This is a genomic window from Kitasatospora sp. CB02891 (assembly GCF_002803145.1).
Lineage (GTDB): Bacteria > Actinomycetota > Actinomycetes > Streptomycetales > Streptomycetaceae > Kitasatospora > Kitasatospora griseola.
Genome location: NZ_NNBO01000011.1, coordinates 1 through 225,673, shown reverse-complemented (window position 1 = coordinate 225,673; position 225,673 = coordinate 1). Strand labels below are relative to the sequence as shown.

Below are 225,673 nucleotides of genomic sequence, written 5' to 3'. Positions count from 1 at the left end.
CGCCAGGCCGGCGCCGCCCACGATCACCTTGACGGTCGGGCCGGAGGCGGACTTCACCAGGGTGCCGGCCGGCAGGCTGGACGGGTTGCTGGTGGTGCCGTTGAAGATCGGGGAGATGAAGCCGCTGATCCGCTGGCCGGTGGACGACGTGGATCCGATCCCGGCGTTGTTGATCGTGTAGGTGGTGACGCTGTTGCTCTGGTTGCCGCCGACCACGGTGATCGTGGTGCCGTTGACCGCCGTCACCAGGTTCACGTGCTCGGCCCGGTCGGTGGAGGAGTTGTAGTCCCACACGATCGCGTCGCCGACCTGCGGGGTCCGGTGAAGGGTGCCGTGTCGGACGCCGTAGTCGTAGAAGGTGGCGGCGGAGGAGGTCAGTTCCTTGACGTAGGCGACGTCGTTGCGGCCCCAGACCCAGGCCGCGAAGTCGGAGCACCAGAACTCGCGCTTGTGGCCCGCTCCGTCGCAGGAGGCGCCGATCCCGCTCGGGGGGACGTACCCGCTGCCGCCGAGCGTGCACGGGCCGTTCCCGAGCTGGCTGTTCGCGGTGGCGGCGATGCCGGCCGCGTCGGCGTGCGCCGTGCCGGCCGCGAGGGTGGTCAGGGCGCCGGCCGCGACCATGGCGGCCAGACCGGCCTTACCGAACTTGCGTGCGATTCGCATGGTATGGAACTCCTCGGGATGTGGACGCCCGGAGGGCCGTCCGAAACTGGTGGGGCGAACATTTGAGGGCTCGACCGGGGCGGGCCGTGGGGCCGGCCCCGGCCGAGGGCGGGTCAGAGCGTGGTGGCGAGCACCTGGGTGGAGCCGTCGGGCATCGCGGCGACCGCCACCCGCTGGGCCGGGAAGGTCGCGGCGCCGTCGTGGCCCGCCATCGCCTGGAAGGCCGTCCAGTTGGCGTCCGCGAGCCGCACCCGGGAGTACGCCTGGTGGTCGCTGCCGATCGCCAGCACCTGCGAAGTCCCGTTCGGCAGGCCGGCGATGGCCACCTCGAAGGCCTGCATGGTCGAGGTCCCGACGCCGTCCAGCGGCGCGAACCCGGTCCAGCCTGCATTGGTCAGACGGGTCTCGTGGTAGACCTTGCCGTCACTGCCGATCGCCACCACCTGGGCGCTGCCGTCCGGCAGTCCGGCGATCGCCACCTTGCTCGCCTGCATGGTCGACGTGCCCACCCCGGCCAGCGGCGCGAACCCGCTCCAGCCTGCGTTGGTCAGACGGGTCTCGTGGTAGACGTTGCCGTCGCTGCCGATCGCCACCACCTGGGCGCTGCCGTCCGGCATCGCGGCGATGGCCACCTCGCGGGCCTGCATGGTCGACGTGCCGACCCCGGCCAGCGGCGCGAAGCCACTCCAACTCCCGTTCGGGAGGCGGATCTCGTGGTAGAGGTTGCCGTCACTGCCGATCGCCACCACCTGCGCGCTGCCGTCCGGCAGTCCGGCGATCGCCACCTTGCTCGCCTGCATGGTCGGCGTACCCACACCGGCCAGCGGCGCGAACCCGCTCCAGTTCCCGTCGGTGAGCCGGGCCTCGTGGTAGACGTTCCCGTCGCTGCCGATGCCCACCACCTGCGCAGTGCCGTCCGGCAGTCCGGTGATGGCGCTCTCGCGGGCCAGCATGGTCGGCGTGCCCACTCCGGCGAGCGGCGCGAACCCCGCCCAACTCCCGCCCCCGGAAACGATGCTGTGGTAGAGCACGCCGGCCGGCACGACGGGTTCCTGGGCCACCTGGACGTCCAGGTAGTCGGCGTCGATCTCCAACGAGTAGCCGTGGTAGCTCTCGGTGACGTTGCCCGAGTACTGGTGCACCCGCTGGTGGCCGGCCCAGTACGAGGCGGGAACCGCCGGATCGCTGGTGTCGGCAGAGCGGTTCCAGCGGGCGAAGTACACCACGTCGGGCATGGTGTAGGCGGAGACGTGGTTCGCCAGGTCGGCGATGCCGCTGTCCGAGCTGCTGTAGATGGCGGAGAGGTAGCCGCGGGCGTGCAGCCGCTCGGTCCAGGCCGACTCGAAGGCCAGCACCTTGCTGCTGTAGGTCGGGGAGTATGCCTCCATGTCGTAGTAGAGGACGCTGCCCGGGCCGAAGCCGAGGGCGACCGCGTTGTTGATCGCGTCGTCGGCGGCGGCCGCGCCCTGGCCGGCCGGGGAACTGATGCCGGCGGCCTGCGGGCCCACGTACAGCGGCATGAAGTGCCAGCCTGCGGCGGCCTGTTGGCTCACCCAGCCGGGGGTCAGGTTGGGCTGGGGGCAGCCCCGGTTGGAGCCGCCGATGTAGATGCCCACGGCGCGGTACGGCGAGTCGGCCATCCAGCCCGCCATCAGGGCGCTGCTGGGGGCGGCGCAGGCGTCGAAGCCCTTGCCCGTGTAGTTCGTGCTGGTCGCCGGGACGGCCGCGGTCGTCAGCGCCCTGGCGCCGAGGGTGGCGGCCTTGGCGGGCGCCTTCGCGGGGATCGCGGCGCCGGTCAGGATGCCGGTGACCAGCGCCCGGTCGGTGTCGTAGGCGGCGGTGATCCGCACCGTCCCGTCGGCGGCGGCGATCTCGTGTCCGGTGTCGTTGACGGTGGTGCCGACCGGCTCGCCGGCGGCGGGCTGGACCAGCAGCGCCTCGGTGCGACCGATCACGTGCGAGGGGCAGTCCTGGTCGGCGTCAGGGGTGCCGAGGTAGAGGGCGTGCCGGTCGAAGCGGACACAGGTACGGGGAGCGGCGGACAGGTCGATCACCGGCCAGTCGGCGGGGATCGAGAACGTCCGACCCAGGTAGTCGACGTTCTTGGTGGCACCGTCGCTCGCTCCCGCCGCGAACGCGGGGACGGTTCCGAGGGCGGTGGCGGCCAGGGCCAGGGCGGTGGCCGCGGTGGCCAGGGCTCGACGGTGCGGTTTCACGGGACAGCTCCTTCTCGATTTCGGCGTGGCGGTGCCGACCCGCCGACGGCGTGCGAACTGCCGTACGGGTGCTGGTCGGTGCGGGTTCTCGGTGGGGTGGTTCGGCCGGGTCGGTCAGCGCGCCGCGCGAACCGGCCGGAAATCGCCCTGGCCCGCGAAGTACGGGTAGGGGACGGTGCGGTGCTGCACGCCCGTCGCGGTGAACTCGTAGCCCAGGTAGGAGGTGTGCGCGTCGTCGGCCCAGTGGTCGAAGACCACCACGTGGCCGAAGCCCGCCGGGTTCAGCAGCCCGTCGCCGGGTGCCAGGTCGTCACGGCCGGCGAGCGGCGTCACCGACCCGGTGGAGAGGAGCTCGGACGGCTCCATCGACTCGGTCAGGTGCCAGGCCATCGCCGCGTAGCCGCCCGCGTCGGTCCGGTACCCGCCGAAGCTGCCCATCGGGGAGCAGGCCAGGCCCGCGCCGACCCAGCCCTGCGCCCGGACCAGCGGGTCGGACGGCGCCGGGGCGAACTCGTTGCCGAACACGCCGACCCGCGGCATCGCGCCGGACGGGTGGCAGCTGTCGTTGCTGTCGGCGTGGGCCGGCGCCGCGGTCATCAGGACCGCCGACACCCCCGCGGTGAGCAGTGCGGCGACGGTACGACGAGCGGTGTTCGAGCGAGTCACGGCAGTCTCCCTGGGCTCTTCCGGTCGGCCGGCCGCCCCGCGGTGAGGCAAAGCCGCCATTTCTGACTTTCCGCCAGCTGGCTTCACCTGCCGACATGAAAGAGCTTGGTTCACGCACATAATCCGCCGATAACATCGACCTAACGCGTCCCGTGGGGCCGTTGGGGGGCGCAACGGACGTGGGGGTGGAACCATGCGGTTCGGGTTGCTCGGCAGTCTCCAGGCACACGACGGCACCCGGGACTGCCCCGTGCGCGGCCCCAAGGCCCGCACCCTGCTGGCCGTACTGCTGATCCACGCCAACCAGCCGGTCTCGCTGGACCGGCTGATCGACGCCCTGTGGGGCGAGGAGGCCCCCAGCACCGCCGAGGCCTCGCTGCGCAACCTGGTCGCCCGGCTGCGCAAGTCGCTCGGCGACGAGACCGGCGACCGACTGCGCGCCGCCCCCTCCGGGTACCGACTCGTCGTCGCCGACCAGGAGTTGGACAGCCGCCAGTTCGAACTGGCGGTCCAGCGGGCCCGCGCCGCACACGAGGCCGCCGACTGGCCCCGGGTGCTCGCCGAGACCTCCGCCGCCCTCGACCTGTGGCGCGGCGACCCGCTCGCCGACCTGCCGGACAGCGCCGACGGCCGGGCCCGCCGCGACCAGTGGCAGGAGAACCGGCTGCAGGCCCTGGAGTGGCGCTTCGACGCCGAACTGCACCAGGGCCGCCCCCGCGGGCTGGTCGCCGAACTCACCCGCCTGGTCGGCGAACACCCGCTGCGCGAGGCCTTCCACGGGCAGCTGATGCTCGCCCTGCACGGCGCCGACCGGCGCGCCCAGGCCCTCACCGTCTACCAGCGGCTGCGCCGCGCCCTGATCGACGAACTCGGCATCGAACCCGGACCCGCCGTCCGCGCCCTGCACGCCCGGATCCTCGCCGACCAGCCCGAACCCGCGCCCGAGGCCCGGCCGACCCGTCCTATCCCCGCCCAACTCCCCACCCCGCCCGCGCACTTCGTCGGCCGCCCGGACGAGCTCGAAGCCCTCCGGCAGGCCCTGCTGGCCGGCACCGATCGGCCTGGCCTGGCCGTGCTCAGCGGTATGGCCGGAGTCGGCAAGTCCGCACTCGCCGTCCACTGCGCCGACACGCTGCGCGGCCGCTTCCCCGACGGCCAGCTCTTCCTCAACCTGCGCGGCGCCACCGCCGGCCTCACCCCGCTCGGCCCGCACCAGGCCCTCACCACCCTGCTGCGCGGCCTCGGCATCAACCCCGCCGACGTCCCCGACGAGGTCGACGGCGCCGCCGCCCTGCTGCGCTCCACCCTGAGCGGCACCCGCACCCTGCTGCTGCTGGACGACGCCGCCGACCTCGCCCAGGTCCGCCCACTGCTGCCGTCCGGCCCCGGCTGCGGCGTGCTGGTCACCAGCCGGACGCCGATGCTCGCCCTCGACGGCGCGGTCCACGTCCGCCTCGGCACCCTCTCCACCGCCGAGAGCATCGCGCTGGTCGAACTCGCCGCCGGCCGGGCCGGCCGCGGCCTCCAACTGGTCGGCGTCGAACACACCCACCTGGCCCGGCTGGTGGAACTGTGCGGCCGGCTCCCGCTCGCCCTGCGGATCGTCGCCGCCCGGCTGGCCGCCCGCACCGCCCCGTCCGTCCGCAACCTGGTCGGCCGCCTGGAGGACGACGAGGACCGGCTCGACGAACTCGAACTCGACGACCTGAGCGTCCGTCAGTCACTCGCCCTGGCCCACGAGGCACTGCGCGGCTCCGACCGCCGCCTGGACCGCCGGGCCGCCGACGCGCTGGTCGCCGTCGGCGCCCTCGACCTGCCCGAGTACTCCCCCGGGCTGCTCTCCGGCGTGCTGCGGATCAGCCCCTCGCAGGCCGGCGCCGCCCTCGACCGGCTGGCCGACGTCGCCCTGGTCGACGAGCTCGGGGGCGGCCGGTTCGCCCCGCACGACCTGGTCCGGGACTTCGCCCGCGAACTCACCGAGGACCCGACCGACCGCACCCGCGCCGTCGCCGACGCCCTCGACTGGTACCTCGACGCCGCCGCCGGCGCCGCCCGCGTCCTCGACCCGACCCTGCACCGCCAGCGCGGACTGCCCGCCGGCAGCGACGTCGCCGACCGGGACCAGGAGAGCGCGTTCGCCTTCGGCGACGGCGAGTACACCAACCTCACCGTGCTGGTCGAACGGCTGGCCGACCGGAGCTGGGCCGCCCCCACCCTGCTCGACCTGGTCCAGGCCCTGCTCCCCTACCTGCGCGCCCGCGGCCGCACCCCGGAGCTGGTGCACCTGAACGAGATCGCGCTCCGGGTCGCCCGCCGCGAGGACCGCACCGCCGCCGAGGGCCTCGCCCTGGTCGACCTGGCCAGCGCCCATTTCGACACCGGCCGCTTCGCCGACGCCCTCGACCTGGTCGACCGGTCCATCCCGCTCTGGCAGCGCACCGGCAACCAGCACCGCCGCCAGATCGCCCTGAACAACCGCGGCATGCTGCTGCAACTCCTCGGCCGCCCGCGGGAGGCCGTCCTCACCCTGCACGAGGCGCTCGGCCTCGCCGTCGAACAGGACGACCCGCTCAACGAGGCCCGCGCCCTGTCCGCGCTGGGCAACCTGCTCGAACCCGAGGACCCCGAACTCGCCATCCCCCTGCACACCCGCAGCATCGACGCCGCCAGGCGCCTCCCCGACCCGGTGCCGATGGAGATGGCCGGCCGCTGCAACATCGGCAACGCCCACCTGCGGCTGAACCGACCCGCCGAGGCACTGGGCCACTTCCGCGCCGCGCTCGACCTCGCCGAGAACGCACCGTGGAACACCAAGCGCGAATGCCGCCTCCGCGAGATCGAGGCCCTCCGCCGCCTGCGCCGCCTCGACGAGGCCGCCGCCCTCGGCCGCCACCTGCTCGACCTCACCGCCGAACTCGACGACACCTACGGCACCGGCCTCGCCGAACACGCCTACGGCCGCGTCCTCCACGACCAGGGCCGCATCCCCCAGGCCCTCGCCCACTGGCACGACGCCCTCGCCCACCTCGACACCGCCGACACCCCCGTCGTCGCCGAACTCCACACCCTCATCGCCGCCACCGAATCCACCACCGGCGCCGCCTGACGCCCCGCCGCCGCAGGGCTGTCTGGCTGCTGAGCTGACGGGCCGCCGGGCCGCTGAGCTGTCTGGCTGCCGGGCTGCTGAGCTGACCGGCTGTCGGGCTGTCGGGCTGTCGGGCTGCTGAGCTGACCGGCTGTCGGGCTGTCGGGCTGTCGGGCTCAGGCGAAGACCGTGTCCCGGACCGTCGCCAGTCGCGCCTGGCCACTGTGGGCGTTGACCCAGTCGGTGATGTTCTTCACGGCCTGGTCGGTGTCGCCGGACCGCTGGTAGTCGTCGAACTTGTAGCCCGCGATGAGGCCGTCCACGCCCGCCTCGCCGAGCAGCCGGCCGGCGCACGAGGCGGCACCGGAGGAGGAGCCGATGGTCCAGGAGAAGACTCCCGTCAGGTAGCCCGCGTCCCGGACCGCCGTGCTCTGTTTCAGGCCGGCCACCTTGTCGCTGCCGTCGTTGCCGCAGGTTCCGACCGCGGTGGCGAAGATCGCGGAGCCGTCGTCGACCAGCCGGTGCTGGAAGTCGACGCCGCCGCCGTTGTAGGAGAAGGCGATGTTGGCGTCCTGGTACGTCCCGGTGACCATCACCCCCTCGGACCGGGTGAGGCCCTGCTTGAGGTCCGCCCAGAGCGTCCGCTGGTCGTTGTCCCAGGTCACCTCGTAGACCACCTGGATGCCGTTGGCCACCAGCTTGTCCCGGGCCAGCGCCTTCAACGCGCCGAGGTCCCGGTTCTCGGGGTGCTTGATGTCGATCCAGACCAGCGTCAGGTTGCGCCCGGCACGGCGCTGGGCGGCCATCTCGTCGAAGATCGCCGAGACCCGCTTGCGGCCCACGTTGCCGCTGTCGACGTTCTCGGAGGCCGGGTTGCCGACGTCGCAGGCCACCCACTCCCAGTCGTCGACGAAGCAGCCGCCGTACGCGTGGTTGGCGGCGTCGACCTCGATGGCGTTGTATCCGGCGTCGAGGGCCGAACCGACCCGGTCCGCGGAGTTGAGGTTGTGCGCGATCGCGTAGATCGGGCGCAGCCGCGACCCCGGCCACGGCTGGGCCGCCTGGCGGCCCAGCCGCTGCGCCGGCCTGTCGTGGCAGCTCCAGACCTGCAGGGGATTGCCGTTGCGGAAGTCGTCGTTCGGGACGTCCAGGCACTTCCCGCTGCCCGAGTTGACCAGCTGCCGGCCGCCGGAGGCCGCCGGTTCGTCACGCCAGACCTGCGCGGGCGTCCCGTTGCAGTCCCACTGCCAGACGGCGGTGCCGTCCGCCGAGCCGCCCCACTTGACGTCCAGGCACTTGCCCGAGGCGACGTTCACCCACGACACCCCTTCCCCCACCGGCCGCGAAATCCACCGCTGCGCACCGGAGTTGTTGCACCCCCAGATCTGGATCGCGCTCCCGGTGACCGGCGAACCGTTGGGCACGTCCACGCACCAGCCGCTGAGCGTCAACGACTCCGCATAGCTGTACGGCAGTTGTCTCGGCGTCGGGGGCGTCCCCGAGCCGCCCGGGGGCGGCGGCTCGTTGCAGGACGGCGGCGGCTCGGGGGCGTTACAGGGACTGGCCGCGTGCCCGGCGGGCGCGGCGGCCAGGAACGAAGCCACCAGCGCCAGGAGTGACACGACCGCCATCGGGAATCTGCGTGACATCAGGCCTCTTTTCCACATGAAGAGTCTGTTCGGCCATGCGCACAGGAGCGGCTGCGAAGCCGCTCGCACGGGGAAGCGCCATCCCGCCGACCGTACGTCCGCCCGATTGCCGTCGACTTGCCACCCGCTCAACGGGCACCCCTCCGCCCGACGGCCCCACACACAGAAACACCCCGAAGCCACTTCCGGCCCCGGGGCGCCCACCCTCCACAGGCCCTCCGGCCCGCACTCAAATCCGAGCCCCCTGTCGGGTTCGAACCGACGACCCCCGCTTTACAAGACGAACCCGGATCCTGACGGCGCGTAACACCTGATGCCGCGGGCGCTGACCCTGCAGGTCAGCGCCCCGCGGCAAGTTCCATGGTCCGGATCCAAGGGCCTGCTGCCGCTCCATCCGTTCACGCATCGCTCACGCACACTGACCACTCGACGGGAAGCCTTCAACGCACCAGCGGACGAGTGCGCCTCCTCGCGCTGCGTAATGACTCAGTCAGGCAACTCGGCGGCAAGAGCCGAGCGCGCTGGCGCCTTGGATGCAGAAATTCTGCGACGACAATCAACAACGACACATGTGACGCCGGCAAGTGTCGGGTCAGCGTCCACGACTCCCGAGAGGATCCTTTCAATTTCACCCGGATCCCTCTTATGACACATGACAATGTAGAATCCAAACGCAATCCCAGAAGATCGCATGTAGATTGGAAGCTGAATCAATACGCCATGGCGAATTTCTTCCAGCTTGTCATCCTTTTTGAATTCGATAATTGCAGCCGCCTTATTTAGGCGTAGCGTGAAGTCGGTAGGACCACTTCCATGGTCCGAGTTAGCATCCATTTGGATGCCCAATGTCCCAAATGTCAACCGCGAGAACATTCGAAACATGCCCTGATGTTGCCGCTCATGCATAACCTTGCCGGAGTCGTCATATAGGAGCTTCCAGCCACCCTGATCTTCAACAGCTGATTGGAATCGGGCTACAGTGTCGAGCACGGCACCGTTAAGCAGCCCTTGATCTGGAACTCCACGCACTTCGAGCTGCAGGAGCTTCGAGGACCACGCGTCACCCATCGAGAGTGCCGCCAGATCTGCAACTCCGGACGGCCCATCGACACGAAGGTCAATTTGACGCAATCCTGCCAGGCTCGAAACCGGCTCACGGTAACCGGCAGCAACGAGGTCAAATTTAGAATAAGAAGTCAAGCGGCCAACTACAAACGAAATATCATCACGGCCATCCATGTTGACAGCAGCCGTGCCGGTGATGTAGCAGTCAGCACGCACGGCGCCTCGAATGATCCGACCTGAAATCTCGATCTCCGCCGCCCTCAAGCCGGATTCAAGCTTGCAGTAGCTCGTAACGCCGGAGTGAACGAACCAATCTCCCACTTCTGGCTCGCATTCCGTAATCTCCTTGAGACCAAGGGCGCGAACAAGATCAGCAACAAAGAGGCCGACAAGCGCACTCTTTTTAAACTCCTTTAATTCGGACCTTTCGGCCGATTCCCAGATTTGATCAAATACGAACCTGCTCGTTGGCCTCAATAGGCTATAAAGGATATTGATTCGCCCATAGTACGCCTGGAAAGACAAATTTGCATCATCTCGCGCAGGGATTTCATTCCACGCCATTCGGTTTCCTTCTCTCGCAAGTCAGCCAAATCCCACTACAGGCCTAGCTCCGGCAAACCAGGATGCCGCCAAGGCAGGTGATCCTGAACGATCCCGCAGTCGCGATCGTGGCGGCAGCGATCTCCGCTGCCCGGCTGACGGTCTCCTGGAAGGGGACGCCGCACTGCTCGGCCCATGCCTCGTACGAGGCCAGGTGAGCGATGATTGGCGCTGGGTCGGTAACTTCGATGGTGCCCGGAAGTTCACGAACCAAGATGTTCTCGAACGCCACCCCGAGGTAACTGCGTGACTTCTCCAGAGAGAAGCGCGAGCTGAGGGAGACGCGCGCTGGCCCCTCAGAAATGCCTAGAACATCTCCTGCGGCCCTGGCCCAGAGCTCGTCCAGCTCGTTTTTGTCGGTGTCGCTGTTGGTCGAAGCAATGAGCACACCGCCAGGCCGGAGGACGCGGGCCAGTTCCTTGACCGTGGCCCCGATGTCGCTGACGTGGTACAGCATGTGCAGGGCCAGTGCGGCGTCGGCACTGTCGTCCGCGAAGGGCAGGGCCTGAGCGTCGGCCACCAGGACCGGCTTCTCGACGTCAGCGAGGATGCCCGCCGAAATATCCATCCCGACGACCTGGAAATTCGGGCAGTCCGTGTGCAAGCGGCTGACGAACTTGCCGTTGCCGCAGCCGACGTCGAGGACGATCCCACTTGTGCCGGCCAGCTCTTCGACGACGATCCCGGGCAGGTCGTACTGCGGCTGCTGCCACCGGTAGATCGACTGGCGGGCGGCCAGGTGGCGTCCGTCGGCATAGGCGCTGTTCGCGAGGATCATCTTGTCGGCGACTGCGGCGTCCTGCTGTGCGGTGTTGCTCGTCACTGTGGCAGCTCCGGAGGGTTCGTGAGTGCGGGTCGAGAGCAGGCTTCTCTGACATTCTCACGGAGACTCAGGACGATCGGGGAGCCTGCATAGGCTGGCTCAGCGAGACGAGTACTCAGGGCCCGAAGGCGGCTGGAGATGCTTGCTGTTCGCCGGTCCGGTGCGGCATCCAACACCGCCGAGAGCTTCTCCTGCACGCCGTCGAGGTCGCCGTGGGCGAGGTGGGCGTTGGCGAGGTCGAGGCGGGCGGCCAGCAGGTCGCCGGAGGACTGTTCCTGCTGCGGTGCGGACTCGTACAGGGCGATGGCCCGGGAGGACGCCTCGATGGCGCGGTTCACGTGAGCTCGGCTGCCCAGGGCAAGGAGGGCGGTGCCAACGTACGTCCACTGCTTGGCCTCGGGAAACGTGAATACGCCGGGAAGATCCACGGCGGCTACCGTGCTCCGCGCCGCTTCGGCCGCTTCCACGGCTCGTAGCGCGCTCGCGCTGTCGCCGAGCGCGGCGGTGGCCCGTGCTTCGAGGCTGAGCAGGCGGGCTGCGATCGTCCCGCTGTCTGCGTACGGCAGTCCGGCTCTGGCCAGCTCGGCGGCCTGGCGATGGTCCTGCTGCCAGTAGGCAATCAGGGACTGGACGGATCGGATCCAGGCCCGGAGACCGTTGTGGCCGGCTGACTCCGCGCAGCGCCAGGCCGTTCGCGAATGCGCAGCCGCAGCTGCGTACTGGCCGAGGTCGAGGGCGACATGGGTGGCCAGGCCACAGAGGCGTCCGGCCTGCAGGTAGAGATGGCTTGCCTGGTAGGGGTGTTGACGGCCTCGGAGTAAGTCGAACACTGCTCGCCGGAGGACTCCGATGTCGTTGAAGAGCTCGGATACCAGCTTGCTCACGTAGTCCCCTGCCAGCCTCGCGATGTCCGCGTCGATCTGTTCAAGCAGCGTGTCGTCCACGTTGGACGCGCTCGCGAAGCGAAGGAAGAGTGCGGACTCTGCTGAGTCGGCTGCCACGGCCACTACGAGATCGTTGTCGTGGTCCGTGCGCTGGGCAGGCGCAGGAGGCGAAGCCTCGCCGCCGCTGCTGGGCGGTGGAACTGCTTCGGCAACTGCCGGGGGCGCTGCCAGCAGGTCGGCCAGTTGGTCAACCGAGAGTTTCAGGACGCGGGCGAGCTTCGGCCGCATCCAGGGCTGTGGGGCACCCCTGCCGCTCTCCCATCGCCCCACGGTCGTACGGTCCACATCGAGGGCTTCAGCCAGGGATTCCTGCGTGTGACCGACCGCCTCCCTTCGCTGGATCAGCCGAGACCTCCTGGATGCCATCCCGCGTCCTCCAGAGGTACGTCAGTTCGTCTGCAGCCGTAACAGGCCAGGTCATGCCCGGGTTTGCAGCACGGATGCCTCGTTGCCGCCTCAATTCTGCTCTGGTTCACCGGCGTTGGAGGCGGTTCCGTAGATACCTGCCGGGTGAATCCCGGCGCGAATCGGCCCGCTGCCGACCTCGTCCCGGTGAAAGGTCCGCGCTCATGTCCGTCGCCACCCGGCAGGCCACTGCCCCCGCCCCGTTCGGCTTTCATGTGCTGCCCAGTGTCAAGGCCGTGCCGGATGCCCGGCGGCAGGTGATACGGGCCGTGCGCGGTTGGGGCCTGCCGCTGGCGGAGGACGCACTCCGCGATGTCGAGTTGCTGTCCAGCGAGCTGATCACCAACGCCGTGTCCCACACCCACGCCCCGTGCGTCGTGTGCGTCTCCTGGGACGGTGAACGGCTGCGCGTCGAGGTGACGGACGTCGGCCACGAACTCCCGGCTGCCGGCGGGATCGATCTCGACGCCACCGACGGGCGAGGGCTGTTCCTGGTGGCCGCGCTCGCGACGGACTGGGGCGCCGAGCCGGACCCTGCCGGCAAACGGATCTGGTTCGAGGTCGGCGCCACCGCCGCCGTCTCGGGCGACGAGCGACTCACCGCCCTGGTGAGGGCCGCGGCCCCGAAGGCACGGGACGTCGTCCCGACCAGTGCCTGAAAAGACTTCCTCCCGCCCCGACGCGGGCTTGGGGGGACGCAGGTGGCCGCGCCGGCCAACAGTCACGCGGCAATAAGCACCTGAGGTTCCTTGCCAGCGCCCTGCCCTGGCAACGGATCCACCAGTGCACCCACGACGGGGCTGGGCAGTCGCCCCGCCCCATGAAACCGAAGGAGTACTTCATGCCCGAGAACCTGACGACCAGCACCGAGCTGGAGGGCGACGGCCTGCTTGTCGCCCGTACCAAGGTCGCCGCGGCCCGATCGCGGGGCGAGCAGCCGTCGGACGGCGGCTCCACCGGCCGAACCGACACCAACGACTGACGGCTGCATCACGATGGCCGCCGAGCACTTCTCGGTGGTTGAGCGTCTGGGCGGGGATGACTTCCTCGCCCAGACGCTCGGCCGCAGCTTCAAGGTCGCACGCGGTGAAGCCGCGTCGCTCGCCGGACTGATGAGCTGGGATGACCTCAATGCCATCCTGACCCACCACCGGTTCGAACCCCCTCGCTTCCGCCTCGCCGCCAACGGGGAGCAGGTGCCCGCGCGCACCTACTCCCGGCCGATCACCACCCGGCGGAGCACCGTCTGGCACCAGCTCCAGCCCTCCGAGTTGCACAAGCGGCTCGCCGAAGGGGCCACGCTCGTCCTGGACGCCGTCGACGAGCTCCATCCCGGCATCGGCTCCGTGGCCTCCCAGCTGGAGTGCTGGCTGCGAACGGGAGTGCAGGTCAACCTGTACGCCTCGTGGACCAGCACCGAGGGCTTCGGCGTCCACTGGGATGACCACGACGTGGTGGTCGTCCAACTCGACGGCGCGAAGCGCTGGCGAATCTTCGGACCGACTCGCACAGTCCCCCTGCACCGCGACGTCGAGATGCCCGAGCCGCCGCCGGACGAACCCATTGCCGACCTGGTGCTCAACGCTGGTGACATGCTCTACCTGCCCCGGGGCTGGTGGCACGCCGTCGCCGCCTCCGAGGGCCAGCACTCACTGCACGTCACATGCGGGCTGCAGAGCACGACGGGCGCTGACCTGGTCACCTGGTTGTCGGAGGTCCTGCGAGCCCACGAGGCCATCCGGGCGGACATTCCGCGCTTCGGAGCTGCCGAGGAGCAGCGCGTCTTCCTCGAAACGATCAGCAAGCTCGTCGCGGCCGAACTGGAGAGTGCCGATCTGATCACTCGCTTCTCCGCCGCTCGCGATGCCACCGAGCGTGCCAGGTTGGTCCCGTCGCTGCCGTACATCACGACGGCTCCGCCGGACGCGGATCTGAGGGTGCGTCTCGTCACCACGCGGCCCGCGCTCACCTCCGGGCCGGAGGGCACGGTGCGGCTGACCACGGGCGGCGAGGAGTGGACGTTCGCGGCCCAGGCCCAGCCGATGCTCACGCTCCTCGCCGACGGAGAGAGTCACCGACTGGCCGATCTCGCACAGGCTGCTGGCATCACGCTCGCGCAGGCGGCCGGTGTCGTGACGGAGCTGGTCGACGGCCAGGTCGCCGCCATCTGGGGCGAGCGATGACCGCACGGCTGGGCCTGGGCACCTACCGCTGTCTCGATGTGGCCGAGGCCACCTTGATGGCCGCCTCCCGTGGTGCCGACTGGGTGGACACCGCGCCCAACTACGAGAACGGCCAGGCGGAGACATCGCTGGCCCTGGCTGCTTACCCTGACCTGCGGGTCTCCACGAAGGTGGGCTGGGCTTCCTCCCGCCGAGCGCCAAGCACCTCAGTATGCGTGCGGGCGCGCTGTCCGCCGAGGACGCCGAGCAGGGGCACTGCCTCGCGCCCGACTACATCGCCTGGCAGGTCGCCCGCAGCAAACGCATGCTCGGCCGAGTCCCGGACCTGGTGTTCCTGCACAACCCAGAACACGGCTGCCAGGAAGGCGAGATCGCCGACCGGCTGTACGCCGCCTTCCTCTCCATGGAGAAGGCGTGCAGCCAACACACGATCGGTGCCTACGGGGTCGCGACCTGGTGTGGCTTCAGCAGCGGACTCTTCGACGTGTCCACCCTGCTCGAACTCGCGACCAAGGCCGGCGGCCCGAACCACCACCTACGGGCCATCCAACTCCCGGTCTCCCTCATTCATCTCGCACCCGTCGCCCAAGCCCTCGACGGGCAAGGCCCGTTGGCCGATGCCCTGGATGCGGGACTGGAGGTGTTCGCCTCCGCCCCACTCCACGGTGGCGAGATCCCCGACATCCTGACCCGCGAGCTGACCGACCTGATCAGCCCCGGCAGTACTCCCGCGCAGGCTGCCCTCGCCGTCGTCGCCTCGACCCCCGGAGTGAAACGCGTACTTCTGTCGACGGGGAATCCGGAACACTGGACGCAGGCCGCCGATGCCGTCGGCCGTCCGCTGTTGTCTCCGGACGTCCTGCGAAGGGTCGTTGATGTACTCGGAACCTGAACCGGACACCGCCGGACGGATGCGCGGGATGCACGCCACAGCCGCAGCGGCGCTCGACGCGACACCGATCGGCTCGCGCGAAGCGTGGGGCTGGCGCGGACGCACCCTCGGTCGCGCGGTCGCCACCGCGTCCGGCGAGGGCTGGCTCCGACTGGTGTCCGCCCCGGCTGACAAGGCTGGCGGAAAGCTCTGGGAGGGACCGCAGGAGGCAGAACGACTCATGCCTCCTGCGGTACCCAGGCCACGTCTGCGGGTGCGGCGTACCTGGACCGAGGGCGAGCACGGCTACCTGGCGGAGCTGTACGACAAGATCACTGCCTCGACCATCGCTACCCACGAGCCGATCCTTCGGGAAGCACCCGACCTGGACGACGCCTGGTGGGACTCGCTCAGCACCGCCCTCGACGCCATCGCCACCGTTCCCAGCGACCGGGTGGCGGTTCGGCAGGAATACCTGGATCGCGCCATGCCCCAGTACCTGGGCATCCCGATCGACACCAAAGTGACCTCCTGGACAACGGCCCACGGTGACCTGCACTGGGCCAACCTCACAAGTCCGGCCCTTACGGTGCTCGACTGGGAAGGCTGGGGCGTCGCGCCTGCCGGGTACGACGCGGCGCTGCTGCACTCGTACAGCCTCCTCGTTCCGGACACCGCCGCCCAGGTCCGTCACCGACTCGCCCGCATCCTCGACACGCCGGCCGGGCAGTTCGCCGAACTGGTCGTCATCACTGAATTGCTGCAGGCCACTACTCGAGGCGACAGCCTCGACCTTGAGGAGCCCCTGCGACGGCGGCTCTCCGCGATCACCAGATGATCGGCCCTCGACCCCCTGGTCGAGGGCGCATTGGGTAGCCCTTGGAGACGATCAGGCCATCCGCTCACGCAAACGGCCCCGGACGAGAAGTCCGACGCCGGTGATCAAGCCCCCCCAGAAGGCCAACCTGCAGCTCATCCAAGGTGGTTCACGGAGCCCCCTGTCGGGTTCGAACCGACGACCCCCGCTTTACAAGAGCGGTGCTCTGGCCAGCTGAGCTAAGGAGGCGTGGTGACCGGCCGCGGGATACGCGGCGGTACCAGTGGGCAGTGTACCGGGCGGGGGCGGGCGGATGCGGGCGGTTGGGGGTGGGGCGGGGAGGGGGAGGGGTGGGGTCGTGACCTGATCGATGCGGGAGCAAGGGGGGTTGAGGGCTGACAAAACGACGAACTGCCAGGTAGCGTCACGAGGAACCGCGCTGGAGGGTCGATGGTCCAGACCACTCGGAGCGGTTCAGACAACCCAACCTTTACTCGGATCGTCCGGCACGTTCCTGCCGGTGAAGGAGCGAAGCAGCATGGCTTCTGTGACGTACGACAAGGCCACCCGCGTCTACCCGGGTGCCGACAAGCCGTCGGTCGACGCGCTCGACCTGGAGATCGGCGACGGCGAGTTCCTCGTCCTGGTCGGCCCCTCCGGCTGTGGCAAGTCCACCTCCCTGCGCATGCTGGCCGGCCTGGAGGACGTGAACCAGGGCGCCATCCGCATCGGCGACCGCGACGTGACCCACCTGCCGCCGAAGGACCGGGACATCGCGATGGTGTTCCAGAACTACGCGCTGTACCCGCACATGACCGTCGCCGAGAACATGGGCTTCGCCCTGAAGATCGCCGGCGTGAACAAGGCGGACATCCGCACCAAGGTCGAAGAGGCCGCCAAGATCCTCGACCTGACCGAGTACCTGGACCGCAAGCCGAAGGCGCTCTCCGGCGGTCAGCGCCAGCGTGTCGCGATGGGCCGTGCGATCGTCCGCCAGCCGCAGGTCTTCCTGATGGACGAGCCGCTGTCGAACCTGGACGCCAAGCTCCGCGTCTCGACCCGTACCCAGATCGCCGGCCTGCAGCGCCGCCTGGGCATCACCACGGTCTACGTCACCCACGACCAGACCGAGGCCATGACCATGGGCGACCGCGTCGCGGTGCTCGACAAGGGCGTGCTCCAGCAGGTCGACGCCCCGCGTGCCATGTACGACCGGCCCGCCAACCTGTTCGTGGCCGGCTTCATCGGCTCCCCCGCGATGAACCTGGTCGAGGTTCCGCTGGTGGACGGCGGCGTCAAGTTCGGCGGCTCGGTGATCAACATCGACCGCGAGGACCTGTCGAAGGCCGGCGACGCCAAGAACGTCGTGGTGGGCATCCGCCCCGAGCACTTCCAGATCGTCCCGGCCGGCGGCCTGGAGGGCGTCGCGGTCACCGTCAACGTGGTCGAGGAGCTCGGCGCGGACGGCTTCGTCTACGGCACCACCCAGGTGTCGGGCCAGGACAAGGACATCGTGGTCCGCGTGCACAGCCGGGAGATCCCGCAGCGCGGCGAGACCATCCACGTCGTCCCGGTCGGCAACGAGACCCACGTCTTCGCCACCACCGGCGCGCGCCTCAGCCGCTGACGGCCGGCGCACGTCACTGACGAACACACGGAACCCCCTGCCCACGGCGGTCGGCAGGGGGTTCCGCCGTTCCCGGGGCCCCGCGTCAACCTCATGGCGGAACAAAACAGGACACTGGTCACTCGTTGGGGTAACGCGGCGCGCCTGTTCCGCCACGCACCGCTACTCTCCTGTGCGTGAAACAGCTCGTTCGCCGAATCGGCCAGACCGTTGCCCTCACCCTGCCGGTGATCCTGGTGACCACCGGCACCCTCGCCGTCACCCGCGTTCCATGGGCCCCGCCGACGGGGCTGGACCAGCAGGTGGTTGCGGCGTCCAGTGGGGACGGCTCCATCGGCCGGACCTCCACCTCCCCCAACACCCAGGGCCTGGCCGCGCAGGAAGCGCTCCGGGTCGACCTGATGGAGGAGCTCAAGAACCACAACCCGGGCACCGCGCTCGACCTCCTGGAGCGCACCATGCGCGAGAAGCCCTCCCTCACCCCGTACTGCAGCACCCTGGCCGGCGAGCTCGGCCGCGCCGCGGTGAAGAAGTACCAGGGCGACGTCCAGCGCGCCCGCTCCTTCGCCCGCCCGGTCTGCGACGGCTCCTTCGCTGCGGGAGTGGTCGGGTAGGGGCAGCACGGCCCGACAGGGGCGCTGGGGGTACCCCCAGCGCCCCTCTTTTCGCACCCTCCCCCACAACATCTCGCCCTCGCACAGCTCGCCTTCACGCAGCTCGACGCACAGCGAAGGGCCCCTCCCGGGAGAGTTCCCGGAAGGGGCCCTGCCGCTGTGCCGAAGGCCCGTCAGACCCCTCCGCCCGCGGCTGTCGGCCGCATGCCGAGTTCCAGCAGAGGCGGCCCGCTGCCGAGCAGCCCGCCGATCACCCCGTGCGAGGGCTGGGACCGGGGGGTGCTGGGCGTGCCGGCGCCGCCGGTGGAGCCGGTGCCGGCACCCGTCCCGGAGCCGCTTCCGGAACCGGCCCCGTTGCCCGTCCCGGCGTGCGGGGACGAGGTGGAGGAGCCGCCGCCGGTGGTGCTGGCGCTGGGCTTGGGCTTGGTCCCGTTGCTGCGGCTCGGCGAGGGCGTGGCCTTGCTCGGGGACGGTGACGGCGTCGGCGAGGGCGTGGCCGGGGAGGGCGAGGGGCCGTTGCTCGGCCACACCGGGGATCCGTAGTCCGTCGGCGGGTGCACCGGTGCGGTGCGGCCGGTGCGGACCGCGGCGCCCAGCAGCGAGCCGGTGAGCAGGGTCAGGCCGACCACCACGGCGGTCACGACCGAGCGGCGGCGCAGCATCCGCCGTCGGACGGCGGCGGGTTCGGCGGGTCCGTGGCGGCGGAAGGCCTCCAGGGCGATCCGTCCGTCCAGTGAGGCGAACGGGGCGCCGGCGATCAGCAGCGGGCTCCAGGCCGCGAGGAAGATCAGGTCGGGGGTGTCGTAGGCCGGCACCGCCTTCCAGCTGACGGTGAACAGCAGGGCCGCGGACAGTGCCATCGCCGCGCCGGAGGCGAGTCGCTGCCACAGGCCCAGGATGGACAGCACGCCGATGACGATCTCCGCGAAGGCGACCGCGAGGCCGGCTCCGACGGGGTGGGCCATGGCGAAGTCCAGCAGCGGCTGGGCGACCTTCCAGGGGTGCAGCGAGGACAGCCAGCGCATCATCGAGCCGCGCTCGCCGCCGTCGAAGTACACGGGGTCGCACAGCTTGCTGAAGCCCGCGTACACCGACAGCGAGCCGAGCAGCACCCGCAGCGGCAGCAGGACCAGGCCGAGGTCGACCCGGCGGCCGGGGTACCAGGCGTGCCTGGAGCCCTCGCCGAGCGACGGCATCTCGGGCAGCTCGCCCTCGGGGTGCCAGCTGTGCCCGCCGACCCGCACGGAGTCGTCCAGCAGTTCGGCGATGCCCACCCGCGAGGTCTCGTCCGAGCCGAAGCCCGAGCCTGTGCCGGAGCCGGTACCCGAGCCCGCGCCGTACTGCCGGGGGACGGCCTGAAGTTGCTGGGTGTCCTGCTCGGCGAAGGCCTTCGCCGGGGCGGGCACGGTGTTCAGCCGGACGGCTTCGAGGAGCTGGGTGGCGGCGGTGTCGCCGGGGCCGGCCTGGCCGCTCCAGGTGACCACCCGGGTCTTGCGGCGGGGTGCGGCGCCGGTGACCGAGGCGGCGGTGATCCCGGCCAGCGCGGGCACCGCGGCCTTCGCGGGCACCACGACCTGCGGGGTGACCAGCGGACGGGCGCCGTGCTGCAGGCCGTACGGGTCGCCGAAGGCGGCGCCGGCCGGGGGGTCGATCAATGCGGTCACCGGGCCGGAGAGCCTGACCCGGAAACTGGCCTGGGTGCTGCTGAGCTTCGCCGGGTCGGACGGAACCCGGACCGTGTTGAGGCCCGGGCCGTCGTCTATCGCCGCGGGGCGCTGCCCGAAACGCCGAGGTGTTCTGGTGTCCACACCCCTCTAACCGGGTGACGGGCCCGGAGGACACTCTCCCGGGTGCATCCCGGGCGAGGATTTGAAGCGATCATGAGAAATCCGATCGGGCTCGACCGAACCCGACCGGACGACTCACGAAAATGACGCACCGAGCAGCCTGATGTCACGCACAGTAACAGTCGACTTAGCGCTTGGTGCCCCCACGTCCGACACCGGACGCCCGGCTCCGGCGCCTAGCGCTTGGCACGCATCCGCGCGGCCTCGTACAGCACGATGCCGGCGGCGACACCGGCGTTCAGCGACTCGGTCTGACCGGGCATCGGGATCCGCACCCGCAGGTCGCAGGTCTCCGACACCAGGCGGGACAGGCCCTTGCCCTCGGAGCCGGCCACGATCACCACGGGGCCGGTCAGCGCGTCCAGGTCGCCGATCTCGGCCTCGCCGTCGGCGGCCAGGCCGACCACCATCAGGCCGGCCTTCTGGTAGGCCTCCAGCGCGCGGGTCAGGTTGGTGGCGCGGGCCACGGGCAGCCGGGCCGCGGCGCCGGAGGAGGTCTTCCAGGCGCCGGCGGTCATACCGGCCGCGCGGCGCTCGGGGATGACCACGCCGTGCGCGCCGAAGGCGGCGGCGGACCGGACCACGGCGCCCAGGTTGCGGGAGTCGGTGACGCCGTCCAGCGCCATGATCAGCGCGTCCTGCCCGATGTTGGCGGCCTCCTCCAGGAGGTCGTCCGGGTGCGCGTACTCGTACGGCGGGACCTGGAGCACCAGGCCCTGGTGGTTCAGGCCGCCGGTCATCTGGTCCAGCTGCGGGCGCGGGGCCTCCATCAGCGGGATGCCGCGCTCGTTGGCGGCCTGGAAGGCGTCGCGGACGCGGTCGTCGGTGTCGATGAACTGCTGCACGTACAGCGCGGTCGCGGGCACGCCGCCCTGCAGCGCCTCGACCACCGAGTTGCGGCCCACCACCAGCTCGGCCGCGCCCGCGCCGCCGCGGCCGCTGCGCGGACCGCCCGACCGGCGCATGCCGGCGCGGGACTTGGCGTCGCGCTCGCGCTTCAGCGCCGCGTTGGCGGCACGCTGCTTGGGGTGTCCCTTGCGCTCCGCGCCGGGCGGCGTCGGGCCCTTGCCCTGCAGTGCCTTCCGGCTGTGGCCGCCGGTACCGACACTCGCGCCCTTCTTCGATCCGGGGTTGCGGCGGTTCCTGCGCTGGCTGTTGCCGGCCATGGCTGTACTTCCTGTCTCTGCGTCTGCTTCGTGCGCGGGGGCCGCACCCATACAAAGGGTACGGCCCCCACGCGCCCCGAGGGGCTACTGGTTGATCGTCCAGCGCGGGCCGGACGGGGTGTCCTCGATCGCCAGCCCGGCGTGGCCGAGCTGGTCGCGGATGGCGTCCGCGGTGGCGAAGTCCTTGCGGGCGCGGGCCGCCTGGCGCTGTTCCAGGACCAGCGCGACCAGCGCGTCGACGACGCCGGTGAGCTCCTCGCCCTGGCTGCCGCCGCCGGCCCACATCTCGTCCAGCGGGTCGAGGCCGAGCACGCCGAGCATCGCCCGGACCTCGCCGAGGCGGGCCGCGGTGGACTCCTTGTCGTCCGCGCCGAGCGCGCTGTTGCCCTGCCGGACGGCGGTGTGCACCACGGCCAGCGCCTGCGGCACGCCCAGGTCGTCGTCCATCGCCTCGGCGAAGGCCAACGGCACCTCCGGCGCGGCGTCGACCATGCCGCAGCGCTCGACGGCGCGCTCGATGAAGCCCTCGATCCGCTGGAACGCGGTCTCGGCGTCGCGCAGCGACTCCTCGCTGTACTCGATCATCGAGCGGTAGTGCGGGCCGGCCAGGTAGTAGCGCAGCACGATCGGCCGCCAGCGCTGCACCATCTCGGAGACCAGCACCGAGTTGCCCAGCGACTTGGACATCTTCTCGCCGCTCATGGTGACCCAGGCGTTGTGCACCCAGAAGTTGGCGAAGTCGTCGCCGTACGCCCTGGACTGGGCGATCTCGTTCTCGTGGTGCGGGAAGATCAGGTCCAGCCCGCCGCCGTGGATGTCGAACGAGGTGCCCAGGTACTTGTGCACCATCGCCGAGCACTCCAGGTGCCAGCCGGGGCGGCCGCGGCCCCACGGCGTCTCCCAGCTCGGCTCGCCGGGCTTGGCGGCCTTCCACATCGCGAAGTCGCGCGGGTCGCGCTTGCCGGTCTCGTTGTCGCCGGAGGGCTGCCGCAGGTTCTCCAACTCCTGGTTGGAGAGCGCCAGGTAGTCCGGGTAGGTGGTGACCGCGAAGTACACGTTGCCGTCGGCCTCGTACGCGTGGCCGCGCTCGATCAGGCCGCGCATCATCTCGATCATCTCCGGCACGTGGCCGGTGGCCCGCGGCTCCGCGCTCGGCGGCAGGCAGCCGAGGGCGTCGTAACCCTCGTTGAACGCACGCTCGTTGGCGTGCGCGATCTTCCACCACTCGGTGGACTGCTCGCGCCCCTTGGCGATCACCTTGTCGTCGATGTCGGTGACGTTGCGGACGAAGGTGACCTCGTAGCCGCGGTAGCGGAACCACCGCTGCATCACGTCGAAGTTGAGTCCCGACCTGATGTGCCCGATGTGCGGGGGCGCCTGCACGGTTGCACCGCACAGGTAGATCGAGACACAGCCCGGCACCAGCGGGACGAAGTCGCGTACCTGGCGGGTCATGGTGTCGTACAGGCGAAGGCTCACAGCGTCCAGAGTAGTGGGCGGCGGGGGGTGCCCCGCCACCTTCCAGCCACTTGGCGCGCCATGCTCAGAAGTTGGCGACCACCTTGCGCGGACTGAGCCTCACCACCACCCGCACCGCGTCCGGCCCGTCCCACGCGTAGTCCTGGCCGCGGTACTTGCGGGACAGCTCGTCGATCAGCTCCCGGCCGCCCTCGGTGGTCATGGTGACCTCGCCGCGCGCCTCGAAGTACTGGTACGGGCTGTCCGCCGGGTTGATCAGCACGCTGACCCGCGGGTCCCGCACCAGGTTCAGGTGCTTGCGCCGCCCCTGCACGGTGGAGAACAGGATGTCGTCGCCGTCCCGCCGCACCCACACCACCGAGGACTGCGGACTGCCGTCAGGCTGCACGGTGGAGACCACCGCGAAGCTCTTCGTGTCCAGCAGCTTCTTCACGTTGTCGTCGAGCTCGACGCCCACGATTCCTCCCGCACCAGAGAGATGACTGTCCGTCATCTCAGCCTAGGCGGCGGGCCGTTCGTAGACCAGCGCCGTCGCGATCGCGGCGAGTCCCTCGGCCCGGCCGGTCAGGCCCAGGCCGTCGGTGGTGGTGCCGGAGACCGACACCGGCGCGCCGACCGCCGCCGACAGCGCGGCCTGGGCCTCGGCCCGGCGCTTGCCGATCTTCGGCCGGACGCCGATCACCTGGATCGCCACGTTGCCGATCTCGAAGCCGGCCTCCCGCACCAGCCGGGCGGCCTCGCCGAGCAGCGCCACGCCGGCCGCGCCCGCCCACTCGGGGCGGTCGGTGCCGAAGTGCGCGCCCAGGTCGCCGATCCCGGCGGCGGAGAACAGCGCGTCGCAGGCGGCGTGCGCGGCCACGTCGGCGTCCGAGTGCCCGGCCAGGCCGGTCTCGCCCGGCCAGTCCAGCCCGGCCACCCGCAGCGGCCGGCCGGCCTCGAAGGCGTGCACGTCGGTGCCGACGCCGATCCGCGGCAGGATCGGGGCGGTGTTCTCAGTAGGCATCGGTGGCCCTCCGGCGGGCGAGTACGGCCTCGGCGAGCACGAGGTCCAGCGGGCGGGTGACCTTGAACGCCTCCTCGTGGCCGGGCACCACGACGACCCGGCCGCCGAAGCGCTCGATCAGCCCGGCGTCGTCGGTCACCTCGATGCCCTCGGCGACGGCCTTCCCGTGCGCCGCGACCAGGCCGGCCAGATCGAAGCCCTGCGGGGTCTGCACGGCGCGCAGCGTGGAGCGGTCGGGCGTGTCCAGCACCGGCTCGGGGCCGGACGGCTGCGGCTCGACCCGCTTGACGGTGTCGGCCAGCGGCACCGCCGGCACCACCGCCTCGGCGCCGGCCCGGACGGCGGCGGCCACCGCGTCCACCACCTCGACGGGCACCAGCGGGCGGGCCGCGTCGTGCACCAGCACCACCCGGGTGCCGGCCGGGATCGCGGCCAGCCCGAGCCGCACCGACTCCTGCCGGCTGGCGCCGCCGGGCACCACCCGGACGTCCTTGCCGTCCAGGCCGTGGCTGTCCAGCAGCGCGACGACCTCCGCCACGCCGTCCGGCGGCGCGCACACCACCACCAGGCCGACCGCCCGGCTGCGGGCCAGCGCCCGGACCGCGTGCACCAGCAGCGGGACGCCGCCGAGTTCGCGCAGCGCCTTGGGGGCGCCGGGGCCGAGTCGCTCGCCGCGTCCGGCGGCCGGGACGACCGCTGCCGCGAGCTGTGCTGAGGCGTTCAGGTTTGGCTCCTTGGTCGCGATGGGTATGGCCGTGCCGAACGCGGATTCGCGAGCGGGCAGGCCCCCTTCCTGACTGCACGTTAGTGGAACCGCGCCGCCCCTTCCGTCACCGCTTCACCGTGCCACTCGACTTCCGGGCATGGCGAAGCGCCCGAGGCGCCCTTTCGGGTACCCTCGGGCGCTGCGTCGAGCCGAGCCGGGTTCGAGGCTGCCCTCGAAGCTGTCGTCAGGGCCTCTGCCTCAGGAGGCGAGGACCTCGTCGAGCAGCGTCTCGGCCTTGTCCTCGTTGGTGTTCTCGGCGAGCGCGAGCTCGCTGACCAGGATCTGGCGCGCCTTGGCGAGCATCCGCTTCTCGCCGGCCGACAGGCCGCGCTCACGCTCGCGGCGCCACAGGTCGCGGACCACCTCGGCGACCTTGATCACGTCGCCGGACGCGAGCTTCTCCAGGTTCGCCTTGTAGCGGCGCGACCAGTTGGTGGGTTCTTCGGTGTAGGGCGCGCGAAGCACCTCGAAAACGCGGTCCAGGCCTTCCTGGCCCACCACGTCGCGGACACCGACGAACTCGGCGTTCTCCGCGGGGACGCGGAGCGTCAGATCTCCCTGCTGCACCTTCAGCACCAGGTAGGTCTTGTCCACACCCTTGATCTGGCGAGTTTCGATGGCCTCGATCAGCGCAGCCCCGTGATGGGGGTAGACCACCGTGTCGCCAACCTTGAACGTCATGTGACAGGACCCCTTCCGTGGCTTTCCAGAATAACACGCTTTTCGGCTGACCCGAAGGGCGTTTTCGCAGGTCAGGGCGGGTTCCAGGGCTTGACAACCACCCCCGTCGCGTGCTGCGACCGGTGTTCGACGGGGGCTTCCCGCAGGTCGGAGGCGGTCTGACCTGGGCGGCGAAACCTCTGGTCACACTCCCGAAACCATGATTGGATCTTGAGTTTTTGCCTCCGACTCGCCGAACGGTCCGGATCGTGATCGGACCGCGACACGGGGCCACCCCGTGATTCCCGGATATGTGTGGTCGGTAGTGTGGCCCTCGACCACCGACCGTGATCCCCTCTTCCGTGGATCGTCCCCCAAGGAGAAGTCGCCGCCGTGAGCCGGAGCCTTCGACGCGGCGCTGCCGCCGCCCTCGTCCTCGCAGCGATCGTCCCGCTGTCCGCCTGCGCGGCGGGCAACGACGCCGACACCCTGCAGATCAAGCCGGACAACGCGGCGACCTCGATCGACAACTCGGTCAAGCTCAACAACATCGTCGTGGTCGCCCCCGAGGGTTCGGCCGGCGAGTACGCGGGCCCGGTCGCCGTCACCGCGAACATCGCCAACATCGCGCCGAAGGACGACCTGGTGCTGACCGGGATCAAGGTCGGCGGCACCTCCGCGACCCTGACCGACGAGAACGGCGCGCAGGTCTCGCAGATCGTCATCCACGCGGGCGAGTCGGTGCTGCTGGGCGGCAAGGGCGGCGCCGCGAACGCCCAGGCGTCGAACGCCAAGGTCTCGGTCGGCGGCTACACCCCGACCACCTTCACGTTCAAGAGCGCCGGCGACGTCTCCGCCAACGCCAACGTGCAGCCGGCCGCCGGCTACTACCAGGGCTTCGGCCCGCAGACCAAGTCCTCGGCCTCGCCGACCGGCAGCGCCTCCCCGGCCGCGACCTCGTCGCCGACCGCCGGCGCCACCGCGAGCGGCTCGCCGAGCGCCCCGGCGGGCAGCCCGTCGGCCCCCGCGCACTGACACCCCGCACCACCGCGAAGGGGCCCCGCCGCGGCGGGGCCCCTTCGCGGTGTGTCGCGGTTTACGGCTCGAACTTGTAGCCCAGGCCGCGGACGGTGACCAGGTAGCGCGGCGCGCCCGGGTCGGGCTCGATCTTCGCCCGCAGGCGCTTGACGTGGACGTCCAGGGTCTTGGTGTCGCCGACGTAGTCCGCGCCCCACACCCGGTCGATCAGCTGCATCCGGGTGAGCACCCGGCCGGCGTTGCGCAGCAGCATCTCCAGCAGGTCGAACTCCTTCAGCGGCAGGTCGACCTTGGCGCCGTCCACCGTCACCACGTGCCGGTCGACGTCCATCCGGACCGGGCCGGCCTCCAGCGCGCCGGGGGCGGCGGCGCCGTCGCCGTTCGCGTCCTCGCCGCGGCGGCGGAGCACCGCGCGGATCCGGGCGACCAGCTCGCGGGTGGAGTAGGGCTTGGTGACGTAGTCGTCTGCTCCTATCTCCAGCCCGACGACCTTGTCGATCTCGCTGTCCTTGGCGGTGACCATGATCACCGGGACGTTGGAGCGGACCCGCAGCTGGCGGCAGACCTCGGTGCCGGGCAGGCCCGGCAGCATCAGGTCGAGCAGCACGAGGTCGGCTCCGTTGCGCTCGAACTGCTCCAGCGCGTCGGGCCCGGTGGCGGCGATCGCCACCTCGAAGCCTTCCTTGCGGAGCATGTACGACAGGGCGTCGCTGAACGACTCCTCGTCCTCGACCACCAGTACACGGGTCACGATCGGGCCTCCGGGGCAGGAAGTGTGGGTGCTGCTGAGGATGCGCGGTTCTCGACCGGGGCCTGCCCGGCGGGGAGCCGCAGTGTGAAGGTGGAACCCTGGCCCTCGACGCTCCACACCGACACGGTTCCGCGGTGCGAGGCGGCGACGTGCTTGACGATGGACAGGCCGAGGCCGGTGCCACCGGTGAGGCGGGAGCGGGCGGGGTCCACCCGGTAGAAGCGTTCGAAGATCCGCTCGCGGTCCTTCTCCGAGATGCCGATGCCCTGGTCGGTCACCGAGATCTCGATCAGTTCGCCGTCCGCCTCGCCCAGCGCCGCGGCGCTGGAGATCCGGCGGGTGGCGATCGCCACCCTGGTGCGCGGCGGGCTGTAGTTCACCGCGTTCTCCACCAGGTTGCCGAGCGCGGCGGCCAGTTGGCCGCGGTTGCCGACCAGGTACAGGCCGGTGGTGCCGCCCGCGGCGATGACGATCTGCTTGGCGGCGGCGGTCTGCCGGCAGCGGTCGATCGCCTCGGCGATCAGCTCGTCCACCGAGACCGGCTCCGGGTCGACCTTCAGCTGGTCGTCCTGGACCCGGGAGAGGTCGATGATCTCCTGGACCAGGCTGGCCAGCCGGGTGGCCTCGACCTGCATCCGGCCGGCGAAGCGCTGCACCGCCTCCGGGTCGTCGGCGGCGTCCGCGACGGCCTCGGAGAGCAGCGAGAGCGCGCCGACCGGGGTCTTCAGCTCGTGCGAGACGTTCGCCACGAAGTCGCGGCGGATCGCCTCGATCCGGCGGCGCTCGGTGCGGTCCTCGACCAGCACCAGCACCAGCCGGGAGCCCAGCGGGGCGACCCGGACCGAGACCGCCAGCGGTTCGGCGGCCCGGGCGGAGGCGCCGGGGCGGGTGAGTTCCAGCTCGATCTGCCGGATCTCGCCGTCCCGGCGGGTGGAGCGGGCCAGCGAGAGCATCTGCTCCACGGCCACCGCACCGCCGCGGACCAGGCCCATCGCGTAGGCGGCGGAGGAGGCCTTGACCACCTCGTCGCCGTCGCCGAGCACGATCGCGCAGGAGCGCAGCACCGAGAGCACGGTGTCCACGCCCGGCGGCAGGGCCGGTTCCTGGAGGGGTTCCGGTCCTGTGTTCCTGCTGCTGCCGCCGCTTCCCCGGTTCTGCTCGCGCTCGCTCCAACGGAAGGCGATGGAGGCGGTGAGGCCGACGCCGAGCCCGGCTATGGCGCAGGCAGCGGCGGCGGCCACGTTCACGTCCATGCCTGCCAGCGTAAATGGTGGCCGGGCGGGCTCCGTAAGGGTGCGATCAAGGCATCGGCCGGGCGTTGCCGAGAATTCACCTTCACGATGCTGCTGATTCACCGCTGAGGCCGTGGGAGGTCGCTCGAACGAACAATTCTGGGCCGTGCAAGCCCGTGTGGGCGGTGACGCGGCTACCATTCGCGCCACCAGCAGCGGCCGTCCGTTCGGTCGGCCCCGCATCGGGCCGCCCGGTGCGAGGCGTCCGGTCGGCACCGCCACCGACACCGGTACTGGAGGAGAAGAGCGCAATGCGCGACGCGTACCACGAGGAACTCGACTCGATCAGCGACGGCCTGGTCGAGATGGCCCGGCTGGTCGGCTCGGCGATGGGACGGGCCACCACCGCACTGCTGGACGCGGATCTGGAGCTGGCGGAGAGCGTGATCGCCGCCGACGAGAAGATCAACAACCTGCACCACGACCTGGAGAACCGGGCCATCGACCTGCTGGCCCGCCAGCAGCCGGTCGCCACCGACCTGCGGATCGTGGTCACCTCGCTGCGGATGAGCTCCGACCTGGAGCGCTGCGGCGACCTGGCCCGGCACGTCGCCAAGGTCGCCCGGCTGCGCTACCCGGAGACCGCCGTCCCGAACGACCTGCACCCGATCGTGCTGGAGATGGGGCAGCTCGCGCAGCGCCTGGTGGCCAAGGCCGGCCTGGTGATCGCCACCAAGGACGTGGACAAGGCACTGGAGCTGGAGGCGGACGACGACGCCATCGACGCCCTGCACCGCGAGCTGTTCTCGCACCTGCTGGACGACCGCTGGCACCACGGCATCGAGACCGCGGTGGACGTCACCCTGGTCGGCCGCTACTACGAGCGCTTCGCCGACCACGCGGTCTCGGTCGCCAAGCGCGTGGTCTTCCTGGTCACCGGCGAGCACGTGGACGAGTTCATCGCGACCGCGGACTCGGCGGAGTAATCGTTTCTCCGGTGCGCCCCCACGGGGGCGCACGCCGCGCGAACCTCCCACTTCCGCGCGCCCGTTGACGGCGCGTCAGGGCGGCGTTTCACTCGAAGGGACGGGCGTCCACCGGGCTGCCCGGCTCCGCCCGGACGAGGAGGATGCAGCGCGATGAAGACGACCGGCAATCCGACCACTCCCCCACCGAGCCCGCTCGCCCCGGCCGCGGCCCAGCTGCTGCCGATCCTCGCCGCGGGCTGCGGCTGCGGCCCGGGCTGCGGCTGCGGCTGCCAGTCCGGCGCGCCCTGCCAGTGCGGCGCGGCGACCGGCGACTGCTGCGGCGGCGGCCACTGACGGCGACCGTGAGGGCCGGGCACCTACGGGTGCCCGGCCCTCACGTCGTGCGGTGCGTCAGAAGGTGACGTCCATGCACTGGTAGAACGCGTTGCCGGTGTCCGCGATGTCCCAGACCGCCAGGATCACCTGGTGGCCGGTCAGGCCGGACGGCAGCGTCGCGGTGTGGCTGAGCGTGGCCGGGGGCTGCTTGCCGCCCATCGGCACGGTCAGGAACGGGGTGAGGTTGAGGTTCGACCGGGTGATCTTCGTGGTCGCGTCGTAGCCCGGCTTGGTGATGAAGTACCGGAACGACGTGGTGGCGTGCCGCGCCTCGATGCTCCAGGTCAGCGTCAGCTGCTGCCCGGCCGTGACCTTGGTGGTCGGCCAGGCGCCGCCCCGCGGGTCGTCCAGCGGCGCCCAGCGCGCGTCCGCGCCCGCACACAGCGTGCCGTCGGCCGGCCCGGACGCCGGGAAGCCCTTCGGGCCCTCGACGCTCTGCGGCTCCCACTGGATGTCGCCGCACCTCTTCACGACGCCGGCCCCGCACAGGCCGGCCCGGCTCGGCGGGGTGGTGATGTACCCGTGCGAACTGGCGGGGATCGCCGTCGCCAGGGTCGCTGCGGCGGCCGCGATGCCGACCGCCAGGATGTTGCGCTTGCGCATGGTGCTCCTCCGTGGGGGTGGATGGAGTACATGCGCGGGCACGCGCGGAGCCGCGTGGGGGTGCGGCCAGCATTGGCATGCCCGCGCCGACAGTGCCCCCACGCTAGAAGCCCCGCCGACTCCCGTCAATGGTCTGAACCATTCTTTGTGGTCTGAACCACTCACCCCCGCCCGGCAGTTGACGCACCCGGAGCCGGACCCGCACCCGGACACGGAACAGCCCCCTGGGCCGGGGCGTCGTTGCGCCGGGCAGGGGGCTGCGGGAGAAGGTGCGTTACTTCTTGCCCTGGTTCTTGACCGCCTCGATGGCCGCCGCGGCAGCCTCCGGGTCGAGGTAGCGGCCGCCGGGGTTGACCGGCTTGAAGTCGGCGTCGAGCTCGTAGACGAGCGGGATGCCGGTGGGGATGTTGAGGCCGGCGATGGCCTCGTCGGAGATGCCGTCGAGGTGCTTGACCAGCGCGCGCAGGCTGTTGCCGTGGGCGGTGACCAGGACGGTCTTGCCGGCGGCCAGGTCCGGCACGATGGCGTCGTACCAGTAGGGGAGCATGCGCTGGACGACGTCCTGGAGGCACTCGGTGCGCGGGCGCAGCTCGGACGGGATCTCGCCGTAGCGCGGGTCGCCGGCCTGCGAGAACTCGGAGTCGTCGGCGAGGGCCGGCGGCGGGGTGTCGTACGAGCGGCGCCAGAGCTGGAACTGCTCCTCGCCGAACTCGGCGAGGGTCTGGGCCTTGTCCTTGCCCTGCAGGGCGCCGTAGTGGCGCTCGTTCAGGCGCCAGCTGCGGCGGACCGGGATCCAGTGGCGGTCGGCCTTGTCCAGGGCGATCTGCGAGGTGCGGATCGCGCGGCGCAGCAGCGAGGTGTGCAGCACGTCCGGCAGCAGGCCCTCGGCGAGCAGCAGTTCGCCGCCGCGGGCCGCCTCCTTCTCGCCCTTCTCGTTGAGGTCGACGTCGACCCATCCGGTGAAGAGGTTCTTCTGGTTCCACTGGCTCTCGCCGTGGCGGAGCAGGATCAAGCGGTAGGTCGTGTCAGCCATGGGGTCAGTTTAGTGGAGGGGGAAATTCGCTGGCCGGGCTGTCCACGTGCGCCGTAATGTGCGTTCAGCAATTTTGCTTCTTACCGTTTCCGTTGCTCCGGGAGCCCCCATGCCCCTCGCCGCCCGCCTGGTGTCCGAAGTACGCAGGGCCGCGGGCGGGCTGCCACGCCAGTTCTGGTGGCTGTGGACGTCCACCCTGGTGAACCGGCTCGGTGGCTTCGTGGTCACCTTCCTGGCGCTCTACCTGACGGTGGACCGGGGCTACTCGGCGTCCTACGCGGGCCTGGTGGCGGGCCTGTTCGGGCTGGGCTCGGCCGTCGCGGCGCTCGGCGCGGGGGTGCTGACCGACCGGCTCGGGCGGCGGCCCACGCTGCTGGTGGCGCAGGTGTCCACGGCGGTGTTCACGGCGGTGCTGGGCTTCGCGGACGGGCCGGTGGCGATCGCCGCGGTGGCGTTCCTGGTCGGCCTGGCGAACAACGCCTCCCGGCCGGCGGTCTCCGCGATGATCGCCGACCTGGTGCCGCCCGCCGACCGGGTGCGGGCGTACTCGCTGAACTACTGGGCGATCAACATCGGCTTCGGCGCCTCCGCCGCGGTGGCCGGTCTGATCGCCGTGCACGGCTATCTGACGCTGTTCCTGCTGGACGCGCTGACCACCCTGCTGTGCGCGGTGGTGGTGTTCGCGAAGGTCCCCGAGACGCTGTCGCAGGCCGTCGAGGAGGCGGCCGACGAGCCGTCGGGCCCGGCGATCGGCCTGGGCTCGGTGTTCCGGGACGGCCCGTTCATGGCGGTGGTCGGGGTGAACCTGCTGCTGGCGCTGGTCTTCCAGCAGGGCTCCACCACGCTGGCGGTGGACATGGGCGAGCACGGCATCACGACCGCCCAGTACGGCCTGGTGGCCAGCCTCAACGGGGTGCTGATCGTGCTGCTCCAACTGCCGCTGACCAGGCTGATGGAGGGCCGCAACCGCACCGCCCTGCTGGTGGCGAGCGCGCTGCTGATCGGCTGGGGCTTCGGCCTGACGGCGGTGGCCGGCTCGTCCGCCGCGCTGTACGCGGTGACGGTGGCGGTGTGGACGATCGGCGAGATCGTGAACGCGCCGACCATGATGGCGCTGGTCGCCGAGCACTCCCCGGCCCGGGCCCGCGGCCGCTACCAGGGCGTGTACTCGCTCTCCTGGTCGCTGGCGTCCTTCGTCGGCCCGCTGGCCGGCGGCCTGCTGCTGCAGTACGCGGGCAGCTGGGCGCTGTGGGGCGCGTGCGCCGCCGCGGGCACCCTGGCGGCCGTCGCGTTCGTCCCCATCGGCCGCCGCTCGCCCCAGCCCCCCGAGCCGGCGTCGCAGCCCACCGAACCGGTCGCCGTAGCGGCCTGACGCCCGCTCGGGCCGGCCCCCGAGCCGGCGTCGCAGCCCATCGAACAGCTCGGACCGGCTCCCCGGAGCCGACATCGCAGCCCACCGAACCGCTCGGACCGGCCCCGCCCCGGCGGGGCTCAGCTGTCGGCGGGCGGGTTCTCGGTGGCCAGGTGGGCGAAGGCGGTGAGGTTGCGGGTGGATTCGCCGCGCTTGGTGCGCCACTCCCACTCGCGGCGGATCGCGGTGGCGAAGCCCAGTTCCAGCAGGGTGTTGAAGGGCTCGTCGGCGTTCTCCAGCACGGTGCCGAGCAGCCGGTCGACCGTCTCGGCGGTCAGGGCCTCCAGCGGCAGTCGGCCGACCAGGTAGACGTCGCCGAGCCGGTCGATCGCGTAGGCCACGCCGTAGAGCCGGGTGTTGCGCTCCAACAGCCAGCGGTAGACGCCCTCGTGGTTCTCGTCCGGGCGGCGGATCACGAAGGCGTTCACCGACAGCGTGTGGTCGCCGACCCGCAGGGCGCAGGCGGTGGACAGCTTGCGGGTGCCGGGCAGGGTGGCGACCAGCGTGTACGGGTCGGTGGCGGCCGGCTCCCAGGCCACACCGGCCTCGTCGAGCGCGGCACGGAGGAGGGGGAGTGCTTCGTCCTTGGCGGCCATGCCCCCACGCTAACGGGCCGCCCGCCGGGGCGGGGTGTCGCCCCGGTCACGCCGCGCGCGGGGGTGACCCGCCGTCAGGGGCGGCGCACCGGACGGGCCGCCGCCATCGCGCCCGCGTACACCTCGGCGGTGGAGCCGGCCGCCGTCAGCCAGCCGAACGCCGCCGCGTGCCGGGCGGCGGCCGCGCCGCGGGCGGGGGCCAGCGCCGGGTCGGTGGCGTAGGGCAGCAGCGCCTGCGCCCAGGCGTCGGGGTCGTGGCCGGGCACCAGGGTGCCGGTGACGCCGTCGCGGACCGCGACCGGCAGGCCGCCGACCGCGGCCGCCACCACGGGGGTGCCGCAGGCCTGCGCCTCCAGCGCGACCAGGCCGAACGACTCGCTGTGCGAGGGCATCACCAGGGCCGTCGCCGCGCGGTACCAGTCGGCGAGCTGCTGCTGGCCGACCGGCGGGCGGAACCGCACCACGTCGTTGATGCCGAGCTGCGCGGCCAGCTTGTGCAGGCTCTCGGGCCGGGCCAGGCCGCTGCCGGACGGGCCGCCGACGACCGGCACCACCAGCCGCTCGCGCAGTTCCGGGCGGCGCTCCAGCAGCCGGGCGACCGCCTTGAGCAGGACGTCCGGCGCCTTCAGCGGCTGTATGCGGCCGGCGAACAGCAGCACCGCGGCGTCCTGCGGCAGGCCGAGCCGGTGGCGGGCGGCCGCCCGGTCGCCCGGCCGGAACACCTCCAGGTTGACGCCGGGGTGCACCACGGCCAGCTGTTCGGGGCGGGCCGCGTAGTGGTGGGCCAGCTCGGCGGCCTCCTCGGCGGTGTTGGCGATCAGCCGGTCGGCCGCGCCGACCACCTGGGTCTCGCCGATCACCCGCGCGGCCGGCTCCGGGGTGTCGCCCTCGGCGAGCGCAGCGTTCTTCACCTTCGCCATGGTGTGCATGGTGTGCACCAGCGGCACGCCCCAGCGTTCGGCCGCCAGCCAGCCGACCTGCCCGGACAGCCAGTAGTGCGAGTGCACCAGGTCGTAGTAGCCGGGGCGGTGGCCGGCCTCGGTGCGCAGCACGCCGTGGGTGAACGCGCACAGCTGGGCCGGCAGGTCCTCCTTGAGCAGGCCCTCGAACGGGCCGGCCGTGACGTGCCGGACCAGCACGCCGGGGGCGAGCTGGACGGTCGGCGCGTCGTCGGAGCTGATCGCCCGGGTGAACACCTCGACCTCGATGTCGAGGTCGGCGAGGCGCTTGGCCAGCTCGACGATGTACACGTTCATCCCGCCGGCGTCGCCGGTGCCCGGCTGGTGCAGCGGCGAGGTGTGGACGCTCAGCATCGCGATCCGGCGGGGACGGAGCGGGAACGAGGGGGCTGCGGCCGACCGCGACTCCCCGCGGGGCATGCGGACGAGGTGGTGGGTCACCTGCGGAAGCCTCCCTGGGCACTGCCCGTCGCTGCGTCGGCGGCGCTGCTGCGTCTGTACCGGTTTCTTGGTCTGTCCACGCACCGCCGCCCGCGGCCGGAGCTGCGGGCGGTGGGACGTCAAGGGTGCCAACCACGTCGCCGCGTCCGCGTATTCCCGGCGGCGGACGGGGGTCTCCGAGTGCCCCCGGGCGCTGCGTAGGCTTGGTGACCATGGCCGCAAGCGACATGCCGTCGTCCCGGGGCCGGTCGAGCCGGCCGGTGGGGACGATCACTCGGGGGACGACGAACACCAACCGGCTGCGGCGGATGGACCGCTGGATCGCGTACACGACGGGCCGGGCGCTGCGTGCGGCGACGGCCCCGCCGATCGCGGTGGACCTGGGGTACGGGGCGGCGCCGTGGACCGCGGTGGAGCTGGCGGCCCGGCTGCGGGCGGTGCGGGCGGACGTCCGGGTGGTGGGGATCGAGATCGACCCGGCGCGGGTGGCGGCGGCGCTGCCGATGGCCGACCCGCCGCTGCTGGAGTTCCGGCGCGGCGGTTTCGAGGTGCCGCTGCCCGGCGGGGCGCGGGCGCAGCTGATCCGGGCGGCGAACGTGCTGCGGCAGTACGACGAGGACCAGGTCGCCGAGGTGTGGGCGCGGCTGTGCGGGCGGCTGACGCCGGACGGGCTGCTGGTGGAGGGCACCTGCGACGAGATCGGGCGGCGGCACGTGTGGGTGGCGCTCGGCCCGGAGGGGCCGCGGACGGTGACCTTCGCGGCCCGGCTGGGGAGCCTGGATCGGCCCTCGGACCTGGCGGAGCGGCTGCCGAAGGCGCTGATCCACCACAACGTGCCCGGCCGGCCGGTGCACGCGTTCCTGCGGGACTTCGACCGGGCGTGGGCGGCGGCCGCGCCGCTGGGGGCGTTCGGGGCGCGGCAGCGCTGGGTGGCGGCCTGTGCGGCGCTGGCCGCGGACTGGCCGCTGCGGGACGGGCCGGTCCGGCGGCGGCAGGGCGAGCTGACGGTGGACTGGTCGGCGCTGGCGCCGCGCTGAGCCGGCCGCCCCTACCCGCTCGGCCCGGCCGACCCGGTCATCCGTTCAGCAGTTCACTCGAACGAGTTATCGAATACCCCTGGCGCGTTGACGCCCCGCCGCGCCACCATGAGAGCGCCCGAATGCGCCGTCGCGCGCCCCCCGAGCGCCCGTCAGCGCCCCCTGCTCTCCGCCACACCCCCGCTCCCCCGGTTCACCCCGCCAGCTCGTCCCGCACCCGCGCGAACACCTCGTACGACTCGGCACCGAACAGCACGAAACGCACCTCGTCCAGGTCGGGCTCCTCCTCGGCCACGGTCGTCAGGGCGATCCGAGCGGCATCGTCCAGCGGCCAGCCGAAGATCCCGGCGGAGATCGCCGGGAAGGCCACCGTCCGCGCTCCCAGTTCCGTCGCCACCCGAAGGGATTCCCGATAGCACGAGGCCAGCAGCTCCGCGCGCTGCGGACGGTCCTCCGCCCGGAACACCGGCCCCACCGTGTGCACCACCCAGCGCGCCGGGAGCCGGCCCGCGGTGGTCGCCACCGCCCGGCCGGTCGCCAGGCCCTTGCCGTAGTGCGAGGCCCGCAGCTTCCGGCACTCGGCGAGGATCTCCGGTCCGCCCGCGCGGTGGATCGCCCCGTCCACTCCGCCGCCGCCCAGGAGCGAGCTGTTCGCGGCGTTCACGACGGCGTCCACCCGCTGATCCGTGATGTCACCCTGCACCAGCGTGATCTGCGCCACCGCTGCTCAACTCCCGTCAACTCCGGTCCCTCGGTGGCGGAAACCCTACGGAACAGCGCCACCGCACGCGTGGCAATAACCACATCGACGCCGCTCAGGCGAAGAAATCCTCGGAGATCACGTTATGGTCGCGGGAAGCTCCCCGATGCCCGGTGCCACACGGGCACCGTGGACGGACACCGGCCGTTGGCCTGTCGGGGATAGAAAGGACCGACCGATGCCCGCTACGGGAGACGGGCGGGCACCCGACGCGACCGACGACGCCGGGGCCGCCGAGCGCAGTCAGAGCCGGACCGGCGCGCAGCAGCGCCCGGGCCGGGCCGCCGCGATACCGCGTCCGCGCAGCACTCCGACGGGCGGCGGCGAGCCGACCCGGGCCGCCGCCGACTTCCGGGTGCTGGTGATCGAGGCCGGCGAGCCGGAGCACCTGCTGTTCGAGTCGCTGGCCGAGGAGCTCGGCGAGCGCGCCGAACTGCACCGGGTGGGCGGCATCCGCGAGGCGATGGCCCTGCTGCCGCCGCTGCCCGGCAACGGCCGGCGCGGCATGCGCTACCCCGACTTCCAGTGCGTGCTGCTCGACCTCGGCGCGCCCGGCGAACTGCCGTCCGACAGCGACGGCCTGGACGCGCTGCGCGAGCTGCTTCAGCGTGCCCCGCACACCGCCGTGGTGGTGCTCACCGACACCGCGGGCACCGAACTCGGCGCGGCCGCCGTGGCCGCCGGCGCCCAGGACTTCCTGGTCCGGCAGGACACCGCCGGCCCGCTGCTGGCCCGGGCGCTGCGCTACGCGGTGGAGCGCAAGCGCGCCGACGAGTCGCAGCGCCGCCTGGTGGAGGCGGAGATCCGCGGCCAGGAGAACGCCCGCCTGCAGCGCCACCTGCTGCCCACCCCGCTGCTGGACGGCGCGGGCCTGGCCTTCACCCGCCGCTACCGGCCGGGCCGGCGCCGGGCCCTGCTCGGCGGCGACTTCTACGACGCGGTGCGCACCCCGGACGGCCGGGTGCACGTGGTGATCGGCGACGTCTGCGGCCACGGCCCGGACGAGGCCGCGCTCGGCGTGGCGCTGCGGATAGCGTGGCGGACGCTGGTGTTCGCCGGGCTCTGCGGCCCGCAGCTGCTGACCACCCTGCAGCACGTGCTGGAGCACGAGCGGCGCAGCGACGAGATCTTCGCGACGCTCTGCATGGTGGTGCTGGACGCGCCGGGCACGCCGGGCGCCGCGGAGTCCGTGGAGCTGTTCCTGGCGGGCCACCCCGCGCCGCTGCTGCTCGGGGCCGACACCGCCCCGGAGCTGCTGCCGTCCGACCAGGCCGGGCCGGCGCTGGGCCTGCTGCCGTGCGACGCCACCCACTCCACCTGGCCGGCGCTGCGGCTGGAGCTCGCCCCGGGCTGGCGGCTGCTGCTGTACACCGACGGGCTGGTGGAGGGGAAGGTCGGGGCGGGTTCGCCGCGGCTGGGCCAGGAGGGCCTGATCGAGCTGATCGCCGACCACCAGGCCGCCGGGCTGACCAGGGGCCGGCTGGTGGACTCGGCGATCGCCGAGGTCGAGGAGCTGAACGGCGGGGCGCTGACCGACGATGTCGCGGTGCTGCTGCTGGAGCGCAACCCGGAGCCGGTGATCATGGGCTGACGGCCCGTCCGACACGCCGAAGGGGCGGCCCCGAACGGGGCCGCCCCTTTTCGTCCGTGCGGAGCTCTCACCAGGGGCCGTAGGGCCCGGGGTTGCGACCGCGGCCGCGGCCGTCGGTGAGCAGCTTGATCGCCGGGCGGACGTCCACCACGTAGACGATCGCGGCGACCAGGCCGACCAGCGTCAGCAGGCCGGTCAGCGGGTTGGCGCCGAACAGCAGGTCCGCGCCCAGCGCCAGGCCGAGCACGACCAGCCAGAACCCCTTGGTCTTCTTGTCGGCGGCCCGGTACGCGTCGTCCCGGCGGATCGCCGCGTCCACGAACGCGAACGCCTTGTAGCCGATGATCGCCGTGGCCAGCCACCAGAACGGGTTCAGAAGATCGATGTACGCGATCTGCACCTGGTGCTCCTCACTGTCTCTTCCATCCTGGCACGGACACTGCCCGGATCAACGGCCCTCGGCGGTGTGCCGTTCCCCTCGGCCGGCGCTCACTCGGAGTCGGCGGCCTTGCGGGCGCGGGCGGGCTTCTTCGCGGCGGGCTTCGACTCGACGGCGGGCTCGTCGACCACGACCTCGGCGATCACGACCTCCTCGGCGTCCGCCTCGACGACCGCGCCGCCCTCCTGCGGGCGGGGGCTCGCGGCGTCCACCACGGTGCGGCCGCGGACCGCGAGCTCGTCGTAGACCTCCTTGGCCTTGACCGCGAACTCCAGCGCCCGGCCGACCTGCTGCATCGCGAACTCCTGGGCCTTGGCCTGGAGTTCCTTCACGTCGACGGGCAGCGCGGTGACCGCCTCGGTGACCTTGGCCTGCGCCTCGACCAGCTTGCTGCCGGCGTCCTGCAGGGCGGCGGCGGCCTTGTCCTGGGTGCCCTTGCGGTCGGCGGCGAGCGCCTCCAGCTGGCCGGGGACCTCGCGCAGCTTCTCGTAGGCCAGGTCGCCGGCGCCGGCCAGGGCGTACAGCGGGGTGGGGTCGGTGAGGGTCTTCTTGAGGTCGTCGCTGATCGGCATGTCGGGTCCTTTGGTCAAGTCACGCGGGGTCGGTCGGGTGGGCGGCGGCATCGGCCGGGCGGGCGGTCTGGTTCTCCTTCAGGAAGGCCTCGTAGACCGCCAGCAGGGCCTGCTTCTGCCGCTCGTTGATCTGCGGGTCGGCGAGGATCGCGGCCCGCAGGCCCGGCCCCTGCTCGTCCCGCTCCTCCAGAATCCCGGCCTGTACGTACAGCGTCTCCGCCGAGATCCGCAACGCCTTGGCGATCTGCTGAAGGATCTCCGCGCTGGGCTTGCGCAGCCCGCGCTCGATCTGGCTCAGGTACGGGTTGGACACCCCGGCGGCGTCGGCCAACTGCCGCAGCGAGTACTGCGCGTTCCGCCGCTGCTCCCGGATGTACTCGCCGAGCGAGCCCACGTTCAGTGATGCCATACCTGCAGTCTGCACCCCGTTGCTTGCTCTTGCAAGCAGGTTGCTAGCGGGTGCACGCAGCGCCGTCCGCCCGCGTCCGGCCTCGTCCGCCCCGACGGAGTAACGTCCGTGCCGCGACGGAGGGGACGCGATGACGGAGGGGGACGCGATGACGGAACGACGGATCGACGCGGTGCTGTGCGACCTGGACGGGGTGCTGCGGATCTGGGCCGACCTGGCCGAGGTCGACACGGCCTGCGGCCTGCCGCCCGGCACCGTCGCGGGCGCGGCGTTCCGGGAGGAGCGCCTGCTGCCCGCCGTCACCGGGCAGGTCACCGACGAGCAGTGGCGGGCGGCCGTCGCGGACGACCTGGTGGCGGTGTGCGGCTCGGTGGAGCGGGCCCGCGCGGCGGTGGCCGCCTGGGGGCGGCAGCCGTCCCGGGTGGACGCGGAGGTGCTGGCGCTGCTCACCGCGGCCCGGCGGCGCGTGCCGGTGCTGCTGGTCTCCAACGGCACCACCCGGCTGGAGGCCGACCTGGCCGCGCTCGGCCTGGACACGGCCGTCGACGCGGTGGTCAACACCGCCCGCCTCGGCGCGGCCAAGCCCGACGCCCGGGTCTACCTGGCGGCCGCCGCGCGGGCCGAAGTCCCGCCCGGGCGCTGCCTGTTCGTCGACGACAGCGCCGGCAACGCGGCCGCCGCCGAGGCCCTCGGGATGCTGGGCCACCACCATCGGGGCGCCGCCGAGCTGCGCCTGGTCCTGGCCGGTCACGGGCTGCTCTGACCGATGCGTGGAATTCCGCGCCGCACCGGTCCGCCGCGTGGCAGCATCCGCTGCATGACGATCTTTCCGGCGCACGACGGCACCGCCCTGCACTACGAGCAACTCGGCGACGGCGCACCGCTGGTGGCGATCCCCGGCGGTCCGGGCGCGGACGCCCGGTACCTGGGCTCGCTCGGCGGCCTGGACGCGCACCGCCGGCTGATCCGGTTCGATCCGCGCGGCAGCGGCCGGTCCGCCGAGCCCGCCGACCGGGCGAGCTGCGCGTTCGGCGCGCAGGCGAAGGACCTGGAGGCGCTGCGCGAGCACCTCGGGCTGGACTCCTTCGACCTGCTCGGCCACTCCGCGGGTGCCCTCACCGCGCAGCGCTACGCGGCCGAATTCCCGCACCGGGTACGGTCCTTGGTGCTGGTGACCCCGGTCGGACGGGGCGCCCGGGAGCCGGACGAGGCGGAGCTCGCATCGATCCGGGCCGGCCGTGCCGACCGGCCCTGGTACCCGGACGCGGCGCGGGCGGCGGAGCTGCTGGTCACCGGGGAGGGCGACCCGGCGGAGCTGCTCGCACGCATCACCCCGTTCTTCTGGGGCAGTTGGGACGAGAGGGCGCGCGCCGAGACCTTCGACCCGGCCCTGGCTCCGGTCGCGCCGTGGATGCGGGCGGCGTTCTACGCGGGCGCGGGCGAGGCCGCCCCGGTGGCCGCGCCGGTGCTGGTGGTGGCGGGCGAGCTGGACGGGATGATCGGCACCGCCCCGGCCCGGCTGGCCGCCGCGCACCACCCGCGGGCCCGGCTGGAGGTGCTGCCGGGCGTCGGGCACCGGCCCTGGGTCGAGAAGCCGGCCGAATTCGCCCGACTGGTGGCCGAGTTCCTCGGCTGAGGCCTCAACCGCCGTCCACCAGACGGCGGTAGTCGGGGGCCAGCAGCTCGGCCAGGTCGCGGCCGCGGACGGTGAGGCCGCTCGGGCCGAGGTGGTCGAGGGCCGGGTCCGGGCGCTCCGCCGGGGCGTCGGCCGGGCGGAGGGTGAACCCGCCCTGCCAGAAGGCGTCCAGGCACTGGTCGAGCGGGCGGTCGGAGTCGGCGGGACGGTCCGTCATGGTGTCACTCCCCCACGGCGTCGGCGGACAGGGTGAGCAGTTCGCGCAGCTGCTCGGCGGGCAGTTCGGTCAGCCACTGCTCCCCGGCGCCGACCACGGCGTCGGCCAACTCGCGCTTGGCCTGGAGGAGTTCGGCGATCCGTTCCTCCACGGTGCCGACGCAGACCAGACGGCGGACCTGGACGTCACGGCGTTGGCCGATCCGGTGGGCGCGGTCGGTGGCCTGGTCCTCGGCAGCGGGGTTCCACCAGCGGTCGAGGTGGATCACCTGGTTGGCGGCGGTCAGGTTGAGGCCGGTCCCGCCGGCCTTCAGCGACAGCAGGAACACCCCTGGCCCGTCCGGGGATTGGAAACGGTCGACGAGTTCCTGCCGGCGCGGCGCGGACAGGCCGCCGTGCAGGTGGAGCACCTCGGCGCCGAGCCGGCGGCGCAGGTGCGGCTGGAGCAGCGCGCCGAACTCGGCGTACTGGGTGAACACCAGCACCCGGTCGCCCTCCGCCAGGGCCTCCCGGAGCAGCGCGATCAGCCGCTCGACCTTGCCCGAGCGGCCGTCCAACGGCGAGTTGTCGTGCAGAAGTTGGGCGGGGTGGTTGCAGACCTGCTTGAGCCGCCCGAGGGCCGACAGCACCGCGCCCTTGCGCTCCACGCCGAGCACCCCGTTCAGGCGGCGCAGCAGGTCGGCGACCACCGCCTGGTAGAGCCCGGCCTGCTCGGGCGTCAGGTTGCAGCGGACGGTGAACTCCTGCTTGGCGGGCAGCTGTTCGCCGATCCCGGGGTCGCTCTTCAGGCGGCGCAGCAGGAACGGGCCGGTGAGTCGCTGGAGCCGGGCGGCGACCTCCCGGTTGCCGGACTGCTCGATCGGGATGGCGTAGCGCCCCTTGAACGACTCGGCGGTGCCGAACAGGCCTGGGTTGGTGAAGTCCAGGACGGAGTGCAGTTCCGCCAGGCGGTTCTCCACCGGGGTGCCGGTGAGCGCGATCCGCGGGCCGGAGCGCAGCGAGCGGATCGCCCGGGACTGCCGGGCGCCGCGGTTCTTGATGTGCTGGGCCTCGTCCGCGACCACCCGCCGCCAGCGGATCTCGCGCAGCGCGGCGGCGTCCCGCTGCAGCACCCCGTACGTGGTGATCACCAGGTCGGCGGCCGGGTCGGGGGCGGTGCGGTCGGGGCCGTGGTGCAGCTGCACGTGCAGGGCGGGCGCGAAACGGGCGGCCTCCCGCTGCCAGTTGCCGACCAGCGAGGTCGGGCAGACCAGCAGGACGGGGCCGCGGGCGCCGCGGACCTGCTCCAGGGCCAGCAGGGCGAGGGTCTGCACGGTCTTGCCGAGGCCCATGTCGTCGGCCAGCACCGCGCCCAGCCCGAGCCGGCCGAGGGCGTCCAGCCAGGCCAACCCCCGTTCCTGGTACGGGCGCAGCTCGCCGGCGAAGCCCGGCGGGGGCGGGGTGCGGTGAGCGCCCGGGAGGCGGCCGAGGCGGCCCGCGAGCAGGTCGCCGAGCGGGCCGTCGGCGTGCACGACGGTGACCGGCAGCCCGTCGACCACCGCGCCGTCGTCCAGGGCGAGCCGCAGCAGCGTCGCGGCGTCCAGCTGCGGATCGTCCCGTCGGGCGGCCAGGAACCGCAGGGCGGCGGCCAGTTGGGCCGCATCCACCTCCACCCACTTGCCGCGCAGCCGGACCAGGCCCTGCTGGGCCCCCGCGAGCTCGTCCAACTCCTCCTGGGTGAGCGGCTGTTCGCCCACCGCGAGCTGCCAGCGGAAGTCCACCACGGCATCCCGGTCCGCCTGCTCGGCACGCTTCACCGCACCGGGCGCCGAACCGCTGTGCGCCGTGGCGGCCAGACCCAGCCGCGGCCGACGGCGCCACCACGCGGGCAGCAGCACGCCGTACCCGGCGGCGGTCAGCAACGGGGCGGCGTCCCGCAGGAACGCCAGCGCGCCCGCCCGGTCCAGGTCCACGCCGGTGGGCCGGGTGCGGTGCAGTGCGGCGCGCAGCTCGGGACAGAGCCGGGCGGCCCGGTCGAGTTCGGCGAGGTACGCCTCCACCGGGTCGCCGAGACTGCGGCTCAACGCCGCGAACCCCGGTCCGTCCGACCAGAGTTCGGCCGCCGGCAGCAGCAGCGACGGCCGGTCCGCGGGGCCGGCCAGCACGTCCAGCCGCCAGTTCTCGTCCGAGGCGACCCCTTCCGGATCGTCCGGCGCCGTCCCCAGCGGCTCCGCCAATCGGAACGCCAGCCGGACCTCACCGGTGGGCTCCGTGCCGGCGGTCCACGCCGCGAGCCGCGACGCGGACTCGGGGTCGGGCGGAGCGGGGAGGAGCGGCTCGCTGCTGCGCAGGGCGGCGAGCCAGCCGTCCAGGTCGTTGCGCCGCTGCCCTTTTGACGATCCGTCGGCATTGAGTGCGGCGCGGGTCTCGCGGTCGGTGAGGGCGTCCAGGACGGCGGTGAACAGGGCGGTGCCGGTGCGTTCGGCGCCGTCCTCCGCGCGGGCGATCGGCGGGCAGCCGGCCGCGAGAGCGGTGGCCTCCCGGCCGGCCGGGCCGTCGGGCGCGGGACGCCAGCGCGCCGCCCACCCGCCCGCCTCCTCGACCAGCGCGGGCAGCACCCGGCCCCGTCCCACCAGCCGCCACGCCAGGTCGTGCACCGCCGTCAGCCACCGCAGCGACGCCCCGTACGCCAGCTCCGCCGTCCGGCCGTCGGCCAGCTCGACCGTGGTCCCGGGCCAGTACGGATCGAACAGCTCACCCAGCAGCTGCGCCGCCTCGGCCTGGTCGAACACCAGCGCCGGCACCCGCCACGCCTGCAGCACCAGCCCCTTCGCGGTCGAAGCCACCGGCAGGTCCGGGGACGGCGTCGGCCGCGAGCCGAGCGTCGGCAACCGCAGGCTCATCCACCGCTCGGCCCCCCGCTCGGCGAGCCACGCAGGCCCCGGGCCGGTGGCGGCGAGCAGCCCCGCCACCTCGCTCGCCGAGCACGCGTACGGGTGCCGCGCCCCCTGGACGGTCCGCCCGGTGAACGCCCCTGCGTCCTCCGCCCACACCCCGAGCCGGCCGTCGGCCCGCCACAGCGCGTGCAGGGCGTACATGGGGACGGGGCCTCCGGGAACGAGAGTCGGCTGGGTCTCCACGATAGGTGGTGCGGGTGACAACGCAGGCGGACGCGAAACCGGGGGCGCGTGGGGGCACACCTCCGCCGGGGAAGAGCTGCGCGAAGCGGAAGACACCCACCAGCAAGATCGCGACGCGGGACGATGACCTGCACGTGATCGCGACCTTGCGGACGGGCCTTGCGCTTGTCGCGCAGTTCCGCCCCCGGCTTCGCCCCGGGTACCCCCAGCGCCCCCGGTTGTGCTCTCCCTGCTGTTCACGCCAGGTGGAACACGGGCCCCCGCGGGGTGAACGGCAACGTCGCCCCTCGTGGGATCAGGTACGCGTGTTCGCGGCGGGGCACGCGCAGCACGTCGCATTCGGCGTCCGTGATGATCAGGACCGGTGCCGTCGGGGGGAAGTCCTGGGCGCGGGTGAGCAGGTCGATGCCGGGTTGGAGGACGGTGCCGCCGCGGCCGCGGAGGCGGACCCGGGAGGCGAGTTCGGCGACGGGGAGGTAGCCGATGTCGTGGGGGGCGGCGTCGCAGCAGACGAGGCGGGCGGCGGGGACGTCGCGGGCGGCGGCGTAGGAGGCGATCGCGCCGAGCGCCTTGCCGAGCAGGACGCGGCTCATCGAGCCGGAGGTGTCGAGGACGACGCCGAAGGTGCAGCGCGGGGTCTCCTCCGGAGGGGAGTAGCGGCCGGCCCGGGGGATGTCGGGGCTGGAGGACTGCCGCCGGGACGGCCTCGCGTAGGACCGGAGGGGTTCCGGGCGGGGGACGAACTCGTCGAACCAGCGGGCGAGTCGGGCGTCCCAGGGCAGTGGGGGGTGGGCGAGTGCGCGGATCTCCTCGACGAGTCCGGCGGGCAGCAGGCCGCGTTCGCGGGTGTGCAGGTCGAAGCCCTGGAGCAGGCCGCGGCGGTAGAACTCGTCGAGGTCGACGTGGGCGCCGTGGCCGTCGCGGGGCAGGGGTTCGCCGAGGATGTCGCCGAGGCCCTTGCCGCGCAGGGTGGCGAGGCGGCGCAGGCGGCGCTGGTCGCGGACGATCCGGTCGTAGACCTCCTCCGCCGAGAGGCCTTTCAGCTCGGGGTCGTGGAGCAGCCCTTCGGGCATCTCGCCGACGCCCATCTCGACCAGCCAGCCGTTGATGACGTAGTCGGCGGCGACGTTGAAGAGGTAGGGGTCGCGGCCGCCGGCCCGGTCGCCGTGGCGGAGGGCGGCGTGCAGCATCTCGTGGGCGAGGATGAAGCGCCATTCCTCGTCGGTGTGGCGGCGCAGCGGGTTGAGGTAGATCTCGCCGGCCTCGGCGTTGACGGCGGCGACGGTGATGTCGTGGGCGCGGGCGAGTTCGGCGTCGGCGACCAGGGTGAGGCCGGCGGCGAGGCCGCCGAGCAGCGGGTAGCTGGCCACGAACCAGCTGAGCGCCCGTTCCCAGGGGCGCTGCGGGAGGCGTGGGCCGTCGAGGTGTTCGCGGCGGCCGGCCGCCAGGTCCATCGCGGCGGAGACGGTGCGGGTGAGGGCGTGGGCGAAGGCGAGCGTCCAGTCCTCGGGGTCGGCACTGGCGAACCAGGTGTGCAGGAGCTGGTCGGGGTTGTCGCCGTCGGTGCCGCAGGCCCGGTACTCGGCGGGGATGCCGTCGCGGCGCCAGCGGGCGGCGAGGGTCTCCTCGTCGCCGCCGGGCCAGGCGACGGGATGGTCGTCGGGGGCGCGGCCGACGTGGAAGGTGCCGAGGAAGCGGTTGACGACGGTGCAGCGGGCGGCGAGCTCGGCCCGGTCGGGCTGGGTGCGGGGGCCGCGGGCGGCGGGGAGGTGGCCGAAGCCGAGGTGGAGCAGGGCGTGGGCGAGGGCCCAGGCCCATTCCTCGGGTTCGGCGCGGCGGCGCCGGTTGGCGTGCAGGGTGCCGTTGGAGGTGACGACGACCCACCCGGTGGCGGGGTGCAGCGAGCAGTCCTCCTCGTCGGCGGTGCAGAGGGTGGCGGGGACGGCGTGGAGTGCCGGGTTGGACCGGGCCTTGGCGAGTCCGGCGGCGAACGCGGCCTTGACCGGGTCCTGTTCGGGCTTCTTCTCGGTGGGGCGGCGGGTGCTCACCGGCGGGCCTCGACCAGTCGGGGCAGGTCGCGGGCGGCTTCGATGAGGAACCAGGACGGCAGGACGGGGTTGCCGTCGGGGCCGTCGGCGATCACGGTCTGGGCGACCTCGACGGAGATCTCGGCGAGTTGGACCAGCAGCGACTTGGAGCGGTAGGCGTGCTGCCGGACGGCCGGCGAGGCGTGCTCCTTGCGGGCGGGCAGTTCCTTGACGAGTCGGCCGCGGAAGGAGTCGGCGAGGTAGTAGAGCAGGTCGCGGTCCTCGACCCGGCGCGGCCAGGAGGCGTCGCCCTTGAGGATGGCCTCCAGGCCGTACGCGTTGCGGACGATCTTGACGTAGCCGCAGAAGGCGACGGCGTGCGCGGGGGTGAGCAGGCCGTGCGCGAGGACCTTGAGGGTGTCCTCGTCGAGGCTCGCGCCGAAGGAGTGCAGCGCGTCGGAGAGCATGTGCCAGGCGCGCGGGGTGGAGAACGGCTCCTCGGTCTTGGGCGGGTTGGACCACAGGTGGTCGGGCCGGTCGGTGAGGTGGTCGGTGATCCACGGGTGGATGCCGTGCCCGGCGGCCCAGCCGAGCCAGTCGTCGGCGCTGGCCCGCAGGTGGACGTGGACCAGGCGGTTGAGCAGCGCGGACGGCATCGGGCGGGCGAGTGCGCCGTCGGTGGCGCGGTTGCCGGCGCCGATCACGATGGAGCCCGCCGGGAGTTCGTAGTTCCCGATCCGGCGGTCCAGGATCAGCGAGTAGAAGGCCTTCTGGACGTCCGGGGTGGCGGCGTTGAGCTCGTCCAGGAACAGGCAGTAGGGCTGGTCGCGGGCGATGGTCTCGGGCGGGCAGAACCGGGAGCGGCCCTCGGGGGTGATCTGCGGGACGCCGATCAGGTCCTCGGGGGCGAGCTGGGTGCCGAGCAGCGAGACGCACTCCAGGCCGAGCGAGTCGGCGAACTGGTTGACCAGCGAGGACTTGCCGATACCGGGTGCTCCCCACAGGAACACCGGCCGCACGGTGGCGAGTCCGAGCAGCAGCTCGGGGACCTGGGACGGCGACACGGTGACGGCTGACTGCACGAGTCTCCTCAGGAGGCGAAGGGGGGTTCGGCGGCCAGTGTGAACCGCCGGATCCACCCGGCGCACCCGGTTTTCCACCGCCCTCCACAGGCTGGGGACAACCGGTGCGCCCACCCGGATGGTTCAAATTTGGACTTCATGGTTGAAACTTGAACCAGATCGGAGTACGGTGAAGTCACCAACAAGTTGAAGCCTCAACAAACGGCTTCGACCCTCGCAAAGGAGAGAAGCCATGGGCATCTTCAACCGCAGCAAGAACACCGCCACCGGCGCCCCGGCCGCCGCCGTCCAGGGTCCGGACCTCGCCCACCTGACCGGCGACTACACCATCGACTCCACCCACTCGAAGATCGGCTTCGCCGTCCGCCACGCGATGGTCACCAACGTCCGCGGCGAGTTCACCGAGTACGAGGGCAAGCTGCACCTGGACGGCGCCGACCCGGCCGCCTCCACCGCCGAGCTGGTGATCAAGGTCGCCTCGATCCACACCAACCAGGCCCAGCGCGACGAGCACCTGCGCACCGGCGACTTCTTCGACGCCGCCACCTACCCGGAGATCACCTTCAAGTCGACCTCCGCCCAGCAGATCCACGGCGACACCTACCGCCTGCACGGCGACCTGACCATCAAGGGCACCAGCCGCCCGGTCGTCCTCGACCTGGAGTTCACCGGCGCTGCCACCGACCTGTACGGCGCCAACCGGGTCGGCTTCGAGGGCGGCACCTCGGTCGACCGCACCGACTGGGGCCTGACCTACAACGCCGCGCTGGAGACCGGCGGCGTGCTGATCGGCGAGAAGGTCAAGCTGACCCTCGACATCTCCGCCGTGCGAGCCTCCTGAGACCGCCTGTCCCGGCCGCCCCGCGGCCCCCGGTACCGCCCTCGCCGCCCCCCCGCGGCGGGGGCGCCGCCGTTTCATCCGCGCAGTAGCGCGGCGTCCTCCGACGGCAGCCAGCTCCCCGGCGGCCGCGCCAACCAGCCTTCCGCGGCGGCGAGTTCGACCGCCGATTCGCGCAGGGCGGCCAGCCCCGGGTGACGCAGCTCGGGCCGGTGCACCAGGCCGACCAGGCTGAGCGGCACCGGGTCGACCAACGGCCGGGCCACCCCGCCCGGGATGTCCGGCCCGTCCGTGGTGGTGAGGATCGGGCTGCCGTGCCGGGCCAGGTAGCGGGCGAACTCGGCGGCGCCGACCGGCGGAGTGCGGCCAGGTGCGGCGACCAGACCGTGTTCGGCGAGCAGCCGCAGGCCGAGGTCGGTCCACTCCGCGGTGTCGGGCTGCCCCGCGAACACGTCCACCGGATGCCCGGCCAGCGCGGCCAGCGGCACGGCGGGCAGCGCCGCCAGCGGGTGCTCGAACGACAGGAACACCGCCATCGGCTCCAGCCGCACCGGGGTGTGCGCCAGCCGGGACCGCACGGCGGCCGGCAGTCCGGCGTACCGCCCGAACGAGGCGTCCAGCCGGTGCGCCGCCAATTCCCGTGCGGCAGCGGTGAGTCCGCCGCAGTAGCGGGCCAGCAGCTCGGCCTCCGGACGCCGCCGGCGGGCCTCGGCCAGCACCCGCTCGGCGGTCAGTTCGCGGTCGCCGCCGGGGCTGTTGACGTCCACCAGCAGCGTCCGGGTGTCGCCGAGCGCGGTGATCTCGCCCTGGAGCTCCAGCAGCCGGCGGGCCTTCGGCAGCAGCGCCGCGCCCGTCTCGGTCAACTCGACGCTGCGGGTGGATCGTTGGAACAGCGCGCAGCCGAGTTCCCGTTCCAGCGCCCGGACGTCCCGGCTGACGGCCTGCTGGGCCAGGTGCAGCCGTTCGGCGGCACGGCCGAAGTGGAGGGTCTCGGCGACGGCGGTGAAGCTGCGCAGCAAGCGGGAGTGGAGGTCACGGGGCACGGCGGGAGATTAACAACAGAATCCGGTCGATCGGACGGATTAGGTGTTGGACCGCGCCCCGGCCCCAGCCCCAGGGTGGAGCCATCCCCCCTCCCCACTCCCGGAGTTGTGCGTTGTCGCTGCCGCTCGCCCGCTACCGCCCGGTGTTCGCCGCACCGGGCGCCCTCACGTTCACCCTGGCCGGCCTGCTCGGGCGGCTCGCCCTGGCGATGTACGGCGTCTCCGTCGTGGTGCTGATCGCCGACCGCCGCGGCTCGTACGCGCTGGCCGGCGCGGTCTCCGCCGTCGGGGTGCTGGCCGGGGCGGCGCTGCTGCCACTGCTCGGCCGACTGGTCGACCGGCTCGGGCAGGCCCGGGTCGCCGTCCCCGCCGTCCTCGCCACCGCGCTGCCGACGGGGGCCCTGCTGCTGTGCGTCCGCACCGGCGCGCCCGACTGGACGCTGTTCCTGTGCTGGGCGCTGTCCGGCAGCAGCCCCAACCTGGGCGGCATGGCCCGGGCCCGCTGGGCGCACCTGCACCGGGCCGACGCCGCCGTGCTGCACCGGGCGAACGCGCTCGAACAGTCCCTGGACGAGCTGTGCTTCATGGCCGGACCGGTCCTCGGCATGGTCCTGTGCACGGCGCTCGCCCCCGAGGCCGGGCTGCTCGCCGCCTGGACCCTGGGCACCGTCGGCACCCTGCTGTTCGCCGCCCAGCGCGGCACCGAGCCGCCGCTCGCCGCGCCGGCCCAACCCTCCTCCGCGGCAGGGTCGTTGATCGGCACCCGGGGCTTCCCGGCCCTGCTGGCCGGGTTCCTGGCGGCCGGCGTGCTGTTCGGCTCGCAGGAGGTCACCACCCTCGCCTACACCGACGCGCTCGGGCGGCAGTCCGCCGGCGGCGTGCTGCTGGCACTGGTCGCGGCCGGGTCCTGCGCCTCGGGGCTGGCGTTCGGCGCGATCCGCCCACGACGCCCGGTCGCGGTGCGGCTGGCGCTCGGGGCGGGCGCGATGGCCGCGCTGATGCTGCTCCCACTGGCCGCCGGCCGGTCCGGGGCGGGCGTCCCGGTCCTCGGCGCGGCGCTGCTGGTCGCGGGCTCGGGCACCGCGCCGACCATGATCAGCGGGATGACGCTGGTCCAGGAACTCCTCCCCCCGCACCGCCTGAACGAGGCCATGGCGCTGGCCGTCGCCGCGATCCTGGTCGGCATCTCCACCGGCGCGACGCTCGGCGGCGCCCTCGTCCAGCACGCCGACCCCGGCACCGGCTACCTCCTGCCCTTCGCGGCGGCCGTCGTCGCCCTGCTCGCCGCCATCCCTGCGGCCCGCAGGTCCTGAGGGCAGGCGGGCATGAAAGCAGGGACGCTGGGGGCACCCCCGGGCGAAGCCGAGGGGGCGGAGTGCTCGACAAGCGCAGAGCCCGTCCGCAAGGTCGCGATCACGTGCAGGTCGTTGGCCCGCGTCGCGATCTCGCGGTGGGGTGCCTTCCGCTTTGCGCAGTTCTCCCCCAGCCCTGGCGGGCCGGGAGGTGCCCCCACGCGTCCCCGGTTCGCCACCTGCCCGCGCCCCCGGTTTCGCGCCCGCCCGCTGTCGAGCTCCTAGCGCCAGCCGTACTCGTACTCCGGCAGCGCGGTCCCGTCCGGGAAGTGCGCCGTGCCGCGGCCGATCCGACGGCCGCCGTGGCGTTCGTAGAAGGCGATCGCGCGGCGGTTCGCGGCCAGGACGTCGAGGCGGACGGGCCGGTCGGGGTGGCGGGCGAGTGCGGCGTGCAGCAGGCGGGCGCCGAGGCCGTGGCCGGTGCGGTCGGGGCGGACGTGCAGGTGTTCCAGGCGGACGACGGGGCCGTCCGGGACGAGGTGGGCGAAGGCGGCCAGGGTGCCGTCGGGGTCGTCGGCGAGCAGCAGGGTGGGGGTGTCGGCGGGCGGGCCGTAGTCCGCGCCCAGCCGCAGCTCCCACAGCATCTGCTGTGAGCTGTCGGCGGCGAGCGCCGCGTCCGGGACGAGTCCGGCGTAGGCGCTGCGGCGGCTGGCGGTGAGCAGGGCGGCGACGGCGGCGGCGTCGGGTGCGCCGCCTTCGCGCAGGGTGGCGGGCATGTCGTCAGCCTTCCACACACCAGGGGTTGAACGCGTTCAGCCGGTGCCCTAGAGCCGTCCCCGAACAGTTTTGAACGCGTTCGAAATTGTGGGACCCCGGCCGACGAGGGGATCCGTCCGCGCGCCCGACGGCGGACGGAAGGCCGGGGCGGGGAGGGTGGCGCGCCCGGTGTCGGGGGGCACCGGGGCCGCCCGCCGAGTGCCGTTTCGCCCTCCCGGTCCGGAGTTGTCCCGGTCCGGGCTAGGCTCGGGTTCCACAGTGACTCGGCTCCACAGGCAACTGGGGCGTAGCGAACGGCAGGCGGGGCGAAGGTGCCAGGAATCGACCGGGAACGGCCCCGAGGGGGCCCGGTGGGGTCGGGCGACGTGGAGAGCGCGGGCGACCGGAACGAGCCGGGCAGCGCTGCGCCCGCCGGCGAGCTCGCGGGCGGCCGGGCTCAGCCGAAGACGGACAAGAGCGAGGCGACTCGGGCCCTGATCCTGGAGACCGCGATGCGGATGTTCCAGGAGCGCGGCTACGAGAAGACCACGATGCGGGCGATCGCCGCCGAGGCGGGCGTCTCGGTCGGCAATGCCTACTACTACTTCTCCGCGAAGGAATTCCTGATCCAGGGGTTCTACGACCGGATGACGTACGACCACGCCGCCGACGCCCGCGCCCGGATGGCCGGCGTCAAGGACTTCTCCCAGCGGCTGGAGATCGCGCTGGTCTCCTGGCTGGACACGGCCGCGCCGTACCACGAGTTCTCCGCGCAGTTCTTCCGCACGGCCGCCGATCCGACCAGTTCGCTCAGCCCGTTCTCCAACGAGTCGCACCCGGCCCGGGCCACCGCGGTGGAGCTGTTCCGGGACGTCCTGCAGGGGTCCGAGCTCGCTCCCAAGCTGGACGCCGAGCTGGTCGAACTCCTGCCCGACGTCCTGTGGTTGTACCTGATGGTCGTCGTCCTCTACTGGGTCTTCGACCGCACCGAGGACACCGAGCGCACCCGCGAGTTCGTCCGTCGGTCGACTCCCATGACGGCCCGGGTGATCAATCTGTCGCGCTATCGGATATTCCGACCGATCGTCCGGGACGCCAAGGGACTCATTCAGGACTTCATCCTGCCGACCATCGGGAAGACCGCCGTCAAGCAGCCTCCCGCCGAATAGGCCGGTCAGAAGCTGTCGGGGTTCCAGGGGGCACGGGCCGGGCGGAACAGCTCGTCCGCCCGGGCGGCGGCCCCCGGGGCGAGTTCGGTGAGGAGTGCGGCGTCGGCGAGCCGGGTGGCGGTCTCGGCGCCCAGGTAGAGGGTGCCGAGCGCACCGACGCCGACTGCCAGATCGGCCGCGTCCTCGGTCGGAACAAGTCGGCCGGTGCCGTCGGCGGCGGTCTCCAGCGCCCAGCGGCCGGCCGTCCAGCCCTGCGGGTCGGTGACGTCCAGCACCAGGCGGCCGGCGGCCGGGTAGCTGCGGGCGGCGAACGCGGCGGGCAGGTCGAGCAGGCGCAGCCAGGTGAAGTCGGAGTCGTCCTCGTGCGGGCGGGCGCCGCGCGGGTCGTTCAGCAGCAGCGGCAGCGGGTCGTCGGGCCGCAGCTCGGGGACGACCACGTGACGCACCCAGTCGACGGAGAACGCGAGCTTCCACAGCGCGTTGGCGGTCTGCTGGTCGAGCGCGAGGAAGTCCCGGACGTTCAGCGGACAGTCCGGGTAGGCGCCGTCGAACTTCTCGTCGACGGTGTAGTTGATCAGGCCGGTGACGGTGCCGTCGGCGGTGCGGTGGAGGGCGGTGAAGCCCTCCTTCCAGTCGAAGCCGGGCAGGTCGATCTCGCCGGTGCGCAGCTGCCACCAGCGCGCCGGGCGGCCGATCGCGCCGGGCTGCGTGCCCTGCCAGCGTTCGTGCAGCTCGGGCCCGTACTTGCGGACCTCCTCCAGGGTGACGAAGTCGATCCGGTGCCCCTCGTGGACGGGCAGCCCGGCCCGCAGGCCGCCGCTGCGCAGCACGTCCACCCGCCAGCCGCCGCCGCGGGTGACGGGGCCGAAGCCGAAACGGCCGTAGATGTTGTACTCGGCGGCGATCAGGATCGCGGCGGGCAGCCTGCGCTTCCGAGCGGCCTCCAGGTCGTTGCGCATCATGCGGCTGAGCAGGCCGCGCCGGCGGTGCGTGGAGTTGACGGTGACGCCAGTGACCGCGTCCACCGCCAGCCGGGCGCCACCGGGGACGGTCAGCCCGATGTCGAAGCTGAGGAAGGTGGCCACGCAGCGCGGCCCCTCGGGCGTCGGGTCGGAGTGGTCGAACGCCGCCTGCATCCGCCCCGGTTCGAAGATGATCTCGCGCCACTCCTTCGCGACCGCGACGTGCGGCCGCAGGAAGCCCCGGGCGATCGCCCTGTCCCACACGGTGAGTTCGTCACGGGTGATCGGCCGGATCTCAATGCCCTGGTCAGCGGGTTGCTGCGTGTCGTTGCCCATCCGGCCACGGTACGTCCGGCCCCGGTGCCCGTCACCCGATTTTCCCTCCGCCCACCTGAGCGCGCTGCGTCCCGACGCCACGTCAGACCCCGCCCGTGGAAACGGGTGTCGCACCCCGACGCCGCGTCAGACGCCGTCCGCAGCAGCGGGAACAATGCCCGCCATGAACCGGCTGCCCCCGTTCACCGGTTCTGCTCCGCCAGCCTCCCGGCGGGGCCCGCCGCCGCGGTCTCGACCCAGTTCGCGGTCCGGGCCGTCTCGTAGCCGAGCGCGAGGTTGATGCCGATCATATGGGTGTTGACGGTGGCGGTGGTGGTGCAGATCCGCTCCAGGTCGGGCCGCTCGTCGGCGATCCGGCGCGACATGGCGGCCTTCATCGCCAGGCCGAGCCCGTGCCCGCGGTGCGCGGCCGGCACGGAGGTGTCGTGGATGTAGCCGATCTCCCGGCGGTGCGGGTAGTTGTGCACGACGTGGACGCCGACGATCTGCCCGGTGGCGGCCTCGACGGCGACGACGACCCGCTGCTCCGCGGCGGCCTCCGCCGGCTCGCGGTCGGCCTCGCGGATGCGCTCCGGGGTCCACCGGGTGTGCTGGTGGGCGGTCCGGCCCACCGGGGCGTCCTCGATGGTCTGCCGGGCCGCGGCGAAGGACTCGACGAGCCGCTCGGGCGTCGCGCCCGTCCACTGCTCCAGCCGGTAGCCGGCCGGGACGGGCGCCTCCCACGGCCGATCCGGTCAGGGGCGGGCGTAGAAGTCGGGGCGGCCCATGATCCAGAGGCTGGCCTGCTTGATCGCGGTGCCGGGGCGGGGGGCCTCGATCATCTGGTCGTCGCCGATGTAGATGCCGACGTGGTAGATGTCGGCGGCGCGGCCGGTTTTGGTCCAGAAGACCAGGTCGCCGGGGCGGAGCCGGTCGTAGCTGACGGGGGTGGACTCGGCGTACTGGTCGGCGGCGAAGTGGGTGAGGTTCTTGCCGCCCTTGCGCCAGGCCATCATGGTCAGCCCCGAGCAGTCGTAGCCCTGCGGGCCTTCGCCGCCCCAGATGTACGGCAGGCCGATGACGGAGCGGGCGAACGCGACGGCGGCGTCCGCGCCCGCGGCGGACCAGGGCTGGTCGCGGTCCGGGACGGGGTGGTGCCGGGCGGCCTCGGCGGCGGCGCGGGCGGCCTCGGCGCGGGCGGCCTCCTCGGCCTGGCGGCGGGCGATCTCCGCCAGCGCGTCCTGGCGTTGGCGTTCGAGGTCGACGCTGGTGTCGCGGGCGGCGGCGAGTTCGGCGAGCAGGGTCTCCTGGCGCCGGCCGATCTCGGCGACCTGGCGTTCCTGGTCGGCGAGCCGCCGCTGGGCGGCGTCCTTGGCGGTGCGGACGGTGTCGGCGGCGGTGCGGGCGGCGGCCTCGGCGGCGCGGGCGGCCTCGGCGGCGCGGGCGGCGGCCTTCGCGGTGCCGGTGGCGTCGTCGAGGATCTGCCGGGTCTGGGCGCCGGCGATGCCGACCGCGGCGGCCTGCTCGGACAGTTCACCGGGGCCGCGGGCGCCCAGCATGGCGTCCAGCGCGGCGAGCTGCGGAGAGGCGCCGCCCTGCCGGTACATCTCGGCGGCCAGCCCCGCGGCCCGGTCGGCGGCCCGGGCGCGGGCGGCCTCGGCGGCGACGGAGCGGGCGGCGGCGGCCTTCGCCGCCTGCTGGGCCCTGGCGAGCCGGGCGAGGGCGCCGTTGTACGCCTCGACGGCCTGCTCGGCGGCCTGCCCGACCCGGTCGAGTTCGGTGCGGGCCGCGGCCAGTCGGGCCTCCAGGTCGGTGGCGGCGGCGGCCTTGGCGTCGGCGGCGGCCTTGGCCCGGGCGACCTCCTCGGCGGACGGGTACGCCTCGTCGCCGGGCGGGTCGTCGGCGGGCCGGACGGCCGCGTGCCGGACGGCGGGAACAGGGGCGGCGGGGGCGCTCGCGGCGGGCAGCAGGGCGAGCCCGGCGGCAGCGGCGAGGAGAAGGGCGGGGAGGAGCCTGCGCGGCATGACGGGTCCTTCCTCGGCGCGTTCCGACAGCCGGCCAAGAATCGAGCCGACTGTCCCATCACGTGACAATTCGGTCACGCACCGTCAGATTCTCAGACCTGACGGAGGGTCAGCGCCATCGAAATGCGACCACCCGGGTGAGATGTCCGATTGTCAGCGCGTCCGCTGCGGCGGCTTCCCCGTCCCGGCTGTGCGCGGCCGCCCGGCCCGGACGGTGCGGCGGCGGCGCTGGGCGCGGGCCCGGCGGTCCGGGTCGGTGGGCGGGGCGACGGCCCGCCGCCCGCCGGACGGCAGCGCGGGGTGGCGGTGGGCCAGCGCCCGGGCGGCCATCCGCTCGGCCACCGCGTGCGCCTTGGGGTGACCGGCCGGCACCTTGTCGGGCGCCCCGGCGATCAGGTCGAACAGCCAGGTGCGCGCCCGGTCGGTGCGGGCGTGCAACCGTCGCTCGCGCCGGTTCGCCCGGGCCATCCGCCGGGGGCGGTCCGCGTAGCGCCAGCGCGCCCACGGGCTGGACGGGCGGGCCAGCCGGACCGCGCCGATCCAGGACAGGCCGGGCACCATGATGCCGAGCAGCCCCGTCCACACCTTGCCCTTGAGCAGCGCGACCACGCTCATCACCGCGTTGCCGGCGATCACCCCGACCACCCCCCACCGGGTGCTCTGCCCGGGCACCAGGCCGAGCGGCACGTACCCGGTGAGCAGCAGCGCGGTGATCAGGATGCCGAGGATCACCGCGTCCACCGACTTGCGGCCCTGCTCGCTCCAGTACACGTCGTCCAGGTGCAGGATCAGCGCGAACTCGTCCAGCACCAGGCCGCAGCCGATGCCGAAGGACAGGCCGAACCAGTCGATCCACGGGTGGCCGCCGTTGGTGGCGAACACGCCGATGCCGCCGAGCAGCAGGAAGCCCAGGCCGAACACCATGTGGTGGATGTGCAGCCCGCCGGGGGTGATGTTGCCGGGCCACCAGCGGACCTGGGCGCGGATCATCCGGGTGCTGAACCGGATACACACGAAGGAGGTGATGAACCCGACCAGCAGCAGGAACAGCGGCTGCTTGTGGGCCGCCACGATGTGCTGGTGGTAGCCGTCGAGCAGGGCACTGAGCATCGGGTGGAGCCTTCGGTTCGGTACGGGCGGCCGGGCCGGGTCAGAAGCCGCGGGTGCGCTTCGCGGCCCGGCGCGGGATGAGCAGGTGCGGGGCGTCCCGGTCGCTGGCGCCCGGGTTCTTCAGGAACAGTCGGGCCACCTCGCCGCCGAGGTTGACGCCGATGGCCAGCGCCATCGCCAGCGCCGCGGCCCGGCTGGCGGACACCAGCCCGTTCGAGGCGTGGCCCTGGGCGAATGCCAGCATGCCCAGGTACAGCGCCGAACCGGGCATCAGCGGGCCCATCGCGGCGGTCACGTACGGCAGCGCGGAGGACGCCTGGTAGCGGGCCAGCAGCTGGCCGAACAGGCCGACCAGGCCGGCCGCCAGACCGGTCGCGACGATCGCGGAGATCCCCGCGTTGTAGACCAGCACCCCGTACGTGGACCAGCCGATGCCGGCGTTCAGCACCACCATCGGCAGCGAGCGCCGGTCGGTCTGCAGCAGCATCGCGAAGGCCAGCGCCAGCACCATCGCGGCGATCAGCTGGACCGGCGGGGAGGCGTTGGTGCCGCCGATGGACTCGTCGGGCCGCAGCTTGGCGTTGTAGTTGACGCCGATGTACAGCACCAGCATCACGCCGATGACGATGCCCGCGACCAGGTACACCACCTCCAGCAGCCGGGCCGCGGCGGTGATGTAGAAGCCGGTCAGGCCGTCCTGCACGGCGGCGACCATGGCCCGTCCGGGCAGCAGCGCGAACAGTCCACCGGTGATCACCACCGAGCCGCGCAGGTGCAGCTCGTTGAAGGAGAGCAGGATGCCGCAGAGCGCGGCGGGCATCGCGGCGATCACGAACTGGTAGAACTCCGGCAGCCCGCGGCGGGCGATGAACGAGGCCAGCCGGTCGCCGACCACGGCCGCGACGAACGCCGCCCCGAACACCAGCCAGGCCTTGCCGTCCATCCTCCCGCCGACCAGGAAGGACGCCGCGCCGGCCAGCAGCCCGGTGGCCAGCGACAGCAGCCAGGCCGGGTACGGGTGCCGGTTGCGGCGGATCCCGGCGAGCCGGCGGTAGGCGTCGTTGACCGTGACCTTCTCGGCGGTGATGTCGGCGACCAGCTCGTACACGGCGGCCAGCCGGGTGTAGTCGGAGGTGCGGCGGCGCACCACCCGGTCCGCGGTGACCGGCGGGTCGATCAGCGACGGCTGGTGGGAGATCGAGATCAGCGTGAAGGTGACCTGCGGTTCGCAGTGGTCCAGCCGGTACGCGTGCGCGATGCCGAGCATCGCGGCCTCCACGTCCTCGGCGGCCTCACCGCTGGCCAGCAGCAGCTCCCCGATCCGCAGCGACAGGTCGAGCACCCGGGGCACATTGCGCTGGGCCTGCGCCCCCGCGGACGGGTGCAGCTCGCGCGGGCTCCGCTCGAACGCGGGACGCTCGGCCATGGGAGTGCGCAGCAGGGTCCGCATCCGGTCCGGCCAGGGCGCGTCCCCGGGGGCGCCCTTGTGCAGCTCGTTCAGGTCCAGGCCGTACGCGGGGGTGTAGCCGGCCGCGTTCCACTCCTCGGGCGTGAGGGTGTCCTGGGCCAGCGGGTTGCGGGCCCGGACGGCCTCCGCGACCTCGGCCGCCGGGCCGTGCCCGAGCAGCCCCTCGGTCTGCGCGGGCTCCGGCGCGTGCGGAACGCTGACGGGCCGTTCGATGGGCGGCACATCCGGCCCGAGCAGCCCTTCGGTGGGCGGCGCCTCCTGCGCAGGTGCACCCTCCGGCTCGCGTTCGGACACGACACTTCCTCCGCCACCCCGGCAGCCGCCCGGTCGGGCTGCCTACTGGCTCCACCTTGCCTGATGCCCGCCGGAGGAGCGAACAAGGGGTACCCACTCCCGGCGGGCCCGCAACGACGACGCCGGAACTCCCGGCCGGTCCGGGCGGCCCGCGGCCCGGGGAGCACCGGGCCGCGGGCGGCGGCGAGGCCTACAGGTCGTAGGCGTCGATGGTCTCGCGGTGGCGGGTCAGGTCGGCGCCGGCGGCCTCGGCGAGGGCGGGCCAGGCGAGGGGGTGGGGCCAGGCGGCGGTGAGGTCGGTGAGGAGGGCGTCGGCCTCCTTGGCGGAGGCGGTCGGGGGGACGCCGAGGGCGGCGTAGACGCCGGGGAGGGTCTCGCCCTCGTGCTGCGGGTCGGTGATCCGGTACTGGTCGCCGCTGTACGCCCAGACCGCGTACCCGGCCTCCTGGAGGGCGCCGCGCAGGGCGTACCAGGTGTCGTCGTCGGGGCAGCAGCCGTCGATCCAGTAGGTGGTGAAGCCGGCCGGGTCGAGCAGGGTGAGGTGCTCGAAGACCGGGTGCCAGCTCTCCTCCTCGCCGGGCTCGGGGTGGTCGTTGAGCAGGGCGGGGGCGAACACCACGACGTCGCCGTGGTTGAGGTCGTGGTCGTCGCCGAGCACCGGCAGCACCCGGGCGGTGGCCGGGCCGGTGCGCAGTGCGGGGAGGTCGACGGTGGTGCCGTTGTGGCGCGGGGCGCGGATCTCGATCAGCTGCCACTCCTCGTCGACCGGGCCGCTGTCCTGGTCGAACTCGATGCCGAGCCGGGCGCCGGCGGCGCGGACGGCCGGCCAGTCGCGGTTGGCGGTGGCGGCGGTGATCAGGTGCCACAGGTCGGGGGTCTGGACGGTGCGGTGCTGCTCGTCCTCGCCGGCCTCGGCGGGGTCGAGGGCGTGTTCCAGCAGGTCCTGGTAGAGCCGCTGGGCCTCGGCGTGGTCGCCGCGGCGGGTGGCGGCGCTCGCCGCCAGCCGGCGGGTGTTGAGCGCGTCCGGCTCGTGGGCGAGGACGGCGGCGCACTGTTCGCCGACCTCGGCCCAGCGGCCCTGGGCGGCGGCCCAGCGGGCGCGCAGCCAGTGCGCGTCGGCGGGGGCGGCGGAGAGCCGGTCGGCGAGCCGGTCGACGCCGTCGCCGTCCTCGGCGTCGATCAGCAGTTCGCCGAGCATGCCGGTCAGGTAGTCGCTGTCGGGGTCCAGTTCGAGCTGGGCCCAGAGCAGTTCGGTGACGGCCCGGGCGTGGCCGAGGGTGCCGAGCGCGCCGGCCAGGTTGAGCACCAGGACGGTGTCGGGGGTGTCGGCGGCGGCGAGGGCGGCGGCCAGCAGGTCGGCGCCGGTCTCCGGCTCGGGGCGGTTCTCGGCCAGCCACTGCGGCAACTCGTCGGCAGGGACGGGAAGTTCGGGGTGCGGAAGGGCCTCGGCGGCGGCCCGCAGGGCGGCCACCTGCTCGGCGACGCCGTCGGTGCGGCGCAGTTGGCCGAGCTTGCGTTCGCCGGTGCGGGCCAGGATCAGGGCGACCTCGCGGGCGCCCCGGGCGAGGGCGAGCCGGCCGGCCGCCAGCGCCAGCACCAGGCAGGGGCGGTGGGAGCCGGCCAGGTCGAGTTCGCCGGCCCAGCCGGCCAGCCGGGCGCCGAGGGCGGCGTCGTTGGGGAACTCGCCTGCGGCGACGAGCAGTTCGACGGCGGCGGTCCAGCGGTGCCGGATGTCGGGGTAGCGGTCGGCCTCTTCGGCGGCGGGCAGCAGTTCGAGCGCGGGGCCGGTGCGGCCGAGGGCGGCGAACTGCAGGGCGCGGCCGACGGCGAGCTTGCGGCGGTCGTCGTCGTCGAGCCGGTTCCCGGCGGCGACGTAGGCGTGTTCGGCGGTGTCGTAGGCGTCCAGGGCGTCCTGGTGCCGGCCGAGGCGGTGCAGGGCGGAGGCGCGGCTGTGCGCGAAGGAGAGCGAGACCTGTTCGCCGGCCGCCCGGATCCGGGTCTGCGCGCGGTCGAGGTGGGTGAGTGCGTCGGCCGGGCGGCCGTCGTCCTCCAGGGTGTCGGCGTACTCCCGGGACAGGCAGTCGAAGCAGGCCCGGGCGGGTTCGACCCGTTCCAGGGTCTCCTCCAGCACGGCGAGCCGCTCGGGCACGTAGCCGGGGCCGTCGATGTTGGCGTGGCAGATGGTGAAGTCCTGGACGGCGCACACCGACTGCGGGCAGGAGGCGGTCTCCTCGCGGTGCGCGAACTCCAGCAGCGACACCGCCTCGGACATCGCGGCCTCGCCCTGGTAGCGCTTGTTCAGCAGGTTCTGCAGCCGCCAGTGCCGCAGGAAGACCTCCACCCAGGGCAGGCCGAGCGCCCGGGCCGAGGCGAGCGCCTCGGGGTACATCGCGTCGAGCTGCTCGTTGCGGCCCTCGACGGCGTGGCCGGCGATCTCGACGAGCGCGTCGGCGAGCCGGTGCTGTCCGGACTCGGCGAGCTGGCGGTGGGTGTCGTGCACCCAGGACCAGATGTCGGTGGTCATCGTTCCTCGTCCCCCTGCGGAGTGTCTGCGGAGATGGTGTCGGGTACCACCGACAGGCCGTCGGCGGGGACGGCGGCGGTGAGTGCGGCGACCGCCGTGGAGACGCCGCCGAGGGCCGCGGTCAGGTCGCCGACCGCCGAGCCGGACGCCGCCGCCATGATCACCTTCAGGGAGCGCAGCAGCGCGGCGGCGGTGGCCGCCCCGGTGTGGCCGGCCCGGTAGGCGGCCAGCAGGTCGTGCACCGCGGGCGAGGCCAGGTTGAGGTAGAGCCGGGCCTTGACGGTGCCGTCGGTGCGCGCGGTGAAAGCCCGGGCCAGGCGCAGCGCGGCGGACGGGATCCGGGCGTCGGCCCGGTCGTCCTCGATCCGGGCCTTGAGCTCGGCCTCGCGGTCGGGGACCAGCACCAGCGGCAGCCCGGGCGGGTCGAATCGGGCGGGGACGAGCTGTTCGCCGTCGTCGGTGAGCGCGGCGCTCAGCCAGGCGTGCTGTTCGGCGGGCAGCGGCAGGTCGGGGGCGCGGAACAGTTCGCGGTTGCCGCTCTCGCTGCCGAGTTCGACGATCCGGCAGTCCCGCAGCTGCGCGTAGCGGCGCAGGAACGGCAGCACCGCGTACCGGTCGCCGCGGGCGATCGGGACCTGCATGGCGCGGTACAGCATCTCCTCGAAGCCGCCGCCGCTGCCGAGCGCGACGTGCACGGCGCCGGAGCCGGCGGCGCGCAGGGCGCCGGCGGTGAGTTCGCCCTGCGAGGTGGGGACGGGGACGTCGTCGGCGAGCAGGGTGAACAGCCGGTCGTCGCAGAGGGCGGCGCCGAGCAGTTCCTGGCCGTGCCGGGCGAGGATCCGCCGCCAGGCGGCGGGGTGCAGCCGGGCGGTCTCGTACAGGCCGTCGACGATGGCGTCGGTGAGGGCCTGCTGGAGCGCCCGGTAGTGCTCGTCGCGCTGCAGGTCCTCGCGGCTGGCGGTGGGGGTGAGCCGGGTGGACTCGACCACGCCGCCGATGAAGCCGGCCCAGCTGGGCAGCAGGTCGCGGGCGTCGTCGGCGAGCAGCATGCCGCGCAGGTAGACCGCGAGGTCGCGGTTGTCGCTGGAGCCGTACGTCCCGCCGTCCTGCACCCAGAGGAGTCCGACGGCGTCGGTGCGGTCGTCGGCGGGCTGCACGGGGAAGGCCGTCAGCGGTTCGAAGCTGCGGGCGAACGCGGTGGCGAAGCGCATCCGGTGCAGGTGGGGCGAGCCGGTGACGTCCTGCCGCCAGGGCACCACGACGTTGTTGACGGGCCGGTCGTCGTCGCCGACGAACACGTCGATGGGCAGCAGCACGCAGTACCGGGCGAGGACTTCGCGCAGCGCCTCCTCGTCGGCGAGGTGGGCGTGCTCCGGCTTGAGCCGCAGCGTCACCACGGTGCCGGCGGCGGCGCGGGGCGCGGCGGGCTCCACGCTGTACTGCTCGCCGCCGCGGCTTCGGTAGGTGTGCGCGAGGTGCGGTTCGCGGTGCGAGGCGGTGGTGACGGTGACTTCCTCGGCGACCGAGAAGGCCGACAGGAAGCCCAGTCCGAACGCGCCGATGAGTTCCTGGTTGCCCGTCAGGTCGCGCAGCATCCGGGTGTAGCCGGTGCCGACGGTGGCCAGGTAGGCGTGGATCTCCGGTTCGGTGAGCCCGGCCCCGTTGTCCTCGATCGCCACCGTCCGGGCCGCCGGGTCGCCGGTCACCCGGATCAGCGGCCGGTAGGCGCCCTCCGGGTCCTCCAGCCTGCGCCGGGTGTGCGAGTCGTGGGCGTTCTGCACGAGTTCGCGCAGCGCCACCAGTGGCGTCGAGTAGAGGTGCGTGGCGAGCACGCCCACCAGGCCGCCGAGGTCGACCTCCGTGGTGCGGAGATTCTCCGACTTCTCGGACGCGGGAAATTCGACGCCACTTCCGTCGGCGCCGGAAGCGGGGGGAAGACCATCAGCCATGAGGCCTCAGTGTGCCAGTACGACAATCAGGCGACCACTGTTTTCGGATTTCCGATTTTCTGTCGATACTCGGTCAACTTTGGCCCGACGCGCGGGTGATCACCGACGATCCCGCCGACCGGCAGAAATCCCCGGCCATTTACGGGCACGGCGAAACAGGCGGCCCGCACCGGTACGACATTCGGACCAGTTTGCAGGGAGACCACCCGCGCCCGGCATTACTTGCGGTAGGTCCGGGCCGCCGCCGACCCTGGACACCACAAGCTACCGGCGATTAACTTGACTGCGCGACCAGCCGCCGCCGAAGGGAGCGCACCGTGCGCCGCACCGTCTACAACGAGGACCACGAGGCGTTCCGGGAGACCATCCGGGACTTCATCGCGAACGAGGTCGTCCCGGTCTACGAGAGCTGGGAGGAGGCCGGCCACCCGCCGCGGGACTTCTACCGCAAGCTGGGCGAGCTCGGCGTCCACGGCATCGAGGTCCCCGAGGAGTACGGCGGCGCGGGCGAGACCGGCTTCAAGTACCAGGCCGTGATCTACGAGGAGACCGCCCGCGCGGGCGTCACCTTCGGCTCCTCCGGCGTGCACACCGGCCTGGTGCTGCCGTACCTGATGGAGTACGCCACCGAGGAGCAGAAGCAGCGCTGGCTGCCGGGCTTCGTCTCGGGCGACATCATGACCGCGATCGCGATGACCGAGCCGGGCGCGGGCTCCGACCTGGCCGGCATCGCCACCACCGCGAAGCTGTCCGCCGACGGCACCCACTACGTGCTCAACGGCGCCAAGACCTTCATCACCGGCGGCGTGCTGGCCGACCTGGTCCTGGTGGTCTGCCGCACCGCCCCCCACGACCCGGCGGACCGCCGGGCCGGCCTGTCCATCCTGTGCGTGGACACCGCCTCCGAGGGCTACGCGGTCGGCCGCAAGCTGCAGAAGATCGGCCTGCGCACCTCGGACACCGCCGAGCTGTCCTTCACCGACGTGAAGGTCCCGGTGGAGAACCTGCTCGGCGAGGAGGGGAAGGCGTTCTCCTACCTGACCCACAACCTGGTGCAGGAGCGCCTGGCGATCGCGGTCGGCGCGTACGCCTCGGCGGCCGCCGCGGTGCAGTTCGCGGTGCAGTACGTCAAGGACCGCAAGGTGTTCGGCAAGGCCGTCGCCGAGTTCCAGAACACCAAGTTCTCGCTGGCCGACTGCCAGGCCCAGGTGCTCGCCCAGCAGGCCATGGTCGACCAGGCGCTGGAGCTCTACCAGAACGGCGAGCTGACGGTGGCGGACGCCGCCGCGGCCAAGCTGTTCTGCACCGAGTCGGCCTCCGAGGTGATCGACAAGTGCCTCCAGCTGCACGGCGGCTACGGCTACATCCTGGAGTACCCGATCGCCCGCCTCTACACCGACAACCGGGTGTTCCGGATCTACGGCGGCACCAGCGAGGTCATGCGCACCATCATCGCCAAGTCGCTCGGCCTGTAGGCGCACCCACCACGTCGCGGAGGCGGGCGCCCGGTCCGGGCGCCCGCCTCCGTCGTCGTCCGCGATCAGTTCGCGCTGCTGCGCCAGGCCTCCAGTCCGGCCGCCGACGCGGCCTTCGCCTGGTGCATGGTGCGCTGCGCGAGCGCGGCCGGGTGGGTCTCCAACTGCTGGAACCAGCCCCGGCCCGCGTTCGCCAGGGCGACGCAGACCAGGGCCGTCCCGGTCAGTCCGACGACGGCGCCGAGCCCGGTGAGGGCCACGCCGACGGTGAGCATGCCGCGGTTCACCTGGAAACCGCCGATGAATTTCTGATTGGTCGCCATGGGTCCACCATCGGGCCGCTCCCCGGGCCCCGCACGCCGAACGGACCCCGCGTTGACCCCTGCGCGTGGCCCAGCGCGCGACACTCCGGAAGCCTGCCTAGGGTCGGGCCCGGGGGCCGCGGGGAGAGACGGAGGAGAACGCGATGACCGAGCAGCCGGCCCGGATCGACCTGAACGCGCTGGCCGAGGAGCACGCCGCCAAGGCCGCCGCCAGCCCGCACGGCCGCAGCGCGCACCTGCTGCTGCACGACGGCGTGCTGCGGCAGACCGTGATCGCGCTGCGCGCCGGGGCGGCGCTGGACGAGCACAACGCCCCGGTCGCGGCCAGCCTCCAGGTGCTGCGCGGCCGGGTCGCGCTGACCGTGGCCGGCCGGCAGCAGGACGCGTCGGCGGGCGAGCTGCACTCGATCCCGCAGGAGCGGCACGGCCTGCTCGCCCACACCGACGCGGTGGTGCTGCTCACCGCCGTCACCGCCTGACCGGCCCTCAGGGCCGGCCGAGCACCTCGCCGGACACCAGCGACATCGCCCGCAGGTAGTCCTCGCCGCCGGGCACCCCGTCAGGGTCGATCAGCCAGTGCGCGGCCTGGCCGAGCAGCAGCGACTGGTAGAACACGCCCTTGGCGAGCTCGTCGGGGGTGTCCTCGTGCTCGGCCTTCCCCTGGAACAGCGCGGCCAGGCCGAGCCGGCCCAGCTTCTGCGCCTCGGCCAGCTGCTCGCGCAGCCTCGGCAGGCTCTCCAGCTGCCCGAGGATCTCGAACTGCACCGTCCACAGCCCCCGGTGCGTGGCGAAGCTGTCCCGCATGGCGTCCCAGGAGCGGACGAACCGCTCCTTCGGGTCGGCGATGTCCGCCGAGGAGGCCAGCGCCGTGCCGACCGCGGCGCCCCACTCCCCCATCGCCTCCACCAGCGCCTGGATCAGCAGCGCGTCCTTGGAGCCGTAGTGGTAGCCGATCGCGGCCAGGCTGACGCCCGCCCCGCTGGCGATGTCCCGGGCGGTGGTGCGCCCGTAGCCCTTCTCGTACAGGCAGTGCTTGGCGCTGGCCAGCAGGTCCTCGCGATTTCCCATGCGCCGATGCTACGGCAGTCCAAGACGGTTGTCTTGCTCGAACGTCTGGAACAATTGATTGAGACGTTTGTACTAGACAGTCGTGCAAGACGTCCGTACAGTCCTCGGCATGACCACCGACCACGGCCGCGCCGGCCGACGCGAATGGCTGGGCCTCGCCCTCCTCCTGCTGCCGACCCTCGTCCTCGCCACGGACATGGGCGTGCTGTTCTTCGCCGTCCCGTTCATCGCCACCGATCTGCGGCCCAGCGGCACCCAGCAGCTGTGGATCATGGACATGTACTCGTTCCTGCTGGCCGGGCTGCTGATCCCGATGGGCGCGCTGGGCGACCGGATCGGCCGGCGCCGGCTGCTGATCGGCGGCACCGCCGCCTTCGCCGCGGCCTCGCTGGTGGCCGCCTGGGCGGACGGGGCGAACCAGCTGATCGCCGCCCGGGCCCTGCTGGGCGTCGCCGGAGCGGTCTTCGGGCCCTCCACCCTGGCCCTGGTGCGCAACATGTTCCCCGACCCCAAGCAGCGGCAGGCCGCGATCGGCGCGTGGAGCGGCGTCATGATGGCCGGCGCCACCCTCGGACCGGTGATCGGCGGCGTGCTGCTGGAGCACTTCTGGTGGGGCTCGGCCTTCCTGATCGCCGTCCCCGTGATGCTGCTGGTGACGGCCGCCGCGCCGGTCCTGCTGCCCGCGTACCGCGCCCCGCAGCGGGGCCGCTTCGACCTGCTCGGCGCCGCCCTGTCCGTCGCCACCGTGCTGCCCGTGGTCTACGGCATCAAGACCCTCGCGGTGGACGGCTGGAGCACCCGCCCCGTGCTGGTCCTGGTCGCCGGCCTGCTGGTCGGCGCCGGCCTCGCCGTCCGGCTGCGCACCGCCGCGCACCCGCTGATCGACCTGTCGCTGTTCCGGATCCGCACCTACAGCGGGGCGATCACCGTCAACACCATCGCGATGTTCGCCACGATGGGCTTCACCCTCTTCACCTCGCAGTACCTGCAGCTGGTCAAGGGCTACGGGCCGCTCGCCGCCTCGCTCTGGGCGCTGCTGCCCAGCGTCGGCGTCGGCGCGGCGGTCGGCGGGTTCGGCGCGCTGGCCGGCCGGGTGCGGCCCGCGGTCCTGCTCACCGCCGGGTTCCTGGCCAGTGCCGCCGGCTTCGCCGCGATGGCCTTCGTCGTCCCCGACTCCTCGCTGGCCCTGCCGCTCACCGCCGCCGGGATCATCGCCGCCGGCGCGGTCGGCACCGTCTCCATCACCGGCGAGATGGTGCTCTCCGCCGCCCCCGCCGAACGGGCCGGCGCCGCCGGGGCCACCTCCGAGACCGCCCAGGAACTCGGCAGCTCGCTCGGCATCGCGGTGCTCGGCGCGGCCGGCGCCGCGGTGTACCGGTCCCGGATGGACGGCTCCGCCCCCGACGCCGCCCGCGACACCCTCGGCGGGGCCGTCACCACCGCGGCCCACCTGCCCGCCGACACCGCCGAGCAGCTGCTCTCCACCGCGCGCGACGCCTTCACCGCCGGAATGCACCTGGCCGCGGTCGTCGGAGTCGTGGTGATGCTCGGCGCCGCCCTCGCCGCCCACCTGCTGATGCGCCACCTGCGCCCCGTGCAGCGGCCCGCCGGAAAGAACTCCCAGGTGGTACAGACCACATGACTCGTATCACCTGCATTTCGGCCGCTGTTTGCCGACGGGTGTATACGTTCGCCGACAAGGCCAGGCATACTGGCCGGGTCGGGCTTCCCGCCCGGCCCAGACGTCACAGCGAGAACTTCCACGAAAGGACCGGTGGTCAGGGATGTTCCGTAACGGTCTTGAGCCCTGGCACATCGCCATCATGGTGGTGGTGCTGGTCCTGCTGTTCGGCTCGAAGAAGCTGCCCGAGATGGCCCGCGGCCTCGGCAAGTCGATGCGCATCCTGAAGGCCGAGACCAAGGCCCTGCGCGAGGACGACGCCCCCGCCGCCGAGGCGCAGAACGGCACCGCCGCCTCGCAGGCCGAGCAGCCCCGTCAGGCCGTCGAGCCGACCGTGGTCACCAAGGCCACCGAGACGCCGAAGTCGACCACGGCCTGACACCCCGTCGGCCCCCGGGCCGTCGTCGCAGGTCTTCCGGAGCCCCGGACCGCCCCGTCGCGGTCCGGGGCTCCGTCGTCGCACCCGAGTGGCTGGCCGCCCCGTCCTGGTATCTGCTGGTAGACACCTGACGGCGGCTCACCTGGACGGTAACGATGACGGCGGAATCCCCGGACGACCGCGAACTCGAGGCACTGCGCGCCCGGGTCGCCGACCTGGAGTCCCAGGAGCCGGCCCGCCGGCGCCATCGGGTCCGGTCGTTCTTCGCCGCCGTGCTGATCGTGCTGGCCGCGGTGCTCACCCCGTTGGCCGTGGTCGCCTCCTGGAGCCGGGCGCAGGTCACCGACACCGGTCGGTTCGTGTCGACGATGGCGCCGCTGGCGTCCGACCCGGCCGTGCAGGGCGCGGTCGCCAACCGGGCGACGGACGCGATCATGCAGCAGCTGCCGATCTCCGACCTGCTGAACGAGGTCGCCCCGACCGACCGGCCGGCCCTGAACGCGGCGCTCGGCAAGATCGGGCCGGCGCTGACCGACGGGCTGAGCGGCTTCGTCCACAGCCAGGTGCTGAACGTCGTCCAGTCGGACGCGTTCGCGGGCATCTGGGAGGGCATCCTGCGCAACGCGCACGCCGCGTTCACCAACGTGCTGACCGGGCAGGGCGGCGGCGCGGTGCAGGTCAAGGGCGACACCGTCAGCCTGGACCTGGCGCCGGTGATCGCCCAGGTGAAGGACCGGCTGGTGGCCAACGGGGTGGGGCTGGCGGCGAAGATCCCCGAGGTGCACACCGACTTCGTCCTGGTGCAGTCGGACACGGTGAAGAAGGCGCAGACCGGGCTGCGGCTGCTCGACCTGGCCGGGTTCTGGGTGCCGGTGCTGGCGGTGCTCTGCGCCGTCGGCGGCATCCTGCTGGCCGTGCGGCACCGCCGGGCCACCGTCACCACGGCGCTCGCGATGGCCGTCGCGGCGGGCCTGCTGGGCATCGGGCTGACCGTGTTCCGGGCGCTCTACCTGGACAAGCTGCCCACCGACGTCGACCAGGCCGCCGCGGCGGCGATCTACGACACCCTGGTGCGCTACCTGCGGGCGGCGGTCCGGATGCTGCTGGCGCTGGGCATCGTGATCGCGCTGGCCGCCTGGCTGACCGGGTCCGGGCGGCGGGCCGGCTGGGTGCGGCAGCTGTGGCAGGCGGGCCTGGGCGCAGTCCGGCGGTCCGCCGAACGGATCGGGATGCGGCTGGGCCCGGTCGGCCGCTTCGTGCACCGGCGGAAGGCCTGGCTGGGCTGGGGCGCGGTGGTGGTGGCCGCGATCGTGCTGCTCACCTGGGGCTACCCGACGGCGGTGGTGGTGCTCTGGATCGCGGTGGTGCTGCTGGCCGTCCTCGCGGTGCTGGAGTTCCTCGACACCCCGCCCGCCGAGCCGTCGGGAATCGCCGACGGACCGTCGGACGCCTCCGGTGACGGGAAGGCCGACCCGGCATGAAGGAACTGGCCCGGATGTACCTCGCCCTGCTGGGCGGGCCGGTGCTGCTGCTGACGGCCTACTTCGTGGTGCCGCTGGACTGGTTCGGGCCGCACCACCCGCTGGTCAGCTGGCTGACCTTCATCGCCCTCCTCACGCTGGTCGGGGCGGGCCTGCTGCGCGAGGCCCGGCGACAGATGCTGGGCCACCCGGGGCGGCCCGTCCCGGTGATCCTGACGCTGCTGTCCGGGGCGCTGGTGGTGTTCTCCGCGGCGTACCTGGGGATGGCCAAGCAGCCGGGCGAACTGGTCGGCCTGACCACCAAGGTCGACGCGCTGTACTTCACGGTGATCACCATGGCGACCGTCGGCTACGGCGACATCCACCCGTCCGGACAGGTGGCCCGGGTCGTGGTGATGATCCAAGTGCTGTACACCGTGGTGTTCCTGACCACGGGTGTGACGGCGCTGAGCCGCCAGGTGAGGACCCGGACGATCAGCCGGGCCCGCGGCGGGGGCTAGTCCCGCTGGGCCTGTGCGTGCACGGCGGCGAGCGCGGCGTTCAGGCGGTTCGTCCAGTTGCCCAGCGTGGGAGGGTCGACGGCCTTGCGCTTCTGGAGGTCGCGGAGCAGCCGCTGGGCGTCCTTGAGGGCGCCCTCGGCGTCGTCGGCCCGGTGGTCGTTGACGTCCTGGGTGGCCTGGTCGAGGAGGCTGGTCAGGGCGTCCTGGCGGTCGCCCTCGCGGGTGAAGGCGGTCTGGGCGATGTCGGCGCGCAGCTGGGCGAGCTGGGCGACCACAGTGGTCTTCGGGGTGGCGGACGGCTTCGGCGAGGAGCTGGGGCGGGCCGAGGCGCTGGGGGACGGGGAGGCGGCGGGGGCGCTGCCGCTGCTCGTGACGGACGGCGCACCGGCCGCCGGCTGGGCGTTCGTGGCCGGGTCGTTGCCGCCGCCGCCGCTGAGCGAGAACGCGGCGATGCCGGCCACGCAGGCGAACACCGCGGCGCCGACGCCCGCGTACACCAGCGGGTTGCGGCCGCGCCGGGGCGCGGGCTCCTCGTCCTGCCGGCGGGCGGGCATCGGCATCGGCATCGGCGGGAGCACCGAGGTGCGGTGCTGCTCGGTCCAGGGCGGCTGCTGCGGGGGCGGCGGCGCCATGGTCGCGGGGACGGGCGGCAGCACCTGGGTGGCGGCGGCGAGCAGCGCGGCGGTGCGGTCGGCGGGGGCGGCCGGGACGGCGGCGAGCAGTTCGGCGGCGGCGGCGTTCGCGTCGGCGGGGCGCTCGGCGGGGTGCTTGGCGAGCAGGCGCATGATCGCGGCGTCCAGCGCGGGCGGCACGTCCGGGCGGACGGCGGCGGGCGGCACCGGGTACTCGGTGACGTGCTTGAAGGCGATCGCGACGGGGGTGTCGGCGGTGAACGGCGGTGCGCCGGTGAGCATTTCGAACAGCACGCAGCCGACGGCGTACAGGTCGGCGCGGGCGTCGACCTCCCCGGCGGTGGCCTGTTCCGGGGAGAGGTAGGCGGCGGTGCCGACCACCGAGGCGGCCTGGGTGAGCTGCTGGCCGGAGGAGGAGCCGACCCGGGCGATGCCGAAGTCCACCACCTTCACCCCGCCGTCGTGGGTGATCATGATGTTGCCGGGCTTGATGTCGCGGTGCACCAGGCCCTGGGCGTGCGCGGCGGACAGCGCGTCCAGGACGGCGGCGGCGATGCCGACGGCGCGCTCCACCGGCAGGGCGCCCTGTTCGGCGATCAGCCGGCCCAGGGTGTCGCCGTGCACCAGCTCCATCACCAGGTACGGGGAGCCCTGGTCGAGGCCGGAGTCGAAGACCGTGACGATCCGCGGGTGCGACAGCAGGGCGGCCAGCCGGGCCTCGCGGGCGAACCGCTCGGCGAACCGGGGGTCGTCGGCGAGACCGCCGTTGAGCACCTTCACCGCGACCGGGCGGCCCAACTGGTGGTCGAGGGCCCGGTAGACGGTGGCCATTCCGCCGACGCCGAGTATCTCGCCGAGCTCGTAACGCCCGTTCATCGCGCGTCCGATCATCGGATACTCCCCTCACCTCGGTCGGGCACCCGTGAACCATAGCGGGCGCGGCACCGGCCCCCTACGGGCGCTGCACCAGCAGGGCGGCGAGCAGGGCCGCCAGCGCTGCGGACAGCAGGGCGCGGACGGTCCCCGGCGAGCCGTGCCGGGCCCGTCGGGCGGCGCGTTCGACGCGCGGCGAGGTACGCGGGAAGCTCATCGCCAGCTCGCCTGGCGGTGCGTCAGGTCGGTCACCGGGGACTCCAGAGTTCTTCGGGCAGGACGCCGGGGTGGGCCCCGGACGGACGGTGGACCCGGGGGAGTTCAGCCGTCCGTCCGGAGCGGTTCCGGACGGCCGCGGACCCGGGGGAGTCCATGGGCCGACCGGAGCAGGGTCCGGACGGGCAGGGCCCGGGGGAGCCGTGCGCCCGTCCGGAGGTCGGTCCGGGCCGGCCGGCGGGCACAGGGGAACCCGTCGGCCGTCCCGGAGTCGGGGCCGGTCGGGCGGTGGACCCGGGGGGAGTGCCCACCGTCCGACCGGAGTCGGTGTCAGTCCTGGTCGTCGCCCCCGCCCCTGGACTGCTGGTTGCCGCGCCCCGGCCGCCCCGGCCAGGACGCCGACGGCGAGGCGCTGCTGGACGCGGACGACCCGGCCTGCGGACGGCCCCGGCCCTCGCCGTCGCCGTTCTGGCCGCCGCTCTGGGCGTCGCCGCGGGTGAGCTGCGCGCAGTACCCGGTCACCCGCTCCGGGGCGCCGGCCGCCCGCAGCAGGTCGGCCAGCGCCGAATCGGCGGCGGCCTCCTTCGGCTTGACGCCGGCCGAGACCCGCGCCGCGAAACCGCGGCACAGCGCGGCCAGGTCGGGCGGCTGCCCGGGCTGGGTGGACGGCGGGTCGGAGGGCCGGCCGGACGCCCCGCCCGGACGGGTGGCGGCGGTGGACGGCTTCGCGGTGCGGCTCGGCGGGGCGGCGCCCGTCGCGGGCGCGTCGGGCGTGCCCGAGGGCGACGCGGGCGCGGCCTTGACGACCGGCGGGGCCGGGGCGGGACCGCCCAGGACCTCGGGCAGCCGGCCCGTCCCGGCGGCGACGGCGACCCCGCCGACGGCGGTCACGCCCAGCGCGACGGCCATGGCCTTCGCGCTGAGGGCCCGCGCGAGCGCGGTGTCCGCCATCTTTCGTCTCCGGTGCTGACTGGGGGCCGGCTGGCGACGAGCCTGCCGGAACGCGGCCATCGCTCCCTCTTCACCGGGCAGCGGGCCGTCGCCCGTCGCCCCGGCCGCCGCGGCAGCGGCGAGCAGGGCGGCGAGCTCGGGCCGCCCCGGCGCGGGCTGCTGCCCGGCGGAGGGGTCCTGACCGGCCACCGGGTCGACCGTCGCACCGCCGAGCAGCTGCTCCGCGGTGGTGCGATCGATCCGGCGGGATCGGTTGGTGCTCATCTCATATCCCTCAGCGTCGGCACCTGCGCCGGTGTCACACCTTGCGCGGAAGTTTTTTTCCCGGCCGCCCGGCCGGGTACCCCGGCGGCCGCTCCCCCGGTCTGGTCAAGGGTCCTGGCCAGCCGCCGCAGCCCCCGGTGCGCGGCCATCCGGACGCTGCCGGCCCGCTTGCCCAGCACCTTCGCGGCGCTCTCCGCGTCCAGCCCGAGCACCACCCGCAGCAGCACCGCCTCGGCCTGGTCGGGCGGCAGCGAGGCGATCAGCGCGAGCGCGTCGGAGGTCGCGACGGTGGCCATCGCCTGGCCCGCGGTGTCCTCGGCGGCGGCCAGCTCGGCCAGGTACTCCACCGGCAGGTCGGCGACCGGGCGGCGGCGCACCCGGCGCAGGTGGTCCATCGCCCGGTTGCGGGCGACGGTCACGGCCCAGCCGCGGAAGCCGTCCGCGTCGCCGCGGAATCCCGGCAGGTCACGGGCGATCTGCAGCCACGCCTCGGACGCGATGTCCTCGGCGTCCTCGGCCTTGCCGCCGACCAGCACCCGCAGGTAGCGCAGCAGCCCGGGCTGGACGGCCCGGAACAGGACCCGGAACGCCTCCTCGTCACCGTCCTGGGCGGCCCGGACGGCCGCGGCGAGATCGGCCCGTCGGCCCGCCGGGCGGTCCGGTGCGTCCGGACGGCCGCGCCGGGCGCCGTCGTCCGCCCCGTGATGTTCAGCACTGTGCACCCGCCACATGATGCGCCATCCGGGTACCCCGGCCCAGCCGCGGGGCGCGGCACGGGCGGTGACGGAGCGGTGGCGGCCCCGTGTGGGGCCGGGTGCCGCCGGGTGCGCGGGCGGTGCAGGCCGACGGGCCGTCAGCTTCGGGACCAAGGACCCGGACCGGCCCGACCTTCGTCCCGTCGGGCGCTGTCGTTCGCCCGCGGTCGCACCCCACCCTCAGGCCATATCGTGCAAAAGAGGGACATTCCGTCCCGATCCGGAGCGCGGCGGCCGCCCGCCCGCCGCCGCACCGCCACGAAAGACACCGGGAGACGCCATGAGCACCGCCCAGGAGCTGTACACGACGGGAATCCGCGAGCACTTCGCGCCCGCCCTGCGCGCCCTCGGCTTCCGGGGCTGGCGGCACTCGTTCTCGCTGCCCGACGACGACCGGTGGGCGGTGCTCGGCGTCCGGGCGGTGCACACGGACGGGCGGGTGCGCTACACCGTCGACCTGTCCGTCACCGACAAGGCCGCGTGGGACCGGCGGAGCATCCGCCCGGACGCCAACACCCGTACCGGTCTTGAACGTTGGCACGCCCCGATCGGCGAGGTGATGCCGGTCGGCGGCGAGGTCTGGTGGGAGGTCGCACCCGGCCCGCGCTGGCTGGTCGCCGTCGAGGACTCGGTGGCCGCCGTCCGCGGCTACGCGCTGCCCGAACTGCGCCGCCGGCTGCGTCCCGACGACCGCGGGCCCTACCTGCTCCCCGCCGCCCTCGACGGCGTCAACAACGCCCTCGCGATCGCCGGCGTCGCCCGCATCCAGCGCGCCGAACTCGCCGACGGCGTCCTTGAGTTGCACGGCGCGTGGAGCCGCCACGACCCGGCCGCCCAGCAGGTCCTGGCCGGCGCCGCCCGCGGCTTCCTGTCCGCCCGCGACCGGCGCTTCGGGCTGGTCCGGGTGCTCGACACCCTCGGCCGCCCGCTCTGGGAGTTCCCCGCCGGGAACCACGGCGGAGCGGACTGAGTCCCAGTCAGTACCGGCACAGCAACGCGCCGGAACTGAGCAGCACCTCCGGGGGGAAGCACATGACGGGGACCGCCACCGCGTCCGGCACAGCACTGTCGCACGAGCAGCGGCAGCTCGACTGGGACGGCTGCCTGAACGTCCGCGACCTGGGCGGCCTGCCCACCCGCGACGGCCGGCGCACCCGCACCGGCGCGATCGTCCGCGCCGACAACCTCGACCGGCTCACCGCCGAAGGCCAGAACGCCCTGCTCCACTACGGCGTGCGGACCGTCATCGACCTGCGCGACCAGGTCGAGTACCGGCCGCTGCTGCCCATCCCCGACACCGTCGACCTGGTCCGCGTCCCGCTGGACGCGCTGGCCGGCCCCGACTGGTGGGCCCGTTTCGGCGCCCTCGACGGCACCCCGCTGTCCTTCCGCCCCTACCTCGACCACTGCCGCGACGCCGTCTCCCGACTGGTCGCCGCCGTCGCCCACGCCCGGGACGGCGCGATCGTCGTGCACTGCGGCGCCGGCCGCGACCGCACCGGCCTGGCCGCGCTCGTCCTGCTCGCCCTCGCCGGGGTCGAACCCGCCGCGATCACCGAGGACTACCTGCAGTCCGCGCCGAACCTGCGCCCGCTGTGGACCCTGCTCGACCGCCCCGACGAGGAAGCCGGCATCGCCCGCGTCCTCACCGACGCCGGCACCACCGCCGAGGGCGCGCTGCACGCGGTGCTCGCCGAATTCGACGCCCCGCAGTGGCTGCCCGCCGCGGACGTCGCCGCCGTCCGGGCCCGGCTGCTCCGGGCGAGCTGACGACCCGTTAAATGGTTCGCGCCCGCCGCCGGGCGCGAACCATACTGCGCCGCATGGTGGATTTCGCCCTGTTCGACACCCGCGGCTACCCGACCGTCGACGTCCGCACCGGCTACGCCGGCTGGGTCGACAGCTACGAGCAGACCGTCCAGGACGCGATGGACGTCGACGTCCTCGCCCGACTCACCGTCCCCGTCTGGCCCGACGCCCGCACCGCCGTCGACCTCGGCTGCGGCACCGGCCGCACCGGCGCCTGGCTGCGCGACCGCGGCGTCGGCGCGATCGACGGCGTCGACCTCACCCCCGAGATGCTGCACCGCGCCCGCGACCGCGGCGCCCACCGCAGCCTCACCGAGGCCGACCTCGCCGCCACCGGACTGCCCGCCGCCGCGTACGACCTCGCCGCCTGCTCCCTCGTCGACGAGCACCTCGCCGACCTCGCCCCGCTCTACCGCGAGGCCCACCGCCTGGTCCGCCCCGGCGGCCTCTTCGTCCTGGTCGGTCTCCACCCCGCCTTCATCATGTCCGCCGGCATGCCCACCCACTACGACGGCCCCGACGGCCCCGTCGCCATCACCACCCACGTCCACCTGGTCAGCGACCACCTCACCGCCGGCCTCGCCGCGAACTGGCAACTCGCCGAAATGCGCGAACAGACCGTCGGCGACGAGTGGATCGCCCTCAAGCCCAAGTGGTCCCGCCACCACGGCCGACCGGTCTCGGCGGCGTACGTCTGGCGCAAGGCTTAGGGCCTGTCCGGCCCCGGGGGAGCGCGAGACGCAGGCGGGCGCGAAAGCCGGGGCGCCTTCCCGCCCGCCTGCTCGGGTCAGAAGCCGGAGTTCGGCGCCGTCACCACCCGCGCCCGCCCGTCCGCCCGCGCAGCGAGTCCCGCTTCGAGGCGGAGTGCCCGGGCCGGTCCGAGCAGGGCCAGCGCCTCGGGGACGGTCGCCCACCGGTACGCGTCGAGCTCGCCCTCCGGCAGGACGATCGGGGTCTCGGCCGGGAAGACGCCCAGGTCGAACAGGAAGTGGCAGGCCGGATGGCCGAGTTCGCCGCTGGGGTGGGTCCAGGCGACGACCAGCAGGTCGCCCGCCTCGCGGTGCAGCCCGGTCTCCTCGTGGAGCTCGCGAGTGGCGCACTGCTGCGCGTTCTCGCCGAGGTCGACGGTGCCGCCGACGAACTGCCAGTTGTCCCGGTAGCCGGCCTTGACGACGAGGACGCGCCCCTCGGGGTCGGTGATCAGGCAGCCCGCGGCGGCGAACACGCGGTGCAGGGAGTTCAGCCAGTCCTCGCGGGAGGCGAACTCGGGGGCGTCGGCCATGGGACTCCTTCGGCGGGGGTGGCAGCTTGCGGCGCCAACTCTCTCACCCCCGCCGGGGGTTCAGTGCTCCGAATGCCGTTCCGCGCCGCGGTGCCGGTGCCCGGGCAGTTCGGTGTGGGCGGCGGGCCCGTCGGCCGGGCCGGCCGCCTCCGGTGTCCGGCGTCCGCCGTGGCTGAACTCGACGTCGCCGGGGTAGCCGCCGGTGTCGGCGGCACGCGCGGTGTCCGTGTGCAGCTGCGGCGCGAGGGGCGCCGGATCGGCTTCCATGGTGCGGTGCTCCAGCACCTGCTCGCTGCCCCTGCGGAGCCTGCTCGTCGTGTCGGTCGATCGCTTGGTCATCGCCGACCTCCCTTCCACAGCCTTCCTCAGGCCTTCCTCGGCCTTCCCAAGACCTTCCTGGAACCTTCCTCGGCCTCCGTCGGACCTTCTCGGCCGTCTCCGACCCAATCGGCCCGATATGCCCATTATCAGCCCGTATCCATGACAACGCCTCGAACTCCCTTTACCGAAAGGCCAGCTCAGGACCCTCGCGGTGTGGGACCATGCCGCGTGGCCACGGTGATACAAGCCGACGAATCCAAGAAACAGCGCACCGCACCATCCGCCCCGCGCAGCGGGCTCGCGGACCGGGTCCGGCACCCGGCCGCCCTCATCCGCCTGCTCTCCGGACTGTGCTGGATCGCCCTGGTGCTGCTGCTGGCGGGCTACGCCCGCTCCTCCGCGCTGGGCCTGGACACCGACGTGTCGCGCTTCGCCGATCTGCTGCCCTGGCCGCCCGTCCAGCTCGCGGCGGCGCTCTGCGGCGGCGCACTGCTGCTGGTGCCGCTGGGCTACGCCGTCGACCGGCTGCTGCGCGCCGACGGCCGCCGGGTCGCCGACGGCGTCCTCGCCGCCGTCCTCGCGTACGGCCTCTCGCTCGGCCTGGACCTGCTGGCCGGCGACCTGACCACGCTCACCCACGCGCTGCCCGGCGGCGCCGGCCGGACCGACCCGGTGTACGGGCACCTCGCGCCGGTGGTGGCGTTCATGACCGCGATCGGCACGGCCGGCATGCGCCGCTGGCGCAGTGCGCTGGCGGTCACGCTGACGCTGTCCGGCCTGTCGGGGCTGATCACCGGGTACGCCACCCCGCTGTCGCTGGTGCTGTCGCTGCTGCTCGGCTGGACCACCGCGCACGCCACCCGGTACGCCGTCGGCGAGCCCGTCGGCACGCCCACCGAGGGCCAGATCGGCGCCGCGCTGGCCGCCTGCGGGGTGCGCCCCGACGCGGTGCTCGCGGTCGGGTCGAGCCGCTACCTGGTCACCCAGCGCGACGGCCGCCCCGACCTGGACGTCCACCTGCTCGACCGGCACGTCCAGGCCAGCGGGCTGCTCGGCCACCTGTGGCTGGCGCTGCGGCTGCGCACCGCGCCCCGCCCGCTCGGCCTGCGCCCGCTGCGCGCCGGGCTGGAGCACCAGACCCTGCTGGGCCACGCCGCCACGGCCGCGGGCGCGCGCACCCGGACGCCCGTCGCCGCCGTCGAGCTGAGCCCGGACGCCGCGCTGGTCGCCTACCACCGGATCGACGCCCGGCCGTTCGCCGAGCTCTTCGCCGAGTGCACCCCGCCGACCGACTCTGCGGAGCCCGACGGCGTCCCCGAGATCACGCCGACCGACGCGGAACTCCGCGACGCCTGGCAGCAGCTGGCGCTGCTGCAACGCCGCCGGATCGCGCACCGCTCGCTCTCCCCGCAGACCGTGCTGCTGGACGCGGAGGGCCGGGTCCACCTGGTCGGGCTGGCCCGCGGCGAGATCGCGGCCGGCGACCTGCTGCTGCGGCTGGACGTCGCCGGGATGCTCGCCGTCCTCGCCGTCCACGCCGGGCCCGAACGGGCGGTGCGGGCCGCGATCGAGGTGCTCGGGCAGGGCCCGGTCGGCGCGGCGCTGCCGCTGCTGCAGCCGATCGCGCTGGCCCGCGACACCCGTGCCGCGCTGGCCCGCCACAAGAAGCTGGCCTGCGAACTGCGCGCCGAGGTGCAGCGGCAGATGCCGCAGGCCGCCACCGAACCCGTCCGGCTGGAGCGGCTGCGTCCGCGCACCTTGATCACCGTGATCGCCGGGATCGTGGCCGGGATCACGCTGCTCCAGTTCCTGTTCAGCGGCGCCGTCAACCCGGTGGTGGTGGTCTCCGATGCCGACCCGCTGTGGCTGGCCGGCGCGATGTTCTGGGCCGCGGCCAGTTACCCCGTCGCGACCTTCGCGTTCAGCGGCTTCGTCCCCGAGAAGCTGTCGTTCCGCTCCACGCTGGCCGCCCAGGTGGCCGGCTCCTTCGTCAAGGTGGCCGGACCCGGCGGCGTCGGCGGCCTCGCCCTGAACACCCGCTACCTGCAGTGCGCGGGCATCCCCACCGCGCAAGCGATGTCCAGCATCGGCGTCAGCCAGCTGTTCGGGCTGGTGCTGCACATGCTGCAGCTCGCCGTGTTCACCGCCCTGGTCGGCTCGGACGGCACCCTGCCCGGCAACGAGTCCTCCTCGCTGCCCGGTGGCTGGCTGCTGTGGCTGGCCGGAGCGGCCGTCGCAGTCGTCGCCGGGTCCATCGCCTCCGTCCCGTCACTGCGGCGGCGCGCCCAGACCCTGCTGCGGCCGCTGCGCGCCGAGGTGCTGCCGCGCCTGCTCGACCTGGCTCAGCAACCTGGCAGGCTCGCCACCGGCGTGACCGGCCAGCTGCTGGTGTCGATGTGCTTCGTGGTCTGCCTGTACTGCTGCACCCGCGCGGTCGGCGTGCACCCGGGGTTCAACGCCGTCGCGGTGAGCTTCCTGGCCGGCAACGCGGCGGGTAACGTGGTGCCGACGCCGGGCGGCGTGGGCGGCGTGGAGGGCCTGACCGCAGGCATGCTGAAGGCGACCGCAGGCACCGACTACGGCACCGCGTTCGCTGCGGTGGTGCTGTTCCGGCTGCTCACCTTCATGCTGCCGGTGCTGCCCGGCTGGGCCGCGTTCAGCTGGCTGAAGCGCCGCCGGGCGATCTGATCTCAGTCCGCCCGGTGGTCCTCGTCCCCCACCCCGACCTCCCGGATCTGCTCCACCGCGTCCCCCTCGTCCGCCGGCGCCGCCCCCAGCTCGCGCTGCCGCCGCAACACCTCCAGGTCGTCCACCTCCGGCTCCACCGCCTCCCGCTCCTCCTCGACACCCTCCAACACGGTCGGCGTCGACTCGTCGTCGTCCTCGGGGTACTCAGGGTTCTCCGCATTCAGGCGCATACCGCCAGTATCCGGCGGAACCGTCCGGAACGGTCACCTTTCGGGCGGCGGGTCTCGTGTCCCGGCTCGTACGGTGGGGACGGGGCCGGTGCGGTGGAGGGTGGTCGGGATGCTGGTGGCGGAGGTGGCCGGGGCGTCGGCGCGGCTGGCGGGGACGGCGGCGCGGTCCGAGAAGGTGCGGGTGCTGGCGGAGCTGTTCGGACGGGTCTCGGCCGAGGAGGCGCCGGTGGTGGTGGCGTACCTGGCCGGGCGGCTGCCGCAGCGGAAGGTCGGGGTGGGGTGGCAGACGCTGCGGGAGCGGCCCGCGCCCGCCGCCGGGGCGACCCTCGGAGTGCTGGAGCTGGACCGCCGGCTGTCCGCGCTCGCAGCCCTCACCGGGCCCGGTTCGCAGCATGAACGCAAGCGCCAGGTGGGCGAGTTGATGGCACTGGCCACCGAGCAGGAGCAGCACTTCCTGCTCGGCCTGCTCTCCGGCGAGCTGCGCCAGGGCGCGTTGGACGCGGTGGCGGTGGAGGGCCTGGCGGCAGCCGTCGGCGCACCGGCCGACGCGGTCCGGCGGGCACTCATGCTGTCGGGCGGACTCGGCCCGCTGGCCGGACAGTTGATCACCCACGGCCCGGCCGCGCTGGACGCCTTCCGGCTGACCGTCGGCCGCCCGGTGCAGCCGATGCTGGCGCAGAGCGCGATGGACGTGGACGAGGCCCTGGACCGGCTCGGCCCGTGCGTGGTCGAGGAGAAGCTGGACGGCATCCGCATCCAGGTGCACCGGGACGGCGACGAGGTGCGGGTCTACACCCGCACGCTCGCCGAGATCACCGACCGGCTTCCGGAAGTGGTGGCGCGGGTACGGGAGTTGCCGCAGCGGAAGCTGGTGCTGGACGGCGAGGTGCTGGCGCTGGACGAGCGAGGACTGCCGCGACCGTTCCAGCAGACCTCCGGCCGGGTCGGCTCGCACGGCGAGACCGGCGGGGCCGGCGGAACCGGCGAACTCCCGCTGTCCGCCGTCTTCTTCGACCTGCTGCTGACCGGCGACCGGGATCTGCTGGACGCCCCCGCCGCCGAACGCCACACCGAACTGGCCGCCCTGGCACCGGAGTCCGCCCGGGTCCGGCAGCTCCGGGTGGACGACCCGTCCGATCCCGAACAGCGGCGGCTGGCACGCGAGTTCACCCGCGCGGCGACCGACGAGCACCGGCACGAAGGGGTGGTGGTGAAGTCGCTGGACGCGCCGTACAGCGCGGGCCGGCGCGGCTCGTCCTGGCTGAAGGTGAAGCCCGTCCACACCCTCGACCTGGTGGTGCTGGCCGCCGAATGGGGGCACGGCCGCCGCACCGGGCGGCTGTCCAACCTGCACCTGGGGGCCCGGCGGCCGGACGGGACGTTCGCGATGCTCGGCAAGACGTTCAAGGGCCTCACCGACAGCCTGCTGGAGTGGCAGACGGCGCGGCTGCGGGAGCTGGCGGTCCGCGAGGAGCGGTGGGGCGTGGTGGTGCGGCCCGAGCTGGTGGTGGAGATCGCCTTCGACGGCGTCCAGCGCTCCAGCCGCTACCCGGACGGGGTGACGCTGCGCTTCGCCCGGGTGCTGCGCTACCGGGAGGACAAGGGCGCCGCCGAGGCCGACACCGTGGAGTCCGTGGCGGCGCTGCTCCGATGACCCTCAATTCCCGGCGTCCGCCCGGCGGTTGGCGGCCGGGACGACCAGCGGGGTGCCGGTCTCCGGGTCGGGGATCACCCGGCACGGCAGGCGGAACACCTCCTCGACCAGCTCGGCGGTGACCACGTCCCGCGGGGGTCCGGCGGCGACCAGCCGGCCGTCGCGCAGAGCGATGAGGTGGGTGGCGTAGCGGGCGGCCTGGTTGAGGTCGTGCAGCACGGCGACCAGGGTGCGGCCCTGTTCGCGGTGCAGGCGGGCGCAGAGGTCGAGGACCTCGATCTGGTGCGCGATGTCCAGGTAGGTGGTGGGCTCGTCGAGCAGCAGCAGCGGGGTCTGCTGGGCCAGCGCCATGGCGATCCACACCCGCTGCCGCTGGCCGCCGGACAGCTCGTCCACCGACCGCTCCGCCAGGTCCGCGACCCCGGTGTCGGCCATCGCCTCCGCGACCACCCGCTCGTCCTCCGCCGACCACTGGCGCAGCACTCCCTGGTGCGGGTACCGCCCGCGGGAGACCAGTTCGGTCACGGTGATGCCGTCCGGCGCGACCGACGACTGCGGCAGCAGCCCGAGCGTCCGCGCCACCTGCTTGGCCGGCAGCGCGGCGATCGACTGCCCGTCCAGCAGCACCTGGCCCGCCGTCGGCTTCAGCGTCCGCGCCAGCGCCCGCAGCAGGGTGGACTTGCCGCAGGCGTTCGGCCCGACCACCACGGTGAACGAGTGGTCGGGGATGTCGACGCTCAGGCCCTCCGCGATGACGCGCTTCTCGTACGCGAGGGTCAGCGCACGACCGGCGAGACGGGACTCGGGCTGGGCCATGGGGCGGCTCCGTTCAGGACGGGGGCGGGCAGTGGGGGACGGACAGCGGCAGGTGGGAAAGCGCTTCCCGACAGCAGCGGGAAAGCGCTTGCCCGCCGCCCCGAGAAAGCGCTTTCCCGCACCCGGTCACAACCGGCCCGCCCGGCGCTGCCCGGCGAGCAGCCAGAGCAGGTAGCCGCCGCCGAGGACGCCGGTCACCACGCCGACCGGCAGTTGGCGGTCGGCGAACAGGTGCTGCGCGGCGAAGTCGGCGGTGACCAGCAGGGCGGCGCCGGTGCAGGCGGAGGCGGCCAGGTTGGGGCCGGGGGCGCCGGTGAGCCGGCGGGCGAGTTGAGGGGCCGTCAGTGCGACGAAGTTGACCGGTCCGGCGGCGGCCGCGGCGAGGGCGGCGAGCAGGACGGCCGCGCCGAGCAGCGCGAGGCGCAGGCGTTCGGGGCGCACCCCGAGGCCGGCGGCCGCGTCGTCGCCGAGTTCGAGGGCGCGCAGCCCGGGACCGCAGCCGATGAGCACCACCGGGAGCAGCACGGCGAGGGCGATCGCCAGCGGTCGGGCCTGGTCCCAGCCGCGGCCGTCGAGGCTGCCGGTGAGCCAGAGCACCGCGCGGGCGGCGTCCATGAGTTGGGCGCGGGTCAGCAGGTAGCCGTTGACGCCGGTGAGGATCGCGGCGGTGCCGATGCCGACCAGCACCAGCCGGGCGCCCTGGAGGCCGCCGCGCCGGGCCAGCGCGTAGATCGCGGCGCCGGTGAGCAGGCCGCCCGCCACCGCCCCGCCGGCCAGCACCCGGCTGCTGCCGCCCGCCACCACGACCACCAGCGCGCCGGTGGACGCGCCCTGGGTGAAGCCGAGGATGTCGGGGCTGCCGAGCGGGTTGCGCACCAGCGTCTGGAACAGCGCGCCGGCCAGTGCCAGCGCCGCGCCGACCAGCAGGGCGGTGGCGACCCGGGGCAGGCGCAGCTGGTTGACGATGAAGTCCTCGGCGGGGCTGCCGTCGCCGAGCAGCGTGCGCACCACCTCGCCGGGGGCGAGCGGGTAGTCGCCGCGGCCGAGCGCGAACACCGCCGCCGCCAGTGCCACCAGCAGCGCCCCGCCGCAGGCGGCCAGCGCCCGGGGCCGGTACCGCACGGAGTACCGGGCCACTCGCAGCGTCCTCATGCGGGCCGCCTCTCGCGTCGTGTCCGCGCCGTCATGCCCGGGCCCTCCCCCGTCGTGCGAAGTACAGGAAGAACGGGCCGCCGAGGACGGCCGTGACGATGCCGACCTGGAGTTCGCCGGGCCGTCCCAGCACCCGGCCGAGCACGTCGGCGCCGAGCAGCAGCACGGGCGCGAGCACCGCGCAGTACGGGAGCAGGCGGCGCAGGTCGGGGCCGGTGAGGGCGCGGACCAGGTGCGGGATCATCAGGCCGACGAAGACGATCGGCCCGCAGGCGGCGGTGGCCGCGCCGCAGAGCAGGGTGACGGCGAGGATCGCGGCGGCCCGGACCGCCCCGGGCCGGGCGCCGAGGGCGCGGGCCGCGTCGTCGCCGAGGGCGAGCGCGTTCAGCGGGCGGGCGAGGCCCAGGGCGAGCAGCGCGCCGACGGCGACGAACGGCAGCATCCCGAGCACGGTGGACAGTTGGGCACTGGCGAGCGAGCCGACCGTCCAGAAGCGCATCCGGTCGAGCGAGGCGGCGTCCAGCAGCATCACGGCGCTGACGTACGAGTACAGGGTGGCGTTGAGCGCGGAGCCGGCCAGGGCGAGCCGGGCGGGGGTGGCGGCGCGTCCGCCGCCGACGGCGTAGACCAGTGCCGAGACGGCGGCCGCGCCGGCCAGTGCCCACCAGACCCAGCCGGTGAAGGAGTTGACGCCGAGGAAGGCGACGGCGGTGGCGACCGCGGCGGAGGCCCCGGCGTTGATGCCGAGCAGTCCGGGGTCGGCCAGCGGGTTGCGGGTGAGGGCCTGCATGACGCCGCCGGCCAGGCCGAGCGCGGCGCCGGCGAGCAGGCCGAGCAGGGTGCGCGGCAGGCGCATCTCGTGCACGACGGTCCAGCCGGGGGCGGTCGGGTCGGTCAGTCCGTGCCAGACCTCGGCGGGGCTCAACTGTCGTGCGCCCAGGCCGAGGCTGAACAGCAGGACGGCGAGCAGGACGAGCAGCGCGGCGGCCGGGCCGAGGGCGCGCGGGAGGCCGCGGCGGGCGGCGCCGGTGCGGGGGGTCGGGAGGGAGCGGGTGGTGCTCAAGGGTGCTCCGGATCGGTCGGGGACTGCCGGCGCGGGCCTCGGAGGCCCGACCCGCCGGAACTTAGGTTAGGTTAACCTACCTAGCGCCTGCCGATCCCGGTCGGCCCTCCCGCGCCCCGCGCCGACCCCCCTGCTCCGAACCGAGGTACCGCCATGCCGCTCCCCCTCCGCCCGACCCGTCGCGGCCTGCTCGCCGCCGGTGGCGCGACCGCCCTCGGCGCGGTGCTCGCCGCCTGCGGATCCTCCGGCGGCACGGATTCCGGCAAGGGCGCCGATCAGGCCTCGGGCGGCGCGAACTCCGGTGCCGGCAAGGGACCGTGGAGCTACACCGACGACCGCGGGAAGACCGTCACCGCCAAGTCCGCGCCCACCCGGGTGGTGGCCTTCACCGGCGCGGCCGCCGCCCTCGCCGACTTCGGCCTGGACAAGCAGCTGGTCGGCGTCTTCGGCGAGACCAGGACCGCCGACGGCAAACCCGACCCGCAGGCCGGCAGTCTGAACATCGATCAGGTCGAGATCATCGGCAACGCCTGGGGCGAGTTCTCCATCGAGAAGTACGCGGCGCTCCGCCCCGAGCTGCTGGTGACCCACATGTACGAACCGGACGCCCACTGGTACGTGCCGGACGAGTCCAAGGACAAGATCCTGCAGCTCGCCCCCGCGGTGCTGACCTCCACCGGCCGGGTGTCGATCAGCCGGCCGATCGAGCACTACGCCGAGCTCGCCGAGTCGCTGGGCGCGGACCTGACGGCGCCGAAGGTGGTCGACGCCAAGGCGCGCTTCGAGCGGGCCTCCGAGGCACTGCGCCAGGCCGTCAAGGCGGCCGGCGGGATCAAGGTGATGGCCTGCTCGGGCAGCGCCGACCTGTTCTACGTCTCCAACCCGAAGGTCTCCTGCGACCTGATCCACTTCGCCGAGCTGGGCGTGGAGTTCGTGCAGCCGGAGAAGACCGACGGCGGCGACTACTACGAGGGCCTGAGCTGGGAGAACGCCGGCAAGTACGCGGCGGACCTGCTGCTGCTCGACCAGCGCTCCACCGCCCTCCAGCCCAAGGACCTGGCCGCCAAGCCCGCCTGGGGGCAACTGCCGGCGGTGAAGGCCGAGCAGATCACCCCGTGGGACGCGGTGCCGCGGTTCTCGTACGCCGGGTTCGCCCCGCTGCTGGAGCGGCTGACCGCCGCGGTCCAGAAGTCCCGGAAGCTGAGCTGAGACCCGTCCGAAAGGCAGTCGAATGACCGGCCAGGCCCAGGAGTTCGCGTTCTTCCCCGCGCAGGTGGTGGGCACCTGCCGACTCGGCCCGACCATGCTGCGGGTCACCTTCGGCGGTGCGGCGCTGGCGGGCTTCGCGAGCGGCGGGCGCGACCAGTCCTGCTCGCTGTTCCTGCCGCACCCGGGGCAGCCCGAGCCGCTGCTCCCGCACCGGGACGGCGAGGGCTGGTTCGCGGCCTGGCGGGCGCTGCCGGCGTCCGAGCGGGCGGTGATGCGCTCGTACACCGTGCGCGCCCGGCGCGCCGAACCCCCGGAGCTGGACGTGGACTTCGCGCTGCACGGCACCGACCCGGACGACCCGTCCCCGGCCGGCCCGGCGGCCCGCTGGGCCGCGGCGGCGGCGCCCGGCGACCGGGTGGTGCTGCTCGGCCCGGCCGTCGCCGACAACCGCTCGGTGGGGTTCCGCCCGCCCGAGGGCACCCGCACCGTCCTGCTGCTGGCCGACGAGACGGCGCTGCCCGCGGTCGGCGGCATCCTGGAGTGGCTGCCGGCCGGCGCCCGCGCGCTGGTGTGGATCGAGGTGCCGGATGCCGCCGACATCCAGGACCTGTCCGACGCCGAGCAGGTGGACATCACCTGGCTGATCCGCGAACCCGGCGCGCCGTCCCGGCTGCTGACCTCCCTCCGGGAGGCCGAGCTGCCCGCCGACGCCTTGTACGCGTGGATCGCCGGCGAGGCCGGGACCGTCAAGGCGCTGCGTCGGCACCTGGTGCGCGAGCGCGGGCTGGACCGGCGCGCGGTGTCCTTCGCCGGCTACTGGCGGCGCGGCGCGTCCGAGGACCGGCTGCGCGAGGAGGCGTACGGCGAGACCTCCTGACGGGCCGTGACCACCGGCGACATGCGGCGACACCCGCCCTTAATGCCCTCCTGACGCTCTTGCAAAAGAGTTGCAATAGGGTGAGCCTCGCAACGGATCATCCGTCGACCGAGAGGGGCTGCTCACCCATGGGTGCCTACACGCTGCCTGACCTGCCCTACGACTACTCCGCCCTGGAGCGGGCGATGTCCGCCGAAATCCTGGAGCTCCACCACTCCAAGCACCACCAGGCGTACGTCAACGGCGCCAACCTGACGCTGGAACAGCTCGCCGAGGCCCGCGACAAGGAGCAGTTCGGCTCGCTGGTCGGCCTGCAGAAGACCCTCGCCTTCAACCTGTCCGGCCACGTCCTGCACTCGCTGTTCTGGCAGAACCTCTCCCCCGAGGGCGGCGACCGCCCGGAGGGCGCGCTCGCCGACGCCATCACCGAGCACTTCGGCAGCTTCGAGGCGTTCAAGCAGCAGCTCACCACCGCCACCGTCGGCGTTCAGGGCTCCGGCTGGGGCATCCTCTCCTGGGAGCCGCTCGGCAAGCGCCTGATCGTCGAGCAGGTCTACGACCACCACGGCAACGTCGGCCAGGGCACCGTCCCGCTGCTCGCCTTCGACGCCTGGGAGCACGCGTACTACCTCCAGTACAAGAACGTCCGCCCCGATTACGTCACCCGCCTGTGGGACGTCGTCAACTGGCAGGACGTCACCACCCGCTTCGGCGCGGCCACTTCCGCCTGACCGGCGCACCTCCGCCGGGGTCCGCCAGCGGGGCGGGCTCCGGCACCGGCGTCCGTGCGGCCCCGCTACCGTGGGCGTCATGGACGCGGCACAGGAGTTCGAGACCCACCGGCCGCGGCTGTTCTCACTCGCGTACCGCATGCTCGGCTCCGCCGCGGAGGCCGAGGACGCCGTGCAGGACGCCTACCTGCGCTGGCACGGCGCACTGCCCGGACAGGTCGCGGCGCCCGGGCCGTGGCTCAACAAGGTGCTCACCAACCTCTGCCTGAACCGCCTCACCTCCGCCCGGGCCCGGCGCGAGGAGTATCCGGGCAGCTGGCTTCCCGAACCGGTCGCCACCGGTGGCGGCGCCCTCGGGCCGATGGAGCACGCCGAGCAGCGCGAAGCCGTGTCCTTCGCGGTCCTCACCCTGATGGAACGGCTCACCCCGCCGGAGCGGGCCGCGGTGGTGCTGCGCGACGCGTTCGCCTACAGCCACCGCGAGATCGCCGGCGTCCTGGACTGCTCCGAGCCCGCCGCCCGCCAGCTCTACCACCGCGGCCACCGGCACCTGAGCGAGGACGCCCCGCATCCCGCGCCCGACCCGGCCCAGAACGCCGCCCTGCTGCAACGCTTCCTGTCCGCCGCGGCCGACGGCGCACTGGACCGGCTCGAAGCACTCCTCGCCGAACAGGTCGTGGTGTGGGCCGACGGCGGCGGCAAGGTCCGCTCCGCGATGCGCCCGGTGACCGGCCGGAACAACGCCGCCCGCTTCCTCGCCGGGCTGTTCGCCCGCTTCACCGGCGGCGTCCGGCTGGAGTTCGCCGAGGCCAACGGCCTTCCGGCGGTGCTGGGTTGGGAGGGCGACCGGCTCACCTCGGTCGGGTCCGTCGACATCGGACCGGGCGGCGTCACCGCCGTCCGGATCCTGCGCAACCCCGACAAGCTCGCCCACTTCGCGGCCCACCACCGCCCGCTGTCACAGAACGCCTGACCGCCCGGTTCCTTCCTGCACAGACCCCTCCGGGAAGGAACCGACAGCCATGAACGAGCGCACCCTGCTGGTGACCGGCGCGACCGGCGTACTCGGCCGCGAAGTCCTGCGCCGGGCGCACGGAACCGGCCTCGCCGTACGTGCTCTCACCCGCCGCACCACCCCGCCGGACGTCCCCGGCGCGAGCGGCACCGAGTGGCACACCGGCGACCTCCTCGCCGATGTCGGCCTGGACGCCGCGCTGATCGGCGTCGACACGGTGATCCACTGCGCCAGCGACCCCCGCCGCCCCAAGGACGACCTGCCGGCCTTCCGCCACCTGCTCGACGCGGCCCGCCGGGCCGGCGTCGGACACCTCGTCAACATCTCGATCGTCGGCGTCGACAAGGTCCCGCTCACGTACTACCGCGTCAAGCTGGAGGTCGAACGCCTGCTCGCCGCGTCCGACCTCGGCTGGAGCAACCTGCGCGCCACCCAGTTCCCGGCGCTCCTCGACGGCATGCTCAGCAGCCTCGCCCGGCTGCCCGTCCTCCCCATGCCGGCCGACACCCCCTGCCAGCCCGTCCACCCCGCCGAGGTCGCCGACCGCCTGGTCACCCTCGCGCTCGGCCGACCCGTCGGCCACGCACCCGAGATCGGCGGCCCCGAGATCCGTCCTGCCACCGACCTCGCCGCCGACTGGCTCCGCGCCACCCACCCGGGCCGTCGCCGCGTCCTCCCCGTCCACCTTCCCGGCCGCGTCGGCGCCGCCCTCCGCCAGGGCCACCTGACCACCCCGGCCCACGCCGACGGCACCGCCACCTGGGCCGACTACCTGGCCACCCGCACCTCCTGACCCTGCCGGGCGGGGCCGCACACGCGCTTTCCAAAAGGCCCCGCCCGGGTTACGACGAGCTGTCAGAAGGATGTCAGCGCCGTCTAAGCGGCGTCTGGCATTGTTATCCATGTGAACGGCGCGGGGAAAACAAAAACCGGGCCGGGAAGCAAGGAGAGGTGCCCGGAGCGGCTTATCGGGGACCAGGGCCTAAAAACCCCAGCCGGGCGCTCGCGCCCACGCAGGTTCGAATCCTGCCCTCTCCGCCTACACGGTGCCGCAGTCCGGCAGGGCGTCGGTGTTCTCGGCGATGTCGAGGTCCCACACGTACCCGGCGCTGTTGGCCCACTGGACGCCGTTGCGGCCGGGGCGTTCGATGACCAGGTCCATCCGCTTGCCGTTGTTGTCGTTGACCTTGCAGATGCCCTCCACGTCGTCGCCGGCCCAGGCGACCCCGACGCCCGGGGTGCTCAGCCCCTGGCCCGAGTAGATCGTGGTGTTGCGGATCGGCGTGACCCTGGGGCCGTAGCTCAGGCAGAGGGGGAAGCCGGCGGTGTACTGGATGATGAAGTCGTCCCAGATGTAGCCGGCGGTGTTGGCCCACTGGACGCCGTTGCGGCCTGGGCGCTCGATGCCCAGGATCAGGCGCTTGTTGTTGTTGTCGAAGATCTGGCAGATGCCGGCCACGTTGTCACCGGCCCAGGCGACCCCGACACTCGGGGTGCTCAGCCCGGGGCCGAAATACAGCGGAGTGTCGACCCGCGTGGTGACCCGGGTACCGATGCCCAGGAGGCCGGCCTGGCTCTGCTGTCCCGCCGGGGCGGGCGTCACCGGGGCGGGCGTCGCCGAGACGGGTGTCGCCGCGACGGAGACGCCGGCCGCAGCCAGACAGAGCGCGCCGAGTGCGGTCGCGGTCCTCGTCCTGATCATGAACGTTCCCTCCACTCTCCGATGTTCGTGACAGTTGGTGAGTCGCCGTTCCGTGGTTCAGCAGGGGGCAGCACTCATTCTGGTGACGGCGGCGGCCGCGGCGTTGAACTTTCTTGCTCGGTTCCGGCCGGAGGCGCCGTCCCCCGCAGCGCGGCCCTGACGACCTTGGGGAGCGCGCCGGCGTGCTGGCGGAACACCCGCGTCAGGTGGGCCTGGTCGGCGAAGCCGTACTTCGCGGCCAGCTCCCGCAGCGGCCGGCCGCCGCCGAGCTCCTCCACCACCGCCCGCACCCGGAGTTGGTTGCGGTAGCCGGTGAGCGTGCGGCCGGTGACCGCCCGGAACACCCTGCTGAGGTGGAACGGCGAGCAGCCGACCAGGCGGCTGATCTCCTCCAGGCCCGCGGTCGGCAGCCCGTCGATCAGTGCCGCGCACGCCTGGTGGGCGAGTCTGCGGTGCGCCACCACCGTGGACGCGCGCCGCGGGCAGGGGGCAGGCTCGCGACCGCCGACCAGCCCGGCCACCAGACGGTTGGCCCGCTCCGCCACCTCGAACGGATCCGCCCCGGCCCGGCAGGCGGCGACCAGCCCCCGATGAGCCAGGTCGAGGCCCGCGTCCACCGGCAGGACCCGCGGCCCGGCCCCGCCCGGACACTCCCCGTGGACGTCCTGGTGGAACTGCAGCACGGTGCTCAGATCGGGGAGGCGGGCCAGGTGCGCGACGGCGGCGTCGTCCCCGCGGCGCAGCAGGAAGCCCGTGGTCGGGTCGACGAACTCCTCGCGTCCGCCGACCCTCAGCACCAGGCCCCCCGTGCGGATCAGCGACACGACGAGCACCGTCTCGTCCGGCTCCCCGGTCACCGCCGTCCGGAACGACCGGTGGTCCTCGAAGCACGCCAGCTCGGTGATCCGCAGGCCCGCCTGCTGGGCGAGCCGCGTCCGCCGCACCGGCTCCTCGCCGGATGGCCGCCGCCATCCGTGGTGCGCCGTCCGGAGATCCCGCGCCATGTCGCCCGCCCTCGGCGTTCGAACCCAGTTCCTCGGACCTGCAGTGTGGCGGCGTCCGGCCGCCCGTGCCCGGGGCGACGGGGCGGTTGGCGTGGATCGCCCCAAAGATGACCTGAACGCGCCAATACTCTGGCCGACACCTTCTCCCCACCGGGCCGGAGCACCGGGCATTCCGCCGTTCGGGCCCCGGGCCGCCCGGTCTTGAAGCACCCTGAGCATGTGCACGAATACACCGAGCGATGTATCCGAGCCGTTCAGTCCAAGGACGCACGGTTCGACGGATGGTTCTTCGTCGCCGTGCTGACGACGAAGATCTACTGCCGGCCGAGCTGCCCGGTCTCGCCGCCGAAGCCGCAGAACATGAGGTTCTACTCCAGTGCGGCGGCAGCCCAGCAGGCCGGGTTCCGGGCGTGCAAGCGCTGCCGGCCCGACGCGGCTCCGGGCTCCCCCGAGTGGAACGAGCGCGCGGACCTGGTGGCGCGGGCGATCCGGCTGATCAAGGACGGCGTCGTCGACCGGGAAGGGGTGCCCGGGCTGGCCGCGTACCTGGGGTACAGCACCCGCCAGGTCGAACGGCAGCTGCGCGCCGAGGTCGGTGCGGGGCCGCTGGCGCTGGCCCGGGCCCAACGGGCGCAGGCCGCCCGGCTGTTGATCGAGACCAGCACCCTGCCGATGGCCGAGGTCGCGTTCGCGTCGGGCTTCTCCTCCATCCGCTCGTTCAACGACACCGTGCAGGCGGTGTTCGCCCTGTCGCCCACCGAGCTCCGCCGGCGCACCCGACCCACCGACGTCGCGGGGACGTTGACGCTGCGGCTGCCGTTCCGGGCGCCGCTGTGCGCCGACAGCCTCTTCGGCCGGCTGGCGGCCGCGGCGGTCCCCGGGGTCGAGGAGTGGCGGTCGGGCGCGTACCGCCGGACGCTGCGGCTGCCCCGCGGCCACGGGATCGTCGAACTGCGCCCCACCGCCTCGGCCTTCGTCGAGTGCCGGCTCACGCTCTCCGACCTGCGGGACCTGACCGCGGCGATCAACCGGTGCCGCTGGATGCTGGACCTGGACGCCGATCCCGCCGCCGTGGACGAACTGCTGGTCGAGGACCCGCTGTTGGCGCCGCTGGTGCGCAAGAACCCGGGGCGGCGGGTGCCGCGCACCGTGGACGGGGAGGAGTACGCGATCCGCGCGCTGCTCGGCCAGCACGTCTCGGTGGCGACCGCCCGTGACCGTGCGGCCCGGCTGGCGGCGGTCCACGGCCTGCCGGTGACGGACCCGGGCGGCGGCCTGTCCCGGCTGTTCCCGGCCCCCGCCGAGCTGGTCGGCCTCGGACCGGCCGCGAGCGTGCCGCCGGACCGGCCGCACGGAGCGTTCCCCCGGCTCGTCGAGGCGCTGGCGGACGGCACGGTCGACGTCAGCAGGGGCAGCGACTGGCTGCGCGCACGGGCGCAGCTGACCGCCATCCCGGGCATCGAGCCGGAGACGGTCGAGGTCGTCGCCATGGGCGCGCTCGGCGACCCCGACGCGTTCACCACCGGCGGCCCGGGCGTGCGAACCGCCGCCGTCGAGCTCGGGCTCCCCGCGACGCCCGCCGCGCTGGCCCGCCACGCCGCCGCCTGGCGCCCCTGGCGTGCCTACGCCCTACAGCACCTGTGGGCGACGGACAGCCTGGCGGCGGCTCCGCTCGACCAGGAATGCTGCGGGGTCTGCTGAAACCTGCGGAAATGGCGTCCGGAATTCCGACGGCACACTGACGAAGCGCTGTCAATCGACCATCAGTGCATGATCAGACGTCGGTCAGAAGGTCTGTGGAATGCTCGTTCCTGCCATCCGCAGGCCTCAGCGGAAATCCGGAGATCACCTGTCGGCCGTTTTCCTGCCCGGCCGACCGAAGTCGGCTGTCCGGGCGCTTCCCGATCGCAACAGCCGGGAGAAAACGAACTCCGCGCCTCTCGCATCCCTTATCGCAGGAGCACCCGTGGCCACTACCAGTTCCCGCCCCCAACCAGTGCGTCTGCTGCGCACCTTCACCACGCCGAAGATCGTATTCATGATCATCGCAGCGGCCGCGCCACTCGCCGCGATGCTCACCACCGTGCCGCTGTCCTTTTCGATCGGCAATGGACCGGGCGTGCCGGCGCTGTTCGTCTTCGCCGGGCTGACGCTGCTCTGTTTCAGTTCCGGTTACGCCGCCATCAGCAGCCGGATCAGCCACGCGGGCGGGTTCTACACCTATATCGCCCACGGCATGGGAAGGCCGCCGGCCGTCAGCGGCGGAATCATCGCCGTCATCGCCTACAACACCGTCACGGTCGGCGTGCTCGGCGCCTTCGCGTACTTCGCCCAGGCGCTCGCCGCGTCGCACGGTCTCAACCTGCCGTGGGAGGTGTGGGCCGCCGCGGGCCTGGTGGTGGTGGGCGTGCTCGGGTACCGGCACGTGGAGCTCAGCGCCCGGGTGCTGGCGGTGCTCATGATCTGCGAGATCGTCATCCTGTTCGCCCTCGACGTGGCGATCCTCGCCCGTCACGGCTTCTCCGCCACGCCCGCCGCGTCCTTCGCGCCGCACAACATCTTCGCCCCGGGTTTCGGCGTCTCGATGATGTTCGGCATGGCGTCGTTCATCGGCTTCGAGTCGGCGGGGCTGTACGCCGAGGAGACCCGCAACCCCGAGCGGAGCGTTCCGCGGGCCACGATCATCGCGGTGGTCCTGATCGCGACGTTCTACGGCGCCACCAGCTGGCTCGCGGTCGGCGCCGTCGGCCCGTCGGAGATCCAGGCGACGGCGACCGCGGACCTGGGGGACATGTTCTTCAACCTCAGCGACGAGTACCTGAATTCGGCCACCACCACGGTGATGCAGGTGCTGCTCTGCACCAGCGTGCTCGGCGCCTGGCTGGCCCTGCACAACGCGGCCAACCGGTACATGTTCGTGCTGGGCCGTGACGGCCTGCTGCCGGGCCGCCTGGCCGCGGTGCACCCCAAGTACAAGGCCATCCACCGGGCCAGCGTCGTCCAGACCGTGTTCAGCGCCGTCGTCGTCGCGGCCTTCGCCCTCGCCGGCCTGGATCCCTACCTCAACATGTCCACCAGCATGCTGGGCATCGGCACCCTCGGCATCGTGGTGCTCCAGGCGATGGCCTCGGTCGCCGTGCTCGGCTACTACCGCAAGCGCAAGGGCGGGTGGTGGCAGACCAGGATCGCTCCGGTGCTCGGCGCGGCCGGGCTGGTCACGGCCGCCGTCCTCGTCGTCCGCAACTTCGCCGTCCTCACCGGCACGACCAACCCGGTGGTCACCGCACTGCCCTGGGCGCTGCTGGTGGTGGGAGTCGGCGGACTCGGCTACGCGTACTGGATCCGGTCGGCCCGCCCCGAGCGCTACGCGGCCCTGGCGCAGCCGGAGGAGTCCGCGGACGGCCCCGCAGTCGAGGCCCTGACCGACGTCCGCTCCGCGGCGTAGCCGGCGCACCCGCACCCGCACCCGCACCCGCACCACGGAACCGCCCCAGCCCGGTCCGGCCGCCCTTGAGAGGCGCGGCCGTCCGGAGCTGGGGCGGTTCGGTCCTGGAGGGCCTACGCCTGCCCGGCCGACAGGGTCTCGCGGATGACGGCCAGTCCGTCCGCCATGGTCGCGGCGAGTGGCGGCGCCAGCTCGTCCGGCAGGACGTCGCGGATCCAGACCAGCCGGCTGAGCCGTTCGCTCTCGGCGACGACCTGGAGGGAGGCGTTGTCGTGCAGCGGCCGCACGGTGCCGCCGATGACCGCCCAGACGATCCGCTGGGCCTCGTGGTCCAGGCTGACGAGCCGCTCGTCGATCACGTCGCCGTTGGCGAACGTGACCGTCCGGACGTCGTCGGCCGTCAGCTCCGTCCCGGTGACGAAGCCCGGCGCCATCCGCGGCGGGCCCTGTTCGAAGTCGCCGATCACCGCCCAGACTTCGGCGGCGTCCGCCTCGATCACGGTCTCCAGCACGATCGAAGCCACGACCGCCTCATTTCTTCCGCGTGCTCGCCCCGCCGCCTGCCGTGACGGTCTCAGGGCTTCGTCGGCGGGCTCAACGAGGCATTCCGGGCCGCGAAACCGGGTCGGCGGCCGTCACCACCCGTTCGGCCCACAACGGCCGGGCCGGGCCCCTGGAGGGGACCCGGCCCGGCCGTTCGTCGAAGCACGGTGCGGCCCCGTACCGGCATCAGGAACCGGCCGAGGCACCGTCGGTGCCCTTGACGTGTCCAACGTGGTGGTGCGTCTCGCGGAGTGGACCGCCCGGGAGTGCGGGGCGGCCGGCGGTCGCCCCGGCTCCGGGGCGGGCGGGGCGGGCGGCACGGGGCCGCGTCCACGGCGCGGCATCGGCCCCGCCGGGCTACACCCGCACTCCGACGGGCCGGATCATCGGCGACTCCTCCAGCAGCGCCAGGTCGTGCTCCAGGACGGCGCTCTCGTACATCCTCAGCATCGGCGAGGGGTCGACCCCGAGCTCCTCGTTGAGGCGGTGGCGGAAGTCGCGGTAGACGTTGAGCGCGTCGATCTGCCGGCCCGACCGGTACAGGGCCACCATCAGCTGGCGGCAGAACTGCTCCTGCATCGGGTTCTGCGCCAGGGTCTCCGTCACCTCGGGAATGATCCGGTTGTGGCCGCCCGCCCTGAGCTCCAGGTCGTAGAGCAGCTCCAGCGCGGATAAGCGCGACTCCTCGTACTTGGACGCCGCGGTCTGGCACAGCGGCCCCGTCGCGAGCCCTCCGAACACCGGTCCCCGCCACAGGGCGAGGATGCCCCGGAGCTCGGCGATACATCGGTCGAGTCTGTCGCAGACCCGGCCCCGGATGACGTCGACGGTGTCGAGGAAGACCTGCGCGTCGAGTTCGCCCGGCTGCAGGCTGAACTGGTAGCCGGAGACGCTCGTGACGATGCGCGACGCACCGTCCTGCTCCGTTCGTGCCAGGCTGCGGCGGAGCCTGCTGATCTGGGCCTGCAGCGCGTTGTGCATCTTCGTCGGCGGCGTGGTCCCCCACAGCTCCTCCGCCAGCGAGTCCACGGTGACCAGCCTGCCGGCCGCCGCCATGAACGAGGCGAACAGCAACTCCTGGACCGCCCCCTTGGGCCGAACCGTGTGGTGGCCCACCTTGATTTCCGACGGCCCAAGCACGAAGAAACGCATTAAAGCCCCTCCCATCCTGATAGCGACCGGTCCTGCGAACGAATCGTCGACACCCCTTCGACGCGCTGGAGCCCGACAGGCTCACGCTGCGAGACGCGAAAGGCAGCGATACACAGCCCTGCGCCGAACACACCCCCCTCTGCCCGATCGCACAGGTTATTCACTTCAGGCCCGCACCCTTGAGGTGCCCGCGGTATGCAATCTCCCCACAAGACAATCATTTAATCGGCTTCTTGCATAGCTCTTTGATGGCCGCCGCGCGATCCGGCCACCAGTGGCGTGAAGCACCCCTGCAATACTCCCGCAATATTGCAGGTGGCAGCGCAGGTGTCGATGCCAAGGGCCCTCAACGGCCCCGTGACGCGCGTCAACCGGCCCCTTCGAGCCACTCGGACGCACCCCCGCCCCGCCCGTCCGACCGGCGATATTGGATGATTGTCCGGCTTCCCCCTGGCCGGCCGTGGAGGGCCGCAACAGACGAACGGCCGCCTCCCTGTGGAGACGGCCGTTCACGGGTGCGCACGGGGGCGACGATCACCCGATGACGCGATGGCTGAAATCAGTGCCCGGATTCACCGGTCGAAGACCGATACTGACGATTCGTCAGTTGTCATGTCGATCATGTTACTTGCATCTGAAGCGGCTGTCCGGGACGCCGGCCCCGGCCGATCCGCGCCCGGCCCCGTGGAGGACCGCGGCGCCGCCGTAGAAGGAGGAGACCCCGCCGTCGATGACGACGGACGAGCCCGTCATGAACCGCGAAGCGTCGCTGGCCAGGTAAAGCGCCAGGCCGACCAGGTCCTCCGGGGTGGCGAACCTCCCGGCCGGGATCACCTCCCTGAGGCGCTCGGACAGCTCGTGGTGCCCGACCAGTGGCTTGGTCAGGTCGGTCTCCACCCAGCCGGCCGTGATCGCGTTGACCCGCACCCCGGAAGCCGCCCACTCCGCCGCGAGCGAATGGGTGAGCGCGGTCACCGCGGCCTTCGAAACGGCATAGGGGGAGTAATTCGGGAGGCCGGCTTTTCCGCCGATCGAAGAGATGTTGATAATCGACCCCTGGCCACGCCCGACCATGTCGGGGCCGACCAGGCGGCACACCTCAAGAACGGATTCGAAATTGAGCCGCATTTCCCGCTGCCACTGCTCGGCCGTGGCTTCGTGGAACGGCCCGGAGTAGGTGATTCCTCCGGCGTTGTTCACCACGACGTCCAGCGGGCCGAGTTCCGCGACGGCCTTCCCGATGCTCGCCTCGATCTGCTCCGGATCCTCGATGTCGCAGACCAGTGCGGCGACCCGGCCGCCGAACTCCTCGGCCGCAGCCGCCGTCGCTCTCAACTGCTCGGCTCCCCGAGCAAGGAGGGCGACGTCGGCTCCGGCTTCGGCAAGACCGAGGGCGATCGCCCTGCCGATCCCGCGTGAAGCACCTGTCACCAGGGCGGTCTTCCCGGAGAGACTCAGCACGGGCGCGCCTCGGTCCTTCACCTCAGGAACTCGTCGACGGCCACCGTGGCCTCCTTGAACTGCTCCAGCTGCGGGAGGTGGCCGGCGGCGTCGAGCACCACGGCCCGGCTGCCGGTGACGAGTCCGGCGAACTCCTGCGCGTACTCCGCCGACACCAGGCGGTCCCCGCTGCCCCAGACGATCAGCGTCGCCGCCGTCACGCGGTGCAGCCGCGACCGCAGTCCGCGGTCGGGGATCGGCCAGAGGAACTTGGCCGTGCTGCCGATGGACCACACCATGCCGCCGATGACCTCGACGGCCACCGCGGGATCGGCCGGCGGCGTCAGCGCGGCCTGGGCCACCTCGCCCGCCGGGTCGAGGAAGAGCAGGCCCGCCAGCTCCTCCGCGGAGGCGGCCGCCAGGCTCCCGACCGGCAGGTCGTCCCGCCACAGCCCGAGCGGCGCGATCAGCACCAGCCGCGAGGGCAGCGCCGGGAAGTGCGCGGCCAGTTCCGCGGCGAGCATGCCGCCGAAGTCGTGCCCGACGATCACCGGGTCGACCAGGCCGAGCCGCCGGCACAGCTCCTCGTAGGCGAGGACCACGTCGGACAGGTCGTGGATCACGTGGATGGCGTCCGGCTCACCGGCGGTGGTGCCGGGGAACTCCGGGGCGTAGACCGTGTACTGCTCCGCCAGGTGCGCCAGGAACGGGTCCCAGACCAGCCCGGTGGAGCCGTGCAGGTAGAGCAGCGGAGCGCCGCGGCCCGCCACCTTCACCCGCAGCGTCAGCCGCCCGTCCCAGAGTTCGACGCTCTCCTCGCGCGGCTCGCCGCTGAAGGAATCCGTGGTCATGAGGCCTCCGCCTTCCGTGCCGACGCTCCGCCTTCCGCCACCGGAAGCGGTGTGCCGCCCAGGCGCTCCGGCCACCAGTGGTGGCTGAACCCGTCGTCCTTCCACAGCTTGCGCAGGTGCGGCAGGACCTCCTCGGCGAACAGGTTGATGTTCTTCTCCACGAGCGCCTTCGGCAGCGACCCGAAGCCGAGCATCGCGTGCAGGTTGCCGATGCCGTACTCCCGGCAGTACGAGATCAGCTGGTCCCGCACGGTCGCCGGGCTGCCCGCGATGACGGTGCCGGCCTCGACGAGCTCCCGGTAGTTGGCCGTCCGCATCTGGCTGTACAGGCCGAAGTCGCCCGCGTCGCGCAGCAGGGCCTTGACGCCGTGGATGTTCACGCCGCCGGCGATCGCCAGCTTCTCGGGCGGGATCGACCCCAGGCCCTTGCGGTAGGCGTACTCGACGTGCTCGGCGTACTCCTGCTCCGCGCGCTCGTCGGTCTCGCTGACCGCGATCGTCTGCAGGAAGCCCATCCGGTACGGGTTCCGCTCCAGGCCCAGTTCGTCCGCGATCTCCCAGAACCGGCTGAAGATCCGCGGTCCGGTGAGCTTCGCCCCGGCGAACCCGAAGTAGTTGAACCCGAAGCCGCGCTCCAGGGTCATCTGCATCGTCCTCGGGTTGCCGATGCCCGTGATCCAGACCGGCGGCCGGCTCTGCAGCGGCCGCGGCCAGATGTTCACCTGCGGGTACTGGCCGTACCGGCCGTTCCAGGCGAACGGCTCACGGTCCTCCCAGGCCCGCAGCACCAGGTCGAGGTTCTCCTCGAAACGGCCGCGCACCTCCACCGGCGGGATGCCGTTGTTGATGCTGGCGTCGTAGCTGAGACCGACCGGGAAGCCCGCGAGGAGCCGGCCGTTGCTCATGACGTCGAGCATCGCGTACTCCTCGGCCACCCGGACCGGCTCACGCGTCTTGCCCAGCGAACGCCCCATCGGGAAGATCCCGACGTCGAGCCCCTGGCTCTGGGTGGCGTAGGCGATCGCGCTCGCCACCAGGTTGGGGTTCGGCATCAGGTCGTACGAGCTCTGGGCGTGCTCGGTGACGGCGATGCCGTCGAACCCCGCCCTGGCGCCGATCATCAACTCGTCGATGTGATCGGTGAACGAGCTGAAGACGCCCTCGGGAGTCGTCAGGCCGTAAGGCGTGTCGCACACCGAGTTGTGGTGCTTTTCGAAGTCCGACGGCAGGAACCGGTACGGCGCCTGCTCGAACAGAGTGACCTTCATCTACTCTCCAACGGTCCGGTTGCAGCGCGCCGCCGCACTGAGCATCAGAGCTGGGTGACGATGAGCAGCGAGTCGCCGATGCTCCGCGTCGAGTGGCCCTTGCCGCTGGTGTCCTCCACCAGGACGCTGCCACCCGGCAGGAAGCGACGCTTCTCGCCGTCGCTGACGCCGACCTCCAGCTCACCCTCGAGCAGCGTCATGATCTGCCGACGGGGCGCCGGGTGGAAGTCACCGAAGTAGCCGTCGGGGCAGAGCAGGTACACGCTCGCGCGGGCCTCGGCCGGCGCCGAGAGGAACATCGAGGGGGCCGGCGGGGCGAAGTTCACCTCGTTGAGGTCCAGCTTCTCCTCGACGAAGTGGCTCTCGCCGGCCTCGTCGGTGAACAGGCGAGTCACGTTGATTGGGCGGGTCACGGTCTCCGACATCGCTTCTCCTCGGCAAGGCGATTATCTGCTGACACGAAACTGTGGCGAGCCGGCACCCCGACTCGCCACAGCTGCGGAGAGGGCAGGATTCGAACCTGCGAGGACAAAAGCCCTTTCCTGCCGAAACAGGAATCCGATAGGCCGCTACGGCTACCTCTCCTTGCGAAGCCCGGCTATCTCCGCCGTGTTCCGCCGCTTGCTGAGGAAAACTATGGCACGGCCCGCTGACGCAGTGCTGATGAGCTTCTGATGGGCTCGACTCCCCGGATTCCTCCGCGGGTTCGCGGGTTTCGTCAGCCTCTCATCAGCCGTGCGTCAACCACCTCTGATTCACTCGGTCCGATGCCGGCACCCCGCCAGTTCCCGGAACCGGAGATGAGAAAGCGGATGACACATTCCCACGCGACTCTGCAAGAGCTTCGGAACACTCCGAAGCTCGATCGGCCGGACGCGCTGGAGCAGATAGTCATCAGAGAATTCAAGGAATCTCTGCTGATGTCCGAGGACGAGGACTTCCCGCTGTCGGAGAGTTTCTTCGACCTGGGCCTCACCTCCCTGCGGGTGACCGAGGTCAAGCAGCGCCTCGAGGAGTTCCTGGACTGTTCGATCAGCGCCAACGTGCTGTTCAACAGCCCGACGGTGGAGCTGATGCTGACGTACCTGATGACCGAGGTGCTCACCGACCTCTTCGGCGAGGCGTCCGATGCGCGGCAGTGAGCCGGCCGGGCCGGACCGGGACGAGCCGATCGCGGTCATCGGTGTCGGTCTGCGCTTTCCCGGCGGGAACGACTCGCTGGACGGGTACGCCGAGTTCCTGCGGGCCGGCCGCAGCGGCATCAGCCCGCTGCCGCGGGACCGCTGGGACGTCGACGCGTTCGGTTCGGACGACCCCGCGTCGCCGGGGCTGATCCGCTCCGAGGCCGGCGGATTCCTGGAGCGGATCGACGAGTTCGACCCGCAGTTCTTCAGCGTCTCGCCCAAGCAGGCGCAGTACTTGGACCCGCAGCAGCGGCTGCTCCTGGAGACGGCCTGGGAGGCGTTGGAGAACGCCAACGTCGTCCCGTCGTCGGTGCGCGACGGCGGCGTCTACATCGGCGCCACGCCGTTCGACCAGGCGATGGAGCTCGACTCCGTCCCGTACGACAAGCTGGACGGCTCGATGGCGACCGGGATGGGCGCCTACCCGATGTCCGGGCGGCTGTCGTACTTCCTGCGCTGGCACGGCCCGAGCCTGACCACGGACACCGCGTGCGCCTCGTCGCTGACGGCGTTGCACATGGCCCTGGCGGGCCTGCGGGGCGGCGAGTGCAGCATCGCGCTGTGCGGCGGCGTCAACGCGCTGCACCACCCCAAGATCTTCGCGATCCTGTCCCAGGGCGGGTTCCTGGCGCCTGACGGGCACTGCAAGACCTTCGACGAGGCGGCCGACGGGTACGCGCGGGCGGAGGGCTGCGGTGTGCTGGTGCTCAAGCGCCTGTCGGACGCCGAGCGCGACGGCGACACCGTGCTGGCCCTGATCCGGTCGACCGCGATCGGCCACAACGGCGAGAGCGCCGGCCTGACCGCCCCGAACGGGACGTCGCAGGAGCTGGTCATGCGGCGCGCGCTGGAGCGGGCCGGGCTGGAGCCCGGGGACGTCCAGTACGTGGAGGCGCACGGCACCGGCACGCCGCTCGGCGATCCGATCGAACTCGGTTCGATCAACGGGGTGTTCGGCGCCGCGCACCGCGAGGGCGACGGTCTGACCGTCGGTTCGGTCAAGTCGAACCTCGGGCACATGGAACCGGCCGCCGGCGTCGGCGGGATCATCAAGGTGATCCTCCAGATGCGCGACGGCGTGTTCTACCCGCACCTGTACTCGACGCCCTCGGGCCGGATCCCGTGGGACATGTACCCGATCCGGATCCCGACCGCCTGCACTCCCTGGGAGGCCCCGGTCCGCCGGGCCGTGGTCAACAGCTTCGGCGTGGCGGGCGCGATGGGCGTCGCGGTGGTCGAGCAGGCCCCCGCGACGGACCGTCCGGACGTGGCGGACGAGGGCGCCCACGTGTTCACCCTGTCGGCGAAGAGCCGGCCGGCGCTGGCCCTGCAAGTGGAGCGCCACCGGCAGTTCCTGACGGACCACCAGGACACCGGGGCGGGCGATCTGGCCCTGACCCGCAACACCGGCCGGACGCACTTCGCGCACCGGGTCGCCGGCGCCGTCCGCAACGCCGCCGAAGCGGTCGAGCTGCTGGAGCAGGCGGCGCAGAAGCTGGCCGACGGCGAGCGGACCTCCGGCGACCTGCGGAAGGCGGCCTTCCTGTTCACCGGGTCCGGCTCGCAGTACGTCGGGATGGGCGCCGCCCTGTACCGCGACCACCCGGTCTTCCGGGAGCGCGTCGACGCCTGCGACCGGCTGTTCTCCCGTCATCTGCCGCGGTCGGTGGCGGAGGTCATACTGGGCACGGCCCCGGACGCGGAGGAGCTGCTCGCCGAGACCCGCTACACGCACGCCGCGCTGTTCACGCTGGAGTACGCGCTCGCCGGGCTGTGGCAGTCCTGGGGCGTCCGTCCCAGCGCCGTCCTCGGGCACAGCGTGGGCGAGATCGCCGCGGCGACCGTCGCCGGGCTGTTCAGCCTGGAGGACGGAGTGCGCTTCCTGGCGGCCCGGGCCCGGCTGATCCAGTCGGTCACCGAGCCCGGCGGCATGGCCGCCGTCGCCGCCACCGCCGCGGACATCGAGCCGCTGCTGGCCGACCTGCCCGACGTGGGCGTCGCCGCGGTCAACGCCCCGGGCCAGTGCGTGGTCTCCGGCGGCGCGGCCTCGGTGGCGAAGCTCTCCGAGCTGCTGCGGGAGCGCGGGGTGCGGGTCACCGCGCTGAAGGTCTCCTCGGCGTTCCACTCGCCGCTGATGGACGGGATCCTGGACGAGCTGCGCGAGGAGCTGGCGGGGACGGAGTTCCACGAGCCCTCGCTGGCGCTCGTCTCCTGCCTCACCGGCGAGATGGCGTCGTTCGCCGAGGTGGGCACCCCCGAGTACTGGGTCCGCCACGTGCGGGAGGCCGTCGACTTCGAGGGCGGCGTGCAGGCCGTGGCCCGACGCGGCAAGCACGTCTTCGTCGAGGTCGGCCCCTCGGCCACGCTCGGGGCCCTGGCCCGGCGGTGCGTGCCGGACGGCGGCCACGTCTGGCTGAGCAGCCTGCGCCCCGGGGACGGGGAGGCCAGGTCCCTCCGGCAGGCGCTGGCCGGCGCCTACACGGCGGGGCTCCAGATCACCTGGACGGCCGTCCACCAGGACGGTCCGGGGCGCCGGATCGCCCTGCCGCCGTACGCCTTCGACCGCAAGCGGTACTGGATGCCGGACCAGGTCGGCCGGCACGGCCTCGGCGCGGGGCCGGGCGCCCATCCGCTGCTGGGCACCGAGCCGCACCCGGCGCAGCCCGACGGGGCGCGGGAGTTCGTCGCCCGGGTCAGCGCCCGGTTCCCCGCGTACCTCGCCGACCACACCCTGCGCGGCCGGCCGTTCCTGCCCGCCGGCGCCTACGTCGAGGCGGTGCTGGCGCTGCTGGACGAGGTGTACGGCACCACCGGGCGGCCGCTGCTGGAGCTGCGCTTCCACGAGGCGCTGTTCCTGGGCAGCCGGCCGGTGGAGCTGCGGACCAGGCTCGCGCCGAAGGCCGACGGCACTGCCGCGGTCGAGATCGTCAGCCGGTCCGGTGAGGGCGGGGAGCGGGTCGAGCGGGTGCACGCCACCGCGACGATCGGCGCCGCGGCCGTCCCCGGGCCGAGCGGGACCGGCCGGCGGCTGCTGGAGCGGGCCGGTGCGCCGGGTGCGCCCGCGCAGGAGCTCGACGGCGCCGAGGTCCACGCAGCCTACGTCGCGGCGGGCCTGGAGTACGGCCCGCAGTTCGACCGGGTGCGCGGGGTCGACCGGCACGGGGACGACTTCACCCTCACCGAGGTGGACGCCCTGGACCTCTCCCGGGCGGAGCACCTGCCGCCGCAGCTGTTCGACGCGGCCACGCACGGTCTGGCCGCGCTGGTGGACCGCAGTCGTTCCTACATCAGCGTGGGCGTCGACGCCGTCCGGCTGTTCCGCAAGCCCCGGGCCGCCCGGCTGGTGGCCGCGCTGCAGACCAGGGCGGCGGCGGACGCGGGCAGCGGCTTCCTCGCCGACGTGCTGCTGCTGGAGGACGGCGAACCGGTCGCGGAGATCGAGGGCATGGCGTTCCGGCAGCTGGAGGTCGCGCCGCCGCCGGCGGAGCGCGCCCCGGCCGCCGGGTCCGCGCGGCGGCCCGGGCCGGCCCGGCAGGGCTCCGCCGTCGAGGTGTCCGTCCGGTCGGCCGTCGCCGGCCTGCTGCGGATCGACGACGAGTCGGGCATCTCCGCCGACACCGCGTTCCTGGACCTCGGGATGGACTCCCTGGGGGCGGCCGAGCTGCGCGCCCGGCTGGAGGCGGAGTACAACGTCGAGCTGCCGCTGACCATCGTGTTCGACCACGGCTCCATCGGGCAGCTCGTGGAATTCCTGGAGAAAGCGAAGGAGGGGCTGTGAGCAACTCGGAGAAGCAGACGATCACCGCGAGGTCCGCCCTGCACGCGCAACGCCGGCCCGATGCCGCCGCGTTGGTCATCGAGGGCCGGACGATCACGTACGGCGAGCTGCACCTGGAGAGCAACCGCTCGGCCAACGCGCTGCTGGCCGAGGGCCTCGGCCGGCAGGCCCGGGTGGCGTACCTGGGCCGCGAGACCGATCAGTACTACGAGCTGACCATCGCTTGTGCGAAGGCCGGCGTCGTCCTGGTCCCCGTCAACTGGCGGCTGATCAGGGCCGAGGTGGACCACATCCTGCGCGACTCCCAGGCCGAGGTCCTGTTCGTGGAGCGCGACTTCCTCACCGTCGTCGAGCGCCTGCGCGAGGAGCTCCCGACCCTGCGCACGGTCGTCGAGATGGACGGCGCGACCGAGCGGGGCGCGGGCTTCACCTCCTGGAAGGCCGGGCACCCGGACACCGACCCGGGCGTGGACGCCGACCCGGAGGACCCGATCGCGCAGATGTACACCAGCGGCACCACCGGCCTGCCCAAGGGCGTGGTCCTGTCGCACCGGTCGTACTTCACGTTCATCGAGAACATGCAGCGGGCGGGCGTCGACTCGATCGACTGGCGGCCCGAGGACCGCAGCCTGACCTGCTTCCCCGGCCTGCACGCGGGCGGCTACGCCTGGTTCATGCACTGCTTCAACGTCGGTGCGACCAGCGTGGTCCTGCGGATGTTCATCCCGGACGAAGCGGTGCGGGTGATCCGGGACGAGGGCGTGACCACCGTCTGGGCCGCGCCGGCGATGCTGAAGATGATGCTGGACGAGAAGGTCTCCAGCCCGGAGGCCTACCGGTCGCTGCGCAAGATCGTCTACGGCGGCTCGCCGATCGACTACGAGCTGATGGTGCGCTGCCTCGACGAGTTCAAGTGCGACATCGTCCAGGCGTACGCGGCGGCGGAGACCGGGAGCTTCATCACCTGCCTCACCGCGGCGGAGCACGTGCCGGGCAGCCCGCTGATGGCCTCGGCCGGGCGGGTGCTGCCCGGCAACGAGGTGAAGATCATCGACGGCGACGGCAAGGAGCTGCCGGCGGGCCAGGTCGGGCGGATCTGCGTGAAGAGCCCGGCGCGGTTCAAGGAGTACTGGCAGCGTCCGGAGGCCACCGCGGAGATGGTGGTCGGCGAGTGGCTGCACATGGGCGACGCCGGCTACTTCGACGAGGACGGCTACCTCTTCCTCCAGGACCGGATCAACGACACGATCATCGTCGCCGGGCAGAACATCTACCCCATCGAGGTCGAGAACGCGCTCCGCGCCCACCCCGCCGTGGCGGACGTGGCCGTGTTCGGCGTGAAGGACTCCCGCTGGGGCGAGGTGGTCCGCGCCGCGGTGGTGCTCCGGCCGGGCGCCGACCCGGTCCGCGAGCGTGACCTGCTGGTCTTCCTGCGCGGCCGGCTCGCGGACTACAAGATCCCGGGCGGGTACGCGTTCCTGGACGACCTGCCGCGCAACCCGACCGGCAAGGTGCTGCGCCGGGTGCTGCGCGACCAGTACGCCGACTCGGCGGCCGGGCGACCGTGACCGGGCGGGTGGCGCCGAAGCAGTTCCGGGCCGGCTGGCTGCGGCCGGCCGAGTCCGACCCCGACGCCGAGGCGGCGCTGTTCCTGTTCCACTACAGCGGTGGCGGCGTGTCGATGTACAGCCGGTGGCCGGACTACCTGCCGCCGAGCGTCGAATGCCGCCGCATCCAGCTGCCGGGCCGTCAGGACCGGCTTCAGGAACCGCCGTTCACCGAGTTCGATCCGCTGGTGGACAAGCTGAGCGAGATCGTCGCCGCGGAGAGCGGCGACCGTCCGTTCGTCCTGTTCGGCCACTCCATGGGGGCCCTGCTGGCCTACCGGGTGGCGGTGCGGCTGGAACGCGAGGGCTCCGCGCGCCCGGCGATGCTGGGCGTCTCCGGCTGGGCCCCGGAGGGCTTCACGATGCCCACCCGGGGCCTGGCCGAAGGGTCCGACGGGGCGATCGCCTCGCTGCTGGAGGAGCTGGGGACGGTCTCGCCCGAGGTCCTCACCGACCCGGCGCTCACCGCCATGGTCGTCGCCCCGATGCGCGCCGACCTCGCCGTCTGCGCCGACTACCGGGACGACGGCGCGTCGGTCGACTGCCCGGTGGTGGCGTACACCGGCCGGCGGGACCCGTACCTCGCACCCGGTGCGATGCGGTCCTGGCAGGAGCGGAGCCACGCCTTCCTGGGCCTGCGGGAGTTCCCCGGCGGCCATTTCTTCATCCATGACGAGGGCCCCGGCATCGCGACGGACCTGGTGCAGCTGCTGCACCGGCAACTCGCGGGCTGACGGCCCGACGCAAGAGCCATCGAACCATCCACCGACAACCAGGAGATCACCATGAAGTTCGCCTCCCCCAACCAGCTCGCCGAGGCCTACGTCGACCTGTGGAACGAGCGCGACGCGAAGGTGATGGCGGAGAAGGTCAAGGCGCTGTACTCCGACGACGCCTTCTACGTCTTCTACCGGCGCGACCCGTTCGTCGGCCACGAGGCGCTCACCGAGCAGGTCCTGTACACCCAGGGCATCTACTTCCCGCTGGGCTACCGCTTCGTCTCCGCGTACAACGCGGTGGGCCACCACAACCTGGTGCGCTTCAACTGGAACATGGTCCACACCGAGACCGGCGACATCCAGATGGCCGGCCAGGACACCCTGATCCTCGACGAGGACGGCCGGATCAAGGCCGACTACCAGTTCCACGAGAAGATCCCGACCGCCTTCGTCTACAACGACGGCTTCGACGAGACCGGTCGCGTCACCAAGGCGGCCAAGCCGACCCTGGTCACGCAGCAGGCCTGACCCTCCCCGCGTCACGGCCCGGCACGACGACCCCGCAGGCCCGGCGGACCGGGCCTGCGGGGTCGTCGTGCTGCCACCACCGGCGCCCGCTCGCGGATCCCTGCGGTGACGAGCCGTCGGGCACGAGGAAAGGGGCGCCCGGCCTGGCCGGGCGCCCCTGTTCCGCGTTCGCGGTCGAGAGCCTGTCAGTTCGCCTTTCCGGCCGCGCGGAGCGTCTCGTCGAGGGCGACGCGAATCGCGGCGATGGTGCGGTCCATGTCCTGCGCCGTGGTCCGCCAGGAGGTGATCGAGACGCGCATGGCGACTCGTCCGCCCCAGACCGTCTCACCGAACCAGCACTCGCCGCCGGCCTGGAGCCGGGCGATCACGCCGCGGGTGATCGCGTCGTCGTCGCCGAACCGGACCAGGACCTGGTTGAGCACGACCTCGTTGACGATCTCGACCTGCGGCTCGCCGTCGAAGGCCTGGACGAACCGCTGGGCGTGGTCGCAGCAGCCCTCGATCATCTCGGCCACGCCGGACCGGCCGAGGCTGCGCAGGGCCGCCCACACCGGCAGGCTGCGGGCGCGCCGGGACAGCTCGGGCACCCACTCGATGCTGTCCCGCTCCCCCGGGGTGCCCGGCGGCAGGTAGTCGGCGCGGGTGTGCAGCATCGCGGACTGGTGCGCCTGCGGGTGCGCGACGAACACCAGGCCGCAGTCGTAGGGGACGTTGAGCCACTTGTGCGCGTCGGTCGCCCAGGAGTCCGCGCGCTCCACGCCGGCCACCAGGTGGCGCAGCTTGGGGCTCGCCGCCGCCCAGAGGCCGAACGCGCCGTCCACGTGGACCCAGGCGTCGTGCCGGTGGGCCACCTCGCAGATCTCCGCGATCGGGTCGATGGCGCCGGAGTTGACGTCGCCGGCCTGCGCGATGACGATGGTCGGCCCGTCGAGGCCGGCGAGCAGGCCCTCGAGTTCGCCGGCCTGCAGCCGGCCCTCGGCGTCCGCGGGGACCACGTGCAGCTGCTCCGTGCCGAAGCCCAGGTAGCGCAGCGCGAGGTCGACGGTGAGGTGCCGCTGGGCGCCGACGACGATGTTCAGGGTCGGCGCGGTCTGCAGGCCGAACCGCTCGACGTCCCAGCCCGCCCGGGCCAGTACGTGGTGGCGGGCCGCGGCCAGCGCGGTCATGTGCGCCATCGCGCAGCCGGTGGGGAATCCGACCGTGGTCCCCGCGGGCAGGCCGAACAGGTCGACGAGCCAGCCGGCGGCGACGTGCTCGGCGGTGGCCACGGCCGGCCCGAGGTCGAAGATCCCGGCGTTCTGGTCCCAGGCGGTGGCGATCCAGTCCGCGGCGACGGCCACGGGCAGCGTTCCACCGACGACGTACCCGAAGTAGCGCGGTCCCGAGCTGGCGACCACCCCGCCCTCGGCCGCCGCGCGGGCGAGCAGGCCGATCGTCTCCAGGGGGGCCGTCGCGGCGCCGGGCAGCGGGCCGCCCAGCAGCTTCATCAGATCGTCGGCTCCCGCGGTGGCGCCGACGTGCCGTTCGGACAGGCTGTCCAGGTAGTTCATCGCCTGGGCGGCCGCGTGAGTGAGGAACGCCCTTTCATCGTGATTCATTTCACCAAAAGTAATGACCGGCGCTGACCGCACGCTGACGGATTGGTCCGGCACGGAATACCAGGATCAGCTGAGCGTCAGGAAGGCGTCAGTCGACCGCTGACATAATCATGAACCGTCGCCGACTGTCCAGATTTGTCTCCGGATTTGAGGGGGAAGGCCACCAATGCGATTTCTGACGTCCGCGCGAGAGGCGTGCGAGAAATTCCAACCGAATCTTGCAGCGGCGCTGGAGGCCATACCGCTGGCCGAGCGCGAGGCCGCCGACAGCCAGGTCGTGGAGATATTCCGCGCCCACGGCGGGGCCGGTCTCCTGGTGCCCGCCGAATTCGGCGGGCAGGCCGCCGGCCCGCTCGAAGCGGTCCGCGTCCAGCGGATGCTCGGTGCGCTCTCGCCGTCGCTGGGCGTGGCCACCGTCATGCACCACTTCACGGTGGCCATGCTGTTCAAGCTCGCCGAGACGGCCGACCGGCTCACCGCGGAGCAGCGCAAGCTGCTCGGCTCGGTCGCCACGGACGGGCTGCTGCTCTCCTCCGCCTGGGCCGAGGGCCGGACCGACCAGAACATCCTGCTGCCCTCGGTGGTCGCCGAGCGCACCGCTGACGGCGGCTACCGGGTCAACGGCGCGAAGAAGCCGTGCAGCCTGTCCCGCTCGATGGACCTGCTGACCGCCAGCGTCGCGGTCACCGACGACGAGGGCCACGGGCACCTCGCCCTGCTGCTGATCCCGGCCGACTCCGCCGGCATCACCGTGGAGCCCTTCTGGGCCACGCCCGCCCTGGCCGCGTCGCAGAGCGACCTGGTCCGGCTGACGGACGTGCTGGTGCCGGAGGAGCTGGTGATCAGCAGCACGCCGGACGACCTCCACCGGCTCGACGACCTGCAGACCAACGGCTTCACCTGGTTCGAGCTGCTGGCCACCTCGGCCTACACCGGCGTGGCGGCGACGCTGGTGAGCCGTGTGCTGGAGCAGAAGCGGGGCAGCGAGAGCGACCGCGCCGCGCTGTCGGTCCGGCTCCAGGCGGCGATCGACCTCCAGGAGGGGGCCGCCCGCGCCATCGCCGCCGGCGTGCAGGGCGACGAGGCCGTCGCCCTGGTCCTGGTCGCGCGCTACGCGACGCAGGACCTGCTGGCCGCGACGGTGGACGCCGCCACCGAGATGCTCGGCGGCATGGCCTTCATCGGCTCCCCCGACGTCGCGTACCTGGCCTCGGTGATCCGGGCGCTGGCCTTCCACCCGCCGTCCCGCGGCAGCCTCGCCACCGAGCTGGTCGAGTACTTCGAAGGCAATGCCCTGCGGCTGTCCTGAAAACCCAGTCAACCGTCGGCCTCGGCCGCCCGGGAGGAAATCGTGGACCAGAGAAATCCGTTCGAGTCGCCGAATACGTTCAAGCTGCACCGCGCGGAGTACCTCGTCGGTTTCGTGCTGTCGATCGTGCTGATCATCGTGCACTTCGGGGAGATTCGCTGGATCCCCTTCGTGGCGCTGTTCGCGTACATCGACCTGATCGGATACATTCCGGGCGCCATCGCCTTCCGGCGGAGCGCGGACGGGCGTATTCCCAAGACGTACTACGTGCTGTACAACACCATGCACAGCCTGATCACCCAGACCGTGGTCATCGGCCTGTGGCTCTGGCTGGTGGGCCCGGAGTGGGCGCTGCTGGCGATCCCGTTCCACGTGCTCGGCGACCGTGGCCTGTTCGGCAACTTCCTGAAGCCGTTCGGCCTCCCGTTCGAGCCCGCCACCGACCCGTTCTACCCGCGGCTGGCCGCGCGGCTGAGCGCCCGCGCGCAGGGCGTCGGCGGCCTCGTGCCGGGCCCGGGCGCGGCCGACGAGTCGGACGCCCTCGTGCCGGAGGCCGGTCGGTGAACCCCGTCCCGGGGGGCGGTCGACCGACCCTTTCCCCAGACGATCGGATCGCCGGCCAGGACGAGAGCCGCCGGGCGCTGCGCCGCTTCGCCTCGGGCGTCACGGTCCTGACCGTGAGCGACGGCACGGTGCGGCACGGCACCACGGTGAGCGCGCTCGTGCCGATCTCCCGGGACCCGCTCGTCCTGGGCGTGTGCCTGCGGACGCCGTCCACGTTTACTGCACTTGCCCGAAAAGTGGGTGCGTTTTCAGTCAATGTTCTGTCCACCGAACAGGCCACGGTGGCAAGGACGTTCGGCTCCTCGCGCGGTCGCGGGGACGACCAGTTCGCCGGAGTGGACTGGACGGCCGACCCGCTCACGGGCGCACCGCTGATCGACGGCAGCCTCGCCCACCTGGCCTGCAACCTGACGGGCTGTCAGCTGATCGGCGACCACCACCTGATCATCGCCGAGGTCCTGTCCGGCCTGGCCGACGACGGAGCTCCGCTGCTCACGTTCGCCGGCGGGCTCCGCGACGAGGGGCTCGAGAACTTCCACACCACCCAGCTGTGACGACGAAGGAGTAGAGATGACGAACGGCATTCCGCTCGAGGCCGACTGGCACGACGCCCCCGGCCTGCTCGAAGGCGCCGGCTCGCTGCCGCTGACCCTCGAACAGTGCGACCTGGGCTACTGGTTCAGCGCGGTGGCCCAGGGCACCCTGGCCGGCCGCCCGCGGGGCTACTCCGCGGACGTCGTCACCCCCGAGTACATGCGGGAGCCCGGTCCGCTGCGCGAGGCGCTGCGCCTGGAGCTGGCGTACCGCGCCCTGGACGAGGAGGCCGCCACCAAGGTGCTGGCCGACTACGTGGCCACCGCGCCCGACGTCAAGGAGCTGGAGTTCTTCTCCACCCAGCTGCTGGACGAGGCCCGGCACCACATGATCTTCCGGGACCACCTGCTCAACCTGGGCCTCCCCAAGGAAGGCCTGATGGACTGGATCCGCACCGTCGGCGCGGACTACGAGAAGCAGGTGCTGCGGCCGATCAAGGAGTTCGCGCAGCAGATCACCCGCACCGAGGGCGACTTCATCGGCGGCGTGGTGGCGTTCGCCATCATCATCGAGGGCGTGCTGGCCGCGTCCACCGAGCTCAGCGAGCGCAAGTGGGGCGTGCTCGACCCGGTGGCCGGCGAGATCGCCCGTGGCGCCGCGATCGACGAGATCCGGCACCTCGCCGTGGGCAGCTCGATCGTGCGCGAGCACCTGATCAAGCACCCCGAGGAGCGCGAGCACGTGATCGGCATCCTGCACCGCGGCCGCGAGCTGTGGGGCGAGATCAACGACCGCGAGTTCGTCATGCACCGCGAGGAGCTGTTCCAGGAGGGCATGCTCCAGCGCCGTGACGTGCTGGAAGGCTTCGAGCTCTTCCCCGGCACCATGCTGCTGGACACCACCGCGCAGTCCCGCTGGGACCTGGCGGCCAAGTGGAACGACGAACTGGCCGAATCTCGCCTGCGGTATATGGGGATTCCCGAGGCGATTGACCTCCTGCGTGCACAGGCACCCCGCATCCTGTAGACAGAGTGGCGAATGGGCCGAGCCGGACCGGCCCGGCCCGTTCGAATTGATGGGCAGCATCTGAGGAGGAATAGATGGGTATTCAGGTCAGCAACGTCTGCATCGACACCAACGACCTGAAGCGGGCCACGGAATTCTGGCAGGCGGCCACCGGCTTCTCGGTGTCCTCCGCGGACGATTCCACCGTGTACTTCGATGCCTCCGAGAAGGGCACTGCCGCGATTTCCCTGCAGCTCGTTCCCGAGCAGCGCGAGGGCAAGAACCGGCTGCACCTGGACTTCTCCGCCGCCGACCTCGACGGTGAGGTCGCGCGCCTGAAGGAGCTCGGCGCCACCGAGGTCCAGGCCTACGACGGCTGGGTCGTCCTGAAGGACCTCGACGGCAACGAGTTCTGTATCTGCGCGGCCTGACGACAGCGCAACCACGGCGGCGGCAATCCGGTTCCTCCGGATTGCCGCCGCCGTGTTCGGCCCACGGGCCGGCCGGGGCGGACGAGGCGTGCGCCGGGGAGGACGAGGGGATCCACAGGACATGAAGCACGGATTCACACTTTTCGACACCGCGATCGGCGAGTGCGGGATCGCCTGGAACGAGCGCGGCGTGGTCTGTGTGGCACTGCCGGGCGACGACCGGGAGAGGACCCGCGAGCACGCGGCCCGGGCCGTGCCGGGAGCGGCCGAGGCGTCGCCGCCGCCCGCCGTGCGGGCCGCGGCCGCCGACATCGCGCTCCACCTGCGGGGCGGCGACAGCGACCTGTCGGCCATCGGCCTGGACATGTCCGGCGTGTCGCCCTTCCACCGGCAGGTGTACGAGCTCGCGCGGTCGATCCCGCCCGGCCGGACCCTCACCTACGGCGAGGTCGCCCAGCAGCTCGGCCGGCCGGGCGCCGCCCGCGCCGTCGGCCAGGCGCTCGGCCGCAACCCCTTCGCCGTCGTCGTCCCCTGCCACCGCGTGGTCGCGGCCGGCGGCAGGCCCGGCGGTTTCTCGGCGAGCGGCGGGGTGACCACGAAGCTGGGCCTGCTGGCGCTCGAACGCGCCGCCGAGGCCGGGACGCTGCCGACCGGCCCGGCGCCCGACGGGTTCCGCTTCGACCCCGCTGCGGCCGTCGCCTACCTGCGCGGCTCGGACCCCGGCCTGGCCGGGGTGATCGACGCCGTCGGCCCGTTCGCGATGGAGCTCAACGCGACGGCGAGCGTCTTCTCCGCCCTCGCGGAGGCCATCGTGTTCCAGCAGCTGTCGATCAAGGCCGCGGCCACCATCCACGGCCGGCTGTGCACACTGCTGCTCCCCGGGCCGGGCCTCGTGCTGCGCCCCGAGCACGTGCTCGGCGCCACCGACGAGCAACTGCGGTCGGTCGGCCTGTCCCGGCCGAAGGTCGCCGCCCTCCGCGACCTCGCGCACAAGGTCGACTCCGGCGCGCTGCCGGAGCTGGAGGCGGTCGGCGCGATGGAGGACGAGGGGGTCGTCGCCTGCCTGTCGTCGGTGCGCGGGATCGGCCGCTGGTCGGCGCAGATGTTCCTGATGTTCCGGCTGGGCCGCGCCGACGTGCTGCCGGTGGACGACCTCGGGCTGCGCAGCGGCTTCGCGCGGGTGTTCCGCCTCGCCGAGCAGGCCTCGCGTCAGCAGATCGAGGAGCGGGCCGCGCTCTGGCGCCCGTACCGGTCGGTGGCGACGTGGTACCTCTGGCAGTCCCTGGAACTCACCGAGCGGGGGCTCCCGGTCTGAGTCCGGAAGCCCCCGCTCGGGTCCCACGCCGGCGCCCTCGGGCGCCGGCGTGCTGCTTGCTACTGGGCGGCCAGCAGCGCGTCGAGCGCGGCGAGCGCCTCGTCCGCGAGCGCCCCGGTCTCCCGGTCGTCGGGCGCCGCGGCCACGGCGCCGAACATTTCGAAGACTCGCTGCCCCGCGGCGTCGATCTCCTCGGACATCTGGACCTCCTCCTGGGTTGGTCGGTCGGTGTGACCTTCTCGATCCGGTCTGCGGCTCCCGCCGGTGCGGGAGCCCGCCGTCAGACCGCGTTGCAGGCGCGGAAGATGTGGACCAGCGACGGGATGCTCGCGCCGTGCTGGAAGGCGATGTTCTCCGGGAGGACGATGCCCGGCGCCCACTTCTGCTTGTAGGCGAGCTGGGTCTGCGCCGGGTAGACGGCGGCGCCGTTCTCCCACAGGTGGCTCATGAACCAGTGGAACGCCTCGCTGTGCCCGGGCAGCTGCGGCCGCTTGTCCAGCGAGGTGAACGGCGTGAACCCGAAGTGCAGGAACTTCACGCCCTCCGCGGTGAAGACGTCGATGGCGGTCTTGTTGATCGCCTCCATCACCCCGGGCGGCCCGCTGGGGAGGCGGCGGGTCAGGTCGTGCAGCCAGCCGGGCTGGGCGCCGTAGACCGGCGAGTAGGTGATGTAGCCCGCCAGCTTGCCGTCCAGGATGCCGACGAAGAGCCGGCGCATCGACTGGTAGTGGCCGCCGTACTGGCCGACCAGGAACTCGAGCTGCTTGACGCCCTCGCCCTTGGTGCCGAGCCAGCTGGCGTCGAGGGCGCGCATCTGGCCCTCCCAGTCGTCCAGCGGCACCTCGCGGACCTCCAGGCCGCTGCGCAGGGAGCGGGCGATCTTGTTGCGCAGCTGCATGAACGCGGTGCCGCGCAGCGAGAACGTGCTCAGGTCGATGGCGTACGAGGCGCCCATCTGGTTGATCGTGAAGCCCTGTTCGAGATACGGCTCGGCGTCCGCGTCCTGGACCTGCACGGCGACGATCGTCCGGTCCTGCTCGGCGGCGAACGCCACGAAGTCCTTCAGCAGCGCGGCCCTGGACTCGGCCGGTGCGAACGGGCCGCCGAACTGCACGAGGTACCGGCCGGTCGGCCGGTAGACGATGACGCCAGGTGAACTCGGCGAACTGAAGTAGCTGTTCCCGCTGTTGACCGCGAGGAATGCGCTCGGATTGTCGGCGACGGTGTATTTCTGAATTGCCTCGAGCGCCTTGTCCGACTCTGCATAATTATCGGCCATGCCGCTTCCGCCCTTCAAAGCTGGGATGCGTGACGAGTTTTCCACCAGTTATCGCACAGCCCCGAAGAGCACAGCAAGAGTTTCCGGAGGTCAACCTGGTCAGTTATGCATCAGCGGCCCGTCAGGTGCATTCGCCTACGGTGAGCTGGTCGATACCGCGAGTGGAATGTTTCCGGCCCGGTGAGGGCCCGGTCGAGCGAGTCGGTACCGGTCGACCAGATTAATCCGACGGAAGGCAGTGGGGCATGACGGAGAATGGCGGGGGCCGTCGGTCCATGGAGGGCACGGACCTGGATCCGGGAGCGCTGGTCGCCGAGGCGCGTCGCCTCCAGGGCGACGAGGAGACCCCGCTGGGCTTCCTTCCGGAACTGGAGCAGCTGGCCGGCGCGATCGACGCCGAGGCCGGGCTGCACCGACAGGGCCGGGAGCGGGCCCGGGCCGCGCTGGTGGCCTCCCTGGTCACCCAGCTGCGGGTCCGGCGGATGACGCGGGAGGTCCCCGGGCTGGACCAGGTGCAGGTGCAGCCGGTGTTCATCACGGGCCTGCTGCGGACCGGCACCACCTTCCTCCAGCACCTGCTGGCCCAGCACCCGGACCTGCGCTCGCCGGCGCTCTGGGAGACCATGGCGCCCGGCTCGTCCGCGCCGGACGAGGAGCTGGTGGCCACCTGCGAGGCGTACATCGCCGAGTACTACCGCGCGGCTCCGGACTTCCGGTCGATCCACCTGCTCCAGTCGCACCTGCCGGAGGAGTGCCACCGGCTGACCGCCAACTCCTTCCGCCACTTCATCTACGCGCTGCGCTACCGGATCCCGGGCTACGCCCAGTGGCTGCGCGAGCAGTCGATGGTCCCGGCGTACGCCTTCCACCAGGAGCAGCTGCGGACGGTGCTGTGGCGCCGGCCCGGCGCGCCGGTCCTGCTGAAGTGCCCGTCGCACCTGTGGTACGGCGACGACCTGGCCAAGGTCTACCCGGACGCGAAGGTGATCCGCCTGCACCGCGACCCGTCCGTCGCGGTGCCCAGCGTGTGCAGCCTGACGGCCACGGTGCGGGCCGCGCGCAGCGACACGGTGGACCGCGAGGAGATCGGCAGCTACTGGCTGGACAGCGCCGCCGAGGCGCTGAACGGCCTGAAGCAGGGCCGGAGTTCGACCAGCACGCCGCCGCTGGACCTGCGCTTCCGGGACGTCGTCGGCGATCCGCTGGGAACCGCCGAGCGGGTCTGCGACTACATCGGCGTGCCGCTGACGGCGGAGGCCCGGCGGCGGATGACGGCCTTCATGGCCGCCGAGAACGACGCGACGACCGGCAAGCACCGCTACACCCCGCAAGAGTTCGGCCTCACCGAGCAAGGAATCAAGGAGCGGTTCGCCCCTTATCTCACCGAGTTCAGTCTGTGATCGCCACCATGCCAGGGGAGTTGACACTGTGACCACGACCGAGTCCACCTTCGAGAGCCGGGCCCGTGAGAACATCGCGGCCAGCAACCAGCACGCCGGGGAGAACCCCGTTCGCATCGGGATCATCACGCCGCTGAACGAGCCCGGCGACCCGACCGCCGGCGAGCTCGTCACCCGCGGGGCGGTGCTGGGCGCCGAGTACGTGCGCGAGCACGGCGGCACCCGCGGCGGCCGGCAGATCGAGTTCGTCCTCTACGACGACCAGGCCACGGCCGCCGAGGAGGGCATGGCCAAGTCCTCGGCCGCGCAGATGACCAAGCTGGCGCTGGTGGACAACGTGGTGGCCGCCATGGGGCAGTGGCACCTGCGGACCACCCCGTGGGTGGTCGACGTGGCCGAGCGCTACAACCTGCCGATCTTCGTCGAGAACGGCCACAGCCTGATCACCGCGCAGAAGCGCCGCAACGTGTTCCGCTCGTACTTCTCGATCGCCGACCGCGTGCCGGTGATGCTGGACTTCGCGGCCTCGATCGGCATGAAGCGGATCGGCCTGCTCGCGGCGGACACCGTGTTCGGCGGTCAGATGGCCGACACCCTGGTCGAGTACGGCACCCAGCGGCACGGCATGGAGTTCCTGCGGTTCGACTTCCCCCAGGACGACACCACCGACTTCCGCGAGCAGCTGCGCGCCATCAAGGCGTTCGAGCCCGACCTGTTCATCAACGGCGCGGTCATCAAGACCAACTACATGATCATCGAGCAGGCCCGGGAGGTCGGCCTGCGGCCGAGCACCCCGATGATGGTCACCTTCGGCTTCCCGCTGCGCTCGGACGACTTCTGGCGGCTCACCGGCGAGGAGGGCGTCGGCACCATGTGGCCGGCCATGCGCTACCGCCCGTCCTGGGACGGCCTGACCGACCTGGCGCACTGGTTCATCGACCGATACGTCGAGCGCTACGGCACCTTCCCGCCGGACACCGCGCTCACCCACTTCACCGACGTCACCATCATCGCCAAGGCGCTCGACGCCGCCCGCTCGGACAGCCGCGAGGACCTCCTGGACGCCCTGGAGGCCATGGAGTTCGAGACCTGGCGCGGTCCGCTGCGCTTCGAGCGCGGCCCCGCCCACTGGCACCACAACGCCCCGGAGCTGCAGCTCCTCCAGTACCAGAAGCACGGCCAGAGCTTCGACGACTCGGCGATCATCTACCCGCCGTCGCTGGCGACCGCCGAGTACCTTCCGCCGTCCACCCCATCCGCGGGCTGATCCCCGCGCCTAAGGGCCAAGGAGTCCCACCATGGCGAACGCCGTGACCACCCCGGGCGGGCCGGACCGACCGCGCACCGTCGCCCACACGCTGGCGGCCAGCCTGCACCTGCACGGCGTCGACCGGGTGTTCTGCGTCGCTGGGGAGAGCTACCTCCCCCTGCTCGACGCGCTGTACGACATGCCCCAGGTCGATGTGGTGACCTGTCGGCACGAGGGCTCCGCCGCCTTCATGGCGGTGGCCGACGCCAAGCTGACCGGGCGGGCGGGTGTCTGCCTGGTCAGCCGCGGGCCCGGCGCCACCAACGCCGCGATCGCGGTGCACGCCGCCGCGGAGGACGCGACGCCGCTGGTGCTGATCGTCGGTGACGTCCCGCTGGCCGAGACGGACCGCGAACCCTTCCAGGGGATCGACCTGGGCCGGCACCTGGGCGGCATGGCCAAGGCGGTCTGGCGGCTGCACGAGCCCGCCGCCACGGCCGAGTTCGTGGCCCGGGCCGTGCAGGTCGCCGAGTCCGGCACCCCGGGTCCGGTGGTCATCGCCGTCCCCGAGGACGTCTGGTCGCTGCCCGACCCGCGGGCCGTCCCGTCGCGGCGCACCGTGCACGGCGCGTCCGTGCCGGACCGGGAGAGCAGCCGCCGGATCCAGGAGCTGCTCGCCGAGGCCCGGCGTCCGCTGATCCTCGCCGGCGCCCGGCTGGAGGGCCCGCAGGGCCGCCGGCTGCTGCGCGAGGTCGCGGAGGCGCACCGGATCCCGGTGATCACCAGCAACAAGAACCAGCACCTGCTGCCCAACCGGCACCCGGCCTTCGCCGGCCACCTGCACAACAACACCCAGCCGAGCCAACTCGCCGAACTGGAACGGGCCGACCTGGTGCTGGCGGTGGGGACCAGGCTGGACACCAGCACCACCGGGCGGCGCTTCCCGACGCCCGGCCCGCACCAGCGCCTGATCCACGTCCACCCGGACCGGGCCCGGATCGGCCTGTTCCACCAGCCCACCGTCGGCGTCGCCGCGGACCCGACGGCCTTCCTGCGCGAGCTGGTCGACCTCCCCCCGTCCGACCCGGACGGCGGGCGCGCGCAGTGGATGGCCGACCTGCACCGGATCGAGGAGCAGAAGGCCCGCTGGGAGCCGGTGGAGTCGCCCGACGGCGTGGTGTTCGGCGCGGTCGTCGCGGCCCTGGACGAACTCACCAACGGTGAGGTCACCGTGGTCGTCGACTCCGGGACGTTCACCAGCTGGACGTACCGCTACCTGAGGTTCGGCGAGGAGGGCCGGCTGCTCGGGATCTCGTCCAGCTCGATGGGCTTCGCCGTCGGAGCGGCCGTGAGCGCCGCGCTGCGCGGCGACCGGGTGCCCACCGTCGCGGTCGTCGGCGACGGCGGATTCCTCATGAACGGCGGCGAGTTGATGACCGCGTGCGCCCGGAAGCTGCCCGTGGTCTACATCGTCTCGAACAACAACTGCTACGGCACGATCCGGATGCACCAGGACCGGCACTACCCCGGCCGGACGATCGCCACCGGCCTGGCGAACCCGGACTTCGCGGCGCTCGCCGAGTCCTTCGGCGCCCTGGGCCTGACCGTGGACAGCCCGGCGGCGGTCCGTCCGGCGCTGGCCAAGGCGCTGGCCGCCGGGGGCCCGGTCGTGGTCGAGATCCGCACCAGTCTGCTGCACGCCAACCCGTACCGGCGGATCACGCCGCCGGCGACGGAGAACCGCACCGAGGAACAGCGAGAGGGGGGCCAGGGCGATGCCGTGGCATGAGTCGGTGGTGGAGCTGATCGGCGACACGCCGCTGGTACGGCTGCACCGGGTGAGCGAGGGGCTGGCCCCGACGATCGTGGCCAAGCTGGAGTCCTTCAACCCGGGCGGTTCGGCCAAGGACCGGATCGCCCTGCGGATGATCCGGGACGCCGAGCAGCGGGGGCTGCTGGCGCCGGGCGGCACCATCGTGGAGCCCACCTCGGGCAACACCGGGGTCGGCCTCGCCCTGGTCGCCCAACAGCGCGGGTACCGCTGCGTGTTCACCTGCCCGGACAAGGTCTCCACGGACAAGATCTCGCTGCTGCGGGCGTACGGGGCGGAGGTCCACGTGTGCCCGGCCGCGGTGCCGGTCGACCACCCGTCGTCCTACCGGAGCACCGCCGCGCGGCTGGCCGCCGAGATCCCCGGCGCGTTCTCCCCCAACCAGTACGCCAACGCGGCCAACCCGCAGTCCCACTACCACACCACCGGGCCGGAGATCTGGGCGCAGACCGAGGGCCGGATCACCCACTTCGTCGCCGGCGTCGGCACCGGGGGCTCCATCTCCGGCACCGGCCGCTACCTGAAGGAGGTCTCCGGCGGGCGGGTCCGCATCGTCGGCGCCGACCCCTACGGCTCCGTCTACTCCGGCGGCGAGGGCCGCCCGTACGTGGTCGAGGGCGTCGGCCAGCCGTCCATCCCCGGGTCCTTCGATCCGGAGGCGGTCGACCGGATCCTCGCCGTGACGGACCGGGACTCCATCGCGCTGACCAGGCGGCTGGCCCGCGAGGAGGGCATCCTCACCGGCGGCTCGGGCGGCATGGCGGTGGCCGCGGCCCTCGACCTGGCCCGCGACCTGGGCCCCGAGGACCTGGTCGTCGTCCTGGTCCCCGACTCCGGGCGCGGCTACCTGTCGAAGATCTTCAACGACGAGTGGACCGAGCGCTTCGGCTTCACCGACGCGGCCGGTGAGGGCCTGCGGGTCGGCGAGCTGCTGTCCCGGCCCGGCCACTCCCGTCCGCTGGTCTTCGTCGACCCGCGCGAACGCGTGGCGAGCGCGGCCAAGCTGATGCGCGAGCAGGGGCTCTCCCACCTCCTCGTCGCCTCCGCGCAGGCGCCGGTGCGCCTGCCGGAGATCCTCGGCGCGCTGACCGAGTCCGATCTCGCCGCGGGCGTCGCCCAGGGCCTGATCGGCCCGGACGACGAGGTGGGGCTGCGCATGTCCGCCCCGCTGCCGCCGGTCGGCGTCGGCCAGCGGCTGTCCGACGTGATCGGCGTCCTGCGGGACTCCGGCGCCGCGGTCGTCGTGGACGCCGGACTCCCCCGCGCCGTGATCACCGTCAACGACCTCCTGGCCCTTCTCGCGTGACCGGCGGCAGGCCGGCGAAGAGAGGAAGATCATGACAGAGACGCTCAGCTACCAGGACCCCCTGACCGGCGCACGCGGCTGGCTGGCCTACGACGGCGGCACCGCGCGGCTGGCGGCCGGCGGCTGCCGGATGAGGCCCGGCCTCAGCGGGGCCGAACTCGGCGCGCTGGCCGCCCGGATGACGCTCAAGCAGCAGGTGCTCGGCCTGAACGTCCAGGGCGCCAAGTGCGGACTCGACCACGACCCGCGCGCGGCCGACGCCGAGCAGGTGCTGAGCGGGTTCCTCGGCTTCCTCGCCGAGGAGCTGCGCACCCGCTTCAGCATGGGCTCCGACATGGGCACCGACTGGAACCAGCTCCAGCGCCTGGCGGCCGGGCACGGCCTCCCGTCCGTCAAGTACGCCGTCAAGAACGCCCAGGGCCTGAGCGACGACGAGTTCCTGGTCCGGATGTCCCGACTCAAGGACCGGGTCGGCTTCCTGACGCTCAGTCAGCGCCGGGCCGGCCACATCCTCGGCCACGCGGCGATCGGCGCAGCCCGGGCCGCCCACCGCACCGGCCCGCTCACCGTGGCCCTGCAGGGCTTCGGCACGCTCGGCCGCGCCGCCGCGCACGCCTTCCTCGACGAGGGGGTGCGGCTGGTGGCCGTCGCGGACGAGCACGGCGCGATCGCGTCCCCCGGCGGCCTCGACCTGTCCCGCCTGCTCGCGAGCGCGCCGGGCACCCCGGTGCCCGGGCTCGACCCGGCCCTCGCGCTGCCCTCGCGCGAGTCGCTGTTCGACGTGGAGGCGGACGTACTGGTCCTGGCCGCCGGGGCCGACGCGTTCGACGCGGACCGCGCCGCCCGGCTGCGCTGCGCGGCGGTCGCCGTGGGCGCCAACCTCGGCCTGAGCGACGCGGTGGAGCGGGCGCTGCACCTGCACGGCGTGCTGGTCGTCCCCGACTTCATCGGCGGGATCGGCGGGTCCGCCTCGATGGAGGTCCTGTTCGGCCCGAAGCAGGCCCCGACCGCGGAGCAGGTGCTCAGCCGGTCCGCCCACCTGACCCGCCAGCTCGTCGACGAGCTGTTCCAGTCCGCCCGGCTCCGGGGCCTGACCCCGCGTGACGCCGCCATGGAGCTGGCCGCCCGCACCAAGGTCGACCCGGACGCGCCCGCCTACGGCCACTGCCCGTACCTCACGCTCAGCGACATCCGCGCCTGAACAACCCCGCCCCGGGAGCCGGACCTCCGCTCCCGGGGAGCCGTCGGGTGAACGACCCGGCACGCCGTACCCGCCCTCCTGGCCGCCACACCCTACGGAGCCCCACGATGAGCACCCACACCCACGACGCCGTCACCACCGAGTCCTGTCGCCACGACCGCGGCCACATCACCGACTCCCGCTTCTACGGCAACCGCTACGCCACGCCCGACAGCCGCCGCATCTTCTGCGACGTCTGCCGCAACCAGCGCTGGCTGGACATCGAGGCCGCGCTGGCCCTGGCCCAGGGCGAACTCGGCCTGATCCCGCAGGACATGGCCGAGAAGATCGCCGCGTCCGCCAAGCTGGAGCTCCTCGACCTGGACGCCGTCCAGGAGTCGATCGAGGACTCCGGTCACTCCCTCGTCGGCCTGCTGCGCGTCTTCGAGACCGTCTGCGGCCCGGAGGCCGGCCAGTACATCCACTACGGCGCCACCACCCAGGACATCCAGGACACCGCGCAGAGCCTGGAGATCCGCGACGTGCTGGACGTCCTCGAACCCCAGGTCGCCCGGCTCATCGACTGCCTGTCCGGTCTGGCCGGCGAGCACGCCGAGACCGTGATGCTGGGCCGGACCCACGCCCAGCCGGCCCTGCCGATCGGCTTCGGACTGAAGGTCTCCGGCTGGACCGACGAACTGCTGCGCCACCGCGACCGGCTGACCGAGCTCCGCGAGCGGGCCGTGGCGGCCCAGCTGTTCGGCGGCGCGGGCAGCATGGCGGGCTTCGGCGAGCTCGGGCCGGCGCTGCTGGACCGGTTCGCCGACCGGCTCGGCCTGAAGGTGCCGACCACCGTGTGGCACGCCGCCCGGGACCGCCCGGTCGAGTTCGTCACGGTGCTGGCCATGGTCACCGGCACCCTCGGCCGCATCGCCGACGAGATCCGGACCCTGTCCCGGCCCGAGTTCGGCGAGGTCTCGGAGGCCTGGCGGCCGGGCAAGGTCGGCAGCAGCACCATGCCGCACAAGCGCAACCCCGAGCGCGCCGAGCAGATCGTCGTCATGGCCCGGCTGGCGAGCGGGCAGGCCGCCGCCGCGCTCGCCGCCCTGATCGGCGACCACGAGCGCGACTCCCGGGCGCTGCGCATCGAGTGGGCAGTGGTGCCCGACATCGCCCACTACTGCCTGGCCGCCTGCACGATGATGCTGGAGAGCGTCACCGGGCTGATCGTCCACACCGACCGGATGCGGGCGAACGCCGAGGCCGTCGCGGACAAGATCATGTCCGAGCGGCTGATGCTGGCCCTGGGCCGGCAGATCGGCAAGCAGCGGGCGCACGAGGCCGTCTACGACCTGACCCAGCAGGCCCAGCAGGAGGGCCGGCCGGTGCGGACCCTCCTCGCGGAGCACCCCCGGATCAGCGGCCTGTTCAGCGCCGCGGAGCTGGCCGAGATCTTCAACCCGGACGGCTACCTCGGCTCCTCCGCCGCGCTCGCCGCCCGGGTGGTCGCCGAGGCCCACAAGTCGCTCGGGTCACTGGACGCCCGGTGACCCCTCCGGCCGTGCGGGACGGGTCAGCCGCGGCCCGTGACGGCGCCGCCGTTGACCTGGAGCACCTGGCCGGTGGTGAACCCGCCGCCGGGACCCGCCAGGTAGAGCACGGCCGCGGCGACCTCCTCGACGGTTCCGCCGCGGCCCACCGGGGCCTGGCGGGACCGGTCGGCGTGGAACTCGTCGGACATCCGGTCGCCGTAGAACTCGGTGCCCCCGATGTATCCGGGCGCGACCACGTTCACGGTGATCCCCTCCGGCGCGACCTTCAGCGCGAGCTCGGAGGACCACGGGTGCAGCGCGGCCTTCGCTCCGCCGTACGAGCCGGAGCCGCGCAGCGCCGCGACCGAACCGACGGTGACGATCCGGCCGCCCGGGCGGGCCATCACCGGCAGCAGGGCCTGCGTCAGCAGCACGACGGGCAGCACGTTGCCGGTGAAGTTGGCCAGCCAGTCCCGGCGGATCTGCCCCAGGTCCTCCGACGGCTGCGGCGCGAGGTTGCCGCCGGCGTTGTTGACCAGCACGTCGACGGGCCGGCCGGCCGCGGCGAGGCCGTCGGCGATCCGGGCCACGTCCGCGGGCTCGGCCAGGTCGGCCGTCAGCGACCGGACCTGCTTCCCGCCCGCGGCTTCGTTCAGTTCCGCCACCGCGGCGTCCAGGACCTCGGCGCGCCGACCCAGCAGCAGCACCTCCGCCCCCTCGGCCACGAGTGCCGCGGCCACCGCCTTGCCGATCCCGGTGCCACCGCCGGAGACCACCGCAAACCTGCTCATCGCCCGAACCTCCCCCACGCTGTGTCCCCCGTGGCGCAGGCCCGTGGGGGCCCGTCGCCGGAGGCTGACATCCGTTACCGATCCCGGCCTCTGCCCATCCGAACGGAGAACTGGCTATGAGGCGCTGGATAAGCGTCTATTCGATCACTGTACTGGTGCCGGTGGCCGCCGCGGTGGCTCTTCTGCTGACCCACCGCGCGGGCGGGTCCACCGCCCAGGCCGCGGCCCATCCGGCCGGTGCCGGCGGGCCGTTGTTCCGCCTGCTCATCGCCGCCTCCGTGGTGATCGCCGTCGCCGCCCTCGGCGGCGCAGTGGCCCGGCGGTGCGGCCAACCGGCCGTCGTGGGCGAGCTGGTGGCCGGTTTCGTGCTGGGTCCGTCCGTGCTGGGCGCCCTCGCACCGCAGGTGCAGCACGCGCTGTTCCCCGCTTCGGTCCTGCCGCAGCTGGACCTGCTGGCCCAACTCGGCGTGGTCTTCTTCATGTTCCTGGTCGGCGCCGAACTGCCGTCCGGACTGCTCCGCCGGAGCACCCGCACCGGTCTCGTCATCGGGCACGCGTCGACCGCGATCCCGTTCCTCATCGGCATCTCGATGGCGCTGTGGCTCCACCACCGCTACCCGTCCAACGGGGCCGGCATGACGGCCTACCTGCTGTTCATCGGGCTCTCCTTCGCCATCACCGCGTTCCCGGTGCTGGCCAGGATCCTGGCCGAACGGCGCATGCTGCACAGCCCGCTGGGCGTGACGGGCATGGCGGCGGCCGGGATCGGTGACGCCACCGGCTGGAGCCTGCTGGTGGTGGTCATCGCCATCGTGCGCGGCACCTCGGTGACGTCCGCGGTCCTGGCGGTCGCCTACATGGCGGCCTTCGTGGTGATCATGATGCTGGTCGTCCGACCGCTGCTGGCGCGCACCCTGCGGTGGGCGGACCGCCGCCCGTCCGTGCGCGACGGGGTGTCCGCCGGGCTGATCTGCCTGGTCCTGGTGAGCGCGCTCGCCACCGACCGGATGGGCGTGCACACCATCTTCGGCGCGTTCATGGCCGGCGTGGTCATGCCCCGCCAGTCGCCGCTGTTCCGCGAGATGGCCGGCAAGATCCAGGGCGTCACGGTCTGGGTGATGCTGCCGCTGTTCTTCGCCATCGTCGGCCTCCGGACCCAGCTGAACACGCTCAGCGGCACGACCGCGTGGCTGACCTGCCTCGCGGTCCTCGTGGTGGCGGTCGTGGCGAAGTTCGGCAGCGGCACGGTGGCGGCGCTCTCGGTGGGCGGCTACAGCCGACGGGAGTCCCTGGCGATCGGCGCGATGATGAACTGCCGCGGGCTCACCGAACTCATCGTGCTCAACCTCGGCGTCGAACTCGGCGTGCTCACACCCGCGTTGTTCGCCATGTTCGTCTGCATGGCACTGGTCACCACGGCGATGACCGGGCCGATCCTGCGCCGGGTCGTGCCGAAACAGCAACCGCCCGCGGCGACGCCCGACGGACCCGCTTCCATGTCCCTCGCGAAGGAGGACCTCGATGCCCCGCTCCTCAGCTGACCGGACGGCCGCGGACCCGCGCGCGGCATCGGACACCGAGCACCTGGCCGCCCTGGAGGCCGAGGCGATCTTCATCCTCCGCGAGGTCGTCGCGGAGGCCGAGCGCCCGGGCCTGCTGTTCTCCGGCGGCAAGGACTCGATCGTGATGCTCCGCCTGGCCCAGAAGGCCTTCGCCCCCGCCAGGATCCCGTTCCCGCTGGTGCACGTGGACACCGGCCACAACTTCGACGAAGTGCTGGACCTCCGGGACAAGCTGGTCGCCGAACTCGACGCGCAGCTGATCGTCGGAAGCGTGCAGGAGGGGATCGACTCGGGGCTCGTCGTCGAACCCCGGTCGGGCATGCGCAACGCGATCCAGACGCCCGTGCTGCTCCAGACCGCGGAACGGCACCGCCTCAACGCGCTCTTCGGCGGCGCCCGCCGCGACGAGGAGAAGGCCCGGGCCAAGGAACGGGTCGTCAGTTTCCGCGACGAGTTCGGCCAGTGGGACCCGAAGCGGCAGCGTCCCGAACTCTGGTCGCTGTACAACCCGTCGGTGCGCCCCGGCGAGTCCATCCGGGTGTTCCCGCTGTCGAACTGGACCGAGATCGACATCTGGAACTACATCGCCCGGGAGGAGATCGAGCTGCCGGCGCTGTACTACGCCCACGACCGCACGGTGGTGAGCCGCGACGGCATGCTCTACGGCGTGCACAAGCACCTCCCGGTGCGGCCCGGCGAGGAGCCGTTCACGGCGCGGGTGCGGTACCGCACGATCGGCGACGCCTCCTGCACGGCCGCCGTCGTCTCCGACGCGACCACGCCCGAGGACGTCATCGAGGAGCTGCTCAGCACCAGGCTGACCGAGCGCGGCGCCACCCGCGGCGACGACAAGGTCAGCGAGTCCGCCATGGAAGATCGCAAGCGTGAGGGGTACTTCTGATGAGCATGTTGCGGTTCGCCACGGCCGGCTCCGTCGACGACGGCAAGTCCACGCTCATCGGCCGTCTGCTCTACGACACCAAGTCGCTGTTCGACGACCAGCTGGCCGCCGTGGAGGCGGTGTCGCACGCCCGCGGCGACGACTACACCGATCTGTCGCTGCTCACCGACGGCCTGCGGGCCGAACGCGAGCAGGGCATCACCATCGACGTCGCCTACCGCTACTTCTCCACCCCCAAGCGGAAGTTCATCGTCGCCGACACCCCGGGGCACAGCCAGTACACCCGGAACATGGTCACCGGGGCGTCGACGGCCGATCTCGCGCTCATCCTGGCCGACGCCCGCAAGGGCCTGGTGGAGCAGAGCCGTCGGCACGCCATCCTCTGCACCCTGCTGGGCGTCGAGCACTTGGTCCTGTGCGTGAACAAGATGGACCTGGTCGGGTTCGACCGCGACCGCTTCGAGGAGATCCGCGCCGAATTCACGGAGTACGCCCGGCAGATCGGCACCAAGCAGGTCACCGTGCTCCCCGTGTCGGCGCTGCGGGGCGACAACGTGGTGAACCGGTCGGAGAACATGCCGTGGTACGACGGGCCGCCCCTGCTGGAGCTGCTGGAGAGCGCGCCCGCCGGGTCGGCCGACCTCGGGACCGGGACGCGGTTCCCGGTGCAGTACGTGATCCGCCCGCAGTCCGTCACGGTCACCGACCACCGCAGCTACGCCGGCCAGGTCGCCGGCGGCGTCCTGCGGACCGGCGACGAGGTGCTGGTCATGCCGTCGCGGACCACCACCACCATCACGCGGATCGACTCGCCGTCCGGCCCGGTCACCGAGGCCCGGCCGCCGATGTCGGTGACCGTCCAGCTCTCCGACAAGCTGGACGTCTCCCGGGGCGACCTGCTCTGCCCGCCGCAGGACGTGCCCACCGTCGCCGGCGAACTGGAGGCCCTGGTCTGCTGGATGGACGAAACGGCGCCGCTCGTCCCGCAGCAGCGCTACGTGCTCAAGCACACGACGCGCCGCGTCCGGGCGAGCGTCGAGGCGATCGACCACCAGCTCGACATCAACACCCTGCACGAGACGCCGGCGGCCGAGCTGACCTGCAATCAGATCGGCCGGGTCAGGTTCCGCCTCACCGCGCCGCTGGTCTTCGACGAGTACCGCCGGAACCGGACGCTCGGCGGGTTCATCCTGATCGACGAGTCGACCAACCACACCGTGGGCGCCGGAATCATCGTGTGACCCCACGCCCTCGGCCCGGTCCGGCCGGTACCTGCGGGTTCCGGGCCCCGGACCGGGCCGGGTGGCGCGAGGGTCCGCACCGCGCCACCCGGCCGCGGGCCTCCGTGCGCCGCTACTGGCGCTCGGTGCGCAGCAGTTGGAGCTGGGCCAGGTACCGCGCGTACGTCGCGCCGAGCGGCAGCAGCGCCATCCGGAGCCGCTCGTCGGTGAACTTCCCCTGCGCGCACAGCGATTCCAGGTGGTCCGCGGCGAGCCGCGAGCGGGTGCAGGCCACCTGCCAGGTGTCGAACACGTCCGCTTCGCCGCTCCGGTGCTGCGGCTGCTCGTTCCGCACGACCATGCCCACGTGCCGGTGGACGCAGTCGGACCAGTCGAATTCGTAGTTGGTCAATTCGCGGAGAATCCCCGCGATGGTCACCCGCGACCACGGAACGAGCCGCTCGTCCAACTCGGATTCCGAGAACTCACGGCAGTACTCCCCGAGGGACATTCTGTGGAAAACAACCTGATCCCGCAGGATCTCCGTGTCTTCCTCCAGTCGGAATTCCCCTCCATCAGCTGCCATGACGTACCTCCTCCGGACCAGTTCGACCAGTCGCCATCCGGCCCGTGGCGGCCGGCCGGGGGGCGTCCGGCCGCCAGGGGCAGCTCCAGGTGTCCGGCCGCGCAATCCCGCGCCCAGCACGGTTCAATCGTGTCAGATCCGCCATGGCCGCACTGGCAAGAATCCGACAGGACCCCTGGTATAACCGGGGAAGGCGAACGGCCAAAGCAATACAGTTCGGACATCTCGCTTCGACACGATCCGCCTGCCGCTCGCACATGCCGAGGCCCCGAATTGCGGCCCGCCGGCCGGGGGGCTCTACCGGAACTTCACATTCCGCTCGGACATCCCGATCTTCGATACCGGAACGGGAACGCGAAAACCCCAGGTCGAAATCTACGACCTGGGGTTTCTTGGAGCCGCCTATGGGATTCGAACCCATGACCTACGCATTACGAGTGCGTTGCTCTGGCCAACTGAGCTAAGGCGGCACCGCTGCCAGGACAGACCGGCTGGTGGAACCAGGGTCGCATCGGCAACGCGGGTCAGTCTACACAGTTTCCGGGGTGGTCCGTACGCGGTGGTGGGGCGGGCCGGTCAGGCGGAGGAGACGGCGAGTTTCGCGGCGAAGCCGGCGAACAGGACGGCGACCGAGGAGGTGAGGCCGGCGGAGAGTCGCTTGCGGCGGCGGAAGGCGTTGGCGAGGGAGGTGCCCGCGAAGATCAGCAGCGAGAGGTAGAGGAAGGAGAAGGTCTGCAGGACGCCGCCGAGGAGGGCGAAGGAGAGGGCGGGGGCGCCGTAGTCGGTGTCCACGAACTGGGTGAAGAACGAGAGCAGGAACAGGATCGCCTTGGGGTTGAGCAGGCTGATGACCAGCGCGCGGCGGAACGGGCGCTCGGTGTCCTGCTCGGCGGGGGAATCAGGGTCGGCGCCGGTGACGACCGCCCGCTCGCGCCACATCTGCCGGGCGGCGCGCAGCATGCCGAGGCCTATCCAGAGCAGGTAGGCCGCGCCGCCGAACTTGACCACCGCGAAGACCGCGGGGTTGGCGCGCAGCAGGGAGGCCGCACCGAGGGAGGTGAGGCTGATCAGGGTGAGGTCGCCGAGGAAGACGCCGCAGGCGGCGCGGTAGCCGGTGCGGACGCCCTTGCGGGCGGCGACCGAGAGCACGTAGAGGGAGTTCGGTCCGGGCAGCAGGACGATGACCAGTGCGCCGAGGATGTAGGTGGTCAGGTCGTGGACGCCGAGCACGACGATCTCCAAGGGTCCGGGAGGCAGGAACGCCGAAGGGGCTGCGCCATGCTAGCGCCAGCCCCTTCACGTACAAACACTCCTGACAGATGGTCCCGTCATGCGGACCGCGACGAGGGTCAGTCCGTGCAGACCTTCCCGTTGTCGGGCGCCGCCCCACTGAGCAGGTAGTGGTTCACCGCGTCGTCGATGCAGGTGTTGTGCCGCCCGTACGCGGTGTGCCCGTCGCCTTCGTAGGTGAGCAGTCGCCCGGACTCCAGCTGCCCGGCCAGGGACTTGGCCCAGGCGTAGGGGGTGGCCGGGTCGCGGGTGGTGCCGACCACGACGATCGGGTCGGCGCCGGCCGCCCGGACGGTGTGCGGGGCGCCGGTGGGCTTGACCGGCCAGTACGCGCAGCCGAGTGCCATCCAAGCCATGTCGCGGCCGAAGTGCGGCGCGGCCTTCTCGAACGCCGGGATCGCGGCGGTGACCGCCGCCGGGTCGGTGAACGAGGCCGGCAGGTCGACGCAGTTGACGGCCATGTTGGCGTACATCAGGTTGTCGTAGCTGCCGTCGGCGTTGCGGCTGTAGTACTGGTCGGCGAGCTGCAGCAGCCCGCTGCCGCTGCCGTTCTGAGCGCTCGCCAGGGCCGCGCGCAGGTGCGGCCACAGGGCCTCGCTGTACATCGCCTCGGCGACGCCGGTGAGCGCCTGGGCCTCGGTGAGCGGGCGGTCGGTGCCGGTGGACATCGGCTCCGCGTCGAGCTTCTTGAACAGGGCGGCGAGCTTGTCGCCGGCCTCCTGCTCGGTGCGGCCGACCGGGCAGTCGTCGCGCTTGACGCAGTCCTTGGCGAACGCCGTCCACGCGGTCTCGAAGCCGCCGGCCTGGGTCATGTTGCCGGTGACGGCGTCCAGCGAGGGGTCCATCGCGCCGTCCAGCACCACCCTGCCGACCTTGCTCGGGAACAGCCCGGCGTAGGTCGCACCGAGGAAGGTGCCGTACGACTTGCCGACGTAGTTGAGCTTCCGGTCGCCGACCAGCGCCCGCAGCACGTCCATGTCCCGGGCCGCCTCGACGGTGGAGACGTGGCCGAGCAGCTCGCCCGCCCGGGCCGAGCAGCCCGCCGCGAACTCCTTGTCGACGGCCACCAGGGCGTCGATCTCGGACTGGTCGTCGGGGGTGACGTCGGCGGCCGCGTAGGCGTCCATCCGGTCGCCGCTCAGGCAGGTGATCGGCGCGGACCTGCCGACGCCGCGCGGGTCGAAGCCCACCAGGTCGTAGCTGGAGCGCACCCCGCCGTCGTAGCGCGACGCGACGCTCTGCACGTACTCGATCGCCGAGCCGCCGGGGCCGCCCGGGTTGAGCAGCAGCGAGCCCAGCCGGTGCCCCTGGTCGGCGGCGGGCTTGCGGATCGCGGACAGCTCCACGTCGTGGCCGTCGCCGGGGTGGGCGTAGTCCAGCGGCACCTTGAAGGTGGTGCACTCGAAGTCCGTGGTGCACGGCTTCCAGCTCAGCTGCTGCGCGTAGTAGGGGGCGAGCCCGGCCGGCATCTCGGTGGGCAGCGCCTCCAGCGGGGTGACGCCGTTCGCGGGGGCCGGCGCGTGGCTGCCGGGCGAGCCGCTCGCCGTGGGCGCCGGATGACCCGAGGTGCAGCCCGCCAGCAGCAGGGACGCGGCGGCGGCCACCGCGGCGGCGGACAGGAACCGGCGGGGCCGGGCGACTCTCATGAACGTGGGTCCTCTCCCCTGGAACGGGCCGGCCCACCGGCCGACCGACCCGGCCGTCGCCGGGAGGTCGAGCCTAGCCGTCGGAACGACACGCCCCGTGACCACGGCCGCCGCGCCCGGGCCCCCGACCGCCACCTCAGGAGGCCGATCATCACACCGCAGAACGCGTCGGTCGGCGGGCCCGGTTCAGGGCTTCGGCAGCTGCTCCGTCAGGTACTGCATCGCGACCCGGACCAGCCGCAGCTGCTCCCGGTCCGCCGAGTAGTCCTGGACGAGGTCGGAGATCCGCACCTCCGCCCGCGCCCCGACGTCCCGCAGCGCCGCCTGCACCTCCCGGGCCGAGGCCAGGCCGTCCGTGTCCCGCTTCGCCGCGGCCAGCAGCAGCCGCGCCGCCGTCCCGGCCGGGGCCTCGCCCGCGGCGGCCGCCAGCGCCCGCCCGTCGTACCGGCCGGACACGGCCGCGGCCGCCCCGTACAGGTCCGGGCGGGTCAGTCCGGCCGCGGCCGCGCACGGGGCGCCGTCGTCCACGCCCAGCACGGCCCAGCCGTCGGGGCCGGCCGGCCGGGTGCGGAAGACCGCGCCGACCGCCGCGCGCAGCGCCTGGTCGTCGGCGACCGCCTGCGGGACGGCGGTCACCAGGTCGCACGGGTGGCCGGTGCCGCTCGGGGCCTCGGGGGCGACCAGCACGAACGGGCGGGCCCGGCCGAGCTCGACGGCCGACGCCGCACCGTCGAACACGTCCGGCAGGTCCTGGTCGGCGGTCCGCCCGGCCGTCCCGGAGTGCACCACGACCACCGGGAACCGGGCCGCCGGCTCCTGCCGGTACTCGGCGGGCAGCCACACCCGCACCGCGCGCGGCCGCCCGTCCGGACCGGGCACCTCGCCCTGCAGCAGCTCACCGCCCGCCGGACGGCTCACGTTGCTGAACAGCACCTCCACCGGCGCGGGCGCGGGCGGCGCCGCCGCGGCGGGCCGCTCCGTGCCGACCGCCGCCACCGCCTGCCGCACCGCCACCCGGCCGGGCCGCAGGCCCGCCAGCGCCGCCACCCCGAGCGCGCTCACGCACATCAGGCACAGCACCGCCGCCCCGGCCCGGACCAGCACCGGCCGCGCCTCCGCCGCCAGCTCGTACGTCTGCGCGGCCCGCAGGTCCCGCCAGCGCGACATCGCCGACCGGGCCAGCCAACTGCCCGCCACCGCGGCCACCAGCAGCAACAGGACGAGGAGCGATCGGGGCATGGGGGACGCACCACCTCGGGGAAGGACCGGCCGGACGCGAGCGCGTGGCCAGTGCACAGGGTGCAAGACCGCACGCCCGCCGACCGCCGCACGGTACGGGCGTCTCCCCACCTTCACTCGAACGAGCTAACGGCAACCGGGCCCGAAGCCATCGGCCCGCACCGCCGACCGCCACCGGGCCGATCCGCGGCGTCGACCGTCACCCGGCCGGGCTGCGGCGTCGACCGCCCCGAGGGTCAGCCCGCCCGCAGCGCCACCGTCATCGCCTCGACCGCCAGCAGCGGGTCCACGTTCCGGTCCAGCGCCCGCCGGCAGGCCAGCACCGCCTCGATCCGGCGCAGCGTGTTCTCCGCGGCGCCCTCGCCGGCCACCCGCTGCACGGCCGGCCGCTGGTCCTCGTTGGCCAGCGCCCCGCCCGCGCCCAGCTGGACCGCCAGCACGTCCCGGTAGAAGCCCAGCAGGTCGCCGAGCGCCACGCCCAGCGTCTCCCGGCGGGTCCGGGTCGCCCGGCTCTTCTGCCGCTTCTCCAGTTCCTTCACCGCGCCCGCCATGCCGCGCGGCGCCCGGCTGCCCTCGGCCGCGCCGTACGCGGCCCGCAGATCGTCGGTCTCCTTGGCGTCCTGGGTCTCGGCCAGCGCCTCGGCGTCGGCCTTCGCGGTGTCGACCAGCCGCTGGGCGGCGGCCAGGCAGCCGCCCAGGTCCGCGACCTCCAGCGGGATCCGCAGCACCTCGGCGCGGCGGGCCCGGGCCTGCTCGTCCACCGCGAGCCGCCGGGACCGGTCGATGTCGCCCTGCCCGGCCAGCGCGGCCAGCCGGGCCGCCCCGGGCTCCACCCCGTCGCGCCGGACCAGCATGTCGGCGACCGCCTCTGCGGGGGGCGTGCGCAGCACCAGCAGTCGGCACCGCGAGCGGATGGTCGGCAGCACGTCCTGCACGGACGGCGCGCAGAGCAGCCACACCGTCCGCGGCGAGGGCTCCTCGACGCCCTTCAGCAGCGCGTTCGCGGCCGCCTCGGTGAGGCGGTGCGCGGCGTCCACCAGGATCACCGACCAGCGGCCGCCGGTCGGGTAGCTCGCCGCCCGCAGCACCAGGTCGCGCATGTCGCCGACGCCGATCGACAGGCCGTCGGTGCGCACCTGCTTGACGTCGGCGTGGCTGCCGGAGAGCACGGTGTGACAGCCGTCGCAGAACCCGCAGCCGGGGGTTCCGCCCAGGTCCAGGTCCGGGCTGGTGCACTGGAGCGACGCAGCGAAGGCGCGGGCCGCCGTCACCTGCCCCGCGCCCGGCGGGCCGGTGAACAGCCAGGCGTGCGTCATCAGCGAGGCGTTGCCCCCGGGGGCCTCCCCGCGGCCCGCCAGCACGGAGGCCCGGGCCGCCCGCGCGGCCGCCTGCAACTGTTCGACCACCCGGTCCTGTCCGACCAGGTCGTCCCACACACTCACGCCGCGCTCCTCCTCGCCGTCACCGACCCGACGAGCCTAACGCCGGACGGCGACAGCCCGGCCCGCACAGCCGAGCCGGACGGCGACAGCCCTGCCCGCACAGCGGACGGCCCGGGCCGTCCAGTGACAGCCCGGGCCGTTCGACAGCGGCGGCGGCAGCGCCGACGGTCAGTCCTTGCGGCGGAGCCAGCCCCGCTTCGGCTGCTCGTCCTGCTCCGGCTGCTCGGGGGCCTCGGCCTCCCAGCGCGCCCACTCCTCGCGGGAGCCGAGCAGGCTGTCGGTCAGGCTGGGCAGGTCGTCGAGCGGGGTCTCCTCCGCCCAGTCCGGCCGGGGGCGCAGCTCGCGGGTGCGCGAGGAGTCGTCCTCGTCGCGGAACAGCCCGGGCGGCACCTGCTTGGCCTCGGGCCCGGCCGCCGGCTTGGCCCCGGGCGCGGGCTTGGGCGCGGGGGTCGGCTCGGGCGCGGGGGTCGGCGCGGGCTTGGGCGCGGGCTTGGGTGCCGGCTCGGCCTTGGGCAGCACCGCGGTCTCGTCGTCCGCGACCTTCGGCAGCACGGCGGTCTCGTCGAGCACCGGCTTCGGCAGCTCCCGGGTGGTCTCGCTGTCGGACTCGGCGTCCTCGACCTTGGGGAGCACCGCGGTCCGGTCCGCCTCGGCCTCGGCGGCCTTCCGGGCGTCCTCGGCCCGCTGCAGCGCTTCCTCGGCGCGGCGCCGCTGCTCCTCCCGCTGCAGGTCGCGCTGGCGCTGGAGCTCGACCCGGGCGGCCTCCTCCGCGGCGGCCTTGCGCGCGGCGGCGGCCTCGGCGGCGAGGCGGGCCTGCTCGGCGGCCTGCCGCTTCGCCTCCTCCTCGGCCTTGCGGGCGGCTTCCGCCTCGGCGGCGCGGCGGGCTTCCTCGGCGGCCTTGCGCTCCTGCTCGGCCTTGACGCGGGCGGCCTCCTCGGCGGCCAGGCGGTCCTTCTCGGCCTGCTCGGCGCGGAGCTCCTCCAGCAGCGCGAGCCGCTTGCGCTCGGCCTCCTCGGCGGCCTTGCGGGCGGCCTCGGCCTCGGCGGCGCGCCGGGCGGCCTCCTCGCGGGCCTTGCGCTCCTGCTCGGCCTTGGCGACCTTCTCCTGGTCGGAGAGCGGCAGCTCGCGGTCGAGGCGGTGCCGGACGGCGGTGGTGACGGCGGCGGGCGCCTGGCTGCCGTCGACGACCAGGTAGCGGGCCGGGTCGGCGGCGGCCAGCGCGAGGAACCCGGAGCGGACCCGCTGGTGGAACTCGGTGGGCTCGGACTCCAGCCGGTCGAGCGCCTCGGTGAAACGATCCCGCGCGGCGGTGGGGTCGACGTCGAGGACGACGGTCAGGTCGGGCACCAGTCCGCCGGTGGCCCAGCGGGAGATCCGGGCGACCTCGGTGGCCGCCAGGTCGCGGCCGGCGCCCTGGTAGGCGATGGAGGAGTCCATGTAGCGGTCGGTGATGACCACGGCGCCGCGCTCCAGGGCCGGCCGGATCACGTTCTCGACGTGCTCGGCCCGGTCGGCCGCGTAGATCAGCGCCTCGGCGCGGTGCGACAGGCCGGTGTTGCCGACGTCCAGGACGAGGGCGCGCAGGCGCTGCCCGATCGGGGAGCCGCCGGGTTCGCGGGTGACGACGACCTCGTGGCCCTTGGCGCGGATCCATTCGGCGAGGGCCTGCGCCTGGGTGGACTTGCCGGCGCCGTCGCCGCCCTCCAGGGCGATGAAGTAGCCCTTGCCGGCCACCCGGTGCGGCGCGGCCCCGGCGCCGCCGCGGACGGCCTGCACGAGCTCGCGGCCGAACGGGACGACGCCGCGCTGGTCGTCGGTCTTCAGCAGGACGACGGCGGCGAGCACCAGGGTGAGCAGTCCGGCGGTGGAGACGGCGAGCGCGGCGCCGCCGTGGATGAAGGTGAAGCTGCCGGTGCCGACGTGGCCGAGCGAGACCTCGCCGTAGCCGGCGGCCAGCAGCGGCATGCCGACCAGGGCGACGGCGACGACCACCCGCAGCACCGCGTACAGGTGCTCGGTGACCTTGCCGAGGCGGATCTCCTCGATCTCCTGGGCGAGCAGTCCGCGCCCGGTGGCGATGACCACGCCGGCGGCGAGGCCGGCCAGCACGGTGAACAGCAGCACCAGGACGAAGTCGAGGACCAGTCCGGCGAGGATCAGCGCCACGCCGGCGGTGACCAGGCCGAGGGCGAGCAGCCGGCGGCGGGACAGGCCGGGCAGGGTGGCGCGGCTGAGCCGGATGCCGACGGCGGGCGCGCCGGCGGCGGCGAGCACCAGCAGGCCGTAGCCGATCGGGCCGGCCAGGTGCTCGGTGGCGGTGAGCAGTCCGAGCGCGGCGACGCCGGCCATCGCGGCGTAGGCGGCGGCGATCGAGAAGGTGAAGTACGGGGCGGACCCGGTGCGGCCCTTCTTGAGGGACGGTCCGGGCGTCGCGTCGGTGGGGGCGCGCAGGCCCTGCAGCGGGGAGCGCGGCGCGGTGTTGGCGCCCGCCGGCAGCTCCTGGAAGTACAGCAGCCCGGCGTTGACGACGAACAGCGCGGCGGCGCCGAGCGCGGCGACGGTGAGCTGGTGGCCGCGCAGCCAGTGCAGGCCGACCGCGGCGAGCACGTTGTTGACCAGCGTGAAGCCGATCAGCCCGGTGGCGGCCAGCGGCAGCGCGGCCCAACCGGTGCGCAGGTCGAGGGTGCGGACGGCGTCCAGCGAGGCGGCGGCCGGCGGGCCGGTCTGCTCGGGGACGGCCAGCAGCGCGGGGACGGCGGCGGACTTGCCGATGGTCCAGATCCGTTCGGCGGCGCCGGCCAGGAACACCGAGCCGAGCAGCAGCCAGGTGGCGGAGCCGGGCGACCAGACCACCCACCAGGGGGCGAGGCCGATCAGCAGGGCGCGGGCCAGGTCCGCGCCGAGCAGGCTCCAGCGCCGGTCGATCCGGCCGCCGACCAGGGCGTGCACCGGACCGAGCAGGGCGGCCCCGAACAGGGCGGAGGCGAGCAGTCGGGCCGCGAACAGGGCGGCGACGGCCAGCGCGACCGACCGGTAGCCCTGCCCGAACTGCCCGCCGAGCACGGTGGCGACCACGGTGAGCGGGACGAGCACCAGGACCGACAGCCGGTCGGCGGTGCCGCCGAGCAGCTGGGTGGTCCAGAGTTTCCGGTAGGGCCGCAGCCGGAGCAGCGCGCGGGCCCGTTCGCCGGGTGTCCCGGCGGGGGCGACCTCGGGGAGGCCGCTCGCGGCGGCGCGTGCGGTGGGGGGCGGCTCCTCGCTCGTCATACCGTCAGCGTAGCGAGTGCACGGCCCCGACCTTAACGGGCCCGCCCGGATTCGAACAGGCCCGTTACGCAGTGTCCGTCAGCTCTCCTCGGATGTGTTCTCCGAGGCGGACTTCTCGGCCGCCGCGGTCTTCGCCGCGGTGGTCTTCTTGGCTGCCGCGGTCTTCTTCACCGCGGTGGTCTTCTTGGCCGCCGTCTTCTTGGCCGCTGCGGTCTTGGTCGCCGTGGTCTTCTTGGCGGCCGTGGCGGTCTTCTTCGCGGGGGCCTTCTTGGCGGCCTTCTTCACCGGTCCGCGGGCGCGCTTCTCGGCGAGCAGCTCGAACCCCCGCTCCGGGGTGATGGTCTCCACCTCGTCGTCCTTGCGGAGCGTCGCGTTGGTCTCCCCGTCGGTGACGTACGGACCGAACCGGCCGTCCTTGACCACCACCGGCTTCTCGCTGACCGGGTCGTTGCCGAGCTCCTTCAGCGGGGCGGCCGCGGCGGCCCGGCCGCGCTGCTTGGGCTGGGCGTAGATCGCCAGCGCCTCGTCCAGGGTGATGCTGAGCAGCTGGTCCTCGCTGGTCAGCGAGCGCGAGTCGGTGCCGCGCTTGAGGTACGGGCCGTAGCGGCCGTTCTGCGCGGTGATCTCGTTGCCCTCGGCGTCGGCGCCGACCACCCGGGGCAGCGAGAGCAGGCGCAGCGCGTCCTCGAGGGTGACGGTGTCCAGGTCCATGGACTTGAACAGCGACGCGGTGCGCGGCTTGACGGCGTTCTTGCCGGTCTTCGGGGTGCCCTCGGGGAGCACCTCGGTGACGTACGGGCCGAACCGGCCGGCCTTGGCGACCAGCGGGTTGCCGCTGATCGGGTCGGTGCCGAGCTCGCGCTCGCCGCTGGGCTTGGCGAACAGCTCCTCGGCGAGTTCGACGGTCAGCTCGTCCGGCGGCAGCTCGTCGGGGACGTCGGCGCGCTGGCCGGGCTCGCCCTCGACGGCGGTGGGGCGCTCCACGTACGGGCCGTAGCGGCCGACCCGGAGCACGATGCCGTCGCCGATCGGGAAGGAGCTGATCTCCCGGGCGTCGATCGCGCCGAGGTCGGTGACCAGTTCCTTCAGGCCGCCGAGGTGGTCGCCGTCGCCGTTGCCCGCGTCGGCGGCGCCGACGGCGGCGCCGGTGGCCTCGCCCTCGCCGAAGTAGAAGCGCTTGAGCCACGGCACGGACTCGGCCTGGCCGGCCGCGATCCGGTCGAGGTCGTCCTCCATCTTCGCGGTGAAGTCGTAGTCGACCAGCCGGCCGAAATGCTTCTCCAGCAGGTTGACCACGGCGAAGGAGAGGAACGAGGGCACCAGGGCGGTGCCCTTCTTGAACACGTACTTGCGGTTGATGATCGTGTCGATGATCGACGCGTATGTGGACGGGCGGCCGATCTCGCGGTCTTCCAGCTCCTTGACCAGCGAGGCCTCGGTGTAGCGGGCCGGCGGCTTGGTGGCGTGGCCCTCGGGGGTCAGCCGGTCGGCGGCCAGCGGGTCGCCCTCGGAGACCTGCGGCAGGCGGCGCTCGCGGTCGTCCAGCTCGGCGTTCGGGTCGTCGGCGCCCTCGACGTAGGCCTTCAGGAAGCCGTGGAAGGTGATGATCTTGCCGGAGGCGGAGAACTCGGCGTCCCGGCCGTCGGCGGAACGGCCGCCGACCTTGACGGTGACGGACTGGCCGACCGCGTCCTTCATCTGGGAGGCGACGGTGCGCATCCAGATCAGCTCGTACAGCCGGAAGTCGTCGCCGGCCAGCCCGGTCTCGGCGGGCGTGCGGAACCGGTCGCCGGACGGGCGGATCGCCTCGTGCGCCTCCTGCGCGTTCTTCACCTTGGAGGCGTAGGTGCGCGGCGCGGCCGGCAGGTAGTCGGCCCCGTACAGCTGGGTGACCTGGGCGCGGGCGGCGGTGACGGCGGTGTCCGACAGCGTGGTCGAGTCGGTACGCATATAGGTGATGAAGCCGTTCTCGTACAGCTTCTGCGCGACCTGCATGGTCCGCTTCGCGCCGAAGCCCAGCTTGCGGCTGGCCTCCTGCTGCAGCGTGGTGGTGCGGAACGGCGCGTACGGGGAGCGGCGGTACGGCTTGGACTCGACGCTGCGGACGCTGAACGCGGTCTGCTCCAGCGCGGCGGCCAGCGTGCGGGCGGCCTGCTCGTCCAGGTGCAGGGTGTTGGCGGCGGACTTCAGCCGGCCGTCGGTGCCGAAGTCGCGACCGGTGGCGACCCGCTTGCCGTCGACCGAGATCAGCCGGGCGCCGAAGGTCTCCGGGTTGGCGGCGTCGGCGGAGGTACGGCCGGTGCCGAAGGTGCCGACCAGGTCCCAGTACGAGGCGGAGGTGAAGGCGATCCGCTCACGCTCGCGCTCGACCACCAGACGGGTGGCGACCGACTGGACCCGGCCCGCCGACAGCTTCGGCATGACCTTCTTCCACAGCACCGGGGAGACCTCGTAGCCGTAGAGGCGGTCCAGGATGCGGCGGGTCTCCTGCGCGTCGACCAGGCGCTTGTTCAGGTGCCGCGGGTTGCGCACGGCCTCCTGGATGGCGTCCTTGGTGATCTCGTGGAAGACCATCCGGTGCACCGGCACCTTGGGCTTCAGCACTTCCTGCAGGTGCCACGCGATGGCCTCGCCCTCGCGGTCCTCATCGGTGGCCAGGAAGAGCTCGTCGGACTCCTTGAGCAGCGACTTCAGCTTCGTGACCTGGGACTTCTTGTCCGGGTTGACCACGTAGATCGGAGCGAAGTCGTGATCCACGTCGACCCCGAGACGCCGCACCTCGCCGGTGTACTCGTCCGGAACCTCGGCGGCCGTGCCGGGCAGGTCGCGGATGTGACCGACACTGGCCTCGACGATGTAGCCGGGCCCGAGGTAGCCCTTGATCGTCTTGGCCTTGGCCGGCGACTCGACGATGACGAGTCGCTTGCCGTGCGCGGTCTCGCTGCTCGGGGACACCTTCGCTCTTCTCTCCCGGTCGTTTACCAAAGCTCCTGGGCAGTCGCACAAGCGACGGTCCCACCAGCGGAGTGTGACCGTACCCTGGCCACCCTTGTCAAACGGACGGATGCCGCTTTTTCACCGGCAAGGCCGACCGACGCCACTCGAACGGTAACCCGATGGCCGGTCCCGGGGCATGTCTTTCCCGGGCAAGCAGGCCTTCCGCCCGATCCGGCCCGTGCACTCCGCGTACCGCCCGGGCGAGTTTCCCCGAGGCCCGGACGCCACGGAAAGCGGACCGGACGGCGGCGGGGAGACGGAACGGAACAGTGCGCTCCGTAACCGGACGGGCCGTGCCGCGCCGGGGCGGCGGACGCGGGCGATCGGGGTCAGGCCCAGCCGACGCAGGCTTCGCCGGGGGCGTGTCTGCCCGACCCGGGTGCGTTCGGCGCCGGGTTGCTCGGCTTCCGTCCGCTCGGCTGCCGTCCGCCCAGCTTCCGTCCGCTCGGCTGCCGTTCGGTCAGCGCAGGGCGAGCGCGAGCAGGGTCAGGCCGCCCGCCAGCGCCGAGGTGCCGAGCAGCGCCCAGAACAGGTCCGCGGGCAGCGAGGGCAGCTCCTCGTGGGCGGCCAGCACCACCCGGGACGGCCGCCGCGGGTCGTAGGCGACCTGGACGGCCGCGCCGGCGGCCAGGCGCGGCGGGCGGCGCAGCGGGGTGTGCCCGCGCGGGCGGGACAGCACCAGGCGGCCCACCGGGTCGGGGCGCAGCTCGTGGACGGTGCCGAGTCCGGCATCGGTCGGCCCGCCGACGGTGTCCACCGGGTAGGAGAGCAGCGGGCTGCTGTCCATCGCGTCGGCCCGGGCCCGGTCGGCGACCACCTGGGCGGTGGCGGGCACGCCGTGGCGGCGCAGGTGGTGGCGAAGGCGCAGTTCCACGGCGCACCACAGCAGCAGCGCGCTCCCGAAGGCCACCAGGACCGCCCCGCCCACCAGCGTCGTCGGCGTCTCCACCCGGTCCTCCCCTGCACTGCCCACAGCCTGTGGACAGCACCCTGGCAGCCGGTGGACAACCCGCGGCGGACACCGGGCGTCCGACGGGCCACGCACGGGGAACGCCCGGGTGAACGCGGCCGCCGAAGGCCCCGGCTCCCGGGTGTTCAACGCGGCCGGGCCGCGATGGTCACCCGGGATTCCCGGACCGCCCGTCCACCCACCGGGTGATCAATGTCACCGCCCGGGCGGCACCCGATCCGGCGTGATTCGACATGATTCGACGCCAACGAGCCCGGAAGTCGCGTCCGCGGCGGCCGTGTCAGCCGTGGTCGGCTCGGACCCGGTCGTGTCAGCCGCGGTCGTGTCAGCGGACCGGCTCGATGAACCCCTGTTCGGTGAGCAGCCGCAGCGACTCGGGCACCCGGGCCCGCAGCTGCGCCGCGTCCTCGCCGAGCAGTTGGGCGATCGCGTCGACGATCTCCCCGGCGGCCAGCGTGCCGTCGCAGACGCCGACGAAGCCCGCGCCGACGGTGTCCACCTTGGTGGCGCGCCGCATGCCCCGGTTGTGGCGGAGCACCACGTGCTCGGGGTCCTCGGAGCCGGGTGCGCCGATCTGCTCCTGCACCACCTCGTCGGCGAGCAGGTAGCGGGCGGCCAACAGTCCGACGTCGTCGTGGCCGCGCAGGAAGTCCTGGCGGGCGAACCACTCCTCGATGTGCGGGCCGAGCGGCTGCTCCACCGGGTGCGGCCACTCCTCGATCCGCACCACCGGGTCGGCCGCGCCGGACGCCCGCAGGGTGATCCAGCCGAAGCCGATGCCCTCCACGCCGGCCGCCTCGAAGCTGTCCAGCCACTCCTCGTACCGGGCCCGGTACTCGTCGCCGCGGTGGTCGCCGCCGTCGCGCAGCCACAGCTCGGCGTACTGGGCGACGTCCTGCACCTCGCGCTGCACCACCCAGGCGTCCAGGCCGGTGCCGGCCACCCAGCCGGCCAGCCGGTCGCGCCAGTCCTCGCCCTTGACGTGCTGCCAGTTCGCCAGCAGCTGGCAGTAGCCGCCGGGCTCCAGATGGGCGGCGGCGCCGCGCACCACGCTGCGGCACAGCTCGTCGCCGGCCATTCCGCCGTCCCGGTAGGTGAACCGGCCGGCCGGGGAGATCACGAACGGCGGGTTGGAGACGATCAGGTCGAAGCGCCGCTCGCCGATCGGCTCGTACAGGCTGCCCTCGGCGGTGGTCACGTTGTCGAAGCCTGACAGCGCAGCGGTCAGCCGGGTGAAGTGCAGGGCCCGCGGGTTGAGGTCGGTGGCGGTGACCCGCTGGGCGTGCCGGGCGGCGTGCAGCGCCTGCACACCGGAGCCGGAGCCCAGGTCCAGCACCTCGCGGACCGGTCGACGCACCGTCAGGTTGGCCAGCGTGGTGGACGCGCCGCCCACCCCGAGCACCAGATCGCGGCGCTCGATGCCGGCGTCCGTCCGCCCGGAGCCGATGCCGCCCGCGCCGCCGACGGCGCAGCCGAGGTCGGACACCACCCAGGCGTCCGCACTGGGCAGGCCGGCCACCTCGTCGGCGTACGGCCGCACGTCCACGGTGGCGCGCAGCTCGGCGCCGTCGCGCACCAGCCAGCCGTCCGCCAGCAGGCCCTCGACGGGCAGGGCGGCCGCGGCGGCGCTCTCCGGCACCGGCTGCTGCAGCAGGAACAGCCGCACCAGGGTCTCCAGCGGCGAGCCGCCGCGGGTCGCCCGCAGCGCCGGAACGGCCTCGCTGCGGGCCAGCGCCGCGTACGCGGCCGGGCCGAGCAGGTCGAGCAATCCGTCGGCGGTGAAGGAGGCCTTGAGCAGCGCCTCCCGCAGTTCCGCCGTCCGGCCGGAATCAAGAACGGGGCTGTTCGTCACCCCGCCATTCTCCCCCGCCGACCGGCCCCGCCCGGCCATCGCACCCGGCGACGGGCCGACCGGACGTCAGCTCTTGCTCGGGGAGGGCGATCCGGCGCCTTGGTCCGGCGCGTTGCTCTGGGTTCCGCCGGACGGGTTGGCGCCGGCCGACGGACTGGCGCTTCCGGACGGAGCGGCGGCGGGTGCGCCGGCGGCGGCAGCCTTGCAGCCGGGCTGCTTCTTGATCGCGTCGCCGAGGTCGCCGCTCTGCAGGGTGGCGAGCGCGCCGGTGGACACCTGGGACAGCCGCTGCACCTGGTCGCCGACGCTGCGCAGGCCGTCCGCGAACTTGGCCTGGTCGGCGTTGGTCAGGCCGTCCAGCTTCTTCTGCGCGTCCAGGTAGCCCTGCGCGACCTGCTTCAGCTCGTTGACGGCGTCCTGCTGGACCTTCGCCCCGCTGTCGATCTTCGGCGCACCGGCCTTCTCCACCGCGTCCGCCAGCTGCTGGTTGGTGGCGGCCAGCGCGGCCAGGTCGGTGGACAGCCGCTTCTGCAGGTCGACGGGGGACTCGCCCTCCTTGACGTTCCCGGTGTCGGCGAGCGCCGTCCGGGACTGCGCGATCGGGTCCCGCGCGGCATCGCAGACGTTCTTCGCCCAGCCGTCGAGCTTCGCCGAGTCGTCGGCGGAACAGCCGACGGCGGCGAGCGCGAGCAGCGCGCCGAGCGCGGAGACGGTGACCAGTCGCTTCTTCACCGGGGCCCTTTCGGTCGCTGACACCCGGTCCCGGGCATCGACCAGCGAACCTACACGGCCGCCCGCATCGGGGTGCCGGGAAGGCCGCGGCCCCGGGCATCCGCCCAGCTCAGCGCAGCCCGCAGCCCCTCGGTGGGGGCGCGTGGGCAGGGTGCGGCGAGCGGACGGGCTCGGGCAGGTCGGAGCGAGCGAACGCGCCGGGGCGCTCTCAGGCGTCGGCGGAGGCCGGAGCGACCGGCCAGCTCATCCGGATCACGCCGCCGTCCGCGCCGTTGCCGACCTCGACGTCCTCGACCAGGCCGGTGATGACCGCCAGGCCGAGCGCGTCCTCGTCCTCCGGGCCGCCGCCCTCGGCACCGGCGGCCTGCGCCGGGCCGGCCTCGTCGGCGACCTCGATGAGAAAGCGCTTCTCCTGCTCGGTAAGCGCGACCCGGACCGCACCGTCCACGCCGCTGCGCTGGTGCAGCGCCACCGCGCGGGAGCAGGCCTCGCCCACGGCGAGTCGCAACTCGTCGAGCACCGACTCGTCCACCCCCGCGCGTCTGGCCACCGCGGCGGCCACCAGCCGGGCGGTGCGGACATGCTCGGGCAGTGCGCTGAATCGAAGTTCGACGGTTGCCATGTCTCCCCTCCGGGGTTGCTCCCCACCGCCGGGCACACCGGCCCGCACGGCGGAGGCGGGAACACCGACCACGCCGGCCGGGCAGGGCTCATCGCCCGGCCGACCGGCGACGGTCGATCGAGAAGATTCGGTCGGAACGGCGGACCGACGGAACGTCAGTCGGTCGCCGAGACGGCGTCGTCCACCGAGTTGTGGATCGGGAAGACCTTGGTCAGACCGGTGATCCGGAAGATCTTCAGGATGCGCTCCTGGTTGCACACCAGGCGCAGCGAACCCTCGTGCGCACGCACCCGCTTCAGGCCGCCGACCAGCACACCGAGGCCGGTGGAGTCGAGGAAGTCCACGCCCTCCATGTCCACGACCAAGTGGTAGTTGCCGTCGTTGACGAGCTCGACAAGCTGCTCGCGCAGCTTGGGGGCGGTGTACACATCGATCTCGCCGCCAACCTCGACGACCGTGCGATCGCCGACAGTACGGGTCGACAGGGACAGGTCCACGGAACCTCCAGCACCTTGCCTTGCTACGTCATTGCGATCTTCAGCCCAGGGGCTGCGACCACATGGTCACACGCCCAGGGCGCGGCAAACCGTCAGGTCGGAGCCTCGGTGTTGCGGCCCTCGGCCGTGCGGCCGTCACGGGCTTCATTCAACCACTTGCGACCATGGGCGCACGATGGTTAACAGCGATTCTCCGTCACGCCGGTGACACACTGGGTCTTCATGCCGCCCCGTCACCACCAGCCCGAGGCCCTGCTCGCAAGCCTTTCCACCGAGCGCGGCAGGTCGGATCGCCTCACCCATACGGAGCAATTGCCCGCCCGCGAGGCACGCTACGCCCCTTGGCCGGAAGGAATCCGCCAGGAGGTGGTCGCGGCCGCCGCCGAGCTCGGCGTGCTGCTGCCCTGGGCGCACCAGGCCGAGGCCATGGACCTGGCCGCGGCCGGGCGGACCACGGTGATCGCGACCGGCACCGCCTCGGGCAAGTCGCTGGGCTATCTGGCCCCCGTGCTGAGCGAGCTGCTGACCGGCACCGAGGCCCGCAACGGGCGCGGCGCCACCGCGCTGTACCTCGCCCCGACCAAGGCGCTGGCCGCCGACCAGCGCCGCCGCGCCGCCGAACTCGTCCCCGACCGGGTCCGGGTGGCGCTCTACGACGGCGACACGCCGCCGCAGGAGCGCGAGTGGGTCCGTCAGTACGCCTCGTACGTGCTGACCAACCCCGACATGCTGCACCGGGGGATACTCCCCGCCCACCCGCGCTGGTCGTCCTTCCTGAAGGCGCTGAAGTACGTGGTGATCGACGAGTGCCACACCTACCGCGGCGTGTTCGGCTCGCACGTCGCCCAGGTGCTGCGCCGGCTGCGGCGGCTGTGCGCCCGCTACGGGGCCTCGCCGACCTTCCTGCTGGCCTCCGCCACCACCGCCGAGCCGGCCGTCACCGCGCAGCGGCTCACCGGGCTGCCCGCCACGGCCGTCACCGAGGACTGCTCGCCGCGCGGCCCGCTGGTGTTCGCACTGTGGGAGCCGCCGCTGACCGAGAACGTCGGCGAGCACGGCGCGCCCGTCCGCCGCTCCGCCACCGCGGAGGCCGGCTACCTGCTCACCGACCTGGTCCACGACGGCACCCGGACCGTGGTCTTCGTCCGCTCCCGCCGGGCGGCCGAACTGGTCGCCCTGCAGGCCCAGGAGCAGCTCGGCCACCCGCTCGCCGCCCGGGTCGCCGCCTACCGCGGCGGTTACCTGGCCGAGGAGCGCCGCGCCCTGGAGCGCGACCTGCACACCGGCCGGCTGCTCGGTCTGGCCTCCACCTCCGCGCTGGAACTCGGCGTGGACGTCTCCGGCCTGGACGCCGTCCTGCTGGCCGGCTACCCCGGCACCCGGGCCTCGCTCTGGCAGCAGGCCGGCCGCGCCGGACGGGAGGGCCAGGGCGCGCTGGCGGTGCTGATCGCCCGCGACGACCCGCTGGACACCTACCTGGTCCACCACCCCGACGCGCTGTTCGCCACCCCGGTGGAGGCCACCGTCCTCGACCCCGACAACCCGCACGTGCTCGCCCCGCACCTGTGTGCGGCCGCCGCGGAACTGCCGCTCACCGACGCCGACCTGGAGCTCTTCGGCCCGTCCAGCGAGCCGCTGCTCCCGGTGCTGGAGCGCCGCGGGCTGCTGCGCCGCCGGAGCGACGGCTCCTGGTATTGGACCCGCCGGGAGCGCGCCGTGGACGGCGTCGACCTGCGCGGCAGCGGCGGCAGCCCCGTACAGATCGTCGAGGCGGACACCGGGCGGCTGCTCGGCACCGTCGACGCCGAGGCCGCGCACACCACCGTGCACACCGGTGCCGTCCACCTGCACCAGGGGCGCACCTACCTGGTCCGCGAGTTCGACCTGGAGTCCTCCGTCGCCCTGGTCTCCCCCGCCAATCCGTCGTACACCACCTCCGCGCGGGACGTCACCTCGATCTCGATCCTGTCCACCGACACCACCGAGGAGTGGGGCGAGGCGCAGCTCAGCTTCGGCTCGGTGGAGGTGGTCAACCAGGTCGTCGGCTATCTGCGCAAGCGGATCTCCACCGGCGAGATCCTCGGCGAGAGCAAGCTCGACCTGCCGCCCCGCACCCTGCGCACCCGGGCCGTCTGGTGGTCCGTCACCGAGGACCAACTCCTCGACGCGACCATCCCGTTCGACCAGCTCCCCGGAGCGGCCCACGCCGCCGAACACGCCTCGATCGGCCTCCTTCCGCTGTTCGCCACCTGCGACCGCTGGGACATCGGCGGCGTCTCCGTCCCGCTGCACCCCGACACCGGCCTCCCCACCGTCTTCGTCTACGACGGCCACTCCGGCGGCGCGGGCTTCGCCGAACGCGGCTTCCACCGCGCCGTGGAGTGGCTGACCGCGACCCGGGACGCCATCGCCGCCTGCGAGTGCGACCGCGGCTGCCCGTCCTGCGTCCAGTCCCCCAAGTGCGGCAACGGCAACGAACCCCTCGACAAGGCCGCCGCGATCCGCCTCCTCACCACCCTCCTCGCCCACGCCCCCAACCGGCCGGACCCCGCCGACCCCGCCGACCCCGCCGACGCGGTCGACTCCCCCGGCGCTTCCGACGCTCCCGACGGCGGCTCGACCGGCCCGGCCGATGGTCCGGCTGATGACTCGACCGGTGACGCGGCCGGCTGATGGCGCGTCCGTCTCGGCGGCGCTGTCGCCCCAGGCCCACAGCGGGCCGGCCCGGGATCGGGCTCGGGCCGGCCCGAGTGGGACGGGCAGGCCGCGAATCGGGACCTGGACGACCACCTCCACGGCGTCCTCGCCCGGCAGGACGCGACAGGAGACGAGCTCGGCGTGCTCCTGGGCCTGCGTCAGCCCGGCCGCCCGGCCGCAGCCGCCGTCCGGGTCGAGCAGCAGCCGCTGAGCGGCGGCCAGCGCGGCCAGGTCCGCCGCCGACTCGGCGCGGTGGCGGGCCACCACCACCTGGCCGACCATCAGGCAGGCCGAGAACACCACCGTCCCCAGCATGCCCAGGGCGACCAGCCACACCGTCGCCGACCCGCGGTCGGGCGAGACCTCTCCGCCGGGCTGCTCGTGCTGCCTCATGGCGGTTACCTCCTCTCGGATCTCAGCTGTCTTCGATCAGCACGTCCTCCCGGGCGCTCACCGCGGTGGCGGTGAGGCGGACCGACAGGACGGCGGCAAGGCGGCCCGGGCCGGGGCACGGGGCCTCGACGGTGACGCGGGCAGTGGTGGCGTCCAGGGCGACCGTGACCTTGGCACCCGGCGGGGCGGCTGCCGCGGCGACCGCCGCGGCGTCGCCGTCCCCCCGGGCGGCGGCCCGGGCGCCGGCCCGGGCCGCGTCCACACACCGGATCTGGGCGCCGGCGGCGACCACGCCCCAGATCAACATGGCCGTGAGCAGCACCAGCGCGGGCAGGGCCACCGCCGTCTCGGCGGTCACCATCCCCGAGTCCGGCGACCTGGCGCGACCGGCCCGGCGTTCACGCCGCATGAAGGGCCCGGTCGAGGATCTCCGACAGTGCGCCGGAGACCGTGCCGCTGGTCACCACCTTGTAGAGCACCGCCGCGAAGGCGCATGCCGCCACCGTGCCGATCGCGTACTCGGCGGTGCTCATTCCGGCGTCCGGCGGCCCCTCCGCCATCGTCCGGTACCGGTGGCGGAGCCAGTCGCCGAGCCTGCGGGCGACGCGCACCGCGGATGCCGGTCGGACCGGCAGGGAGAGAGTCGTCATTGGTGAAATCCCTTCGTAGGAGTGGCAATTCGTTCGACGGGTGCGGATCAGAGTCGCTGGGAGAAGGCGCCGGTCAGGCCCATCACCACCGGCACGACGCCGATCAGCACGAACGCGGGCAGGAAGCAGAGCCCGAGCGGTGCGGTCGCCAGCACGCCCGCCCGGCGGACCCGCGCGTGCGCCGCCCGGGCGGCCGCCGCCCGTTGGGACTGGGCGAGGCCGACGAGCGCAGTGGCCGGTGGCGCGCCGCTGAGGGTGGTGCGGGCCAGGCAGCGGGCGAGCGGGGCCATCGGCGGGCAGTCGGCGGCCAGTTGCTCCCAGCAGCGCTCCGGGGAGGCGCCGAGGGAGAGCTGGGCCGCGACTCCGGACAGGCGGTCCCGCATCGGCGACGGCACGCTGTCCGCGACCGCGAACGCCGCTCCGGCCGGGGAACCGCTCGACCCGAGGCAGGCCGCCAGCAGGTCGGCAGTCAGCGGCAGTTGGCGGACCAGCCAGTCCTGCTCCGCGGCCCGCCGACGTTCGCCGGGCGACCGGACCCTGGGCAGCCACCGCCACCCCGCCCAGCCCACCAGCAACCCGCCCGCCAGACCTGCCCACCCGCCGACCAGCACCGCGGCGGACACCCCGAGCAGCACGGCCGACGGCCGGTCGCACGCCAGCCACCGGATCGCCCGCCGCGCGGCCTCCTCGACCTGCGCGCCCCGGCCGTCCCGCGCAGGCTCGGCCGTCAACGCCGGGACGCAGTGCCCGGCCCGGCGTCGGACCGCCCGCCCCCGCACCACCGCCAGCGCCTCGCCGACCAGCCCCACGGCGGCCACCGGCACCAGGATCACCACGCCGCCCACCTCGCCTCCACCGAAATCTCCACGGAAACCTCCATCGGAACCGTCATCAGAGCTGCCATCAGAGCCACCATCAGAACCGCCGTCGACTCGAACTCGGATCATTCGTCCCGCAGTTGGCGCGGCTCCCCGCGCCTCCCGCTGGGTCACCCCGGACCCGGACCGGGCCACCACACCCGTTCACGCCCACTGGTCCGCCCGAACAGTCGGGTGGTCCCCCGTCAGGGGTGGCACGGCGTTGAGCCACCGGTCCCGACGGGTGCGGGAGATCCCGCACCCGGAGGAAGCCGCCGCCCCGGCCGGAGCGGGCCTGACCGGAGCGGGCCCGGCCTCGTCGGGCCCCTGCCGGGCCCGGGTCGGGGCGTCCTCGGCCGCCCGGACGATCCGGGCGGTCCAGACGACGCCGGCGACCTCCAGGGCGGCGCCGGCGAGCAGGCTGAGCAGACCGGCCGGGGTGTGCAGCAGAACCTGCGCCGGATGGGCGCCGAGTGCGCTGCCCAGGCCCATGCCCACGGCGGGCAGGGCGGCCAGCACGATCACGGTGGTGCGTGGACCGGCGAGTTCGCCCGCGATTTCCTCGGTGAGGGCCCGTTCGGCGCGCAGTGCGTCCGCGACCTGTTCCAGCCCGAACGCCAACCCGGTGCCGCTCTCGGTACTGACCCGCCAGCAGGCCGCAGCCGCCGCCGCGCCCTCCCCGCCGGGCAGTTCGGCCACCTGCCGGAGGGCGGCGGGCAGGTCCGCCCCGTAGCGACCCGCCGCCAGCCGGGCCGTCGGCCCGGGGCCGAGCCTGCGGGCCCAGTCGGGGGCGGACCGGGAGACCACCGAGTGCATGGCCTGCTCGGGCGTCGCGCCGCTGCGCAGTTCGGCCGCGAGGCCGGCGCACAGCTCGATCACCGCTGCGGCCCGTTGCCGTGCCGCCCGGCCTGCGGCGTAGCGGGCACGCCACCGGCGGACCGGAACCACCGCGCAGGCCGCCCCGATCAGCGGGAGCACCGAGGCGGTGCTCTGCCCGGCCGCCGCTCCGGCCGGGAGCAGCAGCAGTTCGGGCACCAGCCAGCGCGGTCGCCGTCGCCGCCACCCGGCCCGGACCCGGGCGAGCCGGCCGTCCGGCCCCCGATGCCCGTTCAGCAGGCGCCGCAGCCGCCCGTCACCGCGCTGTCGACGCCGGGTCACCGTCAGCCAGGCCGCTCCGAGCAGCGCCGCCCCGAGCCCGGCAACCGCGCCGAGCAGGGTTGCCGCCCAGGCGGCGCCCCGGACCGACGCCATCGCCGCCACGACCTCGAACTGCCCTGCCATCAAGACCTCCTGACCTCGGAGCGCAGCAGCCGCCAAGCCACCACCCCGATCACGCAGAGCCCGACCATCCACACCAACTCGATCTGACGCAGCGTCATGACGCCTCCACTCGGGGTTCACCGGCCGACGCGTCAACCGCGGCGGCCGGGTCGGCAGGATCGGCCGACCCGATCGGGTCGGCCTCGGAAGGTGCCTCGGGGTGCGGGAGCAACTCGACGCCGCGTTCGGCGCAGAGCTCCCGCAGCCGGGCCCACCCGGGGCCGGGTCGGCTGCGCCCGTCACGGTCGAAGTGGACGGCGGCGGTGGTGGCGGTCAGCCCGTCCGGGTCGGCGGCCAGCAGGTGCAGGCCGGTGACCCGGCGGCGGCCGTCGGCGCGGTCACGGCCGAGATGGACGACGGCGTCGAGGCCGGCCCGGAGCTGGCTGTGCAGCGACTGTCGGTCGAGGCCCGCGAGCGAGCCGAGGGCCTCCAGCCGGGCGGGCACGTCGGCGGCGGTGTTGGCGTGGACGGTGCCGCAGCCGCCTTCGTGGCCGGTGTTGAGGGCGGCCAGCAGGTCGACCACCTCGGCACCGCGGACTTCGCCGACCACCAGCCGGTCGGGCCGCATCCGCAGCGCCTGCCGGACCAGGTCGCGCAGGGTCAGTTCGCCCAGCGACTCCTGGTTGGGCGGGCGCGACTGGAGCCGGACGACGTGCGGATGGTCCGGTCGGAGTTCGGCGGAGTCCTCGGCCAGCACGATGCGTTCGTTGACCGGGACGAGCCCGATCAGCGCGGCGAGCAGGGTGGTCTTGCCGCTGCCGGTGCCGCCGGAGATCAGCAGCGACAGCCGGGCCCGGAGCACGGCCGCCAGCAGGTCGGCGCCGGACGGCGGCAGGGCGCCGGCGGCCACCAGTTCGGCGAGGGTGAACGGCGTGCTGCGGCAGGTGCGCAGCGAGATGTGGGTGCAGTCGGCGGCGATCGGCGGGAGGACGGCGTGCAATCGGGTGCCGTCCGACAGCCGGGCGTCCACCCAGGGCCGGGCGTCGTCCAGGCGGCGCCCGGCGGCGGTGGCCAGCCGGTGGGCGAGCCGACGGACGGCGTCGGTGTTCGGGAAGCGCACCTGGGGTGCGCGTTCCAGGCCCTTGCCGCGGTCGATCCAGATCTGGTCGGGTCCGTTGACCAGGACGTCGGTAACGTCGGGCTCGGCCAGCAGTGGATCGAGCGGCCCGGCGCCGACGATCTCGGCGCGCAGGCTGCGGACGGTGTTGAGCACGTCGGCCCCGCCCAGCGGCGGCCGGGCGGCGCGCAGCGCGGCCGCGACCGAGCCCGTGGTGGGCGCGGCGCCCGCCTCGGCGAGCCGGAGCCGGACGGCGTCGACGAGTTCGGCGGCGCCGTCGGCGGGCAGGCCGCCCGCCGGTCCGTCCCGTTCGGGGGCGGTCGGCGGCTTTCGGCGGACCAGATAGCGCACGGGCGGGCCGGCTTCGGTCGGGGCGACCTCCTCGGCGGGCCCCGACGGGGCGCCGAGCAGAGCCCGGGCCCGAGGCACCGGGATGCGCCGGTGGGTGCGGGTGACGGGCTGTCGGGCGGACGGCAGCTCACCGGTGCGGGGGTCGACGGCGTGGGTGTCAACGGCGTGCAGGCGGTTGGCCATGGGTTCTCCTCAGGCCGCCACGACGGGCGGCATCGCTTCGGTCAGGAATCGCCCGCAGAACCGGGCCAGCGGCCCGCCGTCCCGCAGGCCGGGCGGGGCGCCGCGTTCGGCGTCCAGGGCGAGGCCGGGCTCGGGGGCGAGCTCCCCGGCCAGGCGCAGGTGCAGGCCGCGCGCGACATCCGCGGCGGTGAGGCCGGACGGCCCGGGGGTGCGGACGACGGCGCGCAGGTCGGCGAGCCGTATCCGGACGGCTGCGGCGACCCGGTCGGCGGCGGCCAGCGCGCGCAGTTCGGCGGGGACCACGAGCAGCCCGGTGTCGGCCTGTTCGAGGGCCTGGGCGGCCGCTTCGTCGAGGTGTCTGGGCAGGTCCAGGACGACCAGCCCGCCGCGTCTGCGGGCCGCGGCCAGGACGCTGCGCATGGCTTCGGCGGGGATGGTCAGGATGTCCGAGCGGTCCCAGGACAGGGCGCTGAGCCGGTGTGGCTCGGGCAGCGCCTTGGCCAGCTCGGCACCGCTGATCCGGCCGCGCGAGGCGGCCAGGTCGGGCCAGCGCAGGCCGCCGGCCTGTTCGGCGCCGAGCAGGACGTCGAGCCCGCCGCCGAGCGGGTCTCCGTCGATCAGCATCGTGCGGTGCCCGGCCCGCGCGGCGCGGACCGCGAGCGCGCAGGCCAGCGTGGAGGCCCCGGCGCCGCCGCGCCCGCCGAGCACGGCGACGGTGAGCGCGGGCGGCCCGACGCCTTCGGTGGCGTCGGCGATCCGGTCGAGCAGCCAGGGCTGTGCGTCCGGCAGGAACAGCACGTGCTCCGCGCCGAGCCGGACGGCGCGCACCCAGATCTCCCCGTCGTCGAGGTCGAGCCCGAGCAGCAGTACGCCGGGCCGGCGCGGCAGGCCGGCGCAGTGCTCGGCGAGGTCGTCGCCGACCAGCACCAGTGGGGCGTTCTCCCACAGCCGGGCGGGTGGTGGGGCTCCGCCGAGCAACCGTGGTTCGGCTCCGGCGGCGGCGCACAGGCGGGTGAGCTGCTCGGCGAGGGTCTCGTCGGCGGTGAGGATCAGCGGCCCGGGCGGGGGCTCGGGGCCGGTGGCGTGCGGGTCGGTGACGAATGCGGACAAGGCGGGCCTCCGCGTGGTGCGGGATCGGTCTGACGGCGCATCAACCGCGGCGGCCCGGGTGGGTCGGCGCAGCGTCGCGGACACCACGGTGGGGGACAGCGCGGAATGCGTCAGCCGAGTTCGCAATGCCTGTGGATAACCCGAGCCTGTGGATAACCGAGCTCACTCGGACGGGGGCCAAAGCAGTTCGGAATTGACGCATCGGGTATACCAATATGACGCTCGATCCACTACGGAGAGTGACAAATGAGCGGACGCGAAGAAGCCTCGACGGCGGCCGAAAAACCGCCGGAGTCCCCCCTTGAACCGCCCGTCACGCCACTCCCTGGAGGCTCAATTGCCTAGGAAAATGGCCCCGGACATGCGACGACCCCCGCCGGGGGGGAGAGCGGGGGTCGTCTATCCACGGCCCGGCTCGGGGGGGAGGAGCCGGACCGGGTTAGCACGGTCGCGCGAACGATCCGTGACTTCCATGGTGTACCCGACCGCTCAGAAACACAAACCCGCACGCCCACGGGTCCACCGAATGGCCGCCTGTTTTGCCGGTCCCTCTATCCTCGGTTCCCGTGGACACCACCGAGAACGCCGACTTCGCCGACCGCGGTGCCGACTCCGACGCACCGGACTCCACCGAGCCCGTGACGGACACCACAGGGCCCACCCGACCCGGGTACGGCGTGCCGCGGACCGCCGCCTTCTTCGACCTCGACAAGACGATCATCGCCAAGTCCAGTGCGCTCGCCTTCAGCCGGCCGTTCTACCAGGGCGGCCTGATCAACCGTCGCTCGGTGGTGAAGAGCGCCTACGCCCAGTTCGTCTTCCTGGTCGGCGGCGCGGACCACGACCAGATGGAGAAGATGCGGGCCTACCTGTCGGCGCTCACCCGGGGCTGGAACGTCCAGCAGGTGCGGGAGATCGTCGCGGAGACCCTGCACGGCATGATCGACCCGATCATCTACGACGAGGCCGCCTCGCTGATCGAGCAGCACCACGCGGCCGGGCGGGACGTGGTGATCGTCAGCAGCTCCGGCTCCGAGGTGGTCGAGCCGATCGGCCAACTGCTTGGCGCCGACCACGTGATCGCCACTCGCCTGCACGTCGAGGACGGCCGCTACACCGGCGAGATCGAGTACTACGCGTACGCCGAGAACAAGGCCGCCGCGATCCGCGAGCTGGCCGAGCGGGAGGGCTACGACCTCGCCAACTGCTATGCGTACAGCGACTCCTCGACCGACCTGCCGATGCTGGAGACGGTCGGCCACCCGGCCGCGGTGAACCCGGACCGGGCGCTGCGGAAGGAGGCGGTGGCCCGCGAGTGGCCGGTGCTGGTGTTCAGCCGGCCGGTCGAACTGACGCGCAGGCTCCCGGAGTTCCACGCGCCCAGCCGTTCGGTACTGGCCGCGGTGGCGGTCGGCGCGGCGGCGCTGACGGCCGGGGTGCTCTGGTACAGCGCACGGCGGCGGCGCCCGACGGCCTGATCCCGCGACACCATCGGCCGCAGCACCACCGGCCGCGGCGGGCGGAACGGCCCTGCGCGAGGCCGCGATTCACCAAATCGGACAAACCGTGCGGGAACCCGGTAAACCACCCTTTTCCGGGTTCCCCTTTTGTCCGATCTGCGGTAGAAATGGGTTAGGCCCGCGAGACCCGGTCAGGACCCAACAGGGTCGATCCGACAACGCAGTTCAGGCCCCACGGACCCCACGCACGGACAATCGGGCACCCACATGCAGCCGACCCGCTGTCGGGCCGCCGCACCAGGCGAAGGGCGACAGGACCCCGCCTGATGGGCATTGCACGGTGCATGCACTGGTAACCCGGTCTCCGTGCCAGCGGCGACGCCCGGAAGTCTCGGACGTCGCCGCAACCGCGTTCACGGACCAACCGCAGCCACGCCCCCGGACCAATCGCAGCCATACCCGCGGACCGGCCGCAGCCACGCCCGCGGACCGGCCGCAGCCACGCCTCCGAGGCGGCTGCGACCGTGTTCCCGGACCAACCGCAACTGCGCCGGGGCGTCCGCCGGTTCAGACCATGCCGCGCTGCATCGCCTCGCACACCGCCGTGCTCTCGCGAACGCCGAGGCCGAGCCCGGCGGCGCAGTGGGTGAGCCAGCGGGCCATGCCCTCGGGGGTGCCCTCCAGGTAGCCCAGCAGCGCCTGCCGGTAGGCGGCGGTGCCGAGTTCGGCAAGGCCGACCTCGGCGGGGCAGATCGCCTTCGGGTCGAGGCCCTCGGCGGTCAGCACGATCCGCTGGGCGGTGCGGGCGACCAGGCCGTTGTAGTCGCCGAAGGGGCGCAGCGCGAGCAGTTCGCCGTGCACGACGGCGGCCACCACCAGGGCGGGCGCGCCGCCGGTGGGGCGTTCGGCGCGGGCGGCCAGCAGTCCGGCGAGCTGGTCGAGGCGGGCGGCCACCTCGTCGGCGGCGGGCGGCGGCGGGATTTCGCCGACCGGGCCGTCGGGCGCGACGCCTTCGGTGGCCGCGATTTCGCGCGGGAACAGCGGCGCGGCGCTCTCGCCCGCGCGGCGCGGGCGGCCGGCGGACGGGTCGGCGTCGCCGACGGCGAGCAGGTGGAGGCGGGCCAGCACCTGGAGCGGGGAGGTGCGCCAGATGCTGAGCAGCTGGCCGGCCTCGGCCGAGAGGCGCAGGGCGGCGCCGATCGTCCGGGCCTCGGGGTCGGCACCGAAGTCGGTGCGACGGCGGACCTCCTCCAGCGGCCAGTCGGCGCCTTCCAGGGCGGCGGAGGCGCGGGCGCCGCGCAGTGCGGACTCGGACGTCACCTCGCCCGCCCGGCGCCGCATCACGCGGTGCCCGTAGAGGCGGTCGACGTTCTTGCGCACCTCGGCGACGGCCTCGGGGACCCCGGCCAGCTGGGCCAGCGGGGCGAGCGGGTCTGTTCCTGTGGTCACCTACCCGAGAGTAATGAATCGACGGGGCGACCGGGCGGCAACCCCCGGGTCACCCTTTCGTGGCAATCCGCCCTTCCCCCATGTGCTGCACCCCAAACCACCGCTAGCATGAGCCGCAATCGGTGACGATAACGATTTCCAACAAGCGCGGCCCCCACGAGCGCGCCCGCAGGCGGCAGTGCCACCGCACCCCCGCACCCCCAGGCAGCGCGCGGCACACAGAGCCGCGGCACCGCAGAGCTACAGCACTACAGAGCCACAGAGCCGGAGACTCAGATGAAGATCGCCTTCGTCGGCAAGGGCGGCAGCGGCAAGACCACCCTGTCCGCACTGTTCATCCGCCACCTGGCCGCCGCCGGCTGCCCGGTGGTCGCCGTCGACGCTGACATCAACCAACATCTGGGCCCGGCGCTCGGCCTGACGGACGCCCAGGCCGCGGCGCTGCCCTCGCTCGGCGCCCACCTGCCGGAGATCAAGGAGTACCTGCGCGGTGCCAACCCGCTGATCCGCTCCGCCGAGGAGATGATCAAGACCACCCCGCCCGGCCCCGGCTCCCGGCTGCTGCGGATCGTCGAGGAGAACCCGGTCTACGCGGCCTGCGCCCGACCGATCGCCCTGGACGAGGGCTCGGTGCGGCTGATGGCGACCGGCGCGTTCACCGAGGAGGACCTCGGGGTGGCCTGCTACCACTCCAAGGTCGGCGCGGTGGAACTGCTGCTCAACCACCTGTTGGACGGCCCGGACGAGTACCTGGTCACCGACATGACGGCCGGCTCCGACTCGTTCGCCTCCGGCCTGTTCACCCGCTTCGACCTGACCTTCCTGGTCGCCGAGCCGACCCGCAAGGGCGTCTCGGTGTACCGCCAGTACAAGGAGTACGCCCAGGACTTCGACGTCCACCTGCGGGTGATCGGCAACAAGGTGCAGAGCGCGGACGACCTCGACTTCCTGCGCCGCGAGGTCGGCGACGACCTGTACGCCGCGTTCGGGCACTCCGACTGGGTGCGGCGGCTGGAGCGCGGGGACGAGCCGCCGCTGCGCGAGCTGGAGCCCGCCAACCGCGAGGTGCTGGGTCGGCTGCGGACGGCCGCGGACGCCGCGCACCAGTTGCGCGACCCGGGCCGCTACAGCGCCCAGGCGGTCCGGTTCCACCTGCGCAACGCGGAGAGCTGGGGCAACGCCAAGATCGGCGCGGACCTGGCCACCCAGGTGGCTCCGGACTACGTGCTGGGCATCGAACAGGCCCGGACCGCCGGGGTCTGAGCCCGCCCGCCCGAGGGGCCGGCCCGTCCTGCTGGACGGGCCGGCCCTTGGCGTTTCCGGCGAATTCCCGTCTGGTTCGGGTACCACACGATGTGGTGAAAAGCCCTTTTTGCGCTTCCACCTCGCGCGCACGCTGTGCAAAGGTCTCATTACTCTCGGTTTACCAAGTCTTGAACCCGGGTCGCCACTGGCCTTCGCCGCGCCTCCCGGGCCCGAGCGGCCACCCGTCGTCCGGCCGCTCCCCACGCCCGCTGCGACCCACGACAGCCGATCCGACCGAGACTCCACCGCCGGACGCGGCTGCGTCCGCTCCCCCCGGAAGAAGACGGGAAGAGACATGCCCCTCGACATCTCCAGCGCCCCCATCGCCTCCGACACCACCGACCACGCCCCGCCGGTCGGCCACGCGCCGCCCGCCGGTCTGGCTTCGCTGGCCGGGCGGCGGGTGCGCGCGCTGCTGGCGCACGACCTGCCGGCCTCGCTCGCGGTGTTCCTGATCGCCGTGCCGTTCTCGCTCGGCATCGCGCTGGCCACCGGTGCGCCGCTGACGTCGGGTCTGGTCGCCGCCGCCGTGGGCGGGCTGGTGGCCGGCCTGCTCGGCGGCACCCACCTGCAGGTCAGCGGGCCGTCCGCCGCGCTCACCGTGGTCACCGCCGGGGTGATCGCCCAGTTCGGCTGGCAGATCGCCTGCCTGGTGACGATCGCCGCCGGTCTGCTGCAACTGCTGCTCGGCTCGCTGCGGGTGGCCCGCGCCGCGCTCGCGGTCTCCCCCGCCGTGGTGCACGGCCTGCTGGCCGGGGTGGGCCTCACCATCGCGATCGCCCAACTGCACGTCATCCTCGGCGGCTCGCCGCACAGTTCGGCCCTGGCCGACCTGCGCTCGCTGCCCGCCGAGCTGGCCGGCCCGCACCCACCCGCGCTGATGGTCGGCCTGCTGGCGCTCGCCGTGCTGTACGGCTGGCCGAGGCTCGCCCGGCTGCCGGGGTCGGCCGGCCGGTTCGGCGCCCGGCTGGCCCGGCTGCCCGCCGCGCTGGTCGCGGTCGCCGCCGCCACCGCGCTCTCGCTGATCGCCGAACTGAGCCTGGCCCGGGTCGAGCTCCCGGTCTGGGAGCACCACCAGTTCTTCGCGCCACCCGCGCCGGGCGTGCTGGCCGACCACTGGGCGGCGCTGCTCGGCCTGGTGCTCACGGTCGCCGCGGTGGCCGGCGTCGAGTCCCTGCTGTCCTCCGTCGCCGTCGACCGGATGACCCGCCGCACCGGCGACCTGGATCGCGAGCTGCGCGCCCAGGGCGTGTCCAACCTGCTCTCCGGGCTGCTCGGCGGGCTTCCGGTGGCCGGCGGTGCGGTGCGCTCCACGGCCAACGTGCAGGCGGGGGCGGCCACCCGGGCGTCCGCGGTGCTGCACGGCTGCTGGGTGCTGGTCGCGGCGCTGGCGCTGACCGCGGGGCTGCGCCGGATCCCGCTGGCGGCGCTGGCCGCGCTGGTGCTGGTGGTCGGCGTGCAGATGGTGAGCTTCGCGCACATCCGCCGGGTGCACCGGCACCGCGAGTTCCCGGTCTACCTGGCCACCGTGCTCGGCGTGGTGCTGCTCGGCGTCCCGCTCGGGGTGGTCCTCGGCGGCTCGGTCGCCGTGCTGCTCGCCCTCTACCGGCTGACGCGGGCCCATGTCGAGGTGACCACCGAACCGGACGGCTCCTGCACCGTCCGCACCCACGGTCCGCTGACGTTCGTGGCCGTCCCCAAGCTGAGCCGGGCCTTCGCCCGGATCCCCGCCGGCGCCCGGGTGACGGTCCGGCACGACGGCTCGTTCCTCGACCACGCCGCGTTCGAAGCGCTGCACGCCTGGCGCGCCGACCATCAGGCCACGGGCGCCCAGGTCGCGATGCTGACGGACCCCCAGGCGCAGGAGGTGCTCGATCCCGACGGCACCGTCCTGGTCGACGACGCCCCCGGGCCGCACCGCTGCAGCGGCTGGACGCCCTGGGTGGGCCACCACTGCATCGAGCGGGACGAGGACGATCCGCACGTCCGGCTGCTGCACGGGGTGCGCGGCTTCCAGCAGCACACCGCCCCGCTGGTCCGCCACGAGCTGGCCCGGCTGGCCCGCGACGGCCAGACGCCCTCACAGCTCTTCCTCACCTGCGCGGATTCCCGGATGGTCACCAGCATGATCACCAGTTCCGGCCCGGGCGATCTCTTCACCGTCCGCAACGTCGGCAACCTGGTGCCCGCCCCGCACGAGCCGGGCGCGGCGGACGACTCGGTGGCTGCGGCCGTCCAGTACGCGGTGGAGGTGCTGGAGGTCGCCTCGATCACGGTCTGCGGGCACTCCGGCTGCGGCGCGATGAAGGCCCTGCTGGACGGCGTGACGGAGCAGCCCGGGCCGCCCACGGCACTGGCCCGGTGGCTGCGCAACGGCCGCGGCTCGCTGGCCCGACTGCGCCGGGCCCCGGCGGAGTTCGAGGGCCGCGCAGCAGTGGATGTGGTCGAGCAGCTGTGCATCACCAATGTGGTGCAGCAGCTCGACCAGCTGATGGCCAATCCGGCCGTCGAGCGCCGGGTGTCGGACGGGTCGCTGCGCCTGGTCGGGATGTACTTCGACTTCGCCTCCGCGCAGGCCTATGTGATGGACGGTCAGTCCGGCCGCTTCGCACCGGTGCACGCGGAGGCCGAGCGGGAGCCGGAACCCGAACTGGCCGCGTAGCGGGCCGTTCGGCGATCGATCGCCGGTCGCGGGTCACCGTTCGCGGGACCGCCGACTGCCGGTCGTGAAGAAGGAGACAGGGGCGCATGGAGGGTTCTCCAGCGCCCCTGGTTGTGCGTCAGCCGCCGGTGCGGCGGCGGAGCAGGTTGGCGAGGTCCGCCGGGGTGACGTAGCCGGGCCAGCGGTGGTCGTCGAACAGGTGGACACCGGCGTCCTGGTAGCACTGATCGACGAGTTGCGAGCAGATCATGTGCTTGGTGGAGGCGACGTACTTGCGCAGCAGCGGGCCTGCGGGGAGGCGCAGTCGGGCGGCGCCGAGGGCGAGGTAGTCGGCGAAGGAGTAGGGGGTGCCGAGGTAGGAGTGGGCGGCGGTGGTGATGGCGGTGCGCTGGTCGTCGGTGAGCGGGATGTGGCCGGTGGACCAGAGCACGGGGTGTCCGTCGTAGTTGCTGAGCGGGTCGAGTGCCGCGCCGCCGGGCTGGGCCTCGACCACGAGGCCGTCGCCGACGAAGACGAAGGCGTGTTCGTAGTCGGAGAATCCGTCGCCGTTGAGGAATTGGCCGATCCGGATCAGGCGGCCGGTGCGGCCGTCCATGCGGACGACCGCGAAGTCGCCGGGCCGGGGTGAGGTGTCGGTCATGCAGAACCCCCGTCACTGTCGCGTACGGTGATGGGTTGCGTACCGTCAGTGGAGTACCGGGGCCGGGGGTCGTCAAGGTGCTGTGCGGGATTGATCGGAGCCGGGGGCGGGAAGGCGTCGGGGTGGACCGGCCGAGCGGCATCGGGGGCATCCACCAGGGGCGCAGCCTGCTGCCGGTCAAAGGTCTACACCAATTTTCCGGAGCCTCTTGTCAACACGGCTCTTGGCCTGGTGAGCTGTGCGCTGGGACACACGGGACCATCCCTCCGCACGGGGTTCCCGGTATTTGAGACTCGATGAGGAGTGCGCGTTGAGCAACGAGAGCCTGGCCAACCTGCTCAAGGAGGAGCGGCGCTTCGCCCCGCCCGCGGAGCTCGCCGCCTCCGCCAACGTCACCGCCGACGCCTACGCCCAGGCTTCCGAGGACCGGCTGGCCTTCTGGGCCGAGCAGGCCCGCCGACTGAGCTGGGCGGTCGAGCCCACCGAGACCCTGGACTGGTCGAACCCGCCGTTCGCCAAGTGGTTCGCGGACGGCAAGCTCAACGTGGCGTACAACTGCGTCGACCGGCACGTCGAGGCGGGCAACGGCGACCGGGTCGCGATCCACTTCGAGGGCGAGCCGGGCGACAGCCGGGCGATCACCTACGCGCAGCTGAAGGACGAGGTCTCCAAGGCGGCCAACGCGCTGCAGGAGCTGGGCGTGGCCAAGGGCGACCGGGTCGCGGTCTACCTGCCGATGATCCCCGAGGCGGTGGTCTCGATGCTCGCCTGCGCCCGCATCGGCGCCGCCCACTCGGTGGTCTTCGGCGGCTTCTCGGCCGACGCGGTGGCCTCCCGCATCCAGGACGCCGACGCCAAGGTGGTGATCACCGCCGACGGCGGCTACCGCCGCGGCAAGCCGTCCGCGCTGAAGCCGGCCATCGACGAGGCGCTGACCAAGGTCGACGGCGTGGAGAAGGTCCTGGTCGTCCGCCGCACCGGCGAGGAGGTGGCCTGGACCGAGGGCCGCGACGTCTGGTGGCACGAGCTGGTCGACGCCCAGTCCGCCGAGCACACCCCCGAGGCGCACGACGCCGAGCAGCCGCTGTTCATCCTGTACACCTCGGGCACCACCGGTAAGCCCAAGGGCATCCTGCACACCTCGGGCGGCTACCTGACCCAGGCGAGCTACACCCACCACGCGGTGTTCGACCTGAAGCCGGAGACCGACGTCTACTGGTGCACCGCCGACATCGGCTGGGTCACCGGCCACTCGTACATCGTCTACGGCCCGCTCTCCAACGGCGCCACCCAGGTGATCTACGAGGGCACCCCGGACACCCCGCACCAGGGCCGGTTCTGGGAGATCGTGCAGAAGTACGGCGTCACCATCCTCTACACGGCGCCCACAGCGATCCGCACCTTCATGAAGTGGGGCGACGACATCCCGGCCCGCTACGACCTGTCGAGCCTGCGGGTGCTGGGCTCGGTCGGTGAGCCGATCAACCCGGAGGCGTGGGTCTGGTACCGGGAGCACATCGGCGCGGGCCGGACCCCGATCGTCGACACCTGGTGGCAGACCGAGACCGGCGCGATGATGATCAGCCCGCTGCCGGGCGTCACCGAGACCAAGCCGGGCTCGGCCCAGCGCGCGCTGCCGGGCATCGCCGCCACCGTGGTGGACGACGAGGCCCGCGAGGTGCCCAACGGCTCCGGCGGCTACCTGGTGCTGACCGAGCCGTGGCCGTCCATGCTGCGCACCATCTGGGGCGACGACCAGCGCTACATCGACACCTACTGGTCGCGGTTCGAGGGCCGCTACTTCGCCGGTGACGGTGCGAAGAAGGACGAGGACGGCGACATCTGGCTGCTCGGCCGGGTGGACGACGTGATGCTGGTGTCCGGCCACAACATCTCGACCACCGAGGTCGAGTCGGCGCTGGTCGGCCACCCGGCGGTCGCCGAGTCCGCGGTGGTCGGCGCGACCGACGCCACCACCGGCCAGGCGATCGTGGCGTTCGTGATCCTGCGCGGCTCGGCCACCGACAGCGCCGACCTGGTCGCGGAGCTCCGCAACCACGTGGGCCGGACGCTCGGCCCGATCGCCAAGCCGAAGCAGATCAACGTGGTCTCCGAGCTGCCGAAGACCCGCTCCGGCAAGATCATGCGCCGCCTGCTGCGCGACATCGCCGAGGGCCGCGAGGTGGGCGACACCACCACGCTGGCCGATTCCTCGGTGATGAACCTCATCCAGTCCCAGCAGACGGCCAACGGCTCCGAGGGCTGATCCTCCGTCAGGCACCGGGCCGGGCCCGCTCCGTGAGACATCGGGGCGGGCCCGGCCCGTTGCCGTTCCCGGCGGCCCGAACGCTCATAAAGTAGGACAGAACGACATACCTCTTGCCGCGCCCCGTAGGATGTCAAGGAATCATCAAGGTCCTGAGGCGCGCCGGGAAGTCTGGTCGGCACTGCACCACCCGTGTGTCCGCATGCCGCCCGCCTCAGGAGGTCCCCCCGTGGCAAGCCCGTCCAACGAGCGCCGTCAGTTCCTCGGTCTGCTCCCGCTGCCCGAACGCCGCTTCATCGCCGACGCGCTGCGCACCGAGACGGTCGGCGGGATCCTGCTGCTGGTCGCCGCCGTCGCCGCGCTGATCTGGGCCAACGTCTGGCCGCACGCCTACGAGACGGTCCGCGAGGTGACCTTCGGCCCGTCCGCGCCGCTGCACCTGGACCTGCCGCTGGAGGCCTGGGCGCAGGACGGGCTGCTGACGATCTTCTTCTTCGTCGCGGGCATCGAGCTGAAGCGCGAGTTCGTGGCCGGGGAACTGCGCACCCCGAGCGCGGCGCTGCTGCCGGTGGTGGCGGCGGTCTGCGGGGTGGCGCTGCCGGCGCTGCTGTACACGGTGGTGAACGTGGTCGGCGACGGGCACCCGGCGGGCTGGGCGATCCCGACCGCCACCGACATCGCGTTCGCGCTGGGCGTGCTGGCCGTGGTGGGCAGTCACCTGCCGTCCGCGCTGCGGGCGTTCCTGCTGACCCTGGCGGTGGTGGACGACCTGATCGCGATCCTGATCATCGCGGTCTTCTACTCGACCGGGATCACCTTCTGGGCGCTGGGCGCGGCGCTGGCGGGGCTGGTGCTGTTCTGGTTCCTGCACCGGCGCGGGGTGCGCGGCTGGTGGCTGTACGTGCCGCTGGGCGTGCTGATCTGGGCGCTGATGCACGAGAGCGGCATCCACGCGACGGTGGCGGGTGTGGCGATGGGCCTGATCCTGCGCTGCCACCGCGAGGAGGGCGAGGAGCACTCCCCCGGCGAGCGCGTCGAGCACCTGGTGCGTCCGTTGTCGGCGGGGTTCGCGGTGCCGATGTTCGCGCTGTTCGCGGCGGGGGTGCCGGTGTCCGCGAAGGCGCTCGGCGAGGTGTTCACCGAGGCCGCGCCGCTGGGCATCGTGATCGGCCTGCTGGTCGGCAAGTCAGTGGGCATCTTCGGCGGCACCTGGCTGGCCGCCCGCTACACCCGGGCCACCCTGAACCCGCAGCTGACCTGGTCCGACATGTTCGCGCTGTCCACCGTGGCGGGCATCGGCTTCACGGTGTCGCTGCTGATCAGCGACCTGGCGTTCGTCGACGACCCGCACCTGGCCGAGCTGTGCAAGGAGGCCGTCCTGGTGGGCTCGCTGACCTGCGCGGTGGTCGGCACCCTGCTGCTCAAGCGCCGCAACCGGTACTACCGGCAGCTGTGCGAGGACGAGGACCGCGACTCGGACGGCGACGGCATCCCCGATGTGTACCAACAACAGCGGTGACACGCCGTCCGCCGGGGACCCGGAGTGGTGCCCGACTCGCCAGTAGGGGCATGATGCTGAGCTGACACCCGTGCGTGACGCACCCTCAGTACGCCTCATCCAGCCCGCGAAGTGGAGACCGCCGATGGCCGCAGGAGCCACCAACCCGAACGGCAACGGCCGCATCCCGCACGAGGGCGAGCGCACCGTCGGCGAACTGTTCGCCGCCGCCTCCGCCGAGCTCTCCAGCCTGGTGCACGACGAGATCGCGCTGGCCAAGGCCGAGATCAAGGCGGACGTGACGCGCGGCGGCATCGGCACCGCGGCGGGAGTGGTGGCCGGCGTGGTGGCGCTGGCGTCGATCCCGATGTTCTCGTTCGCCTTCGCCTGGGGCCTGCAGGCACTGGGCATCACGACCGGCTGGTCGTTCGCCATCGTCGGCGGCGCGTACGTGCTGATCGCGGCGTTCCTGGCGTTCATGATGATCCGGTACTTCAAGAAGGTCCGGAAGCCGGAGCGCACCATCGCCGGTGCGCAGGCCACCGCGCAGGTGCTGAAGAACGCCCGGCCGCGGCCGGCCACCAAGGAGGAGATCGACCGGGCGCTGGGCCGGATCCAGTAGCCGGCGACCGGTAACGGTTTGCGCCCGGCCGTGAGTGCCGGGCAGGTACGGAGGACGCGGATATGACAGGCTGCGGGTATGTCGTTGGACCAGAAGCCCGTGGATGAGCCCGCCCCCGTTCCCGTCCGGCCGGGCGCCGGGGAGCCGTGGAGCGTCCGCTCGGCCGGGCCGTGGACGCACCGCGATCTGGCCGCGAACGGCGCGCGCTTCCACATCGCCGAGCTCGGCGAGGGCCCGCTGGTGCTGCTGGTGCACGGCTGGCCCGAGTACTGGTGGGCGTGGCGGCACCAGCTGACGGCGCTCGCCGAGGCGGGCTTCCGGGCGGTGGCGCTGGACCTGCGCGGGATGGGCGGTTCGGACCGCACGCCGCGCGGCTACGACCCCGGCAACCTGGCGCTGGACGTCACCGGCGTGATCCGTTCGCTGGGCGAGCGGCAGGCGCACCTGGTGGGCCACGGCACCGGCGGCACGCTGGCCTGGGTGGCGGCGGTGATGCGCCCCTCGGTGATCCGCAGCCTGACCGTGGTGTCGGCCGCGCACCCGCGGCACCTGCGGCGGGCGCTGCTCACCGACCGGAAGCAGATCGCGGCGTTCGACCACGTGCTGGGCTTCCAGCGGCCGTGGATCCCGGAGCGCCGGCTGGTCGCGGACGACGGGGCGCTGGTCGGCGACTACCTGCGGGCCTGGACCGGGCCGAACATGCTGCCCGAGGAGGCCGTGACGTCCTACCGCAGGGCGATCCAGGTGCCGAGCACCGCGCACTGCTCGATCGAGCCGTACCGCTGGCTGATGCGCTCGATGGCCCGGCCGGACGGCATCCAGTTCGCGCGCCGGATGAAGAAGCAGATCACCGCGCCGGTGCTGCACGTGCAGGGCGCCTCCGACCCGGTGCTGCTGTCGCGCACCGCGCTGGGGGCGGGCGAGTTCGTCTCCGCGCCGTACCGGTGGCGACTGCTCCCGGGGGTGGGGCACTTCCCGCACGAGGAGGTGCCGGAGGAGTTCACGGCGGAGCTGATCGGGTGGGTCCGGCAGCACAAGGACGGCTGACCACCCGGCGTCAATCCCGGTGTGCCGCACGGGACTTGACGATATTCATATGACAAGCGCATAAGCCAGTTGCATGGCGCGGGGCGGTTACTCCGGGCGGCCCAGGGGAATCCCTCCGGTATGACCTGGATGCCCGATCGAGAAGCCCAGCCGCGCCGACGCCGCCGTGGCAGCAGCAGCTCGCAGCAGCACGTCCCGCAGCCGGAGTGGCCCTACCAGCCCACCGAGCGGACGCCACGCGGCACGGGGTACCGGCTCGGCATTCCGAAGATCATCGGACGGCGCGCCCGCTGGGTCGGCGCGAGGCTCCGCCGGGAGGGGTAGCCCCGCTCCCGACCCGCGAAACGGCCGGGGGCCGCGAGGAGACCGCTCTCCCCACGGCCCCCGGCCGCACTCGCCCCCGACGCCGGTTCAGCCCAGGACGCTCGGCGAGATCGCGGTGGACCACAGCAGCAGACCGAAGGTCGCCACCGACATCACCGGAACCAGGATCTTGGTCTCCATGTCGTTGCCGGTGCGCTTGATCAGGACCACCTCGTAGCGCTCCTTGTGCGGCCACAGCAGCGGTGAGCCCTGCTTGGTCAGGCAGTCGCCGAGCAGGTGCGCCAGGGTGCCCAGGGCCACCGCGTACGGCAGCCAGCCCGGGGCGTTGGGCAGCCAGGTGAGCATGCCGAAGGTGCCGAGCGCGGCCAGGCCGACCACGATGATCCAGGACGCGTGCCCGTGGCCCGGCGGGTGCAGGCGCAGCGCCTTGATCGCCATGGCGAGCAGGAAGAAGGTCAGGCCGATGGTGAACCAGCGGCCCAGGAAGGTGATGCCGGCCCAGCTGCCGCCGCCCATCAGGGCCACGAACAGCAGCGAGTGGGTGGCGTGCCGGTGGCCGCCGGAGGCCCAGGCGACGAAGCGGCACAGCAGCTTGGAGACCGGGCCGAGGAAGTTGGCGATCGTCCCGTCGTGGTGGTCGAGGTCCGGCAGCAGCGCCGCGCCGGCGCACAGCACGGTGCCCATCAGCACCTCGGCCGGAGACAGATGGATCCCCATCAGCGGTGGAACGAACGGCGCGGTGGCCGCGAAGAGCAGTGCGCCGCTGACCGCGTGCGAGTGACCCATCATGACGTCTGTCGAACCTCCCGTCGGGCTCCGCCGGGGGCGACCCGGCTGGGCCGTTCGGGTGAGCTCGGCCGACGCTACCAGGCAGCGCCGACGGGTCGTCAGGGAACGCGCGGCGGGCGGCCGGTCAGAGCGCGCAGCCCTGGGTGTCGACCCGGCCGGAGGCGGTGGCGCCCTGGGTGACGTCCTCCTTCACCTCGGCGGCGGTCAGCACGTAGCCGGTGTCGGAGCTGTCCAGCGACTTGGCGAACACCACGCCGTACACCTGGCCGTCCGGGGTGAGCAGCGGGCCGCCGCTGTTGCCCTGGCGGACCAGCGAGCGGATCGAGTAGACGTCGCGGACCACCTGGCCGCGGTGGTAGATGTCCGGGCCGTTGGCCTGGATGCGGCCCCGGATGCGGGCGGGCTGGACGTTGAAGGCGCCGTTCTCGGGGAAGCCCGCGACGATCGCCGAGTCGTTGCTGCGGGCCTCGCCGGCGAAGGTCAGCGGCGGGGCGTTCAGCCGGGGGACGTCCAGCACGGCGATGTCGCGCTGCCAGTCGTAACGGACCACGGTGGCGTCGTAGAGCTGGCCGGTGCCGCCGATCTGCACGGTCGGCTCGTCGACGCCGCCGACCACGTGCGCGTTGGTCATCACCCGGTGCGGGGCGAACACGAAGCCGGAGCCCTCCAGGGTCTTGCCGCAGGAGGGGGCGGTGCCCAGCACCTTCACCAGCGAGCCCTTGGCCTTCTGCACGCCCGCGCTGCCGGCCAGCGCCGGGTCGGGCGGGTCGACCTCGGTGATCGGCTCCTGCTCGAACGGGTTGAACACCTGCGGGAAGCCGTTGCGGGCGAGTTCCTTGCTGAAGTCGGAGAACCAGTTCGGGGCGTCGGACGGCAGCGCCGACTGCACCGAGCCGAGCACCTTGGAGGTCCGGACCTGCTTGGAGACCGTCGGCAGCGAGGTGCCCGCCAGCGCCGAGCCGATCAGCCAGGCCACCAGCAGCATGGACAGCACGTTCACCAGGGAGCCGCCGACCGCGTCCAGGGTCTTGACCTTGGCGCGGCCGATCCGTCCGCGCAGCTTCCAGCCGAAGTGGGTGGTGATGGCCTGGCCGACCGCGGCGAGCACGATCACCAGCACGACCGCCACCACCGAGGCGGTGGTGCCCTGGGAGAGGTGGCGCAGGAGCAGCGGGAGCAGCTGGACGGCGATCAGGCCGCCGCCGAGGAAGCCGAGCACCGAGAGCACGCCGACCACGAATCCCTGCCGATAGCCGGAGACGGCGAAGCCCAGTGCGGCGGCGATCAGCAGCAGATCCAGGACGTTCACCCGGATACCCTCCCACGACCCACCGGGCGGGGGACAACGGCCGTCCGGTGTCGCCCGATCGGGTCAGCCCGGCAAGCAGCCCGCCCGGAATGGTTGGGACTGTCTGACCATTCGGACAGCTGACCAGGGATCAGGGAGCCGCGCCATGGAACAGCCCAGGTGGGACGTGCCCGTCGTGGACCGCACCGAATTCCGGCCCGCCCTCGATCTCCCGCCGTCCGCCCGCCAGAACCGGCTCACCGTGCTGCTGCGCCTGCTGCTGCTGATCCCGCAGCTCATCGTGCTGTGGCTGCTGTCGATCGTGGCCTTCGTGGTCACGGTGATCGGCTGGTTCGGCGCGCTGTTCACCGGCCGGCTCCCCCGGTTCGCCGCCGAGTGGCTGTCCGGGTTCCTGGCGTACGACACCAGGGTCTACGCCTCGATGCTGCTGATGGTCGACCGCTACCCGCCGTTCCGCTTCGCCGCGCCCGAGCACCCGGTGCGGATCGAGGTGCGCCCCGGCGAGCCGCTGAACCGGCTCGCGGTGTTCTTCCGGCTGCTGCTGGTCATTCCGGCCGCGATCGTCCAGGGCCTGCTGCAGGCGGGCTGGTGGTCGCTGTCGGTGATCCACTGGCTGGTCGTGCTGGTCATGGGCCGGATGCCGCAGGCGCTGTTCGAGGCCACCGCCGCCGTGCTGCGCTACCGGGTCCGGTTCGAGGCGTACCTGATGATGCTCACGTCCTCCTACCCCGTGGGCGTGTTCGGCGACCCGCCGAACGCCGAGCCGCAGCGCTCCGCGACCCGGCCGCTGGTGCTGACCGGGGCCGCGAAGGCGCTGCTGGTGATCTACCTGGTGCTCGGGGTGGCCTCGTGGGCGGCGGGCTCGGCGAGCGACGAGTGGCACTCCGAGGACGACAACCCCGGGGACGTGGTCACGACGCTCGCCCCGCTGCGCGTCGGCCCCTGAGGACCGGTCAGGAGCGGTGGCGCAGCGACAGCGCCACCGCCTCCTCGGAGAGCTCCACGGTGCGCCCGCTGTCCCAGGGCCGCTCCAGGCCGCTGAAGTGCAGCACCCGGTCGATCACCCCGGCCGTGAAGCCCCACACCAGCCGGTCGGCGACCTGGAACGCCGGGCCGGTGAACCCCGACGGGTGGCGCAGCCGGGCCCGGTTCGCCGGGTCGGTCAGCTCCGCCAGCGGAACCCGGAACACCGCGCCGGTCTCCGCCGGGTCGACCACCGCGACCGGCGACTCGCGCCGCCACCAGCCGAGCACCGGCGTCACCACGAAGCCGCTCACCGGGATGTACAGCGCGGGCAGCCGGGCGAACAGCTGCACGCCCGACGGGTCGAGGCCGGTCTCCTCGGTGGCCTCGCGCAGCGCCGCCGCCAGCGGGCCCGAGCCGGCCGGGTCGCCGTCCTCCGGGTCCAGCGCGCCGCCGGGGAAGGACGGCTGGCCGGCGTGCGAGCGCAGGCTGCGGGCCCGTTCGATCAGCAGCAGGTCCGGGCCGGCCGGGCCCTCGCCGAACAGCATCAGCACCGCCGACGGGCGGCCGCCCTCGGCGGGCGGCAGGAACCGGCTCAGCTGCTCGGGCACCGCCCGCTCGGCGGCGTCGCGCACCGGCAGCAGCCACTCGGGCAGGCCGTCCCGGAGCACTGCGGGCATCGTCATGCCTTGCCTCCCACGTTCTTCCGGGCGGCCCGCACCGCGGCCGGGGCGGTGTCGGGCAGCGGGTGTCCGGCCGCGACCTCGGCACGGGCCGCCGCCTCGCCCGGGAAGTCGGCCGGGGGCCGGAGGCGCTGGCCGGGCTGTCCGGCGAGCTCGTACTTGAGCAGCTTGCGGGCCTGCTCCGGGTCGGTCTCGCCGATGCCGTAGGACGGGCAGAGCGGGGCGATCGGGCACGCCCCGCAGGCGGGCTTGCGGGCGTGGCAGACCCGGCGGCCGTGGAACACCACCCGGTGCGAGAGCATCGTCCACTCCGACTTCGGGAAGATCGCCGCGACCTCGGCCTCGACCTGCTCCGGGTCCTCGGCGGTGGTCCAGCCGAACCGGCGGGCGAGGCGTCCGAAGTGGGTGTCGACGGTGATCCCGGCGCCGCCGAAGGCGTTGCCGATCACGACGTTGGCGGTCTTGCGGCCCACCCCGGGGAGGGTGACCAGGTCCTCCAGCTTGCGCGGCACCTCGCCGTCGTAGCGGTCGCGGAGCGCGATCGACAGGCCGATCAGCGACTTCGACTTGGCCCGGAAGAAGCCCGTCGGGCGGACGATCTCCTCCAGCTCCTCGGGGACGGCCGCCGCGAGGTCCTCCGGCGTCGGGTACTCGGCGAACAGCGCCGGGGTGGTCTGATTGACCCTCAGGTCGGTGGTCTGCGCCGACAGCACGGTCGCCACCAGCAGTTGGAACGGCCCGTCGAAGTCCAGCTCGGGGTGCGCGTACGGGTAAAGCTCCGCCAGCTCACGGTTGATCCTCCGGGCCCGGCGCACCATCCCCAGGTGCGTCTCGGGCTTCTTCCGCCCGGCCTTCGCGACCTTGCTCTCTGCCATGCACGAAGGCTACGCCGATCCGCCGGGCCCACGGCCGCTTTGCCCGGAGGACGGCGAAGCGCCCGGCGCTCACAGGGGGAGCGCCGGGCGGTCGGCGGGACGGGGCGGCGGATCAGGCGGCGGCCTCCACGGGCTCGGCGGCGGGGGCCGGGGTGCGCAGGGTGAGCAGCGAGGCCAGGGCGCCGAGCAGGGCCAGGGCGGCGGCGCCGGTGAAGGCGGCGGAGAAGCCGTGGGTCAGGGCGACCGGGTTGCCGAGCTCGCGGGAGCCGTTGGCGGCGGCGACGGCGGTCATCGCGGCCAGGCCGAGGGCGGAGCCCACCTGGTAGGAGGTGTTGACGATGCCGGAGGCGAGACCGCCCTCGGCGGGGTTCGGGACGGCGAGGGCGGTGCCCAGCGACGGGATGAAGGCGAGCGCCATGCCGACGGCGGCGAGCAGCGAGGCCGGCAGGACGTCGACCGCGAAGCTGCCGTCCGGGCGGGCCAGCGACAGCCAGTACATGCCGGCGGCGAGCGCGGCCAGGCCGGTGACGATCAGCGGCTTCGGGCCGAAGCGGGCGATCAGCCGGGGCGCCAGGACGATCATCATCAGCATGATCGCGGCGGTCATCGGCAGCAGCGCCGCACCGGAGGCGAAGGCCTCCAGGCCGAGCACCTGCTGCAGGTAGAGGTTGAGGAAGAACCACATCGGGATCCAGGCCGCCGCCATCAGCAGCTGCGCCAGGTTGGCGCCCGCCAGGTTCGGGCTGCGCCAGATGCCGAGGCGCATCAGCGGCTCGCTGCGGCGGGACTGGATGCCGACGAACGCGGCGATCAGCAGGAGGCCGGCGGCCAGCACCAGCCAGGTCTGCGCGGAGTCCCAGCCGACCTCGGGGGCCCGGACGATGGCGAACACGGTGACGGCGAGGCCGGCAGTGACGGTGATCGCGCCCAGCCAGTCGATCGATCCGCGGCGGGCCGCGGCGGCGGGCATCACGGACGGGCCGGCGAGCAGCACCAGCAGGGCCACCGGGAGGTTGATCCAGAACACCCACTCCCAGCTGGCGTACTGGGTGATCAGGCCGCCGAGGAACACGCCCGCGGTGCCGCCGGCCGGGGCGGCCGCGCCGTACAGGGCGAAGGCCTTGGGCAGTTCGGTGGGACGGCCGCCGAACAGGGTCATCAGCAGGGTGAGCGCGGCCGGGGCGATCAGCGCCGAGCCGGCGCCCTGGGCGGCGCGGCCGACCAGTTCGACCCAGGCGGTGCCGGCCAGGCCGGCCACCAGGGAGCCGGCGGCGAGGACGATCCAGCCGGCGGCGAAGACCCGCTTGGCGCCGAGCAGGTCGGACAGGCGTCCGCCGAGCAGCAGCAGGCCGCCGAAGGCGATCACGTAGGCGTTGAACACCCAGGACAGGTTCTCCTGCGAGAACCCGAGCGCGGTCTGCATCTTCGGCAGGGCCACGCCGATGATCGAGGTGTCCATGATGACCATGAACTGGGCGAGGGCGATCAAGGCGAGCGCCGTCCAGCGGCGGGGTGCGGGGGGTGCGGTGAGGTCCGACATGGCCGGGGGCTCCTCTGGAGATATACCGGGAGGGGGTATGTAGCCGACGTGGGTGTGCGCGGACCGGGAATCCGCGCGGGGGTGGCGCGCTCGATCAGTGGTGGTGCGCCGACTCGCTCGAAGCCGGAGCCGGAGCCGGGGCGTCGGTGGCCGCCGGGGCGCCGCCGCCCGCGGCGAGGGTGAAGGCGGCGGTGTGGACGGCGCCCGCGTGCTGGAAGTCCAGGAACAGCCGGTACTCGCCGGCGCTCGGCGCGGTGGCCGTGAAGTCGACCTCCGGGCCTGGCTTGGTGACCCCGTCGCCGGGCGCGCCGTCCGGGTGGACGTGCAGGTAGCCGAGGTCTCCGGCGCGCAGCACCACCAGGTGGCCGTAGGCGGCGAGGTACGGGTCGAGGTCGTCGACCGGACGGCCGTCCTTCGACACTGCGAAGGCGAGCCCGCCCGCCCGGCCGGCCGTCAGGTCGCCGGTGAGGGTCACGGTGTAACCGTCGACGGTCACCGAGCGGCCGGTCTGCGGGAGGGCGGCCGGCCGGTAGTCGCCGGCGGCGTGCAGGTCCGCGCCGAGGGTCAGCGACTCGGCCTCGGCGGCCGGAACGAAGTCGGCGAACACCCGGTAGTCGCCGGCCCTGGCGATGTTCGCCGGGACGCTCCAGGTGCCGTCCGCGGCGCGGACCGGGTGCACGTGCTGGAAGTCCGTCAGGTCGCGGCTGGCGATGATCAGGTGGAGCTCCTTCTCGTGCGCGGGCCGGTACGCGGTGAGCGGCTTCCCGTCCGGCGCCAGCACCCGGAAGCTCAGTTCGGTCGGGCCGCCGGCCGGGACCACCGGGCGGTCGAGGCTCAGCGTGTAGCCGCGGTCCGAGATCTGCAGGCCGCCGACCGGATGCTCCTCGTGGCCGCCGCGCCCCTCGGGCGCGGCCGTGGCGTCGTCGGCCTGGTGGGCGTGTCCGGCGGCCGGGGCCGGGGTGCTGCCGACGGCGTGGCCGACTCCGTAGGCGGCGCCGAACGCGAGGGCGAGGCCCGAGGTGAAGACGGCGACCTTGAGTGCGGTGTTCATGGCGGACTCCCTCTGACGGGGTGGGGTGCCTGGCGACATCACGGAGTAGATACCCCCAGGGGGTATGTGTCAAGCAACGTGGAACCGGCTTCGACACCGACGGGGCGGGCGATCGGACGGAACCGCGAGGTCAGGGGCGGCGGCGGGCCGCCCGGAAAAAGTCTCCGCACGCGGAGCGGGGTGCGGAGGGGTGCACATAAGGAGGCGTACACAGGGAGGGGGCATCCCGGTGGATCGGGGCGGCGGCGCGGATCCAGGGGCGGAAACGCTTGCACGACATACCCCCCAGGGGTATAAATGTCATTGCCGAGAGGGATACCCCCTCCAGGTATCGAGAACTTCAACGGAGGATCCCATGTCCTGCTGCTCCAGCGACGGCACCTGCTCCACCACCGCGACCATCGCCGCGCCGGCCGCCGTCACCACCGTGTTCACGGTGTCCGGAATGACCTGCGGGCACTGCGAGAAGACCGTCGGCAAGGCGATCGGGGCGCTCGATGGCGTCGAGGCCGTGCAGGTGGACGTGAAGACCGGGCTGGTCACCGTCGGTTCGACGGCCGAGCTCGACGACGAGACGGTGCGCGCCGCCGTCGACGAGGCCGGCTACGAGCTGACCGGCCGCGCCTGAGAACCGTAGGAACCCGGCCGCCGGCCGGGATGTCCGACACCACGAGGAGCCCCTGATGACCACCCAGGCAGCACCCGCCTCCACCGAGGTGGAACTCCGCATCGGCGGCATGACCTGTGCCTCTTGCGCCGCGCGGATCGAGAAGAAGCTCAACCGCATGGACGGCGTCCGGGCCAGCGTCAACTACGCCACCGAGAAGGCCAAGGTGGTCGTCGACGGGCCCGTGGACGTCTCCGACCTGATCGCCACCGTGGAGGCCACCGGCTACACGGCCGCCCTCCCGGAGCCCCCGGCCGAGGAGAAGGGCGAGCAGGCCGCCGGCGCGGACGACGAGCTGGCCCCGCTGCGGCAGCGGCTGATCACCGCGCTGGTGCTGGCCGTGCCGGTGATCGCGATGGCGATGGTGCCGGCGCTGCAGTTCGACAACTGGCAGTGGCTGTCGCTGACGCTGGCCGCGCCGGTCGTCACGTACGCGGCCTGGCCGTTCCACCGGGCCGCCTGGACCAACGCCAAGCACGGCGCGGCGACCATGGACACCCTGGTCTCACTGGGCACCGGCGCCGCGTTCCTGTGGTCGCTGTGGGCGCTGTTCTTCGGCGACGCGGGCATGCCGGGCATGCGGCACGGCTTCGAGTTCACCATCGCCCGCTCCGACGGCGCGTCGAACATCTACCTGGAGGCGGCGGCCGGCGTCACCGCGTTCATCCTGGCCGGCCGGTACTTCGAGGCCCGGTCGAAGCGGACGGCGGGCGCGGCGCTGAAGGCGCTGCTGGAGCTGGGCGCGAAGGACGTGACGGTGCTGCGGGACGGCCGCGAGGTGCTGCTGCCGATCGGGCAGCTGGCCGTCGGCGACCGGTTCGTGGTCCGTCCCGGCGAGAAGATCGCCACCGACGGCACGGTCGTCGAGGGCAGCTCCGCCGTGGACGCCTCGATGCTGACCGGCGAATCGGTGCCGGTCGAGGTCGGCCCGGGCGACGCCGTGACCGGCGCGACCGTCAACGCGGGCGGCCGACTGGTGGTCGAGGCCGCCCGGGTCGGCGCGGACACCCAGCTGGCCCGGATGGCGAAGCTGGTCGAGGACGCCCAGAACGGCAAGGCCGCCGCCCAGCGCCTCGCCGACCGGATCTCCGGCGTGTTCGTGCCGGTCGTGATCACCCTGGCGCTGGCCACCCTGGGCTACTGGCTGGGCACCGGCGAGGGCTGGACCGCCGCCTTCACCGCCGCCGTCGCGGTGCTGATCATCGCCTGCCCCTGCGCCCTGGGCCTGGCCACTCCGACCGCGCTGCTGGTCGGCACCGGCCGCGGCGCCCAGCTGGGCATCCTGATCAAGGGCCCCGAGGTCCTGGAGAACACCCGCAAGGTCGACACCATCGTGCTGGACAAGACCGGCACCGTGACCACCGGCCGGATGACCCTGGTCGGCGTCCACACCGCCGAGAACGCCACCGAGGACGAGGCGCTGCGGCTGGCCGGCGCGCTGGAGCACGCCTCCGAGCACCCGATCGCCCAGGCCGTGGCCACCGCCGCGCAGGAGAGGTTCGGCACGCTGGAGCCGGTCGAGGGCTTCGAGAACGTCCCGGGTCTGGGTGTGCAGGGCGTGGTCGACGGCCACGCGGTGGTCGCCGGGCGCGAGGCGCTGCTGGCCGACTGGTCGCAGCACCTGCCGGCGGAGCTGCTGGTCGCCAAGGCCGAGGCCGAGCGGGCCGGCCGGACCGCGATCGCGGTCGGCTGGGACGGCGCGGCGCGGGCCGTCCTGGAGGTCGCCGACGCGGTGAAGCCCACCAGCGCGGAGGCGATCGCCGAGCTGCGGGCGCTGGGTCTGCGCCCGGTCCTGCTGACCGGTGACAACCGGCTGGTGGCGGAGTCGGTGGCGGCCGAGGTCGGCATCCCCGCCGAGGACGTGATCGCCGAGGTGCTGCCCGAGGACAAGGTCGCCACCGTGCGGCGGCTGCAGGCCGAGGGCCGCACCGTCGCAATGGTCGGCGACGGCGTCAACGACGCCGCCGCCCTCGCCCAGGCCGACCTGGGCCTGGCCATCGGCACCGGCACCGACGCGGCCATCGAGGCCGCCGACCTCACCCTGGTACGCGGCGACCTGCGCTCGGCCGCCGACGCGATCCGCCTCTCCCGCCGCACCCTGGCCACCATCAAGGGCAACCTGTTCTGGGCCTTCGCCTACAACGTGGCAGCCCTGCCGCTCGCCGCGACCGGCCTGCTCAACCCGATGATCGCAGGAGCGGCCATGGCCTTCTCCTCGGTCTTCGTGGTCGGCAACAGCCTGCGGCTGCGGACCTTCAAGGCCCGCTGATCGCACCCACCGAAGCCCGGCCCGGGAGTCTCCCGGGCCGGGCTTCGGCGTTCGCGCAAGCGATCAGTTTCCGAGAAGCCGGGGCGCCGGGCGCGTTCCTACGATGAGGACACGACACCGAGGCAGCGGACGGGAGAGCCGGTCATGGCGGAGAAGCACGAGGGTTTCACGGCGGACGAGCGCGCGGCGATGAAGGAGCGCGCCAAGGAGCTGAAGGCGGAGTCCAAGCGGGCGTCGGCCGCCGCGAAGGCCGCGGAGGCGGAGCAGGACCTGCTGGAGAAGATCGCCGAGATGCCGCCCGAGGACCGGCTGCTGGCGGAGCGCTTCCACGCGATCGTCACCGAGGTCGCGCCGGAGCTGGCCCCGAAGACCTGGTACGGGATGCCCGCGTACAACAACAAGGACGGCAAGCCGGTGTGCTTCTTCCAGAGCGCCGCCAAGTTCAAGTCCCGGTACGCGACGATCGGCTTCAGCGACCAGGCGCGCCTCGACGACGGCGACCTGTGGCCGACCTCCTACGCGGTCGCCGATCTGGGCGAGGCCGAGTCGGCGCGCATCGCCGAGTTGGTGAAGCGCGCCGTCGGCTGAACCCGCGCCGCTCTCAGCTCGAGTAGGCGCGCAGGGTGAGCAGGGCGGAGAGGGTGACGCCCGGACGGGCCTCGTGCTCGGTGGACTCCGACCAGCGGGCCCAGTTGATCGGCCAGCCACCGTCGGGGAGTTGGGCGGACAGCAGGTGGAGCAGGCCGCGTTCCAGCTCGGCGTCGGAGAACCAGGCACGGGCCAGGCTGTCCGGGCGGGGCGCGAAGTCGTGCGGCAGGTGGTACTCGCGGGGCGCGTACCCGGGGGCGAGCCGGACCTGCTCCGGGTGGGCCGGATCCAGCAGCACCAACTGCTGACGGCGCACCAGTTCGCCGAGCCGGGCGGCCTGTTCGGTCGCCCAGGCGCGGTCCGGCGAGGCGTCCAGGACGCCGACGGCGGTGAACACCTCGTACGGGTGGGTGGTGTCGATCGCCTCGACGGCGCGGCGGCAGAACTCCTGGGCGCCCGCCAGCCAGGCGTGCTCGACGCCGTGGCGCAGCAGCGGGGCGGCGATCTGGCCGGTGGAGAGCAGCTCGGCCGGCGGGTCGTCGGCGATCGGGATGAACGGCGGGTGCGGGTAGCCGCGCAGGCTGGGCAGCACGGCGGGCACGCCGCCGTCCGGGGTGGTCAAGGTGGCGGCCCAGTCGCAGAGTTCGCCGCCGCGCGGGCCGGTCAGCGCGCCGGCCTCGCCGAGGATGCGGGCGGCGGCGCCGGCGGCCAGCGGCTGGGCGGCCGGGCCGCGGACGTCGGGTTCGAGGCCGTACGCCCAGCCGCCGTCCGGGGTGCGGTGGGCGTCCAGGGCGGCGAGGACGCCCGCCGGGTCGGGGGCGTCGAACAGGTGGGTGAAGCGCCGCTGCTCCAGGACCCGGCCCGAGGTCCACAGGTAGCCGGCGGCGCGCTCGATCGTGCTGTCGTCGATCCATGCCATGACCCGACCGTAGGCGGCCCGAGGGGGCAGCGCCCGGTGTTGGCGAAGTGGCGCGAGAAAGATTTCGCGGGGACCGATGAGTTCCGCCGGGGCCGCTCGTCCCTACCTGTGACGGCACGACAGCAGCGCAACGGAACGCGGAGGAACCCGGGATGAGCGTCAAGGGACCGGCCAGCTACTTCCCCTCGATCGAGCAGAAGTACGGGCGCCCGATCGCCCACTGGCAGGAGCTGGTCCGCAGCTCGCCGCTGACCAAGCACATGGCGCTGGTCGCCTGGCTGAAGACCGAGCACGGTCTGGGCCACGGCCACGCCAACGCGCTGGTCGCCCACACGCTCGCCACCGCCGCCGCCCGCTGACCGCACCCGCACCCGTACCCGCACCCAGGAGTTCGACCATGACCGAGTTCGTGACCTCTGCCGACGGCACCCGGATCGCCTACCAGGCGGTGGGCGAGGGCCCCGCTGTGGTGATCGTGGACGGGGCGCTCTGCCACCGCGCGTTCGGCCCGTCCGCCGGGATCGCCGCCCAACTGGCCGACGGCCACCGGGTGTTCAGCTACGACCGGCGCGGCCGCGGCGAGAGCGGCCCGCTCGACGGGTACGCCCTGGAGCGGGAGATCGAGGACCTGGCGGCGCTCGTCGCGGCGGCCGGCGGCTCCGCGGCCCTGTTCGGCCTGTCCTCCGGCGGGGCGCTCGCGCTGCGGGCGGCCGGTGCGGGCATCGGCGTCGAGCGGGTCGCCGTGTACGAGCCGCCGTTCAGCACCACCGAGGAGCAGCTGGCCCGGTTCGTCGACTACCGGACGGGCGTGACGCAGGACATCGCCGCCGACGACCGGGCCGCGGCGGTCGCCCGCTTCATGGCGTTCGTCGGCATGCCCGAGCCGATGATCGACGGGATGCGCCAGTCGCCCGTCTGGCCGGTGTTCGAGTCGGTCGCGCCGACGCTGGCCACCGACACCGAGGTGCTGGACGGCGCGGTGGGCGCGCCGGTGCCGGCCGAGCGGCTGGCGGCGCTGACCGTTCCGGTGCTGGTGCTGGACGGCGGCCTCAGCCCGGAGTCGCTGCGGGCCGCGGCCCGGGCGGCCGCGGCCGCCGCGAACGCCGAGTACCGCACCCTGGAGGGGCAGACCCACGAGGTGGCGCCGGAGGTGCTGGCCCCGGTCCTCACGGAGTTCATGACCACGGGCTGACCTGGGGCTGACATGGGACGCAAGGGCGGAGAAAGGCACTACGACGCGATCCGCGCCCCTGCTACCGTCGGGATTCCGATCTGGCTGTCCCGAGGAGCAGACTCCGATGCATGATGCCCGCGCCCTGATCGACCTGGGGGACGAAGCCGTCCGGCGGCTCGCACGCCGCGGCCACCGCCTCGACCTGTCCGCACTGGAGGCCCTGCAGTCCCGGCGGAACGCGGGCATCCAGGCCGGCGACGAGCTGCGGGCCCGCGCGAAGCAGGTCGCGCAGGAGGTGCAGCGGACGGCGAAGCAGGGCGGGGACGTCTCCGAGCTGAAGGAGAGCGCCCGTTCGCTGAAGGAGCAGGTGCAGCAGAACGAGGGCGAGCTGGAGAAGGTCCAGCAGGAGCTGACGGACCTGCTGCTGACGATCCCGAACCTGCCGTCCGACGAGTCCCCGGACGGCTTCTCGGACGAGGACGCCCTGGAGGTGCGCCGGGTCGGCGAGCCGCAGTCGTTCGACTTCACGCCCAAGGACCACGTCGATCTGGGCGAGACCATGGGCATCATGGACTTCGGCCGGGCCACCAAGCTGTCGGGCTCGCGGTTCAGCGTGCTGCGCGGCACCGGTGCGGCGCTGGAGCGGGCGATCGCCGCGCTGCTGCTGGACCTGCACACCCGCCGGCACGGCTACGTCGAGCACGCGGTGCCCTACCTGGTGAACCGGCGCACCATGACCGGCACCGGGCAGCTGCCGAAGTTCGAGGAGGACCTGTTCCGGACGGGTGTCGCCGACCGGGACCTGTTCCTGATCCCGACCGCCGAGGTGCCGCTGACCAACCTGTACGCGGACGAGATCGTCCCGCCGGCCGAGCTGCCGCTGGCGCTCACCGCGCACACTCCGTGCTTCCGTTCGGAGGCCGGCTCGTACGGGCGGGACACCCGCGGGCTGATCCGGCTGCACCAGTTCTCGAAGGTGGAGATGGTGCGGATCTGCGCCCCGGAGCAGTCCCGGGAGCAGATGCTGCTGATGGTGTCGCACGCCGAGGCCTGCCTGAAGGAGCTGGAACTCTCCTACCGGGTGGTCATGTTGGCGGCCGGCGACACCGGCTTCTCGGCACAGCTGACGTACGACCTGGAGGTGTGGCTGCCCAGCCAGGACACCTACCGGGAGATCTCCTCGGTGTCGGACTTCGGCACCTTCCAGGGCCGCCGGGCCGGCATCCGCACCCGGGACGAGAACGGCAAGCCGACCCCGGCCGCGACCGTGAACGGTTCGGGTCTGCCGCTGGGCCGCACCATCGCGGCGGTGCTGGAGCAGCACCAGCAGGCCGACGGTTCGGTGCTGCTGCCGAAGGCGCTGCACAAGTACCTCGGCTTCACCCGGATCGCCGCCGACGGCACCCCGGTCGAGGAGTAGAACTCCCGCTGGTACAGCGCGACCTGACGGCGCGCGGCTCCTCGCCGCGCGCCGTCGGTGCGTTCAGCCGCCGGTGCGTTCAGCCGTCGGTGCGTTCAGCCGCCGGTGGGCAGGGTCGCCGCGACCTGCCAGCCGGCGCCGTGCGGGCCGGCCGTGAGCTCGCCGCCGAGGCCGGCGATCCGGGTGCGCAGCGCGGCCAGGCCGGTGCCGCCGCCGGGGCGGGCGCGGGAGTGGGCGCGGGGGTGGGCGGGGCCGCTGTCGGTGACGGTGACGGTCAGTCCGGCGCCGGGGCGGTGGGCGAGGGCGACGGCGATCCGGTCGGCGGCGGGCGCGTGGCGGCGGACGTTGGTGAGGGCCTCCAGCGCGACCCGGTAGGCGGCGTCCTCGACGGCGGGCGGCAGCGCGGGCAGCTCGGCGGCGCCGTGCAGGGCCGGGCGGCCGGGGAAGCGGTCGAGCAGGGCGGGCAGTTCGGCGAGGGTGTGGCGGCGCGGGCCGGCGCCGTCGGGGGCGCGCAGGGTGTCGAGGGTCTGGTCCATGGAGGCGAGGGCGCGCTGTCCGGCGGCTTCCAGGCGGGTCAGCAGCCGGGCGTTCTCCGCCTGGTCGTAGCCGCCTACCTGGGCGGCCTGCACCTCCAGCAGGATGCCGGTGAGCTCGTGGGCCACGTAGTCGTGCAGGTCGCGGGCGACGGCGAGGCGCTGTTCGCGGCGGGCGTCGCGGACGGCGCGGGTCCGGCGGGCGCCCTGGCCGCGCAGGTGGAGGGCGGCGCCCAGGGCGGCGGCGACGGGGACGGCGGCGAGCAGCAGGCCGGCCACCGAGGCGTCCGCCGGGCGCGGCTGGCGCAGTGCGAAGCGCAGCGGCAGTGCCAGGGCGGCGGCGGCGGTGAGCGCGCCGACCGCCCAGGCCCGGCGCTCCGTCAGCCGCCGCACCGAGCGCACCAGCAGCGCCAGCAGGGCGGCGAACTCGACGGGCATCCAGAGCAGCGCCAGGCCGTGGTCGCCCGGGAGGCCGGCGTCGACGGCGAGCGAGACCAGTGCGGCGGCGACGGCGGTCGGCGCGGGCGGCGGGCGGAGCACGGCGAGGGCGAGCGCCAGGGCGGCGGCGGCAGCGGGGAACCAGGCCGTCCACGGGGCGAGCGCCGCGGGCAGCAGCAGCAGCGCGGCCGCCGCGGCCGCGAGGGCGCGGCGGGCGGTCATCCGGGCAGGTCGGTGAGGTAGCCCAGTTCGAAGGCCCGCATGGCGATGCCGACCCGGTTGCGGACGCCGAGCTTGCGCTGGATGTGCGCGACGTGGGTCTTCACGGTGCCGGGCGAGATGAACAGGGCGGCGGCGATGTCGGCGTTGGTGCCGCCCGCGGCGACCTCGCGGGTGATCTCCTGCTCGCGGCCGGTGAGCGGTTCGGCGAGCGGCGCGGCGTCGGGGCGACGGCCGGTGACGTGCTGGAGCAGCCGGACGGTGACGGACGGGCTGATCAGGCTGTCGCCGGCCATCGCGGCGCGGACGGCCTCGATCAGCAGGGCCGGCCCGGAGCGCTTGAGCAGGAAGCCGGAGGCGCCGCCGCGCAGCGCCGGGTACACGTACTCGTCCAGGTCGAAGGTGGTCACCACGACCACCTTGACCTGCGGGTCGGCGGTGGGCCCGCAGAGCTGCCGGACGACTTCCAGGCCGTCCATCCGGGGCATCCGGACGTCGACCAGGGCGACGTCCGGGCGCAGCGCGCGGGCGGCCTCGACGGTGGCGACGCCGTCGGCGGCCTCGCCGACCACCTGGAGGTCCGGTTGGGTTTCGAGGATGCGACGCAGGCCCTGTCGCACCATCTCCTGGTCGTCGGCGAGCAGCACCCGGATGGTCACCCGGCGGATTCTGCCACAGCGCTGTTGACGGTCCGTCAGGGAAGGTAGCGGTAGCCGAGGCCGGGTTCGGTGATCAGGTGGCGGGGCCGGTGCGGGTCGCGTTCGAGTTTGCGGCGCAGGGCCGCGAAGTGGACCCGCAGGTAGTTGCCGTGGTGGTCGTGGCCGGGTCCCCAGACGGCGGTGAGGAGTTGTCGGCGGCCGACCAGTCGGCCGGGGGCGGCGAGCAGCACGGAGAGCAGCTGCCATTCGATGGGGGTGAGCCGGACGGGGCCGTCCGGTCCGGTGGCGCGGGCGGCGGCCGCGTCCACGGTGTGGTCGCCGATCCGGGCGAGCGGCGGGGCGGCGGCGGGTGCGGGGCGGCGCAGGACGGCGCGCAGCCGGGCGAAGAGTTCGTCCATGACGAAGGGTTTGGTGAGGTAGTCGTCGGCGCCGCCGTCGAGGGCGTGGATCCGGTCGGCGGGGTCGGTGCGGCCGGACAGCACGATGATCGGTGCGGCGCTGTGCCGGCGCAGCGCGCGCAGCACGTCCATGCCGTCCTGGTCGGGCAGGCCCAGGTCGAGCAGGACGGCGTCGGGCGGGGTCTCCTCGGCCAGCTGCAGGGCCTGCCGGGCGGTGCCGGCGGTGAGCGCCGCGTACTGGCGGGCCAGCAGGTTGAGGCGCAGGGTGCGCAGCAGGCGGGGTTCGTCGTCGACGGCCAGGACACGGGTCATGAGGTTCCCTCGTGGGCGGTGGCGGCGGGCAGGGTGAGCAGCATGGTGGCGCCGCCGCCGGGGGTGTCCTCGACGTCGAGGCTGCCGCCCATGGCTTCGGCGAGGCCGCGGGAGAGCGCGAGGCCGAGGCCGAGGCCGGTGGTGTTGTCGGTGTCGCCGAGGCGCTGGAACGGCAGGAAGACCCGGTCGCGGTCCTCGGGCGGGATGCCGGGTCCGCGGTCGACGATCCGGATCTCCACCCGGTCGGCGTGTGCGGAGGCGGTGACCAGGACGGGTGCGCCGGGCGCGTTGTGCCGCAGCGCGTTGGTGACGACGTTGGCGAGGACGCGTTCCAGCAGTGGCGGGTCGGCGAGGACGGGCGGGGCGGTGTCGAGGTCGAGCTGCTGGACGGGCGCGTCGGGGTCGGGCAGCGAGTCGAGGGCGCGCGGCAGGATCTCGTCGAGGTGGGTGGGTTGCAGGTGCAGGGTGAGCGCACCGGCCTGAAGCCGGCTCAGGTCGAGCAGGTTGTCGACCAGCCGGGTGAGTTCGACCAGCGATTCGTCGGCGAGGGCGAGCAGTTCGGCCCGGTCGGCGGCGGAGAAGTCGACGTCGGGGCTGCGCAGCGAGCCGACCGAGGCGAGCGCGGTGGCGAGCGGGGTGCGCAGGTCGTGGCTGACGGCGGCGAGCAGCGCGGTGCGCATCCGGTCGGCGGCCCGGATCGGTTCGACCTCGGCGGCGACGGTGGCGAGGCGGTCGCGTTCCAGGGCGGCGGCCAGGTGGGCGGCGAACGCGGCCAGCACCCGGTGGTCGGTGTCGGGCAGCCGGCGTCCGGTGAGCACCAGCAACGCGTCGGCGCCGACCGGCAGTTCGGTGACCTCGGGGTGTTCCTCGGCGGCGGCCGGGGTGTCGGTGCGGGCGAGCACCTCGCCGCTTGCGGGGTCGAGCAGCGCGGCGGTGTCCAGTCCGAAGGAGGTGCGGGTGCGTTCCAGCAGGGCGGGGACGGCGTCGGCGCCGCGCAGCACCGAGCCGGCCAGGGTGGAGAGGGTCTCGGCCTCGGCGGTGGCGCGGGCGGCCCGGGCGGTCTGCCGGGCGGAGTGGTCGACGACGGTGGACACGCACAGCGCGACGGCGGCGAACACGGCGAGCGCGATGAAGTTGTTGGCCTCGTTGATGGTGAAGGTGTGCACCGGCGGGATGAAGTAGTAGTTCAGCAGCAGCGAGGCGACCAGCGAGGCCAGCAGGGCGGACGTCGCGCCGCCGAGCAACGCGACGCCGACGACGCCGAGTTGGAAGATCAGCGCGTCGGTGGTGAGGTTCAGCGCGGTGTGCGCCTGGGAGAGCACGGCGGTCAGCACCCAGGGGACGGCGAGTCCGGCGGCGTACCCGGCGAGGGTGCGGCGGCGGGAGTGCCGGCGGCCCAGCGAGGGGAGTCGGCCGCGGCCGGTGAACGCGTGGGTGACCATGTGGACGTCGATGTCCTCGGACCGGTCGACGGTGGTCTCGCCGATGCCGGGGCCGGTGAGGAAGCGGTTGGTGCGGCCGCGCCGGCTGGTGCCGAGGACCAGCTGGGTGGCGTCGCGGGCGCGGGCGAAGGTCAGCAGCGTCTCGGGGATGTCGTCGCCGACCACCACGTGGTAGCTGCCGCCGAGGGACTCGACCAGGCTGCGCTGCTCGGCGAGCCGGCCGGGCGAGGCGCCGGCCAGGCCGTCGCTGCGGGTGACGTGCACGGCGATCAGCTCGCCGCCGGCGGTGCGGTCGCAGATCCGGGCGGCGCGCCGGATCAGGGTGGGGCCCTCGGGTCCGCCGGTGAGGGCGACGACGACGCGTTCGCGGGTCTCCCAGACCCGGTCGATGTTGTGCACGGCCCGGTAGTCGCGCAGCCCTTCGTCGACCCGCCCGGCCAGCCAGAGCAGCGCGAGTTCGCGCAGGGCGGTGAGGTTGCCGACCCGGAAGTAGTTGGCGAGCGCGGCGTCGACCTTCTCGGCCTGGTAGACGTTGCCGTGCGCGAGCCGGCGGCGCAGCGCCTGCGGGGCCATGTCGACGAGTTCGATCTGGTCGGCGCGGCGCACCACCTCGTCGGGGACGGTCTCGCGCTGCGGCACGCCGGTGATCTTCTGCACCACGTCGTTGAGCGACTCCAGGTGCTGGATGTTGACGGTGGTGACCACGTCGATGCCGGCGGCGAGCAGTTCCTCGACGTCCTGCCAGCGCTTGGCGTGCCGGCCGCCGGGGATGTTGGTGTGGGCGAGTTCGTCGACCAGGGCGAGTTCGGGGCGGCGGGCCAGCAGAGCGTCCAGATCGAGTTCGGCGAACTCGGTGTCGCGGTAGCGCCGCACGGTGCGCGGGAGTTGCTCCAGGCCGTCGAGCAGCCGGGCGGTGCGCGGCCGGTTGTGGGTCTCCAGGAAGCCGACCACCACGTCGGTGCCGCGTTCCTGCCGGCGGTGCGCCTCGTCGAGCATCCGGTAGGTCTTGCCCACGCCGGGGGCCGCGCCCAGGTAGACCCGCAGCCGGCCCCGCCGGTGGCCTGGCGGCTGCGCTCGGAGGGCCTGTCCGGGGTCGACTGGCATGGCGGCTCGTCTCACGGTGGTGGGCTGGAGGGGTTCGGGGACGCGGCCGGCCGACCCGGGCGGGGGAGCGCCCGGGTCGGCCTGCTCGGGTAATTGACGCGTCGTCACGTCAGGTCGGCGACCGCACGGTTGAGCAGGACCACGTTGACGCCGGGCTGGCCGAGGAAGCCGAGCGAGCGGCCGTCGGTGTACTGGGCGATCAGCTGGTCGAGCCGCTCGGCGGGGACGCCGCGGGCCTTGGCGACCCGCTGCACCTGCTCCTTGGCGTAGGCCACGGAGATCTGCGGGTCGAGCCCGGAGCCGGAGGCCGTCAGCGCGTCCGGCGGGACGCTCGCCGGGTCGACGCCGTCGAAAGCGGCGACGGCGGCGCGCCGCTCCTCGACGGCCTTCAGCAGGTCCTCGCTGTTCGGGCCGAGGTTGGAGGCGCCGGAGGACTTCGGGTCGTAGCCGCCGGCCGACGGGCGGGGCTGGAACCACTTCGGGTCGGGCTGGGCCTGCTCGTCCGGGTCGTCGGGGTTCTGCTTCGGCAGGTCGAAGCTCTGGCCGAGCAGGCCGGAGCCGATCTCCTTGCCGTCGCGCTCGACGACGGAGCCGTTGGCCTTGGCGGGGAAGGCGAGTTGGCTGATGCCGGTGATCAGCAGCGGGTAGGCGATGCCGAGGATCACGGTCATCACCAGCAGCATCCGCAGCGCGGTGAGGTGGGTGCGCAGAAAGGTGGGCATGTCTCGTTCTCCTCTCGGGTCAGTTGAGGCCGGGGACGAACTGCACGATCAGGTCGATGAGCTTGATGCCGACGAACGGCACCACCAGGCCGCCCAGGCCGTAGATCCCGATGTTCCGGGAGAGCAGCGAACCGGCGTCGGACGGACGGTACTTGACGCCGCGCAGGGCCAGCGGGATGAGGCCGACGATGACCAGGGCGTTGAAAATGATCGCCGAGGTGATCGCGGAGGTCGGGCTGTGCAGGCCCATGATGTTCAGGTGGCTGAGGCCCGGGTACACGCCGGCGAACATCGCCGGGATGATCGCGAAGTACTTGGCCACGTCGTTGGCGATCGAGAAGGTCGTCAACGCGCCGCGGGTGATCAGCAGTTGCTTGCCGATCTCGACGATCTCGATCAGCTTGGTCGGGTTGGAGTCCAGGTCCACCATGTTGCCGGCCTCCTTGGCCGCCATGGTGCCGGTGTTCATCGCCACGCCGACGTCGGCCTGGGCGAGCGCCGGGGCGTCGTTGGTGCCGTCGCCGGTCATCGCGACCAGCTTTCCACCCTCCTGCTCCTTGCGGATCAGGGCCATCTTGTCCTCGGGAGTGGCCTCGGCGAGGAAGTCGTCGACGCCCGCCTCCTCGGCGATCGCCCGTGCGGTCAGCGGGTTGTCGCCGGTGATCATCACGGTCTTGATGCCCATCCGGCGCAGCTCGGCGAACCGCTCCCGCATGCCCTCCTTCACCACGTCCTTCAGGTGGATCACACCCAGGACGCGCGGCGCCTTCGCACCGTCCTGCTCCGCCACCACCAGCGGCGTGCCGCCGGCCGCGGAGATCCCGTCGACCAGCTGCGCGACCTCGGCGCCGACCGAACCGCCGCTGCCCGTCACCCAGTTGGAGACGGAGCCGGCCGCGCCCTTGCGGACCTGCCGGCCGGCGCCTTCGTGAAGGTCCACGCCCGACATCCGGGTCTGCGCGGTGAACGGCACCCACTCGGCGTGCGCCAACTCGCCCTGGGCGCGGGCCCGCAGGCCGTACCCGGTCTTGGCGAGCACCACGATCGAGCGGCCCTCGGGGGTCTCGTCGGCCAGCGAGGACAGCTGCGCGGCGTCCGCCAGCTCCTCGACGGTGACGCCCGCGGCGGGCAGGAACTCGGCGGCCTGCCGGTTGCCGAGGGTGATGGTGCCGGTCTTGTCGAGCAGCAGGGTGTTGACGTCGCCGGCGGCCTCCACGGCCCGGCCCGACATCGCCAGCACGTTGCGCTGCACCAGCCGGTCCATGCCGGCGATGCCGATCGCCGAGAGCAGCGCGCCGATGGTGGTCGGGATCAGCGCCACGATCAGCGCCACCAGCACCACGGTGGGCTGCGGGGCGCCCGCGTAGGTCGCCATCGGCTGCAGGGTGACCACCGCGATCAGGAAGACGATGGTCAGCGAGGCCAGCAGGATGTTCAGCGCGATCTCGTTCGGCGTCTTCTGCCGGGCCGCGCCCTCCACCAGGGCGATCATCCGGTCGATGAAGGTCTTGCCCGGCTCGGAGCTGATCCTCACCACGATCCGGTCGGACAGCACCTTGGTGCCGCCGGTCACCGCGGACCGGTCGCCGCCGGACTCCCGGATCACCGGTGCGGACTCGCCGGTGATCGCCGACTCGTCGACGGATGCCACCCCCTGGACGACGTCGCCGTCACCGGGAACGACCTCCCCGGCCTCGACCACCACGTGGTCGCCCAGCCGCAGCGAGGTGCCCGGCACCTCCTCCTCGGCCTGCGAGGCGGGCCAGTCGACCAGACGGCGGGCGACGGACTCGGTCTTGGCCTTGCGCAGCGTGTCGGCCTGCGCCTTGCCGCGGCCCTCGGCGACCGCCTCGGCCAGGTTGGCGAACACCGTGGTCAGCCAGAGCCAGGCGGTGATCGCCCAGGCGAACACCGACGGGTCGGCGATCGCGGCGACGGTGGTGACCACCGAGCCGACCTCGACCACGAACATCACCGGGTTCTTCACCATCACCCGGGGGTCGAGCTTCTTCACCGCGTCGGGCAGCGAGGCGAGCAGCAGCTTCGGGTCGAGCAGGCCGGCCGCGGCCCGGTGCGGTGCGGGTTCAAGCGTGGTGGACATCAGCGGAGACCTTCTGCGATCGGCCCGAGGGCCAGGGCCGGGAAGTAGGTGAGGCCGACGACGATCAGCACCACCCCGGAGAGCAGTCCGACGAACAGCGGCTTGTGGGTGGGCAGCGTGCCCGCGCTCGCCGGGACGGGCTGCTGCCGGGCCAGCGAGCCGGCCAGCGCCAGCACGAACACCATCGGCAGGAACCGGCCGAACACCATCGCCAGGCCCAGCGCCGTGTCGTACCAGGCGGTGTTCACGGTGATGCCGCCGAACGCCGAACCGTTGTTGTTCGCGGCCGAGGTGAACGCGTACAGCACCTCGGAGAAGCCGTGCGCGCCGGAGTTGAGCATCCCGGCGCGCTCGCCGGGCAGGGCGATCGCCGTGCCCGCGCCGATCAGCACGATCGTCGGGGTGGTGAGGATGTACAGCGAGGCGAACTTCATCTCCCGGCCGCCGAGCTTCTTGCCCAGGTACTCCGGGGTGCGGCCGACCATCAGACCGGCGACGAACACCGCGACGATCGCCAGGATCAGCATGCCGTACAGGCCGGAGCCGGTACCGCCGGGCGCGATCTCGCCGAGCATCATGTTGAAGATCGTCAGACCGCCGCCGAACGGCGAGTACGAGTCGTGGAAGGAGTTCACCGCGCCCGTCGAGGTGAGCGTGGTGGACGCCGCGAACAGGCTGGAGCCGGCGATGCCGAGCCGCTGCTCCTTGCCCTCCATCGCCGCGCCGGCCGCCTGCAGGGCGCTGCCGGCGTGCTGGTGCTCGAAGAAGGTGATCAGCGCGGCCGAGGCCACCCAGAACAGGCCCATCACCGAGACGATCGCGTAGCCCTGCCGGTGGTCGCCGACCATCTTCCCGAAGGTGCGCGGCAGCGAGAACGGGATCACCAGCAGCAGGAAGACCTCCACCAGGTTGGTGAAGCCGGTCGGGTTCTCGAACGGGTGCGCCGAGTTGGCGTTGTAGAAGCCGCCGCCGTTGGTGCCGAGCAGCTTGATGACCTCCTGCGAGGCCACCGGCCCGCCGGGGATCGCCTGCTGACCGCCCGTCAGGGTGGTCACCTCGTGGAACCCGTGGAAGTTCTGCACCACGCCGTTCGCGGCCAGCACCAGCGCGAACAGGATCGCGATCGGCAGTAGCAGGCGCAGCGAGATCCGGGTCAGGTCCACCCAGAAGTTGCCCACCCGGTCGGTGCGGTTGCGGGTGAACCCGCGGATCAGCGCCGCCACCACGGCGATGCCGACGGCCGCGGAGACGAAGTTCTGCACCGCCAGGCCCGCCATCTGCACCAGGTGGCCCATCGCGGACTCGCCGCTGTACGACTGCCAGTTGGTGTTGGCGGTGAACGAGATCGCGGTGTTCCACGCCTGGTGCGCCTCCATCTCGGGCACGCCCAGACTCAGCAGCAGATGCGTCTGCAACCGGATCAGCCCGTACAGGAACAGCACCGACAGCATCGAGAACGCCAGCACCGACCGCAGGTACACCGGCCAACGCTGATCGGCGTCGCCATCGACGCCGACCAGTCGGTACAGGGCCTTCTCGGCTCTCAGGTGTTTCGCGGACGTCAGCAGCCCGGCGATGTAGTCGCCCAGCGGCCGGTAGCACAGGGCCAGCGCGCCGACCAGGGCGATCGCCTGGAGCCAGCCGGCAAGAGTCGCACTCATGTCAGAACTTCTCCGGGTGGATCAACGCGAGAACGAGGTAGCCGACCAGCGCGGCGGCGACGATGAGACCGACGATGTTCTCCGTGGTCACAGCTTCTCCACCCCCCGCGCGATCAGGGCGATGACGGCGAACACGGCGACCGTGACACCGACATAGATCAGATCCGACATGGCATCCACCAAGGTGGCTCGGGACAACGGCCTGCGTATTTCGCCGGCCCACTGAGCCAAGCAGCGCAACCCCCCGCGTTCACGGTTCCTGACGCCCCCCATACGGGTGATCCCCCACCCTTGACGCCTCCTTGACGCCCCGCCTCCGGGCACCCGTGCCGCAGCAAGTGCGGGAGCGGGCAGGGGCAGGCCTCGGCGACCGGCCGAGCCCGCGCCCCGGGCTGGGCTACGCGCCGAGGTGGGTGGCCACCGACGTCAGGGTCTCGCCGAGGGGGCGGTCGAGGCGGAGGGTGGCGAGGTCGTCGGCGCGGGTGGTGCCCCGGGTGACGATGGCGACCGGTTTGCCGGACTTGGCGGTGTGGCGAACGAAGCGCAGGCCGGACATGACGGCAAGGGAGGAGCCGAGGACGAGCAGGGCGCGGGCCTCGTCGACCAGGCGGTAGCAGTGCTCGACGCGGTCCTTGGGGACGCTCTCGCCGAAGAACACCACGTCGGGCTTGAGGATGCCGCCGCAGCGGGCGCAGTCGGCGACGGTGAAGGACGCCACCAGGTCGTCGGGGAGTTCGACGTCGCCGTCCGGGTTGATGCGGGAACCGGCGTCCCGGAAGGCCGGGTTGAGGGCGGCGAGGCGCTCGTCGAGTTCGGCGCGGGGGCTGACGGCGGCGCAGCCCAGGCAGATCACCCGGTCCAGGCCGCCGTGCAGTTCGACGGCGTCGGCGGTGCCCGCGGCGCGGTGCAGGCCGTCCACGTTCTGGGTGATGACGGCGGAGAGCCGGCCGGCGGCGCGCAGCCGGGCCACCGCGAAGTGGCCGGCGTTCGGGCGGGCCCCGGCGATCACGGCGCGCCCGGCGTGGCTGCGCGCCCAGTAGCGGCGGCGGGCCGGCTCCCCCGCCAGGAACTCCTGGTACGTCATCGGCGCCCGGTGGCGGCGGATCCCGTCCGGGCCGCGGTAGTCCGGGATGCCGGACTCGGTGGACAGCCCGGCGCCGCTCAGCACCGCCACGCCGCCGCCGGCCAGCAGCCGGGCCAGCGCGGGCAGGCCGTCCTCGTGCGCAGTCATACCGTCCATTGTGGAACGGCGGGAGCGGGAACGGCAGACAGACGGTCCGGGCGGTGCCCCCACGCACCACCCGGACCGTTCCGGTTCGCGGCGTCCGGGCCCCCACAGCCAGGCCGCCGCCGTCTCTATTCGTGTGCCCCGAGGCACCGCCACGGCAGCGCGGCGACCAGCGCCGACGCAGTGAACAGCACCAGGTGCTCGGGCCCGTCCCAGCCCAGTTGGGCGTAGCGGTGTTCCGCGAATCCGTTGTGGAACAGCCACGCCGCCAGGCCGACGAACGGCGCGGCGGCCGGCCGGGAGCGGGTGCCGAGGGCCGCGCAGCCGGCGGCGAAGGCGGTGAGGCCGAACCAGCCGCCGCGCAGTTCGCCGAGCGGGGCGAGGACCAGCGCGGTCGCCGCGCCCAGCAGCAGCGCGGTCGCGCCGGACAGGGCGACCGGCAGCCGGTCACGCACCGTCGGACACCGCCACCAGGCTCCGCAGTTCCGCGTCCAGGGCGCGGGCGGCGAACAGGTGGCCGGTCATCTCGTCGAGGGCGGTGGCGAGTTCGGGGCGCGGCACGACCAGCACCGGGCAGCCCGCCCGGCGCAGGCACGCCCTGGGCACCGAGCCGCGCAGGCCGCGGTGCAGCCAGGAGCCGGACGGGCCGAGGACCAGCAGGTCGCCGGGCCGGTCGGCGGCGGCCAGCAGGGCCGGGGCGGTGCGGCCCCGGACGAGGCGGGCGGTGACGGGCACGCCGGGGTCGGTGCCGCCGAACGCCTCCGCCATCGCCTCCGCCAGCGTGGTCTCGGCCAGTTCGCGCACCGCCGACAGCAGCGGCGGGCACGGCGAGCGGCGGTGGCCGAACTCGCCGCTCGGCGGCTCCCAGGCGTGCACGGCCAGCACCTCGCCGCCCAGCCGCCGGGCCTCGGCCACCGCGCGGTGCACGGCCGCCAGGCTGCCGAGCGATCCGCTGACCCCGACCACGATGCGCGGCCGCTGCTCCATCACGCGTCCTCCGTCCAGGAACTCCCGGGCCCGGTGCGGCCCGCACGGCCCAGCAGATCGCGTCCCGGCCCCGTCCCCGGCCGCCCTTGACGACTCCCTGACGCGCACGGCCTGCTTCCCTACGCCGCCCTGACGCCCGGGCCGCCGCCACCGGCGTTCACTGGAGTGGGGGGAGCGAGGAGGCCTGGCCATGGAACGCGACGAGACCCGCGTGGTGGTCGGTGTGGACGGTTCGCCGGACAGCCTGGCCGCGCTGCGCCGGGCTGCGCTGGAGGCTTCGGTGCGCGGCGCGGTGCTGGTCCCGGTGCTCGCCCGCCGCCCGGCCGACCGGGTGCCCGAGCGGGCCGCCCGGCTGCTGCTGGACGCCGCCTTCGACGCCGCGCTCGGCGGCTGGCCGAGCGACGTCCTGGTGCACCCGACCGTGGTCACCGGCCTGCCCGGGCCGACCCTGGTCGCGGCGGTCGGCGGCCCCGGCGACCTGCTGCTGCTCGGCGCCCCGCACCGCCGCTGGGCGCACCCGCACGGCGACCGCACCGCCCGGCACTGTCGCAGTCACGCCCCGTGCCCGGTGCTGACCGTCACCGCCCCGCCGATCGGCACGACGGCAGCCCGAATCGTCAACTAGCCTGCCAACAGGCCGAGTTGACTGCACCGGCGAAACCGGATCGACTGCTCCCGGAAGACCCTTTCAGCACCTCCCCGGGAGTGAAGCGATGCACGCCACGCTGTTCCGCCAGGTCCGCCCGTTCGGCGGCCCGGTCACCGATCTGGCCGCCGTGGACGGCGTCCTGGTGGCCGAGCTGCCGGACGACGCCCGCCCGGCGGTGGTGGAGGGCGGCGGCCGGATCGCGCTGCCGACGCTGGTGGACGCGCACATCCACCCGGACAAGACCGCCTGGGGCGAGCCCTGGTACAGCCGCCGCCCGGCGGGCGGCCTGCCGGAGTACGTGGCGGGCGACGTCGAGCTGTACCGGAGCCAGGCTCGCCCGATCGGCGAGCGCGCCCACCGCCTGCTGGCCCACGCGGTGACCCGCGGCACCCGCGCCGTCCGCGCGCACGTCGACGTCGCACCCGCGTACGGCCTGGCCGGCGTGACGGGCCTGCGGGAGGCCGCCGACCGGCTCGCCGGGAAGCTCGACGTGCAGTCGGTGGCGTTCCCGCAGCACGGGGTGGTGCGCACGCCGGGTGCCGCCGACCTGCTCACCGAGGCGGCCCGCGAGCACCTGGTGGACGCGGTCGGCGGCATCGACCCGGCCGGGTTCGACGGCGGCAGCGCGGACGGCCGCGAGCAGCTCGACCTGCTGTTCGGCCTGGCCGAGCGGTACGGAGTGCTGCTGGACGTCCACCTGCACGACCGCGGCGAGGCCGGCCTCGGCCCGCTGCGGAGCCTCGCCGCCCGCACCGTCGCGGCGGGCCTGCAGGGCCGGGTGACGGTCAGCCACGTGTTCTGCCTGCCGGAGCTGCCGGCCGGTGAACTCGACGCCATGGCCGAACTGTTGGCGGGCGCCGGGATCGCGCTGACCACCGTCGCCCCGTCCGCGCACCAGGTGCTGCCGTTCCGCGCGCTGCAGGCGCACGGCCTGCGGGTGGGCCTCGGCTCGGACGGCGTGCGGGACTCGTGGAGCCCGTTCGGCAACGCCGACATGCTGCACCGGGCGCACCTACTGGGCTGGACCACCGACGCCCGCACCGACCAGGAGCTGACCGACTGCCTGGAACTGGCCGCGCACGGCGGCGCCGACCTGCTCGGCCTGCCGAGGGCCGACCTGACGCCCGGCGCGCCCGCCGACTTCCTGCTGGTGGACGGCGAGTGCCCGCCGCAGGTGGTGGTCGACCTGCCGGAGCGCGAGCTGGTGGTGAAGGCCGGCCGGGTGGTCGCCGAGCACGGCGCACTCGTCGGCTGAGGCACGCCGAAGCGGCGGCGCCGGCCCGTCCTGGGTCGGCGTCGCCGCTTCGCGTTCCGCTCAGTCGCGTTCGACATCGACCTCGGTGAGCCGGGCGAACCGCTCCGGGTCGGTGCGCCGGATCCGCCGGGCGACCAGCCAGCCGGCCCCGCCGACGAGCGGCATCGGGACCAGCAGCAGCCAGTTCACCAGGCCCGAACGGCCGGTCAGCAGATCGAAGTTGAACACCGCGAGCACGGTGAGCACGCCCAGTCCGGCGGCCGCCAGCAGCGGCGCCCAGACCACCCGGAACGCGGAGAGCCCGCGCCGATCACGGCGGAAGAACGCGAACACCGCGACCGCCGCCAGCCCCTGCATCGCCATGATGCCGAGCACCCCGACGCTGTTCGACCAGAGCAGCACCACCAGGTACGGGTCGACGGCGAGCACCGCGCCCAGGCCCACCACCAGCACGTTGAACCCCGACTGCACCAGCACCGCCGCCCCCGGCGAACCGGTGCGCCCCGACACCCGGCCCAGGCGGCGCGGCAGCAGCCCCTCCCGGCCCAGCGCGTACAGGTAGCGGGCGGCCGCGTTGTGGAAGGCCAGCGCGGAGGCGAACGCCGAGACGATGATCAGCACGTGCATGGTGTCGGACAGCCACAGTCCGACGAACCGCTCGGCGGCCCGGAACGTCAGGTCGGGCCCGCCGTCCGCGCGGGCCTGCGCGACGGCCTGGTCGGTGCCGTACGCGCCCATCACGATCCAGGTGCCCAGCGCGTAGAACACCGCCAGGAAGCCGATCGCGACGAACGTCGCCCGCGGCACGGTACGGGCCGGGTCGCGGACCTCCTCGGCGTAGATCGCGGTCGCCTCGAAGCCGGTGAACGCGCCGATCACCAGCACGAACATGCCGGCCACCCCGGCCTGGGTGAGCAGCGACGGGTCGAAGGACACCGGGTCGAGCGCGGCCGTCCCCCGGTCGGCCAGCACCCCGCCCTCCATCAGCAGCAGCGACAGCACCTCCAGCACCAGCGCCACGCCGAGCACCTTCGCCGACAGCGTGACCTTCAGCCAGCCGAGCACGCCGACCACTGCCACGCAGCCGCCGGACAGCAGCCACCACGGCACCTGCGCGCCGGTCCGCTGCTCGATGTGCCCGGCCGCGAAGTAGCCGAACGCGGCCGCCACGCCCGGGGTGATCAGGTTGTAGCTGACCACCGCCACATAGGCGGTGACCACCCCGAGGGTGCGCCCCAGCCCGCACGCCACGTACGCGTAGAACGCGCCCGCGTTGCGCACGTGCCGGCTCATCGCGGTGAACCCGGCGGCGAACAGCACCAGCAGCGCGCCGGAGATCAGGTACGCGGCCGGCGCGGACGCCCCGCCGACGCCGATCGCGAACGGCGCGATGCCGGCCAGCACGGTCAGCGGCGCGGCCGCGGCGACCACGAAGAACACCAGGTCGGTGGTGCCGATCAGGCCCTTGGCGAGTCGCCCGGAGGTCTCGGCGGCGGGCTCGGCGGGCGGTCTTCCGGTGGGGGTGGTGACGGTGGTCATGGCGTGGGGGTCCTTCCGAACACGGGGTGGTACGGGGGGAGTTCGGGTGTGTCAGGGGGCGAGCCGGTCGAGCACCGGGTGGCCGCGGTGCAGCACCAGCAGCCGTTCGGGGTGTGCCGCGACCGCCTCCGGCACCGAGTGGGCGGCCACCGCGACCAGGTCCGCGCGTCCCCCGACGGCGATCCCGTACTCGGCCAGCCCGAGCGCCCGGGCGGCGTGCGCGGTCGCCAGGTCGGCGGCGAGGCGCAGGTCCTGATCGGTCATCAGATCGCCCTGCAGGCCGATGACGGTGGCCCGCTCCAGCATGTCGCCGGTGCCGTACGGCCACCACGCGTCGCGGATGTTGTCCGAGCCCGCGAACACCAGCACCCCGCGCTCGTGCAGGCGCTTGACCGGCGGCATCGACCGGGCCGGGCCGTTGGTCATCACGGCCACCCCGGCATCCGCCAACACGGCGGCGACGGCGTCGAGTTCGCGCGGCTCCAGCTGCCCGAGGCAGTACGCGTGGCTGACCGCGACCCGGCCGCCCAGGCCCAGCGCGGCCGTCCGCGCGGCGATCGCCCGCAGCTGCGCCACGCCGGGCGCGCCGCCGTCGTGCAGGTGGATGTCGACGCCCGCGCCGTGCCGCTCCGCCAGCTCGAAGACCACGTCCAGCTGGCCGTCCACGTCGCCGTCGAACCCGAACGGGTCGAGCCCGCCGATCAGTTCGGCGCCCTCCCGGAGCGCCGCGTCGAGCAGCTGTGCCATGCCGGGCTCGGCCACCACGCCGCTCTGCGGGAACGCCACCAGCTGCACGTCGATCAGCTCGCGCACCCGCTCACGGGCCTCCAGCACCGCGTACAGATGGTCGAGGCCGGTGTCCGGGTCGACGTCCACGTGCGAGCGGACGTGCCCGGTGCCGAGCGCCGCCATCCGGCGGGCCAGCGCCTCCGCCCGGTCCGCCACCGGCAGCCGGTCGGCCACCTCGCGGCGCTGCTGCCGCTCGGAGGCGATCTGGGCGCGCAGGTCGGCGGTCTCCCGGTGCGGCTGCCAGGGCGCGCCGAGGAAGGTCTTGTCCAGGTGGGCATGGCCGTCCACCAGCGCGGGCAGCAGCAGTGCGCCGTTCAGCCGACGCTCGCCGGGGCCGGCGGCGGCGGGAAGCTCCCGGCCGGGCGGGACGGGCGTGACGGCCGCGATCCGGCCGTCCTCGATCCGCAGGTCGGCGCGGGCGCCGTCGGGCAGCGCGGCGTCCAGCAGCAGCTGCGGGCCTGGGGTCGGTCGGGTCGCCACGGGGGCCTCCTCGGCTCGGCGAAAGCTCGGCGGGATGGGGGTGCGGGCGCGGCGTGGGGCACCGCTCGGACCCGCTGGGCGGCCAAGCTATCTGGTATACCGAATACCGGACAAGGGGGTGGCGCGAAGCGATCTGGAATGATCTGATCCTCAGACCGCTCGGTCCGCCCGCTTCCGCCTGGAGCCCCCGATGCCCGACACCCTCGGCGACGCCCACCAGTCGCTGGCGGACCTCGTCTACCTCCGGCTGCGCGAGCAGATCATCGAGGGCGAGCACCCCGCCGGGCAGCGCCTGGTGGAACGCGAACTCGCCGACGGCCTGGGCGTTTCCCGGATCCCCGTCCGGGAGGCCATGCAGCGCCTGGAACGCGAGGGCTTCCTCACCGTCCAGGCCCGCCGCGGCGCCTTCGTCGCCGACTTCGGGCCCGCCGACGCCGAGCACTTCTTCGCCGTCCGCGAATCCCTGGAGGCCCTCGCCGCCAGCCTCGCCGCCCGGAACGCCACCGCCACCGGCATCCGCGGCCTGGAACGCCTGCTCGCCCGCACCCGCAAGGCCGCCGAGGCCGGCCGGGTGCGCGAGAGCGCCGACCTGAACGCCGACTTCCACCGCGCGATCGTCGACCTCTCCGGCAACCCGCTGCTGCGCGACATGATGGCCCCGCTCGACGGCCGCCTGCGCCGCCTGTTCCGCCTCACCTCGGACGCCGAGACCAGCGCCCCCATGTGCACCGAGCACCAGCAACTGCTGGACGCCATCAAGGCCCGCGACCCGGAGGCCGCCGCCGCACTGGCCCGCCACCACGTCGCCGGGACCCGGGCGTTCGCCCTCCAGGTGCTCGGCCGCCAGACGCCCGGCCGCTGACCCGCCGTCGGACAAGCGCCGTCGGAGCCGTCGCGACCGTCACCCGAAGTGCGCGAATGGCCGCGTAGGCCGCACCCGGGCACACCCCCTCCTCATATGATCGGAGCGACATGCGTCATCCTTGGTGGTGAATAGCACTGCCCATGACACCAGCAGGAGGAAGCTCGTGGACGACGTTCTGCGGCGCGCCGCGCTGTTTGCGGCACTCGACGACGACCAGGCTGCCGAGCTCCGCGCTTCCATGACCGAGGTGACGCTCGCCCGTGGCGAGTCGCTGTTCCACGAGGGCGACCCGGGCGACCGGCTGTACGTCGTCGTCGAGGGCAAGGTCAAGCTGCACCGCGCCTCGCCCGACGGCCGCGAGAACATGCTCGCCGTGCTCGGCCCCTCCGAGATGATCGGCGAACTCTCGCTGTTCGACCCGGGCCCGCGCACCGCCACCGCCACCGCCCTCACCGAGGTCAAGCTCCTCGGCCTCGGCCACGGCGACCTGCTCCCGCTGCTGCACGCCCGCCCCGAGGTCTCCATCGCCCTCCTGCGCGCGATCGCCCGCCGACTGCGCCGCACCAACGACGTGATGTCCGACCTGGTCTTCTCCGACGTGCCCGGCCGCGTCGCCAAGGCCCTGCTCGACCTCTCCCGCCGCTTCGGCGTCCAGTCCGACGAGGGCATCCACGTCGCCCACGACCTCACCCAGGAGGAGCTGGCCCAGCTGGTCGGCGCCTCCCGCGAGACGGTCAACAAGGCCCTCGCCGACTTCGCCGGCCGCGGCTGGCTCAAGCTGGAGGCCCGCGCGGTCGTCCTGCTGGACGTCGAAAGGCTGTCGCGCCGCTCGCGCTGAGGGCTGGGGGAGAGCTGCGCGACAAGCGCAAGGCCCGTCCGCAAGGTCGCGATCACGTGCAGGTCATTGTCCTGCGTCGCGATCTTGCGGACGGGCGCCTTCCGTTGCGCGCAGTTCCCCGCGCCCCTGGTTGTGCAGCCCCTCAGATGAGCCCGTGCTCCTCCAGGTACCTGAGCTGCGCCCGCACCGAGAGCTCCGCCGCAGGCCACAGCGCGCGGTCCACGTCCGCGTAGACCCGGGCGACCACCTCGGCCGCCGTGCGGCAGCCGGCCTCGACGGCGGTCTCGACCTGGGCGAGGCGGCCGGCCCGGTGGGCGAGGTAGTAGTCGACGGCGCCGAGGGCGTCCGCGAGGACCGGGCCGTGGCCGGGCAGCACGGTGCGGACGCCGTGCTCCGCGGCCATCGCGTGCAGGCGGCGCAGCGAGGCGAGGTAGTCGCCGAGGCGGCCGTCGGGGTGGGCGACCATGGTGGTGCCGCGGCCGAGGACGGTGTCGCCGGTGAGGATCGCGCCGTCGGCGGGCAGGTGGAAGGTCAGCGAGTCGGAGGTGTGCCCGGGGGTGGCGACCACCCGCAGGTCGAGGCCGCCGATCTCCAGGCGCTGGCCGCCGTGCAGGCCCTCTTCGCCGAGTCGCAGCGCCGGGTCGAGGGCGCGGACCGCGGTGCCGGTGAGTTCGGCGAACCTGGCGGTGCCTTCGGCGTGGTCGGCGTGGCCGTGGGTGAGCAGGGTGAGGGCGATGCGCTTGCCCTGTTGTTCGGCGGTGCTGACGACCCGTCGCAGGTGGGTCTCGTCGAGCGGGCCGGGGTCGATCACCACGGCCAGGTCGGAGCCGGGTTCGGACAGCAGCCAGGTGTTGGTGCCGTCCAGCGTCATCGGGGACGGGTTGGGCGCGAGCACGCACTGGGCGCGCGGGGTGGCGGCCCCGCCGACCTGGTCGGCGGGGTCGCCCGGAAGCAGACCGCTCACGCGGCGTCCGCCTCGGCCCGGCCGAGTCGTCGCAGCGGCAGCGGCCGCAGCAGCGCCCGGGAGGGCAGCTCACGGACCAGCAGGCGGGCGGTGTCGGCCGCGGGCGCCGGTGTGTCGCAGGCGGCGGCGCGGGGGGTGACGGTGCGGGCGGGCATGGCCGAGGTCCGGCGAGCCACGTCGTTGTGAGTCATCGGAGGTCTCCTTCCGGGGTGTACGCGGGCGGTGCTGTCGCAGCGGAAATGCACTGGTCGGCGCGGCGACTGCCGAGCTTTCCGGGGGAAGGTTCTCACGCCGGGAACACGCCGTCGACAGTCAGTTCGTCATACCCGGGCCAGCGCACCGTCATACGGTCCCCGGCCAGCTCGGCCCGCCCCAGCACGGGGGTGATGTCGCGGTCCGCGGCGGCGGTCAGCGCCTCGGCGGCGTCGCGCATCGGCGTCAGTTCGCGCAGCACCGTGACGGTCGGCGGCATCATCCCGAAACGGCCTTCGTGGAAGCCGGTCACCGCGTCGGCGGGCGTCATCCAGGCGACCCGGTCGGCCTCGCCGACGGTGTCCGCGGCGGCCTGTCCGGTCGGCAGGGCGGCGACGAAGAACCAGGTGTCGAAGCGGCGTTCCTCGAACTCGGGGGTGACCCAGCGCGCCCAGGCGGCCAGCAGGTCGCTGCGCAGCACGAGTCGGTGCCGGGTCAGGAACTCGGCCAGGGACAGCTCGTGCGACTCCAGCGCGGCCCGTTCGGCGGCCCAGTCGCCGGGTTCGACCAGCGTCCGGGCGTCGGGGCCGGCCAGCAGCACGCCGGCCTCCTCGAAGGTCTCCCGGACGGCGGCGCAGACCACCGCGCAGGCGGTCGACTCGTCCACGCCCAGGCGCTCGGCCCACTCCGCGGTCGACGGGCCGGCCCACGGCGGGCGCACCTCGCGGTCGCGCGGGTCGACGCCGCCGCCCGGGTAGGCGTACATGCCGCCGGCGAAGGCCATCGTGGTGCGCCGGCGCAGCAGGTAGGCCTCCGGGCCCGGGGCGGCGTCGCGCAGCAGCACCACGGTGGCGGCGGCCTTGGGTGCGGCCGGGGTGAGTTCCCCGGCGGCCAGGGCGCGGATTCGGGCAGGCCAGGACGGCGGCATCTCGGGCATGTTCACGGATGTTAACCGCCGTCGCCCCGGGCCGACAGGCCCGAAATGCGAGGGGCCCGCCACCGCGGTGCGGCAGCGGGCCCCTCGACCGCGCGGTCAGTCGCGGAAGCGGACCATCAGCTCGACCTCGACCGGCGCGTCCAGCGGCAGCACGGCCACGCCGACGGCGCTGCGGGCGTGCACGCCCTTGTCGCCGAAGACCTCTCCCAGCAGTTCGCTGGTGCCGTTGACCACGCCGGGCTGGCCGGTGAAGTCGGGGGCGGAGGCGACGAAGCCGACCACCTTGACGACCTGCTCGACCTTGTCCAGGTCGCCGATCACGGACTTGATCGCGGCCAGCGCGTTCAACGCGCAGATCCGGGCCAGGTCCTTGGCCTCCTCGGCGGTGACCTCGGCGCCGACCTTGCCGGTCAGCTGGAGCTTGCCGCCGACCATCGGCAGCTGCCCGGAGGTCATCACGTAGTGGCCGGTGCGCAGTGCGGGGACGTACGCGGCGACCGGGGCCGCCACCTCGGGCAGGGTCAGCCCGAGCTCGGCGAGCTTCTGCTCTACCTGGCCCATGACTACTCCTTCTCGCGCTTCAGGTACGCCACCAGCTGCTCCGGGTTCGGCCCGGGAACGACCTGGACGAGCTCCCAGCCGTCCTGGCCCCAGGTGTCGAGGATCTGCTTGGTCGCGTGCACGAGCAGCGGCACGGTTGCGTATTCCCACTTGGTCATGGGGGTGACTCTAGCCGCCCCGGCCGGTGTGAGGTGGGACACAAAGGGGCCGTCAATCGTCGGGGTGGCCGGGATGCTCCCGCCATCCGGAGCGCTCGCTCGTTACCCTCGCGGTGAGGGATGCCCGTTGGGCCCCCTCGGCAGAAGCAGGCAGCGACGGACGGAGAGCGGGCGTGGCGGGCAGCAGCGGTACGGCGGGGCCGACCGGGCAGGCGTCGCCGCGGGATCCGGACCGGTCGCCACGGGAGCCGGACTGGGAGGGCGTCAGGCTGCACGTGGTCAGCGGCAAGGGCGGCACCGGCAAGACCACGCTGGCCGCCGCGCTGGCGCTGGCGCTGGCCGCCGACGGCGGCCGCACCCTGCTGATCGAGGTGGAGGGCCGGCAGGGCATCGCCGAGCTGTTCCAGATCGCCGCGCTGCCGTACGAGGAGCGCCGGGTGGCCACCGTGACGCCCGCCCAGCTGGGGCTGCCCGGCAAGGGCCACGGCGAGGTGCACGCGCTGGCCATCGACACCGAGCAGGCGCTGCTGGAGTACCTGGAGATGTTCTACAAGCTGGGCCGGGCGGGGAAGGCCCTGCAGAAGGTCGGCTTCGTGGACTTCGCCACCACTATCGCCCCGGGCGTGCGCGACGTGCTGCTCACCGGCAAGGCCTGCGAGGCGGCCCGCCGCAAGGGCCCGGACGGCCGGCGGGCGTACGACGCGGTGGTGATGGACGCCCCGCCGACCGGTCGGCTGACCCGGTTCCTGAACGTCAACTCCGAGGTGGCCGGCCTGGCCAGGTTCGGCCCGATCCACAGCCAGGCGCAGGCCGTGATGCGGGTGCTGCGTTCCCCGGAGACGGCGGTGCACTTCACCACGCTGCTGGAGGAGATGCCGGTGCAGGAGACGGTGGACGGGATCGCCGACCTGCGCGAGGCCGGGCTGCCGGTCGGCGGCGTGCTGGTGAACATGGTGCGTCCGCCGATACTGGACGCGGCGGCGGTCGAGGCCGCCCACGGCGACCACCGCGAGGAGGTCGCGCTGGCCCTCGGCGAGGCCGGCCTCGGCGGGCGCTCGCGCAAGCCGGAGACGGTGCGGGCCGCCGTGGAGCCGCTGCTCGACCCGCTGCTGGAGCAGGCCCGGGAGCACGCCGAACGGGTCGAGCTGGAACGCACCCAGCGCATCGACCTGCAACAACTACGGCTCCCCAGTTACGAGTTGCCCCTGCTCGGCGAGGGCGTGGACCTGGGCGGCCTGTACCGGCTGGCGGGCGAACTGAAGCGGCAGGGAGCGGCATGACCGGGCTGGACATCGACACCCTGATCGACGACCCGGAGACCCGGATCGTGGTCTGCTGCGGCTCCGGCGGCGTCGGCAAGACCACCACCGCCGCGGCGATCGGCCTGCGCGCCGCCGAACGCGGCCGCCGCGTCGTGGTGCTGACCATCGACCCGGCCCGCCGGCTCGCCCAGTCGATGGGGCTGACCGAGCTCGACAACACCCCGCGCGTCGTCAAGGGCACCCGGGGGGACGGCGAGCTCCAGGCGATGATGCTGGACATGAAGCGGACCTTCGACGAGGTCGTGCTCGCCCACGCCGAACCCGACCGCGCCCGGGCCATCCTGGAGAACCCGTTCTACCAGTCGCTGTCGGCCGGTTTCGCGGGCACCCAGGAGTACATGGCGATGGAGAAGCTCGGCCAGCTCCGCGCCGAGGACCGCTGGGACCTGATCGTCGTCGACACCCCGCCGTCCCGCTCGGCGCTGGACTTCCTGGACGCCCCCAGCCGCCTCGGGTCGTTCCTGGACGGCAAGGTGATCCGGCTGCTCACCGCCCCCGCCAAGGTCGGCGGCCGGTCCGCGATGAAGTTCCTGAACGTCGGCATGGGGCTGATCACCGGCACCCTCGGCAAGATCTTCGGGGCCCAACTGCTCACCGACATCCAGACGTTCGTCTCCGCGACGGACTCGATGTTCGGCGGCTTCCGGGAACGCGCCGACCGCACCTACCAGCTGCTGAAGGACGACGGCACCGCGTTCCTGGTGGTCGCCGCGCCCGAGCGGGACGCGCTGCGCGAGGCCGCGTACTTCGTCGACCGGCTCGCCGCCGACGCCATGCCGCTGGCCGGCCTGGTGCTCAACCGGGTGCACACCACCGGCGCCCCGCAGCTCACCTCCGAGCGCGCGCTGGCCGCCGCCGAGGCCCTGGAGGAGAACGGCACCGCCACCTCGACCGTCGAGGCCGAGACCCTGGCCGCCGGACTGCTGCGCCTGCACGCCGAACGGATGCAGGTCATGGCTCGGGAACGGCGCACCCGCGACCGCTTCGCGTCGGTCTACCCGGATGTGCCGATCGTCGAGGTGCCCGCACTGCCCGGGGACGTCCACGACCTGGACGGACTGCGGGCCATCGGCCACCGCCTCGGCTCCCCCGCCGAGTGAGCCGAAGGCCCGCCGCACCGCCCTTCGTGACGAACAGTCAGCCCGCCTGGGCGTAGTCCCGCAGGACCACCCCGGTGGCCAGCGACTCCTCGTACTCGGTGCGCGCGGTCTCCAGCAGTCTGCGCCAGGACCCCACGGTCGGACGCCGCCGCAGCAGCGCCCGGCGCTCGCGCTCCGTCATTCCGCCCCACACGCCGAACTCGACACGGTTGTCGAGTGCGTCCGCGAGGCACTCGGTGCGCACCGGACACCCGCTGCACACCGCCTTGGCGCGGTTCTGCGCCGCCCCCTGCACGAACAGTTCATCCGGATCGCTCGTGCGGCACGCGGCCTGCGCGCTCCAGTCGTCCACCCAGCCCATCCCGGCGCCGTCCTCTCCCGATTCGGGGCTCCCCCACGGCGGCAACGGCATATTCACCGTTGCCAGTTGAGGACGTTACGGAAGAACGACACAACGCAACAGCCCCTGTCGGCCCAATCTCGAATGACCCGATCGGACTATGGGTGTCCGACAGCTCACTCGTTGGAGTGATTGCAGGTCGCGGGCCTTGCCGGGGCGGAATGGTGCGTTTTCGTCACGGTGTGCAACAGCGGCCCGCCGTGCAGCTGCCGGAATTCGGTGCAGAATCCCCCGAATCGGACAAAGCTCATCACTCACAAGAGTGATGGTGATGAACGGAGCGAAGCTGTCGCAGTCTTGTGACAAGCGTAGGCGAACACCTGCCCCCCTGTACGGGATTCCGCAACGTAGGGTTCTCCCCATGGCAGCTACGCGATCCACGGGTACCGCTCTGGACAAGGCAGGTCTCGGCGTCAAGTTCCTGGGCAGCGCCGTGCTGGCCGGCATCCTGGTCGCCGGAATGGCGCTGCCGGCCGTCGGAGCGTTCGGCCTGACCGCCAAGGACACCGCCGAGTCGTTCGACAACATCCCGGACGACTTCAAGACGCCCACCCTCTCGCAGGCGTCGATGATCTACGACGCCAAGGGCGGCCTGATCGCCAAGGTGTACGACCGCGACCGCACCATCCTCACCGCCGAGCAGATGGCTCCGGTGATGCGCCAGGCCCAGGTCGACATCGAGGACGCCCGCTTCTACGAGCACGGCGCCGTCGACCTCAAGGGCGTGCTGCGCGCCGCCACCAAGAACGCCGAGTCCGGCACCACCGCCCAGGGCGCCTCCACGCTCACCCAGCAGTACGTGAAGAACGTCTTCGTCGAGCAGGCCGGCGACGACCAGCAGGCCTTCCTGGAAGCCACCAAGAAGAGCATGGGTCGCAAGATCCAGGAGCTGAAGTACGCCATCAAGCTGGAGGAGGACCTGAGCAAGGATCAGATCCTCACCAACTACCTGAACATCACGTTCTACGGCCACCAGGCGTACGGCATCGAAGCCGCCGCCAACCGCTACTTCAGCAAGAGCGCCAAGGACCTCACCATCCCCGAGGCCGCGATGCTGGCCGGCCTGGTGCAGAACCCCTCGGCGTACGACCCGATCACCCACCCGCAGGCCGCGCAGACCCGCCGCAACACGGTGATCAACAAGCTGCTGGAGTACAAGCACATCTCGCCGGACGACGCGAAGGCCGCGATCGCCTCCCCGCTCGGCATCAAGTACTCCGAGCCGCAGAACGGCTGCATCACCGCGCAGAACGGCATGGGCTACTTCTGCGACTACGTGCGCCACGTGATCAAGCAGGACCCGGTGTTCGGCAAGACCGCCGCCGAGCGGCAGAAGGTCTGGACGCAGGGCGGCCTGCGGATCAACACCACGATCGACCCGGACAAGCAGCACGACATGTACAACGCGGTCACCAAGAAGGTCTACGTGACCGACAAGGTGTCCGCCGCCGGCACCATGGTCAAGCCCGGCACCGGCGAGATCCTCGCGATGGCGCAGACCCGCCCGTACGGCCTGGACGAGTCCAAGAAGCAGACCGTCCTCAACCTGAACGTCGGCTCGTCCATGGGCGGCGGCAGCGGCTTCTCCCCCGGCTCGACCTTCAAGCCGATCCTGGCCGCGGCCGCCCTGGAGAACGGGGTGCCGATCACCCAGGAGCTCTCCTCGCCGCCGAAGATGGACTACCCCAAGGTCTCCACCTGCGAGGGCACCTGGGTCAACAACACCAAGCCCATCGCCACCGTGTCGAACGAGTCCGACAAGGAGATCGGGCCGTACAACATGCAGGTCGCCATGCAGAAGTCGGTCAACACCTACTTCGTGCAGCTGGAGCAGCAGACCGGCCTGTGCCCGATGAAGCAGATGGCTGACAAGCTCGGCGTCGGCACCCTGGCCAACGGCAAGAAGCTGGAGGAGGTCCCCTCCATGGTGCTCGGCACCCAGGAGGTCAGCCCGCTCCAGATGGCCTCGGTCTACGCGGCCTTCGCCGCCCGCGGCACCTACTGCACCCCGATCGCGCTGACCTCCGTGGTCACCAGCGACAACAAGAAGCTCGACGTGCCGAAGGCCAACTGCGGACCGGCGATGTCCGAGAGCACCGCGGACGGCGTCAACACCCTGCTGCTCGGCGTGACCGAGAAGGGCACCGCCTCCTCCCTCGGCCTCGACGACGGCCGCCAGATCGCCGGCAAGACCGGTACCACCGACTACCGGTACGCCGCCTGGTTCAGCGGCTACACCCCCGACCTCGCCACCTCGGTCTGGCTCGGCGGCGTCGGCGGCAACGTGTCGATGAAGGACATCACCATCGGCGGCAAGTACTTCGGCTCCGTCTACGGCGCCGACGGCCCCGGCCCGATCTGGCAGATGGCCATGAACGACGCCCTGGACGGCACCCCCAAGAGCACCTTCCAGACCGTCAGCATCGCCCCGCCCAGCACCGCCACCCCGCCGCCGGCCACCGACAACCCCGGCGACCCCTCCGGTGACAACGCCGGCGGCGGGAACAACGGCGGCGGCAACGGCGGCGGGAACCCCGGCTGGCCGACCGGCGGGACCGGCGGCTTCACCTTCCCGCCCACCGGCGGCAACTCCGGCAAGCCCGGCCACCGCTGACCGGCGCCACTCGTACAGCTGAAGCCGCCCGCCCGGAGATCCTCTCCGGGCGGGCGGCTTCAGCTGTGTCCGCTTGTTCTGCCTGTGTCGGTACGTCCCCGGGCGGGGCGACCGGCGTCAGCCGGCCAGGGCGGCCTTCACCGCGGCGGCCACCCGGCCGCCCTCCGCCTTGCCCTCGACCTTCGGACGCACCAGCTTCATCACCGCGCCCATGCCCTGCGGGCCGCTCGCCCCGGACTCCGCCACCGCGGCGGCCACGATCGCGGCCAGCTCCTCGTCCGTCAGCTGCTTCGGCAGGTACGTCGCCAGCACCTCGCCCTCGGCCCGCTCCCGCGCCGCCTGCTCCGTCCGACCGGCGCCCTCGAAGGCCTCCGCGGCCTCCCGCCGCTTCTTCGCCTCCTTGCCGATCACGTGCAGCACCTCGTCGTCGGACAGCTCGCGCTTCGCCGTGCCCGCCACCTCGGCGCTGGTCACCGAGGCCAGCGTCAACCGGAGGGTGGACGAGCGCAGCTCGTCCCGTGCCTTGATGGCAGCCGTGAGGTCCTCGTGCAGCTGCTCCTTGAGCGTCGTCATGCCGCCGATTCTGACACCTGTCCCGCCCCGCCGCCGCACCTTTACCTGCCGGTTCGCGCTGACGGCCCGTCATCCTCCGCCGACCCCCGGGCGCTTGCCCGACTTTTCGAACAGTCTGCGACCATGGACCGATGCGACCGCTGTACTCCGTCCCGCTCGGTGTCGCCGCCACCGGCGCCGCCTGTCTCGTCTACGCCGCCGGGTACGAGGTCCGCTCGTTCCGCCTGCGCCGCGTGGAGGTTCCGATCCTGCCCGCCGGAGCGCGGCCGATCCGGATCCTCCAGGTGTCCGACATCCACATGGTCACCGGGCAGACCAAGAAGCAGCGCTGGCTGCAGAGCCTCGCCGGGCTGCGCCCCGACCTGGTCGTCAACACCGGCGACAACCTCTCCGACCCGCTCGGCGTCCCCGCCACGCTGGACGCGCTCGGCCCGCTGATGGACTTCCCGGGCGTCTACGTCTTCGGCTCCAACGACTACTACGGCCCCGCCCGAAAGTCGCCCACCCGCTACCTCAAGGCCCTGCGCAGCGGCGTCCACGGCCTCAACAACCCCGACGGCAGCGGCCGCCGCGGCATCAGCGGCGCCGTCCACAACCCCTGGCAGAAACTCCGCGACGGCTTCGACCGGGCCGGCTGGCTCGACCTCAACAACGCCCGCGGCCGCCTCACCGTCGCCGGCCTCGACATCGAGTTCACCGGCCTCGACGACCCGCACATCCGCCTCGACGACTACGCCGCGGTGGCCGGCGGCCCCTCCCCCGACGCCGACCTCTCCCTCGCCGTCGTCCACGCCCCCTACCTGCGCACCCTCGACGCCTTCACCGCCGACGGCTACCCCCTGATCCTGGCCGGCCACACCCACGGCGGCCAGCTCTGCATCCCCTTCTACGGCGCCCTCGTCACCAACTGCGACCTCGACACCGACCGCGTCAAGGGCCTCTCCGCCCACACCGCCGCCGGCCACCGCTCCCACCTCCACGTCTCCGCCGGCTGCGGCACCAACCGCTACACCCCCATCCGCTTCGCCTGCCCCCCCGAAGCCACCCTCCTCACCCTCACCCCCGCCCCTCGCTGACCAGCCCCTAAACCGGATTTCGTGTCTGGCCCCACCTCCTGTAGAGTTCTACTCGTTGCACCGGAGACGGAAAGCAACAAAGCAGGACCGGGGTATAGCGCAGCTTGGTAGCGCGCTTCGTTCGGGACGAAGAGGCCGTGGGTTCAAATCCCGCTACCCCGACTTCGTAACACCAGCTCAGGGCCGGTGACTCGCAAGAGTCACCGGCCCTGACTGCGTTTTGGGCGTTCTCGGGGGAGCTTCGGGAGCGTGGCCGTCGTCGGGGTTCGCCGGTGTCGTCGGGCCGTCCGTTCGTCGGGCGGGGCATGATCGGTGGGTCGGGTCGGGTCGGGTCGGGTGTGGCGAAGGGGACGGGTGTGGTGGACGACGGGTTGGCCGGGCGGGTGGCCGGGTTGATGGGGCGGGCCTGGGGGGACTTGGCGGAGTTGGTGGCGATTCCGTCGGTGGCGGATCCGCGGCAGCAGCCGGTGGAGCGGTGTCGGGAGGCTGCGGAGTGGGTGGCTGCGGCGTTCGCGGAGGTGGGGCTGCGGGACGTGCGGTTGGTGGAGACGCCGGACGGGAGCTTCGCGGTGCTGGGGCACCGTCCGCCGCCGCCGGGGGCTCCGACGGTGTTGCTGTACTGCCACTACGACGTGCAGCCGCCGTTGGACGACGCGGCGTGGGTGTCGCCGCCGTTCGAGCTGACGGAGCGGGAGGGGCGGTGGTTCGGGCGGGGTGCGGCGGACTGCAAGGGCAATGTGGTGATGCACCTGACGGCGTTGCGGGCGTTGGGGGACGACTTGCCGGTGGGGGTGAAGCTGGTGGTCGAGGGGTCTGAGGAGCAGGGGACGGGCGGTCTGGAGGCGTATCTGGCGGAGCATCCGGACGAGTTGCACGCCGATGCGCTGCTGATCTGCGACACCGGCAACGCGGCGGTGGGAGTGCCGACGGCCACCGTCTCGTTGCGCGGGATGGCGAACGTGGTGGTGACGGTACGGACGCTGGAGTCGGATCTGCATTCGGGAATGTTCGGCGGCCCGGCCCCGGACGCCCTCGCGGCGCTGATCCGGATCCTGGACTCGCTGCGCGACGTGCACGGCGGGACGCGGATCGAGGGTCTCCCGGCGGACGGCAGCTGGGAGGGCGTGGGGTACGACGAGCAGCAGTTCAGGTCGGACGCCGGGGTGTTGGACGGCGTCGGGCTGACGGGGTCGGGGACGGTCGCGGACCGGCTGTGGGCCCGTCCGGCGGTGACGGTGCTGGGCATCGACTGTGCGCCGGTGGTGGGTTCGGCGTCGGCGGTGCCGGCCGAGGCCCGGGCGCGGGTGAGTCTGCGGGTGCCGCCGGGGATGGATCCGGAGGCGGCGCAGCGGGCGTTGACGGCGCATCTGGTGGCGGCCGCGCCGTGGGGTGCGCGGGTGGAGGTGGAGCCGGAGGCGAAGGGTTCGCCGTTCCGGGCGGCGACGGACGGGAAGGCGTACGCGGCGTTGGACCTGGCGGCGCGGGAGGCGTACGGCCGGCCGCTGTCGTTCCTCGGGCAGGGCGGTTCGATTCCGCTGTGCAGCGCTCTTGCCGCGCAGTACCCCGAGTCGGAGATCATCCTGATGGGTGTGGAGGAGCCCCGTTCGCTGATCCACGCGCCCAATGAGAGCGTCGACCCGGGCGAGATCGAGCACATGGCCCTGGTCGAGGCGCTGTTCCTGCGTCACTACGCGGCCTCCGGCCGCTGACCCCGAGGGAGGGGATCCTGATGCCCGAGCCGTTCACCACGGCCGATTTCCAGGCCCGGATGGCCCGTGCCGCGACGGCCGCCGCCGATGCGGGACTGGCCGGACTGGTCGTCACGCCCGGTCCCGATCTGACGTATCTGACGGGCTATCTCCCGGTGGGCACCGAGCGGCTGACCGCGCTGGTGGTCGCGCCGGGCGCCGAGCCGGTGCTGCTGGTGCCGAAGCTGGAGCGCCCGGACGCGGAGCGCGCGGCGGGTGCGGAGGCGGTCCGGATGGCCGACTGGATCGACGGCCAGGACCCGTACGCGGTGCTGGCGCCGAATCTGGACCCGGTCGGCCGGTACGGGATCTCCGACAACGCCTGGGCGATGCACCTGCTGGGCTTCCAGGAGGCGCTGCCGGGCACCTCGTACGCCTCGTTGACCTCGGTGCTGCCGATGCTGCGGGCGGTGAAGGAGCCGGACGAGCTGGCCCGGTTGGCGGCGGCGGGCGCGGCGGCGGACCTGACGTACGGGGCGATCCTGGGCGTGCCGTTCGCGGGCCGCACCGAGCGGGAGGTGGCCGCGGACCTGGCGGCGCTGCTGATCGAGCACGGGCACAGCCAGGTGGACTTCACGGTGGTGGGTTCCGGTCCGAACGGGGCGAACCCGCACCACGAGGCCGGGGACCGGGTGATCCAGCGCGGTGACACGGTGGTGCTGGACTTCGGCGGGCTGAAGGACGGCTACGGCTCGGACACCACCCGCACGGTGTTCGTCGGCATCGAGCCGCCCAAGGAGGTGCAGGAGGTGCACGACCTGGTGCGGCGGGCCCAGCAGGCCGCGTTCGACGCGGTGGCGCCGGGGGTGACGTGCCAGGAGATCGACCGGGTGGCCCGGGCGGTGATCACCGAGGGCGGGTACGGCGAGTACTTCATCCACCGCACCGGCCACGGCATCGGCCTGACCACGCACGAGCCGCCGTACATGATCGAGGGCGAGACCCGGCCGCTGGTGCCGGGGATGTGCTTCTCCATCGAGCCGGGCGTCTACCTGCCGGGCCGGTTCGGCGTCCGGATCGAGGACATCGTGACGGTGACGGAGGACGGCGGCCTGCGGTTCAACGGGACGCCGCACGAGCTGGCGTTCGTGAACTGACCTACCCCCGCCGGGCGTTCAGCGGCCGAAAGCCGGGCGTTCGGCGCGACCGGGAGCCGGGCGTTCAGCCGCTGAACGCCCGGCGCAGTTCGGTGAGCAGCGCGCGCAGTGCGGGGGCGGGGCCGGGGCGGGAGACCAGGGCGAGCAGGCCCGGGGTGGTGAGGTCGGTGACGGCGACCGGCACCAGGGCGGGGAAGGCCTCGGCCATGGAGCGGCTGAGCACGGCGACGCCGAGGCCGCGGGCGGCGAGGTCGGCGATCGCGGAGGCGGCGGAGGCCTGCAGGGCGATCCGCGGGGCGAGTCCGGCGGCGGCGCAGTCGCGGTCGAGGACGGTGCGGACGCCGGTGCCGGGCGGCAGGCAGATCAGCGGGTGGGCGAGCAGTTCGGCGAGGGTGACGGCGGGCCGGCGGGCGAGCGGGTGGCCGGGCGGGACGGCGGCGACCAGGGGTTCGCGGATCAGGGTGTGCGCGTCCAGGCTGTCGGGGGCGGTGCCGGCGCAGCCGATCAGTGCGAGGTCGAGGGCGCCGGTGCGGACGGCGTCGGTGAGGTGGTCGGAGTCGTCCTCCAGCAGGGCGAGTTCGACGCCGGGGTGGGCGCGGTGGAAGGCGGCCAGGCCGTCGAAGAGCGGGGTGAGGGTGCAGCCGGCCACCATGCCGACGGTGAGGCTGCCGCGGATCAGGTCGCTGACCTCGCCGACCGCCTGGCCGACGGCGCGGGCGGCGGCCACCGCCTGCCGGGCGTGTTCGAGGGCGGCCTTGCCGGCCACGGTGAGGGTGACGGTGCGGGTCGAGCGGTCGAAGAGTTCGGCGCCGAGTTCGCGTTCCAGCTGCCGGATCTGGGCGCTGACCCCGGACTGGCTGATGTGCACCCGCTCGGCGGCGCGGGTGAAGTTGCGCTCCTCGGCGACGGCGAGGAAGTACTCCAGCTGCCTCAGTTCCATAATCACGGATTCTAGTTCCGAACAGAACCAGCTGTTGGACTTCTGGAACGGGTCACGGAAAGCTGGAGGCACGACGACGAGGAGGCCGTGATGAGCGAGTACGAGAAGGCGATGCGCCCGGAGGACCTGACCCGGCTGTTCGTGGAGCGCTCCAACGCGGGCGACGCCGCCGGGGTCGCCGCGCTGTACGAGGAGCACGCCGTGGTGGCGTACCCGCCGGGGCAGCTCACGGTCGGCCGGGAGGCGATCCGGGTGCTGTGGGAGCGGGTGCTGACGAACCGTCCGCGGTTCACCCCGGAGCCGCCGCTGCCGACGCTGGCCGCGGACGGCATCGCGCTGACCGCCACCCCACCGAAGGACGGCGCCGGGGCCCGCGCCCAGGTGGTGCGGCAGCAGCCGGACGGCAGCTGGCTGCGGCTGCTGGACCAGCCCGAGTTCCTCCGGCCGGACAGCGCCGTCTGAGCAGGCAGCGGCCCGTCAGCCGATGAGCTGCTTGTAGTAGTAGGTGGTGTCGGCGAGGACCCCGTCCGGGGTGGCGGCATGGCCGGGGACGGTGCCGAAGGCCGTCCAGCCGGCGCCGCGGTAGAGGTGTTCGGCGGCGCTGCCGGTCTGGGTGTCGAGCAGCAGCAGGGTGGCGCCGGCGTCCCGGGCGGCCTGCTCGGCGGTGGTCAACAGCCGCCGCCCCAGGCCCGCGCCGCGGGCGTCGCGGTGCACCAGCAGCTTGGAGACCTCGGCCCGGTGCGTGCCGTTCGGCCGGGTCTCGCGGACCAGGGCCACGGTGCCCAGCAGGCGGCCGTCGGGGTCGGACGCCGTCCACAGCAGTCGGCTGCCGTCGGCGACGGACGGGTGCAGGGTCCGCCACCAGGCGGCCGCCTCGTCGCGGCCGGTGCCGGCCAGGAAGCCGACCGAGGCGCCGTCGTCCACGGCGTCCAGCAGCAGGTCGGCGAGGGCCTCGGAGCGGGCGCGGAGGTGGTCGGCGGCCAGCGGGGCGATGAGCGCGGTCACCACGCCACCCTACGACGGGCGCACCCGGCGGTCGGGGGCGATGTCAGGAATGGTTACCGTGGTGGGGTGTACCGGTTCCTGTTCAGCCCGCGTTGGCTTGTCGGCACGGTCGTCGCGGTGGCGGCGATCGGGGTCTGCCTGATGCTCGGCTCCTGGCAGTTGGGCCGGTTCGAGAGCCGGGTGTCGACGCACCAGGAGATCAACAAGGCGGTCTCCGCCGAGAGCCGGGCCCGCCCGATTTCCGAGATCCTGCCGGACACCGCGGCGAAGGTCGGCACCGACACCCTGGGCCGGACGGTGAGCTTCACGGGCTCGTACGACGCCGCGCACCAGCTGCTGGTGCCGAACCGCACGGTGGACGGCCGCTCGGGCTACTACGTGCTCACGCCGCTGCGCACCGACGGCGGCCCGGCGGTGCCCGTGGTGCGCGGCTGGGTGGCGGGCTCCCCGGGGGCGGCGCCGGAGGTGCCGTCCGGGCAGGTCAGCGTCACGGGCCGGCTGCAGGCCCCGGAGAACAGCGGCAGCGGCGGCGCGGTGGCGGGCGGCCTGCCGGCCGGGCAGCTGGGCACGATCAGCCCGGCGACGCTGGTGAACGTGCTGCCGTACCCGGTGTACGACGGCTGGGTGGCGGCCGACGACGTCCCGGCGGGGCTGACGGCGGTGCCGACGGTGCAGCCGCAGGGCGGCGACGGGCTGAGCCTGCGGGCGTTCCAGAACCTGGGCTACACGTTGGAGTGGTTCGTCTTCGCCGGGTTCGTGGTCTTCATGTGGTTCCGGCTGGTGCGCCGCGAGGCGGAGGCCGCCCAGGACCGGGCCCTCGGACTGGACCCGGCCCTGGACTGACCTCCCACCGCTCTCCCGGAGCGTCAGCGCGTCCCGGACCGCGAGGCGGACGGCGTCGCCTTCGCCGACGGGAGGGCGGATGGCGAGGCCGCGGCGCTCCCGGACGGCGAGGCGCTCGGGCAGGGCGCCGGCGGGGCGGCGGCGCTCGGCGACGCCGCGCCGGCCGACGCCGAGGGCGAGCCGGTGACGGGGGTCGCGGCGGGCAGCCGGTTCGCCCCGGCGCAGCCGCCGGGGTCGAAGTCGCCGAAGCCCGAGCCCGGTGCGGGCGACGGGTTGCCGCACTCGTCGACGTAGTCGTCGCTGCGGGTGGAGCCCGGCCGGTGGTGGTAGTGGTGGACCACTCGGGTGCCGCCGCCGCCCGTGTGGGGCGAGACGCCGGACCCGCTGGAGCCGCTCGACCCCTTGGAGCCGCTGGAGCCTTTGGAGCTGCGGCCGCCGCTCTTCCCCTTCGCGAGGACGTGCAGGTCGATGCCGGTGTCCGCGCGCGCGGGCGCGGCGGCCTCCACGCAGTCGTACTTCTGACCGCTCGTCGAGCAGCCGGCCGCGGTCAGCACGATCGCGCCGACCGCGGCGACGGCCAGCGCGGCGCGTCCACCCATCGGTTGTCCCCCCAGCCGACCGGGTCTACCGGGTCACCGGACGGTGCCGGGGGCCAGGTGTCGCCGGACGAAGTCGATCTCCAGGCGAAGCTGCTTGATCCGCTCGTCGACGACCAGCGAACCGTGCCCGGCATCGTAGCGGTACACCTCGTGGACCTTGCCGAGCTCCGCCAGCCGCTGGACGTAGTTGTCGATCTGCCGGATCGGGCAGCGCGGGTCGTTGACGCCGGCGCTGATGTAGACCGGGGCCTTGACCTGCTCGACGTACGACAGCGGCGAGGAGGCGTGCCAGCGCTCGGGGACCTCCTCGGGGGTGCCGCCGAACAGCGTGCGGTCCAGCGACTTCAGCGCCTCCATCTCGTCCGCGTACGCGGTGAGGTAGTCGGCGACCGGGACGGCGGCCAGGCCGAGGGTCCACAGGTCGGGCTGGGTGCCGAGGCCGAGCAGGGTCAGGTAGCCGCCCCAGGAGCCGCCGGACAGCACCAGCCGGTCGGCGTCGGCCAGGCCGGAGGCGACCGCCCAGTCGCGGACCGCGGCGATGTCCTCCAGCTCGATCAGGCCGACGCGTTCGGTGAGCGCGTCGGTCCAGGCCTGGCCGTAGCCGGTGGAGCCGCGGTAGTTGACCCGGACCACCGCGAAGCCGTGGTCGAGCCAGGCCGCGGGGCCGGCCGCGAAGGAGTCGCTGTCGTGGTGGGTGGGGCCGCCGTGCACCTCGAACACCGTCGGGTACGGGCCTTCGCCGGTGGGGCGCTGCACCAGGGCGTGCACCCGGCCGCCGGGGCCGTCCACCCAGACGTCCTCGACCGGGACCGAGGCCGGCGGCACCGGGCCGGGCGCGCGCAGCACCACGGTGCCGGCGGTGGAGCGCACCGCGGACGGCTCGGCGGCCGAGGACCACAGGAACTCGACCGTGCCGTCGGGGCGGGCGGTGGCCCCGGCGACGGTGCCGCGCGGGGTGTCCAGCCGGGTCAGCTCGCCGGTCTCCAACTGGTACGAGAACAGTTCGGAGCGGGCTTCGTACTCGTGCTCGATCAGCAGCGAGCGGGCGTCGGGCCGCCACTGCGCGGACAGGTCGCCGGGGAACGGGCGGCCCTGCTCGTCGCGGAGGGCCAGTTCGGTCTCGGTGCCGGTGGCGACGTCCCACAGCATCGGCTCCCAGCGGCCGGTGCGCTGGTGGGCGACCAGCAGCCGGGTGTCGCCGGCGGCGGGCGCGAAGCCGAGGCAGGACACGCCGCGCGGCTCGGCGCGGCCGGTGACCTCGTCGAGCTGGGCGACGGTGGCGCCGTCGGACAGCCGCAGCACCCGGATCGCCCCGTGCATGGCGTCGCCGTGCTCGGTGTGGTCGACGGCCAGCAGGGAGCTGTCGTGGGACAGGTCGCCGACGCCGCCGTACTCGGCGTGGTGGTAGACCACCTCGGGCTCGGCGGCGCCGGGGCGGCGCAGGTACAGGGTGGTGCCCTCGTCGTCGGTGGAGGTGCCGACCACCACGGTGCCGTCGCGGCCGAACGCCAGGCCCGCCTCGTAGGCGGCGGGGACTCCGGGCACGGCCTCCTGGTCGGGGCCACCGGCGAACGGCTGGCGGCGCCAGACGCCGAACTCGTCGCCGTCGGTGTCGTCGAACCACCAGATCCACTCGCCGTCCGGGCTGAGCTCGGCATCGGTGGTGCCATTGGGGCGGTCGGTGACCCGGCGGTGCTCGTCGGTGGCGCGGTCCCACGCGTACACCTCGTAGGTGCCGGTCGCGTTGGACACGTACAGCGCCCGCTCCGGTGCCTCGTCCGCCCAGTCGGGCAGCGAGACCCGCGCTGCCCGGAACCGCTGCTCCCACGCCGGAACGACATTCGTCTGCTCGTTCATACCCTCATCCAACCCGATTCCGGGCGGTGAACGGAACGGTGGCGACGAACGATGGGGACACGGAACGGCTGCGGTGCGGCGACCGACGGACGATCAGCGAAAGAGGTACAAATACGACATACCGACCGGAGGAGTTGTGCCATGCCCGCGTCCGCGCCGCCGTTCGACCGGCTCGACCGGCTCGACCTGCCCGTCCTCGCCCAGCACCTCGGCCTGGTCGAGGAGATCGAGCAGTACCTGGCCGGGCTCCCCGCCCCCGAGCGGCTGCCGCTGCTCCCGCTGCCCGCGGTGGAGCCCGATCGGGACGGCGGGCCGTACGGCTCCACCCGGCAGGCCTGGAACTTCGGGTACCCGCTGCCGCGCCGCACCCTGCTGGACCGGCTGGTCCGCCGCCCCGCCCGCCCGGTGTCGATCACCGTCGCCGGGCACCTGCGGCTGACCTCCCGCTACCTCGCCGAGGCCGGCTGGATCCAGGGCGCGATGTGGGACACGGCCGGCCGGGTCTGCCTGCTCGGCGCGCAGACCGCCGTCCTCGCGCACGGCTACGGCACCGCGTACACGGTGCGCCGGGCCCGCACCCAGGTCATGGAGGTGCTGCACGCCACCGGCCGACCGGCCGCCTCGCCCGACCTGTGGAACGACCGCCCGGGCCGCCGGCAGGCCGAGGTGCACGCCCTGCTGCTGCGCGCCGAGGCCCGCGCCGAGTCGCTCGGCATCTGACGCTCCGGCTCAGCGCCGGGCGGCGTCCGCCAGCAGCGCCAGCCGCTCGGCGGTGGGCGAGCCGGGCTCCGCGGTGTAGACGACCAGCTGCAGCCCGGGCTCGCCGGGCGGGGTGAGCGTCTCGTAGCCGACGTCCAGCTCGCCCACCCGCGGGTGCCGCAGCAGCTTGCGGCCGCTGCTCTTCTCCCGGACGCCGTGCCGCGCCCACAGCTCGGCGAACAGCGGGTCGGCGGCGAGGTCGGCGAGCAGCGCCGCCAGCTCCGGGTCGTCCGGGTGCCGGGCGGCGTCCACCCGCAGGAACGCCGCGGTCTCGGCGGCGACCCGCTCGAACTCGGGGTAGAGCCGGCGCCCGGCCGCCGACAGGAACGCGTGCCGGGCCACGTTGCACTGCCCGGGCGGCATCGCGGAGAACCCCATCACGGCGTCGCCCGGCGCGTTCCAGGCCACCACGTCCAGGCACCGGCCGAGCACGAACGCGGGCGCGTCCAACGCGTCCAGCACCAGCCGCAGACCGCCCGGCAGCTGCCGCGGGCTGCGCCGGGCGGCCTCGCGCGGCGGCCGGGCCAGGTCGTGCAGGTGCTGCCGCTCGGTCCGGTCCAGGCGCAGCACCCGGGCCACCGCGTCCAGCACCTCCAGCGAGACGCCGTCGCCGCGGCCCTGTTCGAGCCGCACGTAGTAGTCGACGCTCACCCCGGCGAGCTGCGCGACCTCCTCACGGCGCAGCCCCGGCACCCGGCGCCGCCGGCCGAACTCCGGCAGTCCGACGTCGGACGGCCGGATCCGGGCCCGGCGCAGGCGCAGGAACTCCCCCACTTCGCTCATGCCCTGACGATACGTCGGGCGGCCGGGCCCGAAGGTGGTTCTCGCAGACCCGGGAAAAGCCCGCCCCTGGGTCGGCGGGCGGCGCGCGCCGAGACTCGTGGACGTCACCGCAGCAGACCCGACAGGAGCGTGAATCCCATGGCACACCCGACCCCGGACGGCCGGACCGCCGTCGTCACCGGCGCGGCCAGCGGCATCGGCGAGGCCGTCGCCCGGCAGCTCGTCGCGGACGGCGCCCGGGTGGCGCTGCTCGCCCGCCGCAAGGACCGCCTGGAGCGGCTGGCCGCCGAACTCGGCCCGAACGCGCTGGCGGTGCCCGCCGACGTCACCGACCCGGCCTCGGTGGACGCCGCCCGGCAGCAGGTGCACACCGCCCTCGGCCGGGTGGACCTGGTGGTGAACGCGGCCGGCGTGATGCTGCCCAACCCGGTGGACGACGGCCGGATCGACGAGTGGACCCGCATGATCGACACCAATCTGACGGGCGTGCTGCACGTCGTCCGCGTCTTCGGCCCGGACCTGGTGGCCGCCGCGGCCGCCGGGGCCACCGCCGACCTGCTGAACGTCTCCTCGATCGGCGCCCACGTGGTGTTCCCGAACTACGCGGTGTACGGCGCCACCAAGGCCGCCGTCACCCAGCTGTCGGCGGCGCTGCGCTCCGAGTACGGCCCGCGCGACGTGCGGGTCACCGCCGTCGAGCCCGGGCTGACCGACACCGAGCTGGGCAGCCACATCGACAACCCCGCGCTCGGCCCGGACGGCCAGCTCGGCGCGATGTTCGACGCGATCGGCACGCTCTCCCCCGCCGACGTCGCCGACCTGGTCGGGTACGTCGTCGGCCGCCCGCGGCACGTCAACCTGCGCCACGTGGTGGTGCTGCCGACCCGTCAGGCCTGACCGCCGCTCAGGGGGTGGCGCTCGGCGACGGGGTCGGGCCGCTGCCGGGGGCGGGGGCCGGTTCGGGGGCGGTGTGGTAGACCGTGCCGCCGCAGCCGGCGGAGAGGACGGTGGTGGCGACGGGCCCGGCGTTCGGGTCGAGGGCGTAGCCGAGCGCGAAGGTGGTGGCCGCCGGGGGGACTGCGGGGGTGGGCTCGGCGGTGGGGCTGGAGTCGGCGACCGCGGCGATCGCGGGGGCGCTGCCGGCCGGGCCGTCGACGGCGGCGGGAAGTTCGGCGGTGCCGACGGCGGGCGGCTGGCCGGTGGCGGTGGGGGACGGCGAGGGGGTGGCGCAGTGGGTGGGCACCCAGGCGAACCGGACCAGGAAGGAGGCTCCGGGCCCGAGCAGCAGCTCGTGCGGCAGCCCGGCCGGGTCGGGCAGCCCGCCGGCCGGGTCGCCGACGGTGTGGGCGGTCAGGCGGACGCCGACGGCGCCGGAGCCGAGTTGGAGGGTGCCCGGGTCGCTGGCCCGGCACGGGTGGCCGGCGGTGTTGGTGAGCCGGAACGAGCCGTAGATCCGGCCGTCGGCCGGGGCGGCGTCGCCCTGCTGGGCCTGGGCCCGGCCGAGGTCGGCGCGGGTGCACTGCGGCACGGCGGCGGGCGAGGCGCCCGGGCTGCTGTCGGCACTCGGGCCGACGGAGGCCTCGGGGCCGGTGCCGTCGCGCCCGGCGACGGTCGCGGTGGCGGCGCTGTGCGGGACGCCCGGGGCGGCCGCGGAGTTGCCCGGGCCGACCGCGTGGCCGTCGGGCGCGGCCTGACCGCCGGTGGGGTCGCCGGACAGGTGGAACGGCTGGGCGGCGTGCACCACGGGCAGCACGGCGACGGCGGCGGCCAGCACCGCCGCGCCGCCCAGGGCGCGCCGCCGGGCGGCCCGGCGGCGGGGCACCGCGGTGCGCAGCCGGGGCAGCGCCCCGGGTTCGGGCTGGACGTCGGCGACGGCGCGGCGCAGCAGGCCGCGGAGCTGGTCCTCGGTCAGTTCGCCGAGCGGGTGCGGTCGGTGCTGGTCAGTCATCGCCGGTCCCCAGCCGCACCCGCAGGGCGGCCAGTCCGCGCGACCCGTAGGCCTTGACCGAGCCGATGGAGATGCCGAGCACCTCCGCGACCTGTGCCTCCGTCAGATCGGCGTAGTAGCGCAGCACCAGCACCTCCCGCTGACGGCGTTGCAACCCCCGTAGCGCGGCCTTCAGTGCATCGCGCTCCAGCGCATCGTATGCCCCCTCTTCTGCACTGGCCATGTCAGGCATCGGCTTGGGCAGCAGGCGCAGGCCGAGCAGTCGGCGGCGCAGCGTGGAGCGGGACAGGTTGACCACGGTCTGCCGCAGGTACGCCAGGGTCTTCTCGGGGTCACGGACCCGACGCCGGGCGGCGTGCACCCGGATGAACGCCTCCTGCACGACGTCCTCGCAGGAGGACATGTCGTCCAGCAGCAGTGCGGCGAGCCGCAGCAGGGAACGGTAGTGGGCCCGGTAGGTGTCGGTGAGCTGGTCGACGCTGGCCCCGGTCGCGTCCGCTGCCGCCGCAGCAAAGCCCATCCGACTACCGGCCCGCCGGGCCGCCCCGGGCAGGGTGATCGCCACCGCCGCCCCTGTCACGTTCATCACGCTGGTTGGACACCCGATCCCCTGTCCTGGTTGCCCCACGTCGGGGGAGTTCTTCCGCAGAGCGGGAATCCCCTCCGGAGCACGTCGCTCCGAAGGGGGATTCTGGCAGACCCGGCGGACGATCAGGGTCCGCTTCACCCGTCCCGCACACAACCTCTGCGCTGTGCGCGGGGGATCCTGTCGGGAGTCAGCGGCCGGTGCCGCCGTAGACGACCGCCTCGTCGCCGGAGCTGTCCAGCCCGAAGGCGGTGTGCACGGCGCGGACCGCCTCCGGCACGTCCTCGGCGCGGGTGACCACCGAGATCCGGATCTCCGAGGTGGAGATCAGCTCGATGTTCACGCCCGCCTCGGACAGCGCCTCGAAGAACGTCGCGGTGACGCCCGGGTTGGAGCGCATGCCGGCGCCGACCAGCGAGATCTTGCCGATCGCGTCGTCGTAGCGCAGCGACTCGTAGCCGATGCCCGCCTTGACCCGGTTCAGCGCGTCGATGGCCTTCTGGCCCTCGGTGCTGGGCAGGGTGAAGGAGATGTCGGTGAGGCCGGTGGCGGCGGCGGAGACGTTCTGCACCACCATGTCGATGTTGACCTCGGCGTCCGCGATGGCGCGGAAGATCCGGGCCGCCTCGCCCGGCTTGTCCGGCACGCCGACGACGGTGACCTTGGCCTCCGACGTGTCGTGGGCGACTCCGGAGATGATGGCCTGCTCCATCTCGCCCCCTTCGGGCTGGTTCGGGTTGGTGCCGCTGACGATAGTCCCCGGCAGACCGGAGAACGAGGATCGTACGTGAATCGGGATGTTGTAGCGCCGGGCGTACTCCACACAGCGGTCGAGCAGCACCTTGGAGCCGGACGAGGCCAGCTCCAGCATGTCCTCGAAGGCGATCCAGTCGATCTTCCGGGCCTTCTTGACCACCCGCGGGTCGGCGGTGAACACGCCGTCCACGTCGGTGTAGATCTCGCACACCTCGGCGCCCAGCGCGGCCGCCAGCGCCACCGCGGTGGTGTCGGAGCCGCCGCGGCCCAGCGTGGTGATGTCCTTGGAGACCTGCGAGACACCCTGGAAGCCGGCCACGATCGCGACGTTGCCCTCGTCCAGGGCGTTGCGGATCCGACCCGGCGTCACGTCGATGATCCGCGCCTTGTTGTGCGTCGCGTCGGTGATCACACCGGCCTGGCTGCCGGTGAACGACTGGGCGTCGAAGCCCAGCGTTTTGATCGCCATCGCCAGCAGCGCCATGGAGATGCGCTCTCCGGCGGTCAGCAGCATGTCGAACTCACGGCCGGACGGAATAGGCGTCACCTGTTCCGCGAGTTCGATGAGCTCGTCCGTGGTGTCACCCATCGCGGAGACCACGACGACGACCTCATGGCCGGCCTTCCGGGTGTCCACGATTCGGCGGGCGACGCGCTTGATGCCTTCGGCATCCGCGACGGATGAGCCGCCGTACTTCTGCACGACAAGGCCCACGGGGGCTCCTCGACTTGGGGTGGTAGGTCGCCGCCAGTCTAACGAGCAGGGATGTCCCGACCGACGTCTTCCACATCGTGAGATACGAATATCGAACTCTGATCACCGCGGACCGTCAGGTCTGCGGGCTCCGGCCACCCGATCCGAAGAATCGCCGCCCACGCACCGTCTCCGCGTCCGGAATCTTCTCCTCCGGCCCACGGGTGACTGGTGCGTCACACTCCCCCGTCGGGCGCTGCCGCGCCCGGTGCGCGGCTACAGGCCGAGCTCGGCCGCCATCAGGTCGCCCGCCTGCTGCTCCAGCTGCTCGTCCGTCAGCCCGTCGTCGTCGGTGTCCGCCCCGTCCGGCACCGCGCCCAGCGGCGAGTCCAGCCGGACGTGCGCGATCAGCGACTGCAGCGCCCGCAGCACCGCCGTGCAGGTCGAACCCCAGTTGGACAGGTACGAGAACTGCCACCACCACAGCGCCTCCGACACCCGGCCCTCGCGGTAGTGCGTCAGGCCGTGCCGCAGCTCGCTGACCACCCCCGCCAGGTCGTCCGAGATCCGGAACGCGCTCGGCTTCTCCGGCGGGCCGTACGGGTCGAACACCTCGTGGTAGACGTCGATCGGCGCCAGCAGCTCGGCGAGCCGCTCGCGCAGCTCCACCCCGTCCGGCTCCGGGCCGGCGTCCGGCTCGAAGCGGTCCTCCGGCAGCACGTCCTCGATGGCGCCCAGCCGACCGCCGGCCAGCAGCAGCTGCGACACCTCCAGCAGCAGCAGCGAGATCGCACTGCCCGGCTCATCGCCCTTGGCGACCTCGGTGACGGCCAGCACGAAGCTCTCCACCGAGTCCGCGATCTGCACCGCGAAGTCGTCCGGGGCCTCGGTCCGGCCCAGCAGCCGGGACGGGTCCGACGGGTGGGTTCGGTCAGCGGTGTCGGTTCGGTCAGACATCGAGCAGTCGTCTCCCTTCGAACGCCCGGCCGAGGGTGACCTCGTCGGCGTACTCCAAGTCCCCGCCGACGGGCAGTCCGCTCGCCAGCCGGGTGACCTTGAGGCCCATCGGCTTGCACAGCCGGGCCAGGTAGGTCGCGGTCGCCTCCCCCTCCAGATTGGGGTCGGTGGCCAGGATCAGCTCGGTGACCGTGCCGTCCGCGAGCCTGGTCATCAGCTCACGGATCCGCAGATCGTCCGGGCCGACCCCCTCGATCGGGCTGATCGCCCCGCCCAGCACGTGGTAGCGGCCGCGGAACTCACGCGTCCGCTCGATCGCCACCACGTCCTTGGGCTCCTCCACCACGCAGATCACCGCGAGGTCGCGACGCGGATCCAGGCAGACCCGGCACTGCTCGGACTCCGCGACGTTGCCGCAGACCGCGCAGAACCGCACCTTCTCCTTCACCTGCTGCAGCGCGTACGCCAGCCGCCGCACGTCCACCGGATCGGACTGCAGGATGTGGAAGGCGATCCGCTGGGCGCTCTTCGGACCGACTCCGGGCAGCCTGCCCAGCTCGTCGATCAGGTCCTGCACCACGCCCTCGTACACCGCCACGCCTTCCTTCGACCGGGGTTCGCACTCCGGTGCCATCATCCAACGAATCGGGCGCCGGACACACCGCCCGACGCCCTACTGGCTCATAAATCACACAACTCATTGCCAGCCAGCGTTCAGGAACTGCCGGGCCACTGCTCAGAGTTGTTCAGCGTTGCTCGGTGTCACGCGCGGCAGGGCCGCGGGCGGCTCGGCCGCTTTGTGCGGCTCGGCTGCCACGTGCG

At 73.1% G+C, this 225,673-nt stretch carries 206 protein-coding genes, 6 tRNA genes and 1 pseudogene (1 of these 213 cut by a window edge); 89 read left to right on the top strand and 124 right to left on the bottom strand.

All coding sequences use genetic code 11. The features are described from left to right. The 3 genes from CG736_RS24250 to CG736_RS24240 all read right to left on the bottom strand — a co-directional run. On the bottom strand, nt 1–663 hold the 5' portion of the coding sequence (locus CG736_RS24250; RefSeq protein ID WP_100588289.1) for a CHAP domain-containing protein. The gene continues 1,131 nt to the left of window position 1, outside the view; the window shows 663 of its 1,794 coding nt (coding positions 1–663); its start codon is at nt 661–663; its stop codon lies off the left edge, out of view. A 113-nt stretch (nt 664–776) separates the two neighbouring features. Further along, on the bottom strand, nt 777–2,879 hold the full coding sequence (locus CG736_RS24245) for a glycoside hydrolase domain-containing protein (protein WP_100588288.1): 2,103 nt from the start codon (nt 2,877–2,879) through the stop codon (nt 777–779). Nucleotides 2,880–2,993: 114 nt separating this feature from the next. Next, nucleotides 2,994–3,545 carry a hypothetical protein gene (locus CG736_RS24240; RefSeq protein WP_100588287.1) on the bottom strand — a complete coding sequence of 184 codons (552 nt, stop codon included), beginning with the start codon at nt 3,543–3,545 and terminating at the stop codon, nt 2,994–2,996. Between the two features lie 193 nt (nt 3,546–3,738). On the opposite strand from CG736_RS24240, the gene CG736_RS38695 reads away from it, so the two are divergent. Then, entirely contained in the window at nt 3,739–6,651 is a 2,913-nt protein-coding gene (locus tag CG736_RS38695) for a BTAD domain-containing putative transcriptional regulator (RefSeq protein WP_100588286.1), read from the top strand. Between the two features lie 155 nt (nt 6,652–6,806). Here the strand turns inward: CG736_RS38695 and CG736_RS24230 are convergent, their stop codons facing one another. From CG736_RS24230 to CG736_RS24220, 5 genes are all read right to left on the bottom strand, one after another. After that, the gene (locus tag CG736_RS24230) at nt 6,807–8,279 is read right to left on the bottom strand and encodes an RICIN domain-containing protein (protein WP_198520589.1); all 1,473 of its coding nucleotides are present in this window, start codon (nt 8,277–8,279) and stop codon (nt 6,807–6,809) included. Nucleotides 8,280–8,517: 238 nt separating this feature from the next. Further along, a tRNA-Thr gene (locus CG736_RS36450) sits at nt 8,518–8,603 on the bottom strand. Between the two features lie 162 nt (nt 8,604–8,765). Further along, nucleotides 8,766–9,908, bottom strand: a complete 1,143-nt coding sequence (locus CG736_RS36445; RefSeq protein WP_157815704.1) for a hypothetical protein — start codon at nt 9,906–9,908, stop codon at nt 8,766–8,768. A gap of 43 nt (nt 9,909–9,951) precedes the next feature. Further along, nucleotides 9,952–10,770 (bottom strand): class I SAM-dependent methyltransferase, encoded by an 819-nt coding sequence (locus tag CG736_RS24225; protein ID WP_100588284.1) that lies wholly within the window; start codon nt 10,768–10,770, stop codon nt 9,952–9,954. Next, nucleotides 10,767–12,080: a helix-turn-helix transcriptional regulator gene (locus CG736_RS24220; protein WP_100588283.1), complete on the bottom strand. Its 1,314-nt coding sequence runs from the start codon at nt 12,078–12,080 to the stop codon at nt 10,767–10,769. Before CG736_RS24220 ends, CG736_RS24225 begins: the two co-directional genes overlap by 4 nt. 203 nt (nt 12,081–12,283) lie before the next feature. Between CG736_RS24220 and CG736_RS24215 the strand changes: the two genes are divergently transcribed. From CG736_RS24215 to CG736_RS24200, 5 genes are all read left to right on the top strand, one after another. Further along, nucleotides 12,284–12,778 carry an ATP-binding protein gene (locus tag CG736_RS24215; RefSeq protein WP_157815703.1) on the top strand — a complete coding sequence of 165 codons (495 nt, stop codon included), beginning with the start codon at nt 12,284–12,286 and terminating at the stop codon, nt 12,776–12,778. 182 nt (nt 12,779–12,960) lie between these two features. Next, the gene (locus CG736_RS37165) at nt 12,961–13,101 is read left to right on the top strand and encodes a hypothetical protein (protein WP_167574070.1); all 141 of its coding nucleotides are present in this window, start codon (nt 12,961–12,963) and stop codon (nt 13,099–13,101) included. A gap of 13 nt (nt 13,102–13,114) precedes the next feature. After that, a complete protein-coding gene (locus CG736_RS24210) occupies nt 13,115–14,302 on the top strand; it encodes a cupin domain-containing protein (protein WP_100588282.1) in 1,188 nt (395 codons plus the stop codon). A 211-nt stretch (nt 14,303–14,513) separates the two neighbouring features. Then, a complete protein-coding gene (locus tag CG736_RS24205) occupies nt 14,514–15,194 on the top strand; it encodes a hypothetical protein (RefSeq protein WP_232734137.1) in 681 nt (226 codons plus the stop codon). Nucleotides 15,195–15,222: 28 nt separating this feature from the next. Next, nucleotides 15,223–16,011: a hypothetical protein gene (locus CG736_RS24200; protein ID WP_232734136.1), complete on the top strand. Its 789-nt coding sequence runs from the start codon at nt 15,223–15,225 to the stop codon at nt 16,009–16,011. A gap of 154 nt (nt 16,012–16,165) precedes the next feature. Here the strand turns inward: CG736_RS24200 and CG736_RS24195 are convergent. Beyond that, a tRNA-Thr gene (locus CG736_RS24195) sits at nt 16,166–16,239 on the bottom strand. A 289-nt stretch (nt 16,240–16,528) separates the two neighbouring features. Between CG736_RS24195 and CG736_RS24190 the strand changes: the two genes are divergently transcribed. Both CG736_RS24190 and CG736_RS24185 read left to right on the top strand, forming a co-directional pair. Further along, nucleotides 16,529–17,617, top strand: coding sequence for an ABC transporter ATP-binding protein (locus tag CG736_RS24190; RefSeq protein WP_043914913.1), 1,089 nt, complete (start codon nt 16,529–16,531; stop codon nt 17,615–17,617). Nucleotides 17,618–17,793: 176 nt separating this feature from the next. Then, nucleotides 17,794–18,231: a hypothetical protein gene (locus CG736_RS24185; protein ID WP_043914914.1), complete on the top strand. Its 438-nt coding sequence runs from the start codon at nt 17,794–17,796 to the stop codon at nt 18,229–18,231. 173 nt (nt 18,232–18,404) lie between these two features. Here CG736_RS24185 and CG736_RS38690 read toward each other — a convergent pair whose 3' ends face one another. The 7 genes from CG736_RS38690 to CG736_RS24150 all read right to left on the bottom strand — a co-directional run bounded on the left by CG736_RS38690 (nt 18,405) and on the right by CG736_RS24150 (nt 25,173). Then, nucleotides 18,405–19,895 carry a DoxX family membrane protein gene (locus CG736_RS38690; RefSeq protein ID WP_304528216.1) on the bottom strand — a complete coding sequence of 497 codons (1,491 nt, stop codon included), beginning with the start codon at nt 19,893–19,895 and terminating at the stop codon, nt 18,405–18,407. A 359-nt stretch (nt 19,896–20,254) separates the two neighbouring features. Continuing rightward, nucleotides 20,255–21,244, bottom strand: a complete 990-nt coding sequence (rlmB, locus tag CG736_RS24175) for a 23S rRNA (guanosine(2251)-2'-O)-methyltransferase RlmB (RefSeq protein WP_100588279.1) — start codon at nt 21,242–21,244, stop codon at nt 20,255–20,257. 84 nt (nt 21,245–21,328) lie between these two features. After that, nucleotides 21,329–22,723, bottom strand: coding sequence for a cysteine--tRNA ligase (gene cysS, locus CG736_RS24170; RefSeq protein ID WP_100588278.1), 1,395 nt, complete (start codon nt 22,721–22,723; stop codon nt 21,329–21,331). A gap of 64 nt (nt 22,724–22,787) precedes the next feature. Beyond that, a complete protein-coding gene (locus tag CG736_RS24165; RefSeq protein WP_100588277.1) occupies nt 22,788–23,180 on the bottom strand; it encodes a PPOX class F420-dependent oxidoreductase in 393 nt (130 codons plus the stop codon). Between the two features lie 42 nt (nt 23,181–23,222). Next, the gene (ispF, locus tag CG736_RS24160; protein ID WP_100588276.1) at nt 23,223–23,726 is read right to left on the bottom strand and encodes a 2-C-methyl-D-erythritol 2,4-cyclodiphosphate synthase; all 504 of its coding nucleotides are present in this window, start codon (nt 23,724–23,726) and stop codon (nt 23,223–23,225) included. Beyond that, nucleotides 23,716–24,477, bottom strand: a complete 762-nt coding sequence (ispD, locus tag CG736_RS24155; RefSeq protein ID WP_369880415.1) for a 2-C-methyl-D-erythritol 4-phosphate cytidylyltransferase — start codon at nt 24,475–24,477, stop codon at nt 23,716–23,718. Before ispD ends, ispF begins: the two co-directional genes overlap by 11 nt. Nucleotides 24,478–24,690: 213 nt before the next feature. Continuing rightward, nucleotides 24,691–25,173 carry a CarD family transcriptional regulator gene (locus CG736_RS24150; protein ID WP_014136563.1) on the bottom strand — a complete coding sequence of 161 codons (483 nt, stop codon included), beginning with the start codon at nt 25,171–25,173 and terminating at the stop codon, nt 24,691–24,693. A gap of 372 nt (nt 25,174–25,545) precedes the next feature. Between CG736_RS24150 and CG736_RS24140 the strand changes: the two genes are divergently transcribed. Then, nucleotides 25,546–26,187, top strand: a complete 642-nt coding sequence (locus tag CG736_RS24140; protein ID WP_100588274.1) for a DUF461 domain-containing protein — start codon at nt 25,546–25,548, stop codon at nt 26,185–26,187. A 61-nt stretch (nt 26,188–26,248) separates the two neighbouring features. On the opposite strand, the gene CG736_RS24135 is transcribed toward CG736_RS24140, so the two are convergent. Further along, on the bottom strand, nt 26,249–26,941 hold the full coding sequence (locus tag CG736_RS24135; RefSeq protein ID WP_043914922.1) for a response regulator transcription factor: 693 nt from the start codon (nt 26,939–26,941) through the stop codon (nt 26,249–26,251). Then, nucleotides 26,938–28,194 carry a cell wall metabolism sensor histidine kinase WalK gene (locus CG736_RS24130; protein WP_100588273.1) on the bottom strand — a complete coding sequence of 419 codons (1,257 nt, stop codon included), beginning with the start codon at nt 28,192–28,194 and terminating at the stop codon, nt 26,938–26,940. Before CG736_RS24130 ends, CG736_RS24135 begins: the two co-directional genes overlap by 4 nt. A gap of 290 nt (nt 28,195–28,484) precedes the next feature. Between CG736_RS24130 and phoU the strand changes: the two genes are divergently transcribed. Continuing rightward, nucleotides 28,485–29,159 (top strand): phosphate signaling complex protein PhoU, encoded by a 675-nt coding sequence (gene phoU / locus CG736_RS24125; protein WP_043914925.1) that lies wholly within the window; start codon nt 28,485–28,487, stop codon nt 29,157–29,159. 153 nt (nt 29,160–29,312) lie between these two features. Beyond that, on the top strand, nt 29,313–29,495 hold the full coding sequence (locus CG736_RS24120) for a hypothetical protein (RefSeq protein ID WP_100588272.1): 183 nt from the start codon (nt 29,313–29,315) through the stop codon (nt 29,493–29,495). A 57-nt stretch (nt 29,496–29,552) separates the two neighbouring features. On the opposite strand, the gene CG736_RS24115 is transcribed toward CG736_RS24120, so the two are convergent. Together CG736_RS24115 and CG736_RS24110 are read right to left on the bottom strand one after the other, a co-directional pair. After that, nucleotides 29,553–30,140, bottom strand: a complete 588-nt coding sequence (locus CG736_RS24115) for a lytic polysaccharide monooxygenase (protein ID WP_043914929.1) — start codon at nt 30,138–30,140, stop codon at nt 29,553–29,555. Nucleotides 30,141–30,414: 274 nt separating this feature from the next. Further along, nucleotides 30,415–31,173: a phosphoglyceromutase gene (locus CG736_RS24110; RefSeq protein WP_043914930.1), complete on the bottom strand. Its 759-nt coding sequence runs from the start codon at nt 31,171–31,173 to the stop codon at nt 30,415–30,417. Between the two features lie 109 nt (nt 31,174–31,282). Here CG736_RS24110 and CG736_RS24105 point away from each other — a divergent pair, with 109 nt between their 5' ends. Then, nucleotides 31,283–32,545 carry an MFS transporter gene (locus CG736_RS24105; RefSeq protein ID WP_100588271.1) on the top strand — a complete coding sequence of 421 codons (1,263 nt, stop codon included), beginning with the start codon at nt 31,283–31,285 and terminating at the stop codon, nt 32,543–32,545. Between the two features lie 119 nt (nt 32,546–32,664). Here CG736_RS24105 and CG736_RS24100 read toward each other — a convergent pair whose 3' ends face one another. Together CG736_RS24100 and mshA are read right to left on the bottom strand one after the other, a co-directional pair. After that, on the bottom strand, nt 32,665–33,180 hold the full coding sequence (locus tag CG736_RS24100) for a YbjN domain-containing protein (protein ID WP_100588270.1): 516 nt from the start codon (nt 33,178–33,180) through the stop codon (nt 32,665–32,667). 74 nt (nt 33,181–33,254) lie between these two features. Beyond that, nucleotides 33,255–34,559 (bottom strand): D-inositol-3-phosphate glycosyltransferase, encoded by a 1,305-nt coding sequence (mshA, locus tag CG736_RS24095; RefSeq protein ID WP_232734146.1) that lies wholly within the window; start codon nt 34,557–34,559, stop codon nt 33,255–33,257. Between the two features lie 233 nt (nt 34,560–34,792). Between mshA and CG736_RS24090 the strand changes: the two genes are divergently transcribed. Then, nucleotides 34,793–35,617, top strand: a complete 825-nt coding sequence (locus CG736_RS24090) for a class I SAM-dependent methyltransferase (RefSeq protein ID WP_232734135.1) — start codon at nt 34,793–34,795, stop codon at nt 35,615–35,617. Nucleotides 35,618–35,810: 193 nt separating this feature from the next. On the opposite strand, the gene CG736_RS24085 is transcribed toward CG736_RS24090, so the two are convergent. Next, nucleotides 35,811–36,338, bottom strand: coding sequence for an O-acetyl-ADP-ribose deacetylase (locus CG736_RS24085; protein WP_100588268.1), 528 nt, complete (start codon nt 36,336–36,338; stop codon nt 35,811–35,813). Between the two features lie 217 nt (nt 36,339–36,555). Here CG736_RS24085 and CG736_RS24080 point away from each other — a divergent pair, with 217 nt between their 5' ends. Next, a complete protein-coding gene (locus CG736_RS24080; protein ID WP_100588267.1) occupies nt 36,556–37,968 on the top strand; it encodes a PP2C family protein-serine/threonine phosphatase in 1,413 nt (470 codons plus the stop codon). A 67-nt stretch (nt 37,969–38,035) separates the two neighbouring features. Here the strand turns inward: CG736_RS24080 and CG736_RS24075 are convergent, their stop codons facing one another. The 3 genes from CG736_RS24075 to CG736_RS24065 form a co-directional block, all read right to left on the bottom strand. Beyond that, complete coding sequence (locus CG736_RS24075) at nt 38,036–38,368, bottom strand: DUF2516 family protein (RefSeq protein WP_229848452.1); 333 nt, start codon at nt 38,366–38,368, stop codon at nt 38,036–38,038. Between the two features lie 89 nt (nt 38,369–38,457). Further along, nucleotides 38,458–38,979, bottom strand: coding sequence for a hypothetical protein (locus CG736_RS24070; protein WP_100588266.1), 522 nt, complete (start codon nt 38,977–38,979; stop codon nt 38,458–38,460). 19 nt (nt 38,980–38,998) lie between these two features. Beyond that, nucleotides 38,999–39,388: a helix-turn-helix domain-containing protein gene (locus CG736_RS24065; protein ID WP_043914940.1), complete on the bottom strand. Its 390-nt coding sequence runs from the start codon at nt 39,386–39,388 to the stop codon at nt 38,999–39,001. A 130-nt stretch (nt 39,389–39,518) separates the two neighbouring features. On the opposite strand from CG736_RS24065, the gene CG736_RS24060 reads away from it, so the two are divergent. Next, nucleotides 39,519–40,151 (top strand): HAD family hydrolase, encoded by a 633-nt coding sequence (locus CG736_RS24060; protein ID WP_232734134.1) that lies wholly within the window; start codon nt 39,519–39,521, stop codon nt 40,149–40,151. Nucleotides 40,152–40,205: 54 nt separating this feature from the next. After that, on the top strand, nt 40,206–41,024 hold the full coding sequence (locus tag CG736_RS24055) for an alpha/beta fold hydrolase (RefSeq protein WP_100588265.1): 819 nt from the start codon (nt 40,206–40,208) through the stop codon (nt 41,022–41,024). A 4-nt stretch (nt 41,025–41,028) separates the two neighbouring features. On the opposite strand, the gene CG736_RS24050 is transcribed toward CG736_RS24055, so the two are convergent. The 4 genes from CG736_RS24050 to CG736_RS24035 all read right to left on the bottom strand — a co-directional run bounded on the left by CG736_RS24050 (nt 41,029) and on the right by CG736_RS24035 (nt 47,468). Next, nucleotides 41,029–41,241, bottom strand: coding sequence for a hypothetical protein (locus CG736_RS24050; protein ID WP_100588264.1), 213 nt, complete (start codon nt 41,239–41,241; stop codon nt 41,029–41,031). A gap of 4 nt (nt 41,242–41,245) precedes the next feature. After that, nucleotides 41,246–44,317 (bottom strand): DEAD/DEAH box helicase, encoded by a 3,072-nt coding sequence (locus tag CG736_RS24045; RefSeq protein WP_100588263.1) that lies wholly within the window; start codon nt 44,315–44,317, stop codon nt 41,246–41,248. Nucleotides 44,318–44,595: 278 nt separating this feature from the next. Then, nucleotides 44,596–46,407, bottom strand: coding sequence for a hypothetical protein (locus CG736_RS24040; RefSeq protein ID WP_100588262.1), 1,812 nt, complete (start codon nt 46,405–46,407; stop codon nt 44,596–44,598). Beyond that, nucleotides 46,404–47,468 carry an ATP-binding protein gene (locus CG736_RS24035; RefSeq protein ID WP_100588261.1) on the bottom strand — a complete coding sequence of 355 codons (1,065 nt, stop codon included), beginning with the start codon at nt 47,466–47,468 and terminating at the stop codon, nt 46,404–46,406. Before CG736_RS24035 ends, CG736_RS24040 begins: the two co-directional genes overlap by 4 nt. 232 nt (nt 47,469–47,700) lie before the next feature. Between CG736_RS24035 and CG736_RS24030 the strand changes: the two genes are divergently transcribed. Continuing rightward, nucleotides 47,701–48,309, top strand: a complete 609-nt coding sequence (locus tag CG736_RS24030; protein ID WP_100588260.1) for a YceI family protein — start codon at nt 47,701–47,703, stop codon at nt 48,307–48,309. Between the two features lie 74 nt (nt 48,310–48,383). On the opposite strand, the gene CG736_RS24025 is transcribed toward CG736_RS24030, so the two are convergent. Continuing rightward, complete coding sequence (locus CG736_RS24025; RefSeq protein WP_100588259.1) at nt 48,384–49,349, bottom strand: LysR family transcriptional regulator; 966 nt, start codon at nt 49,347–49,349, stop codon at nt 48,384–48,386. Between the two features lie 113 nt (nt 49,350–49,462). On the opposite strand from CG736_RS24025, the gene CG736_RS24020 reads away from it, so the two are divergent. Beyond that, nucleotides 49,463–50,662 (top strand): MFS transporter, encoded by a 1,200-nt coding sequence (locus CG736_RS24020; RefSeq protein WP_100588258.1) that lies wholly within the window; start codon nt 49,463–49,465, stop codon nt 50,660–50,662. A gap of 260 nt (nt 50,663–50,922) precedes the next feature. On the opposite strand, the gene CG736_RS24015 is transcribed toward CG736_RS24020, so the two are convergent. Next, nucleotides 50,923–51,417, bottom strand: a complete 495-nt coding sequence (locus CG736_RS24015; protein ID WP_100588257.1) for an N-acetyltransferase — start codon at nt 51,415–51,417, stop codon at nt 50,923–50,925. A gap of 351 nt (nt 51,418–51,768) precedes the next feature. Here CG736_RS24015 and CG736_RS24010 point away from each other — a divergent pair, with 351 nt between their 5' ends. After that, nucleotides 51,769–52,566, top strand: coding sequence for a TetR/AcrR family transcriptional regulator (locus tag CG736_RS24010; RefSeq protein ID WP_232734133.1), 798 nt, complete (start codon nt 51,769–51,771; stop codon nt 52,564–52,566). A 5-nt stretch (nt 52,567–52,571) separates the two neighbouring features. On the opposite strand, the gene CG736_RS24005 is transcribed toward CG736_RS24010, so the two are convergent. The 7 genes from CG736_RS24005 to CG736_RS23975 form a co-directional block, all read right to left on the bottom strand. Further along, complete coding sequence (locus tag CG736_RS24005; protein ID WP_100588256.1) at nt 52,572–53,864, bottom strand: GNAT family N-acetyltransferase; 1,293 nt, start codon at nt 53,862–53,864, stop codon at nt 52,572–52,574. A 182-nt stretch (nt 53,865–54,046) separates the two neighbouring features. Next, the gene (locus CG736_RS24000; protein WP_157815702.1) at nt 54,047–54,475 is read right to left on the bottom strand and encodes a GNAT family N-acetyltransferase; all 429 of its coding nucleotides are present in this window, start codon (nt 54,473–54,475) and stop codon (nt 54,047–54,049) included. A 123-nt stretch (nt 54,476–54,598) separates the two neighbouring features. Continuing rightward, nucleotides 54,599–55,867 (bottom strand): C40 family peptidase, encoded by a 1,269-nt coding sequence (locus tag CG736_RS38435; RefSeq protein WP_100588254.1) that lies wholly within the window; start codon nt 55,865–55,867, stop codon nt 54,599–54,601. 153 nt (nt 55,868–56,020) lie between these two features. Continuing rightward, nucleotides 56,021–56,977, bottom strand: a complete 957-nt coding sequence (locus CG736_RS23990; protein WP_100588253.1) for a hypothetical protein — start codon at nt 56,975–56,977, stop codon at nt 56,021–56,023. A 40-nt stretch (nt 56,978–57,017) separates the two neighbouring features. After that, nucleotides 57,018–58,739, bottom strand: a complete 1,722-nt coding sequence (locus tag CG736_RS23985) for a threonine/serine exporter ThrE family protein (RefSeq protein WP_100588252.1) — start codon at nt 58,737–58,739, stop codon at nt 57,018–57,020. Between the two features lie 190 nt (nt 58,740–58,929). After that, nucleotides 58,930–61,263 carry a bacterial transcriptional activator domain-containing protein gene (locus CG736_RS36440; RefSeq protein WP_157815701.1) on the bottom strand — a complete coding sequence of 778 codons (2,334 nt, stop codon included), beginning with the start codon at nt 61,261–61,263 and terminating at the stop codon, nt 58,930–58,932. Then, entirely contained in the window at nt 61,260–63,212 is a 1,953-nt protein-coding gene (locus CG736_RS23975) for an ATP-binding protein (RefSeq protein ID WP_100588251.1), read from the bottom strand. Before CG736_RS23975 ends, CG736_RS36440 begins: the two co-directional genes overlap by 4 nt. Before the next feature lie 317 nt (nt 63,213–63,529). Here CG736_RS23975 and CG736_RS23970 point away from each other — a divergent pair, with 317 nt between their 5' ends. After that, nucleotides 63,530–64,687: an acyl-CoA dehydrogenase family protein gene (locus tag CG736_RS23970; RefSeq protein ID WP_100588250.1), complete on the top strand. Its 1,158-nt coding sequence runs from the start codon at nt 63,530–63,532 to the stop codon at nt 64,685–64,687. Nucleotides 64,688–64,752: 65 nt separating this feature from the next. Here CG736_RS23970 and CG736_RS23965 read toward each other — a convergent pair whose 3' ends face one another. Then, entirely contained in the window at nt 64,753–65,010 is a 258-nt protein-coding gene (locus tag CG736_RS23965) for a hypothetical protein (protein WP_100588249.1), read from the bottom strand. Nucleotides 65,011–65,153: 143 nt separating this feature from the next. Between CG736_RS23965 and CG736_RS23960 the strand changes: the two genes are divergently transcribed. Further along, on the top strand, nt 65,154–65,489 hold the full coding sequence (locus CG736_RS23960; RefSeq protein WP_100588248.1) for a cupin: 336 nt from the start codon (nt 65,154–65,156) through the stop codon (nt 65,487–65,489). Between the two features lie 7 nt (nt 65,490–65,496). Here CG736_RS23960 and CG736_RS23955 read toward each other — a convergent pair whose 3' ends face one another. Continuing rightward, nucleotides 65,497–66,078, bottom strand: coding sequence for a TetR/AcrR family transcriptional regulator (locus CG736_RS23955; RefSeq protein WP_100588247.1), 582 nt, complete (start codon nt 66,076–66,078; stop codon nt 65,497–65,499). 109 nt (nt 66,079–66,187) lie between these two features. Between CG736_RS23955 and CG736_RS23950 the strand changes: the two genes are divergently transcribed. The 4 genes from CG736_RS23950 (at nt 66,188) to CG736_RS23935 (ending at nt 70,119) form a co-directional block, all read left to right on the top strand. Beyond that, nucleotides 66,188–67,720, top strand: coding sequence for an MFS transporter (locus CG736_RS23950; protein WP_100588246.1), 1,533 nt, complete (start codon nt 66,188–66,190; stop codon nt 67,718–67,720). Nucleotides 67,721–67,862: 142 nt separating this feature from the next. Continuing rightward, nucleotides 67,863–68,138 (top strand): Sec-independent protein translocase subunit TatA, encoded by a 276-nt coding sequence (gene tatA / locus CG736_RS23945; protein ID WP_043914968.1) that lies wholly within the window; start codon nt 67,863–67,865, stop codon nt 68,136–68,138. 155 nt (nt 68,139–68,293) lie between these two features. Further along, the gene (locus CG736_RS23940; protein ID WP_100588245.1) at nt 68,294–69,619 is read left to right on the top strand and encodes a hypothetical protein; all 1,326 of its coding nucleotides are present in this window, start codon (nt 68,294–68,296) and stop codon (nt 69,617–69,619) included. After that, entirely contained in the window at nt 69,616–70,119 is a 504-nt protein-coding gene (locus CG736_RS23935; RefSeq protein ID WP_232734132.1) for a potassium channel family protein, read from the top strand. The genes CG736_RS23940 and CG736_RS23935 overlap by 4 nt, the downstream gene beginning before the upstream one ends. Here CG736_RS23935 and CG736_RS38685 read toward each other — a convergent pair. The 4 genes from CG736_RS38685 to CG736_RS23920 form a co-directional block, all read right to left on the bottom strand. Next, nucleotides 70,116–71,642 (bottom strand): protein kinase, encoded by a 1,527-nt coding sequence (locus tag CG736_RS38685; RefSeq protein ID WP_100588244.1) that lies wholly within the window; start codon nt 71,640–71,642, stop codon nt 70,116–70,118. The genes CG736_RS23935 and CG736_RS38685 overlap by 4 nt on opposite strands. Nucleotides 71,643–71,703: 61 nt before the next feature. Further along, on the bottom strand, nt 71,704–71,841 hold the full coding sequence (locus tag CG736_RS36435; RefSeq protein WP_157815700.1) for a hypothetical protein: 138 nt from the start codon (nt 71,839–71,841) through the stop codon (nt 71,704–71,706). 329 nt (nt 71,842–72,170) lie between these two features. Continuing rightward, nucleotides 72,171–73,055, bottom strand: coding sequence for a hypothetical protein (locus tag CG736_RS36430; RefSeq protein ID WP_157815699.1), 885 nt, complete (start codon nt 73,053–73,055; stop codon nt 72,171–72,173). Beyond that, nucleotides 73,052–73,786 carry an RNA polymerase sigma factor gene (locus tag CG736_RS23920; RefSeq protein ID WP_100588242.1) on the bottom strand — a complete coding sequence of 245 codons (735 nt, stop codon included), beginning with the start codon at nt 73,784–73,786 and terminating at the stop codon, nt 73,052–73,054. Before CG736_RS23920 ends, CG736_RS36430 begins: the two co-directional genes overlap by 4 nt. Before the next feature lie 304 nt (nt 73,787–74,090). Between CG736_RS23920 and CG736_RS23915 the strand changes: the two genes are divergently transcribed. The 3 genes from CG736_RS23915 to CG736_RS23905 all read left to right on the top strand — a co-directional run bounded on the left by CG736_RS23915 (nt 74,091) and on the right by CG736_RS23905 (nt 76,329). Continuing rightward, the gene (locus CG736_RS23915; RefSeq protein ID WP_100588241.1) at nt 74,091–74,780 is read left to right on the top strand and encodes a hypothetical protein; all 690 of its coding nucleotides are present in this window, start codon (nt 74,091–74,093) and stop codon (nt 74,778–74,780) included. A 62-nt stretch (nt 74,781–74,842) separates the two neighbouring features. Then, complete coding sequence (locus CG736_RS23910; RefSeq protein WP_100588240.1) at nt 74,843–75,580, top strand: tyrosine-protein phosphatase; 738 nt, start codon at nt 74,843–74,845, stop codon at nt 75,578–75,580. Between the two features lie 53 nt (nt 75,581–75,633). Next, entirely contained in the window at nt 75,634–76,329 is a 696-nt protein-coding gene (locus tag CG736_RS23905; protein WP_100588239.1) for a class I SAM-dependent methyltransferase, read from the top strand. A gap of 77 nt (nt 76,330–76,406) precedes the next feature. Here CG736_RS23905 and CG736_RS23900 read toward each other — a convergent pair whose 3' ends face one another. Beyond that, the gene (locus tag CG736_RS23900) at nt 76,407–76,901 is read right to left on the bottom strand and encodes an NUDIX hydrolase (RefSeq protein WP_100588238.1); all 495 of its coding nucleotides are present in this window, start codon (nt 76,899–76,901) and stop codon (nt 76,407–76,409) included. 60 nt (nt 76,902–76,961) lie between these two features. Further along, nucleotides 76,962–77,240, bottom strand: a complete 279-nt coding sequence (locus CG736_RS23895) for a hypothetical protein (RefSeq protein ID WP_100588237.1) — start codon at nt 77,238–77,240, stop codon at nt 76,962–76,964. 210 nt (nt 77,241–77,450) lie between these two features. Here CG736_RS23895 and CG736_RS23890 point away from each other — a divergent pair, with 210 nt between their 5' ends. Next, entirely contained in the window at nt 77,451–79,910 is a 2,460-nt protein-coding gene (locus CG736_RS23890; protein ID WP_100588236.1) for a lysylphosphatidylglycerol synthase transmembrane domain-containing protein, read from the top strand. A 2-nt stretch (nt 79,911–79,912) separates the two neighbouring features. Here CG736_RS23890 and CG736_RS23885 read toward each other — a convergent pair whose 3' ends face one another. Then, nucleotides 79,913–80,140: a hypothetical protein gene (locus tag CG736_RS23885; RefSeq protein WP_100588235.1), complete on the bottom strand. Its 228-nt coding sequence runs from the start codon at nt 80,138–80,140 to the stop codon at nt 79,913–79,915. A 109-nt stretch (nt 80,141–80,249) separates the two neighbouring features. On the opposite strand from CG736_RS23885, the gene CG736_RS23880 reads away from it, so the two are divergent. Then, the gene (locus CG736_RS23880) at nt 80,250–81,794 is read left to right on the top strand and encodes an ATP-dependent DNA ligase (RefSeq protein WP_100588234.1); all 1,545 of its coding nucleotides are present in this window, start codon (nt 80,250–80,252) and stop codon (nt 81,792–81,794) included. 3 nt (nt 81,795–81,797) lie between these two features. Here CG736_RS23880 and CG736_RS23875 read toward each other — a convergent pair whose 3' ends face one another. The 3 genes from CG736_RS23875 to CG736_RS23865 form a co-directional block, all read right to left on the bottom strand. Next, complete coding sequence (locus tag CG736_RS23875) at nt 81,798–82,610, bottom strand: ABC transporter ATP-binding protein (protein WP_100588233.1); 813 nt, start codon at nt 82,608–82,610, stop codon at nt 81,798–81,800. A gap of 126 nt (nt 82,611–82,736) precedes the next feature. Further along, complete coding sequence (locus CG736_RS23870; RefSeq protein ID WP_100588232.1) at nt 82,737–83,762, bottom strand: iron chelate uptake ABC transporter family permease subunit; 1,026 nt, start codon at nt 83,760–83,762, stop codon at nt 82,737–82,739. A gap of 31 nt (nt 83,763–83,793) precedes the next feature. Continuing rightward, nucleotides 83,794–84,825, bottom strand: a complete 1,032-nt coding sequence (locus CG736_RS23865; protein ID WP_100588231.1) for an iron ABC transporter permease — start codon at nt 84,823–84,825, stop codon at nt 83,794–83,796. A 153-nt stretch (nt 84,826–84,978) separates the two neighbouring features. Here CG736_RS23865 and CG736_RS23860 point away from each other — a divergent pair, with 153 nt between their 5' ends. From CG736_RS23860 to CG736_RS36425, 6 genes are all read left to right on the top strand, one after another. Continuing rightward, entirely contained in the window at nt 84,979–86,034 is a 1,056-nt protein-coding gene (locus CG736_RS23860; RefSeq protein ID WP_100588230.1) for an ABC transporter substrate-binding protein, read from the top strand. Nucleotides 86,035–86,056: 22 nt separating this feature from the next. After that, entirely contained in the window at nt 86,057–86,911 is an 855-nt protein-coding gene (locus tag CG736_RS23855) for a siderophore-interacting protein (RefSeq protein WP_100588229.1), read from the top strand. Between the two features lie 128 nt (nt 86,912–87,039). Further along, nucleotides 87,040–87,642, top strand: a complete 603-nt coding sequence (locus tag CG736_RS23850) for a superoxide dismutase (protein ID WP_100588228.1) — start codon at nt 87,040–87,042, stop codon at nt 87,640–87,642. A gap of 79 nt (nt 87,643–87,721) precedes the next feature. Beyond that, nucleotides 87,722–88,615 carry an RNA polymerase sigma factor SigJ gene (gene sigJ, locus CG736_RS23845; RefSeq protein WP_100588227.1) on the top strand — a complete coding sequence of 298 codons (894 nt, stop codon included), beginning with the start codon at nt 87,722–87,724 and terminating at the stop codon, nt 88,613–88,615. A gap of 49 nt (nt 88,616–88,664) precedes the next feature. Beyond that, a complete protein-coding gene (locus CG736_RS23840) occupies nt 88,665–89,450 on the top strand; it encodes an SDR family oxidoreductase (RefSeq protein WP_100588226.1) in 786 nt (261 codons plus the stop codon). A 152-nt stretch (nt 89,451–89,602) separates the two neighbouring features. Then, nucleotides 89,603–89,695 (top strand) — tRNA-Phe (locus CG736_RS36425). Between the two features lies 1 nt (nt 89,696). Here CG736_RS36425 and CG736_RS23835 read toward each other — a convergent pair. Both CG736_RS23835 and CG736_RS23830 read right to left on the bottom strand, forming a co-directional pair. Next, on the bottom strand, nt 89,697–90,359 hold the full coding sequence (locus tag CG736_RS23835) for a hypothetical protein (RefSeq protein WP_100588225.1): 663 nt from the start codon (nt 90,357–90,359) through the stop codon (nt 89,697–89,699). Nucleotides 90,360–90,433: 74 nt separating this feature from the next. After that, entirely contained in the window at nt 90,434–91,363 is a 930-nt protein-coding gene (locus tag CG736_RS23830) for an AraC family transcriptional regulator (RefSeq protein WP_157815698.1), read from the bottom strand. Nucleotides 91,364–91,582: 219 nt separating this feature from the next. On the opposite strand from CG736_RS23830, the gene CG736_RS23825 reads away from it, so the two are divergent. Next, a complete protein-coding gene (locus CG736_RS23825; protein WP_100588223.1) occupies nt 91,583–93,064 on the top strand; it encodes a DNA-3-methyladenine glycosylase 2 family protein in 1,482 nt (493 codons plus the stop codon). 265 nt (nt 93,065–93,329) lie between these two features. Continuing rightward, nucleotides 93,330–94,808: an APC family permease gene (locus CG736_RS23820; RefSeq protein WP_232734131.1), complete on the top strand. Its 1,479-nt coding sequence runs from the start codon at nt 93,330–93,332 to the stop codon at nt 94,806–94,808. A 113-nt stretch (nt 94,809–94,921) separates the two neighbouring features. On the opposite strand, the gene CG736_RS23815 is transcribed toward CG736_RS23820, so the two are convergent. The 7 genes from CG736_RS23815 to CG736_RS36420 form a co-directional block, all read right to left on the bottom strand. Further along, nucleotides 94,922–95,332 (bottom strand): SRPBCC family protein, encoded by a 411-nt coding sequence (locus tag CG736_RS23815; RefSeq protein WP_043914988.1) that lies wholly within the window; start codon nt 95,330–95,332, stop codon nt 94,922–94,924. A 376-nt stretch (nt 95,333–95,708) separates the two neighbouring features. Beyond that, a complete protein-coding gene (locus CG736_RS23810; protein WP_229848326.1) occupies nt 95,709–96,467 on the bottom strand; it encodes an AfsR/SARP family transcriptional regulator in 759 nt (252 codons plus the stop codon). Nucleotides 96,468–97,127: 660 nt separating this feature from the next. After that, nucleotides 97,128–97,985 carry an SDR family NAD(P)-dependent oxidoreductase gene (locus CG736_RS23805; RefSeq protein ID WP_232734130.1) on the bottom strand — a complete coding sequence of 286 codons (858 nt, stop codon included), beginning with the start codon at nt 97,983–97,985 and terminating at the stop codon, nt 97,128–97,130. Then, nucleotides 97,982–98,794 (bottom strand): alpha/beta fold hydrolase, encoded by an 813-nt coding sequence (locus tag CG736_RS23800; RefSeq protein WP_100588221.1) that lies wholly within the window; start codon nt 98,792–98,794, stop codon nt 97,982–97,984. Before CG736_RS23800 ends, CG736_RS23805 begins: the two co-directional genes overlap by 4 nt. After that, entirely contained in the window at nt 98,791–100,062 is a 1,272-nt protein-coding gene (locus tag CG736_RS23795) for an LLM class flavin-dependent oxidoreductase (protein WP_100588220.1), read from the bottom strand. The genes CG736_RS23800 and CG736_RS23795 overlap by 4 nt, the downstream gene beginning before the upstream one ends. A gap of 44 nt (nt 100,063–100,106) precedes the next feature. Next, the gene (locus tag CG736_RS23790) at nt 100,107–100,487 is read right to left on the bottom strand and encodes a hypothetical protein (protein ID WP_100588219.1); all 381 of its coding nucleotides are present in this window, start codon (nt 100,485–100,487) and stop codon (nt 100,107–100,109) included. A gap of 74 nt (nt 100,488–100,561) precedes the next feature. Continuing rightward, nucleotides 100,562–100,647 (bottom strand) — tRNA-OTHER (locus tag CG736_RS36420). Between the two features lie 335 nt (nt 100,648–100,982). Here CG736_RS36420 and CG736_RS23785 point away from each other — a divergent pair. Genes CG736_RS23785 through CG736_RS23765 form a run of 5 tightly spaced genes read left to right on the top strand, consistent with a single transcriptional unit; the run spans nt 100,983 to nt 107,878 of the window. Then, entirely contained in the window at nt 100,983–101,204 is a 222-nt protein-coding gene (locus tag CG736_RS23785; protein WP_232734129.1) for an acyl carrier protein, read from the top strand. Beyond that, the gene (locus tag CG736_RS23780) at nt 101,191–105,024 is read left to right on the top strand and encodes a type I polyketide synthase (protein WP_100588218.1); all 3,834 of its coding nucleotides are present in this window, start codon (nt 101,191–101,193) and stop codon (nt 105,022–105,024) included. Before CG736_RS23785 ends, CG736_RS23780 begins: the two co-directional genes overlap by 14 nt. After that, nucleotides 105,021–106,592, top strand: coding sequence for a long-chain-fatty-acid--CoA ligase (locus CG736_RS23775; RefSeq protein ID WP_100588217.1), 1,572 nt, complete (start codon nt 105,021–105,023; stop codon nt 106,590–106,592). The genes CG736_RS23780 and CG736_RS23775 overlap by 4 nt, the downstream gene beginning before the upstream one ends. Before the next feature lie 8 nt (nt 106,593–106,600). Continuing rightward, a complete protein-coding gene (locus CG736_RS23770; protein ID WP_157815697.1) occupies nt 106,601–107,365 on the top strand; it encodes a thioesterase II family protein in 765 nt (254 codons plus the stop codon). A gap of 51 nt (nt 107,366–107,416) precedes the next feature. Next, complete coding sequence (locus CG736_RS23765) at nt 107,417–107,878, top strand: nuclear transport factor 2 family protein (protein WP_100588215.1); 462 nt, start codon at nt 107,417–107,419, stop codon at nt 107,876–107,878. Nucleotides 107,879–108,063: 185 nt separating this feature from the next. Here the strand turns inward: CG736_RS23765 and CG736_RS23760 are convergent, their stop codons facing one another. Further along, on the bottom strand, nt 108,064–109,476 hold the full coding sequence (locus tag CG736_RS23760; protein WP_100588214.1) for an aminotransferase class V-fold PLP-dependent enzyme: 1,413 nt from the start codon (nt 109,474–109,476) through the stop codon (nt 108,064–108,066). A gap of 166 nt (nt 109,477–109,642) precedes the next feature. Here CG736_RS23760 and CG736_RS23755 point away from each other — a divergent pair, with 166 nt between their 5' ends. The 6 genes from CG736_RS23755 to CG736_RS23730 all read left to right on the top strand — a co-directional run bounded on the left by CG736_RS23755 (nt 109,643) and on the right by CG736_RS23730 (nt 114,634). Further along, entirely contained in the window at nt 109,643–110,785 is a 1,143-nt protein-coding gene (locus tag CG736_RS23755; protein ID WP_100588213.1) for an acyl-CoA dehydrogenase family protein, read from the top strand. A gap of 42 nt (nt 110,786–110,827) precedes the next feature. Further along, the gene (locus CG736_RS23750) at nt 110,828–111,349 is read left to right on the top strand and encodes a hypothetical protein (protein WP_100588212.1); all 522 of its coding nucleotides are present in this window, start codon (nt 110,828–110,830) and stop codon (nt 111,347–111,349) included. Continuing rightward, entirely contained in the window at nt 111,346–111,903 is a 558-nt protein-coding gene (locus CG736_RS23745) for a flavin reductase family protein (protein WP_255419029.1), read from the top strand. Before CG736_RS23750 ends, CG736_RS23745 begins: the two co-directional genes overlap by 4 nt. A gap of 16 nt (nt 111,904–111,919) precedes the next feature. Next, nucleotides 111,920–112,909: a VlmB-like protein gene (locus CG736_RS23740; protein ID WP_100588211.1), complete on the top strand. Its 990-nt coding sequence runs from the start codon at nt 111,920–111,922 to the stop codon at nt 112,907–112,909. Between the two features lie 74 nt (nt 112,910–112,983). Further along, nucleotides 112,984–113,319 carry a VOC family protein gene (locus CG736_RS23735; protein WP_100588210.1) on the top strand — a complete coding sequence of 112 codons (336 nt, stop codon included), beginning with the start codon at nt 112,984–112,986 and terminating at the stop codon, nt 113,317–113,319. A gap of 121 nt (nt 113,320–113,440) precedes the next feature. Next, on the top strand, nt 113,441–114,634 hold the full coding sequence (locus tag CG736_RS23730) for a methylated-DNA--[protein]-cysteine S-methyltransferase (RefSeq protein WP_100588209.1): 1,194 nt from the start codon (nt 113,441–113,443) through the stop codon (nt 114,632–114,634). 59 nt (nt 114,635–114,693) lie between these two features. Here CG736_RS23730 and CG736_RS37160 read toward each other — a convergent pair whose 3' ends face one another. Together CG736_RS37160 and CG736_RS23725 are read right to left on the bottom strand one after the other, a co-directional pair. Next, nucleotides 114,694–114,834, bottom strand: coding sequence for a hypothetical protein (locus CG736_RS37160; RefSeq protein WP_167349409.1), 141 nt, complete (start codon nt 114,832–114,834; stop codon nt 114,694–114,696). Nucleotides 114,835–114,914: 80 nt separating this feature from the next. Beyond that, nucleotides 114,915–115,913 (bottom strand): bifunctional lysylphosphatidylglycerol flippase/synthetase MprF, encoded by a 999-nt coding sequence (locus CG736_RS23725; protein ID WP_100588208.1) that lies wholly within the window; start codon nt 115,911–115,913, stop codon nt 114,915–114,917. A gap of 275 nt (nt 115,914–116,188) precedes the next feature. On the opposite strand from CG736_RS23725, the gene CG736_RS23720 reads away from it, so the two are divergent. The 6 genes from CG736_RS23720 (at nt 116,189) to CG736_RS23695 (ending at nt 124,429) form a co-directional block, all read left to right on the top strand. Then, nucleotides 116,189–117,313, top strand: a complete 1,125-nt coding sequence (locus tag CG736_RS23720) for a sulfotransferase (protein WP_100588207.1) — start codon at nt 116,189–116,191, stop codon at nt 117,311–117,313. Between the two features lie 28 nt (nt 117,314–117,341). Further along, nucleotides 117,342–118,580, top strand: a complete 1,239-nt coding sequence (locus CG736_RS23715; protein ID WP_100588206.1) for an ABC transporter substrate-binding protein — start codon at nt 117,342–117,344, stop codon at nt 118,578–118,580. A gap of 31 nt (nt 118,581–118,611) precedes the next feature. Next, complete coding sequence (locus CG736_RS23710; protein ID WP_100588205.1) at nt 118,612–120,351, top strand: thiamine pyrophosphate-dependent enzyme; 1,740 nt, start codon at nt 118,612–118,614, stop codon at nt 120,349–120,351. Beyond that, nucleotides 120,338–121,699 carry a cystathionine beta-synthase gene (locus tag CG736_RS23705; protein WP_043915011.1) on the top strand — a complete coding sequence of 454 codons (1,362 nt, stop codon included), beginning with the start codon at nt 120,338–120,340 and terminating at the stop codon, nt 121,697–121,699. Before CG736_RS23710 ends, CG736_RS23705 begins: the two co-directional genes overlap by 14 nt. Nucleotides 121,700–121,730: 31 nt before the next feature. After that, a complete protein-coding gene (locus tag CG736_RS23700) occupies nt 121,731–122,900 on the top strand; it encodes a Glu/Leu/Phe/Val dehydrogenase dimerization domain-containing protein (RefSeq protein WP_100588204.1) in 1,170 nt (389 codons plus the stop codon). Nucleotides 122,901–123,007: 107 nt separating this feature from the next. Next, the gene (locus CG736_RS23695) at nt 123,008–124,429 is read left to right on the top strand and encodes an adenylosuccinate lyase family protein (RefSeq protein WP_100588203.1); all 1,422 of its coding nucleotides are present in this window, start codon (nt 123,008–123,010) and stop codon (nt 124,427–124,429) included. 23 nt (nt 124,430–124,452) lie between these two features. On the opposite strand, the gene CG736_RS23690 is transcribed toward CG736_RS23695, so the two are convergent. Then, nucleotides 124,453–125,202, bottom strand: a complete 750-nt coding sequence (locus tag CG736_RS23690) for an SDR family NAD(P)-dependent oxidoreductase (protein ID WP_100588202.1) — start codon at nt 125,200–125,202, stop codon at nt 124,453–124,455. Between the two features lie 116 nt (nt 125,203–125,318). Here CG736_RS23690 and CG736_RS23685 point away from each other — a divergent pair, with 116 nt between their 5' ends. From CG736_RS23685 to CG736_RS23675, 3 genes are read left to right on the top strand one after another with little or no spacing between them, the layout of a single operon-like run. After that, on the top strand, nt 125,319–126,743 hold the full coding sequence (locus tag CG736_RS23685; protein WP_100588201.1) for a cation:proton antiporter: 1,425 nt from the start codon (nt 125,319–125,321) through the stop codon (nt 126,741–126,743). Next, the gene (gene cysD / locus CG736_RS23680) at nt 126,724–127,665 is read left to right on the top strand and encodes a sulfate adenylyltransferase subunit CysD (protein WP_100588200.1); all 942 of its coding nucleotides are present in this window, start codon (nt 126,724–126,726) and stop codon (nt 127,663–127,665) included. Before CG736_RS23685 ends, cysD begins: the two co-directional genes overlap by 20 nt. Next, a complete protein-coding gene (locus CG736_RS23675) occupies nt 127,665–128,906 on the top strand; it encodes a sulfate adenylyltransferase subunit 1 (RefSeq protein ID WP_043915019.1) in 1,242 nt (413 codons plus the stop codon). Before cysD ends, CG736_RS23675 begins: the two co-directional genes overlap by 1 nt. Nucleotides 128,907–129,018: 112 nt before the next feature. Here the strand turns inward: CG736_RS23675 and CG736_RS23670 are convergent, their stop codons facing one another. From CG736_RS23670 to bldG, 13 genes are all read right to left on the bottom strand, one after another. Further along, a complete protein-coding gene (locus CG736_RS23670) occupies nt 129,019–129,297 on the bottom strand; it encodes a hypothetical protein (protein ID WP_157815696.1) in 279 nt (92 codons plus the stop codon). 567 nt (nt 129,298–129,864) lie between these two features. Beyond that, nucleotides 129,865–129,941: transfer RNA gene (locus tag CG736_RS23665), tRNA-Thr, on the bottom strand. Between the two features lie 106 nt (nt 129,942–130,047). Further along, nucleotides 130,048–130,701: a leucine efflux protein LeuE gene (gene leuE, locus CG736_RS23660; protein ID WP_100588332.1), complete on the bottom strand. Its 654-nt coding sequence runs from the start codon at nt 130,699–130,701 to the stop codon at nt 130,048–130,050. A 119-nt stretch (nt 130,702–130,820) separates the two neighbouring features. Continuing rightward, on the bottom strand, nt 130,821–132,407 hold the full coding sequence (locus tag CG736_RS23655) for an alpha/beta hydrolase (protein ID WP_100588198.1): 1,587 nt from the start codon (nt 132,405–132,407) through the stop codon (nt 130,821–130,823). Between the two features lie 186 nt (nt 132,408–132,593). Then, nucleotides 132,594–133,646 (bottom strand): hypothetical protein, encoded by a 1,053-nt coding sequence (locus CG736_RS23650; protein ID WP_100588197.1) that lies wholly within the window; start codon nt 133,644–133,646, stop codon nt 132,594–132,596. 236 nt (nt 133,647–133,882) lie between these two features. Further along, nucleotides 133,883–135,088 (bottom strand): DNA polymerase III subunit delta', encoded by a 1,206-nt coding sequence (locus tag CG736_RS23645; RefSeq protein ID WP_100588196.1) that lies wholly within the window; start codon nt 135,086–135,088, stop codon nt 133,883–133,885. A 168-nt stretch (nt 135,089–135,256) separates the two neighbouring features. Then, nucleotides 135,257–138,355: a dTMP kinase gene (tmk, locus tag CG736_RS38680; RefSeq protein ID WP_100588195.1), complete on the bottom strand. Its 3,099-nt coding sequence runs from the start codon at nt 138,353–138,355 to the stop codon at nt 135,257–135,259. Between the two features lie 78 nt (nt 138,356–138,433). After that, nucleotides 138,434–141,310 carry a type I DNA topoisomerase gene (topA, locus tag CG736_RS23635; RefSeq protein WP_100588194.1) on the bottom strand — a complete coding sequence of 959 codons (2,877 nt, stop codon included), beginning with the start codon at nt 141,308–141,310 and terminating at the stop codon, nt 138,434–138,436. A 502-nt stretch (nt 141,311–141,812) separates the two neighbouring features. Continuing rightward, a complete protein-coding gene (locus CG736_RS23630) occupies nt 141,813–142,301 on the bottom strand; it encodes a DUF3592 domain-containing protein (RefSeq protein ID WP_100588193.1) in 489 nt (162 codons plus the stop codon). A 346-nt stretch (nt 142,302–142,647) separates the two neighbouring features. Beyond that, nucleotides 142,648–144,213 carry a methyltransferase gene (locus CG736_RS23625; protein WP_100588192.1) on the bottom strand — a complete coding sequence of 522 codons (1,566 nt, stop codon included), beginning with the start codon at nt 144,211–144,213 and terminating at the stop codon, nt 142,648–142,650. A gap of 27 nt (nt 144,214–144,240) precedes the next feature. Beyond that, nucleotides 144,241–144,906, bottom strand: a complete 666-nt coding sequence (locus CG736_RS23620; RefSeq protein ID WP_052509658.1) for a hypothetical protein — start codon at nt 144,904–144,906, stop codon at nt 144,241–144,243. Between the two features lie 208 nt (nt 144,907–145,114). Continuing rightward, the gene (locus CG736_RS23615) at nt 145,115–145,528 is read right to left on the bottom strand and encodes an ATP-binding protein (RefSeq protein ID WP_100588191.1); all 414 of its coding nucleotides are present in this window, start codon (nt 145,526–145,528) and stop codon (nt 145,115–145,117) included. 155 nt (nt 145,529–145,683) lie between these two features. Continuing rightward, nucleotides 145,684–146,025 carry an anti-sigma factor antagonist BldG gene (bldG, locus tag CG736_RS23610; RefSeq protein ID WP_043915042.1) on the bottom strand — a complete coding sequence of 114 codons (342 nt, stop codon included), beginning with the start codon at nt 146,023–146,025 and terminating at the stop codon, nt 145,684–145,686. A gap of 222 nt (nt 146,026–146,247) precedes the next feature. Between bldG and CG736_RS23605 the strand changes: the two genes are divergently transcribed. Then, nucleotides 146,248–148,698 (top strand): DEAD/DEAH box helicase, encoded by a 2,451-nt coding sequence (locus CG736_RS23605; RefSeq protein ID WP_100588190.1) that lies wholly within the window; start codon nt 146,248–146,250, stop codon nt 148,696–148,698. 102 nt (nt 148,699–148,800) lie between these two features. Here CG736_RS23605 and CG736_RS37935 read toward each other — a convergent pair. The 7 genes and pseudogenes from CG736_RS37935 to ssd form a co-directional block, all read right to left on the bottom strand. Further along, nucleotides 148,801–149,115 (bottom strand): annotated as a pseudogene (locus tag CG736_RS37935) (Rv3654c family TadE-like protein); the annotation flags it as partial. Between the two features lie 22 nt (nt 149,116–149,137). After that, complete coding sequence (locus tag CG736_RS23595) at nt 149,138–149,476, bottom strand: TadE family type IV pilus minor pilin (RefSeq protein WP_369880351.1); 339 nt, start codon at nt 149,474–149,476, stop codon at nt 149,138–149,140. Nucleotides 149,477–149,513: 37 nt separating this feature from the next. Further along, nucleotides 149,514–149,765, bottom strand: a complete 252-nt coding sequence (locus tag CG736_RS23590; protein ID WP_100588188.1) for a DUF4244 domain-containing protein — start codon at nt 149,763–149,765, stop codon at nt 149,514–149,516. Nucleotides 149,766–149,812: 47 nt separating this feature from the next. Further along, nucleotides 149,813–150,601: a type II secretion system F family protein gene (locus tag CG736_RS23585; RefSeq protein WP_157815695.1), complete on the bottom strand. Its 789-nt coding sequence runs from the start codon at nt 150,599–150,601 to the stop codon at nt 149,813–149,815. 186 nt (nt 150,602–150,787) lie between these two features. Continuing rightward, on the bottom strand, nt 150,788–151,903 hold the full coding sequence (locus tag CG736_RS23580) for a type II secretion system F family protein (protein WP_100588186.1): 1,116 nt from the start codon (nt 151,901–151,903) through the stop codon (nt 150,788–150,790). A 94-nt stretch (nt 151,904–151,997) separates the two neighbouring features. Then, entirely contained in the window at nt 151,998–153,287 is a 1,290-nt protein-coding gene (locus CG736_RS23575) for a TadA family conjugal transfer-associated ATPase (protein ID WP_232734143.1), read from the bottom strand. Between the two features lie 255 nt (nt 153,288–153,542). Further along, nucleotides 153,543–154,643 (bottom strand): septum site-determining protein Ssd, encoded by a 1,101-nt coding sequence (gene ssd, locus CG736_RS23570; RefSeq protein WP_100588185.1) that lies wholly within the window; start codon nt 154,641–154,643, stop codon nt 153,543–153,545. A 677-nt stretch (nt 154,644–155,320) separates the two neighbouring features. Between ssd and CG736_RS23565 the strand changes: the two genes are divergently transcribed. Continuing rightward, nucleotides 155,321–156,121: an HAD family phosphatase gene (locus CG736_RS23565; protein ID WP_100588331.1), complete on the top strand. Its 801-nt coding sequence runs from the start codon at nt 155,321–155,323 to the stop codon at nt 156,119–156,121. 549 nt (nt 156,122–156,670) lie between these two features. Here the strand turns inward: CG736_RS23565 and CG736_RS23560 are convergent. After that, nucleotides 156,671–157,552 carry an oxidoreductase gene (locus tag CG736_RS23560; protein WP_100588184.1) on the bottom strand — a complete coding sequence of 294 codons (882 nt, stop codon included), beginning with the start codon at nt 157,550–157,552 and terminating at the stop codon, nt 156,671–156,673. 276 nt (nt 157,553–157,828) lie between these two features. On the opposite strand from CG736_RS23560, the gene CG736_RS23555 reads away from it, so the two are divergent. Both CG736_RS23555 and CG736_RS23550 read left to right on the top strand, forming a co-directional pair. Further along, entirely contained in the window at nt 157,829–158,815 is a 987-nt protein-coding gene (locus CG736_RS23555) for an ATP-binding protein (protein ID WP_100588183.1), read from the top strand. A 337-nt stretch (nt 158,816–159,152) separates the two neighbouring features. After that, a complete protein-coding gene (locus tag CG736_RS23550) occupies nt 159,153–161,519 on the top strand; it encodes a SulP family inorganic anion transporter (RefSeq protein WP_100588182.1) in 2,367 nt (788 codons plus the stop codon). 118 nt (nt 161,520–161,637) lie between these two features. Here CG736_RS23550 and CG736_RS23545 read toward each other — a convergent pair whose 3' ends face one another. After that, nucleotides 161,638–162,159, bottom strand: coding sequence for a hypothetical protein (locus tag CG736_RS23545; RefSeq protein WP_100588181.1), 522 nt, complete (start codon nt 162,157–162,159; stop codon nt 161,638–161,640). Nucleotides 162,160–162,445: 286 nt separating this feature from the next. Between CG736_RS23545 and acs the strand changes: the two genes are divergently transcribed. The 5 genes from acs to CG736_RS23520 all read left to right on the top strand — a co-directional run bounded on the left by acs (nt 162,446) and on the right by CG736_RS23520 (nt 167,916). Next, on the top strand, nt 162,446–164,425 hold the full coding sequence (gene acs, locus CG736_RS23540) for an acetate--CoA ligase (RefSeq protein ID WP_100588180.1): 1,980 nt from the start codon (nt 162,446–162,448) through the stop codon (nt 164,423–164,425). Between the two features lie 229 nt (nt 164,426–164,654). After that, entirely contained in the window at nt 164,655–165,944 is a 1,290-nt protein-coding gene (nhaA, locus tag CG736_RS23535; protein WP_198520586.1) for a Na+/H+ antiporter NhaA, read from the top strand. A gap of 124 nt (nt 165,945–166,068) precedes the next feature. Beyond that, complete coding sequence (locus CG736_RS23530; protein ID WP_043915054.1) at nt 166,069–166,545, top strand: phage holin family protein; 477 nt, start codon at nt 166,069–166,071, stop codon at nt 166,543–166,545. Nucleotides 166,546–166,644: 99 nt separating this feature from the next. Then, nucleotides 166,645–167,592 carry an alpha/beta fold hydrolase gene (locus tag CG736_RS23525; protein WP_043916541.1) on the top strand — a complete coding sequence of 316 codons (948 nt, stop codon included), beginning with the start codon at nt 166,645–166,647 and terminating at the stop codon, nt 167,590–167,592. A gap of 129 nt (nt 167,593–167,721) precedes the next feature. Continuing rightward, a complete protein-coding gene (locus CG736_RS23520; RefSeq protein ID WP_232734127.1) occupies nt 167,722–167,916 on the top strand; it encodes a hypothetical protein in 195 nt (64 codons plus the stop codon). 87 nt (nt 167,917–168,003) lie between these two features. Here CG736_RS23520 and CG736_RS23515 read toward each other — a convergent pair whose 3' ends face one another. Together CG736_RS23515 and CG736_RS23510 are read right to left on the bottom strand one after the other, a co-directional pair. Next, nucleotides 168,004–168,705, bottom strand: coding sequence for a metal-dependent hydrolase (locus tag CG736_RS23515; RefSeq protein WP_232734126.1), 702 nt, complete (start codon nt 168,703–168,705; stop codon nt 168,004–168,006). A 124-nt stretch (nt 168,706–168,829) separates the two neighbouring features. Then, nucleotides 168,830–170,014 carry a MarP family serine protease gene (locus CG736_RS23510; protein WP_100588177.1) on the bottom strand — a complete coding sequence of 395 codons (1,185 nt, stop codon included), beginning with the start codon at nt 170,012–170,014 and terminating at the stop codon, nt 168,830–168,832. Nucleotides 170,015–170,159: 145 nt separating this feature from the next. Here CG736_RS23510 and CG736_RS23505 point away from each other — a divergent pair, with 145 nt between their 5' ends. Next, nucleotides 170,160–170,960, top strand: coding sequence for a DUF4389 domain-containing protein (locus tag CG736_RS23505; RefSeq protein ID WP_100588176.1), 801 nt, complete (start codon nt 170,160–170,162; stop codon nt 170,958–170,960). A gap of 7 nt (nt 170,961–170,967) precedes the next feature. Here the strand turns inward: CG736_RS23505 and CG736_RS23500 are convergent, their stop codons facing one another. From CG736_RS23500 to CG736_RS23485, 4 genes are all read right to left on the bottom strand, one after another. Next, nucleotides 170,968–171,663 (bottom strand): CoA pyrophosphatase, encoded by a 696-nt coding sequence (locus CG736_RS23500; RefSeq protein ID WP_100588175.1) that lies wholly within the window; start codon nt 171,661–171,663, stop codon nt 170,968–170,970. Further along, entirely contained in the window at nt 171,660–172,535 is an 876-nt protein-coding gene (nth, locus tag CG736_RS23495; protein WP_232734125.1) for an endonuclease III, read from the bottom strand. The genes CG736_RS23500 and nth overlap by 4 nt, the downstream gene beginning before the upstream one ends. A gap of 112 nt (nt 172,536–172,647) precedes the next feature. After that, on the bottom strand, nt 172,648–174,075 hold the full coding sequence (locus tag CG736_RS23490) for an MFS transporter (RefSeq protein WP_100588174.1): 1,428 nt from the start codon (nt 174,073–174,075) through the stop codon (nt 172,648–172,650). Nucleotides 174,076–174,169: 94 nt separating this feature from the next. Next, the gene (locus tag CG736_RS23485) at nt 174,170–175,126 is read right to left on the bottom strand and encodes a hypothetical protein (protein ID WP_100588173.1); all 957 of its coding nucleotides are present in this window, start codon (nt 175,124–175,126) and stop codon (nt 174,170–174,172) included. Between the two features lie 355 nt (nt 175,127–175,481). Between CG736_RS23485 and CG736_RS23480 the strand changes: the two genes are divergently transcribed. The 3 genes from CG736_RS23480 (at nt 175,482) to CG736_RS23470 (ending at nt 178,650) form a co-directional block, all read left to right on the top strand. Beyond that, entirely contained in the window at nt 175,482–175,754 is a 273-nt protein-coding gene (locus CG736_RS23480; protein WP_100588172.1) for a heavy-metal-associated domain-containing protein, read from the top strand. Nucleotides 175,755–175,809: 55 nt separating this feature from the next. After that, nucleotides 175,810–178,062, top strand: coding sequence for a cation-translocating P-type ATPase (locus CG736_RS23475; protein ID WP_100588171.1), 2,253 nt, complete (start codon nt 175,810–175,812; stop codon nt 178,060–178,062). Between the two features lie 144 nt (nt 178,063–178,206). Further along, complete coding sequence (locus tag CG736_RS23470) at nt 178,207–178,650, top strand: iron chaperone (protein WP_100588170.1); 444 nt, start codon at nt 178,207–178,209, stop codon at nt 178,648–178,650. A 13-nt stretch (nt 178,651–178,663) separates the two neighbouring features. On the opposite strand, the gene CG736_RS23465 is transcribed toward CG736_RS23470, so the two are convergent. Continuing rightward, on the bottom strand, nt 178,664–179,569 hold the full coding sequence (locus tag CG736_RS23465) for a hypothetical protein (protein WP_100588169.1): 906 nt from the start codon (nt 179,567–179,569) through the stop codon (nt 178,664–178,666). A gap of 152 nt (nt 179,570–179,721) precedes the next feature. Here CG736_RS23465 and CG736_RS23460 point away from each other — a divergent pair, with 152 nt between their 5' ends. From CG736_RS23460 to serS, 3 genes are all read left to right on the top strand, one after another. After that, nucleotides 179,722–179,928: a DUF4287 domain-containing protein gene (locus tag CG736_RS23460; protein ID WP_100588168.1), complete on the top strand. Its 207-nt coding sequence runs from the start codon at nt 179,722–179,724 to the stop codon at nt 179,926–179,928. A gap of 38 nt (nt 179,929–179,966) precedes the next feature. Continuing rightward, nucleotides 179,967–180,761: an alpha/beta fold hydrolase gene (locus tag CG736_RS23455; protein WP_100588167.1), complete on the top strand. Its 795-nt coding sequence runs from the start codon at nt 179,967–179,969 to the stop codon at nt 180,759–180,761. A gap of 106 nt (nt 180,762–180,867) precedes the next feature. Beyond that, a complete protein-coding gene (gene serS / locus CG736_RS23450) occupies nt 180,868–182,163 on the top strand; it encodes a serine--tRNA ligase (RefSeq protein WP_100588166.1) in 1,296 nt (431 codons plus the stop codon). A 95-nt stretch (nt 182,164–182,258) separates the two neighbouring features. On the opposite strand, the gene CG736_RS38675 is transcribed toward serS, so the two are convergent. The 12 genes from CG736_RS38675 to CG736_RS23390 form a co-directional block, all read right to left on the bottom strand. Then, nucleotides 182,259–183,356: a sensor histidine kinase gene (locus CG736_RS38675; protein ID WP_100588165.1), complete on the bottom strand. Its 1,098-nt coding sequence runs from the start codon at nt 183,354–183,356 to the stop codon at nt 182,259–182,261. Further along, the gene (locus CG736_RS23440; protein ID WP_100588164.1) at nt 183,353–184,012 is read right to left on the bottom strand and encodes a response regulator transcription factor; all 660 of its coding nucleotides are present in this window, start codon (nt 184,010–184,012) and stop codon (nt 183,353–183,355) included. Before CG736_RS23440 ends, CG736_RS38675 begins: the two co-directional genes overlap by 4 nt. Nucleotides 184,013–184,047: 35 nt before the next feature. Next, nucleotides 184,048–184,722: a response regulator gene (locus tag CG736_RS23435; protein ID WP_100588163.1), complete on the bottom strand. Its 675-nt coding sequence runs from the start codon at nt 184,720–184,722 to the stop codon at nt 184,048–184,050. Continuing rightward, nucleotides 184,719–187,268 carry an ATP-binding protein gene (locus CG736_RS23430; protein ID WP_100588162.1) on the bottom strand — a complete coding sequence of 850 codons (2,550 nt, stop codon included), beginning with the start codon at nt 187,266–187,268 and terminating at the stop codon, nt 184,719–184,721. The genes CG736_RS23435 and CG736_RS23430 overlap by 4 nt, the downstream gene beginning before the upstream one ends. Before the next feature lie 104 nt (nt 187,269–187,372). Continuing rightward, nucleotides 187,373–187,990, bottom strand: coding sequence for a K(+)-transporting ATPase subunit C (gene kdpC, locus CG736_RS23425; RefSeq protein ID WP_100588161.1), 618 nt, complete (start codon nt 187,988–187,990; stop codon nt 187,373–187,375). 19 nt (nt 187,991–188,009) lie between these two features. Then, a complete protein-coding gene (gene kdpB / locus CG736_RS23420; RefSeq protein ID WP_100588160.1) occupies nt 188,010–190,091 on the bottom strand; it encodes a potassium-transporting ATPase subunit KdpB in 2,082 nt (693 codons plus the stop codon). After that, complete coding sequence (gene kdpA / locus CG736_RS23415) at nt 190,091–191,752, bottom strand: potassium-transporting ATPase subunit KdpA (protein ID WP_100588159.1); 1,662 nt, start codon at nt 191,750–191,752, stop codon at nt 190,091–190,093. Before kdpA ends, kdpB begins: the two co-directional genes overlap by 1 nt. Nucleotide 191,753: 1 nt before the next feature. Further along, nucleotides 191,754–191,843 (bottom strand): K(+)-transporting ATPase subunit F, encoded by a 90-nt coding sequence (gene kdpF, locus CG736_RS23410; protein ID WP_100588158.1) that lies wholly within the window; start codon nt 191,841–191,843, stop codon nt 191,754–191,756. After that, complete coding sequence (locus tag CG736_RS23405) at nt 191,840–191,983, bottom strand: hypothetical protein (protein ID WP_157815694.1); 144 nt, start codon at nt 191,981–191,983, stop codon at nt 191,840–191,842. Before CG736_RS23405 ends, kdpF begins: the two co-directional genes overlap by 4 nt. Before the next feature lie 166 nt (nt 191,984–192,149). After that, a complete protein-coding gene (locus tag CG736_RS23400) occupies nt 192,150–192,992 on the bottom strand; it encodes an NAD-dependent protein deacetylase (RefSeq protein ID WP_100588156.1) in 843 nt (280 codons plus the stop codon). A 116-nt stretch (nt 192,993–193,108) separates the two neighbouring features. Continuing rightward, nucleotides 193,109–193,435 (bottom strand): hypothetical protein, encoded by a 327-nt coding sequence (locus tag CG736_RS23395; RefSeq protein WP_100588155.1) that lies wholly within the window; start codon nt 193,433–193,435, stop codon nt 193,109–193,111. Beyond that, the gene (locus CG736_RS23390; RefSeq protein WP_100588154.1) at nt 193,428–193,967 is read right to left on the bottom strand and encodes a universal stress protein; all 540 of its coding nucleotides are present in this window, start codon (nt 193,965–193,967) and stop codon (nt 193,428–193,430) included. Before CG736_RS23390 ends, CG736_RS23395 begins: the two co-directional genes overlap by 8 nt. A 190-nt stretch (nt 193,968–194,157) precedes the next feature. Between CG736_RS23390 and CG736_RS23385 the strand changes: the two genes are divergently transcribed. Further along, on the top strand, nt 194,158–194,592 hold the full coding sequence (locus CG736_RS23385) for a universal stress protein (RefSeq protein WP_100588153.1): 435 nt from the start codon (nt 194,158–194,160) through the stop codon (nt 194,590–194,592). Nucleotide 194,593: 1 nt separating this feature from the next. Then, the gene (locus CG736_RS23380) at nt 194,594–195,871 is read left to right on the top strand and encodes an amidohydrolase (RefSeq protein WP_369880411.1); all 1,278 of its coding nucleotides are present in this window, start codon (nt 194,594–194,596) and stop codon (nt 195,869–195,871) included. A 60-nt stretch (nt 195,872–195,931) separates the two neighbouring features. On the opposite strand, the gene CG736_RS23375 is transcribed toward CG736_RS23380, so the two are convergent. After that, on the bottom strand, nt 195,932–197,410 hold the full coding sequence (locus CG736_RS23375) for an APC family permease (protein ID WP_100588151.1): 1,479 nt from the start codon (nt 197,408–197,410) through the stop codon (nt 195,932–195,934). A 51-nt stretch (nt 197,411–197,461) separates the two neighbouring features. Then, a complete protein-coding gene (locus CG736_RS23370) occupies nt 197,462–198,679 on the bottom strand; it encodes an amidohydrolase (RefSeq protein ID WP_100588150.1) in 1,218 nt (405 codons plus the stop codon). Between the two features lie 190 nt (nt 198,680–198,869). Here CG736_RS23370 and CG736_RS23365 point away from each other — a divergent pair, with 190 nt between their 5' ends. Then, nucleotides 198,870–199,541, top strand: a complete 672-nt coding sequence (locus CG736_RS23365; protein WP_100588149.1) for a GntR family transcriptional regulator — start codon at nt 198,870–198,872, stop codon at nt 199,539–199,541. A gap of 166 nt (nt 199,542–199,707) precedes the next feature. Then, a complete protein-coding gene (locus CG736_RS23360; RefSeq protein WP_014136744.1) occupies nt 199,708–200,382 on the top strand; it encodes a Crp/Fnr family transcriptional regulator in 675 nt (224 codons plus the stop codon). 142 nt (nt 200,383–200,524) lie between these two features. Here CG736_RS23360 and CG736_RS23355 read toward each other — a convergent pair whose 3' ends face one another. From CG736_RS23355 to CG736_RS36415, 5 genes are all read right to left on the bottom strand, one after another. Continuing rightward, entirely contained in the window at nt 200,525–201,346 is an 822-nt protein-coding gene (locus tag CG736_RS23355; protein ID WP_100588148.1) for an MBL fold metallo-hydrolase, read from the bottom strand. Continuing rightward, nucleotides 201,343–201,537 carry a hypothetical protein gene (locus CG736_RS23350; protein WP_100588147.1) on the bottom strand — a complete coding sequence of 65 codons (195 nt, stop codon included), beginning with the start codon at nt 201,535–201,537 and terminating at the stop codon, nt 201,343–201,345. The genes CG736_RS23355 and CG736_RS23350 overlap by 4 nt, the downstream gene beginning before the upstream one ends. 95 nt (nt 201,538–201,632) lie before the next feature. After that, nucleotides 201,633–202,475, bottom strand: coding sequence for an NUDIX hydrolase (locus tag CG736_RS23345; protein ID WP_100588329.1), 843 nt, complete (start codon nt 202,473–202,475; stop codon nt 201,633–201,635). 96 nt (nt 202,476–202,571) lie between these two features. Beyond that, the gene (locus tag CG736_RS23340; RefSeq protein WP_043915102.1) at nt 202,572–203,036 is read right to left on the bottom strand and encodes a RidA family protein; all 465 of its coding nucleotides are present in this window, start codon (nt 203,034–203,036) and stop codon (nt 202,572–202,574) included. Between the two features lie 2 nt (nt 203,037–203,038). Next, nucleotides 203,039–203,194, bottom strand: a complete 156-nt coding sequence (locus CG736_RS36415; RefSeq protein ID WP_152645221.1) for a DUF4177 domain-containing protein — start codon at nt 203,192–203,194, stop codon at nt 203,039–203,041. A gap of 269 nt (nt 203,195–203,463) precedes the next feature. On the opposite strand from CG736_RS36415, the gene CG736_RS23335 reads away from it, so the two are divergent. Together CG736_RS23335 and CG736_RS23330 are read left to right on the top strand one after the other, a co-directional pair. Next, nucleotides 203,464–204,474 carry an ArsA-related P-loop ATPase gene (locus tag CG736_RS23335; protein WP_043916545.1) on the top strand — a complete coding sequence of 337 codons (1,011 nt, stop codon included), beginning with the start codon at nt 203,464–203,466 and terminating at the stop codon, nt 204,472–204,474. Next, entirely contained in the window at nt 204,471–205,616 is a 1,146-nt protein-coding gene (locus tag CG736_RS23330) for an ArsA family ATPase (protein WP_100588146.1), read from the top strand. The genes CG736_RS23335 and CG736_RS23330 overlap by 4 nt, the downstream gene beginning before the upstream one ends. A gap of 37 nt (nt 205,617–205,653) precedes the next feature. On the opposite strand, the gene CG736_RS23325 is transcribed toward CG736_RS23330, so the two are convergent. Beyond that, nucleotides 205,654–205,977: a WhiB family transcriptional regulator gene (locus tag CG736_RS23325; protein WP_035864045.1), complete on the bottom strand. Its 324-nt coding sequence runs from the start codon at nt 205,975–205,977 to the stop codon at nt 205,654–205,656. A 400-nt stretch (nt 205,978–206,377) separates the two neighbouring features. Here CG736_RS23325 and CG736_RS23320 point away from each other — a divergent pair, with 400 nt between their 5' ends. Beyond that, the gene (locus tag CG736_RS23320; RefSeq protein ID WP_100588145.1) at nt 206,378–208,630 is read left to right on the top strand and encodes a transglycosylase domain-containing protein; all 2,253 of its coding nucleotides are present in this window, start codon (nt 206,378–206,380) and stop codon (nt 208,628–208,630) included. A 117-nt stretch (nt 208,631–208,747) separates the two neighbouring features. Here the strand turns inward: CG736_RS23320 and CG736_RS23315 are convergent, their stop codons facing one another. Continuing rightward, nucleotides 208,748–209,203 (bottom strand): GatB/YqeY domain-containing protein, encoded by a 456-nt coding sequence (locus CG736_RS23315; protein WP_100588144.1) that lies wholly within the window; start codon nt 209,201–209,203, stop codon nt 208,748–208,750. 131 nt (nt 209,204–209,334) lie between these two features. Between CG736_RS23315 and CG736_RS23310 the strand changes: the two genes are divergently transcribed. The 4 genes from CG736_RS23310 to CG736_RS23295 all read left to right on the top strand — a co-directional run bounded on the left by CG736_RS23310 (nt 209,335) and on the right by CG736_RS23295 (nt 213,124). After that, the gene (locus CG736_RS23310; protein WP_100588143.1) at nt 209,335–210,279 is read left to right on the top strand and encodes a metallophosphoesterase; all 945 of its coding nucleotides are present in this window, start codon (nt 209,335–209,337) and stop codon (nt 210,277–210,279) included. Between the two features lie 88 nt (nt 210,280–210,367). Further along, nucleotides 210,368–210,441, top strand: a tRNA-Pro gene (locus CG736_RS23305). A 194-nt stretch (nt 210,442–210,635) separates the two neighbouring features. Beyond that, nucleotides 210,636–211,988 (top strand): dipeptidase, encoded by a 1,353-nt coding sequence (locus CG736_RS23300; RefSeq protein ID WP_255419028.1) that lies wholly within the window; start codon nt 210,636–210,638, stop codon nt 211,986–211,988. Between the two features lie 20 nt (nt 211,989–212,008). Next, nucleotides 212,009–213,124, top strand: coding sequence for an aminopeptidase P family protein (locus CG736_RS23295; protein WP_100588142.1), 1,116 nt, complete (start codon nt 212,009–212,011; stop codon nt 213,122–213,124). Between the two features lie 64 nt (nt 213,125–213,188). On the opposite strand, the gene CG736_RS23290 is transcribed toward CG736_RS23295, so the two are convergent. After that, nucleotides 213,189–214,064, bottom strand: a complete 876-nt coding sequence (locus CG736_RS23290; RefSeq protein ID WP_100588141.1) for a LysR family transcriptional regulator — start codon at nt 214,062–214,064, stop codon at nt 213,189–213,191. Between the two features lie 90 nt (nt 214,065–214,154). On the opposite strand from CG736_RS23290, the gene CG736_RS23285 reads away from it, so the two are divergent. Beyond that, nucleotides 214,155–214,526 carry a nuclear transport factor 2 family protein gene (locus CG736_RS23285; RefSeq protein WP_100588140.1) on the top strand — a complete coding sequence of 124 codons (372 nt, stop codon included), beginning with the start codon at nt 214,155–214,157 and terminating at the stop codon, nt 214,524–214,526. A 15-nt stretch (nt 214,527–214,541) separates the two neighbouring features. On the opposite strand, the gene CG736_RS23280 is transcribed toward CG736_RS23285, so the two are convergent. Beyond that, entirely contained in the window at nt 214,542–215,069 is a 528-nt protein-coding gene (locus CG736_RS23280; protein ID WP_232734124.1) for a GNAT family N-acetyltransferase, read from the bottom strand. Nucleotides 215,070–215,135: 66 nt separating this feature from the next. On the opposite strand from CG736_RS23280, the gene CG736_RS23275 reads away from it, so the two are divergent. Then, the gene (locus tag CG736_RS23275; protein WP_100588139.1) at nt 215,136–215,912 is read left to right on the top strand and encodes an SURF1 family protein; all 777 of its coding nucleotides are present in this window, start codon (nt 215,136–215,138) and stop codon (nt 215,910–215,912) included. A gap of 23 nt (nt 215,913–215,935) precedes the next feature. Here the strand turns inward: CG736_RS23275 and CG736_RS23270 are convergent, their stop codons facing one another. Together CG736_RS23270 and CG736_RS23265 are read right to left on the bottom strand one after the other, a co-directional pair. Next, nucleotides 215,936–216,511: a hypothetical protein gene (locus tag CG736_RS23270; protein WP_100588138.1), complete on the bottom strand. Its 576-nt coding sequence runs from the start codon at nt 216,509–216,511 to the stop codon at nt 215,936–215,938. Between the two features lie 33 nt (nt 216,512–216,544). Then, nucleotides 216,545–218,368, bottom strand: coding sequence for a prolyl oligopeptidase family serine peptidase (locus CG736_RS23265; protein ID WP_100588137.1), 1,824 nt, complete (start codon nt 218,366–218,368; stop codon nt 216,545–216,547). A gap of 141 nt (nt 218,369–218,509) precedes the next feature. On the opposite strand from CG736_RS23265, the gene CG736_RS23260 reads away from it, so the two are divergent. Then, entirely contained in the window at nt 218,510–219,088 is a 579-nt protein-coding gene (locus CG736_RS23260) for a hypothetical protein (protein WP_100588136.1), read from the top strand. 9 nt (nt 219,089–219,097) lie between these two features. Here CG736_RS23260 and CG736_RS23255 read toward each other — a convergent pair whose 3' ends face one another. After that, a complete protein-coding gene (locus CG736_RS23255; RefSeq protein WP_100588135.1) occupies nt 219,098–219,910 on the bottom strand; it encodes a helix-turn-helix transcriptional regulator in 813 nt (270 codons plus the stop codon). A gap of 138 nt (nt 219,911–220,048) precedes the next feature. Between CG736_RS23255 and CG736_RS23250 the strand changes: the two genes are divergently transcribed. Next, on the top strand, nt 220,049–220,807 hold the full coding sequence (locus CG736_RS23250; RefSeq protein WP_100588134.1) for an SDR family oxidoreductase: 759 nt from the start codon (nt 220,049–220,051) through the stop codon (nt 220,805–220,807). A gap of 7 nt (nt 220,808–220,814) precedes the next feature. Here the strand turns inward: CG736_RS23250 and CG736_RS23245 are convergent, their stop codons facing one another. The 5 genes from CG736_RS23245 to recR form a co-directional block, all read right to left on the bottom strand. Beyond that, nucleotides 220,815–221,858 (bottom strand): hypothetical protein, encoded by a 1,044-nt coding sequence (locus tag CG736_RS23245; RefSeq protein ID WP_100588133.1) that lies wholly within the window; start codon nt 221,856–221,858, stop codon nt 220,815–220,817. After that, a complete protein-coding gene (locus tag CG736_RS23240; protein ID WP_232734141.1) occupies nt 221,851–222,378 on the bottom strand; it encodes a SigE family RNA polymerase sigma factor in 528 nt (175 codons plus the stop codon). The genes CG736_RS23245 and CG736_RS23240 overlap by 8 nt, the downstream gene beginning before the upstream one ends. A gap of 256 nt (nt 222,379–222,634) precedes the next feature. Then, nucleotides 222,635–223,915 carry an aspartate kinase gene (locus CG736_RS23235; protein WP_100588132.1) on the bottom strand — a complete coding sequence of 427 codons (1,281 nt, stop codon included), beginning with the start codon at nt 223,913–223,915 and terminating at the stop codon, nt 222,635–222,637. A 255-nt stretch (nt 223,916–224,170) separates the two neighbouring features. Beyond that, nucleotides 224,171–224,851 carry a DUF5063 domain-containing protein gene (locus CG736_RS23230; RefSeq protein ID WP_100588131.1) on the bottom strand — a complete coding sequence of 227 codons (681 nt, stop codon included), beginning with the start codon at nt 224,849–224,851 and terminating at the stop codon, nt 224,171–224,173. Further along, nucleotides 224,844–225,443 (bottom strand): recombination mediator RecR, encoded by a 600-nt coding sequence (gene recR, locus CG736_RS23225; RefSeq protein ID WP_100588325.1) that lies wholly within the window; start codon nt 225,441–225,443, stop codon nt 224,844–224,846. The genes CG736_RS23230 and recR overlap by 8 nt, the downstream gene beginning before the upstream one ends. Between the last annotated feature and the right edge of the window lie 230 nt (nt 225,444–225,673).

Excerpts from the sequence above, each read along its gene's own strand:
- CG736_RS23835 (WP_100588225.1), bottom strand. The coding sequence starts at position 90,359 with ATGATCAGGACGAGGACCGCGACCGCACTCGGCGCGCTCTGTCTGGCT.
- kdpB (WP_100588160.1), bottom strand. The coding sequence starts at position 190,091 with ATGTCCACCACGCTTGAACCCGCACCGCACCGGGCCGCGGCCGGCCTG.
- CG736_RS23915 (WP_100588241.1), top strand. The coding sequence starts at position 74,091 with ATGAGCACCGCCCAGGAGCTGTACACGACGGGAATCCGCGAGCACTTC.
- CG736_RS23785 (WP_232734129.1), top strand. The coding sequence starts at position 100,983 with ATGTCCGAGGACGAGGACTTCCCGCTGTCGGAGAGTTTCTTCGACCTG.
- CG736_RS23685 (WP_100588201.1), top strand. The coding sequence starts at position 125,319 with ATGAGGCGCTGGATAAGCGTCTATTCGATCACTGTACTGGTGCCGGTG.
- CG736_RS23885 (WP_100588235.1), bottom strand. The coding sequence starts at position 80,140 with ATGCGCCTGAATGCGGAGAACCCTGAGTACCCCGAGGACGACGACGAG.
- mshA (WP_232734146.1), bottom strand. The coding sequence starts at position 34,559 with ATGCCCCGCGGGGAGTCGCGGTCGGCCGCAGCCCCCTCGTTCCCGCTC.
- CG736_RS23550 (WP_100588182.1), top strand. The coding sequence starts at position 159,153 with ATGCCCCTCGACATCTCCAGCGCCCCCATCGCCTCCGACACCACCGAC.
- CG736_RS23475 (WP_100588171.1), top strand. The coding sequence starts at position 175,810 with ATGACCACCCAGGCAGCACCCGCCTCCACCGAGGTGGAACTCCGCATC.
- CG736_RS23960 (WP_100588248.1), top strand. The coding sequence starts at position 65,154 with ATGACCGAGCAGCCGGCCCGGATCGACCTGAACGCGCTGGCCGAGGAG.
- CG736_RS23790 (WP_100588219.1), bottom strand. The coding sequence starts at position 100,487 with ATGTCGGAGACCGTGACCCGCCCAATCAACGTGACTCGCCTGTTCACC.
- rlmB (WP_100588279.1), bottom strand. The coding sequence starts at position 21,244 with ATGGCCGGCAACAGCCAGCGCAGGAACCGCCGCAACCCCGGATCGAAG.
- CG736_RS23740 (WP_100588211.1), top strand. The coding sequence starts at position 111,920 with ATGACGAACGGCATTCCGCTCGAGGCCGACTGGCACGACGCCCCCGGC.
- CG736_RS23245 (WP_100588133.1), bottom strand. The coding sequence starts at position 221,858 with ATGACTGACCAGCACCGACCGCACCCGCTCGGCGAACTGACCGAGGAC.
- CG736_RS23590 (WP_100588188.1), bottom strand. The coding sequence starts at position 149,765 with ATGACGACTCTCTCCCTGCCGGTCCGACCGGCATCCGCGGTGCGCGTC.
- CG736_RS38685 (WP_100588244.1), bottom strand. The coding sequence starts at position 71,642 with ATGATCGGACGCGCGATGAACGGGCGTTACGAGCTCGGCGAGATACTC.
- CG736_RS23850 (WP_100588228.1), top strand. The coding sequence starts at position 87,040 with ATGGGTGCCTACACGCTGCCTGACCTGCCCTACGACTACTCCGCCCTG.
- CG736_RS23490 (WP_100588174.1), bottom strand. The coding sequence starts at position 174,075 with ATGTCGGACCTCACCGCACCCCCCGCACCCCGCCGCTGGACGGCGCTC.
- CG736_RS23795 (WP_100588220.1), bottom strand. The coding sequence starts at position 100,062 with ATGAAGGTCACTCTGTTCGAGCAGGCGCCGTACCGGTTCCTGCCGTCG.
- CG736_RS38695 (WP_100588286.1), top strand. The coding sequence starts at position 3,739 with ATGCGGTTCGGGTTGCTCGGCAGTCTCCAGGCACACGACGGCACCCGG.
- CG736_RS23705 (WP_043915011.1), top strand. The coding sequence starts at position 120,338 with ATGCCGTGGCATGAGTCGGTGGTGGAGCTGATCGGCGACACGCCGCTG.
- CG736_RS23735 (WP_100588210.1), top strand. The coding sequence starts at position 112,984 with ATGGGTATTCAGGTCAGCAACGTCTGCATCGACACCAACGACCTGAAG.
- CG736_RS23900 (WP_100588238.1), bottom strand. The coding sequence starts at position 76,901 with ATGGCCGACGCCCCCGAGTTCGCCTCCCGCGAGGACTGGCTGAACTCC.
- CG736_RS23320 (WP_100588145.1), top strand. The coding sequence starts at position 206,378 with ATGGCAGCTACGCGATCCACGGGTACCGCTCTGGACAAGGCAGGTCTC.
- CG736_RS23765 (WP_100588215.1), top strand. The coding sequence starts at position 107,417 with ATGAAGTTCGCCTCCCCCAACCAGCTCGCCGAGGCCTACGTCGACCTG.
- CG736_RS23695 (WP_100588203.1), top strand. The coding sequence starts at position 123,008 with ATGAGCACCCACACCCACGACGCCGTCACCACCGAGTCCTGTCGCCAC.
- CG736_RS23895 (WP_100588237.1), bottom strand. The coding sequence starts at position 77,240 with ATGACCAAGCGATCGACCGACACGACGAGCAGGCTCCGCAGGGGCAGC.
- CG736_RS37160 (WP_167349409.1), bottom strand. The coding sequence starts at position 114,834 with ATGTCCGAGGAGATCGACGCCGCGGGGCAGCGAGTCTTCGAAATGTTC.
- CG736_RS23605 (WP_100588190.1), top strand. The coding sequence starts at position 146,248 with ATGCCGCCCCGTCACCACCAGCCCGAGGCCCTGCTCGCAAGCCTTTCC.
- CG736_RS23905 (WP_100588239.1), top strand. The coding sequence starts at position 75,634 with ATGGTGGATTTCGCCCTGTTCGACACCCGCGGCTACCCGACCGTCGAC.
- CG736_RS23950 (WP_100588246.1), top strand. The coding sequence starts at position 66,188 with ATGACCACCGACCACGGCCGCGCCGGCCGACGCGAATGGCTGGGCCTC.
- CG736_RS36430 (WP_157815699.1), bottom strand. The coding sequence starts at position 73,055 with ATGAGCACCAACCGATCCCGCCGGATCGATCGCACCACCGCGGAGCAG.
- CG736_RS23230 (WP_100588131.1), bottom strand. The coding sequence starts at position 224,851 with ATGTCTGACCGAACCGACACCGCTGACCGAACCCACCCGTCGGACCCG.
- CG736_RS23285 (WP_100588140.1), top strand. The coding sequence starts at position 214,155 with ATGAGCGAGTACGAGAAGGCGATGCGCCCGGAGGACCTGACCCGGCTG.
- CG736_RS24200 (WP_232734136.1), top strand. The coding sequence starts at position 15,223 with ATGCACGCCACAGCCGCAGCGGCGCTCGACGCGACACCGATCGGCTCG.
- CG736_RS23265 (WP_100588137.1), bottom strand. The coding sequence starts at position 218,368 with ATGAACGAGCAGACGAATGTCGTTCCGGCGTGGGAGCAGCGGTTCCGG.
- CG736_RS23345 (WP_100588329.1), bottom strand. The coding sequence starts at position 202,475 with ATGCCCGAGATGCCGCCGTCCTGGCCTGCCCGAATCCGCGCCCTGGCC.
- CG736_RS23700 (WP_100588204.1), top strand. The coding sequence starts at position 121,731 with ATGACAGAGACGCTCAGCTACCAGGACCCCCTGACCGGCGCACGCGGC.
- nth (WP_232734125.1), bottom strand. The coding sequence starts at position 172,535 with ATGGCAGAGAGCAAGGTCGCGAAGGCCGGGCGGAAGAAGCCCGAGACG.
- CG736_RS24090 (WP_232734135.1), top strand. The coding sequence starts at position 34,793 with ATGGCCGCAAGCGACATGCCGTCGTCCCGGGGCCGGTCGAGCCGGCCG.
- CG736_RS23460 (WP_100588168.1), top strand. The coding sequence starts at position 179,722 with ATGAGCGTCAAGGGACCGGCCAGCTACTTCCCCTCGATCGAGCAGAAG.
- sigJ (WP_100588227.1), top strand. The coding sequence starts at position 87,722 with ATGGACGCGGCACAGGAGTTCGAGACCCACCGGCCGCGGCTGTTCTCA.
- CG736_RS23250 (WP_100588134.1), top strand. The coding sequence starts at position 220,049 with ATGGCACACCCGACCCCGGACGGCCGGACCGCCGTCGTCACCGGCGCG.
- CG736_RS23295 (WP_100588142.1), top strand. The coding sequence starts at position 212,009 with ATGCCCGAGCCGTTCACCACGGCCGATTTCCAGGCCCGGATGGCCCGT.
- CG736_RS24210 (WP_100588282.1), top strand. The coding sequence starts at position 13,115 with ATGGCCGCCGAGCACTTCTCGGTGGTTGAGCGTCTGGGCGGGGATGAC.
- CG736_RS23690 (WP_100588202.1), bottom strand. The coding sequence starts at position 125,202 with ATGAGCAGGTTTGCGGTGGTCTCCGGCGGTGGCACCGGGATCGGCAAG.
- CG736_RS23385 (WP_100588153.1), top strand. The coding sequence starts at position 194,158 with ATGGAACGCGACGAGACCCGCGTGGTGGTCGGTGTGGACGGTTCGCCG.
- CG736_RS23975 (WP_100588251.1), bottom strand. The coding sequence starts at position 63,212 with ATGGCTGATGGTCTTCCCCCCGCTTCCGGCGCCGACGGAAGTGGCGTC.
- CG736_RS37165 (WP_167574070.1), top strand. The coding sequence starts at position 12,961 with ATGCCCGAGAACCTGACGACCAGCACCGAGCTGGAGGGCGACGGCCTG.
- CG736_RS23800 (WP_100588221.1), bottom strand. The coding sequence starts at position 98,794 with ATGACCACGGATTCCTTCAGCGGCGAGCCGCGCGAGGAGAGCGTCGAA.
- CG736_RS23880 (WP_100588234.1), top strand. The coding sequence starts at position 80,250 with ATGCTGGTGGCGGAGGTGGCCGGGGCGTCGGCGCGGCTGGCGGGGACG.
- CG736_RS23505 (WP_100588176.1), top strand. The coding sequence starts at position 170,160 with ATGGAACAGCCCAGGTGGGACGTGCCCGTCGTGGACCGCACCGAATTC.
- CG736_RS23430 (WP_100588162.1), bottom strand. The coding sequence starts at position 187,268 with ATGCCAGTCGACCCCGGACAGGCCCTCCGAGCGCAGCCGCCAGGCCAC.
- CG736_RS23530 (WP_043915054.1), top strand. The coding sequence starts at position 166,069 with ATGGCCGCAGGAGCCACCAACCCGAACGGCAACGGCCGCATCCCGCAC.
- CG736_RS23455 (WP_100588167.1), top strand. The coding sequence starts at position 179,967 with ATGACCGAGTTCGTGACCTCTGCCGACGGCACCCGGATCGCCTACCAG.
- CG736_RS23595 (WP_369880351.1), bottom strand. The coding sequence starts at position 149,476 with ATGGTGACCGCCGAGACGGCGGTGGCCCTGCCCGCGCTGGTGCTGCTC.
- cysD (WP_100588200.1), top strand. The coding sequence starts at position 126,724 with ATGCCCCGCTCCTCAGCTGACCGGACGGCCGCGGACCCGCGCGCGGCA.
- serS (WP_100588166.1), top strand. The coding sequence starts at position 180,868 with ATGCATGATGCCCGCGCCCTGATCGACCTGGGGGACGAAGCCGTCCGG.
- CG736_RS23955 (WP_100588247.1), bottom strand. The coding sequence starts at position 66,078 with ATGGGAAATCGCGAGGACCTGCTGGCCAGCGCCAAGCACTGCCTGTAC.
- CG736_RS23615 (WP_100588191.1), bottom strand. The coding sequence starts at position 145,528 with ATGGCAACCGTCGAACTTCGATTCAGCGCACTGCCCGAGCATGTCCGC.
- CG736_RS23920 (WP_100588242.1), bottom strand. The coding sequence starts at position 73,786 with ATGTGGCGGGTGCACAGTGCTGAACATCACGGGGCGGACGACGGCGCC.
- CG736_RS23935 (WP_232734132.1), top strand. The coding sequence starts at position 69,616 with ATGAAGGAACTGGCCCGGATGTACCTCGCCCTGCTGGGCGGGCCGGTG.
- CG736_RS24005 (WP_100588256.1), bottom strand. The coding sequence starts at position 53,864 with ATGGGCAACGACACGCAGCAACCCGCTGACCAGGGCATTGAGATCCGG.
- CG736_RS24065 (WP_043914940.1), bottom strand. The coding sequence starts at position 39,388 with ATGGCATCACTGAACGTGGGCTCGCTCGGCGAGTACATCCGGGAGCAG.
- CG736_RS24055 (WP_100588265.1), top strand. The coding sequence starts at position 40,206 with ATGACGATCTTTCCGGCGCACGACGGCACCGCCCTGCACTACGAGCAA.
- CG736_RS23830 (WP_157815698.1), bottom strand. The coding sequence starts at position 91,363 with ATGGCGCGGGATCTCCGGACGGCGCACCACGGATGGCGGCGGCCATCC.
- CG736_RS23520 (WP_232734127.1), top strand. The coding sequence starts at position 167,722 with ATGCCCGATCGAGAAGCCCAGCCGCGCCGACGCCGCCGTGGCAGCAGC.
- CG736_RS23910 (WP_100588240.1), top strand. The coding sequence starts at position 74,843 with ATGACGGGGACCGCCACCGCGTCCGGCACAGCACTGTCGCACGAGCAG.
- CG736_RS23780 (WP_100588218.1), top strand. The coding sequence starts at position 101,191 with ATGCGCGGCAGTGAGCCGGCCGGGCCGGACCGGGACGAGCCGATCGCG.
- CG736_RS23260 (WP_100588136.1), top strand. The coding sequence starts at position 218,510 with ATGCCCGCGTCCGCGCCGCCGTTCGACCGGCTCGACCGGCTCGACCTG.
- CG736_RS24070 (WP_100588266.1), bottom strand. The coding sequence starts at position 38,979 with ATGCCGATCAGCGACGACCTCAAGAAGACCCTCACCGACCCCACCCCG.
- CG736_RS24060 (WP_232734134.1), top strand. The coding sequence starts at position 39,519 with ATGACGGAGGGGGACGCGATGACGGAACGACGGATCGACGCGGTGCTG.
- CG736_RS24190 (WP_043914913.1), top strand. The coding sequence starts at position 16,529 with ATGGCTTCTGTGACGTACGACAAGGCCACCCGCGTCTACCCGGGTGCC.
- CG736_RS23325 (WP_035864045.1), bottom strand. The coding sequence starts at position 205,977 with ATGGGCTGGGTGGACGACTGGAGCGCGCAGGCCGCGTGCCGCACGAGC.
- CG736_RS23240 (WP_232734141.1), bottom strand. The coding sequence starts at position 222,378 with ATGGGCTTTGCTGCGGCGGCAGCGGACGCGACCGGGGCCAGCGTCGAC.
- CG736_RS24105 (WP_100588271.1), top strand. The coding sequence starts at position 31,283 with ATGCCCCTCGCCGCCCGCCTGGTGTCCGAAGTACGCAGGGCCGCGGGC.
- CG736_RS23840 (WP_100588226.1), top strand. The coding sequence starts at position 88,665 with ATGAACGAGCGCACCCTGCTGGTGACCGGCGCGACCGGCGTACTCGGC.
- CG736_RS24080 (WP_100588267.1), top strand. The coding sequence starts at position 36,556 with ATGCCCGCTACGGGAGACGGGCGGGCACCCGACGCGACCGACGACGCC.
- kdpC (WP_100588161.1), bottom strand. The coding sequence starts at position 187,990 with ATGCCCACCTTTCTGCGCACCCACCTCACCGCGCTGCGGATGCTGCTG.
- CG736_RS23480 (WP_100588172.1), top strand. The coding sequence starts at position 175,482 with ATGTCCTGCTGCTCCAGCGACGGCACCTGCTCCACCACCGCGACCATC.
- kdpA (WP_100588159.1), bottom strand. The coding sequence starts at position 191,752 with ATGAGTGCGACTCTTGCCGGCTGGCTCCAGGCGATCGCCCTGGTCGGC.
- CG736_RS24100 (WP_100588270.1), bottom strand. The coding sequence starts at position 33,180 with ATGGCCGCCAAGGACGAAGCACTCCCCCTCCTCCGTGCCGCGCTCGAC.
- CG736_RS23965 (WP_100588249.1), bottom strand. The coding sequence starts at position 65,010 with ATGGCGACCAATCAGAAATTCATCGGCGGTTTCCAGGTGAACCGCGGC.
- CG736_RS38435 (WP_100588254.1), bottom strand. The coding sequence starts at position 55,867 with ATGCCGCGCAGGCTCCTCCCCGCCCTTCTCCTCGCCGCTGCCGCCGGG.
- CG736_RS23470 (WP_100588170.1), top strand. The coding sequence starts at position 178,207 with ATGGCGGAGAAGCACGAGGGTTTCACGGCGGACGAGCGCGCGGCGATG.
- CG736_RS23870 (WP_100588232.1), bottom strand. The coding sequence starts at position 83,762 with ATGAGGACGCTGCGAGTGGCCCGGTACTCCGTGCGGTACCGGCCCCGG.
- CG736_RS36435 (WP_157815700.1), bottom strand. The coding sequence starts at position 71,841 with ATGAGCTTCCCGCGTACCTCGCCGCGCGTCGAACGCGCCGCCCGACGG.
- CG736_RS23350 (WP_100588147.1), bottom strand. The coding sequence starts at position 201,537 with ATGACTCACAACGACGTGGCTCGCCGGACCTCGGCCATGCCCGCCCGC.
- CG736_RS23290 (WP_100588141.1), bottom strand. The coding sequence starts at position 214,064 with ATGGAACTGAGGCAGCTGGAGTACTTCCTCGCCGTCGCCGAGGAGCGC.
- CG736_RS23650 (WP_100588197.1), bottom strand. The coding sequence starts at position 133,646 with ATGCCCCGATCGCTCCTCGTCCTGTTGCTGCTGGTGGCCGCGGTGGCG.
- CG736_RS23400 (WP_100588156.1), bottom strand. The coding sequence starts at position 192,992 with ATGGACGGTATGACTGCGCACGAGGACGGCCTGCCCGCGCTGGCCCGG.
- CG736_RS23330 (WP_100588146.1), top strand. The coding sequence starts at position 204,471 with ATGACCGGGCTGGACATCGACACCCTGATCGACGACCCGGAGACCCGG.
- CG736_RS23375 (WP_100588151.1), bottom strand. The coding sequence starts at position 197,410 with ATGACCACCGTCACCACCCCCACCGGAAGACCGCCCGCCGAGCCCGCC.
- CG736_RS24120 (WP_100588272.1), top strand. The coding sequence starts at position 29,313 with ATGAAGACGACCGGCAATCCGACCACTCCCCCACCGAGCCCGCTCGCC.
- CG736_RS24150 (WP_014136563.1), bottom strand. The coding sequence starts at position 25,173 with ATGACGTTCAAGGTTGGCGACACGGTGGTCTACCCCCATCACGGGGCT.
- CG736_RS24205 (WP_232734137.1), top strand. The coding sequence starts at position 14,514 with ATGCGTGCGGGCGCGCTGTCCGCCGAGGACGCCGAGCAGGGGCACTGC.
- CG736_RS24130 (WP_100588273.1), bottom strand. The coding sequence starts at position 28,194 with ATGGACGTGAACGTGGCCGCCGCCGCTGCCTGCGCCATAGCCGGGCTC.
- phoU (WP_043914925.1), top strand. The coding sequence starts at position 28,485 with ATGCGCGACGCGTACCACGAGGAACTCGACTCGATCAGCGACGGCCTG.
- tatA (WP_043914968.1), top strand. The coding sequence starts at position 67,863 with ATGTTCCGTAACGGTCTTGAGCCCTGGCACATCGCCATCATGGTGGTG.
- CG736_RS24115 (WP_043914929.1), bottom strand. The coding sequence starts at position 30,140 with ATGCGCAAGCGCAACATCCTGGCGGTCGGCATCGCGGCCGCCGCAGCG.
- CG736_RS36445 (WP_157815704.1), bottom strand. The coding sequence starts at position 9,908 with ATGGCGTGGAATGAAATCCCTGCGCGAGATGATGCAAATTTGTCTTTC.
- CG736_RS23465 (WP_100588169.1), bottom strand. The coding sequence starts at position 179,569 with ATGGCATGGATCGACGACAGCACGATCGAGCGCGCCGCCGGCTACCTG.
- CG736_RS23545 (WP_100588181.1), bottom strand. The coding sequence starts at position 162,159 with ATGACCGACACCTCACCCCGGCCCGGCGACTTCGCGGTCGTCCGCATG.
- tmk (WP_100588195.1), bottom strand. The coding sequence starts at position 138,355 with ATGACGAGCGAGGAGCCGCCCCCCACCGCACGCGCCGCCGCGAGCGGC.
- CG736_RS36415 (WP_152645221.1), bottom strand. The coding sequence starts at position 203,194 with ATGACCAAGTGGGAATACGCAACCGTGCCGCTGCTCGTGCACGCGACC.
- CG736_RS23855 (WP_100588229.1), top strand. The coding sequence starts at position 86,057 with ATGACCGGCCAGGCCCAGGAGTTCGCGTTCTTCCCCGCGCAGGTGGTG.
- CG736_RS23990 (WP_100588253.1), bottom strand. The coding sequence starts at position 56,977 with ATGCTCAGTGCCCTGCTCGACGGCTACCACCAGCACATCGTGGCGGCC.
- CG736_RS23515 (WP_232734126.1), bottom strand. The coding sequence starts at position 168,705 with ATGATGGGTCACTCGCACGCGGTCAGCGGCGCACTGCTCTTCGCGGCC.
- CG736_RS36440 (WP_157815701.1), bottom strand. The coding sequence starts at position 61,263 with ATGACCACCGACATCTGGTCCTGGGTGCACGACACCCACCGCCAGCTC.
- CG736_RS38675 (WP_100588165.1), bottom strand. The coding sequence starts at position 183,356 with ATGACCGCCCGCCGCGCCCTCGCGGCCGCGGCGGCCGCGCTGCTGCTG.
- CG736_RS23625 (WP_100588192.1), bottom strand. The coding sequence starts at position 144,213 with ATGGCCGGGCGGGGCCGGTCGGCGGGGGAGAATGGCGGGGTGACGAAC.
- CG736_RS24030 (WP_100588260.1), top strand. The coding sequence starts at position 47,701 with ATGGGCATCTTCAACCGCAGCAAGAACACCGCCACCGGCGCCCCGGCC.
- CG736_RS24050 (WP_100588264.1), bottom strand. The coding sequence starts at position 41,241 with ATGACGGACCGTCCCGCCGACTCCGACCGCCCGCTCGACCAGTGCCTG.
- CG736_RS23655 (WP_100588198.1), bottom strand. The coding sequence starts at position 132,407 with ATGAGAGTCGCCCGGCCCCGCCGGTTCCTGTCCGCCGCCGCGGTGGCC.
- CG736_RS23875 (WP_100588233.1), bottom strand. The coding sequence starts at position 82,610 with ATGGCCCAGCCCGAGTCCCGTCTCGCCGGTCGTGCGCTGACCCTCGCG.
- CG736_RS23555 (WP_100588183.1), top strand. The coding sequence starts at position 157,829 with ATGAAGATCGCCTTCGTCGGCAAGGGCGGCAGCGGCAAGACCACCCTG.
- CG736_RS23310 (WP_100588143.1), top strand. The coding sequence starts at position 209,335 with ATGCGACCGCTGTACTCCGTCCCGCTCGGTGTCGCCGCCACCGGCGCC.
- CG736_RS23270 (WP_100588138.1), bottom strand. The coding sequence starts at position 216,511 with ATGGGTGGACGCGCCGCGCTGGCCGTCGCCGCGGTCGGCGCGATCGTG.
- ispF (WP_100588276.1), bottom strand. The coding sequence starts at position 23,726 with ATGCCTACTGAGAACACCGCCCCGATCCTGCCGCGGATCGGCGTCGGC.
- CG736_RS24230 (WP_198520589.1), bottom strand. The coding sequence starts at position 8,279 with ATGTCACGCAGATTCCCGATGGCGGTCGTGTCACTCCTGGCGCTGGTG.
- CG736_RS23755 (WP_100588213.1), top strand. The coding sequence starts at position 109,643 with ATGCGATTTCTGACGTCCGCGCGAGAGGCGTGCGAGAAATTCCAACCG.
- CG736_RS23365 (WP_100588149.1), top strand. The coding sequence starts at position 198,870 with ATGCCCGACACCCTCGGCGACGCCCACCAGTCGCTGGCGGACCTCGTC.
- CG736_RS23720 (WP_100588207.1), top strand. The coding sequence starts at position 116,189 with ATGGAGGGCACGGACCTGGATCCGGGAGCGCTGGTCGCCGAGGCGCGT.
- CG736_RS23435 (WP_100588163.1), bottom strand. The coding sequence starts at position 184,722 with ATGACCCGTGTCCTGGCCGTCGACGACGAACCCCGCCTGCTGCGCACC.
- CG736_RS24220 (WP_100588283.1), bottom strand. The coding sequence starts at position 12,080 with ATGGCATCCAGGAGGTCTCGGCTGATCCAGCGAAGGGAGGCGGTCGGT.
- CG736_RS24215 (WP_157815703.1), top strand. The coding sequence starts at position 12,284 with ATGTCCGTCGCCACCCGGCAGGCCACTGCCCCCGCCCCGTTCGGCTTT.
- CG736_RS23725 (WP_100588208.1), bottom strand. The coding sequence starts at position 115,913 with ATGGCCGATAATTATGCAGAGTCGGACAAGGCGCTCGAGGCAATTCAG.
- CG736_RS23760 (WP_100588214.1), bottom strand. The coding sequence starts at position 109,476 with ATGAATCACGATGAAAGGGCGTTCCTCACTCACGCGGCCGCCCAGGCG.
- CG736_RS23580 (WP_100588186.1), bottom strand. The coding sequence starts at position 151,903 with ATGGCAGGGCAGTTCGAGGTCGTGGCGGCGATGGCGTCGGTCCGGGGC.
- CG736_RS24110 (WP_043914930.1), bottom strand. The coding sequence starts at position 31,173 with ATGGCTGACACGACCTACCGCTTGATCCTGCTCCGCCACGGCGAGAGC.
- CG736_RS23340 (WP_043915102.1), bottom strand. The coding sequence starts at position 203,036 with ATGGGCCAGGTAGAGCAGAAGCTCGCCGAGCTCGGGCTGACCCTGCCC.
- CG736_RS24015 (WP_100588257.1), bottom strand. The coding sequence starts at position 51,417 with ATGCCCGCCACCCTGCGCGAAGGCGGCGCACCCGACGCCGCCGCCGTC.
- CG736_RS23940 (WP_100588245.1), top strand. The coding sequence starts at position 68,294 with ATGACGGCGGAATCCCCGGACGACCGCGAACTCGAGGCACTGCGCGCC.
- CG736_RS23390 (WP_100588154.1), bottom strand. The coding sequence starts at position 193,967 with ATGGAGCAGCGGCCGCGCATCGTGGTCGGGGTCAGCGGATCGCTCGGC.
- CG736_RS23860 (WP_100588230.1), top strand. The coding sequence starts at position 84,979 with ATGCCGCTCCCCCTCCGCCCGACCCGTCGCGGCCTGCTCGCCGCCGGT.
- CG736_RS23255 (WP_100588135.1), bottom strand. The coding sequence starts at position 219,910 with ATGAGCGAAGTGGGGGAGTTCCTGCGCCTGCGCCGGGCCCGGATCCGG.
- CG736_RS23500 (WP_100588175.1), bottom strand. The coding sequence starts at position 171,663 with ATGACGATGCCCGCAGTGCTCCGGGACGGCCTGCCCGAGTGGCTGCTG.
- CG736_RS23730 (WP_100588209.1), top strand. The coding sequence starts at position 113,441 with ATGAAGCACGGATTCACACTTTTCGACACCGCGATCGGCGAGTGCGGG.
- CG736_RS23315 (WP_100588144.1), bottom strand. The coding sequence starts at position 209,203 with ATGACGACGCTCAAGGAGCAGCTGCACGAGGACCTCACGGCTGCCATC.
- CG736_RS23485 (WP_100588173.1), bottom strand. The coding sequence starts at position 175,126 with ATGAACACCGCACTCAAGGTCGCCGTCTTCACCTCGGGCCTCGCCCTC.
- CG736_RS23710 (WP_100588205.1), top strand. The coding sequence starts at position 118,612 with ATGGCGAACGCCGTGACCACCCCGGGCGGGCCGGACCGACCGCGCACC.
- CG736_RS24045 (WP_100588263.1), bottom strand. The coding sequence starts at position 44,317 with ATGTACGCCCTGCACGCGCTGTGGCGGGCCGACGGCCGGCTCGGGGTG.
- CG736_RS23675 (WP_043915019.1), top strand. The coding sequence starts at position 127,665 with ATGAGCATGTTGCGGTTCGCCACGGCCGGCTCCGTCGACGACGGCAAG.